The 230,686-nt window shown below is 36.6% G+C and carries 202 protein-coding genes, 1 tRNA gene and 5 pseudogenes (1 of these 208 cut by a window edge); 109 read left to right on the plus strand and 99 right to left on the minus strand.

Translation table 11 applies throughout. The annotated features are described in order from the left end of the window. Positions 1–858 precede the first annotated feature (858 nt). The 3 genes from MTQ00_RS00005 to MTQ00_RS00015 all read left to right on the plus strand — a co-directional run bounded on the left by MTQ00_RS00005 (position 859) and on the right by MTQ00_RS00015 (position 2,062). Positions 859–1,071, plus strand: a complete 213-nt coding sequence (locus MTQ00_RS00005; RefSeq protein WP_273647222.1) for an alpha/beta hydrolase fold domain-containing protein — start codon at positions 859–861, stop codon at positions 1,069–1,071. A gap of 98 nt (positions 1,072–1,169) precedes the next feature. Next, entirely contained in the window at positions 1,170–1,400 is a 231-nt protein-coding gene (locus MTQ00_RS00010; RefSeq protein WP_273647223.1) for an alpha/beta hydrolase fold domain-containing protein, read from the plus strand. Positions 1,401–1,495: 95 nt separating this feature from the next. Continuing rightward, on the plus strand, positions 1,496–2,062 hold the full coding sequence (locus tag MTQ00_RS00015; RefSeq protein ID WP_273647224.1) for an NADPH-dependent FMN reductase: 567 nt from the start codon (positions 1,496–1,498) through the stop codon (positions 2,060–2,062). A 212-nt stretch (positions 2,063–2,274) separates the two neighbouring features. Here the strand turns inward: MTQ00_RS00015 and MTQ00_RS00020 are convergent, their stop codons facing one another. Then, on the minus strand, positions 2,275–2,880 hold the full coding sequence (locus MTQ00_RS00020) for a Crp/Fnr family transcriptional regulator (protein WP_273647225.1): 606 nt from the start codon (positions 2,878–2,880) through the stop codon (positions 2,275–2,277). A gap of 1,862 nt (positions 2,881–4,742) precedes the next feature. Here MTQ00_RS00020 and MTQ00_RS00025 point away from each other — a divergent pair. From MTQ00_RS00025 to MTQ00_RS00070, 10 genes and pseudogenes are all read left to right on the plus strand, one after another. Continuing rightward, positions 4,743–5,075, plus strand: a complete 333-nt coding sequence (locus tag MTQ00_RS00025) for a hypothetical protein (RefSeq protein ID WP_273647226.1) — start codon at positions 4,743–4,745, stop codon at positions 5,073–5,075. Positions 5,076–5,264: 189 nt separating this feature from the next. Beyond that, entirely contained in the window at positions 5,265–5,510 is a 246-nt protein-coding gene (locus MTQ00_RS00030; RefSeq protein WP_273647227.1) for a hypothetical protein, read from the plus strand. Between the two features lie 1,046 nt (positions 5,511–6,556). After that, a complete protein-coding gene (locus tag MTQ00_RS00035) occupies positions 6,557–6,775 on the plus strand; it encodes a hypothetical protein (protein ID WP_273647228.1) in 219 nt (72 codons plus the stop codon). A 168-nt stretch (positions 6,776–6,943) separates the two neighbouring features. Beyond that, positions 6,944–7,219 carry a hypothetical protein gene (locus MTQ00_RS00040; protein WP_273647229.1) on the plus strand — a complete coding sequence of 92 codons (276 nt, stop codon included), beginning with the start codon at positions 6,944–6,946 and terminating at the stop codon, positions 7,217–7,219. A gap of 69 nt (positions 7,220–7,288) precedes the next feature. Continuing rightward, a pseudogene (locus MTQ00_RS00045) lies at positions 7,289–7,456 on the plus strand (peroxiredoxin family protein); the annotation flags it as partial. A gap of 199 nt (positions 7,457–7,655) precedes the next feature. Next, the gene (locus MTQ00_RS00050; RefSeq protein ID WP_273647230.1) at positions 7,656–7,886 is read left to right on the plus strand and encodes a hypothetical protein; all 231 of its coding nucleotides are present in this window, start codon (positions 7,656–7,658) and stop codon (positions 7,884–7,886) included. Positions 7,887–8,030: 144 nt separating this feature from the next. After that, positions 8,031–8,495, plus strand: coding sequence for a hypothetical protein (locus MTQ00_RS00055; RefSeq protein ID WP_273647232.1), 465 nt, complete (start codon positions 8,031–8,033; stop codon positions 8,493–8,495). Positions 8,496–9,038: 543 nt separating this feature from the next. Next, positions 9,039–10,118, plus strand: a complete 1,080-nt coding sequence (locus MTQ00_RS00060; RefSeq protein ID WP_273647234.1) for a GMC family oxidoreductase — start codon at positions 9,039–9,041, stop codon at positions 10,116–10,118. Continuing rightward, entirely contained in the window at positions 10,102–10,593 is a 492-nt protein-coding gene (locus MTQ00_RS00065) for a GMC oxidoreductase (protein WP_273647235.1), read from the plus strand. The genes MTQ00_RS00060 and MTQ00_RS00065 overlap by 17 nt, the downstream gene beginning before the upstream one ends. Positions 10,594–11,070: 477 nt before the next feature. Further along, positions 11,071–12,294 carry a hypothetical protein gene (locus tag MTQ00_RS00070; protein WP_273647236.1) on the plus strand — a complete coding sequence of 408 codons (1,224 nt, stop codon included), beginning with the start codon at positions 11,071–11,073 and terminating at the stop codon, positions 12,292–12,294. A gap of 503 nt (positions 12,295–12,797) precedes the next feature. Here the strand turns inward: MTQ00_RS00070 and MTQ00_RS00075 are convergent. From MTQ00_RS00075 to MTQ00_RS00085, 3 genes are all read right to left on the minus strand, one after another. Beyond that, entirely contained in the window at positions 12,798–13,127 is a 330-nt protein-coding gene (locus tag MTQ00_RS00075) for a helix-turn-helix domain-containing protein (RefSeq protein ID WP_273647237.1), read from the minus strand. 10 nt (positions 13,128–13,137) lie between these two features. After that, a complete protein-coding gene (locus MTQ00_RS00080) occupies positions 13,138–13,587 on the minus strand; it encodes a helix-turn-helix domain-containing protein (protein WP_273647238.1) in 450 nt (149 codons plus the stop codon). A 136-nt stretch (positions 13,588–13,723) separates the two neighbouring features. Next, on the minus strand, positions 13,724–15,232 hold the full coding sequence (locus MTQ00_RS00085; RefSeq protein WP_273647239.1) for a helix-turn-helix transcriptional regulator: 1,509 nt from the start codon (positions 15,230–15,232) through the stop codon (positions 13,724–13,726). 347 nt (positions 15,233–15,579) lie between these two features. Here MTQ00_RS00085 and MTQ00_RS00090 point away from each other — a divergent pair, with 347 nt between their 5' ends. Together MTQ00_RS00090 and MTQ00_RS00095 are read left to right on the plus strand one after the other, a co-directional pair. Then, positions 15,580–16,425: an SMP-30/gluconolactonase/LRE family protein gene (locus MTQ00_RS00090; RefSeq protein ID WP_273647240.1), complete on the plus strand. Its 846-nt coding sequence runs from the start codon at positions 15,580–15,582 to the stop codon at positions 16,423–16,425. Between the two features lie 421 nt (positions 16,426–16,846). Then, positions 16,847–17,932, plus strand: coding sequence for a hypothetical protein (locus MTQ00_RS00095; protein ID WP_273647242.1), 1,086 nt, complete (start codon positions 16,847–16,849; stop codon positions 17,930–17,932). 1,481 nt (positions 17,933–19,413) lie between these two features. Here MTQ00_RS00095 and MTQ00_RS00100 read toward each other — a convergent pair. Next, complete coding sequence (locus MTQ00_RS00100) at positions 19,414–19,563, minus strand: hypothetical protein (RefSeq protein WP_273647244.1); 150 nt, start codon at positions 19,561–19,563, stop codon at positions 19,414–19,416. Between the two features lie 564 nt (positions 19,564–20,127). Here MTQ00_RS00100 and MTQ00_RS22305 point away from each other — a divergent pair. Then, positions 20,128–20,256, plus strand: a pseudogene (locus MTQ00_RS22305) (helix-turn-helix domain-containing protein); the annotation flags it as partial. On the opposite strand, the pseudogene MTQ00_RS00105 reads toward MTQ00_RS22305, so the two are convergent. The 3 genes and pseudogenes from MTQ00_RS00105 to mobA form a co-directional block, all read right to left on the minus strand. After that, positions 20,242–21,111: pseudogene (locus MTQ00_RS00105) on the minus strand (YWFCY domain-containing protein); the annotation flags it as partial. The pseudogenes MTQ00_RS22305 and MTQ00_RS00105 overlap by 15 nt on opposite strands. Positions 21,112–21,202: 91 nt before the next feature. Then, positions 21,203–22,474: a conjugal transfer protein MobB gene (mobB, locus tag MTQ00_RS00110; RefSeq protein WP_273647245.1), complete on the minus strand. Its 1,272-nt coding sequence runs from the start codon at positions 22,472–22,474 to the stop codon at positions 21,203–21,205. A gap of 1 nt (position 22,475) precedes the next feature. Beyond that, entirely contained in the window at positions 22,476–22,910 is a 435-nt protein-coding gene (gene mobA / locus MTQ00_RS00115; RefSeq protein ID WP_273651036.1) for a conjugal transfer protein MobA, read from the minus strand. Between the two features lie 626 nt (positions 22,911–23,536). Here mobA and MTQ00_RS00120 point away from each other — a divergent pair. From MTQ00_RS00120 to MTQ00_RS00185, 14 genes are all read left to right on the plus strand, one after another. Continuing rightward, positions 23,537–24,304: a ParA family protein gene (locus MTQ00_RS00120; protein ID WP_273647246.1), complete on the plus strand. Its 768-nt coding sequence runs from the start codon at positions 23,537–23,539 to the stop codon at positions 24,302–24,304. Positions 24,305–24,308: 4 nt separating this feature from the next. Then, positions 24,309–24,704, plus strand: a complete 396-nt coding sequence (locus MTQ00_RS00125; RefSeq protein ID WP_273647247.1) for a DUF3408 domain-containing protein — start codon at positions 24,309–24,311, stop codon at positions 24,702–24,704. A 9-nt stretch (positions 24,705–24,713) separates the two neighbouring features. Continuing rightward, the gene (locus MTQ00_RS00130) at positions 24,714–25,337 is read left to right on the plus strand and encodes a hypothetical protein (protein ID WP_273647248.1); all 624 of its coding nucleotides are present in this window, start codon (positions 24,714–24,716) and stop codon (positions 25,335–25,337) included. A gap of 190 nt (positions 25,338–25,527) precedes the next feature. Continuing rightward, entirely contained in the window at positions 25,528–25,833 is a 306-nt protein-coding gene (locus MTQ00_RS00135; protein WP_273647249.1) for a DUF4134 domain-containing protein, read from the plus strand. Between the two features lie 9 nt (positions 25,834–25,842). Beyond that, positions 25,843–26,175, plus strand: a complete 333-nt coding sequence (locus MTQ00_RS00140; protein ID WP_273647250.1) for a DUF4133 domain-containing protein — start codon at positions 25,843–25,845, stop codon at positions 26,173–26,175. Next, entirely contained in the window at positions 26,172–28,682 is a 2,511-nt protein-coding gene (locus MTQ00_RS00145) for a TraG family conjugative transposon ATPase (RefSeq protein ID WP_273647251.1), read from the plus strand. The genes MTQ00_RS00140 and MTQ00_RS00145 overlap by 4 nt, the downstream gene beginning before the upstream one ends. Before the next feature lie 47 nt (positions 28,683–28,729). Next, positions 28,730–29,335 (plus strand): DUF4141 domain-containing protein, encoded by a 606-nt coding sequence (locus MTQ00_RS00150; protein ID WP_442868068.1) that lies wholly within the window; start codon positions 28,730–28,732, stop codon positions 29,333–29,335. Position 29,336: 1 nt separating this feature from the next. After that, entirely contained in the window at positions 29,337–30,329 is a 993-nt protein-coding gene (gene traJ, locus MTQ00_RS00155) for a conjugative transposon protein TraJ (protein ID WP_273647253.1), read from the plus strand. A gap of 12 nt (positions 30,330–30,341) precedes the next feature. Then, the gene (gene traK, locus MTQ00_RS00160; protein ID WP_273647254.1) at positions 30,342–30,965 is read left to right on the plus strand and encodes a conjugative transposon protein TraK; all 624 of its coding nucleotides are present in this window, start codon (positions 30,342–30,344) and stop codon (positions 30,963–30,965) included. A gap of 1 nt (position 30,966) precedes the next feature. Further along, on the plus strand, positions 30,967–31,245 hold the full coding sequence (locus MTQ00_RS00165) for a hypothetical protein (RefSeq protein ID WP_273647255.1): 279 nt from the start codon (positions 30,967–30,969) through the stop codon (positions 31,243–31,245). A gap of 3 nt (positions 31,246–31,248) precedes the next feature. Further along, a complete protein-coding gene (gene traM, locus MTQ00_RS00170) occupies positions 31,249–32,547 on the plus strand; it encodes a conjugative transposon protein TraM (protein ID WP_273647256.1) in 1,299 nt (432 codons plus the stop codon). Between the two features lie 15 nt (positions 32,548–32,562). Next, positions 32,563–33,465, plus strand: coding sequence for a conjugative transposon protein TraN (gene traN / locus MTQ00_RS00175; protein ID WP_273647257.1), 903 nt, complete (start codon positions 32,563–32,565; stop codon positions 33,463–33,465). A 1-nt stretch (position 33,466) separates the two neighbouring features. After that, the gene (locus MTQ00_RS00180; RefSeq protein WP_273647258.1) at positions 33,467–34,027 is read left to right on the plus strand and encodes a conjugal transfer protein TraO; all 561 of its coding nucleotides are present in this window, start codon (positions 33,467–33,469) and stop codon (positions 34,025–34,027) included. A 12-nt stretch (positions 34,028–34,039) separates the two neighbouring features. Further along, on the plus strand, positions 34,040–34,492 hold the full coding sequence (locus MTQ00_RS00185) for a DUF3872 domain-containing protein (RefSeq protein ID WP_273647259.1): 453 nt from the start codon (positions 34,040–34,042) through the stop codon (positions 34,490–34,492). A 252-nt stretch (positions 34,493–34,744) separates the two neighbouring features. On the opposite strand, the gene MTQ00_RS00190 is transcribed toward MTQ00_RS00185, so the two are convergent. After that, positions 34,745–35,191 carry a JAB domain-containing protein gene (locus tag MTQ00_RS00190; protein WP_273647260.1) on the minus strand — a complete coding sequence of 149 codons (447 nt, stop codon included), beginning with the start codon at positions 35,189–35,191 and terminating at the stop codon, positions 34,745–34,747. 616 nt (positions 35,192–35,807) lie between these two features. Here MTQ00_RS00190 and MTQ00_RS22310 point away from each other — a divergent pair. The 4 genes and pseudogenes from MTQ00_RS22310 to MTQ00_RS00210 all read left to right on the plus strand — a co-directional run. Continuing rightward, a pseudogene (locus MTQ00_RS22310) lies at positions 35,808–36,157 on the plus strand (DUF1016 N-terminal domain-containing protein); the annotation flags it as partial. An 87-nt stretch (positions 36,158–36,244) separates the two neighbouring features. Beyond that, positions 36,245–36,760, plus strand: a complete 516-nt coding sequence (locus tag MTQ00_RS22315) for a PDDEXK nuclease domain-containing protein (RefSeq protein WP_442868069.1) — start codon at positions 36,245–36,247, stop codon at positions 36,758–36,760. A gap of 515 nt (positions 36,761–37,275) precedes the next feature. Continuing rightward, positions 37,276–37,437 (plus strand): hypothetical protein, encoded by a 162-nt coding sequence (locus MTQ00_RS00205; protein ID WP_273647264.1) that lies wholly within the window; start codon positions 37,276–37,278, stop codon positions 37,435–37,437. Between the two features lie 19 nt (positions 37,438–37,456). Next, complete coding sequence (locus tag MTQ00_RS00210; protein ID WP_273651037.1) at positions 37,457–39,031, plus strand: recombinase family protein; 1,575 nt, start codon at positions 37,457–37,459, stop codon at positions 39,029–39,031. On the opposite strand, the gene MTQ00_RS00215 is transcribed toward MTQ00_RS00210, so the two are convergent. Further along, positions 38,985–39,064, minus strand: a tRNA-Leu gene (locus MTQ00_RS00215). The genes MTQ00_RS00210 and MTQ00_RS00215 overlap by 47 nt on opposite strands. Positions 39,065–39,132: 68 nt before the next feature. Next, positions 39,133–39,900 carry an MBL fold metallo-hydrolase gene (locus MTQ00_RS00220; RefSeq protein WP_273647265.1) on the minus strand — a complete coding sequence of 256 codons (768 nt, stop codon included), beginning with the start codon at positions 39,898–39,900 and terminating at the stop codon, positions 39,133–39,135. Between the two features lie 55 nt (positions 39,901–39,955). Between MTQ00_RS00220 and MTQ00_RS00225 the strand changes: the two genes are divergently transcribed. Together MTQ00_RS00225 and MTQ00_RS00230 are read left to right on the plus strand one after the other, a co-directional pair. Further along, on the plus strand, positions 39,956–41,383 hold the full coding sequence (locus MTQ00_RS00225) for a TonB-dependent receptor (protein ID WP_172276883.1): 1,428 nt from the start codon (positions 39,956–39,958) through the stop codon (positions 41,381–41,383). A gap of 12 nt (positions 41,384–41,395) precedes the next feature. After that, positions 41,396–41,845, plus strand: a complete 450-nt coding sequence (locus MTQ00_RS00230) for a GAF domain-containing protein (protein WP_172276886.1) — start codon at positions 41,396–41,398, stop codon at positions 41,843–41,845. Between the two features lie 99 nt (positions 41,846–41,944). Here MTQ00_RS00230 and MTQ00_RS00235 read toward each other — a convergent pair whose 3' ends face one another. Beyond that, positions 41,945–42,673 carry an ABC transporter substrate-binding protein gene (locus MTQ00_RS00235; protein WP_273647268.1) on the minus strand — a complete coding sequence of 243 codons (729 nt, stop codon included), beginning with the start codon at positions 42,671–42,673 and terminating at the stop codon, positions 41,945–41,947. A 191-nt stretch (positions 42,674–42,864) separates the two neighbouring features. On the opposite strand from MTQ00_RS00235, the gene MTQ00_RS00240 reads away from it, so the two are divergent. Then, positions 42,865–43,422 (plus strand): hypothetical protein, encoded by a 558-nt coding sequence (locus MTQ00_RS00240; RefSeq protein WP_273647269.1) that lies wholly within the window; start codon positions 42,865–42,867, stop codon positions 43,420–43,422. A gap of 52 nt (positions 43,423–43,474) precedes the next feature. Here the strand turns inward: MTQ00_RS00240 and mgtE are convergent, their stop codons facing one another. The 5 genes from mgtE to MTQ00_RS00255 all read right to left on the minus strand — a co-directional run bounded on the left by mgtE (position 43,475) and on the right by MTQ00_RS00255 (position 46,478). Beyond that, the gene (gene mgtE / locus MTQ00_RS00245) at positions 43,475–44,797 is read right to left on the minus strand and encodes a magnesium transporter (protein ID WP_172276892.1); all 1,323 of its coding nucleotides are present in this window, start codon (positions 44,795–44,797) and stop codon (positions 43,475–43,477) included. Between the two features lie 181 nt (positions 44,798–44,978). Continuing rightward, on the minus strand, positions 44,979–45,140 hold the full coding sequence (locus MTQ00_RS22320; protein ID WP_407933709.1) for a bacteriocin-like protein: 162 nt from the start codon (positions 45,138–45,140) through the stop codon (positions 44,979–44,981). Positions 45,141–45,167: 27 nt separating this feature from the next. Further along, positions 45,168–45,311, minus strand: coding sequence for a bacteriocin-like protein (locus MTQ00_RS00250; protein WP_172276895.1), 144 nt, complete (start codon positions 45,309–45,311; stop codon positions 45,168–45,170). A 41-nt stretch (positions 45,312–45,352) separates the two neighbouring features. Then, positions 45,353–45,496 (minus strand): bacteriocin-like protein, encoded by a 144-nt coding sequence (locus MTQ00_RS22325; protein WP_407933710.1) that lies wholly within the window; start codon positions 45,494–45,496, stop codon positions 45,353–45,355. 424 nt (positions 45,497–45,920) lie between these two features. Further along, positions 45,921–46,478 carry a pyruvate decarboxylase gene (locus MTQ00_RS00255; protein ID WP_273647270.1) on the minus strand — a complete coding sequence of 186 codons (558 nt, stop codon included), beginning with the start codon at positions 46,476–46,478 and terminating at the stop codon, positions 45,921–45,923. 173 nt (positions 46,479–46,651) lie between these two features. Between MTQ00_RS00255 and rpsO the strand changes: the two genes are divergently transcribed. Then, entirely contained in the window at positions 46,652–46,921 is a 270-nt protein-coding gene (gene rpsO / locus MTQ00_RS00260; RefSeq protein WP_172276901.1) for a 30S ribosomal protein S15, read from the plus strand. A gap of 139 nt (positions 46,922–47,060) precedes the next feature. Further along, positions 47,061–48,233 (plus strand): acyloxyacyl hydrolase, encoded by a 1,173-nt coding sequence (locus MTQ00_RS00265; protein WP_273647271.1) that lies wholly within the window; start codon positions 47,061–47,063, stop codon positions 48,231–48,233. A gap of 103 nt (positions 48,234–48,336) precedes the next feature. Here the strand turns inward: MTQ00_RS00265 and MTQ00_RS00270 are convergent, their stop codons facing one another. Further along, complete coding sequence (locus MTQ00_RS00270) at positions 48,337–49,662, minus strand: sugar MFS transporter (protein ID WP_273647273.1); 1,326 nt, start codon at positions 49,660–49,662, stop codon at positions 48,337–48,339. 584 nt (positions 49,663–50,246) lie between these two features. On the opposite strand from MTQ00_RS00270, the gene MTQ00_RS00275 reads away from it, so the two are divergent. After that, the gene (locus MTQ00_RS00275) at positions 50,247–52,460 is read left to right on the plus strand and encodes a polyribonucleotide nucleotidyltransferase (RefSeq protein WP_273647275.1); all 2,214 of its coding nucleotides are present in this window, start codon (positions 50,247–50,249) and stop codon (positions 52,458–52,460) included. 70 nt (positions 52,461–52,530) lie between these two features. Here the strand turns inward: MTQ00_RS00275 and MTQ00_RS00280 are convergent, their stop codons facing one another. The 7 genes from MTQ00_RS00280 to MTQ00_RS00310 all read right to left on the minus strand — a co-directional run bounded on the left by MTQ00_RS00280 (position 52,531) and on the right by MTQ00_RS00310 (position 60,953). Next, positions 52,531–55,698, minus strand: coding sequence for an ABC transporter permease/M1 family aminopeptidase (locus MTQ00_RS00280; protein WP_273647276.1), 3,168 nt, complete (start codon positions 55,696–55,698; stop codon positions 52,531–52,533). 2 nt (positions 55,699–55,700) lie between these two features. Further along, on the minus strand, positions 55,701–56,573 hold the full coding sequence (locus MTQ00_RS00285; protein ID WP_273647277.1) for an ABC transporter ATP-binding protein: 873 nt from the start codon (positions 56,571–56,573) through the stop codon (positions 55,701–55,703). 205 nt (positions 56,574–56,778) lie between these two features. Continuing rightward, entirely contained in the window at positions 56,779–56,982 is a 204-nt protein-coding gene (locus tag MTQ00_RS00290; protein ID WP_040995723.1) for a helix-turn-helix domain-containing protein, read from the minus strand. A 1-nt stretch (position 56,983) separates the two neighbouring features. Beyond that, the gene (locus tag MTQ00_RS00295) at positions 56,984–57,499 is read right to left on the minus strand and encodes a DUF2975 domain-containing protein (protein WP_273647279.1); all 516 of its coding nucleotides are present in this window, start codon (positions 57,497–57,499) and stop codon (positions 56,984–56,986) included. Between the two features lie 192 nt (positions 57,500–57,691). After that, positions 57,692–58,891, minus strand: coding sequence for a hypothetical protein (locus MTQ00_RS00300; protein WP_273647280.1), 1,200 nt, complete (start codon positions 58,889–58,891; stop codon positions 57,692–57,694). Between the two features lie 158 nt (positions 58,892–59,049). Further along, positions 59,050–60,135: a nucleotidyltransferase domain-containing protein gene (locus tag MTQ00_RS00305; protein ID WP_273647282.1), complete on the minus strand. Its 1,086-nt coding sequence runs from the start codon at positions 60,133–60,135 to the stop codon at positions 59,050–59,052. Positions 60,136–60,206: 71 nt separating this feature from the next. Then, positions 60,207–60,953, minus strand: a complete 747-nt coding sequence (locus tag MTQ00_RS00310) for a nucleotidyltransferase domain-containing protein (RefSeq protein WP_273647283.1) — start codon at positions 60,951–60,953, stop codon at positions 60,207–60,209. Positions 60,954–61,149: 196 nt separating this feature from the next. Here MTQ00_RS00310 and MTQ00_RS00315 point away from each other — a divergent pair, with 196 nt between their 5' ends. The 3 genes from MTQ00_RS00315 (at position 61,150) to MTQ00_RS00325 (ending at position 66,422) form a co-directional block, all read left to right on the plus strand. Next, positions 61,150–62,187 (plus strand): helix-turn-helix domain-containing protein, encoded by a 1,038-nt coding sequence (locus MTQ00_RS00315; protein ID WP_273647285.1) that lies wholly within the window; start codon positions 61,150–61,152, stop codon positions 62,185–62,187. Positions 62,188–62,306: 119 nt separating this feature from the next. Continuing rightward, positions 62,307–63,956 (plus strand): serine hydrolase domain-containing protein, encoded by a 1,650-nt coding sequence (locus MTQ00_RS00320; RefSeq protein ID WP_273647286.1) that lies wholly within the window; start codon positions 62,307–62,309, stop codon positions 63,954–63,956. 51 nt (positions 63,957–64,007) lie between these two features. Continuing rightward, positions 64,008–66,422 (plus strand): TonB-dependent receptor, encoded by a 2,415-nt coding sequence (locus MTQ00_RS00325; RefSeq protein ID WP_273647287.1) that lies wholly within the window; start codon positions 64,008–64,010, stop codon positions 66,420–66,422. A gap of 111 nt (positions 66,423–66,533) precedes the next feature. Here the strand turns inward: MTQ00_RS00325 and MTQ00_RS00330 are convergent, their stop codons facing one another. Next, positions 66,534–67,925: an RtcB family protein gene (locus tag MTQ00_RS00330; protein ID WP_273647288.1), complete on the minus strand. Its 1,392-nt coding sequence runs from the start codon at positions 67,923–67,925 to the stop codon at positions 66,534–66,536. A gap of 197 nt (positions 67,926–68,122) precedes the next feature. On the opposite strand from MTQ00_RS00330, the gene MTQ00_RS00335 reads away from it, so the two are divergent. The 10 genes and pseudogenes from MTQ00_RS00335 (at position 68,123) to MTQ00_RS00380 (ending at position 77,003) form a co-directional block, all read left to right on the plus strand. Continuing rightward, complete coding sequence (locus MTQ00_RS00335) at positions 68,123–68,455, plus strand: HopJ type III effector protein (protein ID WP_273647289.1); 333 nt, start codon at positions 68,123–68,125, stop codon at positions 68,453–68,455. 213 nt (positions 68,456–68,668) lie between these two features. Next, positions 68,669–69,682, plus strand: a complete 1,014-nt coding sequence (locus MTQ00_RS00340) for a helix-turn-helix transcriptional regulator (RefSeq protein ID WP_172276952.1) — start codon at positions 68,669–68,671, stop codon at positions 69,680–69,682. A 53-nt stretch (positions 69,683–69,735) separates the two neighbouring features. Then, complete coding sequence (locus MTQ00_RS00345; protein ID WP_262888793.1) at positions 69,736–69,861, plus strand: hypothetical protein; 126 nt, start codon at positions 69,736–69,738, stop codon at positions 69,859–69,861. Positions 69,862–70,171: 310 nt separating this feature from the next. Further along, entirely contained in the window at positions 70,172–70,735 is a 564-nt protein-coding gene (locus MTQ00_RS00350) for a hypothetical protein (protein ID WP_273647291.1), read from the plus strand. A 115-nt stretch (positions 70,736–70,850) separates the two neighbouring features. Further along, complete coding sequence (locus tag MTQ00_RS00355) at positions 70,851–71,897, plus strand: glucokinase (protein ID WP_172276958.1); 1,047 nt, start codon at positions 70,851–70,853, stop codon at positions 71,895–71,897. Positions 71,898–72,051: 154 nt separating this feature from the next. Next, positions 72,052–72,618, plus strand: a complete 567-nt coding sequence (locus MTQ00_RS00360) for a YceI family protein (protein ID WP_172276961.1) — start codon at positions 72,052–72,054, stop codon at positions 72,616–72,618. A gap of 78 nt (positions 72,619–72,696) precedes the next feature. Next, the gene (locus MTQ00_RS00365) at positions 72,697–73,323 is read left to right on the plus strand and encodes a YceI family protein (RefSeq protein ID WP_172276964.1); all 627 of its coding nucleotides are present in this window, start codon (positions 72,697–72,699) and stop codon (positions 73,321–73,323) included. Between the two features lie 72 nt (positions 73,324–73,395). Continuing rightward, positions 73,396–74,043: an alpha/beta hydrolase gene (locus MTQ00_RS00370; RefSeq protein WP_273647295.1), complete on the plus strand. Its 648-nt coding sequence runs from the start codon at positions 73,396–73,398 to the stop codon at positions 74,041–74,043. 100 nt (positions 74,044–74,143) lie between these two features. Next, complete coding sequence (locus MTQ00_RS00375; RefSeq protein WP_273647296.1) at positions 74,144–75,490, plus strand: ammonium transporter; 1,347 nt, start codon at positions 74,144–74,146, stop codon at positions 75,488–75,490. A 95-nt stretch (positions 75,491–75,585) separates the two neighbouring features. After that, positions 75,586–77,003: pseudogene (locus MTQ00_RS00380) on the plus strand (L-serine ammonia-lyase). A 360-nt stretch (positions 77,004–77,363) separates the two neighbouring features. Here the strand turns inward: MTQ00_RS00380 and MTQ00_RS00385 are convergent. Further along, positions 77,364–78,209 (minus strand): prephenate dehydrogenase, encoded by an 846-nt coding sequence (locus MTQ00_RS00385; RefSeq protein WP_172276976.1) that lies wholly within the window; start codon positions 78,207–78,209, stop codon positions 77,364–77,366. A gap of 359 nt (positions 78,210–78,568) precedes the next feature. On the opposite strand from MTQ00_RS00385, the gene MTQ00_RS00390 reads away from it, so the two are divergent. Genes MTQ00_RS00390 through MTQ00_RS00405 form a run of 4 tightly spaced genes read left to right on the plus strand, consistent with a single transcriptional unit; the run spans position 78,569 to position 87,189 of the window. Beyond that, complete coding sequence (locus tag MTQ00_RS00390) at positions 78,569–80,194, plus strand: T9SS type A sorting domain-containing protein (RefSeq protein WP_273647298.1); 1,626 nt, start codon at positions 78,569–78,571, stop codon at positions 80,192–80,194. Positions 80,195–80,199: 5 nt separating this feature from the next. After that, positions 80,200–83,049, plus strand: coding sequence for an RHS repeat domain-containing protein (locus MTQ00_RS00395; RefSeq protein WP_273647299.1), 2,850 nt, complete (start codon positions 80,200–80,202; stop codon positions 83,047–83,049). 38 nt (positions 83,050–83,087) lie between these two features. Beyond that, positions 83,088–86,735 carry a DUF6443 domain-containing protein gene (locus MTQ00_RS00400; protein WP_273647300.1) on the plus strand — a complete coding sequence of 1,216 codons (3,648 nt, stop codon included), beginning with the start codon at positions 83,088–83,090 and terminating at the stop codon, positions 86,733–86,735. 4 nt (positions 86,736–86,739) lie between these two features. Further along, positions 86,740–87,189 carry a hypothetical protein gene (locus MTQ00_RS00405; protein WP_273647301.1) on the plus strand — a complete coding sequence of 150 codons (450 nt, stop codon included), beginning with the start codon at positions 86,740–86,742 and terminating at the stop codon, positions 87,187–87,189. A 113-nt stretch (positions 87,190–87,302) separates the two neighbouring features. Here the strand turns inward: MTQ00_RS00405 and MTQ00_RS00410 are convergent, their stop codons facing one another. Continuing rightward, positions 87,303–87,767: a hypothetical protein gene (locus tag MTQ00_RS00410; RefSeq protein ID WP_273647302.1), complete on the minus strand. Its 465-nt coding sequence runs from the start codon at positions 87,765–87,767 to the stop codon at positions 87,303–87,305. A 513-nt stretch (positions 87,768–88,280) separates the two neighbouring features. Here MTQ00_RS00410 and MTQ00_RS00420 point away from each other — a divergent pair. The 5 genes from MTQ00_RS00420 to MTQ00_RS00445 all read left to right on the plus strand — a co-directional run bounded on the left by MTQ00_RS00420 (position 88,281) and on the right by MTQ00_RS00445 (position 91,293). Then, entirely contained in the window at positions 88,281–88,913 is a 633-nt protein-coding gene (locus MTQ00_RS00420; protein WP_273647303.1) for a hypothetical protein, read from the plus strand. Positions 88,914–89,362: 449 nt separating this feature from the next. Then, a complete protein-coding gene (locus MTQ00_RS00430; protein ID WP_273647304.1) occupies positions 89,363–89,800 on the plus strand; it encodes a hypothetical protein in 438 nt (145 codons plus the stop codon). Positions 89,801–89,816: 16 nt separating this feature from the next. Next, positions 89,817–90,455: a hypothetical protein gene (locus tag MTQ00_RS00435; RefSeq protein ID WP_273647305.1), complete on the plus strand. Its 639-nt coding sequence runs from the start codon at positions 89,817–89,819 to the stop codon at positions 90,453–90,455. Between the two features lie 78 nt (positions 90,456–90,533). Continuing rightward, positions 90,534–90,884 carry an enoyl-CoA hydratase gene (locus MTQ00_RS00440; RefSeq protein ID WP_273647306.1) on the plus strand — a complete coding sequence of 117 codons (351 nt, stop codon included), beginning with the start codon at positions 90,534–90,536 and terminating at the stop codon, positions 90,882–90,884. A gap of 76 nt (positions 90,885–90,960) precedes the next feature. Then, positions 90,961–91,293 (plus strand): hypothetical protein, encoded by a 333-nt coding sequence (locus MTQ00_RS00445; RefSeq protein ID WP_273647307.1) that lies wholly within the window; start codon positions 90,961–90,963, stop codon positions 91,291–91,293. A gap of 87 nt (positions 91,294–91,380) precedes the next feature. Here MTQ00_RS00445 and MTQ00_RS00450 read toward each other — a convergent pair whose 3' ends face one another. From MTQ00_RS00450 to MTQ00_RS00485, 8 genes are all read right to left on the minus strand, one after another. Then, positions 91,381–93,654, minus strand: coding sequence for a cation:proton antiporter (locus MTQ00_RS00450; RefSeq protein ID WP_172278308.1), 2,274 nt, complete (start codon positions 93,652–93,654; stop codon positions 91,381–91,383). A gap of 104 nt (positions 93,655–93,758) precedes the next feature. Continuing rightward, positions 93,759–94,148, minus strand: a complete 390-nt coding sequence (locus MTQ00_RS00455) for a hypothetical protein (protein WP_273647308.1) — start codon at positions 94,146–94,148, stop codon at positions 93,759–93,761. A gap of 107 nt (positions 94,149–94,255) precedes the next feature. Further along, positions 94,256–94,966, minus strand: a complete 711-nt coding sequence (locus tag MTQ00_RS00460) for a LytR/AlgR family response regulator transcription factor (RefSeq protein ID WP_273647309.1) — start codon at positions 94,964–94,966, stop codon at positions 94,256–94,258. Further along, positions 94,944–95,714, minus strand: coding sequence for a histidine kinase (locus MTQ00_RS00465; protein ID WP_273647310.1), 771 nt, complete (start codon positions 95,712–95,714; stop codon positions 94,944–94,946). The genes MTQ00_RS00460 and MTQ00_RS00465 overlap by 23 nt, the downstream gene beginning before the upstream one ends. A gap of 26 nt (positions 95,715–95,740) precedes the next feature. Beyond that, the gene (locus tag MTQ00_RS00470) at positions 95,741–96,112 is read right to left on the minus strand and encodes a hypothetical protein (protein ID WP_172277025.1); all 372 of its coding nucleotides are present in this window, start codon (positions 96,110–96,112) and stop codon (positions 95,741–95,743) included. After that, positions 96,112–97,305: an alanine dehydrogenase gene (locus tag MTQ00_RS00475; RefSeq protein ID WP_273647311.1), complete on the minus strand. Its 1,194-nt coding sequence runs from the start codon at positions 97,303–97,305 to the stop codon at positions 96,112–96,114. Before MTQ00_RS00475 ends, MTQ00_RS00470 begins: the two co-directional genes overlap by 1 nt. A 71-nt stretch (positions 97,306–97,376) precedes the next feature. Then, positions 97,377–97,784 (minus strand): tRNA (adenosine(37)-N6)-threonylcarbamoyltransferase complex ATPase subunit type 1 TsaE, encoded by a 408-nt coding sequence (tsaE, locus tag MTQ00_RS00480; protein ID WP_172277031.1) that lies wholly within the window; start codon positions 97,782–97,784, stop codon positions 97,377–97,379. Then, positions 97,785–98,354, minus strand: a complete 570-nt coding sequence (locus MTQ00_RS00485) for a hypothetical protein (RefSeq protein ID WP_273647312.1) — start codon at positions 98,352–98,354, stop codon at positions 97,785–97,787. 183 nt (positions 98,355–98,537) lie between these two features. Between MTQ00_RS00485 and dnaG the strand changes: the two genes are divergently transcribed. From dnaG to MTQ00_RS00500, 3 genes are all read left to right on the plus strand, one after another. Next, positions 98,538–100,520, plus strand: a complete 1,983-nt coding sequence (dnaG, locus tag MTQ00_RS00490; protein ID WP_273647313.1) for a DNA primase — start codon at positions 98,538–98,540, stop codon at positions 100,518–100,520. 118 nt (positions 100,521–100,638) lie between these two features. Then, on the plus strand, positions 100,639–101,325 hold the full coding sequence (clpP, locus tag MTQ00_RS00495) for an ATP-dependent Clp endopeptidase proteolytic subunit ClpP (protein WP_007842699.1): 687 nt from the start codon (positions 100,639–100,641) through the stop codon (positions 101,323–101,325). Positions 101,326–101,778: 453 nt separating this feature from the next. Beyond that, on the plus strand, positions 101,779–103,041 hold the full coding sequence (locus tag MTQ00_RS00500) for an esterase-like activity of phytase family protein (protein WP_273647314.1): 1,263 nt from the start codon (positions 101,779–101,781) through the stop codon (positions 103,039–103,041). A 108-nt stretch (positions 103,042–103,149) separates the two neighbouring features. On the opposite strand, the gene tpiA is transcribed toward MTQ00_RS00500, so the two are convergent. The 6 genes from tpiA to MTQ00_RS00530 are packed head-to-tail and all read right to left on the minus strand — an operon-like array spanning position 103,150 to position 108,574. Beyond that, positions 103,150–103,908, minus strand: coding sequence for a triose-phosphate isomerase (gene tpiA, locus MTQ00_RS00505; protein WP_172277043.1), 759 nt, complete (start codon positions 103,906–103,908; stop codon positions 103,150–103,152). A gap of 14 nt (positions 103,909–103,922) precedes the next feature. Beyond that, entirely contained in the window at positions 103,923–104,327 is a 405-nt protein-coding gene (locus MTQ00_RS00510) for a hypothetical protein (RefSeq protein WP_172277046.1), read from the minus strand. 4 nt (positions 104,328–104,331) lie between these two features. Then, positions 104,332–106,458 (minus strand): S9 family peptidase, encoded by a 2,127-nt coding sequence (locus MTQ00_RS00515; protein WP_273647315.1) that lies wholly within the window; start codon positions 106,456–106,458, stop codon positions 104,332–104,334. A gap of 27 nt (positions 106,459–106,485) precedes the next feature. Continuing rightward, entirely contained in the window at positions 106,486–106,836 is a 351-nt protein-coding gene (locus MTQ00_RS00520) for a TerB family tellurite resistance protein (RefSeq protein WP_273647316.1), read from the minus strand. A gap of 60 nt (positions 106,837–106,896) precedes the next feature. Then, a complete protein-coding gene (locus MTQ00_RS00525) occupies positions 106,897–108,006 on the minus strand; it encodes a BT_3928 family protein (RefSeq protein WP_273647317.1) in 1,110 nt (369 codons plus the stop codon). A gap of 1 nt (position 108,007) precedes the next feature. After that, entirely contained in the window at positions 108,008–108,574 is a 567-nt protein-coding gene (locus MTQ00_RS00530; protein ID WP_172277058.1) for a DUF1599 domain-containing protein, read from the minus strand. A 483-nt stretch (positions 108,575–109,057) separates the two neighbouring features. On the opposite strand from MTQ00_RS00530, the gene folP reads away from it, so the two are divergent. After that, complete coding sequence (gene folP / locus MTQ00_RS00535; protein ID WP_273647318.1) at positions 109,058–109,828, plus strand: dihydropteroate synthase; 771 nt, start codon at positions 109,058–109,060, stop codon at positions 109,826–109,828. A 71-nt stretch (positions 109,829–109,899) separates the two neighbouring features. On the opposite strand, the gene MTQ00_RS00540 is transcribed toward folP, so the two are convergent. From MTQ00_RS00540 to alaS, 4 genes are all read right to left on the minus strand, one after another. Further along, positions 109,900–111,369, minus strand: a complete 1,470-nt coding sequence (locus tag MTQ00_RS00540; protein WP_273647319.1) for a M20/M25/M40 family metallo-hydrolase — start codon at positions 111,367–111,369, stop codon at positions 109,900–109,902. A 12-nt stretch (positions 111,370–111,381) separates the two neighbouring features. Further along, positions 111,382–111,618, minus strand: coding sequence for a hypothetical protein (locus tag MTQ00_RS00545; RefSeq protein WP_172277064.1), 237 nt, complete (start codon positions 111,616–111,618; stop codon positions 111,382–111,384). Positions 111,619–111,628: 10 nt separating this feature from the next. Then, the gene (locus MTQ00_RS00550; protein WP_273647320.1) at positions 111,629–114,043 is read right to left on the minus strand and encodes a hypothetical protein; all 2,415 of its coding nucleotides are present in this window, start codon (positions 114,041–114,043) and stop codon (positions 111,629–111,631) included. Between the two features lie 197 nt (positions 114,044–114,240). Next, positions 114,241–116,844, minus strand: coding sequence for an alanine--tRNA ligase (gene alaS / locus MTQ00_RS00555; protein ID WP_273647321.1), 2,604 nt, complete (start codon positions 116,842–116,844; stop codon positions 114,241–114,243). Between the two features lie 344 nt (positions 116,845–117,188). Here alaS and MTQ00_RS00560 point away from each other — a divergent pair, with 344 nt between their 5' ends. From MTQ00_RS00560 to msrB, 4 genes are all read left to right on the plus strand, one after another. Continuing rightward, positions 117,189–117,743 carry a sigma-70 family RNA polymerase sigma factor gene (locus MTQ00_RS00560; RefSeq protein WP_273647322.1) on the plus strand — a complete coding sequence of 185 codons (555 nt, stop codon included), beginning with the start codon at positions 117,189–117,191 and terminating at the stop codon, positions 117,741–117,743. Between the two features lie 9 nt (positions 117,744–117,752). Beyond that, positions 117,753–118,025, plus strand: coding sequence for a hypothetical protein (locus MTQ00_RS00565; RefSeq protein WP_172277076.1), 273 nt, complete (start codon positions 117,753–117,755; stop codon positions 118,023–118,025). 81 nt (positions 118,026–118,106) lie between these two features. Then, a complete protein-coding gene (locus MTQ00_RS00570) occupies positions 118,107–118,550 on the plus strand; it encodes a DUF417 family protein (RefSeq protein WP_172277079.1) in 444 nt (147 codons plus the stop codon). A 20-nt stretch (positions 118,551–118,570) separates the two neighbouring features. Next, positions 118,571–119,656, plus strand: a complete 1,086-nt coding sequence (gene msrB, locus MTQ00_RS00575) for a peptide-methionine (R)-S-oxide reductase MsrB (protein ID WP_273647323.1) — start codon at positions 118,571–118,573, stop codon at positions 119,654–119,656. A gap of 191 nt (positions 119,657–119,847) precedes the next feature. Here the strand turns inward: msrB and MTQ00_RS00580 are convergent, their stop codons facing one another. The 3 genes from MTQ00_RS00580 to MTQ00_RS00590 are packed head-to-tail and all read right to left on the minus strand — an operon-like array spanning position 119,848 to position 122,370. Continuing rightward, entirely contained in the window at positions 119,848–120,594 is a 747-nt protein-coding gene (locus MTQ00_RS00580) for a hypothetical protein (RefSeq protein ID WP_273647324.1), read from the minus strand. Between the two features lie 26 nt (positions 120,595–120,620). After that, complete coding sequence (locus tag MTQ00_RS00585; RefSeq protein WP_273647325.1) at positions 120,621–121,466, minus strand: ABC transporter permease; 846 nt, start codon at positions 121,464–121,466, stop codon at positions 120,621–120,623. After that, positions 121,459–122,370, minus strand: a complete 912-nt coding sequence (locus MTQ00_RS00590) for an ABC transporter ATP-binding protein (RefSeq protein ID WP_273647326.1) — start codon at positions 122,368–122,370, stop codon at positions 121,459–121,461. Before MTQ00_RS00590 ends, MTQ00_RS00585 begins: the two co-directional genes overlap by 8 nt. Before the next feature lie 117 nt (positions 122,371–122,487). Between MTQ00_RS00590 and MTQ00_RS00595 the strand changes: the two genes are divergently transcribed. From MTQ00_RS00595 to MTQ00_RS00615, 5 genes are all read left to right on the plus strand, one after another. Continuing rightward, on the plus strand, positions 122,488–123,852 hold the full coding sequence (locus MTQ00_RS00595) for an AAA family ATPase (RefSeq protein WP_273647327.1): 1,365 nt from the start codon (positions 122,488–122,490) through the stop codon (positions 123,850–123,852). Next, positions 123,818–125,032: an NAD(P)/FAD-dependent oxidoreductase gene (locus MTQ00_RS00600; protein ID WP_273647328.1), complete on the plus strand. Its 1,215-nt coding sequence runs from the start codon at positions 123,818–123,820 to the stop codon at positions 125,030–125,032. The genes MTQ00_RS00595 and MTQ00_RS00600 overlap by 35 nt, the downstream gene beginning before the upstream one ends. A gap of 7 nt (positions 125,033–125,039) precedes the next feature. Next, the gene (locus tag MTQ00_RS00605; protein WP_273647329.1) at positions 125,040–125,348 is read left to right on the plus strand and encodes a hypothetical protein; all 309 of its coding nucleotides are present in this window, start codon (positions 125,040–125,042) and stop codon (positions 125,346–125,348) included. 133 nt (positions 125,349–125,481) lie between these two features. Continuing rightward, complete coding sequence (gene prfB, locus MTQ00_RS00610) at positions 125,482–126,594, plus strand: peptide chain release factor 2 (RefSeq protein ID WP_172277100.1); 1,113 nt, start codon at positions 125,482–125,484, stop codon at positions 126,592–126,594. Positions 126,595–126,680: 86 nt separating this feature from the next. Next, positions 126,681–127,376 carry a DedA family protein gene (locus MTQ00_RS00615; protein WP_273647330.1) on the plus strand — a complete coding sequence of 232 codons (696 nt, stop codon included), beginning with the start codon at positions 126,681–126,683 and terminating at the stop codon, positions 127,374–127,376. Here MTQ00_RS00615 and MTQ00_RS00620 read toward each other — a convergent pair. Both MTQ00_RS00620 and MTQ00_RS00625 read right to left on the minus strand, forming a co-directional pair. Next, positions 127,343–128,287 carry an alpha/beta hydrolase gene (locus MTQ00_RS00620; protein WP_273647331.1) on the minus strand — a complete coding sequence of 315 codons (945 nt, stop codon included), beginning with the start codon at positions 128,285–128,287 and terminating at the stop codon, positions 127,343–127,345. The two genes, MTQ00_RS00615 and MTQ00_RS00620, sit on opposite strands and share 34 nt — an antisense overlap. A 51-nt stretch (positions 128,288–128,338) precedes the next feature. Next, complete coding sequence (locus MTQ00_RS00625; RefSeq protein WP_273647332.1) at positions 128,339–128,854, minus strand: tetratricopeptide repeat protein; 516 nt, start codon at positions 128,852–128,854, stop codon at positions 128,339–128,341. 194 nt (positions 128,855–129,048) lie between these two features. On the opposite strand from MTQ00_RS00625, the gene MTQ00_RS00630 reads away from it, so the two are divergent. Continuing rightward, positions 129,049–129,930, plus strand: a complete 882-nt coding sequence (locus MTQ00_RS00630; RefSeq protein WP_172277112.1) for a DUF808 domain-containing protein — start codon at positions 129,049–129,051, stop codon at positions 129,928–129,930. Positions 129,931–130,013: 83 nt separating this feature from the next. Further along, complete coding sequence (locus tag MTQ00_RS00635) at positions 130,014–130,922, plus strand: acyltransferase family protein (RefSeq protein ID WP_273647333.1); 909 nt, start codon at positions 130,014–130,016, stop codon at positions 130,920–130,922. Between the two features lie 109 nt (positions 130,923–131,031). Here MTQ00_RS00635 and dnaJ read toward each other — a convergent pair whose 3' ends face one another. The 5 genes from dnaJ to proS form a co-directional block, all read right to left on the minus strand. Next, positions 131,032–132,147, minus strand: coding sequence for a molecular chaperone DnaJ (dnaJ, locus tag MTQ00_RS00640; protein WP_172277118.1), 1,116 nt, complete (start codon positions 132,145–132,147; stop codon positions 131,032–131,034). A 100-nt stretch (positions 132,148–132,247) separates the two neighbouring features. Beyond that, on the minus strand, positions 132,248–132,784 hold the full coding sequence (locus MTQ00_RS00645; RefSeq protein ID WP_172277121.1) for a nucleotide exchange factor GrpE: 537 nt from the start codon (positions 132,782–132,784) through the stop codon (positions 132,248–132,250). A gap of 75 nt (positions 132,785–132,859) precedes the next feature. Next, entirely contained in the window at positions 132,860–134,191 is a 1,332-nt protein-coding gene (locus MTQ00_RS00650) for an Nramp family divalent metal transporter (protein WP_172277124.1), read from the minus strand. Positions 134,192–134,304: 113 nt separating this feature from the next. Next, complete coding sequence (locus tag MTQ00_RS00655; protein WP_273647334.1) at positions 134,305–135,606, minus strand: OmpA family protein; 1,302 nt, start codon at positions 135,604–135,606, stop codon at positions 134,305–134,307. A 116-nt stretch (positions 135,607–135,722) separates the two neighbouring features. Next, complete coding sequence (gene proS / locus MTQ00_RS00660) at positions 135,723–137,198, minus strand: proline--tRNA ligase (protein WP_273647335.1); 1,476 nt, start codon at positions 137,196–137,198, stop codon at positions 135,723–135,725. A gap of 177 nt (positions 137,199–137,375) precedes the next feature. On the opposite strand from proS, the gene MTQ00_RS00665 reads away from it, so the two are divergent. After that, positions 137,376–138,449 (plus strand): prolyl-tRNA synthetase, encoded by a 1,074-nt coding sequence (locus tag MTQ00_RS00665; RefSeq protein ID WP_273647336.1) that lies wholly within the window; start codon positions 137,376–137,378, stop codon positions 138,447–138,449. 34 nt (positions 138,450–138,483) lie between these two features. Further along, positions 138,484–139,908 carry an OmpP1/FadL family transporter gene (locus MTQ00_RS00670; RefSeq protein WP_273647337.1) on the plus strand — a complete coding sequence of 475 codons (1,425 nt, stop codon included), beginning with the start codon at positions 138,484–138,486 and terminating at the stop codon, positions 139,906–139,908. Positions 139,909–139,996: 88 nt separating this feature from the next. On the opposite strand, the gene MTQ00_RS00675 is transcribed toward MTQ00_RS00670, so the two are convergent. From MTQ00_RS00675 to MTQ00_RS00690, 4 genes are all read right to left on the minus strand, one after another. After that, complete coding sequence (locus tag MTQ00_RS00675; RefSeq protein WP_273647338.1) at positions 139,997–141,649, minus strand: RagB/SusD family nutrient uptake outer membrane protein; 1,653 nt, start codon at positions 141,647–141,649, stop codon at positions 139,997–139,999. Positions 141,650–141,661: 12 nt separating this feature from the next. After that, positions 141,662–144,310 carry a SusC/RagA family TonB-linked outer membrane protein gene (locus tag MTQ00_RS00680; RefSeq protein WP_337249979.1) on the minus strand — a complete coding sequence of 883 codons (2,649 nt, stop codon included), beginning with the start codon at positions 144,308–144,310 and terminating at the stop codon, positions 141,662–141,664. Positions 144,311–144,663: 353 nt separating this feature from the next. Then, positions 144,664–145,389, minus strand: coding sequence for a ZIP family metal transporter (locus tag MTQ00_RS00685; protein WP_407933711.1), 726 nt, complete (start codon positions 145,387–145,389; stop codon positions 144,664–144,666). Beyond that, on the minus strand, positions 145,386–146,114 hold the full coding sequence (locus tag MTQ00_RS00690) for a class I SAM-dependent methyltransferase (RefSeq protein WP_172277145.1): 729 nt from the start codon (positions 146,112–146,114) through the stop codon (positions 145,386–145,388). The genes MTQ00_RS00685 and MTQ00_RS00690 overlap by 4 nt, the downstream gene beginning before the upstream one ends. 135 nt (positions 146,115–146,249) lie before the next feature. Here MTQ00_RS00690 and MTQ00_RS00695 point away from each other — a divergent pair, with 135 nt between their 5' ends. After that, positions 146,250–147,413: a THUMP domain-containing class I SAM-dependent RNA methyltransferase gene (locus MTQ00_RS00695; protein ID WP_273647339.1), complete on the plus strand. Its 1,164-nt coding sequence runs from the start codon at positions 146,250–146,252 to the stop codon at positions 147,411–147,413. A 37-nt stretch (positions 147,414–147,450) separates the two neighbouring features. On the opposite strand, the gene MTQ00_RS00700 is transcribed toward MTQ00_RS00695, so the two are convergent. Beyond that, positions 147,451–148,146, minus strand: coding sequence for a nuclear transport factor 2 family protein (locus MTQ00_RS00700; protein WP_172277151.1), 696 nt, complete (start codon positions 148,144–148,146; stop codon positions 147,451–147,453). 284 nt (positions 148,147–148,430) lie between these two features. On the opposite strand from MTQ00_RS00700, the gene MTQ00_RS00705 reads away from it, so the two are divergent. Further along, on the plus strand, positions 148,431–149,861 hold the full coding sequence (locus MTQ00_RS00705; protein WP_273647340.1) for an endo-beta-N-acetylglucosaminidase H: 1,431 nt from the start codon (positions 148,431–148,433) through the stop codon (positions 149,859–149,861). 57 nt (positions 149,862–149,918) lie between these two features. Here the strand turns inward: MTQ00_RS00705 and MTQ00_RS00710 are convergent, their stop codons facing one another. Both MTQ00_RS00710 and MTQ00_RS00715 read right to left on the minus strand, forming a co-directional pair. Beyond that, positions 149,919–150,725 (minus strand): helix-turn-helix domain-containing protein, encoded by an 807-nt coding sequence (locus tag MTQ00_RS00710; protein ID WP_172277157.1) that lies wholly within the window; start codon positions 150,723–150,725, stop codon positions 149,919–149,921. Positions 150,726–150,770: 45 nt separating this feature from the next. Continuing rightward, positions 150,771–151,781, minus strand: coding sequence for an SDR family NAD(P)-dependent oxidoreductase (locus tag MTQ00_RS00715; protein ID WP_273647341.1), 1,011 nt, complete (start codon positions 151,779–151,781; stop codon positions 150,771–150,773). Between the two features lie 233 nt (positions 151,782–152,014). Between MTQ00_RS00715 and MTQ00_RS00720 the strand changes: the two genes are divergently transcribed. Next, positions 152,015–153,019, plus strand: a complete 1,005-nt coding sequence (locus MTQ00_RS00720) for a glycosyltransferase (RefSeq protein ID WP_172277163.1) — start codon at positions 152,015–152,017, stop codon at positions 153,017–153,019. Positions 153,020–153,058: 39 nt separating this feature from the next. On the opposite strand, the gene MTQ00_RS00725 is transcribed toward MTQ00_RS00720, so the two are convergent. Next, positions 153,059–154,285 carry an aminotransferase class I/II-fold pyridoxal phosphate-dependent enzyme gene (locus tag MTQ00_RS00725; RefSeq protein ID WP_273647342.1) on the minus strand — a complete coding sequence of 409 codons (1,227 nt, stop codon included), beginning with the start codon at positions 154,283–154,285 and terminating at the stop codon, positions 153,059–153,061. A 145-nt stretch (positions 154,286–154,430) separates the two neighbouring features. Here MTQ00_RS00725 and MTQ00_RS00730 point away from each other — a divergent pair, with 145 nt between their 5' ends. After that, positions 154,431–154,889: an Lrp/AsnC family transcriptional regulator gene (locus tag MTQ00_RS00730; protein WP_273647343.1), complete on the plus strand. Its 459-nt coding sequence runs from the start codon at positions 154,431–154,433 to the stop codon at positions 154,887–154,889. Positions 154,890–154,898: 9 nt separating this feature from the next. On the opposite strand, the gene MTQ00_RS00735 is transcribed toward MTQ00_RS00730, so the two are convergent. Then, positions 154,899–155,921, minus strand: a complete 1,023-nt coding sequence (locus MTQ00_RS00735; RefSeq protein ID WP_172277172.1) for a bestrophin family protein — start codon at positions 155,919–155,921, stop codon at positions 154,899–154,901. A 223-nt stretch (positions 155,922–156,144) separates the two neighbouring features. Continuing rightward, complete coding sequence (locus tag MTQ00_RS00740; protein ID WP_273647344.1) at positions 156,145–158,217, minus strand: alpha-ketoacid dehydrogenase subunit alpha/beta; 2,073 nt, start codon at positions 158,215–158,217, stop codon at positions 156,145–156,147. A gap of 236 nt (positions 158,218–158,453) precedes the next feature. On the opposite strand from MTQ00_RS00740, the gene dnaE reads away from it, so the two are divergent. From dnaE to MTQ00_RS00760, 4 genes are all read left to right on the plus strand, one after another. Next, positions 158,454–163,118 carry a DNA polymerase III subunit alpha gene (gene dnaE, locus MTQ00_RS00745; protein ID WP_273647345.1) on the plus strand — a complete coding sequence of 1,555 codons (4,665 nt, stop codon included), beginning with the start codon at positions 158,454–158,456 and terminating at the stop codon, positions 163,116–163,118. A 341-nt stretch (positions 163,119–163,459) separates the two neighbouring features. Beyond that, on the plus strand, positions 163,460–166,129 hold the full coding sequence (locus MTQ00_RS00750) for a T9SS type A sorting domain-containing protein (protein ID WP_273647346.1): 2,670 nt from the start codon (positions 163,460–163,462) through the stop codon (positions 166,127–166,129). A 114-nt stretch (positions 166,130–166,243) separates the two neighbouring features. Then, on the plus strand, positions 166,244–168,202 hold the full coding sequence (locus MTQ00_RS00755) for a T9SS type A sorting domain-containing protein (RefSeq protein WP_273647347.1): 1,959 nt from the start codon (positions 166,244–166,246) through the stop codon (positions 168,200–168,202). A gap of 111 nt (positions 168,203–168,313) precedes the next feature. After that, positions 168,314–170,290 carry a T9SS type A sorting domain-containing protein gene (locus tag MTQ00_RS00760; RefSeq protein WP_273647348.1) on the plus strand — a complete coding sequence of 659 codons (1,977 nt, stop codon included), beginning with the start codon at positions 168,314–168,316 and terminating at the stop codon, positions 170,288–170,290. Positions 170,291–170,331: 41 nt separating this feature from the next. On the opposite strand, the gene MTQ00_RS00765 is transcribed toward MTQ00_RS00760, so the two are convergent. Both MTQ00_RS00765 and MTQ00_RS00770 read right to left on the minus strand, forming a co-directional pair. Continuing rightward, entirely contained in the window at positions 170,332–170,490 is a 159-nt protein-coding gene (locus MTQ00_RS00765; protein WP_172277190.1) for a hypothetical protein, read from the minus strand. A gap of 43 nt (positions 170,491–170,533) precedes the next feature. Beyond that, the gene (locus tag MTQ00_RS00770) at positions 170,534–171,361 is read right to left on the minus strand and encodes an ion transporter (RefSeq protein ID WP_172277193.1); all 828 of its coding nucleotides are present in this window, start codon (positions 171,359–171,361) and stop codon (positions 170,534–170,536) included. A gap of 61 nt (positions 171,362–171,422) precedes the next feature. On the opposite strand from MTQ00_RS00770, the gene MTQ00_RS00775 reads away from it, so the two are divergent. Further along, positions 171,423–172,520 (plus strand): Nif3-like dinuclear metal center hexameric protein, encoded by a 1,098-nt coding sequence (locus tag MTQ00_RS00775; RefSeq protein WP_273647349.1) that lies wholly within the window; start codon positions 171,423–171,425, stop codon positions 172,518–172,520. Positions 172,521–172,522: 2 nt separating this feature from the next. Further along, a complete protein-coding gene (locus MTQ00_RS00780; RefSeq protein ID WP_172277199.1) occupies positions 172,523–173,299 on the plus strand; it encodes a zinc ribbon domain-containing protein in 777 nt (258 codons plus the stop codon). Positions 173,300–173,393: 94 nt separating this feature from the next. Here MTQ00_RS00780 and MTQ00_RS00785 read toward each other — a convergent pair whose 3' ends face one another. Continuing rightward, positions 173,394–174,521, minus strand: a complete 1,128-nt coding sequence (locus MTQ00_RS00785) for an endonuclease/exonuclease/phosphatase family protein (protein WP_273647350.1) — start codon at positions 174,519–174,521, stop codon at positions 173,394–173,396. Positions 174,522–174,607: 86 nt separating this feature from the next. Here MTQ00_RS00785 and MTQ00_RS00790 point away from each other — a divergent pair, with 86 nt between their 5' ends. Both MTQ00_RS00790 and gloA2 read left to right on the plus strand, forming a co-directional pair. Beyond that, positions 174,608–175,054: a nuclear transport factor 2 family protein gene (locus tag MTQ00_RS00790; protein ID WP_273647351.1), complete on the plus strand. Its 447-nt coding sequence runs from the start codon at positions 174,608–174,610 to the stop codon at positions 175,052–175,054. Between the two features lie 6 nt (positions 175,055–175,060). Beyond that, entirely contained in the window at positions 175,061–175,438 is a 378-nt protein-coding gene (gene gloA2 / locus MTQ00_RS00795; protein ID WP_273647352.1) for an SMU1112c/YaeR family gloxylase I-like metalloprotein, read from the plus strand. A gap of 6 nt (positions 175,439–175,444) precedes the next feature. On the opposite strand, the gene MTQ00_RS00800 is transcribed toward gloA2, so the two are convergent. Both MTQ00_RS00800 and MTQ00_RS00805 read right to left on the minus strand, forming a co-directional pair. Beyond that, positions 175,445–175,828, minus strand: a complete 384-nt coding sequence (locus MTQ00_RS00800; protein WP_172277211.1) for a DUF1634 domain-containing protein — start codon at positions 175,826–175,828, stop codon at positions 175,445–175,447. After that, positions 175,825–176,655: a sulfite exporter TauE/SafE family protein gene (locus tag MTQ00_RS00805; RefSeq protein ID WP_172277214.1), complete on the minus strand. Its 831-nt coding sequence runs from the start codon at positions 176,653–176,655 to the stop codon at positions 175,825–175,827. Before MTQ00_RS00805 ends, MTQ00_RS00800 begins: the two co-directional genes overlap by 4 nt. An 87-nt stretch (positions 176,656–176,742) precedes the next feature. Between MTQ00_RS00805 and MTQ00_RS00810 the strand changes: the two genes are divergently transcribed. Next, entirely contained in the window at positions 176,743–177,291 is a 549-nt protein-coding gene (locus tag MTQ00_RS00810; protein WP_172277217.1) for a DUF1543 domain-containing protein, read from the plus strand. Positions 177,292–177,510: 219 nt separating this feature from the next. Then, the gene (locus MTQ00_RS00815) at positions 177,511–178,620 is read left to right on the plus strand and encodes a 5-(carboxyamino)imidazole ribonucleotide synthase (protein WP_273647353.1); all 1,110 of its coding nucleotides are present in this window, start codon (positions 177,511–177,513) and stop codon (positions 178,618–178,620) included. A 44-nt stretch (positions 178,621–178,664) separates the two neighbouring features. Here MTQ00_RS00815 and MTQ00_RS00820 read toward each other — a convergent pair whose 3' ends face one another. From MTQ00_RS00820 to MTQ00_RS00835, 4 genes are all read right to left on the minus strand, one after another. Beyond that, complete coding sequence (locus MTQ00_RS00820; RefSeq protein WP_273647354.1) at positions 178,665–179,297, minus strand: HdeD family acid-resistance protein; 633 nt, start codon at positions 179,295–179,297, stop codon at positions 178,665–178,667. Between the two features lie 163 nt (positions 179,298–179,460). Continuing rightward, positions 179,461–181,584: a cation:proton antiporter gene (locus MTQ00_RS00825; protein ID WP_172277226.1), complete on the minus strand. Its 2,124-nt coding sequence runs from the start codon at positions 181,582–181,584 to the stop codon at positions 179,461–179,463. A 9-nt stretch (positions 181,585–181,593) separates the two neighbouring features. Further along, the gene (locus tag MTQ00_RS00830) at positions 181,594–182,160 is read right to left on the minus strand and encodes a hypothetical protein (protein WP_273647355.1); all 567 of its coding nucleotides are present in this window, start codon (positions 182,158–182,160) and stop codon (positions 181,594–181,596) included. 169 nt (positions 182,161–182,329) lie between these two features. Then, positions 182,330–183,235, minus strand: a complete 906-nt coding sequence (locus tag MTQ00_RS00835) for a DMT family transporter (RefSeq protein WP_273647356.1) — start codon at positions 183,233–183,235, stop codon at positions 182,330–182,332. A 195-nt stretch (positions 183,236–183,430) separates the two neighbouring features. Between MTQ00_RS00835 and purE the strand changes: the two genes are divergently transcribed. After that, a complete protein-coding gene (purE, locus tag MTQ00_RS00840) occupies positions 183,431–183,934 on the plus strand; it encodes a 5-(carboxyamino)imidazole ribonucleotide mutase (RefSeq protein ID WP_273647357.1) in 504 nt (167 codons plus the stop codon). Between the two features lie 49 nt (positions 183,935–183,983). On the opposite strand, the gene MTQ00_RS00845 is transcribed toward purE, so the two are convergent. From MTQ00_RS00845 to ahcY, 6 genes are all read right to left on the minus strand, one after another. Beyond that, a complete protein-coding gene (locus tag MTQ00_RS00845) occupies positions 183,984–185,543 on the minus strand; it encodes a BspA family leucine-rich repeat surface protein (RefSeq protein WP_273647358.1) in 1,560 nt (519 codons plus the stop codon). Between the two features lie 17 nt (positions 185,544–185,560). Continuing rightward, complete coding sequence (locus MTQ00_RS00850; protein WP_273647359.1) at positions 185,561–187,312, minus strand: BspA family leucine-rich repeat surface protein; 1,752 nt, start codon at positions 187,310–187,312, stop codon at positions 185,561–185,563. Between the two features lie 5 nt (positions 187,313–187,317). Continuing rightward, positions 187,318–188,700: a BspA family leucine-rich repeat surface protein gene (locus MTQ00_RS00855; RefSeq protein ID WP_273647360.1), complete on the minus strand. Its 1,383-nt coding sequence runs from the start codon at positions 188,698–188,700 to the stop codon at positions 187,318–187,320. A gap of 8 nt (positions 188,701–188,708) precedes the next feature. Then, positions 188,709–190,346, minus strand: a complete 1,638-nt coding sequence (locus MTQ00_RS00860) for a BspA family leucine-rich repeat surface protein (protein WP_273647361.1) — start codon at positions 190,344–190,346, stop codon at positions 188,709–188,711. 330 nt (positions 190,347–190,676) lie between these two features. Continuing rightward, a complete protein-coding gene (gene sph / locus MTQ00_RS00865; protein WP_273647362.1) occupies positions 190,677–192,263 on the minus strand; it encodes a sphingomyelin phosphodiesterase in 1,587 nt (528 codons plus the stop codon). Positions 192,264–192,451: 188 nt separating this feature from the next. After that, positions 192,452–193,768 (minus strand): adenosylhomocysteinase, encoded by a 1,317-nt coding sequence (gene ahcY / locus MTQ00_RS00870; protein WP_273647363.1) that lies wholly within the window; start codon positions 193,766–193,768, stop codon positions 192,452–192,454. Between the two features lie 169 nt (positions 193,769–193,937). On the opposite strand from ahcY, the gene MTQ00_RS00875 reads away from it, so the two are divergent. Further along, positions 193,938–194,468, plus strand: a complete 531-nt coding sequence (locus MTQ00_RS00875; RefSeq protein ID WP_273647364.1) for a HugZ family pyridoxamine 5'-phosphate oxidase — start codon at positions 193,938–193,940, stop codon at positions 194,466–194,468. 108 nt (positions 194,469–194,576) lie between these two features. Next, positions 194,577–195,191, plus strand: coding sequence for a 4'-phosphopantetheinyl transferase family protein (locus MTQ00_RS00880; RefSeq protein WP_172277255.1), 615 nt, complete (start codon positions 194,577–194,579; stop codon positions 195,189–195,191). Here the strand turns inward: MTQ00_RS00880 and MTQ00_RS00885 are convergent. The 3 genes from MTQ00_RS00885 to porU all read right to left on the minus strand — a co-directional run bounded on the left by MTQ00_RS00885 (position 195,172) and on the right by porU (position 202,626). Next, on the minus strand, positions 195,172–197,439 hold the full coding sequence (locus MTQ00_RS00885) for an FUSC family protein (RefSeq protein ID WP_172277258.1): 2,268 nt from the start codon (positions 197,437–197,439) through the stop codon (positions 195,172–195,174). The genes MTQ00_RS00880 and MTQ00_RS00885 overlap by 20 nt on opposite strands. Before the next feature lie 76 nt (positions 197,440–197,515). Further along, on the minus strand, positions 197,516–198,679 hold the full coding sequence (porV, locus tag MTQ00_RS00890) for a type IX secretion system outer membrane channel protein PorV (protein WP_172277261.1): 1,164 nt from the start codon (positions 198,677–198,679) through the stop codon (positions 197,516–197,518). Positions 198,680–198,738: 59 nt separating this feature from the next. Further along, a complete protein-coding gene (gene porU, locus MTQ00_RS00895) occupies positions 198,739–202,626 on the minus strand; it encodes a type IX secretion system sortase PorU (RefSeq protein ID WP_172277264.1) in 3,888 nt (1,295 codons plus the stop codon). Positions 202,627–202,790: 164 nt separating this feature from the next. Here porU and gldJ point away from each other — a divergent pair, with 164 nt between their 5' ends. Both gldJ and MTQ00_RS00905 read left to right on the plus strand, forming a co-directional pair. After that, on the plus strand, positions 202,791–204,392 hold the full coding sequence (gene gldJ / locus MTQ00_RS00900; protein ID WP_172277267.1) for a gliding motility lipoprotein GldJ: 1,602 nt from the start codon (positions 202,791–202,793) through the stop codon (positions 204,390–204,392). A gap of 65 nt (positions 204,393–204,457) precedes the next feature. Continuing rightward, the gene (locus MTQ00_RS00905) at positions 204,458–205,729 is read left to right on the plus strand and encodes a UDP-N-acetylmuramoyl-tripeptide--D-alanyl-D-alanine ligase (protein ID WP_273647365.1); all 1,272 of its coding nucleotides are present in this window, start codon (positions 204,458–204,460) and stop codon (positions 205,727–205,729) included. On the opposite strand, the gene MTQ00_RS00910 is transcribed toward MTQ00_RS00905, so the two are convergent. The 4 genes from MTQ00_RS00910 to MTQ00_RS00925 form a co-directional block, all read right to left on the minus strand. Then, on the minus strand, positions 205,722–206,333 hold the full coding sequence (locus tag MTQ00_RS00910; protein WP_172277275.1) for an NUDIX hydrolase: 612 nt from the start codon (positions 206,331–206,333) through the stop codon (positions 205,722–205,724). The two genes, MTQ00_RS00905 and MTQ00_RS00910, sit on opposite strands and share 8 nt — an antisense overlap. Positions 206,334–206,636: 303 nt before the next feature. Beyond that, positions 206,637–207,224, minus strand: coding sequence for a DUF6705 family protein (locus tag MTQ00_RS00915; RefSeq protein ID WP_273647366.1), 588 nt, complete (start codon positions 207,222–207,224; stop codon positions 206,637–206,639). A gap of 151 nt (positions 207,225–207,375) precedes the next feature. Next, positions 207,376–207,957 carry a DUF6705 family protein gene (locus tag MTQ00_RS00920; protein ID WP_172277281.1) on the minus strand — a complete coding sequence of 194 codons (582 nt, stop codon included), beginning with the start codon at positions 207,955–207,957 and terminating at the stop codon, positions 207,376–207,378. A gap of 19 nt (positions 207,958–207,976) precedes the next feature. Further along, entirely contained in the window at positions 207,977–209,338 is a 1,362-nt protein-coding gene (locus MTQ00_RS00925) for a hypothetical protein (protein ID WP_172276481.1), read from the minus strand. Positions 209,339–209,907: 569 nt separating this feature from the next. On the opposite strand from MTQ00_RS00925, the gene MTQ00_RS00930 reads away from it, so the two are divergent. Continuing rightward, positions 209,908–210,297: an SRPBCC family protein gene (locus tag MTQ00_RS00930; RefSeq protein WP_172277284.1), complete on the plus strand. Its 390-nt coding sequence runs from the start codon at positions 209,908–209,910 to the stop codon at positions 210,295–210,297. A gap of 29 nt (positions 210,298–210,326) precedes the next feature. On the opposite strand, the gene MTQ00_RS00935 is transcribed toward MTQ00_RS00930, so the two are convergent. The 5 genes from MTQ00_RS00935 to MTQ00_RS00955 form a co-directional block, all read right to left on the minus strand. After that, entirely contained in the window at positions 210,327–211,370 is a 1,044-nt protein-coding gene (locus MTQ00_RS00935; RefSeq protein WP_273647367.1) for an anhydro-N-acetylmuramic acid kinase, read from the minus strand. Between the two features lie 5 nt (positions 211,371–211,375). Beyond that, positions 211,376–211,966, minus strand: a complete 591-nt coding sequence (lptC, locus tag MTQ00_RS00940; RefSeq protein WP_273647368.1) for an LPS export ABC transporter periplasmic protein LptC — start codon at positions 211,964–211,966, stop codon at positions 211,376–211,378. Between the two features lies 1 nt (position 211,967). Next, complete coding sequence (locus tag MTQ00_RS00945) at positions 211,968–213,242, minus strand: hypothetical protein (protein WP_172277293.1); 1,275 nt, start codon at positions 213,240–213,242, stop codon at positions 211,968–211,970. 340 nt (positions 213,243–213,582) lie between these two features. Next, complete coding sequence (mdlD, locus tag MTQ00_RS00950) at positions 213,583–214,902, minus strand: NAD(P)-dependent benzaldehyde dehydrogenase MdlD (protein WP_273647369.1); 1,320 nt, start codon at positions 214,900–214,902, stop codon at positions 213,583–213,585. Between the two features lie 92 nt (positions 214,903–214,994). Further along, the gene (locus MTQ00_RS00955) at positions 214,995–215,423 is read right to left on the minus strand and encodes an organic hydroperoxide resistance protein (RefSeq protein ID WP_273647370.1); all 429 of its coding nucleotides are present in this window, start codon (positions 215,421–215,423) and stop codon (positions 214,995–214,997) included. 213 nt (positions 215,424–215,636) lie between these two features. On the opposite strand from MTQ00_RS00955, the gene MTQ00_RS00960 reads away from it, so the two are divergent. The 5 genes from MTQ00_RS00960 (at position 215,637) to MTQ00_RS00980 (ending at position 221,969) form a co-directional block, all read left to right on the plus strand. Next, positions 215,637–216,755 carry a DNA polymerase III subunit gene (locus MTQ00_RS00960; protein WP_172277302.1) on the plus strand — a complete coding sequence of 373 codons (1,119 nt, stop codon included), beginning with the start codon at positions 215,637–215,639 and terminating at the stop codon, positions 216,753–216,755. Between the two features lie 418 nt (positions 216,756–217,173). Beyond that, positions 217,174–217,800, plus strand: coding sequence for a TetR/AcrR family transcriptional regulator (locus MTQ00_RS00965; protein WP_273647371.1), 627 nt, complete (start codon positions 217,174–217,176; stop codon positions 217,798–217,800). Further along, a complete protein-coding gene (locus tag MTQ00_RS00970; protein WP_172277308.1) occupies positions 217,784–219,100 on the plus strand; it encodes a TolC family protein in 1,317 nt (438 codons plus the stop codon). Before MTQ00_RS00965 ends, MTQ00_RS00970 begins: the two co-directional genes overlap by 17 nt. Before the next feature lie 15 nt (positions 219,101–219,115). Then, on the plus strand, positions 219,116–220,228 hold the full coding sequence (locus MTQ00_RS00975) for an HlyD family secretion protein (protein WP_273647372.1): 1,113 nt from the start codon (positions 219,116–219,118) through the stop codon (positions 220,226–220,228). 163 nt (positions 220,229–220,391) lie between these two features. Beyond that, complete coding sequence (locus MTQ00_RS00980; RefSeq protein WP_172277314.1) at positions 220,392–221,969, plus strand: DHA2 family efflux MFS transporter permease subunit; 1,578 nt, start codon at positions 220,392–220,394, stop codon at positions 221,967–221,969. A 54-nt stretch (positions 221,970–222,023) separates the two neighbouring features. On the opposite strand, the gene MTQ00_RS00985 is transcribed toward MTQ00_RS00980, so the two are convergent. The 3 genes from MTQ00_RS00985 to MTQ00_RS00995 are packed head-to-tail and all read right to left on the minus strand — an operon-like array spanning position 222,024 to position 224,425. Further along, positions 222,024–223,037, minus strand: coding sequence for a TQO small subunit DoxD (locus tag MTQ00_RS00985; protein ID WP_273647373.1), 1,014 nt, complete (start codon positions 223,035–223,037; stop codon positions 222,024–222,026). Positions 223,038–223,066: 29 nt separating this feature from the next. Then, entirely contained in the window at positions 223,067–223,471 is a 405-nt protein-coding gene (locus MTQ00_RS00990) for a hypothetical protein (protein WP_273647374.1), read from the minus strand. Positions 223,472–223,510: 39 nt separating this feature from the next. Further along, positions 223,511–224,425 carry an alpha/beta fold hydrolase gene (locus MTQ00_RS00995; protein ID WP_273647375.1) on the minus strand — a complete coding sequence of 305 codons (915 nt, stop codon included), beginning with the start codon at positions 224,423–224,425 and terminating at the stop codon, positions 223,511–223,513. 187 nt (positions 224,426–224,612) lie between these two features. On the opposite strand from MTQ00_RS00995, the gene MTQ00_RS01000 reads away from it, so the two are divergent. The 4 genes from MTQ00_RS01000 to MTQ00_RS01015 all read left to right on the plus strand — a co-directional run bounded on the left by MTQ00_RS01000 (position 224,613) and on the right by MTQ00_RS01015 (position 227,493). Next, positions 224,613–225,449: an SDR family oxidoreductase gene (locus MTQ00_RS01000; protein ID WP_273647376.1), complete on the plus strand. Its 837-nt coding sequence runs from the start codon at positions 224,613–224,615 to the stop codon at positions 225,447–225,449. Positions 225,450–225,704: 255 nt separating this feature from the next. Next, positions 225,705–226,625, plus strand: a complete 921-nt coding sequence (locus tag MTQ00_RS01005) for a helix-turn-helix domain-containing protein (RefSeq protein ID WP_273647377.1) — start codon at positions 225,705–225,707, stop codon at positions 226,623–226,625. Further along, entirely contained in the window at positions 226,625–226,942 is a 318-nt protein-coding gene (locus MTQ00_RS01010) for a MazG-like protein (protein ID WP_273647378.1), read from the plus strand. Before MTQ00_RS01005 ends, MTQ00_RS01010 begins: the two co-directional genes overlap by 1 nt. Beyond that, a complete protein-coding gene (locus MTQ00_RS01015; RefSeq protein WP_172277335.1) occupies positions 226,942–227,493 on the plus strand; it encodes a DNA-3-methyladenine glycosylase I in 552 nt (183 codons plus the stop codon). The genes MTQ00_RS01010 and MTQ00_RS01015 overlap by 1 nt, the downstream gene beginning before the upstream one ends. A gap of 91 nt (positions 227,494–227,584) precedes the next feature. Here the strand turns inward: MTQ00_RS01015 and MTQ00_RS01020 are convergent, their stop codons facing one another. Further along, entirely contained in the window at positions 227,585–227,959 is a 375-nt protein-coding gene (locus MTQ00_RS01020) for a winged helix-turn-helix transcriptional regulator (RefSeq protein WP_273647379.1), read from the minus strand. Positions 227,960–228,051: 92 nt separating this feature from the next. On the opposite strand from MTQ00_RS01020, the gene MTQ00_RS01025 reads away from it, so the two are divergent. After that, positions 228,052–228,582 carry an NAD(P)H-dependent oxidoreductase gene (locus tag MTQ00_RS01025; protein ID WP_273647380.1) on the plus strand — a complete coding sequence of 177 codons (531 nt, stop codon included), beginning with the start codon at positions 228,052–228,054 and terminating at the stop codon, positions 228,580–228,582. Between the two features lie 157 nt (positions 228,583–228,739). Here the strand turns inward: MTQ00_RS01025 and MTQ00_RS01030 are convergent, their stop codons facing one another. Both MTQ00_RS01030 and MTQ00_RS01035 read right to left on the minus strand, forming a co-directional pair. Then, positions 228,740–230,326 (minus strand): patatin-like phospholipase family protein, encoded by a 1,587-nt coding sequence (locus MTQ00_RS01030; protein WP_273647381.1) that lies wholly within the window; start codon positions 230,324–230,326, stop codon positions 228,740–228,742. Between the two features lie 277 nt (positions 230,327–230,603). After that, positions 230,604–230,686, minus strand: partial view of a magnesium transporter CorA family protein gene (locus tag MTQ00_RS01035; protein ID WP_172277350.1) — the 3' end only. 817 nt of this gene lie beyond the right edge of the window; only the last 83 of its 900 coding nucleotides appear in the window; the start codon falls outside the window, past its right edge; its stop codon occupies positions 230,604–230,606.

The raw sequence follows: 230,686 nt of genomic DNA on the forward strand, positions 1-230,686 counted from the left end.
CATCCTTGTTCAACAGTGCCAATCGGTAAAGAAGGAGGGGGAAGAATGTCAGTAGTAGATGCTGCAGGATCGTTATATATAGGTATAAAAATCTAAGAGTGTTGATGCTTCCTATATCTTCTGAAATTCCTCTTATCAACTAAATCCTCCACGTTATAACGGTAGCAGAAAAGATACGCGGATAAAATTAAAGGTAAAATTTAAGTTAAAACAAAGTTACAATGATCCAAGATTAGAGGTTACGATAATAAGGTGGCGCTTTTATGTAACTCCTATAAATGAATTTTCTTGACACTAATTTTATCACACTCTCGAAACCAGAACTTTCAGGGAGGGTTGGAAAGAAATAAGTTAATGGAACTTTTTATAGGATTATGTGAAGTAAAATTACATTAATAAATTCAAGTATAGCGAACCTATGGATAAAAATAAACGGCCTATTGAAAATGATTCAAATATTTTGAAGGATATTCGGTCTTTTCTTATAAAGATGAATAGTGAAAATCCCAAAACAAATGATGAAATGAGTTAGAAAAGATACTAGAGATATGCTTATTAAAAGTAGTACATCTATGAACTTTGATTACTCAGATATTGATGTTTTCAATATGGATATTCAGCAAGACGGGATATCTATAAATATTAATATTGTAAAGCCAAAAAGGCAGAAGGGCAAACTTTCCGTATTTATGTTTTTTCATGGTGGCGGTTGGACTTTTGAGGATTTTTTAACTCATAAAAAATTGGTAAGGGATCTGGGTTGTTGAAAGTGGAGCTTAGCAGTATTTCCAAATTATACCTTGTGCTCCATGAAGTAACATATCCTATTGCTCTTAATCAAGTATATGCTGCTACAAAGTGGATTTCTTTTCATGGAGACAAAATTGGGGTGATGGGAAGAAATTGGCTGTCGTTGGAAATAGTGCAGGAGGAAATTTAGCAGCAGCAGTAGCTTTAATGGCGAAAGATAAAAAAGGGCCTATATTCTGTATCAGATTTTATTATGGCCTGTCACCGATTCTGATTTTTCTCGAGAGTCATATAAAAAATACGGACAAGATAGGTTTTTAACGACTGAAAACAATGAAGTGGATGTGGGATAATTATGTTCCTGACCTGATTAAAAGAAAGGAAAAGTATGCTTCTCCAAATCAAGCGTCTATGAGGAGTTGCAAGGACTGCCTCCAGCGCTTATTCAGATTGCTGAGAATGATATACTTTATGACGAAGGAATAGAATATGGTCGAAAGCTTGACGAGGCAGGAGTTGCAACTACAATTGCTGTTTATAAGGGATTAATCCACGATTATGGTAAGTTAGAACATCTTTCACATATTCAGTCTGTTAGGGATTCTGTTACACAGGTAGCAATAGCTCTTAAAAATATACTTTTTAAGTGAAAAAAATGAGTTGGGCTATTTGTATTTATTCCTATCTGGTAGATTTTATTAAAATATGAGTACAATTAATATTAAGGAAAACAGCAATAAAAATTATGGGAAAAGTTATAGGAATTCTTGCAGGAAGTTTGCATAGAGATTCATTTTCAAAAAAAATAGCCAAAACAATTAAATCCTTTGTCCCGCAGGAGGGATATGAATTTAAAATTATTGATTTGGAAGGATTACCCGTGTACAATCAAGATTTTGATACCGACAAAAATATTCCTTGGGCTATTGAAAGATTTAGGGCAGATATGCAAAGTGTAAATGGTGTTATATTTGTAACCCCGGAATACAATAGATCTGTTCCCAGTGTTTTAAAAAATGCAATTGATATAGGCTCAACACCATTCGGAAAGAGTATTTGGAACGGGAAACCGGCAGCAATTTTCAGTCATTCTCCTGGGAATATTTCGGGTTTTGGAGCTAATCATCATTTAAGACAAAGTCTTGTATTTCTTAATATGCCAACCATGCAACAGCCAGAGGTTTATATTACAAATAGTGATGCGCTGTTTTCTGTAAATGGAGTTATGATTGAAGGCAGCACAAAAGATTTTGTAAGGAGTGCAGTGAACTCTTACATTAAATGGTTTGAAAAAAGCTACAGTACTATTTAGATTACTATCGGAAGTGTCAAAAAGAAGAGATAGAGAGATGCTACTTTTCACAAAGTTATTTAAGCCCCCTGCTATTCTGGGAATTCTTGTTCTTAAATAACTTATCACTTTAAAATTGAAAATAACCAATAATACAAAAAACGGTTAATAGCCTTTTGTATTATTGGTTTATTTTTTCAATAATTATTATTAAAAAGTAATATTATATTAGATCAAGTGCTAGCAAAGCTGTTTTTTTCGTCGTTAAGCATCTTTTTACGTAGAAAACTTAAGTGCTCCGGTGTCATATTTAGGTATGAGGCAATATCTTTATACGAAACATGTTGAATAACTGAGGGGTATAATTTAAGAAAATTTTCATATCGTTCTTGGGATGTTAAAGAAAGGATGTTTACCAGTTTGGTCTGTTGCGTTGTGAGTGCTCCTTGCAATATATTTCTGAAGAAAGTTTCCATTATTATATGATTAGCCAATAGTTTCTCAAATGAGGGTCTTGATATTTGTAAGACTTCTGTTTTCATAATTGACATTATTGAGTAATCTGAATGTAATCCATTGATAAATGAATTCAGATCTGAGGCCCATAGTCCTGGGGATAAAAATGAGAGAATATGATCTTTCCCATTTTTATCCGTATAGTATGATTTAAGACATCCTGAAATAATAAAATATATAAAATTACAAGGTTCTCCAGCCAATTGTAAATGAGTTTTACTTTTTATTTTCCTATATTCAAAAAGCTTAGTAAGAGATACTTTTAATTCATCATCTACTTTGATATATTCTTCGACATGCTTTAAAAATAATTTGTATACCATTTGTTATTGTTTATTATATATACTGTACTTAGGTTATTATGACTAATAATTTATCATATCTCTTTTCAATGATTGATCAACAAGATTCTATTTAATAGAGTACTGTTATTTTAATTTCTAATATAATCCCTATATAGTCAGATAAGTTGTATAAGAAATAAATTATATCAGGCTTAAAGTATTTAATATGCTATATGATACATATTTGCCTATGATATTTAAATTTAGACAAAAAGATGATGTACTATCCTTAAGATATCTTAAGAAAATTTAAGCTCTATGGGTAAAACAATATAAAATTTTTGCGTAGCAATATCTATTCAGAATATTTGTTTCTAATTAGGGAAATTATAAATTGTTATTAATTAGCTTGTTAGTGCAAATGATCGGCAGCAGATGAATGCAAAATAGATAATCATTTAATATAATGAAAATTATATTTAAGGATGGAATTATTAATTATTCATTCTGAGACTGGGCTTATTTTTAAAATAATCTTATCTATCTAATGAGTTTGAGCAAATTCATAAGTATTAAGTTGTGGTTTCTTTGCATAGTATATTCTAACTAAAAGGATAATTTGAACAAAGTAAAAATCACTTGTATTATTTAAAAGCAAACTAGTATCACATTAATATCACTTATTGGATTTCATAAGATTTCTATGATGGGAATGATGTATAAATGACGACCTTTAGCTAGTTTACTTGTTCGTAGAACTTTGAAGCTTTTTATCATATATTTTCAGGGCATATTACCATTATCAAAGAACTTATTTTGGAATAATTGTAATAATGAATAAAATTTATTTCCTGAATTTGTGATTGATATGAATTTTATTTAACTTTACATTATTCGTTATGAAAAATAATGGGTTTTTAATTGTACTATAATTGTTAATGATTTCTGTTCTTAAGAAATCTTAAGAGTATTTGAGCTGTATCGTAGTAATTTTGCAAAAGATATTACATAGTAGTGACTAAGGATATTTTTTTTGATCAATATGGGAAGGGTAATTTTTTCAAGTTCATTTGATCTTAGATAGTTCTAATGCGATTATTCATAAAATAATAATAATCATAGTCACAAAAGCTTAAAATTACATCTATAGAAAATCTTAATTCTAAAAAGTTAGGTCTTTCTATACACTTATTATTATATAATAGCAACTTATAATTTAATAAATTATCACAGATGAGAAAAAACACTATTACTAATTTTCGGATGCTTTTGTTGTATTGCTTTGAGCGGTCAGGTAGGCATCAATAATACGAATCCCAAGGCTACATTAGATGTAATGGCCAAAAACAGTGATGGGAGTAGCGCGGAGGGTCTTCTTGCCCCTCGTTTAACAGGCGATCAGATTCAATCAGGCAATTCCCGTTATGGTTTGGATCAGGCGGGAACTCTATTTATGCCACTTCTGGAGTAAGTAGCCCAGATGCTGTAACTCAAAATATTACCACTGCTGGTTATTATTACTTGATGGTACTGCCTGGCAGGTTTTGGGAGGTAGTGCAGGAGTCTCTGATTATAATATTTATGATTCAGATGGATCTCTGTTCGGGTAATCGTCAGTTGATTTGTCAGGAAAGAACCTTGGTTTTACAGGCGGTAATGTTGGTGTTGGAATTGCAGTAGCGGATGCTTCAGCAATATTAGATGTAAGCAAGTACGACGCAGCGTTTTTGCTCCTCCTCGTGTTACCAAAGTACAAAGGGATAATATTGTATCCCAGTTTCCGCGTTTGATTGTTTATTGGACACGATTGTGGGAGTGGGTTCTACGGGTGTGTTATCCGAATTTGGGAACTCCTGGAGCACCTAACTGGAGCTGTGTAGGCTCTACAACATCTTCTACCGTTGGTAACTTCCGAATGTACCGGTTTTTCAGGTACCCTACACTTCGGGCTCAGCCTTATCAGCGAGGCCAGTTATAAAGTAACGGTAACGAATAATTCTTTTTCGTCTGCGACGATCAATTTTTCTTCGGGAGATTTGGTTTTAAGTGGTATTACAGGTCTAACGGTTGGTACTCCCACTTTTTCAGGAGGATCAGTAAGTGGGAGTAATGTTACTTTGACCGTCTGGGCAGACAGTTGTTATAAGCTATCCTATTACGGGTACTCGGAGCCAATGGTACCCTTACGGGTGTCTGGACAAAGCTTTCCCTTTCTTGTACGAGTAGCCAAATAGTAGGTAAGGGTACTGCCCGTTTTACTCTTCCTCAAACCTGTATGTTGCTTCTGTGAATTTGGGAGGAACAGGAGATGTCCAGGGAGTTGTAGATAACGGATCTAATAAGCTTACGATTCAAGTCCCTTATACTGGAGGGAAAGGTGTTATGACGCTTATACGAGCGCATGGATTTCCAATAATTCAGAAGTGGACCAGGGAGGAGACACTAATAAGTTTAGGGTTTCTTATCCTGCGGGAACGTTTAGTAGTTCGGGAAGTATTGCGGTGAGTATTGAGGTAGATGGGGATGGTAGTTTTAATGCCTTAAAGCTTCTTCCTGGAAATACTATGGTTTTGGGAACGCTTCCTTTTGCTCACAATGGCATTTATGATGGCGATATCATCATCCATATTGTAACGTGTGGAGCATTTATAGCACCGGGGAGTCTTTAGGCGTTATGTGTCATAATTTAGGGGCTGATATGAATGCAGATCCCTTCCAACCTTCGGCCTCTATTCACGGAGCTAAATACCAATGGGGAGCTAAGACAGGCCAGGCAGGACGTTATATAAGCCAGGCGTGAGATAGGCTAATAGTGGTGCTATTGGAGGATGGATTAGTTCTCCGCCTTCCTAATTAACAGCTGGTCTGATACACGAAGACTGCGCAGGACCATGTCCTGTAGGATATAGGGTTCCTCACAATGACCAATGGCAGAAGGTGATTGCTAATAATAGCTTCACTACTACAGGGACCTGGACAAATAGCCCAACGAATTACAGCAGTGGAGGCAAGTTGGAAATAATATTTCTGCAGCCGCGGCAGCCGTAACAACGTGAATGGAGACCTGTTCAGCCGTCGGCAACAACGGGTACTATTGGAGCAGTACGCAGTACGCAAGTGCCTACGCCTACAACTTGAACTTTGGTAGCACCGGGGTGAATGTCATCACAAACCGTACAAACGGGTACAGTGTTCGTTGTATTCAGGAATAGGTTTCATTTTTCATATTAAGCAAACCCTTGGTGGCTTTTGCCACTAAGGGTTTTTTGTACTATTTATGTCCCGGTTTAGGGATAAACTGGATTTTCTTACCAGACTTAAACTTATAGTTGAGCTTTGTTTATCGTGTATTTTTAAGAATAGTCCGTGTTATAGATGTAGTTTATCAAAAATTTTACAGATCATAATTTTTATCTATGAAAAAAAAATAATAGTATTAATTTTAGGGTTTTTCTTTTGGTATCCAAAGGGCAGGATATGCAATGGATTTTCCTTATTTTAAAGGCAAGAGCTACGATTTTGTGCTCTTCAGGGGAGTGAGGCCAAAACAGTGTTCCAAGGGACAATTCCTGAAAACGGGAAGTTTATTTTACAATATTCCACAAGGAGTATGCTCCTCTATCGGGGTATGAGTCGTTGGCTTATCACCGGGAGTAAAGAAGGGGGCGGACTTGATCTGCTGATCCCCGGGGCACAAGCTTCTCGGTAAGCTGCAGTGAAGAAAAAGCCCACGGATAAGAACATTATCTACACCAATAATACGGAAATCCCTGAGCTTAATAGTCTTTATAAAAAAGAGCAGGCGATCTTCGCCAGATATGGAGCCATGCTCCAGGCCACGAAATCTTTTTCAAAGACGGATAAAAACTATTTGATTTTGAAAAAGAGGCTCAAACTCAAGTTCAGGCTTATGGGGATTATCAGGGAGAGCTAAAGAAAAACAAGAGTTATGCATCAGGCCTTATCAATATCATTAATATTACCCAGGGTATAGGAAACTGGTCTTTTTGAAGCGGAGGAAGAAAAGGCAAAAAACATCAGTGATTATATTACCAGGGATCTCGATTGGGACGCCCTGTATACTTCCGGGCACTGGACGGAGGTGATCGCTTCCTGGGCAGATATTCATGCCTTAGTATTGGAGGATCCTAAGTCCTTTGCCAAAGATGTAGAAACCGTAAGCTCCCGAATCAAAAATCCTGCGGAGTATAGGGATTTTGCAGAAAGACTGGCCGTGGCGTTCACCCGTAACGGGAGAGATGATTTTATCAGTGCTATTACGCCCATCATCAGGGCTTGCGGCAAGATAAGTTCTTTCGAAGGGCCCCTTATCTGTTTTTGTATCTGCAGCAGTAGGAATGCAGGCTCCAGATCTTGATCTTCGTGCTTCGGGATATAAAGTTCTTAAAAGTAGTTCCTTTCAGGAAAGGGTTATGATAAAACACTATTACTTTTTTACCGATCAGATTGTGGTCCCTGTGAAGATCTTTTAAAAGATCTTAGTGGGAAATATGATATGCTAAAATCAAGAGGGGTTCATATAATCTCTGTCTCCGGTGATCAGGCAGAATCGTTATTTAAAGAAAAAGGGCAAGGAATTACCCTGGGAGGATAAATATTGTGATTATAAAGGTTTTGAAGGGGGTTAATTTTAGAAATTACGGTATATCGGGTACCCCTACTGTTTTCTAATTGATGGTGAGGGTAAAATAATAGAAAGAAGGGCTTCCCTAACGGATATTATGGGAAGGTTATGATAAGATCGTAAAATAGAAAGTTTTGCTTTCATAGGAAAAAATAAAAAAATAGAAGTATTGATAACAAAAGATAAAATATTTTCAATGAGTATTGATGAAGCTTTCATAGAAGAACATTTATTAGGAAAAAGCCCTAAAGAAATAGTTTGTTTTATGTCCAAAGTTCCAGATGCAGAAAAGGGTAATGAGTGGATGTATGTTACTAAAAAATACTTGTGGGGGATGTATAAAAGGAGGCTTTATTTGTATTTTCATAATGGAGTGGTGAGCGAATATTATTGTGAGTAACAAAAAGTGGAAGATCTGGATAATCCCCTTGGAATTATAATTAATAGAGCGGGATCGATGAACACAAGATAACCTATAATAAATAAAACTAAAATCCATAAAAATGAAAAGAGTACTATTAATCAGTATGTTGTTTATGGAAGTTTGTATAATGGACAAATAGCAATAGGAAAGTCTGAGCTTACTAATGAGTCTGTTTCTCTGGAGTTCTCTGGTGCAGAAAACCGGGGTCTTATCCTGCCTTATGTAGAAGATAAGACAGGTATCACCGAAAATGGGACTTTTATATTTGATACAACAGACAAAAAGGTAAAATTATTAAGTAGTGGTGTATGGCATGATTTGAGTGTTGATCCGGGAGGAGTTGTAGATTTAAGCGATCAAAAGGATAGGGAAGAAAATGCAGACGGTAAGGTGGGTATTGGTAAGCAAAGCGCTGTTATGGGTATTCTGGTCCTTGAGGACAGTGATAAGGCCATGATTCTCCCTAAGGTGGCTAGTCCCCATTTAAATATCATCAATCCTTCTGCCGGAATGATGGTGTATGATACAGTAGCTCGTCAGTTAGCCGTTTATAATGGGAGTGTATGGTCTTTTTGGAAGCCATAAAACCATAAAAAAACCATAAAAGATATGGCGTTATAGCTACAGTTATAGCTATTAATCATAGGAGGTAAGTTGTCATGATCATTCTTATTCTTTACCTATTCTTTCAAAAACAGAAGTCTATCTTTTTTAAAAAGATGGACTTCTTTATTTATTTAAGCTTATAAAGTTTTTAGATTTATCATTCTCTTAATATATCTTAAGTTAATTATTGATGCTATAAGCTAATTTTGTAATACAAGCTATTCTATTTCAGTGCTTTGGATAAATGAGTGATTGATTCCCGTAAGTATTTATTTTTAACCGTGTCATCTAATTTACAGCTTGATAATTCGGAGTGATAGAATTTGGATTTTTATGATAGAGAGCTGTTCTTGAATTTTTAAGAAAAAAAATATAGACTTATACCCAACAATTATCTCAACATTTTAAAGTGAGCAGAAATGCTATTATAGTTGGAAGACAAGATTTTTAGTTTAACTAAACCTTGGATGTTAAATTACTTAATAAGAGATACTAACATATTTATAAAATATAATTAATTATATGGGAAAACAAGAAAATACTATAGGTCAGAAATATGATCATATTGTAATAGGTGCAGGGTCAGCCGGATGTATTTTAACAAGGAGATTACTTGACGCGGGTAAAAAAGTTTTGCTTATTGAGGCTGGGCCTATTGATAATAAACCCGAAATACATGATCCAATGGGATCTATAGCATTATGGAATTCGGATGTTGATTGGGCCTTTGAGACAGAGCCTCAAAAATTTGCTAATAATCGTAGGTTACCCTTTCCCAGGGGAAAAACTTTGGGAGGGAGCAGTTCATTTAATGGAATGATCTATGTAAGAGGTGCAAAACAAGATTTTGATACCTGGGCCTATTTGGGAAACCATGGTTGGGATTATGAATCAGTAAAAAATAATTTTAAAAGATTCGAGCAATTTATTCCTGAAGAGGATGCTATTAATAAGGATGAATTGGGAACTAAGGGTGATTTGCCTATAACTTTAAATCCCCAACCGACCGATATTACAAAGGCGTTCATTGCCGATGCTGTTGATTTGGGAATTCCTTATAACCCAAATTATAATGATGGTAATGAGATGTTTGGGGCCTATCATACATGGTTAACCCTTAAAGATAACAAAAGGATGAGTAGTTGGGTTGCTTTCCTGGAGCCTTTAAAAAATCATCCTAATCTTACTGTTTTGGTTAATGCCAATGTTACTCGGGTAGTATTTTCTGGCGAAACAGCAGTTGGTGTAGCATATACCATTGATTCTTCCGAAGATGAAGAACAAGCTTATGCGAAAGATGATATTATATTAAGTGCAGGTTCAATTAATACTCCAAAGATATTAATGCTGTCAGGAATAGGAGATCAGGAGCATCTTAAAGAAGTAGGTATTAGTTCTAAAGTACATTTACCAGGTGTGGGACAGAATTTACAAGACCATATTAATGTTCCGCATGTATGGGAGACACATGAAAATATTCCTCTGTCTAAAGCCCAAGGTTTGGAAGGAACATTTTTTTGGAAAAACAAAACCAGATATGAAGGTACCGGACATGCAACCAATTCTTATAACATTTCCATATCCCATGGAAAAATCACCTGAAAATGGTTTTACAATTGTTTCAACATTATTACACCCACAAAGTAGAGGGATAATTAAACTAAAATCAAACAACCCCAATGATAAACCTATTATTGATCCGAGATTTTTAGAAGATCCGGATGATTTGAATGCACTTGTACTGCAAACGCTTTTTCTTCGTAAATTAGTTACTGGAAAGCAAATGGGGTCGCTTATTAAAAAGGAATTTTCTCCAGGAGCTGAAGTTGATAGTATTGAAGATCTTGAAAACTTTATTAAGGCCCATGCTGTCAGTGATCACCACCAAGTGGGTACAGCTAAAATGGGTGTAGACAAAATGGCAGTTGTCGACCCACGGTTAAAGGTATATGGTGTTAAGAATCTTAGAGTAGCTGATGGCTCTATCATGCCAATGATAAACACAGGTAATACAAACGCAGCTTGCATTATGATCGGAGACCGTGCTGCTGACTTTATACTAAATTCGGAAATATAGTGTTATTTTAATATTGAATATTTGATTAGTTTTTAAAGGCCTGGATTAAAATAATCCAGGCCTTTTATATAAGATATCATAAAAGTAAATAATTCACATATGATAAAATTCTTAAAATATAATATATATGATAAATACTTTCGTATATGTATAGATTTTATATTAGAAAGTATATAGAACAAAGATAAATGGTGAAAAATCTTCCTTTTACTTGGAGCTTTTTTATACAAAAAAACATTAAATTCAATAGAAAGTGAATAATATTTCTTAAGATTATTATCAGTTGGATGATTTACCTTTGTTTTACAAAAGAAGATTTATTAATATAAGTGTATTTACTTAAATCCGGAGTTACTCTTCACTAAGTATGATGTTGCTTTAATTTTTATTATTAGATGTACTTAAGTATGTAAGTGCATCAATAGCAATTAAGGGTAATATCTGTTTCTAATACATAAAATTTAAAGGAAATTAACAATGCGGAAAGATAGATTTCTAGGGCTCATTTTATTCATTTTTTTAGTGACCTTGAAGGGATTGCATGCACAAACGATTAATTGCCCGGGCCCGACTTTAAATATACCAGTAAACGGTGAAGTTATAGTTAATGAGATTAAGGTTACAACTGTTTCAACAGGAAATGTGGTCAGCTTTAACGACAGCTATCCAACATGTGGGGGGAGATTGAGTGAAAAATCTCTTTGGGTTGGTCGTACTGCTCCTTTGGGACCAAGTGAAGGAACTGAATGGGCGGTTACATTTTTGTTTGATGAACCCGTTAATAATTTGATTTTTATTTTGGGAGCTACGGGAGAAGTTAATAATCAAGATTTTGTTTTTAATTCTAATGGGGGGGCTGTATCAATTTTTTCTGATAACAGTTGTTATTCGACCATTATAGATAACGCGATATTTTCGGGGAGTGGGGCACAACATGGCGGAGGCGGAGGCCTATTCGAAATACATGCTCCTACAGCTTATACTCAATTAACAGTTAGCGGATTGGGAGGAGATGGAGGTTCGTTATTATCAATTTGTACTGCCAGTATTGTATCTGCTTTAAAAATTTCGTCTATTCATCCCAGTACTCAAACAGTATGTAAAAATACTGTTCCGACACCTATTACGGTTTCCGTATTATCTTCGGATTCTGAAGTTTTATCTTACCAGTGGTTTAAGAATTCTGTAGACAGTAATATGGGAGGGACTATTATTAATGGAGCGAATACAAATACTTTTATTCCTCCTGCTTCCTCTTCTTCTAAAACAGATTATTATTATGCAACTGTTACTAGCAGTGAGGGTAGCAAAAACTCTCCTACTGCTAAGGTGATAACAACAGACTGTCTTTGTTATAAACCTGGAATTACAGAAGTTTCTAAAAAATCTTTGGATAGTAAAATGGGGATATCCTCTCTGAATAAAGGAAAAGATGTTGTTGGTTCTGACCATTGGCCTTTGACAAGAAAAGGGGCTTGGCTGGTATTGGAATCTAAATTTAAAGGATTGGTAGTAAATAGGGTGCAATTTAATAGCTTGGGAAATCCGGTCGGAATTCCTCCTTCAGATTTTGTAGAGGGAATGATAGTATATGATATGACAGACAATTGTTTGAAAATTTATACTTCAATTGATGAAGGAGCAACATTCGCTTGGCGGTGTATAAATACACAAGCATGTCCAGATAGAATAGGGGGATAGATAGCCCTACGTTATAGGTTTTTTTTATTACTTGTGATCATTATTAAATGTTCTATGAGTTCTTTTTTTCATAGTTTTGTGTTTGATACTGGGAATCTATTTCCCAGTATTTTTATTTTCTATTAATGAATATGAATATTGGGAAAAGTAAAACCAGAAATGTAACATTTCTGGTTTTATATCATTTTAGATGTTTCCTATCCCAACTTGGCTAAATTATTCATTGGATAATAAGTAAAACTTTTAGTGATTATGATTAGCTTTAAGAATATTAGGAAAATTGAAAAATATAAGATTATCTCTGTATCTCGAAATTATTAAGTGCAGAAAATGAGTTTTGTATATTTTATTTATTATAAAATGAGAAAATTTTCCCTTGTTACTTTTTATTTTTATGGGTAGCCCAGAAGTTAAGAGAGGGGATATTATTTTCCATAAAGTGTTCAAAGCAGCTTATAGAAAAAATATTGCTTATAGGTCTTGGGAAATATACTAATTCAGTATTAATAATATTTTTTCTTCCATTTTGTAATAGTATTTCTACTGATACTGAAATGTTTAGCGGTTTGTGTATTATTCAAAAGGTTATTTTTTTGATAATCTAACATTTCTATTATTGAAGCACGATCATATGAACGAAATTTTTGACTTTGTGTATTCGATTCCTGATTAGTTAATCCGTATATTTTTTGATTTATTTTAATGATGTCTAATGCAGTAAGAGTTGTCTTTTGTAATGCCTCTTCAAATTCTGTAGCTTTTTCGGGAAATTTTTTAGAAATAATATCCAAATAAATTTTACCATAATTAATTGATGTTTTTTTATCTTCCATACTTTTAACTTTATTTTGAAAATTGTTCGTTGATTTTGGGACTGTATTTTACCAGCCACCTATATAGAGTTGTTTTTGGAATTCCATACTCTTGAACTACTTCTTTTCTGGACATCTCTCCTTTTATCACAATTTCGATAATGTAATCTATGAGTTCTTTGGTATAAATATTTTTTCTAAATTGAGGAACGGTAGATTTTTTTTTAACATTTTCTCGTTCTCTTTTCGACGGTGGGGAATATAAAATCAAATGTTGTGAGAAGATTCTGAAGAGATCATATTCCAAAAGCTTTGACCATCTTAATAATATTGTTGAATCAAGGCTTTCAGAGTTGTACATATCATTAATTTCCGCTTCCGTAGCATTTAAGAAAGTGCATATACGGGATATTTTAATTTTATCCTCCAATACTATTTGTTTAATGAGAGTTCCAATGTGGATATCTTTTACGTTATTCATAACAGTTTAGATATACGGTTATTTATACTAGCAAACATAGGGTAGGGAATCAAATTTTACAAATTAATAGATATCACATACCTTTCTCTGTTTTAAATTAATGATTTGTAAACCAATATATTATTTATAATGTTGTTTAATTATGATCCATTGCCTTGTTTTTCATCCATAAATAAATATCCTGATCAGAAGGAATATTAAGCTTCTTACGGAGTCTGTTTTTCCTAAGCTGAACAGCTCTAGGAGTGACAAAAGTGTACTGCGCAATTTCTTTAGTTGAAAAATTTAAGTATAGGTATCCACAAAATGTAAGCTCCCGGGTCTGAAGTTTGGGATCTATTTTTAGTAGAGTAGGAATAACTGTTGGGTATACTTCATCAAATCGTTTGATAAACTCCGTGCTATTTTCTTTGGCTAGCCTTATTACTTCATCAAATGCTTCATTTATTTTCTGCTCTAGTGATAAATTTTTTTCTTCTTTCTCTGCTATTATACTATTTTGAATGTTAATTTTGTTTTTTATTAAACGTTGTCGTCCTGTAAAATAATAAAAAATTAAGATCGAAATAATGAGAGTTAATAATACAAACCAGATGAGATATTGAGTTATATGGGTTTTTGATTTCGTTTTTTCATCGGTAATTAAATTTTCAACAGCCTCTTCCTGATTATTTGAAATCTGTTTTATAGATTTATCCTGAAAATCTATAATTTTAGCATTAAATTCATTGGATTTTTCCATATTTCCTTTTGATTGATAAACATCAGCAATGCGATGATAAATAAAGGGATATGCCTTTGTGAGCCGTAGCTCTTGAGTATTTTTTAATGCTGTTGTATAGTAGTATAACGCTGAATCAGGTTGATTCATTTCCTTTTTCATATCTCCCCAAATTAAATAAGTGAAGTTTGTACTTTTGAATTTTCTGGCTTTTGCAATTTTCAGAGACTTCTTTAAGCAGTATTCTACTGAGTCATAGTGTTTATTTGAAAGTTGGGATATTCCAATTAAATTATAATTTGTAGTAATTTCTTCTGTTGGCACCCTGGACTCACCTATGATATTAATATTATGTTTAGTTTTTGCTAAGTAAAACCGAATAGAATCCTGATTATTTTCAGCAAGATATAAATAAACCAAATTATTATATGCTTTAATTTCTTGTAGAACTATGCTTTTTTTATCTTTAATTTTGTTTATAAATTTAAAACCTTGTTTTTGTATCTCAACTGCCTTTCCAGGCATCATTAGAGAGCTATATATATTACTCCTTTTTATATAAATATCAGACATTAATATTGGGCTCTCCTGGGAATACTCTTCTTTTTCTGCCGCTAATAAATATTGTAGAGCAATATTTGGTTTCCCGATGTCAAAAAGGGATTGGGCAATATAAAAATTGCTGTATGCGATGCCATAAGAGTAATGGATTTTTTGGCTTTTTAGTAAGGCTTTATTGGCACTTTTTTGGCTGGCTTTAAAATCCATTTCCTCGTATTGCTTTTTAGATAGAGCTAAAAAACGCTTAATTTCTTTTGTTTCATTAGTAGAAGCTCGCTGAGTTACTAAATGGGGATCAATTTCTTGGCTATGAAGATTTACAAAAATGCATAATAGCAAAAAACAATATGGAATTTTTTTCATGTGTACAAATTATAGTGATAATTAGTTCTATATATCATACCTTCTAATAAGTTATACGAACAGTATGAATTTAGGCCAGCAAAAATAGAAATATCAAAAAATACTTTATGACGTTTGGTTAAAAGTGATATATATGTGATATCTCGTATTTACAAATAACAGTACAATGATGATAAAATTAATAATATTCTTGTTTATGTACAATAATAATTATGAGAGTAATAGGATATTTTAAAATGTTCTTGAAAACAGTTTGAGAAAGTTTAAAATACTTTAATGAAAAGAGATATTCATGTGATAATTTACATGTTTTTATAAATGTGGATTTTTGTAAAAAAAATTAAGATATGTGTTTTCGTTTAGCTGTTACATGGGTAACATTACATTTATTATTTCAATATTCTTATGGTCAAATTCTTAACAAACCGGAAAGTGTTGATTTTGATCCTAATACAGAAACTTATTATATATCCAATATTGGAGGAAGCTCTGGAGGTTTTATTGTTGTTGATTCTAAAAAGAAAACAACTGAGGTGAAAAAGGAAGGAAAAGGACAATATTTGGGAATTAAACGCTATGGAAAATATATTATATGTGCTATTGACCAAGATAATACAAAAGAAAATGGATTGTCTGATGAAGTAGCATTATATGATGCAAAAAGTTATAAACTGATTAAAACAATATCAATACCAGGTGCCATACAGTTGAATGATATTGAAGTTGATGAACGAGGGGTGGTTTATGTGACTGATAGAGGAGCTAATCAAGTATATGAAGTTAATATTGTTTCCGGTTCTTTTAATCCGTTATTAAAAGAAAATAATATTTTAACTCCTAATGGTCTTTTTTATGATTTGAAAACAAAACTTCTTTATATATGTACAACTAATGAAACTAATAATGCAATATATATTTTAGATCCCAAGAGTAGAAAAATAGAAGATAAGATAGCAATACCTTTCTCAAATTTAGATGGAATAATAATTGACAAGAATGATAATATCTATGTCTCTTCATGGTCGAATGATTGGAAATCTTCCCGGATATTGAAATTGGGCTCCGATAAAAAATCTATAAGCGTTTTGATGGAAAATGAAAATGGAATGGCTGATATTGCCTATGATAAAGTAAACAATCGTATTCTTATTGCTTGTATGTATAAAAATACTATACAAGTACTTCATTTATAGATACTTAAAATATTGGTATTGATTCATTAATGGATATCTGTAGTTCTAATGTATTGGTTAAATTCAGTTGTACTGCTACATGTAATAAGGTTTGATTATTATATGTATGATGAAAAATTTTAATAAAATTGTATTAGTGATATTAATGTGATACTTATATTTTTTAGATTTAAATTAATAGTTTTTACTTTTGGCAAGGATTATAAGCAGACATTGAATGTTGAGTTACAATATTCTAAATAATTATATTGATGAATGCTTAATTAGGGAACGGGCGAATCCAAGAAAATGATTCTAAAAACACAAAATTATACTCCTCCTTCGCCTGTTTTCCTAATAAAATATGCTTTTTAATATTACCTAGTAGCTTAACAAATCCAAATTACATTATTTGAGAAAATATTAACTTAAAACTATTCAAATGAAAAACAAGACCTTTTTATTTGGAATCCTTGGAGGGATTTCATTTTTAAATGCACAAGTTGGTGTTAATACAACATCACCAGGGGCTACCTTAGATGTCGTTGCTAAAAATACATCTACAACAAGTGTTGATGGAATTATTGCTCCTAGGGTTGACCGATTAAAAGCTTCGACTATGGTGGGAGTTCAAAATGGAACGTTTATTTATGTAAATGATGCTTCTACAGGAACGGCAACAGGGCAAGCGGTTAATATCAATACAACAGGTTATTATTATTTTGAAGGCAGTACATGGCAAAAGTTTGCCGGCGGTGGCGGATCATCGGGTGCTAATATTTATACAACCGACGGAAGCCTTACAGGTAATAGAAATGTAGATTTAGGAGGCAATACTTTAAGATTTAGTGGTCCCGGAAACGTGGGAATTGGAACCACAGCTCCCAACAATGATGCTATCCTTGACACATCTGCACCAAATAAAGGGTTTTTAATGCCTCGAATTGCTCTTACAGGTACGAATGCCAGTGCTCCTTTATCTTCACATACTGCAGGAATGTTAGTATACAATACAGCTTCTGCCGGAGTATCTCCTAATGATGTAACTCCTGGAATATACTATAACGATGGTACAAAATGGTATAAAACCAATCAAACAACTGGCACTCAAAGTGGATCAAGTGTAAATTATCAGGGCTTTATTAATGCAAGTACAGCTACAAATTCTGTTATACAATTAGGAAATCTTCAAGTTAGATATAATGGAACAAATACTGCTGGAACGATTTCCTTCAGGAATATAGGTAGCCATCCAATTTATGCTTATTATTTTGCCGTTTGGGGACATACTAGTAATTCTAGTACAACTTATGATGGTCCATATACATTACAACCCAATGTTTGGGTAGAAACCTATAGTTATGGATCTCAAAACTCTGAGGGAACAATCATGCAGTTAGACACCTATGATCCATCCCCTGCTGATGGTACAACGGTTAAATCCTATAATCTTTCTACCCGAATGTTTTATGCTTCTGAAGTAGGAGCAGTAGGAGACTACATGTTTATGAGGTTTTTTAGAAATTAGTTGTATGATAGTCAGAAGAATTTTAAATAGTTGAATCACTATTGATTATGTGTTTTAATATGCTTGTCTGACAAAGGATGGGCGGGTGTAGATATTACTAAATAGAGAAAAGGAAACTTTTATTATAACGAAGGATATAGTAAATGGTCATGTTTCTCAAAGCGAAAGATAGAAAATGCATCGTAAAAATTAATAGCGCGTTCAATGATAAAAGCTTGCTTGAAAGCTTACTAAAGTAAGGATAATTCTATTTATTTTTTACTACTATGGATTAAGCATGGTAAATTTAAAGTTTTAAATAGCATTCCAGATATTACAATCAATGTAATTGATTACATATAATGGTGTAACTTATCAAATGGTAATAAGGGACCATAACTATGCTCAACACCGTGGAACAATCACAAAAGTGTAACCGGTAAGTGGTATGTTGATAATACTTTCTCTGTTGTACCATATCTAAGCCAATAATCCTTAGTTAATAAGTTTTATGCATTATTTTGTACTGGCTATATTGATGACTTAATATTATCAAGGATCTAACTAATTTGCGTCAATATCTAAATAAATAAAAAGTGAAGATGGGTAGTATTAAGTTCAATTTGAGAATTATACAAAAGCGGAAAAAAATACTAAAAGCAATGTTCTTCTTTTCATTTTTATATTTTTTAAATTAAAGATGAAATATGCAAGGTATAATGTGCAATATTAATATTTTTGGTCACTCTTAACTGTATATATGATAATTAAGATTTGATGGCTATTAAACAAATTTAAATATTTTTATAATACAAAGATTCTTTTTAAAGATATATCTATATATCAGCTAAGGTTGATAATACTATTATTTACGGAGAAGAGAGGAATACAGGAAGCCTTTTTATCTACATGCCAAGAGTATATAAGTGTATTCATTATAAATACTACCTTAACTTTTTAATATCAAATGTCCACTTTTTGCTGACGATTTACAACTTCCTGCATTTGAAGGCTCGTGGAAAGGAACTTGGAAAAATAAAACCTTTCTAATTAATTTAAAAAAAAATAAAATATTATTTTACTCATCTACAAAACAATCCATATTATCAAGATATATTAATTGGAAAGTTTCAAGTTAAAGATTCTAATGGAAACATTTTATTTGATAATTTAAATGTTTCGGATACTCAATCTAAAATTAAGGGAGTTAAAATATCACCCAGTGGAAAGTATGTTTTATAGTATATTGATCCTGATTTATGCTTAAAGAGCGGAGGTTTAATTATTGAATTTACAAATACCACAAAAACGCAATTAAAATTAAAATTTGCAGAGACTAGTGATTTAATAGAGCCTGATTGCTTCTATTATGGTAAACCGGGAGATCAAAGGCCAGAACCAATACCAAAGGAAATTATTTTAACAAAACAATAGCATAATACCACCTTAAAGAGGTGGTGTTTTTATATTATTGGAACCCATAAAAAATGTATTTTTATGTATTATACCTTTACATAAGAATAATAACATAGACCGAAGCCAATGATGTATAAAAGGATAGGATCTGTTTTTATGGGAGCAAAGGAAAATCCTTTTGATACAGCATCTTCTAAATGGTTAATAACACCAATGTATGAAAAAGGTTTTGTCATTATTTTTGTTGTGCAGTCTTTTTAGTGTAAAGCTCACTCCGGGACAGTTACTTTGGATGAACAAATTAATACAATCTGTAATTAATAATTCTGCTCCATCTTTTGATTACTTGTATCAGTAAAACCTCTACGTCTATCCCATGCTCCTTGCACAAGTAAGTATAATATCCTGCTTGGTCTTGATGTTGAAATCGTCTCCACCGTGAAACATCATAACTAAAACATAGTCAAAATATGGTGAATTGAGTTCTTTATCCAGTTAGTAAATAGCCGTTCAAAACCTGGTCTATTAGCTAGAAGCCCAATTGCTCCTCGTCAAATCTTTAAGTTTCAATTAAGTTCTGCTATTTTAATTTCAACACAGTCTGAAATCTTTCAGCACCATTTCCAAAAAGCTGTTCGGCTATGTCCACAGTCTTTATTATTTTACTATAAATATCGATTTTTTTTATAAAAGATTTACTGCTAATAAAATAAATCTTTTCGTTACTACGAAAAAGTAGTGATTTTATATGATTTCTGTTGTCCAATTTTACATCACCAGCAATCATAAAAATCACAGTTATGAATATCGAAAAAACAGAATTTATAGCCTGGATGGAGAGAATCATGGAAAGATTTGACCTACTGAAAGAACAGATGCTCAAGAACCAGTCGAAATTTATTGAAATAGACGGCGAACAGCTTCTGGATATCGGTCATAAAATTGGGGTTTAACGGATTACATCTGTGGCTTTTCCCTGGATCATCAAAATTGATGATATAGAACTTCGGTTTTATTTGATAAGCGTCTGAATACAATAACAGATGATTATAAGCAATGGTAGAAAGATCATCGAACTTAAAGTCGTAAATGTACATGGCGAAGCCTTTTTCGATATGCTGCCTGATATAATTGTTGACAACGGCGAATGACTTTCCTGACCCTGGGGTACCTAATACAATCGTTGCACGGAACGGGTTAACAACATTGATCCAGCCACTGTTCCACTTACCTCTATAATAAAATCTGGTAGGCAGGTTGATTGAGTATTCATTTTGAAGAAGTTTTCTTTCCTGCCGGAAACTTTCATTTTCATTGTTGAACACATCATGCATCAAATTGTTTTTTAAAAGACGACTCATCCAGACACCGGCCATCATCAAAAGAATATATCCGCAGGCTGTCAGAAAAATATATAGAAATACAGCAATTGATAATGATAGCTTTAACAGCAATGCTGAAAAGAAATATAAAAGAATTCCAATGGTTAAGACTATAGATATTTTAGACCATGTTATTTTCTCATTTTTAACTCCTTTGGTCCCAAGACAGCTCAGAGCGAGCAGTACAAAAGAAAAGAGCTTTGAATTGATTGGATGTGAAAAAAGACCGGCTGTCCGATTGAAATTATACAGTATTTTATTAATAATCGCCAGTGTCCAGCCCCGTTCCTCAAAAAAGCTATAACAAAACCAGTACATATTCATCAACGTGATAATGATACTCGTTGCCCTCATAAATGCCATAATTTTGGCAAGACCTCTTACATCGTCTTCTCCCTGCATTTTTATATTTTTAGTGCAGAGGAAAAGTAGATGGGATTAGGTGTAGTGTAAAAAAATGGCTTTTAAAATAATGATATGGCCGTGTAAGTGCTTATTTGTTTCTTTTTTGTTTCCTCTTTTTTCTCATTCGGGATTCAAATTCGGTTTCATTGTATTCTACATTTTGTACCTCGGGCAAAAGTCCGCCAAATGCTTCTGTAATTTCAGAAGCATTCTTGTCTGAGAAATCAAATATCGGATGTACATCAAAAGTTTGATTGTGGTATTCTTTGACGGGACCATTAACCGGCATTTGTTTATTAGTAATAGCCGTTTCATGCTGCGGTCTGTTCCAGTATTCATTAAAGACGTTGGCGGAACATTCTTTTCCCAATTTTGAGCCGTTCCACACGGTTTTGGAACGGTGGTCGATAAAAGTCATACCATAAATTCTTCTTTGGTCATTTCTGCGAATCACTGTATCAATTCCTTTTTCCACCAGACTGTTTTTAAAACTTTCTATTTTTTTTGACGCTTTCAAAGCATCTATAATTTCAGATTTCAATGTACGTTTAATCGTGTCCTTCATTTCAGTTTTGCAGGTGTCAAATCGTCTTTCCAAAGCTGATATTCCTGTGTTTTTTCCAAATAAGGAAGATTTGAAGGGGTTTCCGGCTTTTTTCCCTTGACTGTCTAAGGGAAAATAGAGAAGCCCTTTGTAGGGATTACCATGTGATTCCCCTTCGACTTTTTCCACCGTAATATTAAATAACGAAAGGAGTGCATTGTATTCACCTAATGACTGAAACTGATAATGTTCCGGTAAATGTCGTATCACTGATGCGATCTGACTTTTTATATTTCCGGCCATATAATTGACAGGCATATACATTTTATCATTTTTTATACTTTCTTTTTTTGATGCATCTGCCAAGCCAAATTTTTTCTCTAGTTCCCTACAAACTTTCATAGATCGAATTTTCTCAAACTTGTCAGAAATCTTTTTCCCATTTTCATCTACACAAACTGAAACGATATGAATATGGGTACGCTCTATGTCCGTATGCTTAAAAGCTATGAAAGGCTGATTTCCATATCCCATGTCATCCATGTATTGCTGTGCGATCTGCCTAAACTGTTCATCTGAGACCTGATCTTTCGGATCAGGATTAAGAGAAATATGTAGCGTATGTTTTTCAGTTTTGTGATTGACTAATAAATTAGGTTCAAAAGACTTCACCAATTGACTAACTGAATATTTTCCGTTGGGTGTTTCTACCATATTACGGGTCAGCAGGATTTCTCCTTTTTCCTGTTCTATTTTTAAATTGTTATAGGATAATACGCCAAAAAGATTGCTGCTATGTCCAATTTTAGCGATCATATCAGTCTGTATTTTTTATATAATGCTGATTGAAGTCCTCAGTAATCTCTATCACTTTTTTGAATATGTCCACCATTTCAAGGGTATTTTTTTCAAGTTTATATAAAAGTCCGGCTGCTTTTTTTTCAGAAAAGGTACTGTACAACATCTTAACAATCTGATTATAATTGCCCCCTACAGCCCGAAACTGACTGTGAAAAGATGTTAGTCGCATATAAAAGTCTATGGTTCCTTTGTCAATTTTTATTGTTTTAATCTTATTTTCAAAAATGCATGAAGTGATAAAGTGGGCTTTAATTTTCATGCCCGATTGCTCAAAGAGACTTAAAAAGCGGACATGTTCTTCTTCATTAAAAGAGATTGAATACCGAATCTTTGCCGGATCAATCTTAGGACGTCGTCCTGTTTTTTTTTGTTTTTTGTTACTGTCTTCCATCATATTCCATTTTAATTTTAAAACACCGACTTCGGAGGATGATTCTGCCCCCTGCAAGGACAAGTTGTTTTAAGCAGCTGAATTTATTTCGAGATGCTTAAAACACAACTTGCCCCTTTCAGGTGAAAGGAAACCTCTTCAGTGAAATAGATTATTGCCATCTCTCAATTAAACGCTACAATTTCCTAAGACTCCTCAGTCTCTTGCAAACAAAGTAAGCCACTACAGCTCACATTTACTGTACAGATAATTTGGCCAAAGGCGGACAAGTAAAGACAAAAAATACCAATTGAAAAGCATTGAAATATAAACAGTATTTATTTGCACCAGATGGATGGCAGTAGCGCCTAATTGCAGATTTGACAGAAATCTTGAACTTTTGAAATCCAGCATTCTTGCATTCTTGCATTCCGGCCGTCTGGATATCATTGGTGAGAGATAGCAGCAAGATAGTCAATCTATCAGGATAGAAACACAGTATTCATTCAGTACTGATGTAAGCCAGTACATCGATCAGGAATCTCATACAGTATTAGCGATAGCCAAATAGCCTGCTTGAAGTCATTACTGCTCAGAAGACTGCATCCGTTCATCCCATCAAATATGTTTAACTAAAAATCAATAAAATGAAAACAAAAAAACAACCCACAGTTGTTGCATTTTCAACTCAAAAAGGAGGAGTAGGAAAAAGCACCTTTACAACACTCATTGCGAGTCTTCTTCATTATCAAAAGGGATATCAAGTTGCTGTTTTTGACTGCGATTTTCCGCAATACAGTTTACTACAAATGCGAGAACGGGACCTAAAAATGGTGATGCAGAATGAGACTTTAAAAAAGATGGCCCACAAACAGTTTACGAGTATCAATAAAAAAGCGTATCCCATTTTTCAGAGTAAAACCGGTAAGGTTTTAGAAGAAATGGAAGCTTATGTTAACGGCTTAGAGATAATACCCGATGTCATCTTTTTAGATTTACCAGGGACCGTTAATACGGCAGGTATTTTAAGGACCCTGGTGAATGTCAATTATATTTTTTCTCCTATTACTGCGGATCGTGTAGTATTGGAGAGTACGTTAAGTTTTACTGATGTTCTTACCAATGTTTTGATGAAAGAAAATCAAACAGGGATTAAGAGTATTCATTTGTTTTGGAACCAGGTAGATGGAAGAGAAAAATCGATTCTTTACAAAAATTACAGTAAGGTAATTACAGATTTAGGGTTACACCTTATGGAAACAACAATTGCAGACAGTAAAAGATTTCGGAAAGAAGGAGAAATGTTAGCAAAGACTGTTTTCCGTTCGACATTGCTGCCTGCAGATTCTAAGCTGCTAGCTCAATGCAGGGTGGACAAGTTTATAGAGGAATTTTTAAGAATTGTAAAATTATAAGCGTATGGAATATGAAAAAAATAATAAGGAAGATAATGATATTGATGAACAATATCTGATGTCCATTATGGCAGGAAGTCCAAACAAAAAAGTTCTTGCGCAAACTGATGATTCTTCAACGGAAAAAGGTACAACAAGAAATAGGCTGAAGAATAAGAAGCCCTCAGATGTTAGCTATGTCGAGCAGTTTCTAACCCATCATACGATGACTAAACGGGGTGATAAAAGTATTTATATCCGTCCTGAATATCACGAACGACTTTCCCGGATTATCCAGATTATCGCCGATGATCAGATTCCTTTGTATGCTTATCTGGATAATATCCTGGCGTATCATTTTGAAATGTTTGAAAAGGAAATCACTGACGATTTCAATAACAAATACCGACCAATTTTTTAATGATCAAGTATGGAACAGATTATCATAATAGGACTATTAATCGTGATCATTCTATTGCTGATTGAAAAAACGTCAAAGAAGCAAAATGACTTTGAGCAGATCATCAAAAAAAATAAGAGGTCTGAGATTTTAATAGGGGAAATAAAAGATGATCAAAGACTTTCATTGCCAATTGATAGCCTTAAAAGCCAGAATCAGCATCTTAATGAGAGCACTGGTATTTTTGATTCAGAAACCAAAGTTGATGAAGTAGCAATCTCTGCTGTAAGTAAAAACTTGGAGGAGCTTTTTGCAGGCAGTTTTGACTTGGTAGATGAAGAAGAAGAGTGGCGCTATGAGCGTGATTTAAAAATTGAGAGCGGTTTTGCTTCAGGGGTTACCTTTCAGGAATTAAGTACTGTGGGGCGGTTGCTTCAGGACGAAGTCCCAGAGCCCGCCTTGGATGAAGAAGCAGTCAACATTATTCGGAAAATAGAGGGAACGGAGCTTTTCAATCTTTTAGAGAACTCATTGGAAGGTGCTTCATTGAAGGTTGCCAGGCTCTTACAACGAAGTAATTCGGAAAATCAGAGCGTTGATACTTCCAGACATAATGATGATGTAAAAGGTTTCGATATTGGGGAATTTGTTTAGGCAGATTCCCTTTTTTTTGATGAATGGCAGAAATCAATCTGGTATTTTCTATCATTTATTACAAGAAGCGGTGTCTTCTGAAGCCAAATAGGTACGCTCAAAGACAAGAAAAAAATACCTCGTTTTTCCAGAACAAATTTGTTTCCGAGACCTGCAGAGCGCAGTGTTCCAACAAATTAAAATTCAAGAAATGGAAAAACAAAGAAGAAAATTGCTGTATGCAATTTTAACATTGGTAACATTTAATTCAATTTTTGCCCAAGGTAATGGTTCAGCGGGAATCAATGAGGCAACACAGATGGTTACCTCTTATTTTGAACCCGCTACCCAATTAATTTATGCCATTGGTGCGGTAGTAGGGTTAATCGGCGGTGTAAAGGTTTACAACAAGTTCAGCAGTGGTGATCCAGACACCAGTAAGACCGCTGCAAGCTGGTTTGGAGCATGTATCTTCTTAATTGTTGCAGCGACAATTCTTCGTTCATTCTTCCTTTAAATCATGATTATGGACACCTATCATATCAATAAAGGAATAGGGAGGACGGTAGAATTTAAAGGTCTTAAAGCACAGTACCTTTTTATTTTCGTCGGTGGTTTGCTGGGAGTATTGATCTCTGTCATGATTATGTATATGATTGGTGTCAATACTTATCTCTGTCTCATTCTGGGGGGATTCATTAGTGGACTTCTCATCTGGCAGACTTTTGCGCTGAACGGAAAATACGGAGAACATGGCTTAATGAAATTAGGTGCTCGCAGAAGGCATCCTAAGTACATCATTAGCCGTAAGAGTATTTACCGTTATCTGAAAGCTAACTCTAAAAAAGAATGTGTATGAGAAATTCTTCCAAGGCAGCAACTTTGGAAAGTAAATTTCCATTGCTTGCGATTGAAAATGGCTGTATCATATCAAAGGACGCTGATGTTACGGTTTGCTTTAAAGTAAAACTTTCGGAACTGTTTACCGTTGCTTCCGCTGAGTATGAAGCGATGCACTCCGCATGGTTCAAAGCTATTAAAACGCTTCCTGACTATACGGTAATACATAAACAGGATTGGTTTATCAAAGAGAACTACAATGCTGACTTAACGAAAGAAGACCAGAGTTTTCTGTCAAAGTCATTTGAAAGGCATTTCAATGAGAGACCGTTTTTAAATCATTATTGCTATCTGTTCATCACGAAAACCAGTAAGGAGAGAATGCGTATGCAGAGTAACTTTTCATCTCTGTGCAAAGGTAAGCTGATTCCAAAAGAGATTAAGGACAAAGAAGTCATCGATCGATTTCTAGAAGCTATTGACCAGCTGGAGCGGATAATGAATGACAGTGGCTACATACATCTCGAAAGGATGAGTGAAGATGAGATATCAGGAACTTCAGAAAGCTCAGGTTTACTGGAACAGTATCTCACATTATCCCGTGAAGCCAATCCGTCGTTGCAGGACATTAAGTTGGGATCTGAAGAAATGCGGATTGGTAACAACCGTATCAGTATGCATACGTTGTCTGACACCGAGGATTTGCCTGGAACCGTATCCTCGCACAGTCGTTATGAAAAGTTAAGCACAGACAGCAGTGATTGCCTGCTGTCGTTTGCTTCCCCCGTGGGACTTTTACTCAACTGCAATCACATGTATAACCAGTATTTGTTTATTGACAACAGTGATGAAAATCTCCGGCAGTTTGAAAAATCAGCGAGGAATATGCATTCACTCGCAAGATACAGCAGAGCTAATCAGATCAATAAAGAGTGGATTGAAAAGTATCTGAATGAAGCCCATTCTTATGGACTGCAGTCTGTCCGTGCCCACTTCAATGTGATGTCATGGTCTGATAGTCCTCACGAATTAAAGCAGTTAAAGAATGATACAGGAAGTGCATTAGCACTTATGGAATGCAAACCCCGCCACAACACAACGGATACAGCGACCTTATATTGGGCGGGAATTCCTGGCAATGCGGGGGACTTCCCAAGTGAAGAAAGCTTCTATACTTTCATAGAACCAGCATTATGTTTTTTCACCGCAGAAACAAACTATCAGGATTCTCCATCCCCTTTTGGGATCAAGATGGCTGACCGTTTGACAGGAAAGCCGATTCATTTGGATATTTCGGATCTACCAATGAAGCAGGGGATTATTACCAATAGAAACAAGTTCATCCTCGGACCTTCGGGAAGTGGTAAGTCTTTCTTCACCAATCACATGGTAAGGCAGTATTACGAGCAGGGCGCCCATGTCCTTCTAGTTGATACGGGAAATTCCTACCAGGGATTATGTGAATTGATTAAAGGAAAAACCAAAGGTGAGGATGGGGTTTATTTTACCTATACAGAGGATAATCCCATTGCTTTCAATCCATTCTATACCGATGACGGCGTCTTTGATATAGAAAAAAGAGAAAGTATCAAAACCTTGATTTTAACGCTTTGGAAAAGAGATGATGAACCACCGACCCGCTCAGAAGAAGTAGCATTGTCCAATGCAGTCAGCGGATATATTGAAAAGATAAAATCCAATGATCATCATCCGTCTTTCAATGGATTCTATGATTATGTCAAAGATGATTATCAGAAAATACTGGAACAGAAGAAAGTCAGGGAAAAAGACTTTGATATTGCCAACTTTCTCAATGTATTGGAGCCTTACTACAGAGGAGGGGAGTACGACTATTTGCTCAATTCGGAAAAGCAGCTGGACTTGTTATCCAAACGTTTCATCGTCTTTGAAATCGATGCCATTAAAGATCATAAAATTCTCTTTCCAATAGTTACGATTATCATTATGGAGGTCTTCATCAATAAGATGCGAAGACTTAAAGGGATCAGAAAACTAATACTCATTGAAGAAGCATGGAAAGCGATTGCTAAAGAAGGAATGGCGGAGTACATCAAGTATTTATTCAAGACGGTAAGAAAGTTTTTCGGAGAGGCTATCGTGGTTACTCAGGAAGTCGATGATATTATCCAGTCACCGATTGTGAAGGAAAGTATTATCAACAATTCGGACTGTAAGATTCTTCTCGACCAGCGAAAATATATGAACAAGTTTGATGATATTCAGGCCATGCTGGGATTGACTGATAAAGAAAAATCCCAGGTTCTTTCTATTAATATGAATAATGATCCACGAAGATTGTACAAGGAAGTTTGGATTGGACTCGGCGGAACGCACTCTGCAGTCTATGCCACCGAAGTGTCCACTGAGGAATACCTGGCTTATACCACTGAAGAAACAGAAAAGATGGAAGTGATGAATCTTGCATTGGAACTTGACGGTAATGTAGAACATGCCATCAAGCGGATTTCTCTTAAGAGAATCAAATCGAATACGAAAGACCATTAATCAATTAAAATTTTACAACAATGAAACATTTAATCATTAAAATAGTAATGGTGGTATTCTTCGCTACTATCACCTTTGCCAAAGCACAATTTGTAGTAACTGACCCTGCTAATCTGGCATCAGGTATTTTGAACTCTGCCAACGAAATTGTACAGACTTCATCGACGGTATCCAACGTTGTTAAAAACTTCAATGAGGTTAAAAAGGTGTACGAGCAGGGTAAAGAGTATTACGATAAGCTCAAAGCCGTCAACAATTTGGTAAAAGATGCCCGAAAGGTTCAGCAAACCGTTCTTTTAGTGGGTGACGTTTCAGAGATGTATGTCAATAATTTCGGTAAAATGCTAAATGATCCCAACTTTAATACGCAGGAATTAGCATCTATTGCCAATGGTTATTCTGCTCTTCTTACGGAAAGTACGGAGCTGCTGAAAGAACTCAAAGAGATTATTACTTCAAATGGCCTCTCGCTTAATGATAAGGAAAGAATGGATGTTATTGACCGGGTGTATAAAGAAGTTAAAGCTTATCATAATCTGGTACGGTACTACACCAATAAGAATATTTCGGTAAGTTATCTCAGAGCAAAAAAACAGAACAACACGCAAAGGGTGTTAGATCTTTACGGAACCTCCAATCAAAAATACTGGTAAAATGGAACCAAACAACTTACACGAAGTACTGCGTTCCGTTTACGAAGAAATGATGCCCATGTGTGCTGATATGGCTGCAGTGGCAAAAGGAGTTGCTGGTCTGGGCGCGTTGTTTTACGTGGCTTTAAAAGTGTGGCAGTCATTGAGTCGTGCAGAATCTATTGATTTATTTCCCATGTTGAGACCTTTTGCCATTGGCATCTGCATTATGTTTTTCTCAACATTGGTTCTAGGAGGATTAAATGGCATTATGAGCCCAATTGTTCAGGGAGGTCATTCAATGCTGGAAAATCAGGTATTGGATATGAATGACCTGCAGCAGAAAAAGGATCTTTTAGAGAGGGAAGCTATGCTCAGAAATCCAGAGATGGCTTATCTGATTTCCAACGAAGAGTTTGACAAAAAATTGGAGGAGCTGGGTTGGTCGCCTTCGGATCTGGTTACCATGTCGGGAATGTATATTGAAAGAGAGATGTTTGCCATTAAGAAAGATATCAGAGATGGTTTTCGTGAATTTTTAGAAATACTATTCCAGGCTGCTGCACTGGTTATTGATACCATCAGAACCTTTTTTCTGATTGTCCTTTCAATCTTGGGACCCATTGCCTTTGCCATTTCCGTCTGGGATGGATTTCAGACCACTTTAACTCAATGGTTGACAAGATACGTTAGTGTTTATTTATGGCTTCCGGTTGCTGATATATTCAGTGCTATACTTGCCAAGATACAGACTTTGATTTTAGAACGGGATATTGAGATGCTCGCAGACCCCACTTTTATTCCTGATACTTCCAATACCGTGTATATTATCTATATGGTAATCGGTATCATTGGCTACTTTACAGTGCCAACTGTTACAGGCTGGATAATTCAGGCAGGAGGTGCTGGCAATTTTATGCGCAATGTGAACCAAACTGCTGCGAAGTCGAGCAATGTTGCTGGAGCAGCAGTAGGTTCGGCAACAGGAAATATTTCGGGAAGATTATTAAAATAAAAATACAGTTCTATGGAATTTAAAACTTTAAGAAATATTGAGAGCAGTTTCAAGCAGATTCGATTGTTTACGTTCGTTTTTGTGGTGTTATGTTTTGGTGTTGTGGGCGTGGTGGTATTTAAATCCTACGAGTTTGCTGAAGAGCAGCGTCAGAAGATTTATGTGCTGGATAACGGCAAATCCCTGATGGTAGCACTATCACAGGATATGTCGATCAACAGACCGGTCGAGGCAAGAGAGCATGTGAGAAGATTTCACGAATTGTTCTTCACGATAGCACCTGATAAAAATGCCATCGAGAGTAATGTGAAAAGAGCCTTCAATTTGTCTGACCAATCCGCATTCAACTACTATAAGGACCTACAGGAGAAAGGATACTATAACAGGATCATTTCCGGTAATATCCAGCAGAGGATTGAAGTGGACAGTGTTGTTGCGAACTTCGACAGTTATCCTTATGATGTAAAAACTTATGCCAGACAGTTTATTATCAGATCCAGTACTCTTACCATCAGAAATTTGGTAACGAACTGCTCACTGGTGAACTCCGTACGGTCTGACAGCAATCCACAGGGATTTACGATAGAAAAATTCAACGTGATTGAAAACAAAGATGTAGAAACTGTTGAACGCTAACATGACCGCAATGAAAAAATTAAGAGATACAATCGAACAGTATGTTTTAAAGACGGAGAATCATTGGAAGGTTCTTCCTATAGCGAAGCAAAGATTGTTAACCAAAGTTTTCTTTGGTGGTTATGTTCTGCTAACCATCATTGTTATTGTCAACGTCTTTATTTCTACAGGTCAAAGAAGAAATACCATGTATATTAATCATATTGACGGAATTTCTAAGAAGACTATAGAAAGAAGTTCAGGACATAATGATACAGTAAACTCACCAGCAAAAGAATAGAGCATGAAAGATCCAGAGAAAATTAATATCACAGAAAATGATCTTCCTCAAAATTCCAATGACTTGGGTAATCATCCGAAAGCCCAATGGGAGAGAGTGAAGAAGCCGGTTATTTATTTCCTGATGGCTGCCGTTTGTGCAACTTGCTTTTACCTTATTTTTAAACCAAAATCCAATAATACTTTAGTAGAAGAAGCAGGTTTTAATGCTGCTATTCCACAGGCAAAGGATGGACAGTTGCAGTCGGATAAGCAAAAGGCTTATGAGCAACAGCTGTTGGAGCAAAAAAATGAAGAGAAAAGGAATACGATAACCACTTTAGCGGACTATTGGAATGACCAGGGTACTTTAAATTCGAATAGTAATACTTCTGCTTTAACATCTAATAAGAGTACTCTTCAGCAATCCGATCAGAATGCAGTGAACAGTTATCGTAATGCACAGCAGACTTTGAGTTCGTTCTATGGCCGGGATGATCAGGAAGTCAATAATCTGAGGAAAGAAATTTCAAGGTTAAAGAATGAAGCGATGCAGAACAATGCTGTTCCAGCAGGTCTTGGAATGAACGATCAGTTAGAACTGATGGAAAAATCGTACCAGATGGTAGCCAAATACCTTCCGACAACTCCAAGACAGGAAGAGTCTGCACCAAAAGAAGAGCCTAACAAATCTACTGAAAAGAAAGTTGAACTGACTTCAGTAAGACCTGCACATTCCAATATTGTTTCCTCATTATACAGAGAGACGTCAGACAGTGCTTTTGTCGCAGGTTTGAATCAAAATAGGTTTTATAATGTTCAAAATGAAAAGGTAATTTCAGGTCAGTCTAAAAATGCGATAAAAGGCATTATCTATGAGACTAAGACTATAGTCAATGAAAGTACTCTATCCATAAGACTGATCGAGGCATTGCAGCTAGGGCGTACAGAACTTCCTCCTGGAAGTTTGCTTATCGCTTCAGGTAAATTTCAGGGTGGGCGACTTCAGTTAACAATATCCTCCATTCAATATAAGGGCAGCGTCTATACTGTAGAAATCAATATCTATGATAATGATGGGCAATTGGGGTTATATGTTCCATATTCACCGGTGCAAAATGCGGTCAGTGATGTTGTTGCCAATATGAGCCAGACTTCCGGTACCAACATTATGATGACCCAATCAGCTGGCCAGCAGGTTGCTGCCGATTTAAGCAGGGGTGTTATACAAGGGTTGTCCGGCTATTTTCAAAAAAGGGTGCGGCAGCTAAAAGTAACTGTAAAAGCAGGCCATCAGGTCTTGTTGGTACCTAAAAATAATTAATCAAAAAATTTAAAAATGAATACACAAAAGAGCCATTATATTCTTATTATTCTGTTTCTGCTGTTTATAAGCAGAGCATTTGGTCAGGATTCCGTGATGACCCATGTTTCATTGGAAGGGGCAAAGCTGGAACCTTTCAGGATGCAGGTGACTTACAGTAAAACCACTCATGTTATTTTCCCTTCATCAATAAAATATGTCGATCTGGGAAGCGATCTTTTGGTTGCTAATAAAGCTGAACCCATCGGAAATGTTCTTCGGATTAAGTCGGCTGTCAGGGATTTTAAAGAGGAAACCAATTTTTCTGTCATTACAGAAGATGGAAAATTTTACAGTTTCGATGTCTTTTATAGCGCATTTCCTGATGTCCTCAGTTATGATCTTGTAAAAATGCAGAGAAGCATTGAGAGGGAATATTCAACCGATGTACTTTTTGAAGATCTCAAAGGAAGCTCTTCAGCACTTACAGAATTGATCATGGAAAACCTGTATCGAAAGAGCCGAAAGACCATTAAACATATTGCGTCAAAGAGCTTCGGTATTCAGTTTTCTGTCCGTGCATTACACGTGAATGACAATAAATTCTACTTTACCTTACAGGTTGATAACAGCAGCAACGTCGCTTACGAAATTGAAATCGTCAACTTTAAGATCGTTGATAAGAAGAACTTAAAGAGAACTGTTATTCAAGATAAGTTATTGGAACCAATCAGAGTTTACTCTCCCTCTTTGACTGCAACTCGCCATTCCAATGTTATAGGAGTTTATTTATTGGAGCAATTTACTTTGTTAGAGGATCAGGTTTCGGAGATTGAAGTTCTTGAAAGAAACGGAGGACGACATCAAAAAATTCAGCTTGAGAATAGGGAACTGATCAACGCGAAACTGATCAATAGTTTAAATTTTAAAACCAACTAAGATGAACAGGTTATTGATAGCAGTGGTTTTCATTTTAACAATGAGTTCAAGGTCATTTGCACAGCAGATGATTCCGAAGCAAAAAGGATTTGAAATATCCTATTCTGTATTTCCTAATTCTCCCGAAAAACAAAATTATGTTTTATCAGCAGGGCTTATCTCTTATGGAAAGAAAGGAAATTATCTGTTTGGGCTGGCAGAATATAGCAGAAAGTATTATGAGTATACCAACTACGATATCCCGATAGAAATGTTTCTGTTTAATGGAGGCTACAGTTTTTACGTATGGGGCGATTTCATGCGAAATGTTAATCTTAATATGGGAATTGGTGTTCTGGCAGGATATGAACAGGTTAATAAAGGCAATGAATTGCTATATGACGGTTCAATGCTTACCGGAACAGATCACTTTATTTATGGGGTAAATGGTAAGTTGTCCATCGAAAGCTATCTGACACCACATTTGGTTTTCCTGGTCAACGGGCAACTTCGATATTTGAAAAATAGTCAGACGGCGCAGTTACAAGCCCTATTTGGTGTTGGAATAAGATGTAATTTTTAAAAATAATATAAAATGCAAAATATACTTGATCATAAATTTAAATTATTGCTAGGGTGTTTCATCATTCCGGTGATAATCTTATTACTTATACAATCATGTGAGAAGGATACTTTGGAAATTCAGCAGAATTTTCCTTTTGAGGTAGAGGTGATGCCTGTTCAGAAATACATTTCTAAAGGTGAAACTGTAGAGATCAGATGTCGCATTATACCGAGTGGAAATTATGCGGGTACTACTTACTCGCTACGGTATTTTCAATCTGAAGGAGTCGGAAGTTTGCGGTTATTTGACAATCCATCCTTTGTTCCTAATGATTTCTATCCGCTAAGTAAAAAGGAATTCAGATTATACTATACTTCCGAATCTTCAGTCTCTCAAAGTTTTGATATTTGGATTTCGGATAATATGGGTAATAAGCAGGAAGTAAATTTCCAGTTTAATCCTCAAAGTGTAGGAACTTTATAAGAAATCATCATTTAAAATTTCAGGCTATTTCTGATGAAATAGCCTTTTGTTTTACATCTATGGTTATCTGATATAACCTTACTATGTCCGTGTAACCTTTTTGAGAAAATTGATGTAAGCTAATTTTTTCAATAGGGTTACTCCTTACAATATGCGAAAAGACTTTTCCGACCAAAGGAACGGATTGTCTTTTCGCCGAATTTTAAATAAGCGACAATGAAGGATTGTCGCTTACTCTAGTAATTGTAAAACTTATTCAAAGATGCATTCATCGGCAAACGACATATAATCTGTTGAAGTTAGAATACAATGATCTAATAATTTAATATTTAAAAATTCTGATGCACTTTTTATGCTCAGAGTAATTTTTAAGTCTTCCGCTGAGGGTTTTAAATTTCCTGATGGGTGATTATGTGCTACTATAATGGCAGTTGCATTGCACAATAGGGCTGCTTGCATAATAATTCTTACATCAACTATCGTTGAGGTAATTCCTGATTCGGATATTTTCTTTATCCCTAAAACTTTGTTTGCCTGATTTAGATATAATGCAAAGAACGATTCTCTATAATCTATTTCATCAGGGTCAAAGTAGTGACGAAATACATCAACGGCATCGCGTGAACAGCTTATTAATTTCTCAGAGTTTCCTTTTCGTGAGTAGATTAATTTTATTTCATTGACAATATTAAAATCCATGTGATTGCTCTTGTACGGCAGAGACTTGGGTTTCCCGTACCTATTATATTTTAGATTTGTTTCCCATCCCTTCTCCAGCTTATTCCTAAAGCCTTTCAGACGTCATAGAATATTTTTCAAAAGAAAAACTGGAAAAAAGAAAGCAGATATGAAATGTTGACAATGGATAATAACCAAAAGGAAACGGAATAATTGGAGGGTACCTTTAGGGAGGAAACCGTTTATGCCGTAGTCTTTTGGCTGGAAAAGCGTTGGCTGGCAACAATACCTTAGCTGCCTTTTTACCGGTTTATTATGGAAAATAGTTTACAGATTTAATAGATATAAATTTAGTTTCAGATAGTGAAAATCTTAATTATTAATGAAGTCGTACGTAGTTTTTTACTTTGTGTTTTTTATGTCACAAAGCCAAGTACTGCCACATACAGCCAGATGCAGCAAATTTTTTTTTAATATCCTTAAAATGGCATATTTACCACCATATAATAGCGATATTTAGTAAAGAAATAATTTTAAATTTGTAAGTATGAGTCAATTGTCATCACATCTTTTCATTTCAATAAAGCAGTTAATCGAAAATGCTAAAAGTAGTATTGTTCGAAATATCAATACAGCTATGTTATTGACTTATTTTGAAATAGGTAAGGTAATCATTGAGAATGAGCAGGACGGAAAGGACAGAGCAGGGTAGCAAAAGAAACCTTGAAAAATCTAAGTAAACAATTGACAAAAGAATTCGGCAGAGGCTATTCTGTGGATAATTTGCAGTGGATGAGAAAGTTTTATTTAATGTATCAAAATAGAATTTCTGAAAAATACGAAACAGCGTCTCGTAATTCTGCTGAGGCTGTAATTTATGAATCAGTGTCTCGTAATTCTTTTTTCTCATTATCGTGGTCTCACTACATTCAATTAATGAAGATCGAAAACTCAGATGAGAGAAATTTCTATGAAATAGAGGCGAGCCAGAATAACTGGAGTGTTAGAGAGCTTACAAGACAATTTAATTCAGCTATATATGAAAGGTTGGCATTAAGCAGGAGCGAGAAAGAAGTGAAGAAGTTAGCCCAGAAAGGACAGATCATAGAAAAACCGACCGATGTTTTAAAAAGTCACTATGTTTTGGAATTCTTAGATCTAAAAGAAGATAATCGCTATTCCGAAAGTGATTTGGAAACTGGGATCATCAATAAATTAGAGCATTTTATGCTGGAATTAGGAAAGGGCTTTCTCTTTGAAGGGCGACAACGCAGATTTACATTCGAAGGCGACAGTTTCTTTGTGGATTTAGTGTTTTACAATCGTTTATTGAGGTGCTTCGTACTTTTTGATCTAAAAATTGGAAAGCTAACCCATCAGGATATTGGGCAAATGCAGATGTATGTCAATTATTATGACAGAAAAGTGAAGTTGGAAGAAGAGAACCCTACCATTGGAATTATTCTTTGCAAAGAAGAGAACAAAACAGTGATCGAGTTTACACTTCCAGAAAACAACAATACTATTTTTGCAAAAGAGTATAAGGCTATCCTTCCAAGTAAGGAGGAGCTTAAAAAGCAAATTGGATAATTGAATTCATAGGCCCTTGGCTTCAAATTATGGCTAAAAATGTTTTATACACAGTACTGTTCTTTATAAGTCTTCTTATTACTAGGCAATCAAGGTGTCATTATTAGGAACTATGCATAATTGCTTCATATGATTTCAGAATCCGTCCCTACAAAATTTTACAAAGTATAATTAGATTTATACTGTACAATTTTAACATTCAACTGATTATTTGTATTTTAGTTGAATCTAAGAATGATGAATTTCTTCGCAACAAATCTTGCTGCCACTTTAAAATAATAACAAAATTATGAATTCTGTTGCTAATGCAAACTTACGGGTGGGAGTGAGCCTTTGCTAATGCGTTTGTGTGGAATACTGCTTTCGGCAGTATCTTTTGAGTAAACATAAAAGTGCGATAAACTATCGTTTTTATGTTAAGATTAATTTGCACTTCTCAGCCAAGTGTTGCAAGTAAGTGCCTCAATTAATTGTGATTAATTACGCCGGATATTTTTATTTAAAAGATATCGGTCATGGAAAGGAAACTTGAAATTAAAAATATTAGCATTGATGAGATTCTCAAAATTTTTAAAGAAGAGGAAAAAATTGAGCTGACTATAGCAGAAGCGGAACTGATTATAGAATTTTTAAAAATGCTATCAACAATTACTACAAAGCGTTTTTTAGAACAATAATATTTTCTAAGATTTATATATGAAAAAAGCCGATTTATATATCCGTGTGTCAACTGATGAGCAAGCAGATAAGGGATACTCACAAAGAGATCAGGAGGAGCGATTGAAACGGTACTGTGAAAACAATAGCATTCAGGTAGGCCAAATAATTTATGAAGATTACTCAGCAAAGACTTTTAACAGGCCAGAGTGGATTAAATTACTGGATACACTTAAGAAAAAAAGCTCGAAAACGAATCTACTGCTTTTTACAAAATGGGATCGCTTCAGCAGGAACGCTGGTGATGCCTATCAAATGATTAATATACTTAGGAAAATTAACGTAGAGCCGCAGGCCATTGAGCAACCTTTAGATCTTTCAATTCCAGAAAATAAAATGATGTTGGCTATATATCTTGCTGCGCCAGAAGTCGAAAACGACAGGCGCGCTTTGAATACTTATTATGGAATGCGCCGCGCTAAAAAAGAAGGCAGATTAATGGGAAGGGCGCCTTACGGCTATGCTAACAAAATAACGGAGAACGGAAAAAAGTATGTAACTCTGAAGGAACCAGAAGCTTCTAACATGAGATGGGCATTTAACGAAATGTCAAAAGGCGTATATTCAGCGAGCCAGATAATGGATATGATGAACAGAAAGGAAGGGAAATCAGTTAAGATAAGTGCCTTTCTTGCAAGTTTACGCAATACCGCATATTGTGGGAAGATTTACGTGGAGCAATTCAATGAAGAGGAGGCTCATTTTGTTAAAAGTATTCACGAACCTCTGATAAGTGAAGAACTATTCGAAAAAGTTCAATGTATAATGGATGGAAATGTGAATCCAGCCAGACCCAATGTAAAAGTATTGTCTGACGATAATTTACCATTAAGAGGTTTCCTAGTTTGTCCGGATTGTGGTCATCTGATCACCGGTAGTGCTTCTACGGGACGTTCTGGAAATAAATATTATTACTACCATTGCCAGTCTCCGTGTTCATACCGGTACAAATCTGAGATTATTAATTCAAAATTTTTAGAGCTATTGCAGTCATTGGAAATGCGCGCATCTATAAAAAACTACTTAAAAAAGGTATTGAAACAAAATTTTGAAAAATTAATTAATAATCCCCAAAAAGAAAGGAAAGTAATTCTATTAGAGATAGACCGTTTAAACAGCAGATTGAAACAGGCGAGAAATAAACTGATGGAAGGGGTAATTGATGATGAAGATTATTTTGAAATTAAAACCGAATGTAAAGGGCAAATTGAAAAGCTCGAAGCTAAATTAACTAAAGGAAAAGATAATAAAAAAATAGATTTTTTAAAACTACTAGACCAAGCATTATCGAACCTGGTAGATCTTGCGAAAATCTATACTGACGGGGATATTGACGTGAAACGCAAAATAATTGGTTCGATATTTCCCCAAAAATTGCAATTTTCAAAAAATCATTATCGAACCACCCGACCTAATGTTTTACTCTCTTATATATATCAGATAAACAATGAGTTAGGGGCTAAAAAAAACCGGAAAGAAAGTGAATTATCACCTCTTTCCGGTCTTGTACCCAGGACCGGGATCGAACCGGTACTCCTAAGAACTGGTGTTTGAGACCAGCGCGTCTACCAATTCCGCCACCTGGGCTTGCTTTAAATTGGTGTGCAAATATAGAAACTTTTCTTACAATCTGAAAACTTTTTATCAATTTTTCTTTAAAAATTTAATTCGAGGCCATCGTAAGCCAGGTGCATTCCGGGCGGAAGTAATTTATCTTCAACATCATGCAATCCTAAATGATGACTGATATGGGTAAGGAATAATTGTTTGGGTTGAAGCTCTTCAAACAGCTTTATCGTGTCCGGAACTATAAAATGGGCAGGATGGGGATCAAATTTTCTGATCGCATTTAAGATTAAAACATCAAGATCTTTCAGCTTTTCCTTTTCTACATCGGAAATAAAGCTTGCATCTGTGATATAGGCAAGCTTCTTGAATTTATATCCAAAAATAGCGATCTGATGATGCATGACTTCAATAGGAGTAATCAACGTATCAAGAATGGTAAAAGGCTGGTTTTTTATTTCGTGCAGATCAAAGGCCGGAGCTCCCGGATATCTTACATCCGCAAAGGCATAAGGAAAACGGTTTTTAATTTCGTTTCCTACTCTTTCATTGCAGTATATGGGCATATTCTGGCCGCTTTTGAAGATAAGGGGCCGCATATCATCAAGGCCGATGATGTGGTCATTATGTTCGTGCGTAATTAAAGCGATATCTACCGTCGTTTCGTGGTTCACCAACATCTGCTGCCTGAAATCCGGGCCGCAGTCGATGAGTATTTTTCGGTTTTCTTCTGTAGTGATCATTACGGAAGATCGTAAGCGGCTGTCTTTGGGATTATCCGAAGTGCAGACCTCACATGTGCAGCCAATAACGGGTACACCCTGGGAAGTACCTGTTCCTAAAAATTTCAACTTCATTTTGTTTTGAGGTTGGTATTAATTTTGGTAAATTTACAAAAAATTTAATGTCCTAATGTATCAGAAACTAACTCCTAAACAAAAAGCATTAACAATTAATCTAGATCCTACTATTTATGGTACTTTCGCGGAAATTGGAGCAGGGCAGGAGACTGTTCGGCATTTTTTTAGAGCAGGAGGCGCTTCGGGTACAATCGCTAAGGCGATGTCTGCTTATGACAAAGATTTTAGTGATGCGATCTATGGAAAAGAAGCTAAAAACAGGTATGTAACTCAGAACAGACTTCGTAAAATGCTTCGCTATGAAGTTGCCTTGATCGAAGAAAGGATTTCCAGGGAAAACAGCCCGAACAGAAAATTTTTTTCCTATGCCAATACGGTAACAACCATCAATTTTGATAAAACGCTTAAAGGTCACGGTTGGGTAGGAATCCGTTTTCAGGTAAAAGAAAACGAAGGTTATAACGAAATCGTTATCCACGTAAAGTTTAAAGAGAATGATGCTACATTACAGCAGGAGACTCTTGGAAATTTAGGAGTAAATCTGATCTTTGGAGCTTTTACATATTATGATAATCCACGAACCTTAATCGAGTCATTATATGATGACATAGCGACCGACAATCTGGAAATTGATATGATAGATTTCAGCGGGCCGGCGTTTGATTATGTGGATAACAGGCTGATGTCTTTACAGTTGGTGAAAAACAATATGACGGATGCCGTTATTTTTAATAGCCAGGGTAATAACATGCTTCCTGCAGATATTTTATACAAGAAGAATATCTTTGCGGTAAGAGGAAGTTTCAGGCCGGTGACCAAAGTGAATATTGATATGCTGCAAAACGGTATTGATCTATTTATGAAGGATGCTGCCTGTACGGAAGAACAAACGGAAATCCTGATTGAAATTACCATTTCCAACCTTCGTGCTGATGGTGATATCGATGAAAGAGACTTTATGGACAGGGTGGATATCCTCGGTAAATTAGGATATACCGTAATTGTATCGAACTTCTCCGAATATTACCGATTGATCGATTATTTTGCCTCATATACAAGCGGAAATATAGGAGTTGCGATGGGGGTAAATAACCTGTTGATGGTGTTTGACGAGAAATACTATAAGAATCTTTCAGGAGGAATCCTGGAAGCTTTTGGTAAATTTTTCCGTAACGGAATGAGGGTTTACTTATATCCGTATAAGGATCCTGAAACTCATGAGTTGTTAGATTCATCAACGCTAAAAGTAGAGGAAAACTTAAAAGAGCTCTATAAATATTTCAAACTCAATAACCGTATCGTAGATATTGAAAACTATAATCCGGAATTCCTGGAAATATACTCCAGAGAAATATTGAGAAAAATCGCCTGCAATATCAAAGGCTGGGAAACTCAGGTTCCGGAAGGAGTTGCAGAAATGATCAAAGAGCGTGGAATGTTCGGTTATAAAGAAGAGCTTTCCTTCAAACAATTTTCTTAAAACAATAATATAATGTCAGAATTAAAGAAAAGACTTTCTTCTATTCTTGAAAGTCCAAAACATAATACAGAAGAAAAACTCCAGAAAGTTTGCCATCTGTTGGATCAGGAGATCTCCTATTTCAACTGGACAGGTTTCTATTTTAAAAATGGAGACAAAGAAGAATTGATATTGGGTCCTTATGTAGGAGCAGAGACAGATCACACCATCATCCCTTATGGGAAAGGAATTTGCGGACAGGTTGCTGTTTCCAATGAAACGTTTGTGGTTCCTGACGTTCATCAGGAATCTAATTATTTAAGCTGTTCGATAGATACAAAGGCAGAAATTGTGGTTCCTATCTTTAAAAATGGTGAAAATGTAGGGCAGATAGATATCGATTCCCACACAATAGATCCGTTTACCAGTGAAGACCGCGAATTATTGGAATGGCTTTGTAATGAAGTTTCAAAGATCCTTTAATTGATCAACATCTATAAAAATATAACTCCGGAAGTCAAGCCGGAGTTTTTTATTTTATGTCTGAAATCATGGTTTAGGATAACTGTACTCTATGGCATTTTATAAATCAATTTCAGCCACCAGTTCCTTAAAGTAGTTTCCACATTTTGCAATATGGGTCCCATACCAGGAGAAAGCTTCTCCATCTACGATGATTATTTTTTTATCAGGGTAATATTCCTTTAATTCTGCAATATGTTTTTCTTTAAAAGGGAAAGGTTCTGAAGAAAGCATGATCAGGTCTGTATCTGCCAGGTCCTGAATGGTTACCTCCGGATAGCGGGTTTTATCTTTAAAGCTGTTTTCAAAACCTATTTCCGTCAAGATCCTGTGAATAAAAGTATCCGCACCTACTGTCATATAAGGGTTTTTCCAGATGAGATAGGCAGCCTTGATCTTAGAGCTGATTTTAGTCTGATTTAAAACCTCGTAGATCTTTAGATTATAGGCTTTAGCCCTTTCTTCTTTTTGAAAGATATTGCCCAGAGTTTTCAGTAGATAATAATTGTCTTCAATAGTTTCAACGTTGGTTACAACCACTTTGAAATCTTCCATCAAAGCTTCTACCTGTTCTTTGATGTTTTCTTCTTTATTGGCAAGGATAAGGTCTGGTTGCAGGCCTTTAATCTTTTCGATATTCAGATTTTTTGTTCCACCGATAACGGGAACGTTTTTGATTTTGTCTTTGGGATGAATACAGAATTTTGTTCTTCCGATAATCTCATCTTCAGTTAAACCCAAATCAAATAGAGCCTCCGTAATAGAGGGTACCAGAGAAATAACTTTCATTTTTAGACTTTGCCTAAAATTACAAAAGTTTTCCTGATGATAAAAATATTAATAATTCATTATTTATTGTTTTATTTTTAGATAAAATCTCTGTTTTATCTATTGATAAAGGATTTTTTACTATTTAATTCATTTTGTAGTGTAATATTTTTTATAAATCTCTATATTTGGTCTCTTAACTAATTTAATTTATGAGAAAAACATTAATTCTTTTGACTACTATGCTTCTAATTACTTCATGTTCCAGTGATGACGAAGTATTAGTAAATAATACAGACATTAAAAAAAATAGTAAAATTCAATCATCAAAGATAGAGTTAGAATCAAAGAGTGCTCCTCCCTCTCCATTTATTGCTTATAATGGTGATTTTGCAAGGGTAAACGATAATGGGCATACTTTGTATTACATTAAATTTATGGGAAAATGGAGACATATTGATAATCAAGCTACATGGGATGGGCTCTTTATTAATAAAAGTTTTAAATTTGATCTTCCATCTATCAGCAGTTTAATTTCTACTACTCAAACTGAAGTAAGAACTCCGATTTTTCTAGATAACGGGCTGATGCAAAATCCAAATAATGGAAAGATATATTTTAGGGAAGGAAGTACATTAAGATGGATACCAACAATGGATATTTTTAATCAATATCACTTTAATCCAGCTGTTGTCGTTCAGTCGACAGAGACTGAAAACCCTTCAAAGTACACACAGTTACCAGATTTTAAAGATGGTATTTATGACTAAAGATAAGAAAGCTTCATATTATGAAGCTTTTTTTATTTTAGGTACGTTTTCGCTATAAAAGTTTACCGGTTAAGAAAAGTCCGGCTACGGAAAAGTAAATTATTAATCCTGTAACATCCACTAGGGTAGCTACAAAAGGAGCAGATGACGTTGCAGGGTCGAGTTTTAATTTTTTTAGAATGAATGGAACCATCGAACCGGAAAGGGTTCCCCAAAGCACAATCAATACCAGGGAAACGGCTACGCTTAAACCTACATATACCCAATGGGCACCATAGCTGAAGAACCCGGCTTCATGCCAGATCATGATCCTTAAAAATCCGATAAGGCCAAGTATTCCTCCGAGGAACAACCCGGTAAAGATTTCTTTCCTCATTACATACCACCAGTCTTTTAATCCGATTTCCTGAAGTGCCATCGCCCGGATGATAAGCGTTGCAGCCTGTGAGCCGGAGTTTCCACCACTGGAGATAATTAATGGGACAAATAATGCCAGTACAACGGCTTTTTGAATTTCATCCTCGAAATATCCCATTGCCGAGGCAGTAAGCATTTCGGAAAAGAATAATATGATCAGCCACATTCCTCTTTTTTTGACCATTTCGATGAGGGAAGTCTGGGTGTATGGTAAATCAAGGGCTTCAAGACCCCCGAATTTCTGGATATCTTCGGTGTTCTGCTGTTCGATCTGGTCAAGGATGTCATCGATGGTTACAATCCCTACAAGGACTCCTGATTCCGTGATAATGGGAAGTGCGGTGCGGTCATATTTTTCGAAATAGGTAACTGCATCCTCTTTTGAGGTCATTGTGGTAATGGCAACAAAGTGGTTATCCGTTAATTCCGAAACAAGAGTATCTTCTTCTGCCAGTAATAGACTACCAAGCGCTAAATCGTCAATGAGGCGGTTTCTTTCATCTACTACATACAGATGGTTCATTGTTTCCACCCTTTTTCCTACTTTCTTGATCTGCTGTAAACATTTCTTCACAGTCCATTCCTTACGGATCTGGATGTAATACGGAGTCATCAGACGGGCAATGGAGTCGGAATGGTATCCTAAAAGCTTTAATGCAATCCTCCTTTCCTGTGGGTTAAGATGATTGATTGAATACTTAATAAGCTCATCAGGAAAATCTTCAAACAGGGCAGTCCTGTCATCCGGAGTCATCGCATTCAGGATCTCTGAAACTTCATCACTACCGATACTTCTGATCGTTTCCTCCTGGAAATCAGGATCAAGATGGGAGAAAACCTCTGCTTTGTATTCTTTAGGAACCTTTAAAAACGCCAGGAGCCTTTCATCAGCAGGAAGGTTGCTAAGAGTTTCGGCAATATCGGCAGGATTTAAGATAAGTTCGTCAGTATAATTCAAAGCGTGAGATTTTAGGATATGCAAAAATAATTCAATTTTTTAAAATTGACCAATGATGTGACAAAATTAAGGATTTATTAAAGTTTTACACCTGTATTGAATGGCTATGACATTTTATCAATAAAAAAACATCCGCTTATTGCGGATGTCCGGTGAAATTTTAAATTTCATACTCTGTATTTTATTCTATAGGTTCACAGTTCGGTATATCGGAAGCAATACACATTCCGCCGGAGCAGCACTCCCCGAAGCCACACTGTGACGAGTTCTTACATTTGGTTATCGGACCAGCACCTTTTATTTCCTTTTGTTGATTCCGGTTTAGTTTTTTAAGATTTTTCATAGCAGTTTTAATTTTAGTTTGTTTCAGTTAAGCCTCAATGCATGCAGTTGGTACGCATATGTTATTGCAGCACCATGCTCCAAAACATTGGGAATGGTCTGTACATCTTTTAAGAGCTCCTCCGTTAATTGCTTTTTGTTCCTGTCTGTTGAGTTTTTTAAGATTTTTCATAGTAAATAGTGTTTAAATTATACATTCGATGATTAATGATATTAAAATTCTAAGCATGCATCGATAACACATGTGCCATTGCAACACCATCCTCCAAAGCATTGCGAATGATCGTTGCATCTTATAAGGCCTCCACCTTTAATTGCCTTTTGTTCCTGTCGGTCTAATTTTTTTAAATTTTTCATAGTATGTAGGTTTTAATGAATGACTAATTTAATAAAAAATCATTTATTATTCACATTATTGTAGAGTTATTTGTCTGTTGAATATTTTTTTTATCTATTGAGGCAGAGTTTGTTAAGGATAAAAAAAACACCTGCGAATATCGCAGGTGTAATAATGAATTTAAAAAATGAAGAGATTTATTTTCTATAATTAAAATTTTATAAGATTAACAAGATGAAATGCTCGATAGATGAATAAGGCAATGTATTAAAACATATTTGCCCTCTTTATGTAGATTTATTGAAGTATTTCATGGTGTGTTAATTTTTAGTTTATGACTAAATTAACAAAAATATTTGAATTATTCACAAATAATTTTAAAAATTTTTATCAAAATTTATTAAAATTGTGATATGTAATGAATTATGAAAAAAAATAGAATTGTTAGAATCCTGCTTCTGAGGAAGGTTTTATTTTTCTTAGTTTCCTAAGAATCGCTTTTATAGCTCCGTTTGTTCCGATTTTTATAGAATTCTCTGCAGAACCCAGAAGACGCATATTTTTCCTATAGGTATCATAGTCGGATTCCGTAATAAGGTTGCCGGTTGCATCAAAAAGTTTCATACTCACAACAACCTGGTTGGAGAACACATACTTTCCAATTCCCACTTTAAAGTATTTAACTTTCGGAACAACGGCAAAATCAGCATCATTGTTGATGCAGTAATCAGCAATCGTCTGTGCATCCACGCTGTCAAAGGGAATCTGGATTTCGGTACGCAGCATTTTATTCTTTTTATAGCCGCTTAAATTATCTGAAACAGCACTGAAAAATGCATGATTGGTAGGTTCTTTTATTTCATCAATATCAGGCTCTACCTCGGGATTGAAGTATAAAACCTTTTTTATCCTGTCCTCAGAAGAAGCACCCTTTTGTGCTTTCACTGAAATACTGATCAATAAAAAAATGGAAACCGTAGTAAAAAGTAAAGTTTTTCTCATTTGTCTTCGTTTGCAAAATTACTCTCTTTTAATGGGATGGCATACATTTTATTAAGAAATTTTTAACATTTTTTTCTATCAATTTTGATATATGAAATCAATAATGTTTTGCCGGATTAAAAATTAGTCGTACTTTTGCACCCGTTACATAATAATCATTAAACAATATTGGAATGTACTTAACAACAGAAAAAAAGCAGGAAATTTTCTCAAAACACGGGAAATCTGCACAGGACACAGGAAGTGCTGAAGGGCAAGTAGCTCTTTTCACTTACAGAATCAATCACTTATCTCAACACTTAAAGGCGAACCGTCACGATTTTGCAACGGAAAGATCTTTGGTGAAATTAGTAGGTAAAAGAAAAAGTTTACTAGATTACCTTAAAAATAAAGATATCGAAAGATACAGAGCAATTATTGCTGAACTAGGTTTAAGAAAATAGTCTACAAGATTTTCAAAAAATAAAAAGCAACTTCTTACGAGGTTGCTTTTTTATTTTAACAATAAATTTAAATTTAGTTAATAATATTATTAATTTATACCAAATGAATACTTAGATTTGCCAATCTTAAAGTAAACTGATGTTTTTAAGGCATTTCTACCTGATTGTATCCGGCCTTATTTCTGCTTGCTGCTATTCGCAGGAAAATGAAATACCAAGACCATCTTCATTCGTTCTGTCTGGCGGATTCGAATATGGTAATATTCTACGGACTAACGAACCGTTAAAAGGATACAAGAATACTAATTATACCGGTTATTCTGTTCAGATTCTCAAACAAACCGCAGGTAATAAACATTGGGAAAAACAGTATAATTATCCCCAATATGGTATTGGATTCTTTGCTTTCGATTTTCTTGATAATAAAGAGATGGGATCACCATTTGGAATATATGGTGTCTACAACGCGAAACTCGGACAATGGGGAAAACTGAAGTGGTATCACCATGTAGATTTTGGAATTGCTTTTAATTCAAATCCATTCGATGAAGATCATGGATATTACAACACGTCTTTAGGATCCAGAACGAATATGTTCATCAGTTTGGGTACGGGAATTTATTATGAACTCGGTCGTCATTTTGACATCGGACTGAATCTGAAATTCAATCATCTTTCGAACGGGTCATTAAAGTTTCCGAACAAAGGATTGAATACTTTTGCTCCACAGATCAGCCTTGTCTATTATCCCGAAAGAGCAGTTCCACGAACCAATGATTCAATTTCATTTAACACAAAGAAATATAACACCCTTGAAGTTTCGGCTTTCGGAGGGAGGAAAAATATTTTTTACAGGGGCGGGCAACGTGAGGAATTGAAAAAACTTTATGAAGGTTTTAATTATTCCGTTTATGGGGTAGAAGCTTTTTATATGCATCAATATTCTTCTAAGTCGGCGTATGGACTTGGAGTGGGCATTACTCATGACGAACAGTACAACCACACCATGTATGTGGCTGATAGTACACTTTACCAGCAAAAACGTTTTTCACATGATCAGTTATTGTTTAGTGTAATTCCTTCTTACAGGTTGATCATCGGTAAATTGAATGTGAATGTAGGAGCGGGTTATTATCTGTTTAAGAAAGAACGTAAATACGACAGCCCTGCTTTTTTTCAAAAAATAGGATTACAGTACCAGATCACAGATCGCCTCTTTGCTTCTTTTGGGATCAATGCGTATGACCTGCACATTGCAGACTATCTTGAATGGAGGATCGGATATACTTTTTCCAGAAGGGAAAGAAGATAGGGATCTGTATATATGCTCACAAAAAAAGCTTCATTTAAAATATTCCTTTACTGTGAAATGGATCATTTTAAATGAAGCCGTATTATTTTATTCTGTATTTTAATTAATGCCCTGACTTTGCTTCCGTGCTTTTCACATGTCCCAGATACCGGGTGCAGTAAGCTCCGAAAATAAGGATAACCAGATAACAGAATACAGGAATAATAAAGGAATGTTGTACTCCGAACTGATCAGCAAGGTATCCCTGGAAAATAGGAACAATGGCACCTCCCAGAATTGCCATAACTACTAAAGATGATCCCTGGCTTGTGTATTTTCCCAGCCCGGAAATAGCAAGCGTGTAAATATTGGAGAACATGATTGAATTGAAAATTCCTATACCTAAAATACTGTACATCGCCAGTTCACCATGATTGACCATTGCTGAGATGAGCAATGCGACATTTACAGCGGCAAAAATAGATAGCGTCCTTGCAGGAGCAGCTTTACCTACAAAGAATGCAACGAAATTAAGTACGATAAATACAAGGAAAAAGCTGATCTGCGAAAATGTAAGATTAACGATACTGAAGATCACCAGGAAAACCAAGCTTGCGGCACCTGCCATATAAATGGCTTTTCTTCCCTGACTGATAGACTGGTTCAATGAAATAGCACCAAGAAAACGGCCAATCATAGCACCTCCCCAATACAGGGAAAGGTAATTCTTACTGATGATTTCATTAAAGCCCATTACCTGGGGCTGTTCCAGGAAACTGATGATAAAGCTGCCCACAGCAACTTCTCCTCCTACATAGCAGAACATTGCAAAAACGCCAAATTTAAGATGGCTGAATTCCAATGCTCCCCAACCTTTTACGATTTCTTCTTCTGCCGTCTGGAAAGAAGGTAGTTTTACTCTTGAAATCAGTAAGGCAACCAGTAACAGGATAGCTGCAAAAATAAGATAAGGAATCCTGGTGGCTACGGCACTGAATGATCCGTCCGGAGCCGAGAAGAATTCGAAAATAAGATGTCCGCCCAGCACCGGGGCTATGGTGGTTCCGAATGCGTTGAATGCCTGGGTCATGTTCAGACGGCTTGAGGCAGATTCTTCGCTTCCCAATAGAGAAACATATGCATTGGCTGTGATCTGTAATACGGTAAATCCTAATCCTAAAATAAACAAAGCTCCAAGAAATAAAGGATAATAAGAAAAAGTAGCCGCAGGATAAAATAAAATACATCCGAAAGCTGCCAGGAAAATACCGAAGATGATTCCTTTTTTATAGCCTACTTTATTAATGGGGTCTCCTTTGGAGATAGAAATAAAGAAATAGATTAATGAGCCGATGAAATAGGCGCCGAAGAAGCAAAACTGAACGAGCATAGACTCAAAGAAAGTGAGGCTGAAAAGCTGTTTCAGATAAGGAATCAGGATATCATTCATACAGGTAATAAACCCCCACATAAAAATAACAAGGTAATGGTGATCAAAGGAACCGTATAATTCCTGTTTTGCGACTTTACTTCTTTATTAATCATAAACATTTATTTAAAAGAAAGAGATGATAATACGCTCCTTCAATGGGTTATAAAAAGATGAATTTTTTAATGTGTTTTTCCCGGAAGAAAATAGATTTAAAAAACAGGGCAAATATAGGGGAACAACTTTTTTTTCTGCAACTTTTAAGAGGCTTTTTATGTTAATTTTATCTGTAAATACAATTATTATCTCTAATTGAGACAAAAACAAAGCTGAAATAAACTGATGTTGAAAAATAAAAGGCTGAAAAGTAGAGTTATAGGAGTAATAGATTCGTTGAGGAACATCCTTAAATTCTTTGTCGTTTTTTCTGATCAGGCAATTTTTTAGACGCTCAAATAAGTGATTGAAGGATAGTTGATTACTTCCCATGCCTCTTTTCTTTTTTATAGTGCCAGTTACCGGGAAAATAGTTTATCTTTGCAAACAAAATTTAGACGAATTTATATCAATCACACTCAATACGGAGTGTTTAAACAAAATTATTTATGAGTATACCTCAAGCGTTTACAGAAACGATTACTCTTGCAGACGGCAGAGAAATCACTATTGAAACAGGTAAATTAGCAAAACAGGCTGATGGTTCTGTAGTAGTAAAAATGGGTGGAACAATGCTTTTAGCAACTGTTGTAGCCAATAAAGAAGCTAATCCTGGTGTAGATTTCTTACCATTAACAGTAGATTACAGAGAAAAATTCTATGCAGGAGGAAAAATTCCTGGAAATTTTTTCCGTAGAGAAGCAAGACCTTCAGATCAGGAAATTTTAACCATGCGTTTGGTGGACAGAGTTCTTCGTCCGCTTTTCCCTGAAGATTTCCATGCGGAAGTTCAGGTAATGATTTCCCTGATTTCTTACGACGGACAATCTATTCCTGATGATTTGGCAGGTTTGGCGGCTTCTGCTGCAATTGCTATTACCGATATCCCTTTCAACGGACCGATGTCTGAAGTGAGAGTGGTAAGATTTGACGGAAAATTAGCGATTAATCCAAGATATGAAGATCTTAAAGATTCTGAGCTGGATATTATGGTTGGAGCTACCAAAGACTCGATCGTAATGGTAGAAGGAGAGATGAAAGAAATTTCTGAGCAGGAAATGCTGGAAGCGATCATCTTTGCACATGCTGAAATTAAAAAACAAATTGAAGCTCAGGAAAGACTTGCTGAAAAAGTAGGTAAAGCTTTCCCGAAAAGAGAATACAACCACGAAATTCATGACGAAGATATTCGTGAGAAAGTGTGGAAAGAAACATATGATAAAGTATACGAAGTTGCCAAGCAACCTTCAGGTAAAGAAGAGAGAGGAGAGAAATTCAAAGCTGTTCTTGAGGAGTTTTTAGCACAATATGTTGATAATCCTGAAGAACTGGAAAGAGTATCACCTTTCGCAAAAGTATATTATCATGATGTAGAAAAAGAGGCTATGCGTCAGATGATCCTTGAAGACAACATCCGTCTTGATGGTCGTGATCCTAAAACGATCCGTCCGATCTGGTCGGAAATTGATTATCTTCCTGGAGCGCACGGTTCTGCAATTTTCACAAGAGGAGAAACACAATCATTAACAGCTGTAACTTTAGGATCTGTAAAAGATGCGAATATGGTAGACAGCGTGATGGCGAATTATGACGAGAAATTCTTCCTTCATTATAACTTCCCTCCGTTCTCAACAGGTGAAGCCAGACCTTTAAGAGGAACTTCAAGAAGAGAAGTAGGACACGGAAATCTTGCTCAAAGAGCTTTACAGGCTGTAATTCCTGAAGAAAATCCATACACGATCAGAATTGTTTCCGATATCCTGGAATCTAACGGTTCTTCTTCTATGGCAACTGTTTGCGCAGGAACATTAGCATTAATGGATGCCGGAGTACAGATTACAAAACCGGTTTCCGGAATTGCGATGGGACTTATTACCGATACTAAATCCGGGAAATTCACGGTACTTTCCGATATCCTTGGGGATGAAGATCACCTGGGAGATATGGACTTTAAAGTAACGGGTACGGCAGAAGGAATCACGGCTTGTCAGATGGATATTAAAATCCAGGGGCTTTCTATGGATATCATGGAGCAGGCTTTAATGCAGGCTAAAGACGGAAGATTACATATCCTTAATAAAATTACGGAAACAATTGCTGAGCCTAGAGCTGATGTTAAGCCTCATGCACCGAAAATGGTGGTTATGGAGATTGCAAAAGACTTTATTGGTGCAGTGATCGGACCTGGTGGAAAAATCATTCAACAATTACAAAAAGATACGGATACTGTTATTGCTATTGAAGAAATAGGCGAGATCGGACGTATTGAAATTGCAGGAACAGACAGAGAGAAAATCAATGCAGCTGTTGCGAAGATCAATGAAATTACTTTCGTACCGGTAGTAGGGGAAGTATACAAAGGGAAAGTAGTGAAAGTAATGGATTTCGGAGCTTTTGTAGCGATTGCAAAAGGTACGGAAGGTCTTCTTCACATTTCTGAGATCGAATGGTCACGTCTTGATAAAGTTCCTTACGCTGAAGGAGATGAAGTAGAAGTGAAGTTTATGGGTTACGATGACCGTAAGAAAATGAAATTATCCCGTAAAGTTTTATTACCAAGACCACCAAAGCCGGAGCAAAAACCGAGACAGGAAAGACCTGAAGGTGGTAAACCCGCAGCGCAAACGCCAAAGGAAAATGAAAAGCCTTCAACTGAAGCATAAGATATAGCTTTTAGTAGCATAAAAAATCCCTCCACAAGAGGGATTTTTCTTTTGGGACAATCCTGATTCATTATATAGTTTTAAATAACCGGTCAACTTCTTTTTGAGAAGATGCATCGGGGCATACTTTGTAAAACTCTTTAAGAAGATCCGTACTTGCAGGCTTTTTAGGGTATTGATTATGTAAAAGAAAATTCTTGAGTGCCTGATTTACCCTTTCTTCACCAAGCAGCTCACTTAGTTTCACCATCGCTACTGCACCTTTGGAATAGGCGATATGAGGTTCCTCTCCGGTTGCTTTGTAAATGGGCTTGTTTTCTGATAATCCTTTTTCGTTATCATAGATCTGCTGATGCATTTCTATTCTGTCGAGCATTTTTTGTTTTCCATGCATCTTCTTATACAGCATCATTTCAGTATACATGGCTAAGGTTTCCGTAAGCATTACAGAACCTTCCCTGTCATCGGGATCAATCTGGCTGTTGCCCCACCATAAATGGGAAAGCTCATGTCCTGCGAGTTCATTAATCACATCCTGTTTTTTATCTGCATGAATATTCGCATGAAAGATCATGTCTTCAGGCATAAAGATCGCTGACGGATAGGCTGTGGCTGCAAAACCTTTTGTATAAGAAGAAATTTCAGCGAAGTTGACTGATTGGAACGGATATTTTCCAAAATTGCGCATACAATAATCTAAAGTCAGTTTCGCATTATTAATTAAATGAAAGACATTTTCACTATGATTTGCATGATAAAAGACATTGATCAAAATACCTCTATACCTGACACTTTTACGATTATAGTCAGCAGAGGAAACGGCAAAACGAAATGGAATACCTCTGGCTCCGTATTGAAAATATTTTCTTTTACCCTGTGTCCATTCTTTAATTAAATCTCCGGTTCCGACTGCTGTCTGATCCTTTTCAGTTGAGACGGTCATTGTAAGATTAATAAAATCATTCAGGAATATTTCTGGAGCTTCCGGTTTCTTAAGGCCAGATGTTTTGCCCAATTTATAATCCATTCTTTGTTTCTCATCCTGAAGTTCATAACTTTTTTGATAGCCAATACTTGGATAATATCTGCTTATCCGCATAAACGAACCGTTTTTAATAACAGCATTGAATGAATCGTGTCCGTTTACTGCATACCATTGATAGGAGAGTGTGAAATTTAAGGTTGCAGTCTCATTGGGCTGTAATGGCCGGTTTAAATATATTGCTGCAGTTTCTGTACGGATCTTTACAGACTCGGAAGAAGTAGTGAGAACAGCAGATTGGATTTTCAGACTCGGATGGAAGTTAAATAAAATTTTATCAATAGCTTTGGTTGTGATATTGGTAATAGTATATTTTCCTTCTATTATATAAGAAGATTTGGACGGGAAAAGCTTGATTTCTGTGCTGACATCTTTTATTACAGGCTGAGGGAGTTGTTCAAAGATCTTGAATTTTTTTTCGTACAGAACAGCCTTAGCAATTGATTCTTCTTTATTCTGAGGAATGTATCCTTTCATAAAATGATATCCGCTAAAAATACCGGCTGCTAAAAGAATAGCGATACCCAACCATTGATTTTTATTCCATTTTTTTGTAGCAACAGATCTGTTAAGGATCCATAGAAACGCAACCAAACCTATTCCAAAGAAGAGTCTTTCAGCAAATGCTGTTGTATAGATTCCATAACCGTTAAAGTCGCTGTAAACCCCTTTAAAATCTGAAAATATCCTCAGTAAAGGGTATGGAATAATCTTTTTCGAGGCGGGGCCTGCAAAAATAAAAACGGCAAGAACGGAAATTCCTAATGCTATAAACCTGTTTTTACTAAAGTCATTAATCAGCAGTATAAAACCGGAAAATAATAGCAATGGTAACGTATTGAAAAGGATTGTGCCTGAATAGGCACTCCAGTCAATATGGAAATAATGGTAGCCAAGCTGGAAGGTCAGGCCTTCTATGATAAGGATACCTGTAAAAAAGAAAATGAGAATACCAGCGGAGAGAAGATGTCCGGATAATTTATTTTTTGAAAAATGGGTGCTTTTTTCGATCAGGATAAATCCTGATGACTGACTTCTCCAATACAGGTCGTTAATGAAGTACGTCATGATCAACAATCCGAGTAGATGGAAATTTTCTGAAATGGTTGTTGCCATGAGACCTGAGCTTGCATACTTTTGTGGTAAACGGATTCCTTTTTCAATTTCAGCATACATTTCCATACCGACTGCAAACAATAGCAATATAGAAACCGCAATAATGCTAACACTTTTAAAAAGGTAAATCAGATCGATTTTGGCAAAGGAAATAACAGATCTGAAAGAGGCCCTGAATCCAAAATCTGATTCGGCAGTAATATAATCCGACAACACAATATGAGGAGCGGAAAAAAGATCATTTTTCTTTCCTGATCCTTTATCTGAAGAGGTCGTAAAAGAAAATAAACGATAAGATAAAAATAAGAACAGTCCTGAAAATACAATAAAAATCAGCCTGTTCGTCAATAGATATCCTGAAAGAGGAGTGATAGAATAGTTCTTTTGGGCCACCGAAAATACCTTTGCCTCCAGGAAATAGGCAGATAATCCAAAGGGATCAGATAGTGCAGAGAGCTGCTGAGTCTCTATTGATTGAGGTAAGCTTCCCGCCATGAAAGGTGAATTGGAAAATAATAATACAACCATATACAGAACGTATAACAGCAGGCCGCCGGTTACTACCAGGAGCTTTCTTTTGGTACTGTAGGCAATGAAAAATAAAAAACTACAGACTAAGAGACAGTTGATGAATCCTAAAATCACTACCGGATATAGATAATACCAGAGATTGAAATAGGGCTGCATCTCACTTCCTGTCCTTGTATTTTGCCCGAGAATAAAGCCAATAATCAAAAACAGGAAGCTCAGGAAGGTTTGCAGGAAATAGTTCAGAAACTTTCCTTGCAGATATGTTCTTTTTGAAAGAGGTAAAGAAAACAGGATCATATCAAATTTCGAATCCCAATCCTTAAATAGCTGCTGACTTGCGTAGATAATCGCAAAAAATATAATAGAAAGACTCAACATACCCACCATAAACCCGATGGAATAAGGTGAATTGAGATAAATACGTTCTCCGACAGTCAGGTTGAACTGGCTTCCGCAAAATATACCCAAAACGACTAAAGTGAAGGCAATAAGATAACTGAGCCAGTGCTTTATGTTGCGTCTGGCTTCAAATAAAAGTAATGAGTTCATGATTATGATTTTTGAGTGAGGCTATGAAAGTATACATGTTCCAAAAGAGGAGGAACAGCATTGAAATCTTTTGGTTGATGGGCTGCGAAAGTCGTGATATACAGTTCTCTTTCGATCAGCTGTTGGCTGATGATCTCATGAGTTGCCTGATAATCCTCCCATTCATTTCTGTTGATCCGTTTTGACCAGATTTTATGTTCTAATTCTGAAATCAGGTCACCGGGTTTCCCTTTTCGGATAAGCTTTCCTTTATTGATAATAGCCATCTCAGAACATAAATTCCGGACATCTTCTACAAGATGAGTAGAAAGGATCACAATAACATCCTTGCTGATATCATTGAGTAAAGAATTAAAACGGTTGCGTTCTTCGGGATCCAGTCCTGCCGTAGGTTCGTCCACAATAATGATTTTAGGGTTTCCTAATAAAGCCTGGGCAACTCCAAAACGCTGTTTCATTCCGCCTGAAAAAGTATGGACTTCTTTGTTTCGGAAATCTGACAGGTTTACTTTTTCCAACAATCCGGAAATCTGTCTTTTTCGAAAGGTATTGTCTTTTATTCCCTTTAAGATAGCAATGTGATGCAATAAGTCGTAAGCTGAAACTTTAGGATAAACTCCAAAATCCTGTGGTAAGAACCCGAGGTTTTGTCTTATAAAATCAGGCTCCCTGGAAATATCAATACCATTGAAAATAATATTTCCCGAACTCGGTTTCTGGAGGCCAACGATGGTTTTCATTAAAGAGGACTTTCCGGCTCCGTTCGGACCCAGTAAACCGAACATGCCATTTCCTATTTCCAATGAAATGTCTTTAATTGCCTGGAAGCCATTTTTATAGGTAAGGCTCAGGTGGTTAATGGATAATGTATTCATGATTTTAAATTTGGATAATACAATAGCTGGCAATGTTTCCGTTGCTTTTTTTATGATGTTGAAAAATAAGTTGTTGTATCTACTTGCTAATGAAAATGAGCTGACAGTTAAAGGGTATGAGTTGATAGATGAAAACTAAAGGCTAAGGTCATGGGCACTTTCGCTTTCTTACCGATATCATGCATCTTTTATCTCGTTTCCACCACTATTCTCTATACTCTAAAATATCTCCCGGCTGGCATTCCAGAATTTTGCAGATAGCTTCGAGGGTATCAAAACGAACCCCTTTTGCCTTTCCCGTTTTCAGAATGGATAAATTGACAGGCGTGATTCCTAATTTTTCTGCCAATTCCTTACTCTGCATTTTTCGCTTGGCAAGCATGACATCTAAGTTGACTATAATTGGCATTTTATATAAATAGATCTTGTTCGTTTTGCAAATGTAGCCCTTGCCTGAAGATATTAGCAAGAAACAGGCAGAAAATTCCTAGCATGAAATGGATAAAAACCAATCCCCATATAATACTTTCGACCTCTGTAAAGAAACTTGCGATGATCACAAGCGGTAGTGGAAGGAAAATATTGTATAAGTAAAATCTCTTCAATTGTAAAATGTTGACCTCGGTAAATAATTGAGGTTGAAAGAACACTTTAAAAACTTTTGCTGAAAACCAGAAAAAAATACCATATGTCACTAAAACGGCCATGAAAGAGAATATAATGTAAGGATAATTGTTTTCAATGTTGAGAAATGGCTGTTCAGTAAAAGGATAATTGATATGTAAATATTGATCCTCTTTATAAGGAGTTACCGCAAAACCTGTAGTCATACAGAAAAAGGAATAAAGTGCTGTAATAAGATATCCTCCTGATAATACCAGGCAGATATAGTATAAAATTTTTGCAATAGTTTTAGTTTGATTCATAGCATGATAATTAATTGATAATGCAAATGTATAATTAATTATCGTAAAACAATAATTAATTAAAAAAATATTTAAAAATAAAAAAGTCCTGATATATCAGGACTTGGAGTAATGTAATGTTAATGGGCCATTTTTACGAATGATCTCGATTAACATGTATTGAACCCAAAGTAAATAAAAACAGCATATGTGCTAAACAACTATTTTCTGAGCAGTTACTTTGGGTATAATAATTAAATAATCGTAACCCGCCAATAGTTTTTTTAGGGTGCCGGACTTTACGGAAGTCTTTTGTTTTTTTATTTCAGCATTGATCTTGGTAAGGTCAAAGAGGAGCCATTCATTTTCCTTATGAACCAGGCGATAGAAGGGTCTCAGAAAAAGAATGTATTCTGCATCATTATTTTCAGCAAAGAAAGATCCTGTTTTTCCATTTTTTTGAATAATGGCAATATGTAAGGACTTTTCGTGGTCTTTTTCGGCAAGATTAAATGCAACATTTCCTATATCAGGGCTATTTTGCAGTAGGCTCTGATCTTTACCGGCATGACTGGCTCCAAACTTGAAAAGATTTCTTTTTCCTTTTATTTTGTTCTGGTTTTCAAGAAGATTTTCCTTCATTGAAGCTATTTTCAGGAACTGAGATTCGTCTCCCTTTTGATTATTTTCCAGAGCATATATTGTATTGCTTTGTAGCAGCTTGTTTAAAGCTTTATGCTCATATTCAGACAAATCTAATTTTTGAATATCTGCAATACGGGTCCTGAAATCGTTGCAAAACAAATAGGGCTGGTTTTTGCTGTCATCAATAGTCCGATAGCCCAGTCCTGACCTGAACGTGTTCCATCTCTCATTCGATTCTTTCAGTAAAGATTGATATTTTGCTTTTGCTATTTTATTGGATGTCCTTGCAATAAGCTCTCTGAAGATCACTGCATCAGAATTGTAATAAATCTGATCAAGGCCTATGACGGTTTTTTTATTTTGGAAAAAATAATCCAGAAGGTCATGGTCTTTGTTAAATGAGAAAAACGAAAATCTACCGTTAGAGCTGGAAACAATTGATTGGTATTCTTTATTTTTCTCGAAGTCTTTTTTAAGAATATCAATGGTAAGCTGATCTGCTTCCGTAATATAGTTGTCGAAGTTGATATTGTGAGTAAGATAAGAAGTAAAATCCAGGACCTCATTATTAAGATGGTCTTCACCGATCAGAACATATTTGTGTTTAGCAATCGTTTCAGTCAGGTTACGAATTCCTTCACCGGAAAAATGATTATTCTCGAAATTTATGATTTGATAATGTTGTGAAGCAATTTTAGTAACTAATGAATCTTGAGCCTGAATGGTACAGCCTAACAAGAAAACCGTTAAAAAATAGATTACTTTCATTATTTTTTTTACAAATTTAAATTTCTGTTTTACTCAAAAATTGTAAAAATGTAAAGGACCCGAAATGAATAGATAATCTCTTTAAATAAAGTTGCCTTAGAAAAAGGCAACCTTATTTTCTTTTTGGTGGTTTATGAGTCTATACAACTCCCGGATCTTTATTTTGAATGATATAGCTTTTTCCTGATTTCGATGAGGTTCTGAGTTGTCCTTTCCAGATCCGGTGTGTCTGGTAGGTTAGAACTGGAATAATAATGCTCTATAGAAAGGACCAGGTTTTCAGCTTTTTCCATTACGTGATCATAAGATCTTTTTCCTGCTTTTATATCAAGTAACTCATCACGGTTCTCTACGCGGATCTGCATCGAACCTGTTTTTAGAATATGCTCGCAGGATTGCAGTAATCGGATGGTATGCATCATGTTTTTGCTGTCGTAGTTCTGCCCATGAATCTGGTTGACATTGTAACGGTCCTCATTGCGCTCAGCTACCCATTTCCAATATTCCCTATAGTCTTTACAGTAAACAGAGTAGGCATCCAGATTGCAGAACAGATAAGCAGTTGGTTTTTCATCCTTAAGAACAGATGATACAGAAACCTGATTTGCCTCTTCATTCTGAATAATCCCCTTATATCCCAATGTTCCCGATTCATCGTAAAATAAAGCAAACATACCCTTAGTATGATCAATGCTTACCAATCCGAATTGTTCCTGTGAGAGACTATTCTGTCCTTCCGATACAGAAAATTCATGCAACCATTTTTTCAATGCAACGGAACCCTGTCCTGCAAGGATAAAACAGAAATCCAGGATGGATTTTCTTTCTTTATCAATCGGGTTTACAATCTTTTTATTAAGACCTTTTGCCTTTTTAATCTGTGAAACCGCATAACCTGCAAAGGTATCTTTACTGAGTTTTGACAGGAAATCCTCCGTTTTCAGCAGATCCATCAACGGATGTTTGTACAGGATGCAGTCTTCCGGACTTGCCAGAATTTCCAGGATATTGGGATTGTTCTTTTGCAGCAATTCTACAAATCTCCCGATTTCATAATAGGTAATATCATTGGTCTCATTGGAAATCTGGGGGATGTAGTTCAATCCAAAGAAATCCTCCTTGGGAAGGTAATAAACTCCCTTTATATCCGTGTCGGAACTCTCCGTTGCCAGCCCGAAAGCCCGGCTTCCGGAAATAGCTTCAAAAAGAAGAAGGTTTTTATTTTTAAGATCCTGAATCGTCATGATGGTATATTATAATTGTCCGATTTTTTTAACATTGAAAAAATGGTGTAATATTAAGTGCTTTCGATCCGTTAAGCTAGTATTTTTCTAAACACCAATTCCATTTCTTTTTTATTTCCTTTTCCTCCTGCCAATGTTTTCGTTTTTTCTTCAGTCTCAGCAACTACACTTTCCAGAAATCCTAAAAGCTCCCAGTCATTGGAGTGATTATAGGATTCTCCTTTAGTAGCCTTTAAAGCAACCAGACTCTCTATTTTAGTTTTTGTAAAATCATCAACCAATACCAGAAGATCACTGAACAGAACAGGAGGAACGGTTCCTTTGTCTAATATCCACTTTCCTGTAAGTGCTGTTCTTAAACAGTAGAAATAACTTTTTAATTTCACTTCATCATGTCTGCAGGCTTCCAGGTACTTTTTACTCATACTTAAATAATGGTAAGACACCGCTATCGGAGAGAAGCAAGTATCAGCCAAAGGCTTGAACAAGTCTGCAAATTCTTCATTTTTCTTATAAACGACAGGAGAGTAGAACCAGCTTAGCAATGCAGCATTGGACTTTAGCAAAAGGTGAAAAGTCTTTTTAAGGTCCCAACCGCTACCATCCAGGTCATCCTCTGTCATGAATTCTATGGTTTCATCCTTGTCCCATGGAGAAAGATACCATTCCTTTTCATGACGGTATATAAACCGTATATCATAATCGCTGTCCGGCGATGCAAATCCCCAGGCTCTGCTGCCGGATTCAACTGCAAGAAGTATTTCTATGCTGTGTTTGTCTTCTACCTCTTTTAGTTTTTCTAATATCCTGTTTTTCATTTTTATTTCTTTTGATGGTACAAAATAATAAAGCGATTACGCAGTCTTTTTGCGTAATAATTTAGAATAACGAAATCATTATAAATGTAATGAAATACCTTATGGGAAAATGGAAAATAGTGAATGGTTAAATTTTTCAATATAAGTCTTCTGGGCTATTACATTTTTTGTAATATTGTAATTTAGACAAGAAAATATGGCATTAATAGGTGACCTAGGGAAAATTATTGTTTTTTTGTTTTTATTGTTAAGCATCTTTTTGATCACGGCAAAAAGCAAAAGAAGATTACCCAATTATCTGTTTGCTGCATTTCTTCTTACTTCTGTTATAGATTTATCCGGATTCTTTGTATATCCTTCCGGGAATTTTATGCAAAGTTTTAAGTCTTCCAGTATTCTTCTTCAGATGCCACTTTATTATCTGTATGTAAAGTCTGCATGCTACTATAACTTTAGCCTGTCCAAAAAGCATCTAGTACATGGCCTACCTTTTCTCTTCTTCCTTGTTCTGTTTCTTGTTACACAGATGTCTGCACAAGCTGACCAGGTTTTTGATATTTTTACCATTATCCAGTATTACTATTATATTATTGCTGTTTTTCTTGAGCTGAGGATTTTTAAAAAACTATACCGGGATAATTATTCTGGAAATCATAGTCATATTTATAGGTGGTTAATACAGATTACAGTTTTGTTTTTAATCGGAAATTTTTTTGTGCTACTCAGAGATTTTGTAAAGAACAACGGGAGCCTTTTTACCTATCTGTATACTTTTAGCTGCTTATTTGTATTATTTATGATCAGCTGGTTTGTGCTCAACTCCCTGTACAGACCCAATTTGTTTGCCGGAATTGATAAAGATTTGGTTCCTTTAAAAATTGAATCCGGGGATCATCATGAAAAACCACAGCAGCTAAAAGATCTTATGGAATTAATGGAAACTGAGAAACCTTATCTGGATGACAGCCTTACCCTGCAAAAGCTGGCTGAAAAATTTAATATGCCGGAGAAGCAGCTTTCTTTATTGATCAATCAGTCTGCGGGAAAGCATTTTTTTGATTTTATTAATGAATTCAGGATTAAGGATGCCCAATTACTTTTAAAAGATCAGCCTCAGCTTACTGTATTGGAAGTTCTGTATCAGGTAGGTTTCAATTCCAAATCCTCTTTTTATACCGCATTTAAAAAAGAAACGGGTATTACTCCTACAGATTACAGGAAATCAGTTATTTAAAAAGTGTTCGATTTAAAGTCGGACTGATTTTACGCCATAAAAATGGTTCGGTTTCCGGTATTCGGATCTTTATTTCCATGCAAAGTTTCAGATTTGTTTCATCATAAAATTTACATCAGATGAAGCAACAGATCAAAGTAGCATTATTTCTTTTTTTTATAATGAATTGTGGGAAATACTCCGGACAGTTCAATCAAAAAAACACAATCAGAAAAGCAGACTCATTGCTGAATAGTTATGTCAAGAAAAATGCTCCGGGGATGGCCGTAGGCATAATTAAAGAAGGAAAGGTAATTTATAAGAAGATTTATGGCCAGGCCAACCTGGAAAATCAGACACCCATTACAGATTCCACAGCTTTTAATATTGCATCGGTTTCCAAACAGTTTACGGCATTCATTGCTTTGCAGGCTGTGAAAGAAGGAAAGCTGTCATTAGATGATGATATCAGGATCTATCTTCCGGAGCTCAAACATTTATCTTATCCGGTAACAATCCGTCAGCTGGCAAATCATACGCATGGGCTGCCTGATTTTACCGGAATTAAAAGATTACAGGGATTCGGGGATGAATTCAGGGTAACCAATAGTCAGGCAGTACAAACAATTCTGGGTATTAAAAGCTTTAACTTTCGGCCGGGCGAGCAGTATCAGTATAATAATACCGGTTTTATGTTGTTAGCCGAAATCCTTCACAGGGTCTATAAAAAAGATTTTGGTGAACTTCTAAGGAAATATATCTTCACTCCGTTAGGAATGCACCATACTATGGCGATAGATGATCCGGAAAAGATCATCCCGAATAAGGCAGACTCTTACCTGCAGCAGGGGGATACTGTTTTAAAATATCCGATCGGGCAAATGGAGTACGGATCTTCCAATATTTATATGACACTTAATGATTTCTGTATATGGGCAGCTGATTTTCAGAAATCAGCTACGGATAATCATGACTTTTATACTGTGATGCAGGAAAATACGATCCTAAATAATGGTAGAAGCATTGAATATGGGTTGGGGCTGCAGACGGGTACTTATAAAGGTTTGCATCTTGTCTTTCACGGTGGAGGGACAGCGGGTTACGGTTCTTATATTTTACATATTCCCAATCAGCAGTTTTCCGTTGTCCTGCTGGCGAATAAGAGGGGAACTGAAGGTTATCAGATGGTCTATAAATTGGTGGATTTATTTCTTGGAGATAAAGAAACGGTTGTAAAACCTAAAAAAACTGCTTATACAGCATCCGAATTAAAAGGATTTGAAGGGATTTATGAGCGTATCCCAGGTAGCTACTTTGATGTTTCTGTAAAAGAAAACAACCTTTACCTAAAAACTTATAAACAGGAAGAAGGAGAACTTTTAGAACCAGTTGGAGATAACCGGTTCAGCATTCCTTCCGTTGCTACGGCAAGCCTTGTTTTTAATAAAGATTCAGCTTTTTTCAAAATTGCGGATTTTACATTTCCGATGAAAAAAATCAGAATGAATCCGCCTAAAGTGGATTTGAAAGATTTGAAAAAACTGGAAGGATTTTACCGAAATGAAGAATTCAATACGATGTACCAGCTGGTCACTGAAAATCATCACCTGGTAGCAAAACATTCGGTAAATCCAGATATTCTATTATTTCCACTCAGTTCAACAAGCTTTTATTCATCAAAATCCTACTTCGGACAGCTTGATTTCCAATGGACTTCATCAGGTACTGTAAGTGGATTTACCGTGTCCGGCTTTAATATGGCCAATATCGAGTTTAAAAAAATAAAATAACTCTGCATTATTTGACCATATGAAAATTACATCACTTTAAAAGATAAACTTATGATCAGGCTATTTTCTTGCATTTTTATCGGAATACTGATATTTTTCAGTACACTTTTACCAGCACAGGATATACAGCGTTTCTCGCTGTCGGGTACTATAAAATCGGATGGTACACAGTCTTTAGTCATCAGCCTTTTTGATGCTGAAAATACATTGATAAAAACCGAAACTGCTGACCGGCAAGGACAGTTCAGGTTTTCTGCCCTGAAAGTCGGTCGTTACCAACTGAAAGTTTACAGGAATGGTTTTGAGGTTTATCATTCAGAAAATATTCCTGTAACAGAAAATAAGATGCTTCCTGTTATTGATCTTACAGTAAAATCCATTGAAGAAGTTACCATTACCAAAACCCGTCCTTTTATAGAAAGACAGGAGGGGAAGATGATCCTTAATGTAGAAAACAGCATTTCCGCTACCGGAAGCTCGGCTTTTGAAATCCTGGAGAAAGCACCAGGAGTGAGCGTGGATAATAATGACAATTTAAGTCTTCACGGAAAAGGAAATCTGCTGGTTCAGATTGACGGTAAAAATACACCGATGACGGGAAGTGACCTTGCGGGTTATCTCAGGGGGATTCCCTCAGCCTCCATTGATAAAATAGAATTTGTTACCAATCCTTCTTCGAAATATGATGCAGAAGGATCTTCGATTATCAATATCAGATTAAAAAAAGAGCAAAAGAAGGGGACTAACGGGACTGTTTCTATCTCTGCGGGAGCCGGTAAATATATAAAAACTAACAATACGGTCAGCATCAATCACAGGAGCGGGAAGGTGAATGCTTTTGCAAACTATGGCTTTGTTGATAGAATTTTTTACAATCATCTGCTTTTAAACAGGAATTTTTATGAAAACAACCAATTTAAAAAAGCTTTTATTCAGGATAATTTCCTGAAGTTTGGAATAACGGGCCATATGACCAGGATGGGGATAGATTACGATCTGAATAACAAGAATATTCTTGGGCTTTCTGTGGGACTAGTAGCTAATAATGTTAAAATTGACGGAAATACCTCAAGCCTCACACTGGGAAGTAATCAGCTTCCGGAAAGTACCTTCGGAACCATAAGTAAAACCCGGAATCATTTCGCTAATCCTTCCCTTAATCTCAACCATAAATACAGCCTTGATTCTCTGGGATCAGAACTAACAACGGATTTTGACTATATCAACTATTCAAACGGTTCTCTACAGAATTTTGAAACCAGGAACTACAATTTATCGGGTAGTTTGGACAGGCTTGATATTCTGAAAGGGGATATGAAAGGAAAACTGAATATTTTTTCATTGAAAAGCGACCTTACTAAAAACTTTAAGTATGGATGGAAACTGGAAAGCGGGATTAAAACAAGCTTTGTAAAATCTGATAATGATTTGAAATTTTTTGACGGAAGTTCAGGGGTCTTTGTGTCTGATCCTACCAAAACCAATCATTTTATTTATGAGGAAAACATTAATGCTGTTTATGGGAATGCTTCCAAAAAATGGGAAAGGCTTAAAATGATAGCCGGACTGCGAATGGAAAATACAAATATAAAGGGCATGCAGCTTGCTAATAACCAGATTAATAAAAGAAACTATACGCAAGTATTCCCGAGTGCAGTACTGGCATATAATATAACGGATAAAAGTTCCATGGAGATCAGCTTAAGCAGAAGGATCACCCGCCCCAGTTATAATCAGCTCAATCCTTTCAGATTTTACTTTGACCCTACTACTTCAAAGGCCGGAAATCCAGATCTGATTCCCGAGACGATGATGAATTATGAGCTTACTTACAGCCTTAACAATAAATATTTTGCCACACTGAATTATAGCAGAACTTCTGATCACATAATTAATGTAGTAAAGCCTGTGGTGGAAAACGGACAGAATATTGCGATCCAAACATTTGAAAATATCAGTTCGGCTTCCCATTACGGGCTCAGTCTGATCGTTCCTGTAAAAGTGATGCGTTGGTGGGATATAAGCAATACTGCCAGTTTTTACTATGCTTCTTTCACAGGGAATGTTTCGGGAAGTCAGATTACCAACCAGGGAAATTTTACCTTCAGCATCAACAGCATCCATAACTTCAAATTAGGAAACGGCTTTACTGCTGAAGTTACGGGAAATTACCACGCCAGAGAAATACAGGCTTATGTATATGCACGGCCCTATGGCTTTCTGAGTATTGGTGCCCAGAAAAAATTTAACAATAAAAGTGTCCTTAAATTTTCTTTTGCTGATGTGTTTTTTACCAGTAATCCAAGGGGGCAGTTTGCTTATAATGATTACCTGGAGAATTTTACGGTAAAAAGAGATTCCAGGGTCGTGATGCTGTCCTATACTTATAACTTCGGATCCTCTAAAAACCTTCAATTGAGAAAGACCGGAGGTGCAGATGACCTGAAAGAGAGAATCGGAAGCTGATGATATAAATTAAATCTCTCGCCAACAATTACGATAAACAAATGACTAAAATCAAAATCTGTCTGTCATAATTATAGGCGAGAGTATATCAGGGAAAGTAATTTCTTACTATTATCCGTTCTGTGCTTTTCTAAATTTTCTTTTCTTTTTCCATGGTGCATTTTTCCCGACATCACCAGCCATGATACACCCGTAAGGCATCACTTCATCCAATACTTCACATAATCCGTATTCTTCAATCTGTGCTCTTACGTTTTTAGCACTTTTATATGCGGTCGGTAGTTCGGAAATATCAATTTCATTGGAAAAGAAACGGATATCCAATCCTTCGGTTTCTTCAGCAAAAACTTCTTCAATGGTTTTGTGGGCCAATGATCTCTTATGCTGACTTCTGCTGAAATTTCTTCCTGCTCCGTGAGGGGCAAAACCCAGGTTTCTTTCATTGGTGTTTCCCTGAACTATTAAAACCGGTTCTGCCATATTTAATGGAATCAGTCTTGGTCCTGTAATATCAGGCATGAATTTATCATCCAGTGGGGTTGCTCCTTTTGCATGGTAAAAAAGATCTCCGTCTTTGAAGACAAAGTTGTGCTCATTCCAGTACCTGTTCTCTTTTTCAATTTCCATTTTATATAAAACGGCATCATGGATGGAAGTATGGTTTTCTTTCGTCCATGTTCTGATCAGCTGCAGAGCTTCCCAGTAAGATTTTCCCTCTTCTGTATCATATGGGATCCAGGCATTCTCTTTCAGCGTTTCCGGTGAAATATCCTGTCTGAAACGATTGGCAACTTTCATCCCTTTATCGTAAAGAGCAGTTCCCGGAGCTCTTGAACCATGATGAGTAACCAACATGGTATTTCCTGTATTTTTAGAAATACCAACGAATAAGAAATGATTTCCATCGCCCTGTGTTCCCATATGAGAGCGGGCAATGCTGATCAGCTTTTCATCATTAAGGAAATAATTTTCCCTGAACGCATCCATCAGTTCCTGCGACATTGGCATTTGTTCTCCTCGTGCTCTTCCTCCATATCCGAAATGAGTTACCGAATGAGCAGTATCCAAAACGGCTTTAGGATCAGCTTTTCCAAAATCAGTCAACATCACGGAACAGCAGATATCTGCACTATGAAACCCGGGATGGATTGCATTTTTAGCAATAACCACACCACCCACCGGTATATGACCTTCTGGTCCTGTCGGACAGGCATCAGGCATTAAAGCTCCTCCAACCAATGTTGGGGTTTTCATTAAAACCTGCATGGTTTTGATTACCTTTTCCACGTTATCATTTTCACTTTCGTGCTCAGCTCTGATGTTGATGATGAAATCTTTTGGGGTTTCATGCAAAGGAATCTGGTCCGGTTGTTTATATTGCTCCAGATACGTTTTGATCTGAGTTTCATCCAGATTATTTTCGTTGATATATTCTATGGCTTCTTTAAACCATTTTGCGGGTCTGAACCCTAATTCAATTAGGTGATTTCCATTAAATTCCATGTGTTCTTTCAATTTGATGATGCAAAGTAAATATACAAGTATGCAATCTTTTTGCGTAGATGAATTTTTTTTGATTATTTTTACAAAAGCGAAAAGCTGAAAAGCAAAATAACGGAATTGCCACAAAGTCAATTGAAGTTATATTTTAATGATTTAACCATTTTGCCAATTCGCTCTTTCGCCTAAAAAAAATAAATATGCTATTAGAACAAGTAAAAAATTCTCCGGAAACCATTCAGTTTAAAGATGTCATTGCCTACATTGATGAAAATTATCATTTTACACCTACCAGATTCGCGAATGGGAATACAGTGAACGAAGCGGATCAGAATAACGGATCATGTAAGGTATTCAGTTTTGGAAAGCAGAATAATTTGTCAAAGGATGAGGTATTAAGTCTTTTCGGAGATTTTTACAGAGAAGATGTACTGAAAAATCCCGATGGAACAGATCATCAGAATATCAGGAATTTTATGGAGTTCGGATGGGATGGGGTTTCTTTTGATGGAGAGGCTTTGGCGAAGAAATGATTTTGATTATGATGTATTAATGTATTAATGTATTAATGTATTAATGTATTAATTTTTCAAATAAGTTATTAAGTCGTTGATTAGAGTTGAACGGAAAGACTATCTGTGGTTTTTGATTTATTTACATTCAATTAGAAAGGAAATAAGGAAAAGAAAAAATTCCGGCTGAAAAATCATGTTGCGGAATAAAAGACATTTCAATAAAATACAATTATGTCATCGAACAAAAATGCCCTGATCCGATATAAAACATTGGATAAATGCCTGAAAAACAAGTATAGAAAATATACGCTGGAGGATCTTATCGATGAATGTTCGGAAGCCCTGTTTGAGTTTGAAGGCAAAGAATCATTTGTCAGCAAACGTACGGTCCAGCTTGACCTGCAGAATATGCGGAGTGAAAAATTTGGCTATGAGGCACCTATTGAAGTCTACGACAGAAAATACTACCGATATAGTGATCCGGATTATAGTATTCATAATATATCAGTAAATGAAAGTGACCTGAAGGCAATGAATAATGCCGTTCAGATCCTGAAGCAGTTCAAGGACTTTTCCATGTTTAAGGATATGAACGGAGTGATCCAGAAGCTGGAAGACTCCATCCATTCTACAAACCAGAAGTCGATTATCCACCTCGATAAGAATGAACAGCTGAAAGGGCTCGAACACATCGATATACTATATGAAAGCATTTTAAACAGGAAAGTACTGAAGATCCTTTATAAAAGCTTTAAAGCAAGAGAATCGGATTATTACACCGTACATCCGCAGCTCCTGAAGGAATACAATAACCGTTGGTTCCTTATATGCTGGTTTAAGAATAAAATGTATAATCTGGCCTTGGACCGGATGGAGGAGATTTCTGTTGATGAAAAGGTAAGCTATATTGATAAAGAATTTGATTCGGACCGTTACTTCGGGGAAGTGATCGGGGTTACGGTTTCGGATGGGCAACGTCCGCAGAATGTTATCTTTAAAATTAACCCAAAACATGCCCCTTATGTCAGAACCAAACCTTTTCACCATTCCCAGGAGATTATAAAGGAAGATAAAACCGGAACCACATTTAAAATATGTGTTCAGCTGAACTTTGAATTGGAGAGAATGATATTGGGGCTCGGCGAATTTATAACGGTTTTAAGGCCTGAGAGGCTCAAAAAAAGAATTCAGGCCAGTTTGGAAGAAGCATGCCGGAATTACCAGCTTTTGAATACCAATGAATAAAGCGGATTAATAAATGGCTTAAAAATTGTAATGATAAACCAAAATTACTACATATGAAATCAAGAATTCTTAAGGCGGTTATTGCCATAGTTGCACCACTTGTTATAGAATATATCGTAAAAAAAGTGAGTGAAAAATTAGATAAAAAGGAAGAAGGAAAAAAGCAGATTCCAGCATAAGTACAACGTAATCTGGAATGATAAAAAAAGACTGCCCTGAAAAGGCAGTCTTTTTTTCAGGTAATAGCGGTTGGATAAAATCCATTGACAATCGCTCCTGAAAGCACTGAACTTAATATTTTAAACATTTTTCACTTTTTGGCTATTGCTTTTTCGAGACTTAATTAAACATTTATTTAAATTTTAACAAAAATTAACTGTTTAATTTTCAATGATTTGAGTCGTTTGCGGATGTTAAAGGAGTGAAAAACGACCTGCTTGGCATGATTTTTACAGCATTCTGAATAGTAAAATTTAAAGATCAGAAATTATGAAAATGTTTAAACAAGCAGTTTTACTAGCTGGAATTTTAACAGCAGGTGTAGCAAGTGCACAGAGCGTACAGATGAACAACATGCTTAAAGTAGGAGCGAATGTAGGATTAGCTGTTCCTTCTGATAATCTTTCTGCTGCTGTGGGTGTGGATGTGGCTTACCAGAATCTGATTACTCCGGGAGTTGGATTAGGTATCGCAACTGGTTATTCCCATTATTTCGGAAAAGAAAACAACGGATATAAAAATAATGATGTAGGGGTAATTCCTGTAGCAGCATTATTGAGAATTTATCCAAAGCAAACAGGTTTCTATTTTGGGACTGACTTGGGTTATGGATTCCTTGTAGGGGATGATAAAGTAGCTTCCAATACTTCGGTTGACAGACCAAGCGGAGGTTTTTATATCAAACCTGAAATCGGGTACCATAATCAGGACTGGAATTTCTTCGTACAATATCAGAAGGTATTTACAGGAAGTAAAGGTGATTTAGTAAATCAGGACTACAATGTGGGTAACATTGGTGTCGGATTTTCTTACAATATTCCATTAGGAAAGTAGTTAGATTTATATATAAACAATTATTAGCCAAAACCTTTTCATCTTTTTGAAAAGGTTTTTTATTACCGTACACGATTTCCGAAAACTATTATTATATTTGATAAAATTTGTGATTATGAACTTAAATCCAAAATTTCCCCTTTATTTACCGGGTGTAAAAGACAGCAATAATAATGATGTTTCCATCATTGGAGCCAACTTACGTGAGGATGTTACCACTTTAGGATACTATGTGTCTGGTAATGGAGGGCTTGATATAAAATTACAGACAAGCTACCCGACAAAAGAACATGCTTCTTTTTCGGAAATCCTGAAAAAATTTATTCAGGAAAATCAGCTGAGCAATGTGAAGCGTTTAGGAATAGCGGTTCCGGGACCGGTTCTTAATGGGAAGAGTAACCCTGCCAGATTAGGCTGGAGTTTCGACGTAGACGAATTTAAAAATGAATTCGGATTCGAAAAAGTGGATATGCTTAATGATCTTGAGGCATCTGCTTATGGAATGGGACTTCTTGAGGACAGCGACCTGGAAGCTATCTACACAAGCGGACACCTTGAAAAAGGAAATGTTGCGATCCTGGCACCTGGAAATGGTCTTGGGGAAGCGGGGTATTTCTTTGATGGAAAATACTTAAGACCTTTTGCTACAGAAGGCGGACATTCTGAGTTTTCACCAAGAACCAATGTTGAAGTGGAATTTTATCAGTTCCTGAACAACATCTATGGGATTGTTAGCTGGGAGAATGTTCTTTCCAAAACAGGGCTTTTTAATATCTACCGGTTTTTAAGAGACGTGAAAAGACATCCTGAGCCTGAATGGCTGGCGGATCGACTTGCCAACGGTAATTTTTCACAGGAGATATACAAGGCAGCCGTTGAAGATGATGTGTTGATCTGTAAAATTGCATTAGATACCTTCCTGGAATTTCTTGCGAGAGAGGCTAATAACCTTACCTTAAAGCTTAAGGCTACCGGAGGATTGCTGATTTCTGGCGATATTCCGCAGATGCTGAATGAGTATATGGATAAGGCAAAATTCTATGAGAAATTTAAAATAAGCGATAAAATGGAAGACATGTTGAGGAATATTCCTATCTATCTGATCAGGAATAATCTCACGGGTTTACATGGTGTCGCACTGTATACAGCGTATTACGAATAACAAATAAGAAAATAAGAACTCCGGAAACTCCGGAGTTTTTTATGCCTGATATTATTCATGAAAATAATTGGTTTTATTGATGTACATCAATAAAATCTATCAAATAAGATAGCTACATTTGTATCGTTAAATAACAATTAAATAAATTTATTCAATGAAAAAAATATTATTATTAGCGGTTTTAGCTAGTGGATTGGTTTTCGGGCAATCAAAAAAAGTGGTAGCATCTGATGTTCACTGGTGGGGTTATAAAGTAGCAAAATCTGAGGCAAGTTCTCATGACGGTACAGTAAAAGTGAAGTCAGGAAACCTTGTTATGAAAGGAAATGATGTTGTGGGTGGATCTTTCGTTTTAGATATGACTTCTATTACGTCTACAGACCTTTCCGGAGAATACCAGACTAAGCTGAACGGACATTTAAAGAACGGAGATTTCTTCGAAGTTGAGAAATATCCTACAGCTGCTTTTAAGATTACTTCCGTAAAGAAAAACAATGATAAAATATACAACTCTCTAGTAACAGGAGATCTTACAGTAAAAGGAAAAACAAACAGTATTTCTTTCCCTGCGAAGATTGCGTACAGCAAAGGAGTAGCAAGTCTTGTATCAGATAAATTTTCTTTCGACAGACAAAAATTCGACGTTGCGTACAAATCAACAATGCAGGATGTTTTTGTGAAAGATGATATCGATATGCTTGTAAAAGTAACTGCTAAATAATTTAATCAAAAAAAGATTGTTAAAAGTGTAGAAGTTCTACACTTTTTTTTATTTTTGTTGAATTGTAAATAAAAAAGAATGAAAAGACTACTATTGTTTGCTATGATGTGCGTAGGTATATCATTTGTTTCTGCTCAGAGAAAATTTGATAAGGTTTCGAAGGTGACCTCTTCTGAGATCAGATGGTGGGGATATAAGGTTGTAAAAACTGTACCTACATCACATTCCGGAACAGTAAAACTGAAAAGCGGAAAATTCAATTTTGATAAAACGGTTTTGGTAGACGGTGAATTTATAATTGATATGAGAAGTCTGATGGCGGGGGATGTTTCTGATGAAGATCAGATCAAGCTGACCAACGACCTTAAAAGTACCAATTTCTTTGAAGTTAAAAAGTTTCCGATTGCGAAATTCCACTTAACTAAAATTATTCCTCTGGCAAACAGTGAGTACAATTCAACGGTATATGGGGATGTTACGATAAAAGGAGTGAGAAAGACCATTACTTTCCCTGCTAACGTATATGTTACACAATTTACGGTAGTGATTGAGTCTGCTAAATTCTCATTGAACAGAAGGGATTTCAAAGTATTCTATCAGTCTTCTTTAAAAGATTATTTCATTAAAGATGAAATGGATATCCAATTCAAAGTTTCTACAGAAAAGCTGGATAATGATAACAGGGTTCCTGTAAAGAAAAAATAAAAGGTTTTACTTTAACAATAAATTAAATATGGGTAGCTTTCAATAGTTACCCATATTTTTTATTTTAGCAGTATGAAAATCTATGTAATAAGCGGACTTGGTGCAGATTTTAAAGTGCTGGAAAAATTGCAGTTTCCTGCACATCTGGAAGTGGTGTTTATAGACTGGCTCATTCCGGGGCTAAACGAAAGTTTTCCTCAATACGTTGAGAGAATGGCGTCAAAGATTGATGATTCGGAACCATTTTATCTGTTGGGGTATTCTTTTGGAGGAATTATGGTGCAGGAGATCAATAAAATAAAACCGGCTGAAAAAGTAGTGATTTTAGGAAGTATTAAATCTGATAAAGAAAAATCGAGGTTAATAAGAGCCGGACAGATTACCAGGATCCCTAAAATATTACCTACTCGTTTTTTTAATGAAAAAAATACAGCGGCATATTCTGTGCTCAGGAAGTTCTTTGATCCAAAAAATCCTAAGGTTTTACAGTATTTCAGGGTGAAAGATCCTTATTATCTGAAATGGTCCATAGAAAAGATTTCAGATTGGAGGTTTGATGAAAATCCTGAAGTGATCCAGATATTAGGTGACAGGGATATTGTATTTCCTGTGAAAAATTCAAAACCGAACTATATTATACGGGGTGGAACCCATCTGTTTCCCGCTACTAAATCAAAAGAAGTATCTAAAATTTTAAATGAAATATTTCCTGTGGAATAGATTTTAAATTATTATGCGTTAAAATTTAAGGGTTGTTTTGTTTTTAAATGTGTTTTTATGAAATTTATCCCTATTTTTGATAGGGTTAAAATAGATTTTTATGAAAATTGGTTTGAAATGGATCGTGTCCTTTGCGGTGATATCAATGGTTGCTATCGGTGGTTTGTTTTGGTCACCGGTAACGGACCTGCCGGATTCAGGTGAGTTTTTAAGCGAAGATAAGATCGTAGGGGCTGATGTGGCGTGGATTTTAGCAGCAGCAGGACTGGTATTGCTGATGACACCGGGGTTGTCCTTCTTTTATGGTGGAATGGTGGGTAAAAAGAATGTGATCTCCACCATGTTGCAAAGTTTTATTGCTTTAGGAGTCATTTCTATTCTGTGGGTTGTAGTTGGATTTTCTTTGTCATTCGGTGATTCTATAGGTTTTGAAATGAACGAAGAGCACTATGGACTGATCGGTAATCCCTTGAGTTACCCCTTTTTTAATCATGTAGGTGTCTTGCCGCACAAAGCGATGGCTTCTACCATTCCGTTTATTTTATTCGCTCTTTTTCAGATGAAATTTGCGGTGATAACTCCCGCACTGATCACCGGTTCTTTTGCCGAACGGGTGCGCTTTATTTCCTATCTGCTGTTCATGGTTCTTTTCAGTATATTCATTTATACGCCCCTTTGCCATATGGTATGGCATCCGGACGGTTTGTTGAATAAATATTTTGGTGTCAAAGATTTTGCAGGCGGAACCGTAGTGCATATGAGCGCAGGATTTGCTGCTTTGGCAGGAGCAATGGTTGTAGGAAACAGGAAAAACCCTCACCATGAACCTTCGAATATCCCTTTTGTACTTCTGGGAACAGGAATGCTTTGGTTCGGCTGGTTTGGTTTCAATGCCGGATCTGCACTGGGAGCCAATGCAACTGCTGCCACAGCTTTCGGAACCACAACTATAGCTTCGGCATCAGCGATGATGACATGGATCCTTTTTGACCGAATTAACGGAAGGAGTGTTTCTGCATTAGGAGCATGCATCGGTGCTGTAGTAGGTCTGGTTGCCATTACCCCGGGATGTGGCTTTGTATCTGTTCCGGAAAGCTTATTTATCGGATTTATTTCAGCTATTGTTTCCAATCTGATGATGAACTGGAAGAAACTCAAAAAAATAGACGATACCCTAGATGTTTTTGCATGCCATGGAGTAGGGGGAATCATGGGAATGATCCTGACCGCTATTTTTGCGCATGGTGAAAACGCAAGCCTTCTGCATGGAGGGATTGAAGTATTTGCCCACCATATGATGGCGTTGGTTCTGGTTTCTGTGTTTGCATTTTTTGGCTCTCTGGTTTTGTACCGGCTGACGAACAGAATGATTACCCTTCGGGTATCCGAAGAGTCGGAAAATATGGGACTGGACATGTCTCAGCATGAAGAAAGCCTAAAATGGTAGCGGGCACTTAAATAATTATTTTAATCCTTATGTGAAGGGAAGCATAATAACGATTTATCATGTATCTTTGTGATGAGGAAAATGATGAATCTTTTATGGAATCAATATCAGTATTTGAGATTATTAAAGTAGGTATAGGCCCGTCCAGTTCGCATACGATGGGACCATGGAATGCAGCTTCTGCATTTATCAGAATTATAAAGAGAGAAAGATCGATCACAGAGGTGAAAGAGGTCTTTCTTGAATTTTTCGGTTCTTTAGCAAAAACCGGGATAGGACATGGTACAGATATCGCGGGAATGCTGGGATTGAATGGTGAGGATTACAAGACGATCAATACTTCAAAAATTGATGAGAAAATTGAGAAAATAAAAAGAGATGAGATCATCAATCTGGGTGGAGAGAAAGAAATTCCTTTTATCTACGGCTATCATCTGGTTCTCAATATGCAAAAATCCCTCGATTTCCATCCGAACGGAATGATTTTCAGAGCCGTTTTCGAAGATGGAACCGAACTGGTCCAGGACTTCTATTCCGTAGGAGGAGGATTCATTGCAAGCCAGGAAAAAAATTCGATCCAAAAGCATTGTGTCCGCACATTATACCCTTGTCATCACGGTTCAGATGTTATAAAATATTGTGATAAGTTAGGGCTTGAGAAGTTTTCAGACCTGATCATGATCAATGAAGAAAGCTGGAGGACCCAGGAAGAAACCAGACAGGAAGCATTGAATATCTGGACACAGATCAAAGAATGCATCTACAAAGGAGTCAACAAAGAAGGAATTTTGCCTGGTGGTTTAAATGTAACCAGAAGGGCAGCCGGAATCAACAGAAAACTTTTAGGGGATAAAATATATAAGAATATTGACGAATGGTTTCAGCTGGTAGTAGATGCCGAAGAAAATTTCACCAATATCAATAAATGGATTGCCTGCTTCGCTTTGGCTGTCAATGAAGAGAATGCAAGCTTCGGAAGGATCATCACAGCACCTACAAACGGGGCGAGTGGTGTTATTCCTGCCGTTTTAATGTATGCTCAGGCTTTCACGCCATTTACGAGTGAAGATGATATTGTAAGATTCTTACTGGTTGCCGGAGAAATCGGAACCCTGTTTAAAAGAATGCCACGATCTCCGCGGCTATGGGAGGATGCCAGGCTGAGGTTGGAGTATCTTCTGCTATGGCGGCAGCGGGACTTACTGAAATTTTAGGCGGAAGTGTAGGACAGGTGCTGATGGCGGCTGAAATCGCTATGGAACATCATTTAGGTCTTACCTGTGATCCGATCAAAGGATTGGTGCAGATTCCGTGTATTGAAAGAAATACAATGGGAGCGATGAAAGCGATCACCGCAGCCAATATCGCTCTTGAAAGCGATCCTGCAAAAGCCAGGGTAACTTTGGATGAAGTTATTCAGACGATGTGGGAGACAGCTCAATCGATGAGTGATCGTTTTAAAGAAACTTCGGAAGGAGGGTTGGCTATTGCAGTCAATGTTCCGGAGTGCTAGAAATATTTGTCACAAAAGTAATTTTCTTTTAAACTGATAGTCCTAAAGCTTTATAAGTTTAGAAAAAATGTACCTTTTTATAGTGACCTAGGAAACGTAGGCGTTAAGAAAATGAATGCTGTGAACGTTAAAAAAATTCTACTGTCTGAGTGCGGAGAGAAAAGTTAATAATAAACATACTTCAAATCCGCACGAGTTATAGAATTTTTAGAGAATAGGATCATTTTTAGCCGCAGTTTCCAGTCTTGAATTTTTGTTTCTTTTGTTTCAAGACAAAAGAAAAGATACAGTCAATTACTAAAGTTACGATGGATGATTCTCCTTCATCGAAATAGCAAAGAAAAATATTCAATAAGAGGATTACTTATCCAGTATTCCTCTTATTTTATTAGCATTGGAAATCAGCTCCGTTAAATATTCGTAATTTTCTTTTTCCAGAGCTGCCTTAAACTTACGTAGCTGCGAAATATGTTCATTAAGGACATCCAGAACATTTTCTTTATTTTGTTTAAAGATCGGAACCCACATTTCCGGATGGGATTTGGCTAGCCTTACCGTACTTGAGAAACCCGAACTTGCCAGCTGAAAGATGGTGTCTTCCTCTTTTTCTTTTTCCAATACAGTATTGGCTAAGGCGTAGGATGTAATGTGAGAGATATGAGAGATGTACGCGGTATGGACATCGTGGTCTTCAGCATTCATATAAATGAGGTGCATATCCAGGCCTTCTACAATTTTCTGAACGAGGGCAAGAGCGTCTTCTGCGGATTCTTCTTTGTTGCATATCACCCCGGCTTTTCCTGAGAAGCTCTCTGCAACGGCTGATTTCGGTCCGCTGTTTTCCGTACCCCACATCGGGTGGAAAGCTACAAACCTAGACCTGTTCGGGTGATCTTTTACGCCGCTTACAATTCCTGCTTTGGTGGATCCTGCATCCATTACCGTTTGGGTGCCTGATACCAGATCTAAAACTGTAGGTAAAAGCTTTCTCGCGGAATCAACCGGAATAGCAATAATCACAAGATCGGAATTCCTGATTCCGTATTCCAGGTCTACCTTGGCATCAATGATATGTAAGCTTAATGCCTCATCAAGGTGCCTGCTGCTGTTGTCTATTCCGTAGATAAAATCGGCAATTCCTTTTTCTCTCAACTTTAAAGCGATAGAGCCTCCAATGAGACCTACACCGACAATACTTATTTTCATTTTCTTTTCATTTTAAAATAAAAAACCCCGTCCTAGGACGAGGTTGTATATCATATATAAGAATCTCTATCCCAGATCTGAGTTAAATATTCTATAGTAATATGTTCCGTTATTTGTAATCACGAAGCGAAGGTATAAAATATTTTTGAAATGATAAATATGATTTTGATAGAAAGTTTTGCTTGTGAGGAAAGACTTTTGGTTTTATAATGCGACGGGTTTTGTCGCAATTCAAAGCTAACTTTGTACAAATGAAAAAGATGAAGTCAAAAATTTTCGATAAGTCTTTTCGTTGTGAGATAAAAAAGATTACTTTTGCGGCAATTATAAAAAATGAATTTAACAATTAAACACAAGGCATGAAAAAACTCTACTTGAGTGTACTTTCTATGTGCATTATTTCCGGGTTATCAGCCCAGGAAGTGGTTTGGCAAAAAGATATCAAATCCTCAACCCAGGATTTCCTAAGCCAGGTAACCACAACAATCGATCAGCAGTATCTGATAACAGGAAGTGTCATACAAGCAGGAAACCAGAAGAAAGATGCAGGAAGCAATACCCAGCAAAACAATGGCTACGACTTTCATTTGGTGAAACTCAACCAACAGGGAGATCAGGTTTGGGAAAAGTATTTCTCAGGAAACAATCATGATTATTTGTCTTCTACCGTAGCAACCCAGGAAGGAGGCTTTCTAATTTCAGGAACCTCATATTCCGGAAAGGGAATAGATAAAAAAGATGACTCCAAAGGAGGATCAGATATATGGCTCATTAGAATTAATGAATTTGGAGATGAATTGTGGCAAAAGACTTTGGGAACAAGTGCTGATGAAGAAGCCAGATCAGTTATCCAAACCACAGATTTAGGACTTGTTGTAGCCGGAAATGTTCAGAATGCATCCAAAGGCTATGGTTCAAAAGATATCCTGGTGATCAGACTTGATAAAAACGGAAAAGAACTTTCACAACTTATTTTAGGGGGAAGAGGATTAGACGAAGTGGAAAAGATGATACCCACAAGAGACGGTGGAGCACTTCTGGGAATCTATTCAAGAAGCTCTGAGTTTCGTGTTTCCGATTCCGGGAATCAAAACTCAGCTACAGGAACCTCAGGTTCCGTATCCCGCTATGCAAAAACCACTGAAAACTTTGGTGAAGGAGATTACTGGATCGTAAAACTAAACAAAGAAGGAAAGGTAGAATGGGAAAAGAACCTGGGAGGAAAAGGAGATGATCATCTAAGAACACTGGCTTTAACGTCAAACGGGTATATCATCGGAGGAGAATCAAGAAGTGAGAGATCCGGAAACAAGACGGTAGGAATAGAAGAAGGAACAGATTTGTGGTTGGTTTCTTTAAATGAAAGAGGAGATGAACAGTGGCAAAAATCCTACAATTTCAAAAACAGGGATGTTTTGATGGGTATGACTGCCCTAAATCAGCTATCAACTGACAACTCTCAACCCTCAACTAAAGGAATATTGTTGGGTGGATATACTCAGGCAGAAGGAAGAATAGAAACAGATGATGAAACATTCTGGATGCTGTATTTGGATGCTAATGGAAATGAACAGTGGAGAAAGCATGTGAAGGGAGAATCCAGAAAGAGAGAGGAGAGATTATCAGATATTAAGCTGAACAGGGATGGCTCCATCATTTTAGCAGGAACCAGTGCAGAGGAACTAGGGAAGGAGAACTGGAAGATTGTGAAGCTGGGAGATAAACAACTGGATCAGTTAATTGAAAAACAGGATATCAAGATCTATCCGAATCCGGTATCAGATTATGCTTATGTAGAAATAGGCTTTGATTTCAGGGAAGCGGATATTACTATGTATGATATGGGAGGAAGACAGCTTCAGAATCTAAAAACCAAGAATAAGGTAACGAAGATTAATGCACAGCCGTTGATACAAGGTGCTTATCTGGTGGTCATCAAAACGGATACGAATAAAACGGCTAATGCTAAATTGATTAAAAAATAATACAGATGAGAAAAAATAACTTTATAAAAAACTTGTTTTTCTTTTGCTTTTTAGCTTATAGTACCATAAACTATGGTCAAAGTGGAAATACTTTTGAACTTCAAAAAAGTAATTATGAAAATATGGGTACAGTGGATATTGCCAGAGGTAATCCTAGTATAGGTATTCCTTTATTCAATATTCCCACTCAATCTTCCAAACTTAAAATCAATGTTGGATTAAATTATTCTGCTTCAGGTATTTCATCCAAGCAGATGATCACTGATATTGGCATGGGGTGGAACGTTACAGCGGGATCTTATGTATCAAGATCTTCTCATAATCATGTTAAGGAATATAGCGTAGGAAAGATAGGGAATAACAAGGTTTATGAATCCAATATGTTTCAGTATAGCTGTCCTGGAGGAAGTGGAAGATTTGCAATAGCCTATGATAAAGCTACTAATGGAGCGAAAATTATACAAACAGAAACTTCAAAAACAAGGATCATTTTCGAGAAAACTACTGATACCACAAAATACCTGATAAAATCGTTTACAGTAATTGATGAAAACGGGTTAAAATATCTTTTTGATAAAAACGATATTTCATTTTATGGAATAGGCAATAAGAAAGAATTGTTTCAGAGTGCTTATAACCTTACTCAAATAACAGATGAAGGAAATAATACGATTGTAACCTACGACTATGTTCCTTATACACAGAGTATTTCAGGTGTCGGCGGAACACAGTATATTGTAAAGAACAAGCTTTTGAAAATCAATATAACTAACATTGGATCAATTGATTTTCAATATTATCAAGGCACTGCACCTTTGCCCGTTACCAACTGGACACCAACCTCTGGGGATCGTGATGCTTATTTGCTACAAAAATTAATACTCAAAGATGCAGGGTCAAGAGTAATCCATCAATATCAGGTAAGCACCAATGGAAAAGAGCTACTCTCTTTATCTAAATTGGATAAGAATAATAACGTGATTGAGAAATACAGTTTTGATTATCTTTCTAATAATGGTGTAAGTGTAGATAAAAAAGATGAGTTCGGTTTTGGAACAGTTTCTTCCTATCAAATCTTTGAACAGGATAGATTATATAATACTGGGGAAGTTAACCCTCACTATGCCAATAATGGTGTTTTACAGGTAATACATTTGCCCTCAGGAGGAAAAATAGAATATGAATTCGAGTCAAATACACAACCTGTACCTAGTCGTCAGTATAGTGTATCTTATAGCGGTGGGAATATCTTAAATCATCCTTTTAAAGATTTTAAGCTGGTAAAAATAGCAGAGATCAACTTTGACATGGCTATTACCAAAGACTATCCATTTACTATTGATAGCTCTGTATATACTGATGTATGTTATATTATTGGTGGAGTGAATGATGTAACATTAAAAAATGCAGGACCTGTTCCTTTTTCTTATAAAATTTATAAGGCTAATGGTACAGAAGTCTCAAGGACAATATTTAAAAATGATACAGAGACCTCCAGCTATGAGTATTTTGTGACCAATGGTACGAACAAATTAAGGCTCACCGGGTCATCCCCTGATAAAGGAACATTTATTATATATGGAGTAAAAAAGCTTTCCGAACCTTTTAACTATACTAAAGGCCTGAGAGTGAAAAGTATTAAAAAATATGATGATCCCAATGCCGCACCTATAGAAGTATTGGATTATAATTACGATGATTTTTCAAAACCTGGGGTTCCGAATAGTATGCTTTATGGCTGGGATAATAGCAGTATCCTGCTAGATGGTGGATTTTATCAACCTTATGAAGAGATGCTTTACAAAAATGTAAAAGTCACCAATACAACTAAGAACTATTCTACTAAGTATTCTTTTATTATGCCTAATGATACTAGTGGACTATTAAACCTTCCAATTCAAAGTCCCTTTAATTATGCAGACCTCAATTATAATATTTTAAATATGTTGCTTCCTGAAAAAATTGAGCAATATAAAGGGAATGGACAACTGGCACAGAAAAATGAATATCAGTATACCATAAATTATACTCCGATTGATGCTAATATTCCTGTTCCTCCAAAAATCCCATGGATAGAAACCCAGACTGTCAATGGGTTTTCATATCCGGATGCCAATACTGTTTTAACCAATTCAAGTACAACAACAGCAGAAGGTAAATATGGAAATATTATTAAAGAAGCAGCCACTGACGAAACCGGAGATTATTCTGAAAAAAATTACAAATATGCTGATGATCTTAATAACCAGAAGCTGAAAAATGCCAATCTGATTGCAGTTCCGCTACAATCGGAAACTAAAGTAACCCAAGATGGAATCTCTAAAAATATTTCAAAATCCGAAGTGAAGTTTGATCGCACCACGGATGTCTATCCTTCTTCAACAATTTCCTATGACGTTGTAAACGGAACACCTTCTACAGAGGGAACTTTTGATAAATATGATGCATTTGGGAATGTATTGCAGCTTACCAGTAAAAGCGGAGTTCCTGTATCACTGGTATATGGTTATAACAATACGCTGTTGATTGCTAAAGTTGAAGGTATTACCTATGACCAGCTTACAGCTCTTAATATTATTCAGCCTATAGTCAACGCGTCGCTTAAGGATATTTCAGATCCTTCTACAGAGCCTGCTTTCATTACAGCTCTCGATACTTTCAGAAAAAATCAGAATCTGAAACAATACAATATAACGACCTACACTTATGATCCGCTCATTGGAGTAACCACTGAAACTTCTCCAGCAGGAGTCAGAAAGAACTACCAATACGATAATGCCAACAGGTTGATTAAGATCACAGACCGAACGGGCAATACGTTACAGGAGTTTAAAAACAACCTTAAAAACCAATGATCATGAAGCCAGGTATACAATATAAAACACAGATCAGGATGAAAAAAATTATTTTATGTTTGATGCTGTTAATCTCTGGGTGGGGCTTCTCCCAGTCAGGGCTTACTGACAACGAAAACTATTCTTATACGAAAAGCTGTCTTACCGAAGATTGCTCCAAAAAAGTAGAATCAGTTCAATATTTCGATGGGCTTGCTCGTCCTAAGCAGATCATCAGTATTAAAGGAACTCCATCAGGAAAAGACATAGTACAACATATAGTATATGATCCTACGGAAATAACGAATAAAACTTATCTGCCTGTCCCACAAAGTGTAACCCAGGATGGAGGTATTTATACAGATCCTCTTGCGGATGCTTCCCAGACCTATGGCTTAGAAAAGATATTTGGAGTAACGACAATGGATATTGCTCCTTATAACAGGGTAAAGCAGAGCGTAAAACCGGGAAATGCCTGGGCTAACAAGCCAGTGCTGTATAATTATGAGACAAATGCAGCTAATGAAGTATTGAAATTCACGGTCTCTACCACGTGGGAAAATAATGCTACCAAAACAGATATTGTGAAAGCTGGATATTATCCTTTAAAAAAGCTTTCTAAAAACACGATAACTGATGAAGACGGGAATAAAAGTATAGAGTTTAAAAGCGCAAGCGGAAAGACCTTGCTGGTGAAGAAAGTAATTAGTGCATCAGAGAGTGCAAACACTTACTATATTTATAACGAGTATAACAAGCTTGCTTTTGTACTTTCACCGGAAGCTTCAAAGACAGTTGAAAAGATGGCTAACGGGGCTACTGTTACCCAGAGTATACTTGACCCATTATGTTATCAGTATAAATATGACTCCAAAGGAAGACAGGTAGAGAAAAAAATACCAGGGAAAGGATGGGAATATTTTGTTTATGATAAAGCTGACAGGCTCATAATGAGTCAGGATGCAGAATTACGAAAAACAGGAAAATGGTTCTTTTCAAAATATGATAAGCTGAGCAGAGTAATATATACAGGAATAGCTGATATTGGGAGTCAATTTATCAGGGATCAGGTTCAATACAGCACCAATTATTATATTGACCAGGGAAAGCCATCAACGGAAGAAAAAAGTACTACGGGATTTACAAACAGTGGAATGCTTGTCTACTATGGCAATATGGTATACCCTACCACTATTGATAAGGTTTTGAGTATTAACTACTACGACACTTATCCAACTGGAACTCCCACAAGACCTTCGCAGATTCAGGGTGTTAATACCATCGGTGATAACACGGCTAATGCAGTCAATACAAGAAGCCTTGCAACAGCTTCGTATGTGAAAAATATTGAAGATGATAACTGGACGAAAAATTATATATGGTATGATGATAAGATCAGGGTTATAGGTACGCACTCTATTAATCACCTGGGAGGCTATACCAAAACAGAATCTTTGCTTGATTTTGCAGGCGCCGTAAAACAGTCTAAAATCTACCACAAAAGATTAGCTTCTGACGCAGAAAAAATTATAACCCAGACGTATGAATATGACAGCCAAAACAGATTAAAAAAACAATGGCATCAGGTAGGAACGGGCGCTCAGGAATTACTTGCGGAGAATACTTATAATGAACTTAACCAGCTTTCAGGTAAAAAGGTTGGAAACAGCCTTCAGGATATTGTTTACACCTACAATATCCATGGTGCTCTTACCAAAGTTAATGATCCTTCCAACCTTAACGGGAAATTATTTGCCTATGAGCTTAAATTCCAGAATCCCACTAATGCAACTGCAAAATATAACGGACTAATTTCAGAAATGGATTGGAGGACTTCTTCAGATAATGTACTAAGAAGATATGCCTATCAATATGATGCTTTAACCAGGCTGACCAAAGGAACTTATTATGAACCCGGGTCATCGGTTCCCCAAAATAATTTTTACAACGAAACCCTGGCTTACGATCTGAACGGAAACATCAGCTCCTTACAAAGGAACACAAAAGGTATTACAGGAGCAACCGAACTTATGGATAACCTTACTTATCAGTATACGGGAAATAAGCTTAACTCCGTTACTGATTCCTCAAATAACTATGGAGGGTATCCCGAAACTTCCGGAAATAGTATTGGCTATGATGATAACGGGAATATGACAGACCAGAAGGATAAAGGAATTTTACAGATCGACTATAATATGCTTAACCTCCCGAAGTATATTAAATTTAATGAACTTGTTGGGAACAGGGGATCTCAAACCTATGTTAATACATTGTATACCTATCGCGCAGACGGGACAAAGCTAAAAAAAGATTATAAATACAGGGATGATGCCCAGTTTAATTTTCTTGCCAATACGGTGACGGATTATCTGGACGGATTTCAATATGAAACGAGTACGACATCTTTTGGAGCGGGCTCACCAATCCTTAAGTTTGTACCTACTGCGGAGGGATACTACAGTTTTGAAAATAATAAGTATATTTACAACTATACCGATCATTTGGGGAATATAAGGCTAAGCTACTCCAAAAGCTCTACCGGTAGCGCAGAAGTTCTTACTGAAAACAATTACTATCCTTTTGGATTGAAACATAATGGCTATAATGGTATAAAAGGAAATCCTTCTTATAATTACCAGTACAATGGCAAGGAACTTCAAAGTGAAACCGGATGGAATGATTTCGGGGCCAGGATGTATATGTCCGACATTGCACGATGGGGCGTGATTGATCCTTTGGCGGAACAAATGAGAAGATTTTCTCCGTATAACTATGCATTTAATAATCCGGTAAGCTTTATTGATCCGGATGGAAGAAAATCCATCTACGCTCCTACGATAGATCCTGAAAGATCTGTAGGAATGGGTGAGAGGGGAAGTCTCCTGAGATATTTCGCCCAAGGAGGACATGGTGGAATAGCAAATTATTTAGATTATTTGGGACAGCAAAATGTAACTGCAATGTATTTTGAAGACTCAATGTCTAAGCTTAGTACGGCAGGTGGCAGAAGCACTGAAACTTTTGGAGAAACGCAGGCTTATAGTGATCTTATGAATACGTTGAAAATGGGCTACAGTGGAGGATTAACAAATAATAAAGGCATTTTAAGTTGGTGGACAGATGCAGATGAAGCGCAGTATGGACAATATAATATGTTGAAGTTAGGTACTGGTAGCATGTGGGGTAATGTTATTGATTATTTTATGAATAATTTCGTTTTAAAATTAGAAGGTTCTGCGACATTTGGTGCACAAGTTGGAGGTAAAACAAGCTTTGGTTCACTTGAGGCAGGTTTATTTACTACATCTCTTGGAAAGGTAGGATGGAGTTTGGGGGATGGTTTTTATGCAAAAGCTGGTGATAGAAAAGGACATAATTTTGTAGGTGGTGGTATAAAATTATTAAGTAAGAAATTATCAGTAGGTGGGAACTTAGATTATGTTTCAAATGACGTCATTCCCACAGCTGGTGATTTAATAGAATATTATAAGGATAATGGACATTTAGAGGGGCAAGGTAATATAGGTCCTGGAGAAAGCATACTTAAACCACCAGCTGGGAGCAGTGCTGAAGCTTTAGGAATATCTTTAAAATCTAAATTTAAAGGAGGTAATAAAGAAGGTTGTTCGTCTTGCTTTGAAATTGGAGGAGGATTGAAAGCTCTTTTGGGTATAGATGGTAAAATTGTAATAGGATTTAAATAATATTATGAATTACTATGTTAATATTCATTCTGATACTTCAGAATTTTTTGAAGGTAATAAGTTAATTTTAAAGGTGATCTTTGGACGCTTTTATTTAAATAAAAACAAAATTTTAGGAGTTGACAATAAAGAGTTGTTGGTTTTTAAAACGTTTAATTTTTTTTTTAAGAAAAATATTAAAATATTAGATCAAAATTTAGATAAGACTCTTTCAGTAAAAAGAAATAGCCTTGTTATAAATAATAATATACTTTCAATAAAAGAGAAATTTAATATATTAGGGAAATATGAAGCGATATGTTTGTTAAATAATAAAAAAATTGGATCAATAAAAGATGAATCAACTTTTTTTATGAACAAATACGTCCTAGTATTTGACAGAGAAGATGAATACAACTATTACTTTTTACTATTATTTGCTATGCTTTCAGTAGGATTTGCAGATCCGGCATAAAAATACAAATGCGTAAAAAGGTTATCTACAAAACGTAGATAACCTTTTTAAATTTTTATATACAGCGCTATTTAGAGTTTTTATTTCTACAAAAAGATCCCTATTATTTTCCTTTATTTTATTATCTTATTTTTGTCTACATCTAAATTTATTTCATAACCGATAATTTTTATACTATCAGTCTCTTTCTGTAAGGAGAAAATTTCAAAAGTATTGATTTTATCTCTTTTCACATAATATGACAATAGATATTCAGCTTTAGAGTTTGTTCCTTTTACAACACTTGTTTCCCATTCATATAATGAATAATTTGAACTACTTCCCGCTTCTTTATTAGTCCAATCAATCATTCCAATTAATTTATCTTTACTTGTTGCTTTAAAAAATTTTGCACTAAAAAGCTTCAAAATTTCTTCTTTTCTGTTTGCCTTAATTAAAGAATAAAACTTTTGTGTAATCTTTTCAGCCTCTTTTTTATCTTCTTCTCGGTTTTCATATATATGATTAAAGTTGCAACTAGTTATCAGTAAAAGTACTAAGATTAAAAGAGAGCTCTTTATATAGTTTTTCTTAAACATAAGCTATTTTATAATATTCAAAGTTATGAACAATAATTTAAAATGAATAATTATTTATTAAATATAGTTGTTATTATGAAGTAATGATTTTTCCAGCTTATACCTGTTTGTTGATACATTTATGGTCACCCTGCTGGCGCGAGCGTCACGCTGGTGTCTTAATAAATTAGATTAACAACTCATAATAAATCCGAGAAAATACCTATTTCTCGGATTTTTATTAAGGTTGTTTTTAGAATTACACTATTTATGGTCTTTAAAGGTTTTTGAGCAAAATTAAATTACATCCATCAGAATCCTATTGAAAGTGGTTTTGTAACAGAACCTTATGAATGAAAATATAGCAGTGCAAGAAATTACTATAATGATGATCATGAAATTTTGGAAATAGATTTAAATTTGTAATTAGTGAAGAGGCAACGAGCGTGACGCTCGCACCAGCGTGGGGTTTTTAGTTTATGGAACAGGAACAATGATTTATGATTTAACAAATGAACCTTAATTAATAAGAAAATGCAAGAATATAATATTACTATTTTTAAACAATCTAGAATTTTGTTAAGTCTTTTTTTAACGCCAATATTTTTTGTAATTGCAATCTTTATTGGAGCTGAAACCAGCTCTTTTATTATTCCAATTCTTTGTTTTACTTTAATCCTTATAACAATGTATTATTTTGCAAGTGGAAACCTCAAAATAATAATTAAAACTGATAACGAATTAGTTTTTGAATGGAAAAAGAAATTTATTTTTAATTTTAGATCTCCTATTTCTATTAAAATTAGTGATATCAAAACCGTTGTTTTAGATGACGATCAATTTTTAAGAAAAATTATAACAAATGTTGATACTATTTATATTAATAATTCCAAGATTAAATCTAAAGATGCGGACAAGTTTATTGACAAGTTAAAAAATGAAGTTAAAAAATACGATATTAGAATAATTGATAGTTGGGATGAACTTGTAGAAAAAGGATATATTAGGTTGGCTTATATAATTAATTCTTTTGTTTTATTGGTATCAATTATAGTAGTTATAATTTTTACAATATTAAAAGGATTTAATCCAATTTCATTTTCTATCTTACTATTGTTTATACCGCAAATGCTTTTATATAGTAAACAAATGAAGAGTAAAATATAATTCCCCTGTTGGCGCGAGCGTCATGCTCGTGTCTGAATAAATTAAATTAGATTAACAACTCATAATAAATCCGAGAAGGTACACTTTCTCGGATTTTTGTTTATAGTATTTAATATTAAATGAGTCTGAAAGTAGCCTTTAGCAGAAATTAAATTACATCCATCAGAATCCTGTTGAAAGTGGTTTTGTAACAGAACTTTATCAATGCAAATATAGCAGTGAAAGAAATTACTATAATGATGATCATGAAATTTTGGAAATAGATTTAAATTTGTAATTAGTGCATGGGGGTAGCGGGGATTGGAGCAGGAGCAAGAAAAATATCTATTTATGATTCATCAGTAATTAATCAAGGATTTTAAATCCAAATATAGCACAACGATTCGGTTATTCATTCGAGAAGGTTGGAAATGGAATTATTTTGCAAAAAACTTTAAAATAATATTTAAATGATAAAAGATAAATCATCAATATACCTTTCAATTTTCAAAAGAAAAGGTGGGGAAGGGATTAAAACTAAAATTATTAATAGAGATAATGAGAATCAATTCAAGACATTGTTTTCAAATTTATCTGATCAAGAAAAACCATTAATTACTTTTTTTGAAAATATTTCAAATTGGATTTTATTGACTAATAATAGAATTATTATCAATAAGCAAGATAGCTTTTCATTTGTAAAAATAGATGAAATTATAGAAGTTGTTCCAGCCTTAAAAGAAGAATTGAAAAATGACATTTATTTAAAAAATAATTTTACAAAATTAAAATTGGGATTAAAAAATAATGATAATGTTATACTTGATTTAGAGCAAGGATTGCCATACGAAGGTTTATATCAGGTTTTACATTTTATTAAAAGCGATAATATTAGTTCCCTCTTATAAACTGGCGTTAAAACTTATGGTTGGTAAAATAAAATATATTGGGATTTTTCTTGTCTTTTCCATATTTTTCAGTTGTAAAAAACAACAAGGGGAAAATATTTTAAAATTAGCTGAACTAAGTAATTACAAAATAATATCAAAAACAAGAATTAACGATTCTATTACGAAAATTAATGGAGAGAATAAAGAGTATACTCTGGAAGGTAATATAAATACTCATTACAACTCTAAGCAAGATTGGTGGAAATTTAGAAATAAAAGAACTGGAGAAAAGTATGAAATAGAATATATTTTTCTAAATAAACAGATTGAGAATCAAATTAAGATATATAGAGATGGAAAATTGTATGAAGATGCAAGTAAATTTTATACTAAATCATTTGATAAAGTTAGGTTCAATTTCAGTTTTTACTTTCCTGTTTCAAAATTTAAAACAAAATTAGTAGAGTTTAATTATACTATTTCTGATTCAGTCAGAAGAAAGATTATTAAAGAGGAAACATTAATATGTAAAGAAAATAATAGTTATTATTCTTGCTCTATTCCTATTAATGAGAATGAAAGTGTGATAGGTATAGTGACAAAATTTTCCGAGTTCAGTGATGACAAAAGTGATAGTATAATGCTTGCAGCAGATAAAATATTTGTGAAATAAATGGCAGCTGGCATTTTAAATGGATTCGTGCGGTAGCGGGGGGAATACGCTTTACCAAGATCAATATAAATTATTAATATGTTAGTATCTGAAAAAATATTTAGCTTAATAAAAAAAGAAAGGCAGATGTTGGGTGATTTTGAAAACTATAAAATTAAAATCAGCAATAGTGATAACTTTGATAGAGAAAATTTAATAGGAATATATAAGATTAGGCAATACACCGCTACAAGGAATGGTAATGTTAGGTTATCACAAGAATTAAGCAGTTTATTATTAAGCTTGGAAAATTATTCTGAAAGTAAATTAAGATTTGTAAGCATAACAGGTGAAAAATATTATGGTATGTTTTATCTGAGTGAAAATTGGCATGAAGTTATTGGATACTTTGAAAGTGAACTTGATGAGAATGGAAATATAATAAATTAATAAAATGGCCCCTGCTGGCGCGAGCGTCACGCTCGTGCCCGAATAAGATTAACAATCTATATATAAATCCGAGAAGATGGAATTTGATAAGATGAGGGATCAACTCAATGTTTTATTTGAAAGGTTAGACTTTAAAACAGTTTCAACTTTAGATAACAAAGATTTTAGAACATTAGCGCATAATTTCTTCATAGGGATAAACCAACTTAGAGATGAAGGCTTAACCTTAAATGATGATTTTATAAAATTTGTCAATAATAAACATATTGAATACGATCATGATGATTATGGAAGTGATTTAATATATAAGGAAAGGATGCAGGATATCCTTTCCGAATTAACAGAATTCTGCTCACCTCCATGGTTCTGGAATACCCCATTAGAAGAGTATCTGGCTCAAAAATGGTAAATTTTTAACTTCGAATAAACAAAAAAGACCGGCTCTACAGCCGGTCTTTTTTATAGGTACGAACCATACAGTTGCTAACCGAACCTGTTATGGATTGGATATAATAAGAGCAGAAGGTATATCGGATAGCCAGATACTTTTGGTATCGATTAATCCTTTCCAGCTTTTACTGCTGATGAGCATCAGATCCTGGGAATTTAAAAACTCCTTTTCGATCTTTTTCTCGTTATATAGGGTGATATGATTAGGGGCAACCTGTTCAATGCTTCTGATGAGTTCTTTCACCTCGATATTATTCCGGATCTGTCCTGCGACATCCAGAATGATGATCTGTGAATTATTATTGTTGATCAGTCTCTTGGCATATTCCAGCAGGTAAAAATCGCTGAGGTTGAAGATCGGAACAAATACTTTATCCGCACTTTTGAAATCTTTTTCTACCAGAACTCCTACCGGGATATTGGTTTTATCAAGGATTTGTAAAGTAAAATCGTCAAAAGGGGAGTTGTTGAAAATATATCCTTTTCCTTTTACGGTATTCAGGAGTTTTTCCGGGTTGATGATCTTCGTGGTGAAACCCAGCAGCCTGCCTAGTAGACTTCCTTCATACATCGATTTTCCAAGCATGATCAAAAGGAGGTCGTAGTTTCCTTTGTTTGAAATGCTGGTAAGATCGTTTTCAATATCCGTAGATGCTTTGAAAAGGGTAGTGACTTCAAGTTTCAGGTCGTGGGAGGTTTCGATTACATTTTTAAACTGCTCATTCTCGTATTCATTGATGTCATAGGCATGCATTTCCTCCACAGGAGCAATATTCATGGCAGTAATGCTCTTATTGCCATTCATTTTATTGGTAAAATCATGGGCGAGTTTTAATAAGGTACTTCCCGATTCAGGATTGTCAAAGGAAAGCAAAACACGATATTTCGAATCATGATGCCCATTTGGGATATTTTCATCCTTTTTAGATTTAAAAAGATAATTGAAAAAATCCAGTGCCGGTCCGGTCATAAAGGTAGTGAACAAAGCCATGATCACCAGCATGGCGAAAATTTCGGGACCCAGAACACCGAGGTCATATCCGATATTCAGAACGATAAGTTCCATTAATCCCCGGGTATTCATCAAAGCACCGATTGTTAAGCTGTCTTTCCAGTTGATCCCGAGGAATCGTGCAGCTAAAGCACTTCCTGCAAATTTTCCGGCTACAGCAATCAGAATTATAAATCCGGCTGTCATCCAAAGGTGTCCGTCATTGAGCAGTCCGATCTGTGTCCGAAGTCCTGTAAATACAAAGAATAAAGGAAGTAAAAGAACCAGGGCCACATCTTCGATCTTATCGATGAACATCGTACGGAATTTAGCGTTCTCAGGCATAATAGCTCCAGCCATAAAAGCTCCGAACAAGGCATGGATTCCGATCACTTCCGTTACATATGCAGAAAGAATAAGCGTTAAAAAAAAGATGGCGACCATCGGTTTGTTGATGGTGTTTTTACCTGCCTGCAGATCACCGATCCTTTTGAGGAACGGCCTTACGATCTTGATCATAAAAAAGACATAACCTATAGCCATTAAGATCACATAGATCGAACTGGCAAAAGATCCCGCTTTTACAATAGCGATCACGGCTGCAAGGATACACCATGCGGTAATATCATCTGCTGCGGCACAGGTGATAACGATGGTTCCCAGTTTGGTTTTCTGCAGATTTCTCTCCTGGACGATCCTTGCCAGTACCGGAAAGGCGGTAATGCTCATTGAAATAGCAATAAATAAGGCAAAAGAAGTAAACTGGATACCATCCGGTGCAAATTCCTGATAGATGAAATAGGAGAGTCCGATACCCAGTGCAAAAGGAATAATGATACTGGCGTGGCTGATCACTACGGCATCATGCGCCTTTTTTCTTAAGACGCTAAGATCAAGTTCCATACCAACGATATACATGAACAGGATCAGCCCGATCTGGCTTAAAAACTGTAAATTCCCAAGGGATTCTTTTGGAAAAAGAAAGGATGAAAACTCCGGAAAGTACATTCCCAGTAATGAAGGTCCCAGAACAATACCGGCAATCATTTCTCCGATCACCGTCGGCTGCTTTATTTTCATGCAAATCCATCCGAATAACCGGGCGACCAGGATGATGGTAACGATTTGTGCCAGCAGTAAAGCCAATGGATGATGAAGGTTGGCTTTAAACGATTCTATAAAGTTATCCCAGGTAGATCCTGAACTTGTTTTTACAACAAGATTTTCTTTTACCTCCAATGTTTGTCCTTCAATAATGAAGAAGTACATCAGGCAAGAGAAAACAGCGATCGTAACTGCATAAAAAATAATATTTCTGTATTTCCCCAAATTCATAATCCGTTATTTTAGTGTAAATTTCTAAAGAATATATGGATGACAGATATTATTTTTTGTAAAATGTAATAAATGCCATAAATAATGTAATGAAAAATCTATTTTAAAGAATATCCAAGCCCAATTCCTACTTTCCAGCTGCCATTTTGTGTCGAAGTCTTGGTATTATAGTACACCGGAACCTGAAGGGCTATCTTTTTGTAAACAAAAGTAAATCCTACACCCAGATTAGGAGTGATAGCGCTGTTTTTTGTCCCTTCTGAACTATCTTCTCTGATCCGTAGGGAAGGAAGCATTCCTACAATAAATCTTGTATGGCGCCAGGTCATGTTGATATTTGGTCCCGTAAAATTGATGAAAGCCCCATGATCCACATATCCGGCTGCTGCCACTCCGTCAAAAAATGCGGCTTTCACTTGAGAAGTAGATTCCTGGGAAAAACAACATCCGGATATGAGAATTCCACATGCATAAAAAAATCTTTTCATGATCAATCATTTAATCAGGGGCAAAAGTACACGGACTGATTATTGTAAAAAGGAGCCTGTAATGAAAGACCTGAATTCTGCAGCGAAAACCGGATCATTTGAAGGATCTATTTTCCGAACATTTCCATCAGAGCGCTTTTATAGGTATCTCCGATCTGAAGTTTCAGGAAATTGTCATCTTCCGCAGGAATTGTGGTAATGATCTCGTTGGTTGAAAATACTTTGATGGAAGACAACGCGATGATCTCTTTTTTATTGACCTGGGCGAAATCTTTAGCAGGAAGCATGTCAAGAAGATTTTTAAAATTGAGGTTTTTAAGGACGATATTGGTTCCGTCGTTGAGAATAATATCTTTATCGCGGCTGTCGATCTCCGAGGTTTTAATGTAAGCAATCTGCTCTGTGAAAATGATGGTTTTCCCGATATTCGTATTCCATTCGATAAAGTCTTTCTTCTGCGGGCTGTTGACCAGTTCCTTCGCCTTTTCAAAAGCCTGAATGAGTCTTTCTTTTTTAATAGGTTTACGCACATAATCCACCACATTAAGATCGAACGCTTCGGCGGCATATTCTTTATAGGCTGTCGTGAAAATGATCTTTTTAGAATCTGAAATCAATTCTGCTACCTGAAGTCCCGTCATTCCCGGCATTTCAATGTCCAGGATGCATACGTTGCAGTCGATGGAATGGATTTCGCTGAGGAAAATTTTAGGATCGTTAAAAGCCTTTACCACCTCTACATGATCAATCTGTTCACATAGAAGCTTTAAATAGCTTATCGCCAGCAATTCATCATCAAGAATAACGCACTTTATCATAGAACTCTCCTAAATTAATTTGTAATTCTGCTGTGAAGATCCCGTTTTTAGAACTTTTTTGAAGCTGATAATGCGTGTTATAGATCATCTTCAGCCTTTGATCCAGGGACTGGCTTCCGAATCCGCTTTTTTCTTTTTCCAGAACGTTTTTCAGCGAAGCCTTGTTGATCACCTTCATGGTGTAGATCCCGTTTTCCAGCTCCAGATATATGGATATAAAAGAATCCTGGGCTAAAAAATCCGTATGTTTAAAAGCGTTTTCTATCAGGTCCACAGAAATCAGCGGGGCAAATACTTTCTCTTCAAAGATACGGTCGGATTTATCGATTCTGGATTTGATCCTGAAATCAAAAAGGGGGTTGATCTTGATCTTATTGATTTCAATAAGGCTTAAGGCAAAAGTGAGCTCTTCCTTCGGGCTTACGAATTTATTATTGCTTTCGTATAAGATATAATCCAGCACGTTCGCCAGCTTATCAAGGGACATATAGGTCTGGTAAGCGTGAGACTGAACGGAATTGAGGATATTTTTAAACAGATGCGGATTCAGCTTGGTACCAATGTGTTCCAGCTGAACTTCATTCAGTCGCTGCTCAATCAGCTTATTCGTTTCCGACAGCTTGGTATTTCGTTGTTTGAATTTTTTATTCTGGCCAAACAGGTAGATGCTTACCGTAAGAAAAAAGAAAATAGCAAAGACTCCAATGAATATCAGATAATCATGAATCATGTAATAATTGCCATCCATGGTTGTTTTCTTTAAATAATACCTGCTTATTTCAGTTTTTTAAGGCTGTTCAGCGTTACCGTTTCTTCACATTTTTCATATCCGATCTCGTAGGTCGGATGGGTTTCCGGATAGATCAGTATATATTCCGGACATGGTTTTTTTTGAGCATGGCTGCGGTCGAAATCTACTTTTCCTTTGGTGATAATACTGTCTTTCAGAAATTTTTCATCAATCTTTAAGGTTTTCATTTCATTACTGAATGTCTCTGAATACTTAAAATCCTTGGAAAGCGTTTCAGCAATAACACGGCTGTTGGGCAAATATCCCGAGCAGCTTGCCCCTTTTTTGTTTAATATAAAAAATACAATAATAAGCCCCGGAATAAGGCCGATTAAATAAAACTTCAGTTTTTTCATTAGAAAATTAAAAGATTGATATCATGATAAGTAAGCCCGAAACGGTCGCAGATGATCTTTTTCGTATGTCTTCCTTTATACATATAAAGACTTTGCTTCATTTCATTTTTGCGGATCAGCATATTTTCAAAGCCACCTTCCTCATCGTAATTTAAAATGTAGGATAAAAAGAAATTAGAAATAGCCTTTGTTGTCGTTCTCGGCATTTTTGACGTAAGATTCGGAAGACCGCAATGGATCACTCCGTGTTTGATAATATAAGGCTCATCCATGGTGGTAAGTTCCGAAGTTTCGATCACTTTACCATTGTCGATGGTGATATCTATGATTACACTTCCTTTTTTCATTTTCATTACCATATCTTCCGTAACGATCGGCTGCATATTCAATCTCGGAAGGGCTCCGATCACAACATCTGCACGTCTTAAAGCTTTACCCAGCTCTTTAGGATCGATAATAGAAGTAGGAACACGGCTGTCTACAATGGTATGAAGTCGGCGTAGTTTCGATAGGGAATTATCAAAAACCCTTACGCTAGCTCCTAAACCGATAGCTGCTTTGGTGGCAAATTCGCCCACGATTCCTGCTCCAAGGATCAGGACTTCCGAAGGTCGCACACCTGTAATTCCACCCAGCATAAGGCCATTGGATAAAGCCAGCAATTCCGATGCATACAGGATGGAAACGGTTCCGGCAATTTCACCTACCAGTCTTACCAGGGCAAGCTGCTTGTATTCGTCGATAATAAATTCGAAAGCGATTGCATTGATTTTTTTCTCAGCAAGCTTCAGGAAATATTCTTTCTCTCTTAAATTGATCTGAAGGGCAGAAACCAGATACGTATTTGGCTTCATATAATCAATTTCTTCCTCAGTAGGAGGGTTGATCTTTAAAATCAAATCCTGTCCGAAAGCTTCTTTGGGATCTGTAGTGATCTTTGCTCCTGATTCGGAGTACTGTAAATCTGTAAAAAAAGATCCTACTCCGGCACCCGATTCGATAATGATTTCGTGGCCGTGATCTACCAATACCTGCACTGCATCAGGAGTGATACAGGTTCTTCTTTCGTGAAGACACGTTTCTTTGGGAACACCAATACTAAATTGTTTACCCTTCTTTATAACTTCCAGTTTTTCCTCTTTCGGCATCAATTCTTCTTCAGTAAAAGGAGTGAAAATATTTGTAGTACTCATTCTTTACATTAATTATGTCTTACAGATAAATGTTTTTATAATCAAATTTAGTAAGCAAAGATACATAATATTTACTCGAAAGTGATTTCTCTGCTTTCACCGGTATTTAAAATGCTCATTGAGTGATATTCCAGGCCGTACAGCTCTTCTTCATATACTTCCGGCCATTCGATAATGCATAGATAAGCATTGTCCAGATATTCCTCAATACCGATATCATACACCTCGTCAATATTTTTCAGACGGTAAAGATCAAAGTGAAAAATTTTTCCTTTCGGACTGCTGTACTCATTCACAATAGAATAGGTTGGAGAGCTTACCTCATCCTCACTTCCCAGGTTTTTAAGTAAAAACTGTGTAAATGTTGTTTTTCCTGCTCCCAGGTTTCCTTTTAGCAAAAGAATAGGGTGCTGCAATTGAGGAATAATTTTTTCCACTACAGCCTGCCAGTCTTCGATTTTATTGATTTTCAATTCCATTTATGATGTATAGTTTAATATATTGTTTCGGGCTTCCTTGGTCATTAAACCCTGTTCTATGTAAAAGTTAAGCTGATTGGATATTTGTAAAAGTTCTCCTGGTTGTTTTATCTGAAACAGAACTTTCCTTTCCTCATTATCCAAAAGTCTGATTTTTAAATAATTATTGCAGCCTTGGGAAAAAGCACCGTCAGCACCGTTCCTGATAATGAACCTTCCCTTATGATCATTTTGTACTATTTCCACATACTTTAGATTTTGCGTCAAAAAAACCTCATTGTCGACGGTAATTTTTTCTTTTTCAAAAATAAGTTTTCCTTCCATTCGACCTTTTAGCTGTTCCGGAAACCAGACATTAATAAAACCTCCGATGAAGGCAATAAACATAGGTATTCCTATGATCCATGCGAACCAGCCTGGAATTTCCTTTTCCGGAACTTTGAGTATATAAAGCACAAAAGCAACAGTCAGGAAAGGGATACCTATTAAAATATAAATTATTCTTTCCCTTGTCCATACAAAACCGTTGGCAGGTTTGTAGATATTAAAAGCTTTATAATCTTCAGCCATACATGAAACTTTTATTGAGAATGCGTTCAACCAGGCATTCTGTCATTCATCCGGGTGTCATTTTTCATTTGTCAAATTTAGCCTAATTATTTTATTTAGATCGAACACGAATTTTATCAATTTTAGGAATTTCACGAAGGGGGATTTTTTTGTTTTACAATAGAAATATTATACTTTTACACCATGATTTCCAAACAGACCATTGATAAGATATTCTCCACGATCCGGGTAGAAGAGATTGTGGGTGAATATGTGCAGCTGAAACGGGCAGGGTCTAATTATAAAGGACTCAGTCCCTTCCACGAAGAAAAATCTCCCAGTTTTGTCGTTTCTCCGAGTAAGCAGATCTGGAAGGATTTCTCTACAGGAAAAGGAGGAACTGCGATTTCCTTCCTCATGGAAATTGAAAACTTCACCTATCCCGAAGCGCTTCGCCATGCTGCCAAAAAATACGGAATTGAAATTGAAGAAGATCAGCGCGAGTTTTCTGAAGAAGCTAAAAATGCCCAGTCTGAAAGGGATTTATTATATAAAATTCATGAAGTGGCCAATGATTACTTTCAGAATTTCCTTTGGGAGGCTGAAGAAGGAAAATCCATTGGACTCGCTTATTTCAGGGAGCGTGAGCTGAAAGATGATATCATAAAAAAATTCCAGCTGGGATATTCTCCTGAAAAGAAAAATGCCTTTACGGCGTATGCTTTAGAGAAAGGATATTCTAAAGAAATTCTGGAGAAATCAGGACTCTCTATTTTTCCTGAAAATGCACCGAATGGAATTGACCGTTTTCGTGAAAGGGTCATCTTTCCGATCCATAGTTTCTCAGGAAGGGTATTGGGTTTTGGTGCCAGGATCCTTAAGAATAATGTAAAAACAGCAAAATACCTCAATTCCCCGGAAACGGAGATCTATCATAAATCGAATGTCCTTTATGGATTAAACCAAAGTAAGCAGGCTATTTCCAGGAAAAACGTCTGTCTCTTGGTGGAAGGATATATGGACGTGATTTCCCTTCATCTTTCCGGAATTGAAAATGTGGTGGCAAGCTCGGGAACTTCCCTGACGACAGAACAGATCAAACTGATCAAAAGACTAACGGAAAATGTAACCATTCTCTTTGATGGAGATAATGCCGGAATTAAAGCCAGTTTCCGGAGTATTGATATGTTGCTGACAGAAGGAATGAATATCCGAGTTCTTTTATTTCCTGAAGGAGATGACCCGGATTCCTTTGCCAGAAAACATCCGCAGGACTATGTGGAAAAATTCATCGAAAATGAGGCGATGGATTTTATTGATTTTAAAGCTGAAATTCTTTTAAAAGAAGCAGGAGGCGATCCTATTAAAAAGGCCGAAGCGATCAGGAACATCGTTAAATCCGTAGGGTTTGTTCAGAATGCCTTGAAAAGAGAGGTTTACTTAAAAGAAGTTTCCAATAAATTCGGACTTTCCGAACAGAGCTTGTTTAATGAACTGGATGTTCAGAGGCAGATTACCCAAAATCAGAACCAGCATGTTCAGCAGCAGAAAGAAAATGTTCCCGTTAAAATGGATATTGTCCCTCCGGATGAGAATAAAGGGGATCCTTTTCTGTATGATGTCTTGTTTATGGAGAGTAAGCTTGTAGATCATATGCTGATGTTTGGAGATGTTGTTTTAAAAAGAACGGACGCTAATAATGAGGAGTATCAGATCACGGTCATTGAAGAAATTCTGCACCATTTTGAGGAAGAGCAATATCAATTTTTGGTAAAAGGAAATGAGATCATCATTAATCAGGTAAAAGAAGGCATCCAGCAGGATGAACTGAGAAGCGGGAATTTTTTCGTATCTTTTATGGACGAGCAGATCACCTCGAAGGTAGTAGATGCGTTAATTCCATTGGATGAGCTTGAAAACTGGGCTTCCCGGAATATTTATCCTCCCAATTACGGGGATAAAGTGGCAGAGCAGATTAAAGGTGACGTCTTGCTGCATAAATACCGGTATATCGACTACCTGATCAAAGAAACGGCTAAAGAGCTGGATCAATACAGTGGAAAAGATGAAGGAAAATATTTTGAACTGATCAAAAAGATCACCTTATTGAAACAGGCGTCAATGAAACTCAATGATATTATCGAATACTCACCCATTAAAGGGATTTATAGAGACAGTAAAAGATAATTTTCAGACAAACTGTTGGCGGGGCACCAATCATTTCTGACAAAAAGTCCTATAAAATTTTAGGAATAAAAGTTGTAATTTAAACTTCAGAAAAATTTAAAATAATACCAATAGAAATATGGACATTAAAAAAGAATTCAGAGATTTCTCTGTAAAGCATTTAGGAAACAGCGGTTTGGTTACCGATCAGTATATGGGGATGTATGGTCCAACGAATCTTACGCCTTACATTATGGAGGAAAGAAGATTGAACGTTGCTCAGATGGACGTTTTCTCCCGTTTGATGATGGACAGGATTATTTTCCTTGGAACCGGAATCGATGACCAGGTAGCTAATATCGTAACAGCACAGCTTTTATTCCTTGAAAGTGCTGACCCTTCAAAGGATATTCAGATCTATATCAACTCTCCTGGTGGTAGTGTATATGCAGGTTTAGGTATCTATGATACGATGCAGATCATCAAACCGGATGTAGCGACAATCTGTACAGGTATTGCTGCTTCAATGGGAGCTGTATTGTTAGTTGCCGGAGAAAAAGGAAAACGCTCCGCACTTAAGCATTCAAGGGTAATGATCCACCAGCCTTCAGGAGGTGCACAAGGTGTTGCTTCTGATATGGAGATCAACCTGAGAGAGATGTTGAAATTAAAGCAGGAGCTTTACGATATCATTGCAGAGCATTCAGGACAAACTTATGAGTGGGTTGAAAAATCTTCTGACAGGGATTACTGGATGACTTCTGAAGAAGCTAAAAACTACGGAATGGTAGATGAGGTTTTACAGAGATCCAAAGAGAAAAAATAAGTTTCTTTAAATACTAATGAAAGCGCACCGATAGGTGCGCTTTTCTTTTTTTATAATAATCCTATGTCATTAACTACGTCTGATCTTCGACTTGAGAACGGAGCGCATATGAAGTGAAGGAATCTAACACTATATGTCTTTTTTTTAACCACAAAAGTCACAAAAGTTTTTAAACACGTTAGCTGTTTTTAAGGACCAGAATGCTGTATAGAAAATACACTTAAGTTTTAAAAAAATCTTTGATTTTTTGACAGCGACCTGGGAACCGGAAACGTTAAAAAAATGAATCCTATAAACGTTAAGAAAATTCTACTGTCTGAGGGAGAAGTAAATATTAAATCTTGAACCTTTGTTTCAAGATAAAGAAATTAAGTCATATTTAAAATACAATTATTATTCAATTCAACATTAGTTCACAATCGCTGTTTACATTCGCAACCATAAAAAGTAATCATGAAAAAACTTCTTCTTTCATCTCTTATCCTAGGAACTTTATGGTCATGCAACAATGATGATACGGTAAATAACCAGGACATCAATTATAATAAACTACCACAGGAATTTCCTTTTACAACGGTTGCTACGATCAATGGAGTCGCTGTAATTAATGGTGGTTTCGGTTCCGGAGCAACAGCCCATCCTACCCGTAAAGGAGAATTTTATGTGATCACGGACCGTGGTCCCAATACCGCTTATCAGAATGGAATTAAATTCCTCATTCCCAACTATACACCCACGATCATGCATTTTAAGATCAATTCTGATGGAAATATTGAAGTACTGAAGTATATCAAGCTTAAAAATCCTTCGGGACAACCTATTACAGGACTTCCAAACCCTCAGGGAATGGGAAGTACGGGTGAAATTGCTTATGGTGTCAATGGAAATGTATTGGGGACTGATAATTACGGATTGGACAGTGAGAGTATTGTAGCTGCTGCTGACGGCACGTTTTGGGTGTCTGATGAATATGGACCTCACATCGTTCATTATAATGCGGATGGGGTGGAGATGGAAAGGATCAGTCCTATTGGAGTGAATACAGGAAACAGGAAATTGCCTGCCGTTTTCGCAAAAAGAAGACCTAACCGGGGAATGGAAGGAATGTGTATGACTCCTGACGGAAAGATGCTGGTGGGAACGATGCAGTCGACCATGTATGTTCCTACCAAAGCTCTCGCTACCAATACTACTTTAACAAGGATTGTAACGTTTGACCTTGCAACCGGGCAGACAAAACAATATTTGTATAAGCAGGATGGGGGAGCATCCGATTCCGTTTGTGATATCACGGCGATCAGTAATACTGAGTTTTTAGTTATTGAAAGGGACGGAAAATTCGGTTCTCAGGGAGGACTGAAGAAAGTATACAGAATTAATCTTTCCGGCGCATCAGATGTTACCGGTCCCGATCTGGCGGCTGTTGATGGGCTAAAGATTAATGATAAAGCTTTGGAACAATCCACATGGGCTGAGATTGATGCTGCCGGGCTAAAGCCGGTTTCCAAGACTTTAGCTGTGGATCTGGTTGCTAAATTGGGATATGAACACGACAAATTCGAAGGAATTGTTTATCTGGGAGGAAATAAACTGGCTGTTTTCAATGACGATGATTTTGGCGTTACCGATGATGGAAACGGAAACCCGAAAGCGAAGATTCTTCCTAAGACAGGAAAAGTAGATAAAGGAACAATGTATGTAGTCGATATTCAGTAATCATATTTTTAAAAGAAAAGCGGCGGAATACAATTCCGCCGCTTTTTATTTTTATGATATTGATTCAGTAGAGCATCTAACCTCTAACCTCTAATATCTAAAATCTAACTAATTAAAGGCCTCAATAATTTTAGAGAAATCCTCCAGTTTTAAAGCAGCTCCGCCAATCAGTCCACCATCGATATCCGGTTGGGAAAAAATCTCTTTAGCATTATCCGGCTTCACTGAACCTCCGTAAAGGATCGAAACTTCATCTGCAACTTCTTGCCCATACTTTGCAGCAATGATACTTCTGATATGTGCATGGATTTCCTGAGCTTGCTCAGGTGTAGCCGTTTCACCGGTTCCGATTGCCCAAACGGGTTCGTAAGCAATTACTACTTTTTTGATTTCCTCTGCGGAAAGGGTAAATAAAGCCACTTCAGTCTGGTTTTTTACCACTTCAAAGTGCTGGCCTGCTTTTCTCTGTTCAAGTGTTTCCCCATTGCAGTATACAGGAATTAAACCTTTATCAAGTGCTAACTTAACCTTTCTGTTGCAATGTGAATCTGTTTCACCGTGGTATTGTCTTCTTTCAGAGTGTCCGATAAGTGATCCGGTCACATCAATGGATTCCAGCATATCTGCAGAAAGCTCTCCTGTATAGGCTCCGCTTTCATGCTCGCTCATATCCTGGGAAAAAACTCCGATCTCATCCTTTTCAAAGATGTCTTTTGCCATCATCAGATACAATGAAGGAGGAGCGATCCAAACCTCACAATTCGTCGGGTTATTGTTTTTATAACTAAGTAATTGAATCATTAATTGCTGAGCATCAATTACATTTTTGTTCATTTTCCAGTTTCCTGCAACGATCTTTCTTCTCATAATTATTTTACTATTTAATCTTCTTTTATTTTAGTGTCTATAAATGTGTAGGTGTTATCTTTTTTACCCATTAATTCAATTGATTGGAACTTTACATTACCGTTATCCAGTACTTCATAATTGTACACATCAATCACCTTATCATAGTTATGAAGTTCATAATATTTTCCGGATTCTGTCCACCAGCTGCCATTTTCAGTTTCCTGTTGTACGTTACCGTCCTGATCAATAGCAACAAATAAAAGCATGCTTTTTCCGTTTTCCATCCTGCATGAAACCCAGTACTTTGAGAAACCTTCGATCTGTTGGTTTTGTTCAGAACCCTTATAACATCCTACCATCTTTGGATCGTAGGTTTTTTGTTGTGCTGTTAATCCTATTCCAATACAAAATAAGGATATGGCAAATAGTTTTTTCATAAAATTATTGATTAATTCCTTCTAATTTAAACATAAAGGCGTACACCAAAGCAGTATCCTTCAGGTAGTCGAATCTTCCAGAAGCACCTCCGTGACCATAAGCCATATCAGTTTTTAAAAACAATACATTTTTATCTGTTTTCATATCCCGTAATTTTGCCACCCATTTTGCAGGCTCGAAATACTGTACCTGTGAGTCATGCAATCCTGTTGTTACCAGAAGATTGGGATAATTTTTCTTTTCTACATTTTCATAAGGCGAATAGGATTTCATATAGAAATATGCCTCTTTATTATTGGGATTTCCCCATTCATCATATTCATTGGTGGTTAATGGGATGCTTTCATCAAGCATGGTATTCACCACATCTACAAACGGAACGTGAGCAATAACTCCATTCCAAAGATTCGGGCTCATATTGGCAATCGCTCCCATTAATAAGCCTCCGGCGCTTCCGCCCTGAGCATACATATGCTTTGGAGAAGTGAATTTTTCCTTTACAAGATATTCTCCAGCATCGATGAAATCCGTAAATGTGTTCTTCTTTTTCATCATTTTACCATCTTCATACCACTGCCGTCCCATCTCCTGACCTCCACGGATGTGAGCCATCACAAAGACAAATCCTCTGTCTAAAAGGCTTAATCGGGTAATGCTGAAAGAGGCATTGGATGAATTTCCGTAAGAACCATAGGCATAGAGCAACAGCGGATTTTTTCCGTCCTTTTTTAACCCTTTTTTGTACACAACTGAAAGAGGTATTTTTGTGCCGTCTTTAGCGATAGCGAAAAGTCTTTCTGTTACATAATTATCCTTATTGTAGCCTCCTAAGATCTCCTGCTGCTTTAAAAGAGTTCTTTTCCCTGTTTTCAGATCTTGTTCAAACTGGGAAAGCGGCGTAATCATAGACGTGTATCCGAAACGGAAATTGTCCGTATTGTATTCCGGGTTTCCTGCCGGAGAAACGGTATAAGTAGGTTCATCGAATTTTACAAACTCTTTTTTCCCGGTTTTCCTGTCATAAATGACCAATTGGGAAAGCCCATTTTGCCTTTCGCTAAAAACCAGGTAATTTTTAAATTCCGTAATGCCCTGTATTAAAACATCTTTTCTGTGGGGAATAAAATCTTTCCAGTTTTCAACTCCTGTTTTGGTTAAGGGAGTTTCCACGACTTTAAAATTAAGGGCATCTTTGTTCGTGGTGATCAGGAATTTATTCTCTAATGGTGTTACATCGTATAAAACATCCTTCATCCGTGGCTGAAATACTTTAAATGTACCATTAGGATCATCTGCATTCAGGTATCTTGTCTCGGAAGATGTAGTGGCAGTAGAATAAATCATAATGAACTTCTCATTTTTAGATTTTCCTACCCCGATGTAATTGGATTTATCCTTTTCTTCATAAACCACCACATCTTTACCAGGATCTGTTCCGAGTTTATGCCTCTTGATTTTTTCAGACAAAAGTGTTACGGGATTATTCTCAGTATAATAAATGGTTTTATTATCATTAGCCCATATTGCCTCACCTTCGGTATTTTTGATGCCCAGATCGGTTGTTTTTCCTGTGGAAAGGTCCTTTAAAAACAATTTATACTGCCGTCTCGAAACATCATCCACACCATACACCAGTTTTGTATTATCCGGGCTTATGTTGAATCCTGCTGCTGAATAATAAGGGTGTCCCTCAGCAAGCTGGTCCACATCCAGGAGTATTTCTTCAGGTGCCTCAAGACTACCTTTCTTTCTGCAATATTTAAAATACTGTTTTCCCGTTTCAGTCCGTGTATAATAGTAATATCCGTTTTTGAACGAGGGAACCGATTCATCTTTTTCTTTGATCCTGGATTTCATTTCCTGGAAAAGTTTTTCCCTGAAAGGTTCCGTATCCTTCATCATTCCTTCCCAATAGGAATTTTCCGCCTTCAGGTAATCAACAACTTTTGTGGAGTCTTTTCCTTTTTTGAAGTAATCGATCATCCAGTAATACGGATCATTTACCTTATCACCGTGTATCGTTCTGATGTGTTCCTGTTTCTCTGCAACAGGAGCCTTAAGATCAGGGAATTTTTGAGATTGAAGGGTAGAAGCACTCATGATTAATAGTCCTAGATATAATTTTTTCATACTCATATTGGTTTTTTGGGCAGGTGTCTAGTTCAGATGCCACAAATTCTTTAAAAGCTTATAGAAGGTATGTTCTTCATCCGTTACTTTGTTATCAGCTTTTATAAGTGTTTTGGCAAATTCTGCAAATTTTACGCGCTCTTCTTCCGTAGAGTCATCATAAAAACAACGGGCATGAAATTCAAAATGATCTTTCCATTCTTCAGGCTGAAGCAGGGCGATGGTTTCCAGTTCATTATCCAAATTCATTTTGAACGGAAATTCATCAGCTAAATATTGCTGTACAAGCATTCCTTCTTCAGGGGCAAATTCTCCGTCTACGGAAGAAAGAATCATTAATAAATGGTAACCGGCGATTGGCTTATTTGACTTTTGCATGAGTTGATTAAAAGTTTAGTGTTTAAAGTGGGTCAATTGACTCCTATTATGTATACGTTATTATTTAATATAATCTTTTGCAGGCTGTTTGTCTACAATTTTTCCGTTCTGTAATATCAGGACAAACGGGTTGCTTCTGGCAATGGTTTTAATGGCAGTTCCATCCATCATTGCATTTTTAATGGTTTTAAATGTGTTCGGATCCGTAGAGACACCATAGATAACTGCACCTTTCTGGGCATTTACCTTAGCTTCAACCTTCTGGATCAATTCCTGAGAAAGCTCTTTAGGGTGATAAGAAAATACCAAAACAGCCTTTGGAGCTTTAATAATCTCATCAGTAACCTCAAGGCCGGTAGGATCTTCAATTTTAAATTTTACAATCTCAGACTTGTAGCCTTCTTTTACGATGACAGATTCGTTTTTTCCTTCTTCAATCTTCCATGGAGAACCGTCAGCCCAATATTTTGTTTCTTTGATGTAATCATCCTGATTTACCTTTAAAACCTCCCCGGTTTTTTGATTTTTAAGAGTGTAGAAGGTTTTATATTCCGACGGGTTTTTACTGATTTTATCTTTTTCTGCTTTAATATCCGTACCGATTTTATAATCGCGGAAATCGATGAGAGGCTCGTGCATAATTCCCTGTGCCATTATGTAGACCATTACAAGACCAAAAGCTCCCAAAAGGAAATATTTGTACTTGGCCGTAGGTGTTTTCGTTGTGCTGCTGTATTCGTCTTTCCGGGCGAATTCTTTTCTGTACAGAACAAATAAAATAATCAGTCCGATCAGCAGAACAACGTCTTTAAAGAAACTCTGCCATGGCGTAAATTTTATTGCATCTCCAAAGCATCCACAATCGGTTACAACATTGAAATAAGCTGAATAAAAAGTAAGGAACCCAAAGAAAACACAAAGGGCAATGAGCATGGATAAGGTGAATTTCAGTCTTAATTTTATTAAAAGCATAAATCCAAGGAAAAGCTCCAGTACCACCACAATAACTGAAAACAGCAAAGCAAATTTTTCGAAAAATGGCATGTTGAAAACTGCGGGGGAAAAGTATTCTTCCATTTTAAAGGAAAAACCTACCAGATCCACAGCTTTTACAAACCCGGACAGGATAAAAATAACTGCAATAATAAAACGAAGTACACCTTTGATCATTTTAAATAGTTTTAGGTTCGAAATTGTTTTCTTTTTCAGAGAATTTGATCAGACAGAAAACAGCATAATTCAGCATATCAAAATAGTTGGCATCCAGGCCTTCGGAAACGATCGTTTTTCCCTGGTTATCCTCGATCTGTTTTGTTCTCAGGACCTTCTGGTAAATAAGATCTGTTATGGAAGAAATTCTCATATCTCTCCATGCTTCGCCATAATCATGATTTTTTCTTTCCATCAGAGCCTGAGCTTCAGATGCATATTTGTCATAAAGGCTTAAAATCTCATCATTATTTTCATTGAAATCGTTGGAAAGACCTTTTTCAAGCTGAATAAGTCCGATAATCGAATAGTTGACGATCGCAATAAATTCGTCTTCTTCACTTTCCTCAACCATTTTTTTATCCGTCATCTGCAGGGTCCGGATTCTGTTCACTTTAATATAGATCTGATCTGTAATTGAACTTGGTCTTAGAACCCTCCATGCTGCGCCGTAATCCTGTAATTTTTTACTGAAAAGATCACGACATTGATTGATAACTTTCCCGAACTGTACTGAAGTTTTTAACATAAATTCTCTTAATAGCCCAAATATACAAAAATACGTATTAGGTTGTGGGAATTGGAGTGTGATTTTGAGCAGAAATGCTTTTAGGTTTGAGGGTTTGAGGGTTGGGGAGCTGGATGGTTGGAGGGTTTGAGCGTAAGAGGGTGGTGGGGTTGAAGAGTATGAGAGTTGGGGATGAAAAGATTGTAAATACTAAGTGGAGAATACATTGCCAAATTGCTTATGATCTGGTGCCCATTGCTTATCAAATAACCTTGCTCATATTACTTTTACTCCTTAGCTTTGCATTATTAAAATTCACCACTAGTACATCATAACCTTTATCACTCACAAACCCTCATACTCATACGCTCACACGCTCAAACACTCCAACTCCCCAACCTTAAAAACCCTCAAACTCTCATGCTCTCCAACTCCCCAACTCATAAACCTTTTCACTCTATCAACTGCAATGGAAGAATAGTAGATTTAACGATTCCAAAAATTATGGGAATTTTAAATCTTACACCGGATTCTTTCTCTGATGGAGGGAAGTTTAACGATGAAAAGACCGCACTGGAGCACACGGAGAAATTACTGAAAGAAGGAGCGGAAATCATTGATATCGGACCCCAGTCTACGCGTCCTCACGCTGAATTTCTTACGAGCAAAGAAGAGATCCGAAGGATCGGAAAGCTGATTTCTCAGATCAAAAAAGAATTTCCTGAAGCATTGATCTCATTGGATACCTTCTATTCGGAAACGGTGAAGTTTGGTTTTGATGAAGGAATTGACCTCATTAACGATATTTCAGGAGGACAATTTGATCATAATATGTTCGATATTGTTTCAGGAACAGGACTTCCTTATATTCTGATGCATATAAATCCTTCCTATGAGAGGATGCATGACAAAACAAAATTTGAGGATATTACATTAGAGGTGAACCGGTATTTTAGTGAAAAGACCCATGAGCTTTTACAGAAAGGAGTGAGGGATATTATTCTGGATCCCGGTTTTGGTTTTGGAAAAACGGTGGAAGATCAGATGAAATTAATAGGAGAAGTGGAGTATCTGGAATTTGGACGATTTCCTCTGTTGATTGGTATTTCCAGAAAATCTTTTATTTACAAACCTCTAGGTAAAACCCCATTGGATATTAATGAAGAAACCCAAAAACTTCACATGAAAGTTTTAAAACAAGGGGCAAAAATTCTCAGGGTGCACGATGTTGCCGAAGCTAAAAAAACAGTGGAGATCTTTTTGCAAGAAAAATGATAAATAGGCTAAAAAAAACTATGCGCTAAAAAGAATCAACGCATAGTTTTAAATGGTAAACCAATCATATTTTATCTCTCTAATGTAAAGTTCGGGATCACTTTCGGACGATCACTTTCATTAGCTACTTTCCATGAAGTTCTGTACATCCATTCCGTCATTTTGTATAACTTTTTGTAATTGATGTTCTCAGACTCATCCTGTGGAGTATGGTACTGCTCATGTAAAACACTGGTAAAAAATATAGCAGGGATTCCTAGTTTTGCGTACGGTAAATGATCACTTCTGAAGTAAAAATATTCAGCATGATTAGGAGAATCCCAGTCTTTAAGGTATCTGAATTTCGTACTTTCGTTATTGGCTTCTTCAGCCATTTTTACCAATTCTTCAGAATTTTTATGCGGAGCATTTCCTCCTAACAGAGCTGCTTCTTCATTGCTGTTTCTGCCGATCATATCGCCATTCAATACTGCAACGATCTGTTCTTTAGGAACTACAGGATGGGCTGCATGCCATCTTGACCCCAAAAGTCCTCTTTCTTCGGCACCATGAAAAACAAAAAGAATACTTCTTTTTCCGGGTTGTTTTTTGTAAGCTCTTGCCATAGCAAGCATAGCTACACAGGTACTCGCGTTATCATCTGCACCGTTGTAAATGGTATCATTTTTAACCGGATGTCTTATCCCGTCATGATCCTGATGTCCGCTGATCAGAACATATTCATTTTTTAACTTGGGATCTGTTCCTTCAATTTTTCCGATAACGTTTACAGATGGATATTTATAGGTTTCTGTGATCAGGTTGATAGACACTTTAGGGTTGTTTTTTAGCCAGCCGGCATTTTCTCTTTTGATCCACAAAACAGGGATATTGTTTGTAATGCTTTCTCTTAATCCCTCTACGCCATACGATCCTCTTGTCATTTGCGGAAGAACTTCTGCCCAACTTTTTTCAGAAGTATCATCTGTGATGAAAATAATGGCTTTAGCGCCAAGATTTAGTGCCGTATTATAGTATTTTGTTCTTACAAATCCGGGATATCTTCTTACAAAAAGGGTCATTTCCTTTTCAATATTTTTATCGGAAGCGTTTACGGCCAGTACTTTTCCTTTAAGATTCAATTTAGATAGATCCTCAGGTTCGGTATTTCCGGCGTACACAACATCAGTTTCCAGATGAGCATTTACAGGTTCTGCAACAAGAAAATCTTTCCATAATCTTAATGTATTTTCACCCAGTTTTACGCTGCTTTGCGGAATTACCTGATGCCTGTACATATCAAAATACTGAAAAAAAGTGCCATTTTCTCCTGCCGGAGACATCCCGGACTCTTTCGCCTTATCTGCCAGCCACATCGAGACTTTTAACTCATTTAACGTTCCTGCTTCACGCCCCCAGAACTGATCAGCAGCCATTTCATACATATCTTTTTTAAGATCTGATTCTTTGATTGCAGATACTAAAGGCTTTTTATAGCTTTGGGCATGGGCTAAAAAGATAGCAAATACGCCGATAATTGATAGAAAATAATTTTTATTCATAGGGTGAACAAATTAATTAAGATAGGACAGCTTTTCCGAGAACTGTTTGGAAAACTCTTTCCGGTCTTCTTCCAGTTTTTCTTTGTCAGCAGGTAAAATATAATTGAAGAGAATCTTTTCTTCGCGATCGATGAAAATAATTTCCTTCTCTTCACCATCAATCATCTGCAGGAATATTTCCCACATGGAAACGTCCTTTAACCGTAAAAGGTCAAAAAAATCGTCCGCTTTTATTTCTATTTTTTTCATGTTCTGATTGTTAAAATTCCAATAATTTTAATTTAAACTGTATGGCAAAATTTTGCTTAAAATTAGAGGTGGTATAATATCCTACTCTATAAAATACGCCAAGATTAAAATAACTTGAAAGGAAGTTATTCCATTCCACACCTACTTCCTGATACAGGTGATCCAGCTTTCTGAATTTGAAATCATGATATTCCGGATGTTTCATATCTCCAATGGTTCCTCTAAGAACAAAATCAAAACTTGATACATTTTGTCCGATACTCTTCAGGTATAGCGGAAGCTTATGGGTGAAATAATAGGCAATAAATTTATCATTATAATACTTTCCTCCCTCTAATGTTGCAAATCCAAGGTAGGAGGTAAGGTTAAAATTAATATCTCTTCCCGGAGAAGCCAGTCCGTTCATCGTGAAATTTTTCCAGATCGGAGCTTCACCCAGAACGATCCCTCCATAGAGCCTTACACCGGTAGTTCCTAAAACCGTTTTAAAATTATGAACAAAAAGTGCATCAAAACGGGTATAATTAAAATCACCACCCAATACTTTGTAGCTCTGTTCATAATTGAAATAAAGTTCAGGGTACTTCTGATCAATAAGAGACTTGCCCTGTGGGGTCATAATATTGGTGGAATTAGGTGAGAACTTCAAAGTAAATAGTGTATTGAAGTTTTCAAACGAAGGACCACTGTTTCGGAACTGGTAATCAAACATAGCCTGCTCAAAATTTCTCCTTGCCGCAAAAACCAGGGTAAGTCCGTTAGTGATATCATTAAGATAAGACAAAGAAGCCCCGCGGAAATGGTAATACCTGTCATTATTAAGGTTATTTCCATAGTTCATCATTCTCATCTTAAAGTTCCAGAGTCTTCTGTAAAATTCCCCAGATGCAGTTACATCATTATAATATTCTATTCTGAAAAACGAATTCTTTTCCAGGGTTGTTTTCATGTCCAGGCCGATTCCGTACTTCCATTTATCATCTTTGAACCCATAGGCGAAATAATAATCCGGAGAAAAATAAGGATTAAAAGTTTCATTCAGTTTAGCTTTTAAGCCAAGCCTGAATCCCTCATAGAGGTTGTAGTTCACAATTTCATCTACCGCAAAGTCAACGATACCAACCCTTATCTGCCCATTGATAAGCCCTGTCAGTATTTTAGCTTTATTATCGATATTGTAGATCTTTCCAAGGCTGTCTATAGTTGTATAGGTATTTCTTTCCCTTTCCGTTAGCGAATCCGTTCTGTACTGGTCAAGAGATGTTCCATCCGCATTTTTTACAGAAAAGGTATATCCCTTAAAATCTTTGGAGTTTTCTTCAATAGGGGACTTGAAATCAAAATACCTTGAGGTAAGGAAAGCGTAGGTGCCAAAACTGTTTCTCCCTTTTTTTTCAGCGGTATCTTCAGAATGGTCTTTACTGTCGTCCTTTACGGCCATTTTACTCATTCGTAGTTTTACCTTTTCATGAGCAAGGAACCATTTGTTATTATAAAACACCCAGGTGCTGGTAATAATTCCGTCGTTTTTATTTTTACTGATGTTTTCGATCTTTTTAATACCATAGGTCTCGGTATCTATATAGATCGTTCCGTTGAACTTTCTTTTTTTGTCGGACTTTTTATAATTCACTTCACGGAAACGGATCACAAAGTTTTTCCGTCCGTCCAGCTCTAGGGTATCGGTAAGAAAATAACGGTATAAACCTCTGTTTTCCTGTTTAACCTGATTCGGAATTCGGTCCCTGTTACTTTGCTGGAGAGCAATCATTTCATAGATAGGTTGCTTAAGACCCGAAATCCTGTTATCTAAAATATTGATCTTTTCTCCATATTTTTTTGAATACAAAAACTCCTGAGCTCTTTCCCAAAGAAAAAGTTTGCTTTTTGAAAAGATCTTTTTAGCGGAAATATTGTTTAAAGAATCCTTCTCCCTTTTCTTTTTGAAGAAATTAGTATCGTTAAAAAACTGATTAAACTGAGTTATACTATCTTCGTCAATATCTAAAGATACTTTTTCATACGATTTATACGTGTATGAGCTCAGACTTTTGGGAGAGTTTTCTTTAAAATATTTATTAACCTTATTCAGAATCTCCAGGGCTCTCGGATCACTTTTATCCTGCAGGATGACGGTCTCAATAGCAGTGGTTTTTGAGGAAGTTTTAAGGAGTGATACCTCCATATTTTCTTCTACCAACGCAATTTCATTCTGATAATAATCTGCCCGGATTTCTATGCTGTTGCATTTGGTTTTGAATTCAAAAATTCCCCGGGAGTCTGTTTGTCCAAGGAGTTTATCATTACAGAAGATTTTAGCATTGAGGACAGGGTTTTTGTCTATCTCATCGATGACTTTGATTTTTGATTGCGAATAACCAAAAATACAAGTCCAGAAAAATATAATAAATAAAACCCTTTTCATGAAATAAATGTGAATCAAAATTAGTGATATTTCTTATCATGAAAAACTTTTATAAGCGTTATTGATATAATTTTCAATCTGTTGTTGCTTGGTTGTTTTAATAGAAATGCAAGTAAATTTGCTTATATAGATCAAGGCAAAATAAAAACTCCCAAAATTTTTGGAAGTTTTTATTGTTATTGTTAAAATATTGTTATTTAAATATTTAAGGCTTTCTGATAAGCATTTTCTAAACCGGCGAGGTTTTTTCCACCCGCAGTAGCAAAGCCCGGGTTTCCACCACCGCCACCTTGGATCTCTTTTGCCAGTTCCTTTACAATAGCTCCAGCCTGATAGCTAGAAGCCAGATCGTCAGAAACTCCTACGGTGATCATCGGTTTGTCATCAGCATTGGAAAGTACAATGGTTATCGATGTTGGGATTTCTTTTTTTAGCTGGAAGACAATGTCTTTTACAGAGCCTGCATCCAATGAGGTCTTCTTAACCAATAGCTGCTTATCTCCTTTTTGCTCATAAGCATTCTTCCAGTCTCCGATTTCTCCTTTTGCTTTTTCCTTCTTCAATGCTTCAACCTCAGATTTCAATGAGGCATTTTCTTCAATCAGCTTTTCAATAGATCGTACCACATCTTTTGACTTCAGCAGCTGAGAAAGCTCGGTGATCTGCTGTTCTATATTTTTGAAGTATTCGGCAGATTTATCTCCTGAAATTGCTTCAATTCTTCTGATCCCTGCAGCAGCAGAGTTTTCCGAAGTGATTTTAAAATGACCGATTTCGCTGGTGTTCTTAACATGGGTTCCACCACATAATTCCTTTGAACTTCCAAACTGGATCATTCTTACATTATCTCCGTATTTTTCACCAAACAAAGCCATAGCTCCTTTGTCTATAGCCTCCTGGATCGGAATATTTCTGAATTCCTGCAGAGCAATGCTGTCTTTGATCTTTTGGTTTACCTTTTCTTCGATCAAAGCAAGTTCTTCTTCCGTCATCTTATTGAAATGAGAGAAGTCGAAACGCAAATAATCAGGTCCTACATAAGAACCTTTCTGCTCCACATGAGTTCCCAGAACTTCTCTTAGTGCTTCATGCAGAAGGTGGGTAACCGAGTGATTGGCCTGAGAATTCTTCCTTTCCGTAGCATTTACTTTAGCATAGAAAACAGCTCCTGCATCTTCTGGAAGACCATTGATCAATGAAATGATCAATCCGTTTTCCTTTTTCGTTTCCAATACTTCAAAGCTTTCCGCAGCATTTTCCAGGACTCCTTTATCACCAACCTGTCCACCTCCTTCAGGGTAGAAAGGAGAGTTGCTAAGAACTACCTGATAGAATTCCCCGTCTTTATTTTCTACCTTTCTGTATCGGGTAATATAGGTTTCAGCTTCAAGCTGGTCATATCCTACAAAAGTTTCCGGCTTTTCTTCCAGAACCACCCAGTCATATACTTTAGAAGCAGAGTCTTTCTTAGAACGCTGTTTTTGTTTCTCCATTTCTGCCTGGAAACCCACCTCATCGATGGTCAATCCCTTTTCTTCCGCAATAATTCTTGTCAGATCATCCGGGAAACCATAAGTATCATACAGTTCAAAAACTTCTACAGAAGGCAGCACCTTCGAACCATCCGAAATGGTTTGCTGAATCAGTCTTTCAACGCGTACAAGACCGCTTTCAATAGTTTTTAAAAATGATTCTTCTTCGCTTTTGATAACCTCTGTAACAAGATTCCCCTGCTTTTCAAGCTCGGGGAAGAATGGTCCCATCTGATCTTTAAGAACAGCAACCAATTCGAAAAGGAAAGGTTCTTTCATTCCTAAAAAACGGTAAGAGTAAGAAATTGCTCTTCTTAAAATTCTTCTGATCACATACCCGGCTCCTCCGTTAGAAGGAAGCTGTCCGTCTGCAATAGCAAAAGAAACTGCTCTGATATGGTCTACCACCACGCGGATGGCAATATCTTTTTCATCTTCTAAAATTCCTGTGTATTTCTTGCCTGAAAGTTCCTCAACTTTAGCAATAAGTGGCGTGAAAACATCGGTGTCGTAATTCGAAGATTTACCTTGTAACGCCATACAAAGACGCTCAAATCCCATTCCGGTGTCTACATGCTGCTGCGGAAGTTTTTCCAAGCTTTTATCAGCCTTTCTGTTGAATTCCATGAAAACCAGGTTCCAGACCTCAACAACCTGCGGGTGATCATTATTCACCAGTTCAAGTCCGGAAATTTTTGCTTTTTCTTCAGGAGTTCTAAGGTCGATATGAATTTCAGAACAAGGTCCGCAAGGTCCGCTTTCCCCCATTTCCCAGAAATTATCTTTTTTATTTCCGTTAATGATCCTGTCTTCAGAAATATGGGTCTTCCAGAAGTCGTACGCATCCTGGTCCCTTTCCAGATTTTCAGATGCATCTCCCTCAAAAATGGTTACGTATAAATTTTCTTTCGGAATTCCGTATACTCCGGTTAACAATTCCCAGGCAAAAGCAATAGCATCTTTTTTAAAATAATCACCAAAAGACCAGTTCCCCAACATCTCGAACATCGTATGGTGGTAAGTATCTCTACCTACATCATCCAGGTCATTATGTTTTCCGGAAACCCTTAAACACTTTTGTGTGTCGGCAATCCTTGGAGCAGTAGGTGTTTTATAACCTAAGAAAAAATCTTTAAACTGCGTCATTCCTGAGTTGGAAAACATCAGGGTAGGATCGTCTTTCAGCACAATCGGTGCAGAAGGAACGATAAGGTGGTCTTTACTTTTAAAATAATCTAAAAATTTTTGACGTATCTCTTGTGATGTCATAAGTAATGTATTGCTTTGCTTTTTATGATAAGATGCAAATTTAATGTTTTTAGGTGATTTAGTTTCAATTTATTGATACTTTTGGAAACATTTGTGTCGATAATCTGAAACAGTTTTTAGAAGCTGTTTCCCGCTTTCCGTACTCGCTATTTTTCTTTGATAAGAAAAATGAGCTCAGACAAATACTACAATCGGGGCTAGAAAAAAGTACCTTAAAATAATTATACCAAAAACTAAGGAATTGTATGCTCTCTGCGGAACGGGAATTTTAGGCAGTATATTTTTTTGTGCTTTTCCGCTTAACTTACTATCTTCGTTATGATCTGAAATGATAAAAGCGTAATATGACGAAAAATGAAGTGCTGAAAAGCTGGGTAGAAATGTATTCCGGAGCCCTTTTAAAGAGAGCAATGTATCTTCTTTCAGATAAGGATGATGCTAGAGATATCGTTCAGGAAGTTTTTCTTTCAGCATTGTCATCTTATGATTCTTTTGAGGGAAAAAGCCAGCCTCTTACCTGGCTGATGACGATTCTCAACCGGAAAGTTGCCGATTTCTACCGTGGAAAGTACAAGTCTGAACCTCAGATCAGGCTGGATCATTTTTTTGATGAAACAGGATCCTGGAAAAATAGCCAGGTTCTGAATGACTGGGATATTTCTAATAAAGAACCTGAGCTTCTGGATGACCAGCAATTCAATAAAACTTTAGAAGATTGTATTGAAGAATTGCCCGTCCGATGGAAGATTCCTGTGAAAATGTACTACCTCCAGGAAAAAAAAGCTCCGGATGTGAGTCAGGAATTGGATATTTCCACGACTAATCTATGGAAGATTTTACAAAGAAGCAGAATGCAGTTGCGGGAGTGCCTGGATTTTAATTGGTTTGCAAAATCATAAATGTTGAACATGTTGAAAAAATTGATTCATTTGATATTTCTTCCATGCAGTGTAGCCACACTCCTTATGGAAAAGAAAAATGCAGGGTCTATTTCTCCGGAAGAAGACCGTAAGCTTACTATGCATCTGAAAATTTGCAAATGGTGCAGGGCTTATCAGAAAAAGCTCGCTATCCTTGATGAAATCATGAAGAAAACTTTTATAAAAAAGGAAAGTGATGAAATAAATGATTCTGATATTCAAGGTTTTAAAGATGATATGATTAAAAAGATAGATTTTTGATAAAAATTCTGTCAGGATTTTGAAGCCGTTCCGACTATACTTCTGAAAATAATAAAAGTAGTCATTCAAAATCTTAAAAAAATGAACGGAACAGCACAACTTACTAAAGAATCTATAACGTATAAGCTGGGATATTACATCTCATTATACGGAGCGGCACTTATCTTACTCTGGATTGGAATTTTCAAATTTACTCCAACCGAAGCACAAGGAATAAAAAGCCTGGTTGAAAACCATTTTCTCACCTTTTTCGTATATAATATAGCAAGCGTCCAAACGGTGTCAAATGCTATCGGAACGATAGAAATTATCATTGCACTATTGCTGATATTTAGTCCGAAATTTGTAGCTCTGAAGAAGTATGCGGGAATCGGAATGACAGTGACTTTCCTTGTTACTTTAAGCTATTTATTTACAACTCCGGGAATCTGGAAAATAGTGGATGGAGTTCCGGTAACAGATTTCTTTATTCTTAAAGATCTCATGCTTTTAGGATTTGGATTGATGATATATCAAAAAAAATAATAATGAATAAAAAGATAAAAATGAAAAGTATATTAATATTACTGGCAGTTGTTTTAGGTATTGCCGTATTTGCAAGAAGCTGTGGCGATTCAAAGAAATCGTCAGAAATAAAAAAAGAAAATGAGACCATTATGGACAGTAAAAATGTAAAAGAAGTTTATTTTGCAGGCGGATGTTTTTGGGGAACAGAGCACTTTTTCCAACAGATTCGCGGGGTTGTGGGAACTGAAGTAGGATACGCTAACGGAAACAAGACAAATCCTACCTATGAAGAAGTTGTAAGCCATACAACCGGCTTTGCAGAAACCGTAAAAGTGAAATATGATCCTGATCAGGTTGATTTGAAATTATTGATCGATCTGTATTTCAAAACCATTGATCCTACAAGTCTGAATCAACAGGGAAATGATAGGGGAGACCAGTACAGAACCGGAATTTACTCTACAGATAAGGCTACAGAAGCCATTGTGAAAGAAGAAGTACAAAAGCTGGCTAAAAATTACAGTAAGCCTGTGGTGGTAGAAACTATTCCACTGAAAAATTTCTACAGGGCGGAAGATTATCATCAGGATTATCTGGATAAAAATCCTGGAGGATACTGCCACATCGAACCGGGACTTTTTGAAATGGCTAAAAATGCCAATCCGCTTCCAAAAGCTAAGTACCAGAAACAGGATAAAAAGGTTTTAAAAGAAAAACTTACGGCTGAACAATACCGTGTAACGCAGGAAAATGCTACAGAAATGCCTTACCAGAATGAGTATGATAAAGAGTTTCGTGAAGGAATCTATGTAGATATTACAACAGGGGAGCCATTATTTGTGTCAACAGATAAATTCGAATCCGGTTGTGGATGGCCAAGTTTTTCCAAACCGATTACTAAAAATGTTATCGATGAAAAATTAGACAGGTCTGCGGGAATGACCAGAGTGGAAGTTCGTAGTAAGACTGGTGACGCTCATTTGGGACACGTCTTTACAGATGGCCCTAAAGATAAAGGAGGTTTACGTTACTGTATCAATAGTGCCTCTCTAAAGTTTATACCGAAGGCTGAAATGGAGAAGAAAGGATATGCTGAGTATCTTCCATTACTCGAGAAAAAATAATGTGTAAAGGTTGCTGAAAAGCAACCTTTTTTTATGAATATTTACTTTTTCTCCAGGCTTGATCTTAGCAGGTAATCCAATATCAATAACATTGAGATTGATCTCCTCAAACTTCCGGCTCCCATAATACCAAAACAATAATGGAATAAGTACAGCATTAATAAGTCACGGAAAGTAGTATATCTTTTTCATTATTGTCTTTTATTAAATTGAACGGTATCTTTAATGCTAAACATGGAGATATTTAAAAATAGTAAAAATCCAAAAATGATGTAAAATGAAGGCTTGGGTAATTGTGAAATTGAAGTTTCAAATTCGGAAAATTGTTGTGACGGATTGTTCTTCAAAGCGCTTTGCATTATTAATCCCGTCCCACATCTAAAAATATGGTCATCATCAATTTTTGTTATATTATGATCAATGTATTGATGAGGAACAAAAAAATGTCCTGTTTTGTTAAGGTCTAAGCAGTATGATAATTGTCCGCTGGATTCTATATCATTTAATAAAGATATAATGTCATCATATGTATTTTCGTCATTTAAAATAAATTCTATTCCAGATTCCTTGCGGTTTTCTTTTTGAAGCTGTTTAATGTCAGATATATAACGTTTGGAATTATCTCTTGCTGAATTAGGTTCTACTATAATTTTTTTATAATTCCAGTTTCGTACGGATTCGAAAGTTGCAGATTCATTTACTTTTTCTCCAGGCCTGATCTTAGCAGGTAATCCAATATCAATAACATTGAGATTGATCTCCTCAAACTTCCGGCTCCCATAATACCAAAACAATAATGGAATAATAACAGCGCTTATAAGCCCAGGGAAATAATATATTTTTTTCAAGCCTCGCATTTTTATAAAATTAAAAAAATATTCTGTACAAATAAAAAAAGTGATCCTCAATGAATCACTTTTTAATATTTTAATTTTCAAATCTTTTAATCATTCCATTAAAGAGACTACCAATCCCTTTTTCTCAAGATCCAGTATGATCCGAAGATAAAAAGTCCACTCCAAACAATACATGCGATTAAACTTTCTGTAGGGTAGGTGAATTCATATTTCAATCCCATCATTTTAGCCATATTTAATCTCAGCATAGGATTGGGAATCAGGTTAGACATGCTTTCCAAAGGAAGAAGATGGGTGATGAAGAAATCTTCTTTCATAATCTTGATTCTCTCCAGTTCCTGTGTTCCACGGACTTTTTGGAATACTTCGATGGCGGTTAAGATTCCTTCACCGATCCAATACACAAAGAATCCTAGAAATACAAACATGGATTTTCTGAGGAGTACCGAAAGAAACATTAAAAAACAGAAGAAAGTAAAAAGTTTTACAAAATAATTTCCGATAAAGAACATTTCTTTGAAGACCGATGCGGAGTCTGTTACCTTGGAGTAATTATATCCTAAGAAAAGGGTAATGACAAATACAATAAGGGTAGATACAACAGAAAAAATAGTTATCGTCAGTAGCTTAGATCCGATGAATTCTTTTCTGCTCAACCCATCAATGGTATTCTGCTTAAACATTCTGTTGCTGAACTCCTGTGAGATCGAAAAAACAATAATCAATCCAAGAAATATCTTTAGCAAGGCTACAATCCAGGTAGTGAAGTTCCAGATTTCCGGAAAATTATAAATCCCCTGTTCCTTTAGATTAATTGTTGCACCAAAGACATCCAGATCGACCAATCCGATGAAAAGAAGCGCCACTAAAATAGCAAAATACAATATGGTGAAAATTCTGAATGGTCTGTAATTCAGATTTTTGTGGTATTCGAGTTTTAATAATTTAAGCATTGGTATTCGTGTTTTTTACAAGTTCAAGGAATTGAGTTTCAAGCGATAATTTTTTCTTAGACAAGTGGGATAAGAAAATACCTTTTTCTGCCAGCTTCTGATTGAGTGCCGAAGCAGAAATGGAAGCGTCTTCACGAATCTGAGCTTTAATGATATCATTTTCGGTGTTTATAGAGCTGAACCATTGCAGTTCTTCAAGCGCATTTAAAAGTGCAGTATTGTTATCTGCCTTTAATTCAAAAAAACCTTTGTTGCTTGTAATTTCATCAACCCGCCCGCTGTAAATGGAATTCCCCTCCTTTAAAACAATAACATGGCTGCATATTTTTTCAATTTCGTCCAGAAGATGGCTGGCAATAATGATCGTAATTCCTTGTTTGGCAATATTGGAAATGATTTCCCTGATCTGGATAATGCCTTCAGGATCCAGTCCGTTTGTAGGTTCGTCCAGTATCATGACCTCAGGATTGTTCAGCATAGCGGAGGCGATCGCCAGTCGCTGTTTCATTCCAAGTGAGAACGTTTTAAATGGGTCTTTCTTCCTGTCCAGAAGATTTACAGTCTTCAGAACTTCATCAATACGCTGGTAGGAAGCTCCTTTAATTTCGGCAACAATCTTTAAGTTGGTTTCGGCGCTCAGATATGGATAGAAGTTCGGTTGCTCAATAATAGCCCCGATTTTTTTTAAAGTATCGGAATCTGTGCCCTTTTTTCCGAACCAGTACCAGTCGCCACTGGTGGGATTTATGGTGGAAAGCAACATTCCGAATGTAGTGGATTTCCCACTTCCATTAGGGCCAAGAAGTCCGTAAACGTTCCCTTTTTCTACATCAAAAGAGATATTGTTTACAACGGTTCGTTTGAATTTTTTTGTTAAATTCTTTACTGACAAAACTTTTTCCATGTAATTTGTTTTACATAGTAGTAGTCTTTGTTTTTAACAGAATGTTACAATATTTACTTAAATTGTCTGATCTTGTATGAGATTAAAATATTAAATTTGGTAGTATAATTCGTGAATATGAAGTTAATTGAGCTTGCAAAAGAATTAAATATTTCCGTAGAGGCAATCAAGCAATTTATCCAGGATTTTGACCTGGAACTTGGAGTATGTATGAGTACCAATTTTGAGATCAAAGATGATTTTGAAAAGTTTGCCCGCGAGAATGTAGATTTTTTAAGGACCTACGAAAAAGATCTTGATCAGAATAAAACCCTTGAGCAAATTGCAGAGACGATCAATCAGCCTAAAGAAAAGATAGAAAAAGCAATTCAGGACAGCACTCCTAATATTTTTGATAACGGAATATTCCGTTCTTCAATTTCCAGTTACGGAATAGATAATAAGCTGGGTGGAAATTATCAGTTTGTTTATAACTATTTTGGACATAAGACCAGTCTTCAACACCGGGATTTCATAGGTTACCGGGATTTGTTCTTTTATATTTCCAGTGTCTTGGAGCCTTTTTTAAATAAGCAACAGATAAAAGACTGGGGGATCAATAAACCAGCGGGGATCATTCTTTACGGACCTCCGGGAAGTGGTAAGATTTTCTGGGCCAACAAAATTGCAGAGATCATCAATTATCAGTTTAAGGAAGTTAAAAAACATTATCTGGGAACATCATTAATCGATGGGAATAAAACAAATTTTAATGATTTTCTCATAAAGATGATGACGGAGGATAAGGTGCTTCTTTTTATGGATGATTTTGATGAAATCATGATGGAAAGAAGTGCAGAGAACAATGTGGCATCCTGCAATCTTGAAACGCAGGAGATCATTCTTCATTACATCGGAAAATTTGCAAAAGAAGACGTAGTGATGGTGGGATCTGCCAAGTCCGTATCGGAGATTGATGAGGAGATTCTGGCGCCGGGAAGATTCGATGTAATGATTCCTGTTTTTCCTCCTAATGTTGCAGAGCGTTCGGAAATTATCCTGTACGGAATGACGAAAGGGCTGGAAAGCGATTCTTTGCTCTATAAGATCCTTAAAAATAACAAAGCAGATAAAGTACCTTTCTGGAATGGAAGTGCATCCAAAATGAAGGCTTTCAGCAATACCATGCTCATGGATTTTACACAAAGTCTGAAGAAGAGGATAAAAAATCTTTACCAGCGAACAAAAAATGAAAAACTTGTAATTGACGATGTCCTTTTAAATGGAGCCCTGAGAGATGCAGCAGGCAAACTTACAGAAGAATACCTGCAACAGGTCGAACAATTTTTAAATGACGCAATTATCAATAATTTTGATGATTTTCAATACAGGATTAAATCCTTACGAACCGAACTCGAAACCTATAAAGTGGTAGAAGAACCTGCGCGGGCAATAGGTTTTCATCACAATGGTGAAGAGGAGGGAGGAAAAGACAAAGGCTAATTACTCATCACCGATGAACAGCATCTGGGAACTCGAAACCTTTTACCGGAGAAGGGATGTTATTATTATTATTATTATTATTATTATTATTATTATTATTATTATTATTATTATTATTATTATTATTGGAGCAGGGTTTACCGGGCTTTGGACAGCTATATCCATTAAAGAAAAATATCCTGACCTATCTGTTTTAATTATTGAAAGAAATCCGATTCCGCTGGGCGCTTCAACAAGAAATGCCGGCTTTGCCTGCTTTGGGAGCCTGACGGAAATTATTGCCGATCAGGGAAAAATGGGATGGGACAAGACCTTGGAATTGATTAAGATGAGGTTTGAAGGGCTTCTGAAAATTCAGAAGTATTTTAAGAATTCAGAAATTGATTTTGATTTGAGTAGGGGCTTTGAAATCCTGAATAATGAATCACCTTTAGAAAATATGGAAGAAGTGAATGAAAAAATGAAGCTCATAACAGGAATTTCAGCCACTTATTCTTTACAACAAGATAAAATCAAAGCATTTGGGTTGGGAAAATCGGACTTTCTGATTGAAAATCCATGTGAAGGGAGTCTCCATTCAGGAAAGCTCTTACAAAAGCTTCTTGAGAAATGTCAGGACCTGAAAGTTGAATTCCTTTTTGGAACACCGGTTACGGATGTAATTGAGGAAAACACCGGAATGGAAGTCAGGTTGTCTGAAGATTTGTCTGTTCATGCAGAGCAGGTTATTTACTGTACCAATGCTTTTAGCTCCCAATTTTTAGAAAATGAAGAAATCATTCCTGCCAGAGGTCAGATTTTAGTTACGGAACCCGTTCAAAATTTAAAATTAAAAGGAACTTTCCATTACGACGAGGGATTTTATTATTTCAGAAATGTAGGAAACAGGGTGCTGTTGGGAGGCGGGAGAAACCAGGATTTTAAGACTGAAGAAACCCGTGATTTTCAGACTACTGAATTTTTACAGAATCATCTGGAAAATTTTTTGAAAGAGGTAATTCTGCCTGATCATGATTTTAAAATTGACCTTCGATGGTCGGGGATCATGGCAATGGGTTCAGAAAAAACTCCCATTGTAAAACAGGTATCGGAAAGACAGTTTTGTGCTGTAAGACTCTCCGGGATGGGCGTTGCACTGGCCCCAAAAATTGGAGAGATCGTTGCGGATAAGATCAATTAAATGTGTTATGAAATATAGATATACGAATCTTTTTGCTGTATTAACGGTTCCTCTTATTTTTTTGTCAGTTTTCTTTGCAGGAGCGGGTCATGGAAATTATGCGCTGATCACAGTTATTTTTCCACTTTGCTTTTTAGGAATTATATTACCGGATAATATATCCATGTATTTTCTGGTATTTGGTATACTTCAATTTGCCATCTATGGAAATATTATTGATAGGTTTGGAGGTAAGAAGAGTTTGCCATTTATATTAGCAGCACATTTTTTATTTATAATTATTGGCTTTATGGCTACAAATAATAGCTTATTCTGATTAATATATATTTCCATTGAGTCAAAAAATATTATTGATCTTGTTCAACATTAACTCAGGAAAAAATGATTGCTGATCAGCTATCGCTCTTTGCTCAAAATTTTATCCTTATTTTTGCAAAAAATAAAATTTCGTGATTAACAACGACCATATAAAAGATGTTCAATCCAGAATTGAAGATCTCCATAAATATCTTCAGATTGAAAAGAAGAAAATAGAAATTTCTAATGACGACGAGAAAACGGCTGCTCCTGAATTTTGGGATCATCCGAAAGAGGCGGAGGCATTCTTAAAGCAGCTTCGTTCTAAAAAAAGATGGGTGGAAGATTACCAGGAAATTGCTACTCAGTTTGAGGATTTGCAGGTTTTAATGGAATTTGCCAAAGAAGATCCTGATTCTGAAAAAGAGCTGGATGAGACATTTCCAAAACTAGTAGAAAAAATAGAAGACCTTGAATTTAAAAATATGCTTTCCAACGAAGGAGATGAGCTTTCAGCCGTTATACAGATCACGGCAGGGGCTGGAGGTACGGAAAGTTGTGACTGGGCTGCAATGCTGATGAGAATGTACACAATGTGGGCAGAAAAGCAAGGATATAAAATTCGGGAGCTGAATTATCAGGAAGGAGACGTTGCCGGTGTAAAAACGGTGACCCTGGAAATGGATGGAGAATACGCTTTCGGGTACCTTAAAGGAGAGAATGGTGTTCACAGGCTCGTAAGAATTTCACCTTTTGACAGTAATGCCAAAAGACATACAAGCTTTGTTTCCGTGTATGTTTATCCATTGGTAGATGATACTATTGAAATTAATATAAACCCTGCGGACATTTCATTTGAAACCATGCGAAGTTCAGGAGCCGGAGGACAGAACGTTAACAAGGTGGAAACAGCGGTGCGTCTCCGTCACGCGCCTACCGGGATCATTATCGAAAACTCGGAATCAAGATCGCAGCTGCAGAATAAGGAAAAGGCAATGCAATTGCTTCGTTCCAGATTATATGAAATGGAGCTTGAAGAAAGAATGAAAGCCCGAAACGAGATTGAATCCAATAAGATGAAAATCGAGTGGGGAAGTCAGATAAGGAACTATGTGATGCATCCTTACAAACTGGTAAAAGATGTACGTTCTGGTTATGAGACTTCAGACGTAGATTCGGTAATGAACGGAAATCTTACGCCATTCCTGAAAGCTTTTCTCATGGCCGATGGAACCGCGGTTTCTGACGATGATTTAGACCTGTAAAAATTATTCTGGTTTTTTAGTTAAAATCTTATAATTAATTTCTTAATCAGACTTTTTAGACTTATTTTTGTTACTTATCAATATGTATGGAAGATTTCAATAGCTGGAAAGATTTATTAAACCCGGAGTTTTATATTAAAATGGGAGGGTTTTGGCTGATTCTGTTTATTATTTTTGCTGAAACTGGTCTTTTTGTAGGATTTTTTTTACCAGGAGACTCTTTATTGTTTGTTTCAGGAATTTATGCTGTTGAAATTATCAAAGAGACATTTGGCTCTACAGGGAGCGATCTTCTTGATACTACCATCCTTGCCACTGCTGTAGCATTTGCTGCTGTTGTAGGTAATGAAGTGGGATATTACTTTGGGGTGAAGGCAGGTCCTGCACTTTATAAAAAACAAGATACCTTTTTGTTTAAGAAAAAATACCTGTACCAGGCTCATGATTTTTTTGAAAAGCATGGAGCTTTAGCCGTTATCATGGCAAGATTTTTACCTGTAGTAAGAACGTTTACTCCTATCGTTGCGGGAATTGTGAAAATGGACAAAAAAGAGTTCCTCAGAGACAATATCATCGGAGCAGTGCTATGGTCGTTCATCCTGATCTTTGCGGGTCACTATCTGGATAAATTATTCCAGGAACAATTTGGTATCAATCTTAAAGAAAAGCTCGAACTGATCATTATTGTGATCGTTCTGATCACTACACTTCCGATCATTATTAAATTTCTTTTTGGTAAGAAAGTGGATCACAGTAAATACGAAGATAATTCACCTAAATAAAGAGATGTGAATTGTAAAATATAATAACCTGCTTTATGCAGGTTATTTTTTATCCATTCCAGGATATTAGGGTAGATGATACTGTCTCTTTTTCGTTTGCTGAAAAATCTTGGGGCATGTCCTGTATTTTTCATGAAAACCAGTTTACGGGTAATATTCCGGCTTGCTAAAGCCGAATCCAGCGCGAGCCCCTGGCTTTTATTAACCAGAAAATCCTGATTTCCCTGAAAGATCAGCGTAGGGACATTTGTAATATTGGCAATCGGGCTTGCTATTTTAAATTCCTCAGACAGGTTGTGACGGTTAAATCTGGTTCCTACCACCTTTTGTAAAGTAGGTGAGGTATATTTCGAGTAAAATGAGTGTAAAAATTCCGGAGAATAAAAATCAGTAGGACCGCTTAAAGAAATGATCTTTTTGATCTGATCCGGATGCTGGTAACCATAAAGTAAAGCCAAATGTCCACCCGCACTTTCTCCCAGGATAATATAGTTATCAGGTTGGAGTTCCGCTTTCCCCGCTAAAGAATTAAATTTTTCAATTACCGAGCTGATATCCTCCAACTGCTCCCTGTAAGTAATTTTTTTAGATTTTGAAACGAGCCTGTAATTGATATTGATGCTGGGAATATTATTTTTAAAAAGCATTTTTTGGATCTGGATCATATGTTCTTTTCTGCCATACTTCCAGGCCCCTCCATGTACAATAAGAACAACAGGGGATTCTTTAGCATATTCGGACGGAAGGAAAATATCCATCTTCTGTCTTTTATGCTCACCGTATTTTAAATTGTAAATTTTCTGCTGATTGTTATTCCCCACCCAAACTCTGAATCTTGAATTACATGAATTTAATAAAAAGCCGATACATCCTAAAATAAAAAAATGATATCTGAGTATGAGCTTTTTCATAAATCAAATGTAAGAAAAATATGATGATTCTGGGTTAAGGCAGGGCTGTTTTCAAGATCCGGTGCTATCATGTTTATTGGATGCTTCTAAATTTTCAGCGTACTTGTATAATGAATTGTTGTATCGGGGTAAATGCCGGGATAAAGCTTTTAACGCTAGGGACAATGCCTCTTTACTCTCTCCGGCTGAGTACAATGAAAGTGCAAGAAAAGAATCCACAGCATCATCAAGCTCATCAGACTCATTTATTTTTTCTTCTCTGAGGATCCGAATGCTCTCATCGATTTTTCCATTGTTTCTCAGTGTACTTGCAAGCTGAATTCTGGCCCTTCTTCTGCGCAAACCCGATAAGCCATGGTGTAAGGCTGAACGATACAATGGTTCAGCTTCTTTTTCATTTCCTGTTGAATCAAATGCACAAGCCATTTCAAAATCAGCAATTGCTTTTTTATCCGTTAGATGCTGAACATGATCTTTGATCCGCTGGATAAAATCTTCATTGCTTATTTTCCCTAATTGCTGCCAGATGGATTGCAGTTGTTTTTCCCAGATTTCAGTTTCGTCCATATTGTTAAGGATTTTATACCCTGGCAAATATGAGAAGAATTGTGAGGTTTATTATTAAGTTCAATAAAAAAAATAGATGATACGATCACAAGGCTTCTTATGATTTATGAATTTTTTCTTTGTTAAATTGATTTTAAAAGAAAATGAGATATAGAATTAAATAGTTATTTTTGTTGTTAAATAATAAATTACATATGGCTTCCGGTTTTTTTGCAATTTTAGATGATCTCGCTGCTCTTATGGATGATGTGGCTGTAACCAGTAAGATAGCAACTCAGAAAACTGCAGGGATTTTGGGAGATGACCTGGCGGTAAATGCCGAAAAGGCTACAGGTTTCATTTCATCACGGGAGATACCTGTGTTATGGGCAATTACCAAAGGTTCTTTTATTAATAAGCTAATTATTCTGCCGATCGCGTTTTTACTACACTGGCTGTATAAGCCTGCAATAGAAATCATTCTTATTTTAGGAGGTTTTTACCTTGCATTCGAGGGAGTTGAAAAAATCATTGAGTTTTTATTTCATCGGGATAAAAAAGGACATGAAGTCATAGAAGAAAGCACAAAAAATGAAGATGATGAAAATTCAGAAAAATCGAAAATTAAATCAGCAATTACCACAGATTTTATTCTTTCAATCGAAATTGTAATTATCGCTCTTGGAACTGTTCTTGAAGAACAACATCCTCTACTGACACAAATCATTACGGTAAGTTTGGTTTCTTTCCTGGCAACCATAGGAGTGTATGGTATTGTGGCTTTAATTGTAAGGATGGATGATGCCGGCTTTAAGCTGATCAGAAAGAGTAATGATAAAGGCTTTTTCTCCAAACTGGGGCATTTACTGGTGAAAGCATTACCTATTATTATTAAAATGCTGGCAATCGTGGGAACAATAGCCCTCATTTTGGTTTCCGGAGGAATTTTTGTTCATAATATAGCGTATCTTCATCATTTTCTCCCTGACTGGCCATCAGTACTTAAAGAGTTTACGTTTGGAATGATAGGGGGCTTACTTGCCGTGGCACTTTTTACATTAGGCAAAAAAATATATACTCTGGCAACCCGTAAATAGATGTATGCAGGTTCTCTTTTAAAAATAGACAGCAAGACGATTGACTTATCATTCTTGTTTACGCTGTATCATGTTTACGGCTCATGAGGAATCTGTCCATTGATATATTGAAAATTGTCCTTGCATTTTTTGTTGTCTTCCTGCACATGCATTTATTTCAGGATACCCGTCCTGTACTTGGTTTCGTACTTGTTAACGGGGTTTTCAGAATGGCGGTGCCCACATTTTTAATCATTACGGGATATTATTTTTATTACGTAGACAATACACAAAAGCTTAAAAAGTGGCTGGTAAGGACATTTTTGCTTTACCTGATCTGGTCGCTGGTTTATATTCCCTTCTGGAAAAAAGAAGATATATTCATAAACATTCTATTTGGATATCATCACTTATGGTATTTGATAGGAACTTTTTTTTCAGCGATTATTTTATTTTTAATCAGGAAGAAACCGGTAAGGTTTATGCTAGCGCTTATTGTTTTATTATTCAGTATAGGCTACGCGTTACAGACGATAGGAAATCTCCATTATTTTGGGGGGCAAAAAGATAAATTAATCAATCTTTATCCGTCTTACAGGAACTTTCTCCTGGTATGCTTTCCTTTTTTAACAATAGGATATCTGATCAATAAGCTTAACCTTGATATGAGATACAGGCCTTCACTGATCACAGTTATTGCTTTGACCGGGCTTGTGATTTCAGAGTCTTTTTACAATTTTATCATGATCAGTTCTACAGAAAATATTGACCTGTTGTTTTCTTTATTATTAGCCTGCCCGCTGGTATTTATCTACTGCAAAAATGTGTCTGTAATGATAGATACTAAAATTCTTGCCAGCTTATCCACTGCAATCTATGTGATACATCCTCTGATTATGAAATGGACACTTGGTTTATATTATCCGTTCGAAATGTTGATTTTCGTGATAACATTACTGACTGCCAGTTTTATTCTTGTATTGGCTAACCGCAAACTGAAATATCTTTTGTAATGGCTTAAAAAGTTTGATCATCTATGGTCTTAGGTGAGAAAATATAAATTCCGGAACATTAAAACAGAACGCCAATAAAAAAGAGACCTTGCAGGCCTCTTTTTATATTTTAGTTGAAAAGATCTTTTACTTTATCAAAGAATGTCTTCTCCTTTCCGGATGGTTCTGCAACCATTTCTCCGCTGGACATCTGTTTTTCAAAGAAATCTTTCTGATCTTTCGTTAATTTTTGTGGAGTCCATACATTAATGTGTATAAACATATCTCCTTTTCCATAACTGTCAATGCTAGGAAGGCCTTTTCCGGCCAGTCTCAGGATTTTTCCTGATTGCGTACCGGGATCTACAGTGATTTTTACCTTTCCACCTACCGTAGGAACTTCTTTTTTGGTTCCTAATGCAGCTTCTGCAAATGAAATATATAACTCCTGATGAAGATTGTCTCCTTCTCTTTTGATTGTTTTATCTACTTCTTCCTCTACGATAACAAGCAGATCTCCCGGAACTCCTCCGAAAGGAGCGTCGTTACCTTTTCCTCTTACATTAAGCTGGATTCCGTCTCTTGCTCCTGCAGGAATATTGATGGTAATTTCCTCCTCATCTTTTATAAGTCCCTGTGCATTTGCACCTGCCGGGATTTTATCGGCAACTTTTCCGATACCCTGACAAGTTCCGCATGTAGCCTGTGTCTGCATTTGTCCGAACATGGTGTTCATTACTTTCACCTGAACTCCGGAACCATTACAGGTAGGACACGTTTTAGAAGTGGCACCTTCTGCCATCTTCATTTTTTTTACTTTAAGAGTCTTTTGGGTACCGTTTACCATTTCCTCAAGATTCAGCTTGATGCGGATTCTTAAATTAGAACCTTTTACCTGCTGACGTCCGCCACCACCGAATCCGCCGCCGCCAAAATGACCACCGAAAATATCTCCAAACTGGCTGAAAATATCCTCCATATTCATTCCGCCGCCAAATCCACCGCCGAATCCGCCGTTTCCACCTACACCTGCATGACCGAACTGATCGTATCTTGCACGTTTCTGATCGTCGCTCAATACTTCATAAGCTTCGGCAGCTTCTTTAAATTTTTCTTCAGCCTCTTTATCTCCCGGATTTTTATCAGGGTGATATTTGATGGCCATTTTACGGTATGATTTTTTTATTTCTTCGGTTGAAGCAGATTTGCTTATCTCAAGAACCTCGTAATAATCTCTTTTTGACATGACAATTGTATAATTGATTTCAGATAAATGACAAAAGATGTGTAGAGCATATATGGGGTTTTATCACCTGATATTGCTCACCATTTATCACTTATTAATATTAGTTTCCTGTTACTACTTTAGCAAAACGGATTACCTTATCTCCTAAAGTATATCCTGTTTCGATTACATCTACGATTTTACCTTTTAAATCATCAGATGGAGCAGGAATCTGAGTAATTGCCTCGTGAAGGTCCACATTAAAAGAATCTCCGGCTTTTACTTCCATTGATTTCAACCCCTTCTCTGTAAGTTTATTTTTGAATTTCTGATAGATAAGTTCTACACCCTGCAGATCCGCCGGATTTCCGTTTTTAGCGATTTCTTTTAATGCTCTTTCAAAATCATCCAGTACTCCAAGCATAGAAACCATCATGTCCTGATTAGCATATTGGAAGAACTCCATCTTTTCTTTGGAAGTTCTCTTTTTATAATTTTCGAACTCAGCATAAAGACGAATATAACGGTCTTTCTCTTCTGCCAAAAGTTCTTCCGCAGTCGGAGTATTTGTCACATTTTGTTCAGAAGCATTTTCGTTCTGAATGTTGTCTTCTTGTTGCTTATTGATGTTTTCTTCGTTGATATCCTGATTTTCCATATTCAATAACTATTTTAAAGAGTTGTTTGTCAAAGATTCTGCCAAATAGCAAATATGGACATTAAGGCAGAAAAATTATTCTCCGGAAAATGTTTGATACAACAAATAAAGATTCAGGACAATGATAATGGCTGAGATAACCCAGACACAGATTTTCATGAAAGGCTTATTGACGAAATCGCCCATTTTGGCTTTGTCATTAGTAAACATTACGAGTGGAACTACAGCAAAGCTCAGCTGCATGGATAAGATAACCTGGCTTAAAACCAGAAGGTCTGTTGTCCCTTTTTCTCCGTACAGAATCGCAACAATTAAAGCAGGAATAACCGCGATAAGTCTGGTTATCAATCTTCTTAACCAGGGTTTTAATCTGATATTCAGAAAACCTTCCATTACAATTTGTCCGGCCAGTGTCCCTGTTAATGTAGAATTCTGACCTGAGGCGAGCAAAGCGATCGCAAATGCTATACTTGCCATAGAAGCACCCAGGATTGGGGTCAGCATTTTATAAGCATCATGGATATCTGCAACATGTTTATTTCCTGTGATATGGAAGGTAGCTGCTGCCAGTATTAAAATTGCTCCGTTGATGAAAAAAGCAAGCATTAAGGAGATCGTACTATCTAAAGTGGCAAATTTTATAGCTTCTTTTTTACCTGCGTTATCCCGTGTATAATCCCTCGTCTGTACAATACTGCTGTGTAAATAGAGATTGTGGGGCATTACCGTAGCTCCCAGGATTCCTATTGCAATATAGAGCATAGCAGGATTCTGAATAATTTCTTTTTGCGGAACAAGACCTCCCAATATTTCATTAACGGCCGGTTTTGAAATAACGATTTCATAAATGAAACATGCGAGAATAATAAAAATAAGTCCTCCTACAATACTTTCGATCCATCTGAATCCTTTAGCCTGGAGCAAAAGGATAAGTAAAACATCTATTGTGGTTATTACGATTCCCCAGGTAAGGGGAATATGAAAAAGCAGGTTGAGTGCGATCGCAGATCCTATAACTTCTGCGAGATCACAGGCGGCAATGGCAATCTCACACAGGATCCACAAGATAAAATTGGTAGTCGGGCTAAAGTGGTCCCTGCAGGCTTGTGCAAGGTCTCTCTCTGTAGCTACTCCCAGCTTTACTGATAAATGCTGTAAAACCATTGCGAAAATGTTGGAAATAAGTATAACGGAAAGCAGGGTGTAGCCAAATTGAGCTCCTCCCGCGATATCGGTAGCCCAATTTCCGGGGTCCATGTATCCCACTGCAATCATTAAACCGGGACCTGCAAACGCAAGGTATTTCCTCCAGAAAGAACCGTTTTTAGGTACTTTAATGGATGAGTATACTTCTGGTAATGAGTGGAGTGTTTTATCTTTTCGCCAAGCGCCTTTTGTAAAATTCATAAATGTTAGAAATGACTAACAAATTTAATTAAATAAATGTAAATAGAAAATATATAATAAAAAAATCCCGAAAAAACTTTCGGGATCTTATACGTAGTATTTATTTTAAAAGATTATTTCGCAAATCTTATTGCCATTTTTCTGTCTTTGGCTCTTTCAGCGTCAGAAGCTTTTGCGTCTACCGTTGCAAATTTACTTCCATAACCTTCTGCACCTAATACCTGACCACCTAGATTTTGTTTGCCTAACCATTCTTTGATAAAGTTAGCTCTTGCAGTAGAAAGTTTTACATTAGAAGCTTCATTACCTGTTTTGTCAGTATATCCTCCTATTTTAATTTTAGCATCAGGATAAGCTTTTAAAATAGCTGCAAGGTTTTCCAATTGTCCCTGAGAACCTGCTTCCAGTTCTGTAGCGCTTCCTAATTTAAAATTCACATGATCGAAATCGTACCAAGTGTCTTTTAATGCATTATCATCTGCTGCATTTTTGTAGCCGTCAGATTTTAAGAATGCAATCATTCTGTCTTCCATTCCGCCTTTGTACCCTTTAAGCGCTGTACCGTTCAAGTCGATATTTTCGTCAACTTTCGTGGTTGTAGCTGCAGGCGCTGCTGCTGTATCAGATGGAGATACTGCCGTAGCCGTATCAGAGTGTGCTCCTGTAGAATCTGCGCCCATTGTAGTGGTAGTCGTTTCTTTTTTCTCACACTGCTTCCATAAGAAGTATCCTGCAGCAATCAATAGCAGAAGAGGTAATAACCATTTCCAGATAGAACCACCTCCGTCATTTCTGTCCGGGTTGGTACCTGTTGGAGTTGTACTTCTTGTTACTTCAATTTTTGGTTCCTCCTGTACCGGCGTTTTTATGGCGTCGTTATCATTATCAAATTTATATCCTTTAGCCCAGTCACCAATATTTAATGATGCTAAAGAAAGTCCGGCAGGCAGTAAAGTAGAAACAATTCCTTTTTGATCATTCAGTAGCCCTGAAATTCCTGATGCATCCAGATTATTGTCTGCAGCATACTTTCCTATAGTACCTACTGTAGCTCCTGTTACCATATTCAGCAAAGAGCTGGAAGAATTATTACTAATTCCGGCAAAGCTGGCGATGGAATTTACCAAGCCACTCAGTTTATCTCCAAAAATGGACGTCAATAAACCTGAAATCATAGAATTATTAGAAGAGCCTCCTAATAAATTACTTAAAATTCCATTAGATGAAGCACTAGTGATTGCATCTAAAACTCCAGGATTATTAGCATTATTAGCTAATCCGCCAACAACGGCAGGCAATAAACCTCCAATTGCTTTTGAAATACCAGACTCACTTTCTCCAAGCTGTGAAGCCGCCTGAGAAACTAAAGCGGGACCCAATTGTCCTTTAATTAAATCAATAACGTTTAAAGACATAATAAATATTTTTTAGATTAATGTTGACATAAAATTAAACAAAAATCTGTCCAAATGTCATATTTTTTAAATATTTATTTGATTTTCAACGTTTTTTTTGCAAATGATTAAAATTATTAATATGCTTTAGCGAACAGTACGCGTCTCTTAGAAGGCTTTCCGGAGATTAATGAAACACCTTCTTCAATATCATCATCCAAAGGGATACATCTGATGGTCGCTTTCGTTTCTTCCTTGATTTGTTCTTCTTCTTCAGCGGTACCATCCCAATGTGCATAGATGAATCCTCCTTTTTCTTCCAGAACTTTTTTAAATTCTTCGTAAGAATCCACTTTAGTCATATTTTCTTCTCTGAAATTAAGAGCTTTGGTGTAAAGATCTTTCTGGATGGTTTTTAATAATTGATCGATATGGGAATCCAATCCTTCAATAGAAACCGTTTCTTTGGTCAGGTTATCCCTTCTTGCAATTTCAACCGATTTATTTTCCAGATCTTTTGGTCCGATTGCAATTCTCACAGGAACACCTTTTAATTCATATTCAGCAAATTTCCAGCCTGGCTTGTTTTGGGTGTCATTATCAAATTTCACCGAAATACCTTTAGCTCTAAGCTTTGTCTGAATGTCTAAAGCAACCTCACTGATTTGGCTCAGTTGTTCTTCTCCTTTGAAGATCGGAACAATAACCACTTGTATTGGAGCTAAAGTTGGAGGCAATACCAATCCGAAATCGTCAGAGTGTGTCATGATCAACGCTCCCATTAATCGGGTAGAAGTTCCCCATGATGTAGCCCATGCGTGTTCTATTTTTCCTTCTTTGTTGGTGAATTTCACATCAAAAGCTTTTGCGAAATTCTGGCCCAAAAAGTGAGAAGTACCAGCCTGAAGAGCTTTTCCATCCTGCATCAATGCCTCAATACAATAGGTTTCATCCGCTCCCGCAAACCTTTCGGAAGGGGTCTTTAATCCCTGGACTACAGGCATTGCCATAAAGTTCTCTGCAAAATCTGCATACACTTTATTCATCTTTTCTGCTTCTTCTATGGCCTCATCTTTGGTTGCATGAGCCGTGTGACCTTCCTGCCATAAGAATTCAGAGGTTCTCAGGAATAGACGGGTTCTCATTTCCCAACGAACAACATTCGCCCACTGATTGATCAATATCGGTAGATCTCTGTATGATTGGATCCAGCTTTTATAAGTATTCCAGATAATAGCTTCCGAGGTAGGACGAACGATAAGTTCCTCCTCCAGCTTGGCATCAGGGTCTACTATCAGCTTGTGAGGATTATCCGGATCGGTTTTTAATCTGTAATGGGTAACAACGGCGCATTCTTTTGCAAAACCTTCTGCATTTTTCTCCTCAGCTTCGAACAGACTTTTGGGTACAAAAAGCGGGAAATAAGCATTAACGTGACCTGTTTCTTTGAATTTTCTATCCATTTCATCACGCATTTTTTCCCAGATCGCATATCCGTATGGTTTTATAACCATACTTCCACGTACTCCGGAGTTTTCTGCCAGATCTGCTTTTACAACTAACTCGTTATACCACTTGCTGTAATCTTCGCTCCTTGAGGTTAATTTTGCCATTGTTTTTTTTAATTTTTTTTAACTTTTTAACATTATTGTTATCTAAAAATAAAAATCTATTTTTGATAGATTTTTTTACCGATGTTTGGTACATTTTTGGTACACATTGCAAATATAATTTAAATTAAAAATCTTTACGTTATCATGAAAAAAAATATACATAAAAATTTATTTGGTATGCTAAAATCCAAAGGTATTTTAGCCATATCAAGTGGATTGTTATTAATGTCTTGTGGTGCACAGATGGGAGGGTACAGCGAGACAGACGGGGTCTATTATGATCCCAATAAAGATACGTTGCCAGAAGGAGTGATCATTAATGGCGGAAACAGGGTTGGAGAATACTATGATTACTATCAGGATGCAAACAATACCAATCTTATTCAGAATGCGGAAACCAACTCCAAAGATCAGGATAACAAATACAGCACATGGGGAGGCGATTCATGGAATAATACCGCAACAGATTCTGATTGGGGCGCTTTTGCCGGATCTCAGACCAACTATTACGACAACTCATGGGGTTCACCATGGGGCTGGGGTGGATGGTATGGAGGCTATAGCCCATATTGGGGCTGGAACAGAGGCTGGGGCTTCGGAATGTCCTTCGGCTGGGGCTGGGGCGGCTCATGGGGCTGGGGTGGTTACCCTTACTGGGGCTGGAACTATGGAGGATTTTATGATCCTTTCTGGGGCTGGGGCGGCGGCTACTATGGAAACCCATATTGGGGCTGGGGTGGCGGTTACTGGGGTAATGGATATTACAACAGACCGGCTTACAGGAGAAGTGGTGCTGACGGAAGACTTGGATATGGTTTAAGCGGATATAACGGAAGTAACGGATCAGTATACAGAAACAACATTAATAACTCTGCATTCAGAAACAATTCTGCAGGTTCAGGATTCAGAAACAATACGAATGGTTCAGGGTTCAGAAATAACAATGGTGGTTTCAGAAACGGAACAATGACTAATGGTAACAATTCCGGATTCAGAGGCAACAATAACAGTGGTTTCAGAAATAATAATTCAGGATATCGTAATCCTAATATGAATACTCAGCCAAGACCTAATTACGACAGCCAGCCAAGATACAGAAATGATAGTGGTTTCAGATCAAATGACAACGGTGGCTTCAGATCCGGAGGATTCAACTCTGGTGGCGGAGGTGGTTTCCGTGGCGGTTCCGGTGGAGGCGGCGGTGGATTTAGATCCGGCGGCGGAGGCGGCTTCAGATCAGGAGGCAGATAATTTTTAAACATAATAACTAACTATTCAAATAATAATGTTAAAAAAATCTTTAGTAGTACTAGGTATTTCTGCTGCTTACTTTGTGCAGGCACAGGATATTTCTACAATCAGGAATTCGATTGATGTTTATTCTAACACTCCGATAATAGGTTCTTCAAAATTTAATGCGATGGCCGGCTCTAACGGGGCACTTGGAGGTGATGCTACTTCATTGATGACAAACCCTGCGGGATTAGGTGTTGCTATTGCGGGAGATGTATCGGCAACGTTGTTTTTAAGCAATACTAAAAATACCAGCTCTCTGGCTGGATCTTCAACAGATTATAAATTAAATAAATTTACGCTTGGAAATGTTGGTGGTGTTGCAACGATCCAGCTGATGACAGAATCACCATGGAAGTTCATTAATATCGGTGCCAATCTATCAACGCAGTCTCTTGAGAATTATGTTGAGAGCCCGGGGAATTCCAATGTAGTGATCTCCAAAAACCTGTTAGATTCTAATGGAAATCCTGTGGTAGGTAACCTGTCTTACCTTGGGCATGCTTATAACAGATATGGTAATCAGACCAAATTTAACCTGGGTGTAGGTGCGAACTATAACAATTCACTTTATCTGGGAGCAAGCATTAATATGCATTACGCTGAAATCGATCAGTATGACAGTGCTTTATTCGGGCTTAATCTGGATGGATCGGTGAATACTTTTGATAAGCAGTATACCCCGTTTTCGGAAAAATCAAATGGTTTTTCAGCAACAGTAGGGGTTATCGGAAAATTAAGCAATCAGTTCAGATTGGGAGCATCTATTGAAACACCGACCTGGTGGAATATCGACAGGGTCTTCCGCGAATATTATGACGGAAGTAACGGGATCAATTATGACAACTATGTGGAAGACAGAAATTTCAGGTCCCCAATGAAGGCTACTGTAAGTGGTGCGTTTGTTCCCAATAAGAATTTTGCCATTAACGTAGACTATACTTTAGGACTTACCAAACCTAAATATGAAGTACAAGGTGCTGCGGAAAGAGAATTGAATTCTTTCTTCAGTGACAATTATAAAAACCTATCGGAAGTAAGGGTAGGTGCGGAATACAGAATTAAGGCATTTAGAATAAGAGGTGGATATTCCTATACATCAAGTCCTTTTGATGCTTTTACGATCAGTTCTTATTCCAATGCAGGAGTTGCAGGGGATAACAGCTATAGTAATTTGATTTTGGGAGAAAGAAATACGATAGGAGCAGGTATCGGATATGATTTTGGAAACTTCTATGTGGATGCAGCGTATCAGAATGTCAGCTCAAAATATAATAACCCATTCCTGAGAGGGAGTGCTGACCTGGGAACAGGATATTATTCAGGTGATTTTGATGTAAATACACCAACATCCGTTGTTTCCAGTGTGAAAAGCAACAGAGATAACTTCTTTCTTACAGTCGGCTGGAAATTCTAATTTCCGGATTGTGTAGCAAGTGATTAAATTGAGGCTCCGAATTTTTAATTCGGAGCTTTTAATTTATATGCATTGAAGTAAGATCTGATTAATCAGGATTCTGGATCAGATTGGGCTGGATCTGAATCTGCTGTTCAGGAATATATTCAATAATTCTGTTGCTGGTATAAGGAACCGTATAAAAGGGATTATTTCCGTTTAAATGGGTTCCCGGATAATTACGGTCGAGACTTAATTTATTTCTGAAGACATCATATTTTCTATGTGCTTCAAAAGCCATTTCAAGTCTTCTCTCCTGAAGAACCAAGTCTAAAATAGTTTGTCCTGATGGAACTGAAGGATATGCTGGAATTCCCGCTCTTGTTCTGATCGTGTTTACGTCAGCCAGTGCTGAAGCTGAATTTCCCTTTTTAGCATAGCCTTCGGCCCGGTTCAGATACATTTCAGCCAATCTCAAAATAACAGGTGACCATAATTGAGGAACTCCTTCCTGTAATGAACATTTTAAAACATAGAATTTCGGATAACCGTTTCTTTTGTCCATATCATTGTCCAGATTTACATAAACTTTTACGTTATTAGAATTAATAAAGTAATAATTCGTTTTGGTAGGCAAAATTTCTGATTGCACCAGATAGTTAACATTATTCATCGTGAAATAGGTATTCCCGCCCTGCTGGAATGTTTTCTGAAAAGTGTAATTATAAGTTATTCCTCCGGAAGCATTTGTACCTTGTTGTACCCAATAAGCAACAGGAACAGATGGGGTTGCATATTTCGGAGAAATGAACTTCAATCGTGCATCCTGCGGATTTTGATTGATCAGATCCAGATAAGAAGAAGACGCGTACATCTCACCCCAGCCTACATTTTGAATATTGGCATACATGGATCCTATAGTGTACCAGCCATCACTGTAATCACCATCTTTATTATATTTGAATGCAAAAATGGTTTCTTTGTTGGTTTCAGGAGTTTTCGTGGCATAAGAAGGAAGTTCGGAATTAGACAATAGCATATACTTTCCGGAATTAATCACCTTATCAGCATATTCAATAGCTTTATCATTATTTTCCATATACAGATACACTCTGGATAGCAGTGCTTGAGCAGCTTCTTTAGATGCGTAGGTGTTGTTTTTATCGAGAGTCATCAATTGTTCCGCTTTTCTCAGATCATTGACTACCTGATCGTAAATTTGACCTACCGTGGCCCTGCCCGGTAATTCGTTTACATCATCCGATGTTTTTAATGGTACTCCCAGATTGCCGGTTCCCTGATTGTAAGGTTTTCCAAATACATTTACCAAAGAAAAATAAACGTAGGCCCTTAGAAAATAATTTTCCCCGATCAGCTGATCGGTATTGGTATCTTTTCCTTCGGCAAATTTGGAAATAACTTTATTGCATCCAATGATAGCCTTATATCCTGCATTCCATATCGTATTGGAGCGGCCATTATTTTTAATACTTCTGTAGTTATAATAATAAAAGAACTGGTCGGTGGTCGTACCGCTGATATCAATATTATCGCCGCCATATTCACCCACTCTGTAAAGATTGTTGAAAAATCCTCCTCCTGTTGCATCTCCTTTCAAAAGAGCATAGTTTCCGAGAGTAATGGTCTGCAGCCCTGTTGGATCTGTTAATATGGTATCAGACTCTTTTGAATCATATGGAGACCTGTCTATATTACAAGCTACCGATGTTAGTGCGATAAGTGCTAAAAATATCTTTTTCATGTTTTTTAAGTTTTAAAAGGTGAAGGTGAAACCAAGAGAAAATCTTCTTGGGATAGGATAAATTGCGCCTGCTGTTCCGGAATAGGTAGTTTGGTTATCTGCAGGTCCGGCTTCCGGATCTACTCCGGAAAATTTAGTAATGGTAAAGAGATTTTCCCCCATGATATAAATACTTGCCGAAGAGACTTTAAGTTTTTCCGCTAAAGAATCTGGAAAATTGTATCCTAACCTCAGGGATCTTAATTTCATATAGCTTGCATCTTCCAGGTACCTTGAAGAAGGCTTGTTGGTAAGTGTATTATTGTTGAAAATTGCTACAGGATGTGTGGCTATATCTCCAGGTTTTTCCCATCTGTTCCAGCTATCCTTCAGGACCATTTGGTTGTAGTAAGGATAAGCGCCATCAGAATCAAACAGTTCCCGGTAGGAGTTGTAAATCTGTCCTCCCTGCGAAAAATAAATATTGGCATTAAGGTAAAACCTTTTTACGGTAAGATTGGTACTGAAAGATCCATAATAATCGGGTGTAGCAGCGCCTACAATCTGCAGTGTGGCCTGATTGTAATTAGATGTAACACTTTTGGTTCCATCAGCGTTAATCACTTCCCATTGCCCTGCGCCATTATCAGGATTTACCCCCATCCATTTTCGCATATAGAATGAAGTAACATCGTTTCCGGCAATAGCGACCTGATTATTGGATAGAAGCTGGATGCTGTTGTTTCTTGTTGAAAGAACCCTGTTGTTGTAGGTACTGATATTGAAACCAATATCCCAGTTCACATTTTCAGATTTAATGACAGCATAATTAACATTGAATTCCCATCCTTTATTTCTTACGTCTCCTACATTCAGGTATTGTCTGTCGACTCCTGTTAATGACGGAAGGGTAACGAGCATCAGAAGATCTTTGGTTTTATTATTAAAATAATCCACGTTCAGGGTCAGGCGGTTATCGAATGCCCGGATATCCGTACCAATATTGTTCTGATAAATCGACTCCCAGGTTAGATTAGGATTGCCTAGCTGGTACCATGTCGCTCCTATCTGAGCATTGTACATCTGAGTAAGCGCATAGAGGTCCTGCCATCCGTAATTAGGACTTGGGGTATTTCCTACAAGTCCCCTGCTGGCTCTTAATTTCCATTCGTTGATTGGTTTTACTCCGAAAAATTTTTCTTTGTGAATATTCCATCCTAAACTGTATGAATAAAATAATCCATTTCTCTGGCTGGCACCAAATGCAGAAGAAGATTCGCTTCTTAAAGAACCCTGAATGAAATATTTTTTATCGTATACATATTCTGCGTTGAAAAGAAATGCATTGTATGCCCTGTCATATTTTGTGCCTGAGGGCTTTCTTCCTGTCGTTGCTCCGTTGTCGAAGACGTCTGTTCCCGGAACAATTCCGTATACACCGGCTCTGGAAACCTTATATATTCTGTCGTTATACTCATAGGCTGCTAAAGCATTTACGTTATGAACTCCAAAATCTTTGTCGAATCTCAACATCTGGTTAAAGAATTTGCTTACATCTTTGGAATAGGATTCTGTTAATTCACCTTTGTTACTATCCCCCGCAATGGATCTCGGATCGGTATAATACATATCGTCATAATTTCTGTAGGTGACATTATTGGTAGTAACAAACTTTAAATAATCTGTAAATTTAATTTCAGCATCAAAATTCCCGATCAGATCCAGCTGATTACTTTTACCATAGTTCCATTGCAAATCGTAAAGGTAATTGGAGTAATCTCTTCCATACCATGTTCCACTATATGAATTAGGGTTTATGAGACTTCCATCCGGGGCTTTTGGATTATCCCAAGGCATATTGAGGTACATCTGATACAGAGAACCCTGACGGTCTTTTCCGCTGGTATATGATAGACTCACTTTGGGTTTTAATATCAGCCAGGGCTTTACGGTATGTTCATGATTGATCCTGAATGACAATCTGTTATAGTCGTATCCTCTTACAGTTCCGGTTTCGTCATAATAGTTTCCGGAAATGTACGTCCTTGAATTTTGAGAGCCTCCTCTGAAATCAATGGTGTAGTTTTGAACTACTCCCGTCTGTGTGCCGTTTTTCAGCCAGTTATATCCAGGATTTCTGAGTTCGGAAGGGATTGAAGGGGCATTTTTTAATGAAGTGAAATAATCATATAATTGGGTACCATCCATCAGTTTGAAGCGCCCGTTATTGAATGTATTAAACGAATTGTTTACAGAAACATTCATCGTGCTTTTTCCTGCTGTTCCGGATTTTGTGAAGACCTGTACAATTCCGTTTGCTCCCCTGGAACCATACAAGGCTGTTGATGTCGCATCTTTCAAAATGTTGATGCTTTCGATTTGATTGGGATCCAGATTGGGAGTTCCGTTCATCATTACACCGTCTACGACCCATAATGCCTGGCTTGGACCGTTGATGGTAGCGGTACCCCTGATTTTTACGGTTGCTGAAGATCCCGGACCGCCTCCTCCCTGCATAATTTGTGCTCCTGCGGCTTTTCCTTGTAAGAGACTTGATACATCAGAGGTATTGGCATCTTTTAGTTTTTTGTCAGAAATAATTGAGACAGCTGCTGTAAGACTCGATCTTTTTTGAGTTTTGTATCCTACAATTACAACATCTTCAATGCTTTTTTCCCTCAGGGTGTCTTTTTTTTATTCGTTTGGGCGGATAAAATACCGCATAATAAAAAACAGGACACAGCTGTTGTCAAACGTTTAGTTCGTTTATTCATACGTAAGTGATTTAGTGGCGGGGCTAAAGTACAAAAAAAATTACATCAATATTAATTTGATGTAAAAATTATGAATAATTAAAAGAATTAACTAATTGTTTGATTGTGCGATGTATTATGCACTTTAATTGTTTGTTTTCCGTAATTTTCTCTATAAAAGGAATTATCTTGCTAATTATAAGTTTCCTCTAGTCAGGGTTTTATGAATAAATTGTAGTGATTTTTAAATACAACTAAGGCCGGATTTACATAGGGCTGTTCCTAATGGCCGGAAATCACCGAATGTGAATGAAACAGGTGCATGATCAAGGCAAGTGATATACCAAGGATTACTAAACCTATTTTCGTCCAGTCAATATTATGGTTTTTATTACTTTCAAAAATAATTACTGATGAGATATGCAGGAAAATTCCTCCGACAATTGCCAGAAAATAAGGCTGTAACTCCGGATTGAAATAATTTCCCAATAACATTCCCATAGGAGAGGCGAGCGCAAATAATGCAATGATCATATAGGTAGGATACGGTGATCTTTTCTCTCCCTCCTTTCTGTTGAATAAAAAGGCTCCCAAAATAAATGAAATAGGAATGTTATGAAAAACGATACCAAGTAGATAGGGTGATAATACTTCTTTTTCATTTCCTAAAGGAATACCTTCTATAAATGCATGGACAAACAATCCGGCCATTAAAGCAACGGGAAGTATATTATGATCATTATGATGATGAAAGTGACCATGCTCAAACCCTTTGGTTAAAGCTTCCAGAATCATTTGTAATAAGACACCCAGAATTACAAAAATACCTATAATATTACTTTTTTCTGAAGTGTAAACCTGTGGGAAAACCTCGTTCAAACAGATGGTAATAAGAAACCCTGCACTCAGAATCAAAAGATTTTTAGCCAGTTTTTCTTTTTTACCAAAATGCTTTCCAAGAAATACTCCTGCGATTACACTTAAAATCAGTAAAAGGACTATGATCATGATTTTTTCTTAAATAAATTGATACAGCGTGGTGACGTTTCTTTATTAAAGCTATTCAATTGATAATCACCCCAGATTTTCAATCGTTCAAAGCCACATTCTGAAGCGTAGGAATTGATTTCTTCCAGTGTATGTAGCTTTACCTTCTCAAAAAAATGATAAGGCTTTCCTTTAGATTCAAACCGGATGTCTTTGATAATATGTCTTCCTTCAATTTTTTTGCAGATTTTAAAATCGATATCACCGCGGTTGATGACTGATTCCGGAACAATTTTACTTCTTACGTACTCTTCGTTCAGATAATCAAGAACAAAATAGCCTCCAGGCTTTAAAACAGAGTAAACAGATTGGAAAACTTTTTTATCATCGCTTTCCTGGTCAAAATATCCGAAACTCGTAAAAAGATTAAAAACGGCATCCACAGGATCTGCATCGATAGGGTTTCGCATGTCATGGACATCGAAAATAAGGGTTTGGTTTTCAAACTGCTTATCAAACTCAATACTTTGTCTTGATAAATCAAGCCCCAAGACATCATATCCCAATTTATTAAGGAATACGGAATGTCTTCCTTTTCCGCAGGCAAGGTCAATAATTTTAGAAGAAGGCGGCAGCTGAAGACTTTGAGTAAGCTTTGTAATAAAGTTTTCAGCTTCCGTATAGTCCCTGTTGCTATAAAGTAAATGATAATAAGGGGTATCAAACCAAGATTCAAACCATTCCATAATGCAAAAATAACTAAATTTGTGCGGTAAAAGGAAAAGTATTTTAAGATTGAAAGATTGAAAAATTCAATTAATCAAAATATTGGAAGGCTAATCTTTTAATTTTTAAATTATTAAATCTTTTAATAACTATTTATGGACATAGAAAATATAAAAATTCAGATAAAAACTTTCTTCGGATTGGAGCAGATCTTAGCTGAAGAGATTAAAAAATTAGGAGGACGAAATGTTGAAGTTAAAAACCGCGCGGTAAACTGTGAAGGAGATTTAGGTTTTCTTTATAAAATCAATTACTCGGCAAGAACGGCATTGAAGATCCTGGTACCGGTTTTTGAATTCAAGGCTTTTAATCAGCATCAGTTTTATGACAAGCTTTTTAAGCTGGAATGGGAGCAGTTTATGGATGTGGATCAATCATTTGCAATTGACGCTACCGTAAATTCAGAGACCTTTAAGCATTCACAATTTGTTACATTAAAAATGAAGGATGCTATTGTGGATTACTTTCAGGAAAAATTCAAAAAGCGCCCTAATGTGGAGCCTAAAAGTCCTGATATCAAGTTTCATTTGCATATCGACAGGGAGTTAGTAACAATTTCTCTGGATTCTTCAGGTGATCCTTTATTCAAAAGAGGATACAGAAAAGAACAGGGTGAGGCACCTATTAATGAGGTATTGGCAAGTGGAATGCTTCAGCTTGCCGGATGGGACGGAAAAGGAAATTTTCTGGATCCGATGTGTGGCTCAGGAACTCTTCTGATCGAAGCAGCAATGATTGCTATGGATCTTCCTGCACAGATTTTCAGGAAAAGATTTGCGTTCCAAAACTGGAATAATTATGATAATGATCTTTTTACCAAGATCAAGAAATTCAGAATCAATAGAGTGAAAGAATTTCAGGGTAAAATTGTAGGGTACGATATAGACGGAAGAATGCTTAACGCTGCCCGTACCAATATCGAGTCGGCTGAAATGGAAGATGTAATTGAAGTTAAGAGGCAAAACTTTTTTGAGTCTAAAAAAGAACTTTTCCCTTTATTAATGGTTTTCAATCCACCATATGATGAAAGAATCTCTATTAATGATGATGAGTTTTACAAGAAAATCGGAGATACTTTTAAAACCCATTACCCGAATACTTTAGCCTGGCTGATTTCTTCAGACCTTGAAGCGGTAAAGAAAATAGGACTTCGTCCTTCGAGAAAGATTAAGCTCTTCAACGGAAAATTGGAGACAAGATTTTTACAATACGAAATGTACGAGGGAACTAAAAAGGTACATAAACTGGAAAATCAATAAAATGAGATAAAGCCTTCCTTATTGGAAGGCTTTTTATTTATTTCGTAAAATAATCTTCTTCGATAAGATTCCCGTTTTCATAAACATTCATTTTTATGATCTTATTTTTTTCTTTTACAAATTCAAACACAAGATCCTTTTCTTTTGTAAAGAATCTGTTTTCTGTTTCCGGATAAAGTAAAAGCGTTTTACCTCCAACGGTCAGATTCAGGATGGAATTTTTGGGTTCAACGCTAATAATTCCGTTTTTCCTGCTATTGTAATTACCTTGATAGGTTTTCAGAATTTGATCCTTTAAAGGTATTTCCTTTCTTTCATTTTGGTATGGTGCCGGGCCGTGGTCATAACTTAAAACCCTGGACATTTTCCATTTTCCGTTCTCTAAAATCCAAAGATCAGTGAACTTGGCCAAACCATCCCTAAATTCTTTTTTACCCGTTTCATTGATGTAGAAATAATGATCACCGGAAATAATTAAACCGTACAGCTTATCGTCTTTTTTCATTGGGAAAACCCTGACAGTCTTATCAATTGCTTCTCTCCTTAAATGAAAATCCTTATTTCCGCAAAGGTTTTTCTGGAATGTGATTTTTAATGCTTCGTCCCCTTTTGTTATTCCTCCCTTATCGTGATAGAATTCAACATCAGCAGGAATAAAACGCATCATTTCACTCACATTGCATTTGTTGTAGGCTACCCAGAACATGCTATCACTTTTTACTCCTTCCTTCATTAAAGTTTCAGTATTTTGACCGGGAATTGTCCTCAAGGTAAATATTAAAATAAATAATATTAGGATATATTTTCTCATTACAGTAGGCTTCTATGTTGTAAGACAAATATGATAAATTTTCCTCTTATATTATCAACTTTAAAACGTTTTAATGTAGTTTGATTTTATATTGATATCTGTTTTATATTTTCATTGATAAAATAATAGATGATTTTGATAATTTATTATTAATTAATTGTTAAGGTTTATTTTAGATTCGTAATAAACAGTTAAATACTTTTATTATGAAAAAAATTAGCTTACTATCCCTACTTATTCTGTTGATAGGTGTTTTCAGCGTTATATCATGTAATTCCGATCCTTTGGATGATTCAGTAACGCCACAGGAAAATTCCTTATCAGCAAAGAGTAGTTTAACCTCTAAAGTGGCTGCTTTTGGTAAGAATCCACTTTCCGTAATGTATGTTGAGGTCAACAACAATGATATCAGGGAAGTTGGTAAATATAAACTGGCAGACGGAAGACAACTTTTTGACGTGGCAATTATTTTTGCCGCCAACATCAATTATAATACGACAACCCAAAAGGCTTATTTGTATTTTAATCCTCAGGTAACCAACGTGCTCAGCAATAAAAATACCTATATAAAACCTTTGCAGGATAAGGGTATTAAAGTAATGTTATCCATTCTGGGAAATCATCAGGGAGCAGGATTTGCTAACTTTCCCAGCCAGGCTGCCGCACAGGCTTTTGCTCAGGAACTGGCTGATGCTGTAAATACGTACGGATTAGACGGAATTGATTTTGATGATGAATATGCAAATTATGGTGCCAATGGAACAGGGCAGGCTAATCAGTCTTCATTTGTATACCTTGTAACGGCGCTTAGAGACTTACTTCCTGATAAAATTATTTCTTTTTACAATATCGGACCTTCTGCAAGCAACCTTTCCTATAATGGGGTCACTGTTGGGTCAAAGGTAGATTATGCATGGAACCCTTATTACAGTACATACTCAGCACCTAATATCCCAGGCCTTGATAGCGCTCATAAAGGGGCTGCGGCTGTCAACGTAAACTCTTCAACTTCCAGCTATACAAGTACTTCTACGGTTTCAAATTTTGCACAGAGAACCAAAGATGACAGATATGGCGTATTTTTATATTATGACCTTGGAGCTACCAATATCGCTTCTTATTTTACCAATGCTACAAGTATATTGTATGGACAAAATACAGTGTATGGAGATGGGACAACAACACCTACGACAGGAATTACTTCGGGGGCCACTTATCAATTGGTTTCTGCGACCAATGGAACAAGCATGCTGGATGTTTTGAATGCAGGTACTACAGATGGAACAAAAGTTCAGCTATGGGCATCCAATGGCAATACGGCACAAAAATGGAAAATTACTGACGTGGGAGGAGGGTATTATAAGCTCCAACCTTTGAATGCACCCACAAAATCTTTAGATGTATCCAATTCCGGGACAACAAACGGAACCCAGGTGCAAATCTATACTGATAATGGAACCAACGCACAGAAATGGAAAATAACATCTGTAGGAAATGATTATTATACTTTGTCACCTGCTCACGCATCAGGCTTTAATCTGGATGTGAATAATGGTTCTTCAGCTAACGGAACAAAAATTCAGATCTGGACGGCAAATACAGGAAATGCACAAAAATGGAAGTTGGTAAAATTATAATCCGGTAATTTACATGTAAAAGGACAGATTTCAACATGGAGTCTGTCCTTTTTATTTTTATCTGATCATGGATGGAGCGTAGCCATATTGCTTTTTGAATGCATAGGAGAAGTGGGATAAATCCTCAAAGCCTACTTCCATAAATATATCTGATGGTTTCTTATGTTTTTCAGCAAGGTGGTAATGAGCTAATTCAAGTCTTTTACGGGTAAGCCACCGCTGAGGTGTGGTTTGAAATGTTTTTCGGAAATCCCGGTTGAAAGTGGACAAACTTCTTCCTGTAAGGTAACCAAATCGTTCCAAAGGCATATTGAACATATAATTTTTCTCCATAAAATCAACGAGATTGATTTTTCCTGGTTCCTCAAAATCAGCTAAAACAGTGTCAATTTCCGGATTAATTTCCCGTAGAATACTGATTGATTCCATGATTTTCAGTGATGCGATATGTTCCGGGAAAGTTTGGGTCATCTCAAAATAGGGTATTAATGAGGCAAGGCAACTTTGTAATAAAGGATGATTGCTGAAACTGAAGATTTCAGGTTCTTTCCGGATTACAGAATCCTGGATATCCATATTTGAATAAAACTGCTTTAAACGGTCTGTCGTCAGATGCATTACTACTGCTTTATGGGGGCGGCCGTCTTTAGGATAATTAATAATTGTTGCCAATTGGTTCCTCGGAATAAGAAAAATGTCTCCCGATGTAAAATGATAAGAGCGATCGGCCTGGATGATCTTCGTTTCCCCGGAAATAAACCACACCAGCATATGATATTCAAAAACAGTTTCAGTTTTAAATAATTTATCTTCATAGGAAGAAAGCTTAATATCCGGTGTGATGTATTTGATGTGAAAATCCATTGCTTCTAGTTTTCAATAACAAAATTATTCATTTTCAAGGTATATTTATCCTATATTGAATGGAATTCCAATCATTTCTTCGCTAAGTTTCCAGAGATGTTCAGCATTTTGTTTATCCAGAGAATAAGATTGTACTCCTCGTATAGTGGCAGGGTCATCAAACCGGTGCTCAATTTGTCCGTGATCTATCTCTGCAATATCGCAGTTTTCACAATACACTCCTCCGATGTCATGGAGAAGAGGGCTTGTGGCGCACCATACTGTTGTTGCTGCTCCCTGGGGAATGGTTTTTAATCTGGCTTCCACTTCAGGTTTTATGTTTCCATCCTCGTCATGGGTACCTATTTGCTTGAACAGGTCTATGGGTTCTTCTCTTCCTAAATCAGTTCCGTATACAGAACCCGGATGGACGGAATAAGCCCTTACATTAAATGCCTTTCCTCTTGCGTCAAGCTCTACAGCGAAAAGATTGCATGCTGTTTTTGACTGGCCATATCCGAGTAGGGTTTGATATTCCCGATGCTCAAAATTAGGATCTTCAAAATTAAATGGTGCCATCTGGTGTCCATAAGATGAAACACTGATTACTCTGGCTCCGTTAGCTTTTTTTAGGGCAGGCCATAATCTGGCGGTAAGGTGGAATTGTCCCAGGTAATTGGTGGCGAGCTGTGATTCGATTCCGCGGCTATCTCTACGGAGCGGAACCCACATAATTCCGGCATTATTGATCAGGAGATCCAATTTTTTTCCTGAAGCAATAAATTTTTCTGCAAAAGCATCAATGGATTGAGGATCCATAAGGTCCAGTAATTCAAATTCAATGTTTTGAACTCCTGACAAGTTTTTCCTTGCTTTTTCAATATCCCTGGCAGGAACGATGACTTGCGCACCTGCCGAAACCAGAGTTTTCGTAGTCTCAAGGCCGATTCCTGCATATCCACCGGTAATAATAACCGTTTTTCCAGTAAGATCAATTCCTTTAATAACATCCCAGCTTGTTGATTGTGCATTGAAACCGGAATGGATCGGACTTTGTACATTTTTGTCTTGTATCATGTTTTTATTTTTATTGATATGACAAAGGTATAGCGTACAGGAATCTGGTAATTTGTTTAAAATGTCAATTTACTTTGTTTAAAATTTCATGCACACTCATCGAAAAATTGCTGTAATGACCTCTTCTTTTGTAATAAAGATCTGTTCTACCATATTGGTGTTAATTTAGGTGAATACCTGTTAAACTGTTTGCTAATTCTTTTATGAATGGTTAATTTTGACAAATTTTCAATTTGAAACCTACTATTTCCATCGTTATCGCTATTTTCAACCGGAAAGATGAGCTTTTCGAGCTGCTGAACTCTCTGACTCAACAAACAGACAGGGAGTTTGAAATTATTATTGTGGATGATGGTTCTATGATTGATCTTAAACCCACGATTAAAAATTTTGATGACATCCTTTCGATCAGGTATTTCAGGAAAGATAATTCAGGACCTGGTTTGTCAAGAAATTACGGAGCTCAGCGAGCTGAAAATGATTGGCTTGTTTTTGTGGATAGTGATGTGATTGTGGAGAATGATTATATAGAAAATATTAAGAAAGATATTCTGGAAATTCCCTGTGATGCATTTGGAGGTGCAGATAAGGCTCATAAAGGATTTAATCTGATGCAAAAGGCGATTTCCTATTCTATGACTTCCGTGTTTACTACCGGAGGGATTCGTGGCAGTAAGAAATCCGTTTCTAAATTTCAGCCTCGTAGTTTTAATATGGGAGTGAAAAAAGAGGTTTTCGATAAAGTTGGAGGATTTTCTGAAATGAGAATCGGGGAGGATCCGGATCTGTCTATGACATTGTGGGAAAACGGCTTTACTACGGCTTTCTTCGATAATATTGCAGTGTATCATAAGCGCAGGGTAGATTTTGGGAAATTTTCCAAACAGGTATTTCAGTTTGGCTGTGCAAGGCCTATTCTGAATCAGCGGCATCCGAATTATGTGAAGATTTCCTTCGCTTTTCCCAGCCTTTTCTTATTAGGATATATTCTTGGTTTTATAGAGTACTTTGTAATGGGAAGAGGGATTATTCTTGCTTTTTATGGATTATATACTTTTCTGGTTTTCTTTCACGCTTTATGGGTTACCAAGAATATTAGCATTGCCGGTATGGCTGTGATTTCTACGTATGTTCAGATGTTTTCTTATGGATACGGATTTCTGAAATCATGGATTTTACTCAATGTGTTCAGGATGAAGCCCGAAGATGCGTTTCCAAAACATTATCATAAAAAATAAATGCTGTTGAAATTCAACAGCATCTATTACAATGATTGATTAGTATATGGATGTGTTTTCATGGTGGAGAACGCCTGTTTTTACCATGCATTCTTTCATTTTTTGATAGGTTCTTTCAATGTCGTGATCAAGACCTATTGAGAATCTGATCAATCCGTCAGATATTCCCATTGCAATTCTTTCCTCTTCAGGGATTTCAGATGATGTTGAGCTGCCTGAGCAAGAGAATAATGTTTTATAAAAGCCGAGACTTACAGCAAGATATCCTAAATTTTCCTGTTGCATCAGTTCCATCAGCTCATTGGCTTTTTCTGTTGTACCTGCATCTAAAGTCATCAAGCCTCCGAATCCGTACTCTTCATGCATCATACTTTTCATGAGTTCATAATTTTTATGAGAGGGCAATCCAGGATAGGAAACTTTTAATCCATCCTGTTCGAATTTTTCAGCAAGATATTGTGCGTTATAGCTATGCTGCTTCATCCGGATGTGAAGTGTTCTCAGATTTTTTAGGATACTGGCCGAACGGAAACTGTCCATTGTTGGTCCCAATAGCACACAAGCTCCGTTATTTACGTTTTTGGTATCGTTGATAAACTCCTGTGATCCGCAATAAACGCCTCCCACAGTATCACTGCTTCCGTTGATGAATTTTGTTAAACTATGAATTACAATATCAGCTCCCAATAAAGTCGGAGAAATTGAAAGAGGGGAGAATGTATTGTCAACGATCAGCTTAAGATTGTGTTTTTTACATATTTGAGAAAGTTTTCTAAGATCTGCAACTTCCAGGAGCGGGTTGCTTACACTTTCACAATAAATAACTTTGGTGTTGGGCTGTATCGACTTTTCGATCCATTCAATATTATTGATATCCAGAAAAGTGGTTTCGATATTAAAAGGAGGAAGGAAGTTTTTCAGAAATGCATAGGTTCCTCCATAAATTGTTCTGCTTGAAATAATATGGTCGCCACTTTTACAAACCTGTAAAAGTACAGATGTAATTGCTCCCATTCCTGATGCGGTAACATTGGCGGCTTCCGTGTTTTCCAATTTGGCTAAAGCCTGAGCCAGATAAAGGTTCATTGGAGATGAATGTCTGGAGTATAGATAGCAACCTTCTGCATTTCCTTCGAATGTATCGAACATTGTTTTAGCTGAAAGAAAAGTGTAGGTTGAACTGTCAGAAATTGAAGGATTTACTCCGCCAAATTCTCCAAAGTATTGTAAGTCCTGTATTTCGTTTGCTGCGTTGAAATCTTCCATTGTTTTTGTTTTTAAATTTGAGTTATTTTAAGTTTTATTACAATGGTTTTGATAAATATTAGAGGATAAATCTATAAAATTGGATTATTGTAGAAAATATGTTTATTATATTTGTGTGAAATAACTTTTTTCCAAAAAAAAATCTATGGTCTTTGATGAAACAGATAAGAAACTGCTGTTGTTTTTGCAGGAAGATTCGAAACAAACCACTAAAGAGCTGTCTTATAAGCTTGGTTTATCGGTTACAGCGATATATGAACGAGTACGCAAGCTTGAAAATACAGGGGTCATTTCAAAATATGTAGCGATATTGGATAAGCATAAGATCCAGAAGGATTTTATGGTTTTATGCCACGTTAAACTTACCCAGCATAAAAAGGAATATGTTCTCCAGTTTGAGAAGGAAGTGATGAATCTGCATGAGGTTACAGAATGTTTTCATGTAAGCGGCGATTATGACTATATTCTTAAAATCTGCGTACAGGACATAGCTGATTACAGAAATTTCATGTTAACAAAACTGACAACTTTACAACACATCGCAAGCACTCACAGTTCTTTTATGATCTCTGAGGTGAAGAATACTACGTCTATTATTCTTTAAAAAGATTTGCTAAACAAGTACACCGTTCTTTGATGCGATTGGTTCCGGAAGATCTTCTTCTCCCATGATCTGAAGGACATCAATTTCTATTGTTCTGCAGATGGATAACATAGGAATATCGAACATGAGTCCTCCAAAAGGGTTTTCGGAATAATCTCCTACAAGTTCCATTACGATGTAAATCCATCCCACTATTACGCAGAATGGGATGCTTGTCCATATTCCCCAGTCGCCCAACTTTGCGAACTCATTCACAAGGCCAAGAGGGAGCAGCATAATAAAGATAACATTGAAAACGAATGCTGTACTCGCAAATTGTCGGGGCGAAGGGAATTTTTTAATTCTTTCAGCCTGTCCCTGAAAATCATAAAACTGATTGAGACAGCTTTGTAACTGCATCTGATTGAAATCTGAAATGGTATGGTCGTTTTTCAGTTCGTTGATTTCTTTTGCCTGTTTTGAAATTAGAAAGGTTGCAAAGTTTTTGTAATCCGCTTGGAGGGCAAATTCCTCAGCAGAAAGATATTTATGTAAAAAAATAGGTGTTCTCCCATAATCAGGAAATCCTGCTTTCATCAATCTGTGACGTCTGATATTGATGGCGCCGAAATGTTTTTTAAGACTGATGTGTTCCCATTCGGTGGGAGCAAGAAGCTGTTCGCGGAAAGTATATAACCATGCTATGTGGCGGTAGGCAATTGTTTTTCTTCTTTCCTCTAGATTGGTATGATCAGCATCTTCGGTTTCAAAAGCATAAAGCATTGCCGCAAAAGAACGGCTTGAGTTGACAATAGCGCCCCAGATTTTTCTGGCTTCCCATAACCTGTCGTATGCCTGGTTATTCTTAAATCCTACGTAAAAAGCTTCTGCCGTACCGATTAATGCCAGCGGTACCCAAGGAATGATCATCCATTGCCAGTTGAAGAAATAATAAATTGCTGCTACAAGGGTACACCATGCGGTAAGCCATATTAAATGAGAACCTGCAAGATTAAATATTTGTTTATAGTTGAAATATTTTGTTGTGATCATAGAAGGAGATGTGTTTTTATAAAGATTTTGTTTAGCAAAATAAATACCATAAAAAAAGGTTATGGACTTTATTCTGCACCGATCATAAGCTTCTTTTGTAGTTTTTTAATTTTAATCATCTGTATTCAAGTATATAATGGAAACAAATACTTTTTTAAAATTAGTAAAAAAAGAGCATAAAAAAACCTCTAAATAATTAGAGGTTGTGTTTTATAGATAAAATTTAATATTGTAACATTTCTTCTATTTTCTTCGTGAGCTTTTCGGCATTAGGAAGCATTTCTTTTTCCAGGATCAGATTGATAGGCACTGCCGGGGTATTCAGAGAGCCCATTGTTTCTACCGGTGCATCAAGATATTTAAAACAATTTTTGGAAATTCTGTGCGCAAAAGCTTCAGCAAATGAATTATTAATTTGTTCTTCTGTAAGAACAATACATTTTCCATGGGCTTTTACCCTTTCGAAAACAAGTTCTTCATCAAGAGGGATTAATGTCCTCAGATCAATCACTTCAATTCTACCGTTGAAATTTTTCGCCGCTTCTTTCGCCCAGTAAACTCCCATACCATAGGTTACCACCAATAGCGTTCTTCCTTTGGATGTTTCATCCTTATCGGCTTCAATAATAACCTTTCCTTTACCAAACGGAAGTACATAATCTTCTGCTGGTTCAATTGTTTTAGCATCTTCGGTTCCCGGCACTTTACTCCAGTATAAACCTTTGTGCTCAAGCATGATTACCGGATTCGGATCATAATAAGCTGCTTTTAATAAACCTTTGAAATCCGCTGCATTACTCGGGTACGCAATTTTAATCCCTTTAATATTGGCTAAAATACTTTCAACACTACCGCTGTGGTAAGGTCCGCCACCGCCGTAAGCCCCAATCGGAACACGGATGATATTACTAACCGGAAATTTTCCGTTGCTTAAATAATTTGATTTTGAAATCTCAGTGATCAGCTGGTTGATACCCGGATAAATATAATCTGCAAACTGAACTTCTACAATCGGCTTAAGGCCTACAGCACTCATTCCTGCAGTAGATCCAATAATATAAGCTTCCTGGATTGCCGTATTGAATACTCTTTTGCTTCCGAACTTTTTACCTAATGTAACCGTCTCACGGAAAACACCACCGATTCTCTCTCCTACGTCCTGACCGTAAAGCAATGCTTCAGGGTGTTTCCACATCAGTTCCTGAATTGCATGAATGGCAGCGTCTACCATTACGATTTTTTCTCCACCTGCCGGTTCACGGGTTCCTACTTCTTCGGTAATTGGAGTAGGAGCAAAGATATGCTGCATTACGGTTTCCGGTTTCGGGTCTTCTGCTTTTTGAGCTCTGTCAAAAGCTTCTTCAACTTCAAGCCTTGCCTTCTTCGTGATCTGTTTCAGTAATTCTTCATCGACTCCTGTTTCCAGTAATTGTTTTCTCAGGATCTCTCCCGGATCTTTAGCTCTGTGCTTTTCAAGATCTTCATCATCCCTATAGAACTCTCTTCGCACACCTGATGTATGGTGTCCGATAAGTACCGTTTTTGCACAAACCACTAATGGTTTTCTTTCGGTCCTTACAAAGTCTACAGCTTTTTTCATCACTTCGAAACTTTCCGCAAAGTCAGTTCCGTCTACTCTCATTCTGCTGAGACCTGTAAATCCTGCAACGAAATCATAAGCATCGCAAGTCCGTGCTTCTTCCTTGGTTACAGAAATTCCCCATTCATTATCCTGAACAAGGAAGATGATCGGAAGCTGATGTAAGGCCGCAAACTGTAATGCTTCGCTTACTTCACCTTCAGTGACCGAATTATCACCCAGGCTGCACACAACAACCGGGTTGTTTTCAAAATTCTGTAAATTAAAATCCTGAATATATTTTATTCCCTGTGCTACACCTGTAGTCGGGATGGTTTGCATTCCTGTTGCTGAGCTCTGGTGAATGATCTTTGGCATTTTTTCATCCCTGCTGGACGGATGGGAGTAGTAAGATCTTCCTCCTGAAAAAGGGTCTTCTGCTTTTGCCAATAGCTGCAACATCAATTGATATGGCTCAAATCCTATCCCCAAAAGAATACTTTCATCTCTGTAATAGGGAGAAACCCAGTCTTCTTTTTTTAACTGATATGCGGTAGCCAGCTGGATTGCTTCATGACCTCTTGAAGTACTATGAACATATTTACAAACATTTCTGTTTTCTTCGTAGATGTCTGCCATGGCTTTGGCAAGCATCATATGGGTATAAGCTTTAAGTAAAATATCCTGAGAAACTTTCTCGTGAAGTGTATTTTCCATAGGAAGCAAATATACATAAAAAAACAAAATACGAACAACTGTTAGTATTTTGTGATCATCTATTTTTCTTTTTAATTTTTCTGCCCTGGGTATTACCTATATTAAGTAAGGCGCTATCTTATTTTATGGATTATTTATATCGGCAGAATTGACGTTTATGGATAAAAACTCATTCAGATCAAAAAAAATTGGAGTAACTTTACATTCTCTTTTTTAATTAAAAAGCTAGAAAATACATGTATTTAGTTTTTGACACAGAAACAACAGGGTTACCAAAGAATTTCAATGCTCCACTTTCAGATTCCGATAACTGGCCAAGAATGGTGCAGATTGCATGGCAGTTACATGATGATGACGGAACGCTGATTGAAAATCAGGATTATATTATAAAGCCTGAGGGATACGATATTCCCTTTAATGCAGCCCGTATTCACGGAATTACGACGAAGATTGCCAATGAAGAAGGTAGAGACCTTGAAGAGATTCTTAAAGAGTTTTCTACAGTCTTAGAAAAAGTAAGGGTTGTTTCCGGACACAATGTAGAGTTTGATTACAATATTGTAGGAGCTGAGCTTTTCAGAAAAAATATAAAGGACATTCTTCAGGAAAAACCTAAAGCAGACACGATGATTCTGGGAACGAATTTTTGTGAGCTTGGGGGTGGAAGAGGTGGTAGATTTAAGCCGCCGAAACTTGAAGAACTCTATGAAAAATTATACGGGAATAAGTTTGATGAAGCCCACAATGCAGCTGCCGACGTAAATGCTACTGCTCAGGTTTTCTTTGAAATGATGAGAATAGGAGTAATTCCTTCTGATGTGTTGAAGATTTCAGAAGATCAGCTTGCTTATTTTAAAACCTTACATCCGGATCCTATTAAGCCGTTTGATATCGTAATCAGAAGGCAGGTTGCGGATTTCCATAACAAGAAAAAACAATCTGATTTTGGAAGTATTGAAGAAATTGATCTTGGCAAGTATTTCCATTTTGATAATCACAGTGTATTTTCAACATTATCGGCTACATCAAGTATTTCTGACCTGATCAATAAGGCCACGGAGGATAATTTTCCTGCTGTAGGAATGGTCGACCTGGGAAATATGATGGGGGCATTTAAATTTGTTTCCGCCGTAGAAGCTACCAATTCAGACAGATCGAAAAAACATAAGGAATATCTTGCAAAGAAGCAGGAGGCTGAAGAGCAGGGATTGGATTTTAATGAAGAAGAGCCTGTCTCTAACCCGTTGATACCGGTTGTGGGATGTGAATTTTATATCTCCGATCGTTATGAACAGAAACAATTTACAAAAGATGATCCGGACAGACGGACACAGGTGGTTCTGCTGGCTAAGGATTTTAACGGATATAAGAACCTGGCAAAACTTTCAAGTATTGGTTTCCTTAAAGGATTTTACTTTGGGGTTCCAAGGATAAGCAGAGAATTGATTGCAGAGTATAAGGAAGGTCTGATTGCTCTGACTTCAGGGATTCTGGGAGACATTCCAAGCGCGATCCTGAACACGGGTGAGCAGAAAGGGGAAGAATTGTTTAAGTGGTGGAAAGATACCTTTGAAGATGATTTCTACGTTCAGCTTCAGAATCACAAGCTTCCAGAGGAAGAGCATTTGAATGAAGTATTGTTGTATCTGGCAGATAAATATAATGTTAAAATATTAGCTCAGAATGAAACTTTTTATACCAATAAAGATGATGCCAATATTCAGGATATCGTAAGCTGTATCAAAGATGGTGAAAAGCTTTCAACACCTGTAGGAAAAGGATTTGGTAAGAGAAGAGGTCTTGCGACGGGTGAATATTATATCAAAAATTCCGATGAGGTAAAAGAAGCGTTTTTGGCTTATCCTGATGCTTTTGAGGCTTATGAAGAATTTTTCGCCAAATTCAGTCCGTATACATTAAAGAGGGATGTATTGCTTCCTAAATTTGATATTCCGGAAGAATTTATCCATGCAGAAGATGAAGTAGATGGAGGAAAAAGAGGGGAGATGGCTTATCTTACCCACCTTACTTATGAAGGGGCAAAAAGAAGGTATGTGGATACAGGTATTACGGATGAAATTAAAGAACGTCTTGATTTCGAACTTGAAGTAATTGCCAATACCGGTTATCCGGGGTACTTCCTTATTGTACAGGATTTTTGTAATGAAGCCCGTAAAATGGGAGTTTGGGTAGGACCCGGAAGGGGTTCGGCTGCCGGATCGGCAGTTGCTTATTGTATTGGAATTACTAACGTAGACCCTATCAAATATGATCTCCTATTTGAGCGATTCCTGAATCCTGAAAGGGTATCCATGCCCGATATTGACATTGACTTTGATGATGAAGGAAGAGATAGGGTGATCAAATGGGTAATCGAAAAATACGGACAAAGCCAGGTGGCTCAGATTATCACCTATTCGGTGCTGGGTGGAAAATCTGCGATTAAGGATGCCGGAAGGGTATTGGATGTTCCGATCCCTGATACGAATAATATAGCCAAGCTTATTCCTTCCACACCAGGAATGAATATTGCCAAAGCTCTGGCGAAATATGATAAATTGAAACCGGAAGAGCAGATGCTTGTTGATGAAATGAGATATGTTCTTCAAAGTCCTGATGATGCCCGTCACAATGTACTTGCGAGTGCGAAAAAGATGGAGGGTTGTATCAGGAATACCGGTATTCACGCCTGCGGGGTGATTATCACTCCGGAAGATGTAAGTAACCTGGTTCCTATAACAATTGCGGCCAAAGATGCTGATATTTTGGTGTCTCAGTTCGATAACTCGGTAGCGGAAAGTGCAGGTCTTTTGAAGATGGACTTCCTTGGGCTGAGAACTCTAACCATTATTAAGGATGCATTGAAGCTTGTAAAGGCTCGTTATAATGTAGATATTGATCCGGATCTTATTCCGCTTGATGATGCTAAGACCTATCAATTATTTAAGGAAGGAAGAACGGTAGGGATTTTCCAATATGAAAGTCCCGGAATGCAAAAATATATGAGGGAGCTTAAGCCAACGGTTTTTGCCGACCTTATTGCCATGAATGCCTTATATCGTCCGGGACCAATCAAATACATTCCAAACTTCATTAACAGGAAGCACGGAATAGAAGAGATTGTGTATGACTTACCGGAAACAGAAGAATATTTAAAGGAAACATACGGGATCACCGTTTACCAGGAGCAGGTAATGCTTTTGTCCCAGAAGCTGGCTAATTTTACAAAAGGTGAAGCGGATACTTTGAGAAAAGCGATGGGTAAGAAACAGATCGACGTTCTTAATAAAATGTATCCTAAGTTCATTGAAGGGGGTAGAAAAAATAACCTGAACGAAGAAAGGCTGGAGAAAATCTGGAATGACTGGAAAGCCTTTGCGGAATATGCCTTCAACAAATCTCACTCAACATGCTATGCATTTATTGCTTATCAGACTGCTTATCTGAAAGCCAATTATCCGGCAGAGTATATGGCGAGTGTTATGAGTAATAACATTAACAATACAGACTCCATTACCATGTTCATGGAGGATTGTAAAAGTATGGGAGTTGATGTATTAGGTCCTGACGTTAATGAATCTCAATATAAATTCTCAGTAAACGAAAAAGGACAGATCCGCTTCGGGTTGGGAGCGATCAAAGGAATCGGGGAGGGCCCTAGTGAGGCCATAACGCGTGAAAGAGAAAACGGAAGATTCAAGAATATTTATGATTTCTTTGAAAGGATTTTACCTTCACAGATGAACAAGAGAGTGGCTGAAAGTTTGGTTTTGGCCGGTGCATTTGACGAATTGGACACGTTTCACAGGGGACAGTATTTTGACATTGATGCCGCGGGCAAAACAAACCTGGAGCGTTTGATAAGATATGGACAGAGCTTTCAGGAAGGAAAGAATGAAATGGAAAATTCCCTTTTCGCGGATTTTGCGGAAGAGGTTCAGATTGAACAGCCTAAATTAGCACCTTGTCCGGAATGGCCAAATATGCATAAGCTGAACAAAGAAAAAGAAATCATTGGCTTCTATCTTTCCGCGCATCCCTTGGATGAATTTAAATATCAGTTCCAGTTTATACAGGGAAGCCTTTCAAAGAAATCTGTTCTGGAAAAAGATGAACATAATAAAGCGGTTGTAGATGAAGCCCCTATTCTTGAAGCAGATTCTCAGGAAGAAACCGTTGATTTAACGGAGATTGTTTCTGATGAGATTTTGGGAGGAGAAGAAATTATTGAAGAGGTGGTTAAAAAGGCAGAACCAAAAGGTAACTTTTTATTCCTGAACCTTGATGAGGTGGATGCATACAAGGAACAAGCCTTCGCTAATAAGCAGGAAGAGCTATTTGAGGAAAAGAAAAAAGACTGGAAAACCTTACAGAAGGAAAGAGAAAATGGAGGTGGCGGAAAAGAATATACTGTGGCCGGTCTGATTACTGAATACAGGGTTCAGGATGGTTTCAGGAGTGGTGAAAAAGTAGCTTTCGTTACCCTTGAGGATTATTCAGGATCATATTCATTCAGATTAGGGGATAGAGATTATATGAAGCTAAAGGAAAAGCTGGAAGTCCAGCGTTTCGTTATTTTTAAAATAAAATTCGCCCAGGTGAAGGACGGACGTGTTTTTGTTAATGTAAATGACGTGATCGAACTTCAGGAAGCATTTGAAAGATTTGCGAAAAGCATCTCTCTGGTCATGGATGTTATGGATTTCAGACCTGAGGATCTGGAATTTTTCAGAAATGTGCTGGATAGGAACCGCGGAGATCAGAAGTTTAAATTTTATATTAAGGATATTGAAGATGATTCACAGATTGAAGTACAGTCCATGAAACATTCCGTTGATCTGAATGGGGACCTCATTAAAGAGATTCAGTTGCTCAATAAATATGAATTTTATTTAAATTAAAAGATAATTGGATTAAAAAAAAGCGGTTTTTGACCGCTTTTTTTGTGGTATTTAATTTAATATTTAAAAATAGTTTAAAAAAAGTTAATATTTTTTTCTGTGGTATCTCAAGTGGATTTTAATAATGAGTGGCTTCAAAATTAATTTTGTAATTGATTGATTATTAGAAATTTAATTTAATTCAATATTTGTTGAGTTTTTAAATAAAATTAAATGATTGTTTGGTTTTGTTTAATAAAATTGGTTAAAAGGTGTCTTATTTAATAACGATTTTAAGTTTTTATTGAATTTAATTGAAATATTATTTACATTTACCGTCCAATTTAAATTTTCTACCATATATGAAAAAACTTCTACTCACGTGTATGATGGCTCTTGGTATAGGGGCATCTGCACAGATTTTAGTTACTGAGGGGTTCGAAGGCTCAAGTTTGCCTTCAGGATGGGCCAGTACAACGACCGGATCAGGGACGAGTTCCACACCTGGAGGGTATGGGACAAGTGCGGGTACGGCCTGTGTCGGGAGCAAAGCGGTCTATAAGAATATTTATGGATCTACCTACACAGGTTGGAATTTGACCTATTCTTCCACAACTTCTAATGCAACTGCGCTTACGTATTCTTTCAAATACCTTGCGAAAGGGTATAGTACTTCAGGTGCCGTTAGCGGAAGTGTAGCTGCTGATTACTCTGTAGATGGAGGGACGACATGGGTTGATATCCTAGCGCCTGTGGTTCTTGATAGTCCTAACGGAACCCCGATTCCATGTACGACCGTTTCAGGAACAATTCCTGCGGGAACTATCCCAACAGGGGCAAGCTTTAAGTTCAGACTGAAAAGCACAAGTACATCTACCGGAGACTTCTATATGGGGTTTGATGATGTCCAGCTAGCTCAGACCTTAACGAATGCGCCTTCATGTACTCAGATTTCAGCTCCTGCCGATGCAGCAACAGGAATCTCGGTAACACCAACTATTACCTGGGCTTCTGCTGCCTTTGCAACAGGGTATACATTAAATATCGGAACAACAGCAGGGGGAACTGATGTTGTAAATGGTCTTGATGTAGGTGCAGTAACCAGCTATACCATTCCAAATACTTCAGCGCTGAATTATTCAACGTTGTATTATGTAACAGTAATTCCGAAGAATAATATTGGATCGGCATCCGGATGTACAAGTACTTCTTTCACAACACGCGCAGTAGTTTGCCCGACTGTATCTGCACCATCTGCAGGGGCTATTGGACAGCCATTAACTCCTACCATTACATGGGGTGCGGTAAATTCTGCTACAGGATATAAACTTACTGTAGGAACTACACCAGGTGGAACAGATATCCTGAATAATCTGGATTTAGGAAATGTGACTACATATACATTTACTACTCCATTAACATTAAGCAGTACTTATTATTACACTGTAAATTCCTACAGCCCAACCAGTACGTCGTCATCTTGTACAGAAAGAAGTTTCTCTACGATTTGTGGACCAACCAACATTCCTTACTCTCAGAATTTCGAAAGTGTATCGACTCCTGCATTGCCGGCTTGTACTTCTATTGAAAATGCAGGGAATGGTAATAACTGGACAACCTATTCTTCTGCGGGAGGAGGGTTCAATACTAAGGTTCTTAACTACACTTATAATAGTTCAAATGCTGCTAACGCATGGTTTTATACACAAGGTATTAACCTTACAGGGGGAGTATCTTACAGAATAAAATACATCTATGGAAATGCAAGTGGTACTACATATCCTGAAAAACTGAAAGTAGCTTATGGTACTGCTGAATCCAGTGCTTCAATGACCAACGTATTAGCAGATTACCCTAATGTAACCAATGGTACTACACCAATTTCTGCAACCGTAGATTTTGTTCCTGCAGCTTCCGGAGTGTATTATTTTGGATTTAATGCATACTCAGATGCTGATATGAACAGATTGTACGTAGATAATATCGTTATTGATGCTACACCGACTTGTGCTGAGCCTTCTGCATTAGTAGTATCGAATGTAGCGGCTACTACAGCAACGATTTCATGGACTGCTCCTGCTACTGTACCTGCCGGTGGTTATGAGTATTATTATTCTACTTCTAACACGGCTCCAACTGCTACTACTCAAGCATCGGGAACGAGTACTACGGTTACAGCTGATTTAAATAATCTTACTGCAGCTACCGTATATTATGTTTGGGTGCGTTCAGTATGTAGTTCTTCAGATAAAAGTGCATGGTCTCAATTGGCAACATTTACAACTGCTTGTATTACATCACAAACATTGACTGAAAACTTTGATTCAACAGCGGAAGGAAGTCTTCCTCCATGCTGGACAAGTATAGGTTCTACCGTTAGTTATGCGAAAGTAATGGCTTATACGAGTGCAAATACTGGTGCTATAATCAGTGGGGCTAATGCATTGTACCTTTATACAAGTGGCTCAAGTACAGGAATGTTAGCGACTCCTGAAATTGCGAATCTACAGTCTAATAACTACATCCTTAAATTTAAGGCAAGAGCAAATTATACTGCCGGAGGAGTTGTTCAGATCGGTTATTTAACAGATCCTGCTAATACTTCAACTTTTGTAGTATTGGGAACGTATACTTCTACAAGTGTAACGGTTGCTGATGATTACCAACTTAGTATTACGGGAGTGCCGGCTGGTGTTAACAAGCTTGTATTTAAACATACAGGAACTCCTGCCAATAGTGTTCTTATAGATGATATCAGCTATATGCTGGATCCGAGTCTGGGAACTTCAGAAGTAGCTAATGCTAAGAATACGATTAAAGTTTATCCTAATCCATTTGCAGATGTGCTGAACATTTCTGATGTTTCTAAAGTGAAATCTGTTTCTGTTTCTGATGTGGCAGGAAGATTAGTAAAAACAATTGCGAACCCTACTTCGGTTCTTCAGTTAGGAGAATTGAATTCAGGAATGTATCTGATTACACTTGAATTGAAAGATGGTTCTAAACAAACGATTAAAACGATCAAAAAATAGAATTCGATTTGATTTATAAATAATGATGGCAGCTAAGATATTAGCTGTCATTTTTTTATTTTATTCATTATATTATTAGTAAATTAGTATATTAAACACTAAAACTGTTATTTTATGGCAAAATTTTTACTCTCATGTTTCTTGATTGTAAGCATGGCACTAAACGCCCAGATTGATTTGGGCGCTGGAAGCACTGACGTTGGTACAGCTCCGATCAGTAGCTATTACGGATATTCCTATGTTCAGCAGATTTACCCTAAGCAGGAAATCAATGCAAATGCAGCAGGAAACATTACGGGACTTAAGTTCTACCTGGATCCTTCGATGTCTTTGGCAAATTCATCCGACTGGGTGGTATATCTCGGGCATACCTCAAAATCAGGATTTACTTCAGATACAGACTGGATACCGGTTTCTCAGCTGACTCAGGTATATGCAGGAACAATTACCAATGCTAACGGAGTGGTGGAAGTTACTTTTACAACACCATTTCCTTATAACAATACGGATAATCTAGTCGTAGCTGCAGAAGAAAATTCGCCGGGATATGATAATAATGATGAGGCAATGTATGTTTATTCCGGTGCCGCAAATTCTACTTTGTTTTATAAAAATGACAGCAACAATCCTGATCCGGCTTCACCTCCGGCAGGAGATTTGGCAGATTATAAATCGGTAATTACATTTCTGGGATTAACGGCAAATCCAATTGCTGCCTGTCCTGTCATAACATATCCTTCAAATAATTCAACCTTCATCCCATTATCACCTACCATCAACTGGAATAATACATCGGGAGCGACAAGTTATAAGGTTTCTATAGGAACAACTCCGGGAGGAACTGATGTGGTGAATCAACAATCTGTAGCGACCAATAGCTTTACTCCAGCTGCACCTTTAAGTGCTAATACCAATTATTATCTACGGGTAGTTTCAGTATCAGCGGCCGGTGAATCTTCAGGATGTACAGAAATTACATTTAAGACTTCTCCGCCAGCTCCATCGAATGACGATTGTGCGGGAGCGATTACTTTAACAGTAAATCCGGATCTTAATTGTGGTGCTGTAACCGCAGGATATACTTTGGGAGCAACAGATTCAGGCTTAATTCCTGATCCATGTTATGGCGATCCTGATGATGATGTATGGTTTAAATTTGTTGCTACTGCTACAACGCATAAAATATCACTCCTGAATGTGGTTTCTGTAGGAACTACCAATGATGATGATACCTATTTCCAGGTGTTTAGCGGTGCCTGTGGTACATTGTCGAGCATTCTATGTTCCGATGATACATCATCAGTTTTAACCGGACTTACTGTTGGAGATACCTATTATGTGAGGGTTTACAGTTATTTCGATACAGGATCCAATCAAAGTTTTGATATCTGCGTAGGTACAATGCCACCGCCACCAGCCAATGATGATTGTTCCGGAGCGTTGACGGCGTCAGCCTTCCCTTATACTTATGTACAATCTGACGGAGGTGGTGCAACAAATAATGGCGGATTTGTAACTGTATGTTCCGATAGTATGAATGATGGTACCTGGTTTACATTTACCGGTGATGGTGCAACATTTGATATTACTGTTACAATGCCTGCAGGTAGTGATTTTGATCCTCAGATCGGTGTTTACAGTGGAACATGTGGAAGCCTTGCATGTGTTGATACAGTAGATAATAATGGCTCCGGAGGAACAGAAACTCTATCAATACCTACTCAGCCTGGTACTACATATTATGTAAATGTGGGTAATTATAGTGGATTCACGGATAACATGGAAGGAACTTTCACGATTAATATAGCAAAAAATAATCTTGGAACCTCTGAAGTAGCAGGAAATAAGAAAGTAATCAGTGTTTATCCGAATCCTTTCTCAGATATTTTGAATATTTCTGACATTGCTAATGTAAAATCCGTTACGGTTACTGATATTTCCGGAAGATGGATAAAAACAATTGATAATCTTGGTCCGGTTATTCATCTGGCTGATATTCAATCAGGTCTATATCTGGTCACATTAACAATGAAAGACGGATCTAAACAAACGATCAAAGCAATTAAAAAATAGAATCCGATTTTATCCATAAATATTGATGACAGCTAAATTTTAGCTGTCATTTTTCTTCGATGCTTGCTGTATTATTGGTAAATTAGTGGTCTAATACCAAACATTATATTTATGAAAAAAATTTTACTTTCATGCTTATTGTTTTTAGGCATGGTGTTGAATGCTCAAATCAATTTGGGCTCAGGGAGTACTGATGTAGGACCAGCTCCGATCAGTACATACTATGGATATTCCTATGTGCAGCAGATTTTCTCAAAACAGGAAATTAATGCTGACGCGGCAGGGAATATAACAGGGCTTACATTTTATAGTAATCCGTCGATGTCAATGGTTAATTCTTCAGATTGGGTGGTCTATTTAGGGCTTACCACAAAATCCAGTTTCGACACCGAATCCGATTGGATCCCTGTTTCCGGACTGACTCAGGTGTATGCCGGAACAGTTACTAATGTAAATGGAGTTATCAACATCACTTTTGCGACACCTTTTCATTATAATAATACAGATAACCTTGTGGTTGCTGTTGATGAAAATTCAGCCGATTATGATGATAATGGGGACGAGATTATGCATGTGTATCCTTCAGCTCCTAATTCTACTCTTTATTTCAGAAATGATGGGACCGATCCGAATCCTGTTTATCCTCCTGTAGGGCATCAGGCTTCCTTTAAATCGGCCATTACAATCAACGGATTAACACCAAAACCTGTTCCCGTTTGTCCGTCAGTAACTTATCCGACAAATAACGCCGTGTTTATTCCATTGTTACCTACCATTCTCTGGAACCCGGTTGCAGGAGCTACAGGATATAAAGTTTCCATAGGTACAACTCCTGGTGGAACACAAATCATCAATCAACAATCTGTAAGTGCTGCTAGTTTTGCTGTTCCTACCTTATTAAGTGTAAATACTACTTATTATTTACGGGTGGTTTCTGTATCAGCGGCCGGTGAATCTTCAGGATGCGCTGAAGTGAAATTTAAAACAGCCCCTCCGGTTCCTCTGAATGATAACTGTATAGGAGCAGTAACCTTAACGGTGAATCCTGATCTCAATTGTGGAACAATAACATCAGGTTATACACTAGGAGCTACGGCTTCAGGAATTGCTGCTGCTCCTTGCTATGGTAATCCTGATGATGACGTGTGGTTTAAATTTGTAGCGACAGGAACAAGCCAGAAAATCTCTCTTCTGAATATAACTTCTATCGGTACAGAAGAAGATGATGATATTTACTTCCAGGTATTTAGCGGATCTTGTGGTACTTTATCCAGCATTCTTTGTTCGGATCCTACGTCAGCTGTTGTTTCCGGGCTAACTATAGGACAAACTTATTACATCAGAGTTTACAGCTACTATGGAACAGGAAGCAATCAAAGCTTTGACATCTGTGTCGGAAGTATTCCACCGGCACCGGCTAATGACGAATGTTCAGGAGCTCTGCTGGCATCTTCTTTCCCTTATACTTATGTGCAGACTGACGGAGGTGGTGCAACAAATAACGGAGGATTTATCACCGCTTGTGAAAGTGGAATGAATGATGGAACATGGTTCACATTTGTTGGTGACGGAGAAACAGTTAATATTACCGTGAGTATGCCTTCAGGAAGTGATTTCGATCCTCAGATTGGTGTTTTCAGTGGAACATGCGGCAGTTTAGTATGTGTGGATACTGTAGATAATATGGCAGATGGAGAGACTGAAACATTGTCTGTTCCAACTATATCCGGAACTGTTTATTATGTGAATGTAGGATATTATAGCGAGTATACAGATGAGCTCGAAGGAGCGTTTACGATCAATATCAATAAAGAGAGTTCAGATAGACATGCTTCAGGTATTTCAACTCCTGCTTTAATTAAAAAAGCCAGTGGAATTTATCCGAATCCGTTTACTGATGTTCTGAACATTGCAGATATTGATAACGTTAAATCTATTTCTGTATCAGATGTTTCAGGAAGATTGGTTAAAATGATCGTAAGCCCAGATACGGTAATTCATTTGGAGGATCTGAAATCAGGATTGTATCTGGTTACTCTTGAAATGAAGGACGGCTCTAAAAAGACGACCAAAGTAATTAAGAAATAAGAATTTATATTCAACAAAAAAGGTGGCATCAGCCACCTTTTTTATTTATTAGGAACAGGTTGTATATCACCTGTACTCATATGTTCAAAAACAGTAGGGAAGAACATAGCTAGTATAAAATAAATAATGATCATTAATGCAACTAAAGCAAAAAGAATAATAACTAAACTATTGGGCTTGTTTTTCTTTTTTGGTTCCATGATTTTGTGGTATTGGGTTAATAGATTAATTTGATAAATGATATCAAGCTAATTTCTTGCCACACTGTTTGCAATACCTCGCATCATCATCAATATCTTCATTTCCGCAACGTTCGCAGATCTTTTCCAGGTTTTGTCTTTTATTCCTCATCTCTGCCGTTACAATACCGGTGGGTACAGCAATAATAGAGTAGCCGGCAAGCATCAGTATAACTGCAAAAAATTTTCCCATAGGTGTAATGGGTGAAACATCTCCGTAACCTACTGTAGTTACTGTAACCACAGCCCAGTAAATAGATTGGGGAATGGTTTCAAAACCGGTTCTTCCTCCTTCCACCATAAACATCAAAGAACCTACAATCACCGAAAAAATGATAAGGAACAACAGGAAAATATAGATCTTTCTTGAACTGTTTTTCAATGCCCGTACAATGAGATATCCGTCATTCATAAAATCCAGTAAATTGAAAATTCTAAACACCCTTAACATTCTCAACATTCTGAATATCAGGAAATATTTGGTTACCGGAAAGAAAAAACTGAGGTAGAAAGGAACCAGGGCAAGAAAATCTATAATTCCAAAGAAGCTGAAGATATAATTTTTCTTATTTTTTACGACCATAATACGCAGCAGGTATTCTGCGGAAAAAAATAAAGAAATGATCCATTCAAAAACAATAAATGTAAGATGGAATCTTTGGTCCAGCTTCGGAACACTTTCCATCATAATGATAAGTGTGCTGACAAGGATTAATGCCAACAATATAATATCGAAAAGCTTTCCCAATCTGGTATCGGAACGGTAAATAACACGATAAAGAAATCTTTTCCATAATGTATCCTCCGGGACAAGATTGTGTTCTTTTTCCATACTTTGAGTTTTTTCTAATTTAAGAAATTATCCCTATTTTCGTAGCAAACATACATAATAAATGACAATAAGAGAAGTAATTTCGGAAATAGAAAAACGTATTCCCTTACAACAGGCAGAAGACTTTGATAATGTAGGGTTGTTGTGCGGGGTTCCGGAACGGGAGGTGAGTGGTATTTTAGTATGTCACGATGCTTTAGAGAATGTTGTAGAAGAAGCTATTCAAAAGAAATTAAATCTGATCGTATGTTTTCATCCGATTATTTTTTCAGGGTTAAAATCTCTTACCGGGAAAAACTATGTTGAAAGGGCTGTTTTAAAAGCCATCGAGAATAAGGTTGCGATCTATGCAATTCATACTGCGTTTGATAATGATTTTTTTGGGGTTAATGCAGGAATATGCAACCAGTTGGGATTAAAAGAAATGAAAATCCTTCAGCCGAAGAAAGATAATCTGAAACAACTTACCGTATTTGTTCCCAAAGACCATGCTGAAAAAGTAAAAGAATCTCTTTTCTCTGCCGGGGCAGGAAATATTGGTTTCTATGATGAGTGCAGTTTCAGTATTAATGGCAATGGAACTTTCAGACCAATTGAGGGCTCGAATCCATTTTCAGGAAAGCAGAATATCAGGGAAAATGCAGATGAAAATATGATTTCTGTAATTTTTGAAGGCTATAAACAAAATCAGATTATTTCTGCTATGAAATCTTCACATCCATATGAGGAAGTAGCCTACCAGATCTATAGTCTGGACAATGAAAACCAGTATTCAGGATTGGGAATGTATGGAGAGTTTGAAGAAGCAATGAATGAGGAGGACTTTTTACGTTTTGTTAAGGAGAAATTTAATCTTGAAATGATCAGACATTCAGGGCTTACTAATAAAAAGATTAAAAGAGTGGGTGTTTTAGGAGGCTCAGGAGCGAGTGGAATAAAATCCGCATTATCTAAAAAATGTGATGCCTACCTGACCGGAGACGTTAAATACCACGATTTTTTTTTAGCAGAATCTAAAATGCTGATTTGTGATATAGGACATTATGAATCAGAACAATGGGTTGTAAAACAATTATTTGAAATTTTGTCACAAAAATTTAGTACATTTGCAATCTCAAAATCCAACGAAAAAACAAACCCAGTAAATTATTTCCTTTAGATATGGCAAAAACCAACGATATTTCAGTTGAAGAGAAATTAAGAGCTTTATACGATTTACAAATCATAGATTCAAGATTGGATGAAATCCGAAATACAAGAGGAGAATTGCCAATTGAGGTTGAAGATCTTGAAATCGAGATAGAAGGGCTTGAAAAAAGAGCTGAAAAATTTCATGCAGAAATTAAGGATCAGGAAGATCAGATCAAAACAAAGCATGAAGTAATTAACCATGCGAAAACTCTAATTGAGAAATACAAATCTCAACAAGATAACGTAAGAAACAATAAAGAGTTTGAAGCTTTAGGTAAGGAGATTGAATTCCAAGATCTTGAAATCCAACTTGCGGAAAAAAGAATTAAAGAATTTGGGATCAAGATCACTCATAAAAATGAGACTCTGGAAGAACTGAATTCAAAAATTAACGATCTTAAAAACCACCTTAAATTCAAAAAAGAAGAATTGGAAGGTTTAGTTTCTGAAACTCAGAAAGAGGAAGATTATTTAATTGAGCAGTCTAAAGAATTTGCAGGTAAGATTGATGAAAGATTACTAGCTTCTTACAACAGAATCAGAACGAACTCTATCAACGGATTAGCTGTGGTAGGTTTAGAAAGAGGTGCTCCGAAAGGATCTTTCTTTACAATTCCTCCACAAAAACAGATGGAAATCGCTCAGAGAAAGAAAATCATTATCGATGAACATTCAGGAAAAATCCTTGTTGATGATGAATTGGTAATGGAAGAAAACGAAAAAATGAAATCTGTGATTAAATTTTAATCATCGTTTACTTTGATATAAAAGCTGTTTCAGAAATGAAACAGTTTTTTTTATTCTATTTAATCGAAGAATGCGCTTGCTATAGATAAACATATTATTCTGTAACAACAGCATCCCGGTCACCATCTTCTTTTTTCCCCTCGATGATCATTTCTTCAGCCTCAGCTTTTTCTTCGGCGTCAGCAACTTCTATTCTTTCTTCCTGACCCGTATTATGATGATCGATAAAGAATTCGCAATATACCGGTAGGTGGTCCGAGCCAAAATTGTCTAGGGTCTTAAGTTCTTTAATAAAGATGTCTTCACTATGAAACATTAAATCGATAGGGAATCTCAGTAATTGGTATCTGGCGTGGAAGGTTGGAACAAAGGCACGTCCGATTCTCGGATCAATAAGGTGGCTTGTTTTTCTGAACAGTATAGAAGACCTTGACCAGGCAACATTATTAAAATCACCAACGACAAGTACAGGTTCAGTGATATCTTTCACGCGTTTTGCAATGCTCAGGAGATCGCCGTCCCGCTCCTTTGATGTCGCTTCTTCCGTTGGGCTGGGAGGCGGTGGATGAACCCCGAAAAAAACAAAAGAGAAGCCGTCTTCTGTCTCTAAATGGATTTCAATGCTTGGAATATCTTCAGCTACAAAATAATGTGTAGTGGAATTTTTGATCTGAATTTTAGAATAAAAATGCATCCCATAAGTATTTTCCAAGGTTACCTTATGATGATAGGGGTAGTCTTTTTCTAAAGCTCTTAATGCATTTTCCCAAACTCCATTGCTTTCCATGGTAAGGAACATTTCCGGCTTGTTTCGGTTGATAAGACCGATAAACTTGTCATATTCCGTATTGAACTGATAGACATTGGCAGAAATGAAATGTAATTTTTGAGAGGACCGCTTGCCCCTCTGATGTTTCCTTACTCTGTAGAGAGGAGTATACTTTACAAGAATTACCCCATGATGTACAAATAAGATAAAAAGAGTGCCCTGGAAATACCAGAAATATTCGGCTGATCTAAAGAAAAATCCTAAGAGGAAGGTAAGCACAATAAAGTACGTGATTTGAATTTTTCCAAACTCAGGAACCCGAAATATCCAATGCTGGTTTTGAATTTTAGGTAATAATGTCAATAGAACCAGCAGGCCGGTTAAGATCAAATAAGCACTCCACATGTTATAAAAATAGATGGCTAAAAATAATCCTTTTTTACAAGAATTCAAATGAAATCATCTTTTTTAGTGTGAAATAAATGAAGTTTGAGTCAGATTTTTCTTACTTTTATTCTGTTATATTTTGAATCAATACTATGAATAAAATTTTCGCAGTTGTATGCTTTTTAAGTACATTCTGCTTTGGACAGCAACTCCAGAACCCGGACATTGAGAAACCTATCAGGGATTTGTTCGCAGGTATGAAGAATGCAGATTCGGAACTGGTAAAGTCGGCATTTACTGAAACGGCCATTCTACAGACTATTACAAAAGAAGGAGTAGTGAAAACAGATGATATACCTGGTTTTATATCTGCTGTTTCCAAAGCCGCTAAAGGCGATCTGGATGAAAGGATTACCATAGCATCTGTACTTGTAGACGGCAATATGGCGAGCGTTTTCACTCCCTATCAGTTTTATTACCAGGGAAAGTTTTCACATTGCGGAGCGAACAGCTTTCAGCTCGTTAAGCAGAATAACAGCTGGAAAATTCAGTACATCATTGATACAAGAAGAAAGGAAAATTGCGAGAATAAGAAATAATATACAATGAAAATTCACCATATCGCCATTATAGGCTCCAATTATCAAGTTTCTAAAAAGTTTTACACAGAGATTTTAGGTTTGAATGTGATCCGTGAAGTATACCGTGAAGAAAGGCAATCTTATAAGCTGGACCTTGCTATCGGAGATCATTATGTGATAGAACTTTTTTCATTCCCTGATCCTCCCGCAAGGCCTTCCCGTCCCGAAGCGTGCGGATTAAGGCATCTTGCATTTTCCGTTGAAAATGTTGGCGCAAAGCGGCAGGAACTTATGGAAAAGGGACTGGAATGTGAGGAGATAAGGATCGACGAATTTACCGGTAAAGAGTTTTTCTTTACACAAGATCCGGATAGGCTTCCTTTGGAGTTTTATGAAATGTAAATAGGCTTAATGTGCGTATCCCGTAAAAAAGCTGATTGCCATAATGGCTAAAACAATTGAGGATATGATCACATAGATGTAATCTTTTTCTTTCAGGTATCCTATTAATGCAAAAACAATTCGCATTAAAGGAGTGAAAATAAGAACCAAGATTCCCAGTTGAATGATGGCCATTCCTTCACCTTTGCAGAGAGATTCCCAAAACTGGCCCCATACTTTTTCCGACGAAGAACCGGTCTCCAGTAAGGAATAGTTTTTGGGCATTTTAAAACCTTCCAGAAACAGTTTTACAAAGCCAATAATGGATATAGCTACGGACAAAATCACTCCAAGTCTCAGGAGATTTCCTACGGAGCGGTTCAAATCAACGTCTGTGAAATTTTTTCTCATCGGAAACTTTGATTTATACCGTTATACATCATATAGATTGAAAGGATTGTAATTACAATAGCAAAAAATACCTTCAGTTTTTTAGTTTTTGAAACCATCAATGTTTTAGACCCAATGAAGCTTCCTACCACAACCCCTACCAAAACAGGAGCTACAATTACCGGGATAATTTCTCCTCTTTGAAAATAGATCAAGGAACTTGCGACAGCCGTAACACCGATCATAAAATTACTCGTGGTTGTAGAAACTTTAAAAGGCAACTTCATCATATTATCCATTGCCAATACTTTCAATGCACCTGAACCGATTCCTAAAAGACCAGACATTGCTCCGGCAAACATCATCATAAAGAATCCAGGAATGGTGTTTCGCGCAGAATATTTTTTAATGACTCCTTTATCCGGAAAGGTTCCGTACAATTTAAGTTTATCTTCTAAACTTCCCTTGATCAGGGGTTCCTGGTGGTCGGGTTTTCCTTTAAGATTTAAAATTACGGTAAGGAGAAGAATACTGGCAAAAATAATCCCGATGGTATTTGGGTTCAGAATTCCGGAAACAAGAGCTCCGGCAATAGCACCTGCTGTAGTTGCTATTTCCAGAAACATTCCGATTCTCATATTGGTAAATCCTTCTTTAACAAAAGCTACGGCGGCACCGGAAGATGTACCCACCACAGATATTAAGGAAGCTCCGATTGCGTAATGCATAGGGACGCCAAAACCAAGCGTCAATAAAGGGATAATGATAACTCCTCCTCCTAAACCTGTAAGTGAGCCCAATAGGCCTGCTGAGATTGCTCCAAGGAAGAGAATAATGATTTCTGACATGAATACAAATATAAAACTATTGCAGTTTTCTGCCAAACTTTCAAAAAGATAAATTTGACGTATTTTTGTATGACTAAAAAAATGAAAATGAAATTATTCTACGTGATCCTAGGTGCCACTCCTCCAGGCAGGAATATCGAACAGCACGATGTGTTTTTTGGAATTGCAGAAAGTTTAAAGGATCTGGTTCCGGATATGAAAGACTTCTGGAAAGAGGCTGATGGTAAAATCCACCTGGACTGCCATCAGGAGGTAAGATTTGCAGATGGATATGAAGTGAAAATTGTTGAGAAAACAGATCAGGTTTCTGAAAACCAACTATTCTTTATTAATTTAGGAGGCTATAAGAGGGGATATTTTGAAGAATTCCATGAGCAACATCTGATGGTTGGAACATCCATGGGCGAAATCATAAAGAGAGTGAAGGAAACGGAATTTTACAAAACAATGGGATTCGAAGGAGCTGTAAGCCATGTTGACGATAAGCACGGTGTGGATATCGATGATATTTTTAACGTTAATGATATCCTTCCTCAAAAAATGAAAGAGAAATACACCATTGTTTTAGAAAAATCTGATGCGGAAAATCAGGAAAACCCAATAGGTCTAGGATATCTTAAAATAGATAAAGTATAAACTTCCCATAATCACTTACGCCGGCTTTTAAGCCGGCGTAACACGTTAAGTACGGCAAGGATCGGAGATACGAAAATTTAGGTAATCGGCTATAAAATTTTTATCTTTGCAAAGTCTTGGATCAATGATCTGGTGTTGTATTGTAATGTTGAAAAACGTTTGATATTTGCCTATGATCCGGATGGTCTCAATTGAAAATATATCTAATAAAAATATAGAATGAAAATAGGAATTTTAGGAGGTGGTCAGCTGGGAAGAATGCTGATACAGAGCGCATTGAAATATGATGATGAATTTTATACGCTGGATCCTGCCTCTGATGCTCCCTGCAGTACTATTTCAAATTTTACACAGGGAAATTTCAATGACTATAAAACAGTCCTGAACTTTGGAAAAAATAAAGATGTTGTAACAATAGAGATCGAGCATGTAAATGCCGATGCCCTATCAGAACTTGAAAACCAGGGGATCAAAGTTGTTCCGAATTCTGCAATCATTAAAACCATTCAGCAGAAGATTCTTCAGAAGGAATTCTATAAGGCTCATGATATCCCGAGCCCTGAATTTCAGGCTGTCTGGAATAGTGATGAAAAAATTACAATGACACTTCCTTTTGTACAAAAGATGAATACAGGCGGATATGATGGAAAAGGTGTTCAGGTAATTAAAAATGAAGAAGATCTTCAAAATTTATGGAAGGAGCCTTCTGTGATCGAAAAGCTTGTTGATATCGATAAAGAATTGTCTGTGATTGTTGCAAGAAATGAAAAAGGGGAAACGAAGACTTTTCCGGTTACAGAAATGGTGGCTGATCCTAAGTTAAATTTATTAGATTTTAATATTTGTCCGGTTTTTTTACACGAAGACACCCAAAAGCAAATTGATGTAATTACGGAAAAGTTTCTGAACGCAATAAACTCTCCCGGGCTTTTTGCCATAGAACTGTTTTTGGATAAGGCTGGAAAAGTATGGGTAAATGAGACTGCGCCGAGACTTCATAACTCAGGGCACCAAAGCCAGGAAGGAAACGCGAATTCACAATTTGAGCAAATGTACCGTGTCGTTAAGAACCTTCCATTAGCGGATACGGAAAGTTTAGGTTATAGTGGAATGCTTAACCTTGTAGGAGCAGAAGGATATTCAGGAAAAGTAATTTATGAAGGAATGGAAGAAGTCCTGAAATTGCCTAAAACTTATGTTCACTTATATGGAAAAACCGAAACTAAACCGGGAAGGAAAATGGGGCACATTAATGTGCTGGCTGACTCCAAAGAAGAACTGATGGAAAAGCTCATCAAAGTAAAGGCTATGGTAAGAGTAATAGCTTAAAATATTGAGAGAAAGACTGCTGAAAAGCAGTCTTTCTTATTTTTTTATCTCATTTTATCATTGAGTTCATTATGAAGATTTTCTATTTTATCCTTGAGCTCATTACCCAGTTTTGAAGGATAGTCCTTTATTTTCTTCAGATCAAAGGCTAAGATGACAGAAGCTACTCCTACGAAAATAAATGATAAACCGGTAAGGACTACAAGGGACATTCCTGAAAATATAGGATTAGCCAAAAGCATAAACGACAGGATAATTCCGAGGATACTGAATATGGCAAGATTACCCCATCTTAGTACATGGGCGTCTTTCAAATCAAATGAGATACCCAGTAATTGGAAAGAACGGAACATCACTGTAAATCCTACAATAAAGGGTAGAATGGTCATTGAAATCTGAGGATAAGAAACCAGATAGACTCCCATAATAAAGGAAAGTAGTCCCGTTACCAGATATAAGCCCCATCCATTTAATACTTTCGCGTTATTGATCGAGAAAAAGATATCGAAGATCCCCGAGACGATAAAAGAGACACTAAAAAGAAGAGATAATGTCAGATAGGTTTCAAGGGGAGATGAAAATACATATACTCCACATCCAATAAAAAGGATTCCTAGTATAAGCGGGATATACCAGTGCTTTACAGAGTTTCTGAATGATTTTAATAGATTTGGCATAATTAAAAGTATTTTGTTGCCTACTTTGAAATACGGTGTTCGGCGAGTCCGTTTTTATATTTCCATTTTAAATAATTGAATTCTGTTTTAAGGTCTAATTTACTGAAAACAAACAACTAATAAATAGTTGAATTGATTGAATTTATTCTATTGATAGTGGTTGTTACTTGAAAATTTTCTGGATAACATTTCCGATTTCGATGAAATCCCTGTGATTTCCGAATGATCTTTTTTCAGGACTGTTTTTGTCATATTCTGAAAAAGGATAGATCAGAAGATAATTGTTTTCTTTTAGATTTTTGTTGAGAAGTTCCGGCATGAGCCTCATTTGAGGAATATAGGATACCATTCCTCTTTTAGCCATAAACACAATAAGGGCTTCATCCTCTTTTAGTCCCGCAGCTGTTTTTTCACCGTCATGCCAGGTATTCATAATGATAAATTCAGCTTCTATATTGGCTTTTTTGATGATCCTTTGTAAAAGATCAATAATACTTTCAGGAGCATAAAATATCATGGTTGCTCCTGAATTCCGGGCAATATTCCATACCCTTAAAAGAGCATGAAAAAAGCCGGCTTCTTTATCTGAATTTTCAGGAATCATCACTGCATATTTTTTTATTGTAGAAACAGGCTGGGCAGCATGGTATACCAGTACGTTCACGTGATCATTCTGAAGGTAGCCATTATAAAGATTGTAAACGAAGGAAGGAGAAAAACCTTTTTCATCTTCAAGGCCGATAATAAGATCCGTTATTTCCTGCTCTTTGATCACATTATTAACGCCGTTTACAACATCATTATCATATCTTTTCAGAGGTTGCAATTTGACATCGGCCGATGCTGCGGCATCTGTAGCCTGGTGGAGTAATTTTTCGGCATTTTTTACAGAAGACTCATTTTTATCTTCATTGATGACGTTCAATGCAAAAAAGTCTTCAGTATTGGAATGTGCCTTAATCAGAATACCCAGATTGACCATTCGCTCTACAGTTTCCTGATGATTGATGGCTAATAGCAGGCTTTCCTCCTCATGGCTGTTTCCGGATACCGTATCTTCATTATCCGTTTCTGCGATTTTCTGTGCACTGGCCATAGATACAAATGAAGAAATGGTACATGAAATAAGGATAAGTAATATACTTCCGTTCAATACATGTTCATTCAGTAATCTTACAGGTTCTCCTGTTTCCGTTTCGGAAACAATGATGTTGTATCCTACCATTACTGTAGCTAATGTAGCAGCTGCAGAAGCTGAACTTAAACCAAAGATCAGTTTACCTTCTTCTTTTGTAAACCTGAATGTCTTTTGGGTGATCACGGCTGAAATATATTTACCACCGATTGATGCGACCAACATGATCGCTGCAACTTTAAGGGTTTCAAAACTTTTGAAGAATACGGTAAAATCGATCAGCATTCCCACACTGATCAAGAAGAAAGGGATAAATATCGCATTCCCTACAAATTCCACCCTGTTCATGAGGGAAGATGTATGAGGAATCAGTCTGTTTAATGCAAGCCCGGCAAAGAATGCCCCGATGATGGCTTCAATGCCGGCTAATTCTGCCAATAGTGCCGCCAGATAAATCATCACCAATACAAAAATGTACTGGGATATTTTATCATTTACTTTTTTGAAAAACCATCGTCCAATAATAGGGAATAACAATAGAACGATCAGGCTAAAAAGTATAACAGATACGGATAACTTTACCCAGAAAGAAGTTCCCACGTCTCCCTGGACCATACCTACAACCACAGCAAGTACCAATAATGTGGCAATATCGGTGATCATTGTTCCGCCTACGGTAATATTTACAGCCCGGTTTTTTGCAATTCCAAGTTTACTGATTAAAGGATAAGTGATAAGGGTTTGAGACGAGAACAAACTGGCGAATAAGACGGAAGTCAGTACCGAAAATCCCAATAAATAATACGCTCCGACAAATCCGAGTATAAAAGGAAAAATAAATGCATAAGCTCCATATCCGAGGCTCTTCCATTTGTTTTTCTTAAAATCACCCATATCAATTTCCAGTCCTGCGAGAAACATAATATAAAGAAGTCCTGTAGTTCCCGTAACTACAATACTGCTATCTCTCGCCAACAGATTGAATCCATTGGGTCCGATTACTGCACCTGCGATAATAAGGCCTAACAGATGGGGAACTTTAATTTTATTCAGAAGTAATGGAGCTGCCAGAATAATGACCAGGACCAATAAAAATTTTAATACAGGATCTTCAATAGGGAAGCTCAGGTTGTGTATGCTCAGTAAAATCATAAATGTGTTTTATTTGGACGAACGCGTTAATTCTACAGAAAATTTTGCAGTACAATTATTATCTGTTATTACAGTTCTTGTTCCTCTTATCTTAGTGTCGGAAATATCATTGAGAAGAATATTCATTTCTACTTTCTTTTTGGCAGCAGAATCTGTTTTGAAATTCAGTTTGATCTCATTGTTTTCAAACTTTCCGGAATACAACCTGATAAGATTGTTATTGTTGATGATTTTAGCCACCAATTGAGTGGAATCACTGTCGAATTCCCAGGTATCTGTTCGCTGATCTCCAACAACATAATCATTACAATTGGATTCCGTGCAGATCACTTTGCCGTTCCAATCTCCGGAAATTTCTTCCGGCCATGTCATTACTTTGGCAGAGTCCTTTCGGGTAAAGATGCTGTCACGCATTTTAATTAAGGCTTGATATTCAGATTCTTTGTGGGCAAATAGCTTTTCTTTTTCCAAAAGCTGCTGCTCTCTTTCCAGCAGGTCTTTTTCCTTTTGGCGATTATCACAACTTAGAAGAAGCAATGGGACAATAAATAAAATCAGCAGAGTGTTTTTTAGCATATCATAGAAATTGATCTAAACAAGATAGGGAAAAAAAATAAAAAAAGAGATGTGAAAGTGGATAAATAGAGATATATTCTGTTGGATGAATAATGAAAATAGGAAGCAATCATAATATGAAAGTTCCTTAATGTACCGATAATCAGGGGTTGAGATAGGTGTCCCGTGTTTATTGAATTCTTTGTTTTTTAAACATGGCTGGGTTGTAGTTAATTATGAACACTCCCAGAATAATTAATATTGCTGCCACAATAAATTTAACAGAAATACTTTCATCAAGGATCAGCCAGCTTAAAAAGATAGAAATAATGGTATTGATATAGGCCAGAATAGAAACCTGAACCGGTGAAACCTTTGTCAAAGCATAATGATAGGCAAAGAAGGCTGCAACAGAGCCGAAGATGGAAAGGTAAAACATGGCTGAAATACTTTTGAAACTCCAGTTTTCGAAGTTATAATCGTCAGAAAATAAGAAGGCAAAAATAATCTGGATAATTCCTGCAAAGGCAAACTGATATAAGAGATTCAACGATATATTTCCACTTTGAATGTTTAGTTTTTTTGTGAAAATGGTACCTGATGCCCAGCCTGCAATCGCGATAAGAAGAAAAACAATTCCCATGGCATAATCCGGATTGGCCAGATCTTTTATACCGTCCCAAAAGATAAAAACAATACCACCGAAAGACATCAGAATTCCTACGACAGCCCTGAGGCTGAATTTTTGTATTCCCACAGCCACACTGCCCATAAAAACCAGAATAGGAGAGCAGGCGCTTATCAGAGAGGTCACACTGCTTGTTACCGTTTCTTCAGCAACAGTGGTCATTCCATTGGCAATGATCAGCATAAGTGACGAAAAAACAATCTGGTATTTCAGGTTTTTCCATCCGATCCATCGTAATTCTTTTCTGTATAAAAGGACAAGGAGCATAATTAATGCTGCAAGAGATTGTCTTATTCCCGCGACAAACCAGGCTGGAATCGTTTGTACTGCCACCCGAATCGATAAAAAAGTCGTTCCCCAGACAATAGCTACAGTAAGAACAGCAAGTGTAAGTTTATAATCTTTCAAAATATTAGTGAAATGGTATACAAATATATCTTATTTAAGTATAATTATAAAACGTGATTTTGCATGTTGTTTGTAATCAGTTGATATATTCAGGGTTAAAATTTTTTCAGATCAGATTATCCAGGGATTTATAGATAGTTCAATTTTAGAAAACAGATTTTAATTTTTATCTTTGAAAATCTAATAAAATTGAAGATGGTAGGAATTATCATGGGAAGTCAAAGTGACTTACCAATTATGGAACAAGCTGCAGGCTTTTTGAAAACTCTCGAAATCCCTTACGAGCTTACTGTGGTATCTGCTCACAGAACGCCCGAAAGAATGTTTGATTATGCCAAAACAGCAAAAGAAAGAGGTTTGAAAGTTATCATTGCAGGGGCCGGGGGAGCTGCCCATCTACCAGGAATGGTGGCTAGCTGTACTACTTTACCTGTAATCGGAGTTCCTATTTTATCCAGTAATTCTATTGACGGGTGGGATTCTGTACTATCCATCCTTCAGATGCCGGGCGGAATCCCTGTAGCAACTGTAGCATTGAACGGAGCTTTAAATGCGGGAATCCTTGCGGCTAAAATTTTAGGAAGCGGAAATGAGCAGGTGGCGGAAAAACTACAGAAATATCAGGATTCTTTAAAAGATAAAGTACTAGGAACTGTTGACGATATTAAAGCTCAGCACCCCAACCAGTACGATAAATAAAAATACGCGTTATAAAAAGCCTCACTTTATTACAAGTGAGGCTTTTATTTTACTTTTTGATCAGCTTAAACGATTCTGTTTTATTCTTCGTTGTAATCTGTAGTATATAATTTCCTTTTGTCAGTGAGCTTATATTAATCATATCAGTATTCAGAGCATCCTGTTGTACCAATCTTCCGCTGGCATCCAGAATTTTATAACTTTTGAGCTCGTGGGCATGCATTATATGCAGGTTATCTTCTGCGGGGTTAGGATATATAGATAAGCTTTGGCTGTTGGTGTGGATTTCTGAAGTTGACAACAAACAGTTTCCTACTGTATCTCCTGTTATATTCCAGCCCTTACCAATAAGAATGTTTCTTTTAGAAGCAGCATTGGAAGCATATTGTAAAGGCGTTACTGAAACAAGAGGAATATTATCAGGAGTAACAGGATTATCTGCCCATCCGGAAAGGGTTTTGCTGTAATTATCGCAATTTAATCCTGAACCTGTAAGCATATTGGTAGCATCGGTTAATGAGCTGAGGTTCCAGTTGCCTAAAGACCGGTTAAAGTTTGTGGCGCTTGTTAACATAAATCCCATATGAGTAACCTGGGAAGTTGCCCAGTTAAGAGGTTGATTGAAAACAGTACAGCCGTGAAACATATGAGCCATATTGGTTACGGAGGAAGTATTCCATCCACCAATGTCTTGATTGAAAACAGGAATAAAATGGAACATAAAAGACATATCTTTTACTTTAGAAGTATCCCAGCTGTCTAAACGCTGATTAAAATTCAGGCAAAGAGCAAACATCCAGCCCATATCTTCCACATTCGAAGTGTTCCAATTATTTAAGGGTTGATTAAATACCTTTCTTCCGGAAAACATATTATTCAGATTTTTAGCTGATGACATATTCCAGGTACTCAAATAAGGGGAATTAAACTGATCTATTGCCTGCACATAATCTCCCATCCTTGCAAACATAAATTTAAAATCCTTTATAGTTGAGGTATTCCAGTTTTGCATTGAACTTGCCCCTAAAAAATCATGGGCATTATAAAACATGAATGAAGCATCCGTTACATTAGTGAGGTTTGGACTGTCGGTAGCCGTGAGCTGAAGCAATCTGCAGTGCGCAAATGCAGTATTCATAGAGGTCCATTGAATATTTCCCCAATTTTCTATTTCAGTTATTTTATCAGAATTTCCGAATATATCCCACATGAGAATATATGAGTCTGCTACATAAATGATCTGGCATTCTCCAAATCGTATCTGTTTAAATATGCCATTTCCGTTGCTTACTTTTACACGATAAGAAGCACTTGCCGTATCAGGATTTAATGAAGTTCCAAAGTCAATCAATACCTGCTTCGTAGAGGTAACATTATTCATAACCCCGTTATGCTGAGGATAGTTTACTTCTTCCCAGCTTATTGTGTAATTCTCACCGATTCCCGGAAACCATATCTGATTAGTGGAGGCGGCATAAGGAGCATTTACATCAATAAGAGGCATTGTGTCGGGCCTGTTGGGTTGCCAGATCGTAATAAATTCATTTTGTGCTTTTATCATTTGCCCTAAGAATAAGAATAAACCCAGGAGGATAATTTTTTTATACATACGGATGGATTATGATATTATTTCTTAATAAATTTAAGTGATCGTGCCATGTCTTTCGAAATGATCTGAAGGATATAGTTTCCTTTGATTAAAGAGCTGACGTCTATTTTTTGATTATTTATCATGCCCTGAAGTATTATTCTTCCTGCCATATCCATTATTCTATAATTACCGGAATCTTTCATATTTCTGATGTAGATAAAGTCCGTTGCGGGATTAGGATAGATACTGATCTCGTTGAGAGGTAACGCATTTGATGTGGATAAAACAGACTGGCATTCTCCGTTGTAAGTATCTCCGCTGATCGTCCATCCTTTATTATTGATAAGATTATTTCTGGCATTGACAGCAAGCGGGTTGGAATAAACCAATGGTGAAGTATTTGCAAGGTTGATATTGTTAGGGGTTGTGGGCTTCAGGTTCCAGCCGTAAAGGGTATTATCATAGTTTTGACAATTCAGTCCTGAGTTTTGTAGCATGTTTATGGCTGAGGTAAGAGAGCTGATGTTCCATTGTCCAAGATTTTGATTGAAATGAGTTGCTCCATTGAACATATTGTTCATGTTGGTGACAAGTCCTACATTCCAGTTTCCGATATTCTGATTAAAATTCTTTGCATCTTTAAACATATTGTGCATCCAGACTGCTTTGCTTACATCCCAGTTCCCAATATCCTGATTGAAGCTGGTAGCCCCATTGAACATATCGTTGATATAGACTACATTGCTTATGTTCCAGTTTCCGATGTTTTGGTTAAAACTGGAAGCTCCAGCAAACATGCCCTCCATAATGGTGGCACTCGAAGTATCCCAATTGCTGATATCCTGATTGAAATCCTGTGCCTGGTTGAACATACGGTCCATTTCAATTACTTTGGAAGTATTCCAGTTACCAATAGGCTGGTTGAATTTTTTAGCACCGGAAAACATAAATTCGCAATCGATAGTATTGGAAAGGTCCCAGTTTCCGATCGGTTGATTGAACTCCTTGGCGCCACTGAACATGGCGGTCATATGGTCTACTTTAGATGTGTTCCAATTGGCCAGAGGTTGGTTGAATACCAGAGCTGCGTTGAATGTTACTCCCATCATGGTAACGTTTGAAGTGTCCCAGTTTCCAACAGGCTGATTGAAAAGAAAACAACCTGCAAATGTACTTAGCAAAGTGGTTACATGGGAGGTGTTCCAATTATTGAAAGAGGGATTTCCTATCAAACTATAATTACCTAAGAACATATTGGACATATCTGTAACGGCTGACAGATCTGGAGTGTCTGTGGCAGTTACATCGAAGTCTCTGCAACCCTGAAATGCCTGTCCCATAGAAGACCAGTGGATGTTTCCCCATTGTTCCAATCTTACTATTTTATGCACATCACCTATCAGGCCATCACCATTAAACATATCCCAGTTGGAAAACCGGATCCTATGAAAATTACCGATGCCATTAGTTATTTTTAAACGATAAGTTGCGTCTGAGGGATTAGGGTTTAAAGGGGTTCCAAAGTCGATCAATACCTGGTAAGTAGAGTTGATATTGGTTAATGTGGCATGGTGTGCAGGGAAACCTATTTCCTCCCAGTATACCTGAAAATCGGTTCCTACAGCAGGAAGCCAGATCTGTGTATCTGTAGAAGCAACAGCTATTCCGGAATACTGTGTTGTATAACGGGGAAGGCTTGGTTTCCAGACGGTGATAAATTCATTTTGAGCTTTTCCTGACTGAAAGAAAAGAATAAAGAGAAAGAACAGGATTGTTTTTTTTAGCATGAGAATTAGTTTTTGATGAATTTTAAAGATTGGACCTTATCTTTTGTAATGATTTGTAAAATGTAATTTCCTTTAATTAAAGAACTGATATTGATTTTTTCATTGTTTAAGAGGTCCTGAAGTATTATTCTTCCACTCATATCAAAAATTTTATAAGTATTAAAACCTTTTACATTCTTAATATAAATGTAATCCGCTGCCGGATTTGGATAAATACGGATTTCATTTTGAGAAAGAACTTCGGATGTTGATAAACTTATACATTCAGTATTGTAGTAATCACCAGTTATGGTCCATCCTTTTGTATTGATAAGATTATTTCTTGCATTGAGTGCGGGCTGAGATGAGTAAGCCATTGGAGAAACATCTCCGATTATCAGATTGTTGGGAGTTGCCGGATTATTTGCCCAACCCATGAGAGTGTTATTATATTTTTCACAGCTTAGTCCGGAACCGGTAAGCATCCCTGAAGCGAGCACTAAAGAATTCAGATTCCAGTTTCCAAGACTATGGTTAAAGTTCGTTGTTTTGCCAAGTATTGCCCTCATATCTGTTACTTTTGAGGTGTCCCAGGAAGAAAGATCCTGGTTAAAGGCATAGCATTCGTGTAGCATATGGATCATAGTAGTTACCTTTGAAGTATTCCAGTTTCCGATAGGCTGATTGAAAAAATCAAGATAATGAAACAGCCAGTTCATATTGGTTACGTTGGCCGTATTCCAGCTTCCGACAGGTTGGTTAAAATTTGTGGCTCCGGCAAACATGTGGCTCATATTGGTAATACCCGAGGTATTCCAGGTGTCAAATGCCGGTGTTCCTGTGAGTGAGGTACAATTGTAAAATAAGCCATAAGTACTTGTTATTTGAGACAGGTCAGGTGCATCTGTTGCAGTAACATTCATATGGATGCATTCGCTGAATGCCCATTCCATATTTTCCCAGATAATATTTCCCCATTGTGAAACTTCCAGAATTTTTTCTTTGTCACCATTATATTCTAAAAATACGGGCCATAGTGTGGTAGATACATAAACACCCTCAGGAAACCGGATTGCCTGAAAGGTACCATTACCATTACTAATTTTCACTTTATAGGTTGCGTTAGCAGGAGTGGGGTTTTGAGGATCGCCAAAGTCTATTAAAAATTGTTTTAAAGCCGTAACGTTTTGTAAAATTCCATTGTGCTGAGGATACCCTATTTCTTCCCAATAAACATTGAATTGGTTGCCTTTGCCGGGAAACCATATTTGATTGGACGTTGAAAGTGAAACTCCTGCTATATTGGTACTGGTATTACCAGGTTTCCATATGGTAATGAATTCATTTTGTGCCTTTCCGGATTGAAAGAAAAAGCTGAAGAGAAGGAATAGGATTAGTTTTTTTATCATATGGATCGTTATTTTTTGATGAATTTTAAAGATTGGACCTTATCCGCGGAAGTAATTTGTAATAGATAATTTCCCTTTATTAAAGAACTTACATCGATTTTTTCATTATTTAAAAGTCCCTGAAGGATCATTCTGCCTGCCATGTCAGTTATCCTGTAACTTCCGGAACCTTTTATATTTTTGATATAAATAAAGTCGCTGGCAGGATTGGGATAAATGGAAAGATTATTGAGAGGTATTTCAGAAATTCCTAATCTGCACTCTCCCTGAGTATCACCATTAAATACCCAACCTTTATTGATAAGTACATTTCTTTCTGGTACTACATCCGAAGAATACATTAATGGTGCAGTAGAAATCAGGTTGATGTTATTCGCCGTATTTGGGTTATTGGCCCATCCTGCGATGGTTCTGCTGTAATTTTCGCATTTTAATCCGGAATTCGTCAGCATCTGGTCTCCAATAGTCAGGGAAGCCAGGTTCCAGTTTTCTAAAGATTGGTCAAAGCTTGTTGCATCACGAAAAGTGAAAAGCATTGTTCCCACCAACCCTGTATTCCAGCTTCCTACAGGTTGATTGAAGGCAGAGGCACCTGTAAATAGCATCTCCATGGTAGTTCCTTTAGCCGTGTTCCAGTTGTCTAGTGGTTGATTAAAAGAAGTACAGTTGTGGAACATGTGGCTGAAATTAGTAACATTGGACGTGTCCCAATTACCGATAGGCTGGTTAAAATCGGGGATAAAATGAAATAAATACGCCATATTGGTGACCTTTGAAGTATTCCAGTTATTCAATGGCTGATTGAATGTGTAACAATTTTCAAATGTATGGGCCATTGTGGTTACGTTCGAAGTATCCCAGTTGTTTATATTTTGATTAAATGATCTTCTGTGGAAAAACATATAGCTGATGTCTTGTGCCGAAGACATATCCCATGAACCGATGTTGAGATTGAACAGATCAACTGCTGCGGTAGCCGGAGTAGGGGAAGTGTGGCCAAACATGTATGTAAATTTTTTTATTTGGGATGTATTCCATGCCGTCATAGACGGGTGTCCTGTAAAAGCTGAATTTCCATAAAACATGAATGAAGCATCTGTTACACCTGAAAGGTTAGGTGTGTCTGTAGCGGTAAGTTGAAGCGCCCTGCAATTACTAAAGGCATTCTCCATAGAAATCCAGTTGATATTTCCCCATTGGGAAACTTCGGTAATTTTATCAATGCTGCCTACGTTGTGCCAGAGAATAGCCATGTAAGCAGTAGGGACATTTAGGATTTCAGGATCACCAAACCGGATCTGCTTAAAAACTCCGTTTCCATTGCTTACTTTTATCCGATAAGCAGCATCAGTGGTATTAGGATTTAATGATGTTCCAAAATCGATAAAGACCTGTTGTGTAGAAGTCACATTGTTCATGACTCCATTGTGCTGGGGAAAACCTATCTCTTCCCAGGTTATCGTATAATTTTCTCCGATTCCCGGGAACCATATCTGGTTATTGCCTGCCGGATAAGGAACAATAACATCCATCTGTGGAATGATTGCTGGAGTATTAGGTTTCCAGATGGTGATAAATTCATTTTGGGCGTTCAGGATGTGAAAAAAATTAATAAATAAAATAAGGGGTAAAAATTTTTTATACATATCAAGATTTTGTGAAATAAAGATAATGAAAATAATAAAATCACAAAATTTTTGAATAGTTTATTGCAGTATTTGATTTATTTTAATTTTTTATTACCTATAAAAGCTAAAATAATAAATAATTTGAATTTTTGAAGATTAAAGGCTTTTATTCCGGAAGCCTGTTTTCCAGGTGTTTTTTGGACTGTTCCTAGCCCCGATAGAAGCGGTTACCCCGGAGCAGGGAAGGGGGTAAAGTTGGGGGCGAGGAGTATGAGCGGATAGCGGGAAATAGCTCTATAAAAAAACTCTCCTAATGTGGAGAGTTTTATATTTTTTAAGGGATGAAATTTAATACCAATTCTGTTGGGAAGTATTGTTCATTCGTACTTCAAATTGTTCGGCAGCACCGATTGTATTTCCATTTAAATAGATCCAATCGGTACCGTTCTTTTGATATACCTGAAGGAAATATGTTTTTCCTGCGGAGGTTTTATCCTTGAAGGCAACGGTATCTCCATTTTCTATGCTTGTGGAAGTGTTTCCGTTTTTCTTTTTCACAAGGACCAGTTCCAGGTTTTTAAGGGATTTGCCAAATTTCGGGAAATAGTAATAAGCTCCTCCGTTCAGATACTCCCAATACCAGAAATTATTAATACGCTCGCTGATCTCTACCCGTACCGGACCTTCTTTGAGATCGAAATAATTTTCACCAGCCCCAAGGTTAACAAGATTGAACCATGTATTCTGATCAGGAGCAGAAGCGGATACGGTAAGCCAATCATCTGGTTTTGAAAGGTTGCTGGTAATATATTTTCCGGTAGCTACGGATCTTAAAGATACCTTATCATATATTCTGAATTTCATACTCTTTTTGGGAGATGTTTCATCCGTACTGATGGCTCCTTCTACAGGATAATGATCCGAATAATCTGTCCAGTAATAAGTGTCCTGGGTGAGATTGGTATACGTCATAAGGGTATTGCTTACGGGATCAAAAGCGATATTATGCCAGGATAGAGGAGTAAGGTGTTCGTTGGAAACGAAGATATAATCAAGATATTCCGGCTGATTCTTAGGATAAGGATAATGGTAAGATGCCATGGTGTTCGTTTGGGTATCCCATGTCTGTGAAAGACCTTTGTAGAAAGGTGCAGATACATTTAACGTTTGCAGCATGACAGGGTATTCCTGGCTGTTCTTAATAATATTAAAATCTCCGCCATACACAAGCATTTCATCAGCAGGAATTTGAAGCGCGTCCACATAAGATTTGATCATTTCCAGCTGGCTTTTTCTGATGCTGACTTCATTTCCCTGGCAGCCGGGTTGTGTAGATTGAAGATGGGTAGAAATACAATGAATCCGTTTTCCGTTTTTAATAATACGTGCGTACACAAAGCCCTTTAAAGAAAGGGCATCGAAATCACATCCTTTGGGAAAGATATATTGATTCATTATTTCAATCGGGTACTTACTGGCAATCATCACTCCACCGTTTTCCAGTCCGCCCGAGACTACTTCTCTCCAGTCTCCGGAAGTGCTATTCCAGCCTTGTTTGGTTTGGCCAAGAATAGGTGTCTGGTAAGGGAATTTTGAAGAAAGTTTTTCTCGAAGTATTGTTGAAGCTGTATTGTCAAAGCATTCCTGCAGGAGTAATACATCATAATTTTTGATAAAGTCTGCCGTTCCGATTTTTTCTGCCCTTTGATTTTGCGACCATTGTGTGGTAGAGGCTACAGCGATATCCCGCAATAAGAATGTGTTGTAAGTGAGTACTTTGAGATCATTATCTCCTAAACGTGAAAATCTATCCTTCTTATTTGCCTGATCGGCAAGAGAACTATTTTCTTCAAAAGAGGTTTGTTCGCTGCATGAAATAAATGAAAGAAAACATAATAATGCAAGAAGATAGAATCTCCGGTCGAAATTTTTCATATGTATTTTTTATTTGATGGGCTAAAATACTCTATGAAGAAAAAGTAAATGTTATCTAAGTATTATATGTACATTAAGTTTGTCATGAAATAAAATTGTGAAAAGATATCTGGAATTACTTCACGAGATATAAAATAAAAAGTCCCATTATTCAAATAATGGGACCGTATATTGCGTATGATTATATCTTAATATCTGTAGTATTCCGGTTTGAACGGACCTTTTACATCTACACCGATATATTCAGCTTGTTCAGGAGAAAGAGTTTCCAGCTCAACACTTAATTTTTTAAGGTGAAGGGCAGCTACTTTTTCATCTAAGTGTTTTGGTAGTGTATACACCTCGTTTTTGTATGCTGCAGCATTATTCCATAATTCGATCTGAGCTAAAGTCTGATTAGAGAAAGAATTGGACATTACAAAACTAGGGTGTCCTGTAGCACATCCAAGGTTTACCAGTCTTCCTTCCGCAAGGATGATAATTTCTTTTCCTCCTTCTAAGGTATAAATATCTACTTGTGGCTTAACTTCTGATTTTGTATGACCATAGTTTTTGTTTAACCATGCCATATCAATTTCATTATCGAAGTGACCGATGTTACAAACGATCGCCTTATCTTTCATTTTAAGGAAGTGCTCTGCTCTCACGATATTGAAGTTACCGGTAGTCGTAATGATGATATCTGCATTATCTACAACTGTATCTAATCTTTTTACTTCATAACCATCCATTGCAGCCTGTAAAGCACAGATAGGATCAATTTCAGTAACCGTTACGATAGAACCTGCCCCTCTGAAAGAAGCTGCCGTACCTTTACCTACATCTCCGTAACCACAAACTACCACTCTTTTACCTGCCAACATTACGTCTGTAGCTCTTCTTACAGCATCTACTGCAGATTCTTTACAACCGTATTTATTGTCAAATTTAGACTTGGTAACAGAATCATTCACATTGATAGCCGGCATTACTAACGTACCGTTCTTCATTCTTTCGTATAATCTGTGTACTCCGGTAGTGGTTTCTTCAGAAAGTCCTTTGATATCTTTTGTTAATTCAGGGTATTTATCAAAAACCATGTTCGTTAAATCTCCACCGTCATCAAGGATCATGTTTAATGGCTTTCTTTCTTCACCGAAGAATAAAGTCTGCTCAATACACCAGTTGAATTCCTCTTCATTTAATCCTTTCCAAGCATAAACAGGAATTCCTGCAGCAGCAATAGCAGCAGCAGCGTGATCTTGTGTAGAGAAAATATTACAAGAAGACCATGTAACTTCAGCACCTAAAGCTACTAAGGTTTCGATAAGCACAGCAGTCTGGATCGTCATGTGTAGACATCCTGCAATTCTTGCTCCTTTTAGAGGTTGAGATGGTCCGTATTCTTCACGGATAGACATCAGGCCAGGCATTTCTGCCTCAGCAAGAGTAATTTCTTTTCTTCCCCATTCTGCAAGAGAAATGTCCTTAACTTTATAAGGAACGTATTGTGTTGTAGTACTCATATGTTAATGAATAAGTTTAAATTCAATTGATAATGAAATGCAAAATTACAATTAATAATTAAGATATAAAAACGATGGATCAAGTTCAATTGATGAGATTATACATGAATTAATATTATTTTTATTTACTCTAAATAAGCTATTTTTGCATCAATAAAATCGTTGTAAGATGAATGATAACCATGCTCAGGATAATGCTCAAAAAAAGACAAAGCCATTCACTCCCAAAGTAAAAGAGTTAATAAATAGATCTAAAAGTGTGATTTTAGCCACCGTAGATGCCGAAGGAAATTCCCATTCCAGCTATGCTCCTTTTGTACAGATAGAAAATACATTTTACATTTTGGTATCTTTTATGGCAAAACATACAAAAAATCTTGCAGAGGGAAGGAGTACTTCTGTAATGCTTATAGAAGATGAGATGGCTACCAAGCAGATGTATGCCCGTGAACGGTTAACCTTTGAAGCCAAAACATCACCGATAGAAAGAGATTCTGAAAGCTGGAATAATGCGGTAAGTCAATTAAAAGAATCTCATGGAAAAGTAGTCGATCTTATTTCCGAAATGAAAGATTTTATTCTTATTGCTTTACATCCGCTTAAAGGTTCCTATGTGAATGGTTTTGGAAGTGCTTACTTTGTTGATGAGAACCTGGAAATCCTTGAGCATAGAAATGATGTTAACCATCAATCAAAATAAATTAGAAGTTAGGAGAGGAAGAGTATTATTTTTAGCAAAACCCGACTTCATCTTTACAATTATATGATCATTACATTTCTTTTTATTACTTTTATCCAATAAAAAACAATGCCCCTTTACCGAGATTTTTCAGATGAAACCGCTACAATTCTTATTTGGAAATATGATGAGAGCGAAGAATTACATATTAATGATCTTTTAGAACCTGAAAATGCGGAAAAAGTAAAAGACTACCATCCCAAGAAATTACTGGAAGTCTTAATGGTTCGTAAACTTTTAAAAGGATTAAAGCCGGATTCTAAAATACTCTATAAAGAAAGAGAACCTTTTCTTTCCCCAAAAGATGCGGAAATTTCAATCACCCATTCATTTCCTTTTGCAGCTATTGCCATTTCAAAAAGAAAAATCGGAATTGATATTGAAAAATTCAATCCTAAAATCATGAGGGTTATTGATAAGTTTACCTATGAAAATGAAAGAGGATTTATTCCTGAAGATCTCGCCCATACTTATTATACCATTATCTGGAGCGTAAAAGAAAGCATGTATAAGATCCATCATTCCAAATACTGGTCCTTGAAGAAAAACTATGAAGTGAAGCCTTTTCAGCTAAAAAATCTTCATAAAATAAGCTGCCGGGTGTATGACGATCAGTTTTCAGATGAGTTCAAAGCAAGGGTAGAATTTTTTGATGACTACTGCTTTACGATTGTGGAGGAGTAGCCGCTTCGGATTCGTTCTTGTATTTCTCGATCACTTTTCTTTGCTCTTTAGCAACATCATAAATAAGCTCAAGCACATCATGGATGTTTTTCAGTTCTGTAAGATGAGATATCTTATTGGGATCGTTAACTTCTGAAGCTTCATTTTCTTCAAGCTCTGTTTTCCTTTTCAGCATGAGGTCGTCAATAGAAGAATCCTCCGGTTCCAGACGGCTTTCCATTTTAAGGGATTCATTGATTTTTTCACCATTAAGAAGGGCATAGGTCTGCTGTAACTCCGATTCTATTTTCCGGCTCCAGCTGTCAGCATCTATTTCAGGATATTTCTCGTCATTTTTAGCATATTGCGAAAGCGAAGCTGTATAAGCCGTAACAAGATGGGAAGTTGCTACAAACTGGTGAACAACTTCCAGCTTCTTCTGCTGATTTTTGGGTTCTGAGATCATCCTCTGGAAATTGTCGGAAAGATTGGCCAGGGAAATAATCGCATTTTTACGTTTTACCTTATAGTCCTCGAGGTCAAAATTATCTTCAAGGAATTTGGAAATAACACTCTGAAAATAGATGAGGTTACTTTCTGCAGATTTTTTCATCAGATCCAGATTCTGGGTATGCTCCCAGACAGGAAGGACAATATAGGAAACAAGGAACGCAATAATACCTGCAATCATGGTATCCACAATTCTGTCTTTGAAAATAACGTCAACCTTTCCGGGGCTTAAAAAATTAAAACTCATAAAGACATAGATCGTCATGAATAATACAGCCCAGAAATATTTACCTTTTAGTAAACTGAAGCAAAGGATCATGCTGATCAGAAGTGTGGCAAATAATATAGCATTGATGTGAACAAAGTGGAGTATGATATAGGCTATTGTAGCTCCTACAATAGTGCCGTACAAACGAAGTCCGTTTCTTTGTTTTGTTATGGAATAAGCCGGTTTTAATATAGCGGTAATCGTAATTAATATCCAGTAGGTATGGCCGATTCCTAAAAACTGAAAAAGAGAAAACAGATACCCGATCAGTAAAGCGGTCGTAATGCGAATGGCATGACGAAACTGAGAGGAAGATAGGGATATGTTGTTTCTAAGGACTTTGAAATTCAGCTTTTCTTCATTAGGCATAAACTTTCTTAGGTCTAATCCTGTTGAAAGACTTTTTGCAAGTTTTACATCTTGTGAAAAAACTTTATAGATTTCGTTGATTTCCTTTGTAATCTCGCTGATACGCATCAGAATCTGACGCAGGATCATAAAGTTTTCTAACGTTTCGGGTGTGATCTGCCTGTTCCTTAGTTCAAAATACAGGGTATTCAGTTTCTTAAGTTCCATTTCCAGATCAAAAATAGGTTTTGCACGGGTACCCAGCTGTAAAGAAATTCCAATGTTTGTTATTTCTTCGGAAAGCAGGTTGAGGTAATCATGGATATTAACCAATATCATACTGTCCTTGAAACTTTCTTGCAACTTCTGATAATCACTTTCAGAAGTCATCAGTTTCTCATGAAGGTCCATTGAGTTCAGGAACATCAGCATCAATAATCTGCTGGTCGTTGTAGATTCATTAACAATGGTTCTTGTCTTAAAAACGGTTTCCCGGGTTTCCTCCTGAAGGTTTTTGATTCCTATCTGCTTGGCAATAACCTGGGTGGTCAGTTTATCGAAATCGGGATTCTTTTGATAATAATTTGCTTTTATTTTTAAAAATTCTGCCAGCTGGAGATAATTTTCGCCGATCATCTGGCTTGCCAGCTTATAAGGCTGAATAGTCGTAACAATAAGGAAAATCAATAAAAACCATATACAGCCTGACGCAAAGATCAGCAGACTTTTAAAAATATTGTCTCCGGTCAGATGTCCGTCGATAAAGATCGCTAGTACCACCAGAGATAAAGAACCAACGGCAGCCAGCCTTTGCCCGTATACCCCGATAAGTGAAAAAAACATGGCAAATACGATGATCTCGAGGATAACCAGTACTTTGATATGCATCACCAGGCTGGCAATAAGTGCTACAAACACAAAACAGACAATGGCAAAAGTAAGGGCATTCCTTCTTCTGATAAACGGTCCCGGCTGATCAGTAAGGGCTACGAAGCTGGTTCCCAGAGGGAAAAGGAAATATTCTTTTAAAATTCCAAAGTGGGCGAGAACCAAACAAGGTAATACAGTGGCTAATGTAATCCTGATTGCAGAATATACATACTGACTGGTTACAAATTTTTTTAGTTCCGCCGAATAGTTCATATTACAAAAATAATTATTGACAAACAAAAAAGCCTCATAAATATGAGACTTTTCTAAACTTAAATGTTATATTTTTTTAATTATCAACATTAGAAGTTTCATCTCCGATATTCCAGGTCAAACCGAAACGAAGCGTGTTATCTAAAGCTGTATTAATTTTAGACATATTGATCAGATAAGAAATATCAAGTCCGAAAGAACGGTACTTCAAACCAATACCTGCTGTTGCGAACTCTCTGGCTCCCTGTTCAGGGCTTTCGCGGAAATAACCAGTTCTTACTGCAAAAGCATTATCGTATGAATATTCCAATGCACCACTATACATGATACTGTTCTTGTTTTTGAAAGACTTTCCGATTCCCGCAATAGGTCCCACATTTGGTACCGCATACATAGGCTGTCTGGTATTAGGATCCATTCCTACGAATTCTGATCCCGGAACTAAGATTTTAGAACCTTCTACGCTGATCCCGATTTTATTAAGGTCGTCCAGATACATATCATAACCAACCCCTAATCTTGCCATGGTAGGAAGATAAGATCTTGATTCTTCATTTCCTGTGTAATCCAGTTTCGGACCCAGGTTTTGAATAGCAAAACCGGCATTCACTTTACCATCATATCCTCCGATACTTGAAAATCTTGGAGAGGTATAGTATCCTGAAACGTCTACCGCAAATGAATTGGCAGGTTTTAATGTAGTATCTGTATTGAACCCTCCGGCTAAATCTGAACGGATGAATCTACCCGTTACAGCCATTGAGTATGAATCTGAAAGCTTTAATCCATAAGCAACATCAATAGAGAATTCATTTGGTTTTGATGTTCCCATTGAAGCTACTTCGCTACCTACTAACTGAGTCAAATCTACCTGTCCCATGTTGAAGTAATAAATACTTGCTGAGATCGTAGATCTTTCATCCTGACCTAAGAATTTATGGAATGCACCATACAATAGAAATACGTCATTGGTTAATTTTCCCATATAAGGGGTGTAGTTAAGGCCTACGGAAGAACTCGTTCTGCTAAAAGGATATTTCGCTGCATTCCAGAATTGTGAAAATGCATCTGGAGAGGTAACGACACCCTGATCACCCATACCTCCAGATCTTGCATCTGGTGCAATTCTTAGAAATGGAGCTCCGGTCAATACAGGTCTTACCTGCCCCAGATCTTGCGAATAGCCTAAAAAACCAGCACTTAAACCAATTCCTAAAAGCAGTTTAGTAGTTAAATTCATATGTTGTCTTTTATATATTATCAGTTTTTTATTAATATTATTATTATCCTTATTTTATTTTACTTCAAAAGTACCATTTTTTCTACAGCTGTGGCACTTCCTTTGCATTTTTCTTGGTTTTGACTTTTTGCAAATATCTTAAAAATATATGTTCCCTTCCCAACAGTTGCCCCAAAATCGTCTCTTCCATCCCATTCAATTGCCTGACGTGGCGTTCTAAAGCCCTGTAGGAACGGTTCTGCAACTACAGCCTGTGATAAAGTTCTTACCAATTTTCCTGTTATTGTATAGATTTGAACATTTACATTCAGAATATCATCACAATTATGCTCAAACTGAACATACGTTTTATTGGTAAACGGATTCGGCCAGTTAAGAGGTCTGTTGATTACCAGATGCTGATCCGCTTCATCCTTAACTTCAAAGTTTAACGTTGCAGATGTAGAATTATTGTTTATATCCCAAACTTTAAATGATAATTGATGCTGACCTACCGATAAATTCCTGAAAGGGTAGGTTACATTTCCTTTCTGATAATCTGCAAGACTCGGACTCAGACATCCATTTCCTTCTCCCGAAGAATAAAAATCGTTTAAAACAATAGTATTGATGATCTGGCCGTCCAAATATACAGTAATATCATGGCCAATACCGGATCCTGTTGAATTTATTCCCGTATCATCTGTGATACAGGCAAGCAACATCGGATTCTGGTCTGTAATACCTCCATCCGCAAAGTTTGTATTGTTCATGTACAGCTTTACCTTAGGGGGTTGGCTGTCATTAATTCCGTTCGGGTTAATATCTCCAACCTGTACCGCCTGATTATTGAATACGTCCGTAGCTTTATTGTCAGCATATCCGAGGATTCTTCCTTCACCTACGGCATAATTAATATCTTTCGGGACATAAAATTCTACAGTGAATACCCCATTAACAGCAGTACCTGACGCCTTCACAATAGCACTTCCTTCTTCAGTATATTCAAGGATAGGGGTGAGGTTTCCGTCGTTATTCAATGTTTTTTTATTAAGTCTCTTATCGAAGATATTGATAACCACTCTTCCGTTAAAAGACGTATTAATACTTCCGTTTGTATTGTTGATATGTCCTTTTACTTTTACAAAGTCCAGACCTCTGATCAGTCCCGGTACCGGAGTTTCTATAGCATCGATTACCAATAACCTTTTTGGTCTGCTTAATTTCATAGCAGGATCACCCAGAAGGTTTACCTTCAAGTGGTCTGCTTGCGGACCTTTTTGTCTTTTAGCATTTAAATGGGCAACCCCAAGGGTTTCAAAATCATCATTGACAAGTTTGAAAATATCTTTGGTATAAAGGTCTGTAAAATCACGACCATAATCCACACCAATAGCACGGCTTGAGGTGATCATTGTTGCCGGCCCTCCCTGTTTCATTTTTAGAAAACGTTCTCCGGCAGAAAAGGTTTCCGGTTCATCCCAGAGCGTAAATTCACAAGTAATCGTAGACACGAAGGGAAATCTGCTGTACACATTAGAAAAGTTATTGGCATTATTGATCTCATCAAGGGTAAGCACTCTTTCCTGAGCCCATCCGCTGATTCCTCCATGCCCGAAATAAAACAGGTACATACTGTTTCCGATATCATTGGAGATTGCCTGGTTTACCTGTGGGTATCTTTGTCCGCCTGCTGTACTCTGAGCCTGAAAAGCATCCAGATAGAGTTTTCTTACATTATATTCTTTAAGATTTGTAGATCCCGGCTGTTCGAAAACAGTTGCTAATGTAGTGTTCATTACATCATGGAAAGGACCTCCGCCATCATCATCATCATCTACCACGAAATCAAGTTTCATACGCCATTCCCCAAAAGGAGTTGACTGCCCCGGTAAAGAATTGTAATATGCAAGGGTTTTATCCATCATTACCGCTGCTTCAGTAGCATTTGCCGCAGGAAGTCTTCCTACCGGCACATCAGGTAAGTTATTCGGGATCGAAGCAGAAGTTTGTGGTTTTGTCATTACGATATAATCATCGGTAACAAACGAAGTAATGAAATCTGAAGACTGTTCACTTTCATAGCTGGATACCACATTGGAATTGTTAGGAACCCTATTTTTATAATCGTAAGAGGTATCACCCAGAATAAAGACATACTTTAAACTTCCCAGTGGTGTATTTAATTTGGTTATAAAATCACGGATAGCAGTAAGATCTTTACTTCCGCTTCCAAATTCATTATAGATCTTATTAACATCTACAATCTGTACATTATAATTATTTTTAGTCTGATGGTAGTTGGCAAGCCTTTGAGCCTGGGACATCATTTCAGGGACTGTAATAATCAGATAATCTACATTTTGTAATCCCGAGAGGTTCTGGTTGGCAATTCTCTCTACGAATTGAGGAGAATAAGCGGCATCAGCCTTAAATGCAACAAATTCGTTATTGAAATTTAAATCAGAAGTAATATACCCGAAATTAAAATTACCACTTCCCGTTGCTTTGTTGACTCTTCTGTTGGCATTGGTGATATCCGTGACATCCCAGATCTGTTCCAATCCCGCCGTATTGCTTACACTGAATCCATAACTGGTGTTGGATCCGCTTACAAGAGAAAAATCCCTGAAATTCATCTGTGACCCGTTATATCTAAGGTCTTCTTTATATTGAACTTCGGCATAATCAAAATAAAACAAACCATTAGGATTTGTTGCGATGTTCGGTTTGTAGTTGATCGTAAGCTGATTGCCACTTAAATTGGTAACATCTCCAAAATAAACATATGGAACATAATCAGGGTCCGTTGAACCGGACGAAAAAGGCTGAGCATTTTGATTATTAATATCAAAAGTTATACTGTTTCCCTGAGACTTATATCCAATTACCCGTGTTCTGTATTTTACGGGATCGCCGCCCAGGATTGGAGTGGTGAGGTTAAAAGTAACCGATTTGTCGGTGGTAAACGGAGCTTCTTCTGTCCAAACCCTTCCGACTTTCATGATGTTTTTCTGATCATTATTGATCACCTGGTAATTATCAAATCGTGTAATTAGTGGGGAAGCCGGCAGGTTGGCATCTATAGGCTGAACCCTTTTTCCCGCACCTTTATCAAAATTGATGTAGTAATAGGAAAAATCTTCATAAATATTCTTTACGTTTTCACTGCGGTCAATTCTTTCTTCCGCTCTTTTGAATCCTTTACCATTGGAACTATTATACAGATTGTATCCATTAGGTCCCTGAGCATAGAATAGGGCATAATCATTATCGTTCCATATTCCATCATCTTCACCCACTACCTGTATGGCGTTTTCCTGAAGAGCACTGTATTTTACATCCTGGTTATATTCCGGTAACATGATTCCTCCGTTCCCATATATCCTGAAATTTCTTGGATTTACAGATGAAGGATTGATCCCGTTATCCTTTAAAAACTGAGTGGTAATTTTAAAAATACCGGACTTGTCTACTTTAATTTTATAAAAAGCGCCGCTAGCCAAAGGGTTGTTGGTCGTTCCCACCTTAGCTGCATTCATCATCTGATTAGAGCCGTTTCCTTCTGAAATTTCAAATGATGAAAGTCTTTGTATTCTTCCTTTTACATTTTTAAACAGGCCAACATGTACGCTGGCGTATTGTTCCCCTTCTGAGTAATAATAAGAAACATTAGAAACATCATAATCAGGTAATGCGTTTTTGCTTAACTCAAATAGCTCCCGGTTTGAAACTGCTTCCCAAACTAAATTGGAAATTTTTAATTGCTTTTCACCTATTTTTTGTGTGGTTATTATAAAAATGTTATTTTGGCCATATGAAAATCCCTTATTTTTAAAATTGGGAAGATTGATTTTTGTGTCTCCAAAATCTTGAATTTTTGATCCATCCCACTCGATGGTGATTCTTTGAGCATAAATCGTTGATACAGAAGTTAATAGAAGTAAAAACGTAATTATTTGTTTCATGTTTGTTTTTGAAATTACTAAATTACAAAATAAATGAAAATTTTATAATTAAATTGCGATACAATAAAATTAATTTGTTAACGTTTTTCAAAAAAATCAAATGATTACTTGATTTATTGAATAATTTATTTTTTCTTTGTACTTTGAAAATATTTATATCGACTATGAAAAAACTAAAGTTGTTTTCATTAATAGCATTAAGTTCTACACTTGCATTAACCAGTTGTGGTGGATCGGGTACCAACAAAGGTGGAGGTACTAAAAAATTTATCAGTAAGACGGGTTGGAAACCAAACGAAAAACAAGGTTGGTTTTTTGCAGGAAAGCAACAAAAACAGAAAGGTTGGCCGGGGATGGTATATGTAGAAGGTGGAACTTTTACAATGGGATTAGTGAAAGATGATGTCATGCACGATTGGAATAATTCGCCTCGCAGAATGCAGGTAAGTTCTTTCTTTATCGGTGAAACAGAGATTACTAACTACGAATACCGCGAATACCTTACATGGTTGAAGTATGTGTTCCCACCTAGTGATCCAAGTTTTAAGGAAATCTATAATGGTGCCTTACCAGATACCTTATTATGGGATAACAAACTATCTAGAAATGATTACAACGAGACGTATTTCCGTTCTCCGGAGTTTGATTACTATCCGGTAGTAGGTGTTTCCTGGACTCAGGCAAACAGATATTGCGAATGGTTAACAGACAGAGCTAATGAAAAAGCTTTAATGTCTGCAGGGATCATCGCTAAAGATTTGTATATCAACGAATCCAATAATCAAGGAGGAACTGCATTTAACATGGATAAATTCAAAGCGAATGATCCTGAAATGCAAGGATATATTAACGAACAAAGAATGCAGCAAAAAACGGGTTTGAAAACAACCAACCAAAGATTGCTTGCTGCTAACAGAGCTCCAAACTCTGCAATGGTTCAGAAATTCAGACTTCCTACAGAAGTTGAATGGGAATATGCAGCGCTTGGTATGGCTAAAAACAGAGAATATAACCAATATCTTGGAAAGAAGCCGGAAATTGAAAGATTAAGAGGTACCAAAGGAAGAGACAGAGGAATGTTCCTTGAAAACTTCAAAATGGGTAGAGGAGATTACTCAGGTATCGCAGGTTGGAAGAATGACGGTTCTGCAAGAACTTCAGATGTTAGACAATATCCGTCTAACGATCTTGGAATCTATGGAATGTATGGAAACGTGTCTGAATGGACAGCGGATGTTTACAGACCTATTATTGATGAAGATTTCAGTGACTTTAATTACTATAGAGGAAATATGCCTCAGGCTGTTGTAAAGAACGGAGACGGAACTTACAAAATGGTAGATGAAGGAAGCATTAAATATGATACTTTAGCTGACGGAAGATTAGTTTACAGAAACTTACCTGGACAGTTTGAAAGACAAACAATCGCTGATTACAGAAATTACAGAGACGGTGACAGACAATCTTCTTTAGAGTACTATAAAGCCGGAGATTCTGCAACAGCATATGATATGTACAACTCTCCTAAACAAAGATTCATTGTAGATGGAAGCGGTAAAGTAATACTGCAAAAAGACACCAGAGACAGAACATCTGCTATGTCTAACGACATCAGAGTAGTAAAAGGTGGTTCTTGGCAGGATACGGCATACTGGCTGGATCCGGGACAAAGAAGATATAAAGATCAAAACAGAGCTTATGGCTGGATTGGATTCCGTGTCGCTCAAGATGCCAGAGTTGCTGACAAGAATAGAACTAGAAGATAATATTTATCAAAAAATAATTGAAAAAAACCTTCCTAAATACAGGAAGGTTTTTTTATTTTTGGACTATGAATATAGAACAGTTTTATCCTTTGTTTCTGCAAGCTAATAAAGTTACTATTGACAGCAGAAAAATAGAAAATAATGATATTTTCTTTGCCTTTTCAGGAGATAATTTTAACGCAGCTACTTTGGCAGAAAAGGCTGTTTCCGAAGGCGCTTTGGCAGTAATTGTGGAGGATAAAGAATATGAAAATACAAATGGAAATATCTTCTATGTTCCTTCTACACTGGATTTTTTACAGGCTCTTGCCATACATCACAGAAATAAGCTGAATATTCCATTCATAGGACTTACAGGGAGTAATGGAAAAACAACTACAAAAGAACTGATCCATGCTGTTCTTTCTGAAAAATATAACGTGCAGTATACCTACGGTAATCTGAATAACCACATTGGAGTTCCTCTTACCATTTTATCCATCAGACCTGAACATGAAATGGCGGTAATAGAAATGGGAGCAAATCATCAGAAAGAAATAGAGCTGTTATGTTCGCTATCGAAACCTGATTTCGGATACATTACCAACTTCGGGAAAGCACACCTGGAGGGATTTGGTGGATTTGAAGGGGTGATCAAAGGAAAATCCGAATTGTATGACTATCTGAAAACATTCTATAAGACTATTATTGTTAACGAGAATGATGAGATACAGCGCGATAAAACAGAAAATTATGATCCTAAAATCACATTCGGAAAACCAGATTCGGATTATTATTTTGAGGCCTTTTCAGAAAATCATTGTGTAGGTTTATCTTATCAGGGGACCAGAGCATTATCTAAGCTTACAGGGAATTATAATTTTACAAACCTTTGTGCAGCAGTTAGCCTGGGGCTTCATTTTGGAATAGAAATGAGCAAAATACAACATGCTATTGAAAGCTATACGCCGACCAATATGCGTTCCCAGATCGTAAAAAAAGAGGGGAGGACACTTGTTCTGGATACTTACAATGCTAATCCAAGCTCAATGACGGCCTCTTTAAATAACTTTGTAACTTTTGAAGGAACCAAGTCCATTATTATTGGTGATATGCTTGAGCTGGGAAATGAAAGTGAACTGGAGCATCAGATCATTTTAAAACAGGCATTGGACCTGGGTTTTGATCAAATCATCACTGTTGGCAGAAATTTTAAACAAATAAATCAAACAACACTATCTTTTGAAAATACCCAGGAATTAATAGAATACCTTAAACTGAATAAAATTCAATCAGAGAATATTCTATTAAAAGCTTCACGGGGTATTTCACTGGAAAAAGCGCTGGATTTTATTTAGGCTGGCCGTCCCTGAATTCAGTGACGATCAGGCGAATGTTTTTAAAAGTATTTGGAAAAACTTCATTTTCTATTTGAGTGTTGTTTTTCCATGCTACCTCCGTAATACCTTCTTCAATCTGAGGTTTAGAAGTGTCTTCACCATTAAAGTTCATTTCGAACCAATGGGTACATTTCAGAATTTTTTCACCATTTCTTTCTACGTAGATATGGTAAGTGGTGTTGATGAATTTTACTAATTCAACATCCTTAAGTCCTGTTTCTTCCTCGATTTCCCTAACAGCAGATTCCTCACGGGATTCTCCTTTTTCCATTTTTCCTTTGGGAAGATCCCATTTGCCCAGTCTTTTGATGAAGAGCATTTCACCTTTGCTGTTATTCACAAGCCCGCCTGCTGCCTCAATAATTCTGAAGAGACTCTGAAATTCTTTCCAAATAGTATCAATATCGTCTCCGAATACATTCAATTCTTTTACAGATGTATTTTCAAGAAGATCTAATGCGATTTCAAAAGTTGTGAAGTTCTCATACCTTACATTTTTTTCCAGGTTTTCAGACTGTTTAGACAGCAATAATTTTTTTTCGTTCACAAAAACTTTATACATTCCAATATATTTACTAGCGCATTAATAATCAATTATTTAATTTTTTACCATTTGTGCTTTTATGACTTTTTGAGGGTGTTTTTACTGCAAAATAAAATTGCTATTTTATTTGACTACAAATATAAAAAATATAGTTTAGATGAAATTTATAAAAATAAGGGCTGCGGTGTAACTGTTGTGTTGACCTATAAATTACGAGCAAAATTAGTGTCTTTAGATATGATTTATTCAATAAGCACTAATAATAAACCTTTACCAATTGATGTAAAGGCTTATTTAATGTTTAATTAAGATTAATTAAGTCTATAGCTTAGTAAATACCAAGTCCTTTATTTCAGGTAAGTATACTGTTTTATCTGTACTGGGAGGACAAGTGGCACTATCAATTAGAGAATCATTTGGTTTATATCTCCATGAAAGCTGTGTTGAATTTATTTTTTTTAGAAGTATCTTTCCCCAACCAATTCCACAATTAGTGCCTCCATAATATAGCAGTACTAAATTTTGACTTGGACTTGTTCCGAAGCTGTAGATTGTATGAGTATCTTGGTTTATAGGAATTGACATGTTTTTGGTATCCTGTAAAACTTGACCACTTGTTTTTTTTACTATAAATTTGATGCAAAGAACATCTTGATAGTAACTTTTAGTTTGTAGATCAATTTTTTTCTTTACTTCTTTTGTTATAAACAGATTAATTATTTTTCCATCAAAATTTGCAGAAAAATTTCCCACGTAACTATCCAATTCATTATTCAAATCCTTCAGATAAGAATTAGAAGTAATATCTTTCAAACTAGTATTTAAGGGCTGTATTTGTTGTGCTTTACAAGCAGTTATGTTTATAATTAATTCTAATACAATTATAACTCTCAAAAATATTGTTTTCATGATTTAAGAACACGGTGTATCTGTTGTATTGACCTTTAAATTACGGGTAAAATGAGTGTTTTCAGATATGATTTATTCAATGAGCATCAATAATAAACCTTTACCAATTTAGGTAAAGATCTATTTAATGTTTAATTAAGATTAATTAACTCTATTGTTTAGTAAATACTAAGCCCTTTGTTTCTGGTAAGTATACTGTTTTATCAGTGCTTGGAGGACAAGTTGCAGCATCAATTACTAAACTGTTTGGCTTATATTCCCAAGATATTTGATTCGAATTAATCTTTTTTAGTATTATTTTACCCCATCCAATACCACAATTTGTACCATCATAGATAAAGATTATATCTCCCAGTGTAGGTCTGGTTCCAATACTTACAATATTAAAATAAGAATCATTATTTAAAACCATGCTTTGCGTATCTTGAAGTATTGTTCCAGAAGAATTTTTTATTATATATTTTACTACTAATGCATCTGTAAAATAGCTTTTATGAGTACTTTTTTCTAATTTATTATCTACTTTTGTGATGAAAATTATTATTTCGTTTCCTTGATAATTAGCCTTGTATTTTCCTACGTATGGATCTAACTCATGATTTAGGTCTTTTAAATATGAATTGTTTGGGATGTCTTCATAATCTGTATTTAAGGGATATTGTTGTTGTGCTTTACAGGAAATAAAGTTTATAATTAATCCCGCAATTAGAAATATTTTAAAGTGAATTTTCATAATTTTATTTTTTAATGTTTTAAGAACACGGTGTAGCGGTTGTATTATTACCATCACTGTTTAGTGTTATATTTGTTACTGTGCCATTATCTTCTATCCTCTGTAAAGATACCTTGCCATCCATACCCATATTTTTTAAAGTGTCAAAAAACAATTTTTGAAGTCCAGCACTATTTAAATCACCTCCTAAAGTATCCACATACACTGAATTTCCAGCAAGTTTTGATTCTCTTTTCATATAGTCTTTCATTAAGGTTTTTATATCCCAACTATTATTGTACAAAAACTGTGATAACTCCTGTGCAGTACCACTAAAGTTAATCATATAGTTGTAATATCTAATCCCATTAGGACATGTGCTACAGGGCTCCGAGGCAATCATACCCATAAAACCATCTCCAATATTTCCGTTAGGTTGTGCGATTGAAAAATTTAGAAGTTTAATAATATCTGGAGGAGAAAGCATTTTAATGCCATTTGGGGTATGATTATGATAACCACCCTGGTATTCGGCTGTATCACCTAAATCCACTTCATGTGGGCCTCCAGGAATGGTAGCACTGGTTGTTCCATCTGATTTTATTTTTACTCCAATTTCGCCACCCTTAGAAGCTTGAACCTTTAGTTCTTTGATTTTTGCTTGTACATCGGGTTTGCTTAAAATATTTTTAGCTTTCTCACAAGGATTTGGAGGAGTTACAGGAGTTCCACCACCGCCTCCATGAATAGCCCCTCCGCCACTCATTCCTCCGCCAAGACCACCGCTCCCTCCATTACTTCCATAATCTAAAAATGGATAATAAAAAATGTAAGATGGACCAGGTATTGATTGATATACGGTAATAATAACCTCCTCGATTGCTTCTTCATGCATTTGTTCTCTCCCTTTTGAGAGTTGCATTGCATCATAAGCTTTCTGAAGTTTTGCAAGAATACTTTGTACCTCAGGAGAGTCATTTTTTAATACACTAAAGTTTACCCAATCTCTTTCAAGATTTATGATTCCAAATAATGCAGCATTTACCTTGCCGTCTTTCATAATGGGATAGACAATACCCTTGTTTGAATCTCCGTAAGTGAGACTTCTTAAATCAAAATATACATCTCCTACTTGTTCATTAAACTTTTTTGAATAATCCGGATTCTTATCCATAAAAGTTTTTATGATATTCATGAAAGGTTCATGGTAACTCACATATTCAGAACCGTCCTTTTGCAAGAGCTTTTTAGAGGCAAGGTTTTCTTCAAACCTCGCAAAAGCTCCAATTTTTTCTCTTTCCGTTCTTTTTTCTTCCTGCGCTGTTTCATCTGTTCTACAGGAATTGAAAAAGAACAGGCCCATTACCAATAAAAGTAATGATACAATGAGTTTTCTCTTCATAAACAGTTAATAATTTTAGTTGCTAATTTAAAATTTTTTTTAATTCACAATATGGGGTTTTCCGTATCGTTTTAAACTGCTTTTTACATATGTAAATCTATTAATTATACTTATTCTTTTATCAGGGCTTAAGTCTTAATATTTATTCTTAATAACTTGCTAATTCTTTTACCAATGTAATATATTATTGAACAAACAATGTAATAGGTTCAGAAAGAATATCATAGTGTATTAAAGTTTTACTATATTTTGCTAGGCTTCCAACCTTCCTATTTCTTTTTCTACAATGTTTTTGAAAGATTTATCTTTTAGAATTGTTTCATCAAAAGAACTCTCAGAATTGATGCCTTTAAAGTTTTTTTTTATACTTTTGTTGCAGTGGTAAATATAGATGTACGATTTTTCATTTAAATTTTAAGGTGAAAATATGCGAGCTTCAAAATTATCTATTTTGTTTGGATAATTTTTTACTGCACTGTTTTACTGAGTTGTGTAATATATTGATAAGTAGTCAATTATGAATATAATGTAAAACTTTATATCAAAGAATTTAAATACAAAAATAAAAAATGAATTTAGAAGGACGAAAAATTATTGTCAATAAATCATCTAAAGAGTTGGCGGAACTATTAAAAACACCAGACAACTATAAAGAATTTATGCCGGACGGACTTCAAAAGTTTGAAAGCAGAGAAGATGGATTTAAATTTGGACTGCAGGGGATGCCGGAAATTGCTTTAAAAATAGATGAAGTTACAGACCAAAAAGCTGTTTTGAAATCGGCAAGTTCAAGTCTGGATTTTTCATTAACAGCAACTTTAAATCCTGTCAATGACAGCCAAACGGAAGTACAAATGCTTTTTGAGGGTAAGTTTAATCCATTTATAAAAATGATGGTTGAGAAGCCTCTTCAGAATTTTATCAATACCTTAACGGATAAGATAGAAGCTTACAAGTAATATATAAACCTTCAGAAATGGAGGTTTTTTTATGCAATAATACCGGAACTGTGATCTTTAAAGCTACCCGTGGCTGAGGATAATACATTAATTTCATGGTTAAGTCTTAATACTCCCATAAACCCAAAGATCAATGCTTCTTTATAGTCTATAAGCTGTTTTTCAGGAATAACAATTTCTGCTTTTGTTTTTGCCTTTATCTTTTCGATCAGATAAGAATTATGGGTTCCGCCACCGGTAAAAAGAATGTTTTTCAAGGCATTCTCATTGATAACTTGAGAAATTTGTTCGGCAATATGCTCAGTGAAGGTTGCCAGCAGATCAAGGGTTTCAATATTTTTAAAACTGTTAAAGATATTTTCATTACACCATTCAATACCTAAGGACTTAGGGTAAGGCTGTCTATAGAAATGGATTGAGCTTAGCTTGTCCAGTAAAGCTTTGTTAACAGTTCCTTTTTGGGCAAGTTCACCATTTTCATCAAAACGTTTACCTGACTGTTCCGCTAATTTATTCAGAACAATATTTACCGGAACGATATCAAATGCTATTCTCCTTTGATGAGACTGAAATGAGATATTTGAAAATCCTCCCAGGTTAAGACATGCGTCGTATGTCGGGAACAATAGTTCGTCACCAATCGGGACCAGGGGAGCTCCATTTCCACCCATCAAAACGTCCTGTGTCCTGAAATCATAGATAACAGGTAATCCCGTTTCAAGCTTTATGGCTCTTCCATCTCCGATTTGTAGGGTGAACTTTTTTTGAGGCTGATGAAAAACGGTGTGCCCGTGAGAGGCGATAAGGTCAATGTTTTTTAATTGATGAGTTTCTATAAACTGATGAACCTGTTTTCCCAGATAGAAACCGTATTCAGCATTGAGCTCCAGGAGTTCTTCAGCGGATAAATGGATAGAATTCCTCAGTTGTTGTTCCCAGATCTCAGGGTAGGGAATGGTTTCGGCAATTACAATCTGAAAACTCCACTGCTCCTGCTTTTCAAACCGGACAAAGCAAATATCCAGTCCATCTAAACTGGTACCCGACATTAAACCTATCGCTCGGAAAATCATAGAAATTATTTTTTGGATTCGGACAGTTGTTTAGAGCTGAAATCTCCGGAACTGTTAAAGAAAGTATATTCAGAGAAGTCATCCTTGGCGGTCATTCCGTTGGCGCCTACAAGCGTAGAGCCATCTTCCATCGTTACATATACGGTATCTTTGGTGTAAATACGGTTTTTCCTCTGATCCCAGTAGATGCTCTGCATGGCAAATCTTTGTCCTTCGTTGGTGGTAATTCTCACATTACCTTTTGCCTCATAGAATTTTTTATATTCGAAGATCCGCGCGTATTTGGCAGTAATTTTTCCCGGTACCTTGGGCTTTTTCTTATCAAAAAATTCAATATTGATTCCTTTTCGGGCAACTACATACGGGCTATCTATGAGCTCGTACTTTTCAATAATAGGAGCTAACGCCTTTAGTGTGACGAATCCGGAATCTCTCTGGATGATACGGGCATTATTAATGATCTGTGAAGGGAAATTTTTGCTTTGATTGCCGTTTCGTTTGGTAAGATCCTCTTCACAGGATGTCAATATAAAAAATATAGCACAACTAAAAAGGCATGCTATATTTTTTTTATATGATAAGTTTTTAAACTTCATTTTAGTTGTATAAACTCTTTCTGAACCACTTGTCAGCAAAATTAAATCCTACCCTCAGGTTGATGAAATTCTGGTTGATCAGGTTGTCTTTTAAAGTTCCGCGCTTACCAAGCTCGATACCCAGTTCCAATCCACTCATTCTCGTTATACTACTGGTTTTGAACGGAAGCATTACCCCTGCTGAAATACCAAATTTGTTAATGCTGTTATTACCGATCTTCAAACCTCCTCTTTCATAGAATGCACCATAACGGTATACTACTCTTGAGAAATAGTTTCTGAAGTTATTGTAGTTAGGTAAATACCAACCACCGGCAGATATTCTGTAGGTATCCTGGAAATCAAATGTTTTTCCAAAATAAGAAATGGTTTCTCCTTTTTTATAATCAATCTGGCCCGAAACGAACCATTGGTTTTCACTTCCATATCCAACCCCTAAAGAGGCTTGTACGGGTAAAAGATTTTTGGAGCTTGTGCTTTTCTGTTCTATAATCTGCTCCTCTTTTTTCACGTCGGCAGCATAGAAATAAGTACTGTTTGTATAATCGGTAGTCATATTACTTGTGTTTCCAAAAGTAGTAGTGGCACCAATGGTTAGTTTTTTATCAGTACGGGTATTCAAATGCTGGTAGCTTGTCCCTAAAGTAAAATTAAAGTTTCGAACATTATTTTTGGTCTCGTATCCATTGATCAATTGGCTATCAGCAGTAGTGATCTCGTTAAGATCATACAGATTACCGAAATAGTAATTCGCTCTTAAACCCAAAGCAAATTCATTGCTTACTTTATAAGATGCAGCTATCTGTGCTGTATTTAATGTTCCTGTTCCTTTAAACCGGTTGGCAAAAACAGTTCCATCAGTGGTAGTGCTGGTATTAACAATATCATAGCTCTTTGAGCTGTAAGGTTGATAAGATAATCCCATTTTCACCTTTGAGGAGATAGGAAATGCTAATGAAATATTGGATAAATACGTAGAATGTTTGGTAGACTTCGTATTGTTATAATTCGTTTTGAAATAGTTGTTTTCGTTCGTCGCTTCAAGCTTAATACTGGTCAGTTCGAAATTCGTATTGTTTGCTGGATTGGCAAAATTGAAATTACTCGTGAAATCACTTATAAAAGCCGTTGAAATACCACCCATAGAAGCTGTTTCAATCGTATTATCATATTTTACATCCCCGATTCCGTAAGTTGCATATGGTGAATTACTTAAACTCTGCGCATTAAGGAAATAGCCAACAGAAATGAATGATAGTACAAAGATTTTTTTCATTCTTTATTTTTAAAATAATGCGCAAATATCTTAAATATTAATGAATTGTAAAAATTTCATGAGGTTAAAGTTTGTTAAGGGGAATTATCTTTAAATCAAAAGCTGATTTTTTGTTATAAAAATAAATTTAGCCGAAGTGAGCTTTTTTTTTCTTAGGATGGAATTGTCAGGATTCCTGCAACTATACATCTTTCACAATAATAGTTGATTACATTAATGAAAAGAAGAGCTTTGCTATAAATAGACGTTGCTTTATCTGATTTTTGTAATTGTAAAAGGCCGTTTTCCACAAAGAAAACTGCCTTTCAACTTTTTATGTATTGTCAATTAATAATTGAGCTTATAATACTTCCAGAACCGATCTGCTATGGCTGAATGCCTGGAAACTGAACTTTCCGTGATATTTTCCAATGCCGGAAGTTCCTACGCCTCCGAAAGGCAGAAAATGAGAGCCTACATGGATGATGGCGCTGTTGATTTCAGCATCACCACTTGTGGTACGGTTTAAAACATCATTGGCAAATTCTTCACTTTCAGAAAAAACATATAAAGCCAGAGGCTTGGGGCGATTGTTGATTTCTTCCAGAGCGACATCAATGTCAGTATAGGTCATGATGGGCAATATAGGACCGAAAATTTCCTGCTGCATCACCTGATCATCCCAGGTCACCTGATCCATTAAGGTTGCTTCGAAATGACGGGTTTCAGAATCATATGCTCCTCCGTAAATTACTTTTTCTGGTGCTGCGTCCAGATAACCTGCAAGATGTTTGATCTGATTGGTATTAACGATTTTTCCTATTTTTCCCAAAGATCCTTCAGGATAAGTCGTTTTAAGGTAAGCTATAAATTTATTTATAAAGCTGTCTTTTACAGATTCATGAATGTAAATATAATCAGGGGCGACACAGGTCTGCCCACAATTGATCCATTTTCCATAGGAAATTCTGGACACAGCTTTATCGAGGTCAGCATCTTTGTGTACTATTGTTGGTGATTTGCCTCCTAACTCCAGAGTAAGCGGAATCAGCTGTTCTGCGGCGGCTTTCATGACAATCTTACCTACATTGGGGCTTCCCGTAAAGAATATATAATCGAAAGGAAGACTTAATAGCAATGTATTTTCCTCTATGGCTCCCTGGAATACTTTAACATAGGACTCATCAAAAGATTCATCTATAATTTTCTCGATTACCTTTGCCACATGAGGAGTGTTTTCAGAAGGTTTGATAATTGCTGTATTTCCGGCAATCAATGCACCGATCAACGGGCTGAAAGTGAGCTGTACAGGATAATTGAAAGGCCCTATAATATAATTTACACCATAAGGCTGATATGTTATTTTGCTCACAATTTTTGCTCCTGAAGGATGAGGTCTGGATTCTACCGGAGTGGGTTTTGCCCATTCATCAATGTTTTCCAGTAAATAATCCAGTTCACTGGATACGATCTGAATTTCTACATATTCTGCCTCTTTTCTGCTTTTTCCCAGGTCAATGTCCAAAGCTTCACATAATGCATCCGTGTGGTTAAGAAATACTTCACGAAATTTTCTTAGCTGCTCCTTTCTGAATTCAATATTTTTAGTCTTATTGGTTTTAAAAAATGCCTTTTGCTTTTCAAAAACCTCCTTAATTTTTTGTTCTGATTCTGGTGTCATAGTACTATTTATAATGATCTATTAATCTTGGTGAAAGTTTTATCTAAATTATTCATTTTAAACTGATATCAGATAAAGGCTCCATGATTAATTTAAGATTCAGCCGTTGTTACACTTAAATTAACTTCAATATTTCCTCTGGTTGCATTAGAATAAGGACAAACCTGATGTGCTTTTTCAATTAAAGAGCGGGCCTCTTCCATAGATACTCCTGGAATATTAGCATGTAAATCAACTGCGAGACCAAAGCCTCCATTTTCAATCTGTCCAAGACTTACTTTTGCTGTAACGGTAGTTTCTCCTGTTTTTATCCTATTCTGTTTGATAACCAGGTTGAGGGCACTGTCAAAGCATGCCGAATATCCTGCAGCAAATAACATCTCCGGATTAGCGTAATCATCATTTGTACCACCAAGACCCTTTGGCATTCTTACTTCAAGATCCAATACTTCGTTTTCGCTTTTTACATGTCCGTTTCTTCCTCCTGTGGCTGTAGCGCCAATACTATACAATACTTTCATAATGTGAATTTATTTTTTGTTTTTTGATACAGCAAATTTATTGCTAAAAATTAAATTGTATACAATTTAATTACTGAATTACATAAATAAGATTATTGACAGAGACTATAATTACGAACTCTTAAGCGGATTGTTCTGTTTTTGAAAATTATTTTAATCAATAGATCATCTTAAATTTCCTTGAATTGAGAGAAGATTTTTTATCTTTGAGGCATGAATTGGGAGAACATTGCCGGACAAGACAATCTGAAAAAACTTCTTAAAGATAGCATTGCAGAAAACAGAGTAAGCCACGCCCAGCTTTTCATTGGAAAGGAAGGATATGGTACATTTCCTCTGGCTTTAGCTTATGCAAAAGAAATCCTGCAGGGCGAAAATGAGCACGCCGCTTCAAAAGTTGAACACCTAAATCATTTGGACCTGCACTTTAGTTTTCCGGTATATACGGATAACAAGAACTCTTTAAGCAAAAATAAGTTTGAGGATTTTCGCGAAATGATCTTGGCTTCTCCCTACGCAAGCTATGATGACTGGACTGCTTTTCTGGATTCTGAAAACAAACAGCTTTTTATTTCAGCTGATGAGATAGATGATCAGAACCAGAAATTTTCTCTTAAGAGCTTTGAAGGCGGAACAAAAATTCTCATTGTATGGAGAGCAGATAAAATGAATGTAGCGGCATCCAATAAATTTTTGAAATTCCTGGAAGAGCCACCTGCTAAAACCATTATCCTGCTTACCGCAGAAAATTCAAACGATATTTTACCCACCATACTTTCCAGAACACAGATTGTAGAAGTTCCCAGACTTAACGATACGGATATTGCAACCTATCTTCGGAACAACTTTTCAGTATCTGATGAGCAGTCCAGGGAAATTGTTCATGAAGCTCAGGGAAATCTGAATGACGCTGTAAAACTTTTAAAATCGGGGAATAAAAATGAAGAGTTCGAACGACTTTTCATCCAATGGGTTCGGGATGCATTCCAGGTGAAAAAGAGACCGGAATTTCTTAAAAATATCATCCTTTGGGCAAGAGAGATAGCCGGGTGGAATCGTGAGAAGCAGAAAAACTTTCTGAATTATTGTTCTGAAATATTCAGATTAGCTTTACTGCAAAACTATCAATCTGAGGATCTGGTGTATAAAAAGATCAATGCCAATGGTTTTAACTGGGCTGGATTTTCTAAATTTATCAGTGGTGCCAATATTGAAAATATTCTTGAAGAAGTAAGTACTGCCGATCTGCATTTAACAAGAAACGGGAATCCTAAAATCATATGGACAGACCTCGGAATAAAGCTATCCAGATATATTCATAAAACAACATAAAATTTTAAAATAAGATATGAGTCCGGTATAATCCGGACTTTTTTGTTATGAAAAAGGAATGGTAAAGTGTTTCTTAGATACTTTTATTAGAATAAAAGCAAACAAATAATTATGATAAAAGAAGGAAGGCAGATTTCAATTTTAAATAATTCCAATTATTTACATCATTTTTTGAAGATTCTTTCTTCGGCCAATGCTGTATTTTTGACAATTTTTACCTGAAAAAATTAAATCAAATATTTAAATAGTTAATTAATTATGAATTTATTTATAATAATTAGTATTTTTATTTAATCAAAATGTATTAGTTTACAGTAAGTTATATTAAGTAAAATTAAAAATACATTAAAAAATCAATCAATCGTTTGATTCTTTACAAAACTTGTGTAAATTTGCAGCCTGAAAAATTAGCAGTGACATGATTTCAAAAGAAGAAAATATATTATTTGCTGCAGAAAAGCTTTTTGCTGAAAAAGGTTTTGACGGGACTTCTACAAGGGAAATCTCAAAGGCAGCGAATGTAAATATTTCTATGATCTCTTATTATTTTGGCTCAAAAGAAAAACTTTACGAGAAATTGGTAGAATACAGAATGAATGAAAGCCAGTTTTTTTCAAAAGATATTCTAGAGAGAACAGATATTAATGAATGGGAGAAAATAGAAAAGATAGTGGACGTGTTTTCAGGAAAGGTAAGAAATAACAGATGCTTTTACCGGATTATGCAGCGTGAGCAGCTCCATGCGGAGAACCCACAAATTGTAGAATTCCTGAAGCAAACAAAAATGGGCTTTCTTTCCATGTACTCACAGATTTTAAAGAGTGGTTTGGAAAAAGGCATTTTTACCAAGAACCCCCTTATTTATTTGTTACATACTACAGTTAGCGGGACGTTATTTTACGCTTCCAATGCTAAAGAAATGTATAAAGAATTCCTGAATAATAAGGAGGACGAAGAAGCTTTCGATGAAAAATACTACACAGAACTTAATAAACATATAAAATATTTACTAAAAGACCTTTTGGGTTATGAAGAAAATAAATAATTCCGTTATTGCACTTTCACTATTTATAGGAATTGCTAACATAAATGCTCAGGAGAAAAAACAACTCAGCCTTGATGAAGCTGTGAGGTTAGGTATCCAAAACAGCAAGAATCTAAAGATCGATGCCGCTAAAATAGAAGAAGCGACAGCCGACCTTTTAGAAGCAAAAAATAAACAGCTGCCGGATTTTAAGCTTTCGGGGCAGTACATGCGTTTAACGAATGCTAAAGTAGATGTAAAATTTCTGAACGAATCCGGATCAGGTGGTGGAGTAGCCTCACCGAAGTCTGTATTTTTAGGTCAGGCTAATTTATCTATGCCTATTTATGCTGGAGGAAGAATAAAATATGGAATTGAGTCTGCAAAATATCTGGTGGAGGCATCCAAACTAAGCACGGAAAATGATAAAACTGCCATCGCTTACAATGTTGCCCAGGCTTACAATAATTTGTTTAAGGCCAACCAATCGATCAAGGTTTTAGAAGAAAACCTTACAGCTTCCAATCAAAGAGATGAGACTTTTCTTAAAATGGAAAATAACGGATTGATCGCAAGAAATGACCGTTTAAAAGCAAATCTTCAAACCTCAGATATTGAATTGCAGCTATTGGAAGCCAAAAATAACTACAATATTGCAAACATCAATATGGACCTGTTACTAGGAATTCCTGAAACAACAATTATTGAAGTGGATCCCAATTATATAGATGAAGCTGAGGATGCTAAGCCTGTGGATTACTATCTGAATGAGGCTCAGCAAAATCGTAAAGATCTACAAGCCTTAAGCCAGCAAAGAAGGGCTGCAGAGTTGGGAAGTAGAGCTGCAAAAGCTGAAAACTTACCTACCATTGCATTAACAGGAGGGTATATTGCAGCAGATGCACCCAACTTTTTAACGGTTTACAATGCAGTAAACGTAGGCATAGGGATACAGTATAATCTGGCTAATATCTGGAAGAAGAATTCATCTTTGAGACAATCCAAGGCGAGAGAAAAACAACTGGAAGCAAGCAATGAACTTTTAAATGACAATATAAAGCTTGATGTAAACAGAGAATATCAAAATACAAACTATTCTAAGCAAAGGATTGCTGTATTTGAAAAATCTGCTATTCAGGCTAATGAAAACTATAGAATTACTAAAAATAAGTTCGATAATGGTTTAGCCACCATGACCGAACTCCTGGATGCAGATGCTGCTCAGATCTCAGCCAATGTAGGAGTGATCAATGCAAAAGCAGATGCCGCATTAGCTTACAGAAAACTATTACAAACTACAGGAACTTTAACAATTAAATAAAAGAATAATACCACAATGGAAAATAATAAAACAGAACAAGCAGAGAACTTAGAACCAAAAAAGAAGAAAAGTTTAGTTTTCCCTATCATTTTAGCGGTTGTGTTAATCGGAGGTGGAATTTATGGATATAGAACTTATTCTTACGGACAGGTGCATGAAGAAACGGATGACGCCCAGATTGCATCCAATATGAGTCCTGTAATTTCTAAAGTATCAGGATATGTAAAAGAGATAAAAGTAAAAGATAATCAGTTTGTAAAAAAAGGAGATACTCTGGTTATTTTAGATAGCAGAGACCAGAAAATGGCATTAGAGCAAGCCGAAGCAGCATTGGCAACAGCAAAAAGTAATATTTCAACTGCTCAGGCTACTACAACAGCTACTTCTAAAAACATCGGAAGCTCTGAAGCTGCTGTAGCAACAGCAAATGCCCAGATCGAAGCTGCAAAAGTAAATGTCTGGAAAACTTCTTCTGACCTGAAAAGATATGCTAATCTTGTAAAGGATCATTCCATTACAGAACAACAATATGAGCAGGCGCTTGCTGCAAAACAATCCGCAGATAAGCAGTTGCAGGTTTTAGTGGAGCAGAGAAATCAGATCGCTCAGCAGACAGGTATTGCTTCTTCTCAGACTGCAGCTAGTTCTCAACAGATAAGTGTAGCCAATTCAGTGGCACAACAAAGACAGGTAGATGTGGAAAATGCAAGATTAAACTTGTCTTACACGATTATTTTGGCTTCTGAAGACGGATATGTAGGAAAAGTTCCGATTCAGGTTGGACAATATCTTCAAGCAGGTGCGCAGTTATTCAGTGTAGTGAAAAATGACCAGAAATGGGTGGTTGCGAACTTTAAAGAAACTCAGGTTGACAAAATGGTTGAGGGACAAAAAGTGAAAATAGAAATTGATGCTTTCCCTGATCAGGAATTTGAAGGGGTTGTAAGCTCTTTCTCACCTGCAACCGGTGCTACATTCTCTATCCTGCCTCCGGATAATGCAAGTGGTAACTTCGTAAAAGTGGTACAAAGACTTCCTGTAAAAATTGATTTTGTAAAACTGGATCCGAATATCGCTAAAAAACTGAGAACAGGAATGAATGTGAAAGCTGAAGTTTCGCTAAAATAAATATGTAAAATGTATTGATGTAGAATGTTTTTATGATTTAGATAGATTACGCAAACATAATAACGGGTTTGTTTTCAATTGAGAAATCTTTAATCTTTAAATTTCTCAATCCTTAAATCAATCATTTCACATTCATACAATTGTACATCACACAAAATTAACTATGCAAGATTCATTAGTAGAATATGGAGCCCGGAGAGTGATCATTACGATCACAGCTATTCTTTGTGCTCTGCTTGAAATTGTGGATTCCACGATTGTAAACGTTGCCCTCAATGAAATGAAAGGTAACCTGGGATCTACACTTTCTGAAGTGGGTTGGGTAATTACGGCTTATGCTATAGGTAACGTAATTATCGTACCAATGACGAGCTGGCTGTCACAGCAGTTCGGACGTCGGAATTATTTTGCAGCCTCTATTATCATCTTTACCATATTTTCATTTTTATGTGGAAATGCAACCAATATCTGGGAACTGGTATTCTTCAGATTATGCCAGGGTATTGGTGGAGGCGCATTATTGGTAACCTCACAGACCATTATCACGGAATCATATCCTGTTGAAAAAAGAAGTATGGCTCAGGCGATTTATGGTTTAGGGGTAATCATTGGTCCAACTTTGGGACCACCGTTAGGAGGATATATTGTAGATAACTTTAGCTGGCCTTATATTTTCTATATCAATATTCCAATTGGTATTGCAGCAACTCTGATGACTTTACAATTTGTAAAAAGTCCCAAATATGCCGAGAAGAGAAAAGCTTCTGATGTCGACTGGCTTGGAATTGCCCTGTTAGCCGTTACTGTGGGTTCTTTACAGTTTATCCTGGAAAGAGGTCATGAAGAAGACTGGTTTGCAAGCGGAATGATCGTTACCTTTACCGTAACCGCTGTATTAGGATTTATACTGTTTCTCTGGAGGGAGCTTACCTTTAAATTTCCTATTGTTGAATTAAGGGTTCTGAAGAACAGTAATTTAAGGATCGGAACGGCGATGTCTTTTGTATTAGGATTTGGGCTGTATGGGTCTACATTTATTGTCCCTTTATACACTCAAAGTATCTTAGGCTGGACTGCCCTGCAATCGGGTGCATTGATGATCCCTGCAGCATTAACTACTGCCTTCATGATGCCTATCATCGGGAGATTGCTTTCTAAAGGAGCTAAGCAGCAGATTCTGGTTTCCTTAGGATTGTTCATTTTCTTTGTTTATAGTTTCTGGGGATATAAGATCCTTACACCAGACACCAGTAAAGAAGCCTTTTTCTGGATGTTGATTGTAAGAGGAGCCGGATTAGGACTCTTGTTCATACCGATTACTTCCTTGTCGCTAAGTACATTGAAAGGTCAGGAAATTGGACAGGGTGCAGCTTTTACGGGGATGATGAGACAGTTGGGTGGTTCTTTTGGTATTGCTGCCATTACAACCTTTATTGCCAATGCAAGTCAGAAGTACAGGGTGAATCTTATTACCCATCTCGATAGTGATAGTTTTGAGGTTCAGCAGCGTTTAGCAACACTGAAAGCAAGTTTTATCTCCAAAGGGATGACTCCTGATGCTGCATTGAATGCGGCCTATAAAATGCTTGATCTTTCAGTAACAAAACAGGCAACGGTACTGTCTTATATGGATGTTTTCCTTTATTTAGGGGTAGCCTTCCTGATTTGTATACCATTTATCCTCTTCGTGAAAGAGCGAAAAAGTAAAGAAAAAATAGATTTGAGTGAAGCCATGCACTAAATTTAAATTAAAAATACCTCCGGAATCCGGAGGTATTTTTTTATGCTGAAAAGTTTAAAGATCAGCAAACCATTCAGCTCCGCTGATGTCAATCAGCTTTACGCGATGGATCATATTTCTTTTGTCTGAGATATCTTCAATATTGAATTTGAGATCTGCCTTGGCTCCAAGCGGAATGATCAGACTGTGTTTCCCTGGCTTTACCCTGGCTACATAATGATTCTGAATATTTTCCGATTGCAGTTCCGAAAGTTCTTTCTGGGTCAATGCTTTTAAAATTATCCCATCTTTATCTAAAATATGAATACCGATCAGAAACGAACCGTAGACGTCAGCACCCTCGGTTCTGTATACCTCAAAATGAATGGTATTACGGTTAAGGGAAAGATTTGAAATCTCAACTTTGGGTTGAACTGATTTATTGTGCAAAGTTCCCCAGACTCCTCCATGAAAATATTGATTGGTAAAGAGGGTAAGTCCCATAATAAAAACAGAACCTGTAAGCACAAAATATCTGGGATTCCGGATAGGGAGATGACCTGAGGCGAGCCATGGGAACCATTTTTTAGAAGTGAAACTGATCTTCTTCTTCTTTAAAAAGTAATCATCCAGAGAAAAAGGACCACTGCCTGTAAGAAATAATGTGAACCCACCCGCAATTCCCAGAACACCGATTTGCCATTCGTCCAGACATGTTGTTCCCAGCCAGCCTGATCCCAGAAGAATTCCTAAAGCCAGTCCAAAAATTCCAATGCTCATGAGACGGGTAAACAATCCAAAAATGACCGCTAGTCCTACAATCGCTTCTATGATGGTAAAAACTACCATAGAGGTGTGCAGTGCATCGGGATGAGTAACAAGGTATTCTATAGCTGGTTTGATCCCCAAAGCATTGGGCAGGAAATGATTGAATTTTTCGCCGATATATCCTTTTACTTCGGGATCCAGTTTATTTTCCAGGACCAGACGCCGCCAAAAAGCTGAAAAGTAAGTCCATCCGATGACCATACGGATAGATAATGTATATAAACCAGCATGATCTTTAAGCTGGCAAGTTGTATTTTTCATTGAATGTATATTTTACTGAATAATTAAAATTAAAAATGACCGGAGGTAATCTCCTGTGCTATATCCAATTTTAATTGTTGAAATAAAATATACCTTGGTGGGCTATTTCCTGAAGTTGTTCCGGAATAGGTATTGCAAATTTGTTTACCTTCTTTTAAAGGATGTAAGCAAGTATGCAAATAAAATAAAAAGCCTTTTACCGATTTGGATTGTATTGATGAAATAAGTGTTTTCTGTGATGAGTTCGTAATCAAACTATCACAGCTGAAAGCGGGATTGGAAGTAACTCTTACCTTATTTAAAGGGCTGATATATTGGATATCGAAAATACCTAACAGGTCCCTTTTTACAGAACAGGGAGATAATGAAAACATCAAAACAAGCATGATAATGATTGTTTTGTAGGTTCTCGTATGTATTTTGTAGTCCTGCATGATCTGCAAAACTAAGTTTTTATAATGGAATGAAAGAATTTAATGCAGATGCTCAACCATAAATTTTAAAAACTCATCCTGCTGGTCTACAAATAAATAGTGAGAGCAGTTGTCAATAAGATCGAAGTTCTCTTTTCCTACTATTGTTTGAAGATCATTGATCTGCTTTTCAGAAAATATAGCATCATTCTTTCCATAGACCGCAAAGATAGGGACATCCTTCTTTTTTATATTTTTTAAAACACTGATATTATTAAGATTATTCCGGCTTTCATTTTTATAGAATTTCAGAGGTGAATCAGGGTTTCTGTAATTCTTTTTATAAAAATCACCTGCTTCGTATTCATTTCTGAGCTGCCGGCTTTTGGGTGTTGGATTGGGCATGGAAAAGAAATTCATATCACCCGCAATATTATAGCAGCTTTTTCTGTATTCTGCGGAGTTTTTCGGTAAACCTTGAATGTCTGTAATCTGCTTTAATTTTGATGGATCATCCTTAAATTTTTCTCTAGCTTCTTTCAGGATATGATCATAAGTTTCCTGTTGCGAAAACAAAGCACCTGCAAGCGTTAATGAGCTTACTTTTTGAGGATATTGATTCGTAAATAAAGTCGCTATGATCCCCCCAAAACTATGTCCCAGAATATTTGCTTTATTCAGACCATACAGTTTGTAAATATTGAGCAAATCATCAAAACTTTCTTTAAAAGTCATTGTTGCCTGGTCATCTTTCGATCGTCCTTCACCACGTCTGTCATAAACAATTACATAAAACCCTTTATTAGCTAATGCCTCAGCTGTAGTTCCTTCAAATAATGTAGCATTTCCGCTGGGTCCGCCATGAATAAAAATAACAGGTGGATTTTCCTTGTTTCCGTAATCCCTGGAGTAAATTGCCTGTGCATTCAATGAGCATACAAATAAGAGGAAAAGAACTGAAATAACCTGTTTCATAATTCGGATATAAATATAAGAAGATGGGTAAAGATAAAATAATTAGTAATAAAGAAGTATTACATTTTCCTGTCATTTAATTTATGATAAAAAATTCTGTAATTCGTCAAAATAGCTACAACGATACTCAATATGGCTACTTTTAATTTTTAATTTCTAAAGACCTTTGTATCATAAAATCAGAACAATGCAAAAAACAATTTTTATCACAGGAGCTTCATCTGGATTAGGGAAAGCAACAGCTCAGCTATTTCAAAGCCAGGGATGGAATGTCATTGCGACCATGAGAAACCCCGAAAATGAAACTGAACTCACAGCATTAGAAAATGTTTCCGTTATCGGACTGGACGTTACCGATAAAGAACAGCTGGAATCAACGATTGCAAAGGTTCTTTCCGAAACGGAGATTCATGTGGTTGTGAATAATGCCGGATATGGTTTGGTAGGCCCTTTAGAAGCCTTTACAGATGAACAGATTAAAAAACAGATTGAAACCAATCTCATGGGAGTAATCCGGATTACAAAGACTTTTACTCCTTACTTCAGAGAAAGAAAAGAAGGGGTATTGATTAATATCACATCCAGTTTCGGTTTAATGGGTTTTCCTACATGCTCTATTTATAGTGCGACAAAATTTGCAGTAGACGGTTTCTCAGAAAGTATGGGTTACGAGCTGGCTCAATTCGGGGTTCAGGTTAAAGTAGTGGCTCCGGGAGGAATACAAACGGATTTTGCTGGCCGTTCATTAGATGGAGCCCAGCATAGCGCGTATCGCCAATTGACAGAAAAAGTACAGGAAGGCTATAGTCCGGATCAGGTATCCAATTACTCAAAACCGGAAGATATTGCCCACGTTATTTATGAAGCGGCAACTGATGGTAAAGATCAGCTGAGGTATGTTGCCGGCAAAGATGCTAATGCCCTTTACAATGACCGGAATTCCATCGGAGTGGAAAATCATGTTCAGAAAATAAAATCCGGCTTTTTGTTTGGGGAAGAGAAGAAATTAGAGGTTAGAACTTAGATGTTAGATATTAGATGTTAGATATTAGATGTTAGATGTTGCGGGCTTTACTAATGAATTGCAATTAAATAAGTTAGAGTAAATAGCTGTAATGTTAAATATGCAAAATCTTTATTTTCACAACCTATAATTTACTACCTTCAACTATCAACTATCAACTATCAACTATCAACTATCAATTATCAATTATCAATTCATCAAATTTCACATTCCTACTGACTAACAGTTGTCACAAACCCACCTTATCTTTGTACTATGAAAACGAATCAGTCACCCGTTCATTTCCGATCTCTGTCAGCTTTACATGAAGCGATGGGACTTTCTGCACCCAAACATCCTCTTATCACAATTATCAATTATGATGAAACGTGCTTCGATCCGAAAACCTTTGAACAGGGGACAAAATCGGATTTTTACAAAATCTCATTTAAAACCAATTTCAACGGTAAAATCCGTTATGGCCAGGGATATTATGACTTTGAGGAAGGAGGCCTTTCTTTTGTTTCTCCGGGGCAGGTTCTTATTATGGAACAGGAGGAAAGGAGTTATAGTGGCATGTCCCTGCATATTCATCCGGATTTTATAAGACCATATTCTTTAATGAAAAAAATTAAAAATTACGGTTTCTTTTCTTACGCAACTTCGGAAGCATTGTATCTTTCCGAAAATGAAAAGAAAGCAATTCTCGATGTTTTTGAAAGCATTAAGAATGAATTAAATGAAAGGATAGATCAGTTTAGCCAGGATGTTATTATTTCGCAGATTGAGTTGCTGCTTACCTACAGCAATCGCTTTTATAATCGCCAGTTCATTACACGAAAGGCGGTAAATAATGACCTTCTTTCAAGGATGGAGGCTTTACTTGATGATTATTTTGATCGGGAAAAAGGTATAAAAGGACTGCCAACAGTAGAATATATTGCATCACAGCTAAATCTTACACCAAGATACCTGAGTGATATGCTCAGACACCATACAGGGCAGAACGCACAGCAACATATTCACGAAAAGCTTATTGAAAAGGCTAAAGAATATTTGTCCGAAGCTCAATTGTCAGTTTCCGAAACAGCTTATCAATTGGGGTTCGAGCATCCGCAGTCATTCAGTAAACTGTTCAAAAATAAGACAAGACAGACACCTAATCAATACAGACAATCCCTTCAAAAATCAGAATAATGGATCAGAATAATTTAGATAAGATTATAGAAAGGGCTCTTGACATCAGAGAGAAATACCACCGTCTTGAAAAGCAGCAGAACGGTAGTGAATGGACCCTGGAACAGGATGCACTTGCCTACCTTACCGATGCCGGCATTGTCGGACGGGATATTATGTCACATGAGAAAACATGGATTAAAAAAGATGCCTCTGCAGAATTGGAACATAAACTAGCGGAAAATATCTGGTGGTTGATTATCTTAGCAGATCGGACAGGTATTGATATCAAAAATGCTTTAGAGAAATTTTTAACCAAAACAGAAAATATATTTTAATGAGTTATTGTTCAGCCATAGAAAAGATGCAGCCTGAAAGCAGAAAGGCATTACACCAAAAATATCATGACTATCATTATGGATTCCCTATTCATGATGATAATGAATTATTTGGGCGCTTGGTAATGGAAATTAATCAGGCAGGATTAAGCTGGGAAACCATTCTGAAAAAAGAAGAAAGCTTCAGAAATGCCTATGATCAGTTTAATATTCAGAAAGTAGCCGCATATAGTGAAAAAGATCGTGAAAGGTTATTAAATGATAGCGGCATCATTAGAAATAAACTTAAGGTGAACGCTGCCATTGAAAATGCCAAAACAATCATTGAGCTGCAAAAAGAATTCGGATCATTTGAAAAATGGCTGGAACATCATCATCCCAAAACTTTACAGGAATGGATGAAGCTTTTTAAAAAAACATTTAAATTCACAGGTGGAGAAATCGTCAATGAATTCCTGATGAGTATTGGTTATCTGGGTGGTGCCCATACAGAAAACTGCTCTGTATACAAAACCATTCTGAAACATAATCCCATGTGGCAAAAAGGTTAAATCAGGAAGCCTGTAAAATCAATATTTTATTTTCTGATAATAACAGAAAACTCTACGAATACCCGTCTTTAGTATAGGCAGAAACTTCGGATCAATTTAGTCTATCCGAACTTACAATTTCCTTATGCTCCGTTCCCCATTGCTCAAGTTCTTTAATGATAGGCTTTAGCTTATAACCTATTGCTGTAAGTTCATACTCAACACGAGGTGGGACTTCCGCAAAAACGGTTCTTGTAATGATCTTATTTTCTTCCAGCTTCCTGAGTTGTAAGGTAAGCATACGTTCTGTAATATTGGGTAAAAGTTTCCTTAATTCCCCAAATCTCAGTTTACCATTAATCAACCAGCTGCATATAGCCAGTGACCATTGTCCACCGATAATGTTGGAAGCATAAACCTCAGAACATTCATCGGATAAGAGTTTTTTATTCTCAAAATTTGTTGATGTTTCCTTTATTTTGCTCATTACTTACTTTTTTTATAGTACCATACATTAGGTTGCTAATGTACGAAATGTAAGTGGATAGGATTATTTTTGTAACTATAAATTGCATTAAAATGAAAACATTGGTAATTGTTACCCATCCTGTAATGAAAGATTCGCTGATCAATAAAAGATGGGTGGAAGAGCTCTCTCAGTATCCTGAAAAATATACCGTTCATGATCTGTATAAGGAATATCCTGATGGTATAATTGATGTTAAGAGAGAACAGGAATTGATTGAAAGTTATGATAAAATAGTTTTTCAGTTTCCCTTTTATTGGTTCAGCAGTCCGCCGCTTTTAAAAAAATGGTTTGATGAAGTTTTAACTTATGGATGGGCATACGGAAGCAAAAGCGGATTTAAAGTAGGAAGGAAGAAGATTGCTTTGGCTATTACAGCCGGCGTGGAAGAAGAAGATTATTCTGCTTCCGGTAAATATAAATATACAATGAAAGAATTGACCAGACCTTTTGAACTCACTTTTGAATATATAAAAGCAGATTATAAAGATCTTTTTACCTATTACAACTTGGAAATTAATACTTCACAGGAATGGATAGAGAAAAGTGTCCCGGAATATCTGAAGTTTATTGATAAATTATAATAAAAAAGCTGGATCATTTAAATGATTGATGATCCGGCTTTTTCCAACTAGGTTTAAATTTTATTATTTTTTAGAATTTCTTTTATCGTAATTCCATTGTAAAAATCATAGACAAACGGATTCATAAGTATTTTATTTTATAGATATTAGAAATTCTTTAACCCACCGTCTTCGTATCTTCTTCCTTCAGTATTTTTTTCTCCTTCATCGATATCATCATTCTTTCCTTTTTGTATTTTTTCCAGTCGAATCCATTGAGGAAATCCAGTGCGGCTGAAAAACCCGCATTGAAAAGTTGTTCCTTTTCTTCCCTTTTCATAAAGAAATTAAGCCAGCTGCTGGTTCCACAATCTACGGTTTGTATGCTATACAAACGATAAAAAGTATGTTTGGTGAGGAATGATTTATCATTAAAGCCTTTCAGGGTTTCAATGATATTTCCTGCATATGAAAAAGGGGTTTTTAAGATCTGCTCGCTGGTTTTCCCCTTATCGGCATCCCCTTCGGACTTACTCGTAAGCTGTACACCAAACAGAGGCATTCTCGGATAGAATACATCATTGGCATGAAAAAGATCAATAGGGAAATTGGAAATGCTTCCCCCATCTATGAAAACACCCACAGGATAAATATCTTGCGGTTTTGTATTCATCCAGAACCTCCATGCGTATTTTACAGAATCATCATCCTTATTAATCCTCTTTTGAAAAGGTTCAAAAAAGAAAGGAACAGACATGGAAGCACGCACAAATTCAGCCGGACTGCTGTGTTTGAGTTCTTCTTCTGACCAGTATAAATTGGCCATCGTAGGCAGTTCCACCTTTATTTTAGCGTTAATATCTGTTGTAACGACAACGTATTCTGATCTTAACTGATAGAAGGGGTTATTTTTATAATGATCATTGCTGACGGCACTGTCATAAAATATTTTATACTGCGTTTCGTCTATATGTTCCAGATTAGCATTTTTTATTTCTTCTATACTTCTTAGTGCTATGGTGTAGTATTCCTGATTATTGCCGTAACGGTAATTAAGATTGAGTGCACCCTCCCTGGCAGAAAATTTCTGATTAAGGTCAGCGACCGTTTTCACACCGAAACTATCCAGAGCATCTTTCATGGTATTTAAAAATGTGTTTCCGGGATTAAGACCGCTGTTTTGCTTACGGAAATCATTATAAAACTTTTTCAGGCAGAAAAATATCAGAATCAAAGGAATAATGGGAATAAGGAAAATAAGCTTAGCCCTCCATACCGTTTCAGAGGATACCGCAAATGGGGTAATCACAAGGATGAGTAAAATAATAATGGCAATAATCGTATTTATCTTCAGGAAGTTTTTGTTATTAAGCATTGCATGGATAGTAGTCCTTACATAAGGTTTACCATCCATAAAATCTGCAAAATTCCAGTTGAATAAAATTTCTTTGATTACTTCACTTTTAGCTTCTTCTTTTGTTTTATAAGCCGCAATTAACATTGTATTGATAGCCCCGGCACTTGTACCTGCCACTTTCAGAAAACGGACACCGAATATTTCAAGACCATAGAGATAACCTACCAGTGCACTTCCCCAAACACCACCGCCTTCCTGTACAAATTCGACATATTGATGGCCTTCAGCGTCCAGTAGATCCGAGAACTCTTTGGTGGAAATATTTTCATGCAGAGCCATAAGTTTGTCTTTAGACTCTTTTGAAAGAACATTATCACCGAGAATTTTATTAAGAAGATCCGGGTTCATGGTGGTTTGGTGTTTTTAGATTTAAAATAAAAAACTGCAGCTTTTGTATAGTCGCTTTAAAGCTCAGTGGTTTTATTGAAGATAAAAATACCAAAAGATATCCAAATTTCACCCCATTTTCAGAGTTAAATATTCAATAAGCATCGGTGCTAAACTGAGTGACCTGTGGGATTAAAAAAAACTTAGCTCTTAAGAAAAATTGCAAATTTTATAATTATGTTTGGTAAGCAAATCTAATCCTTCCCTTAAAAAACTCCATATCTTGAAGACCGATCCATCACCACTGTTTTCTCCTCGCATAAATAAAAGTAACAATGACAATTAAAGCCATTAATCCCAAAGTGAAATAATAACCATGCT

The sequence above is a fragment of the Chryseobacterium sp. B21-037 genome (assembly GCF_028570785.1).
GTDB lineage: Bacteria > Bacteroidota > Bacteroidia > Flavobacteriales > Weeksellaceae > Chryseobacterium > Chryseobacterium proteolyticum.

What these genes read in the sequence shown, in the direction of transcription:
- dnaE (WP_273647345.1), top strand. Translation starts at nt 158,454, where the DNA reads ATGTATTTAGTTTTTGACACAGAAACAACAGGGTTACCAAAGAATTTC.
- MTQ00_RS00235 (WP_273647268.1), bottom strand. Translation starts at nt 42,673, where the DNA reads ATGAAAGTTATTTCTCTGGTACCCTCTATTACGGAGGCTCTATTTGAT.
- MTQ00_RS00270 (WP_273647273.1), bottom strand. Translation starts at nt 49,662, where the DNA reads ATGAATGATATCCTGATTCCTTATCTGAAACAGCTTTTCAGCCTCACT.
- MTQ00_RS00355 (WP_172276958.1), top strand. Translation starts at nt 70,851, where the DNA reads ATGAACTTAAATCCAAAATTTCCCCTTTATTTACCGGGTGTAAAAGAC.
- MTQ00_RS00700 (WP_172277151.1), bottom strand. Translation starts at nt 148,146, where the DNA reads ATGAAGGAAGGAGTAAAAAGTGATAGCATGTTCTGGGTAGCCTACAAC.
- MTQ00_RS00365 (WP_172276964.1), top strand. Translation starts at nt 72,697, where the DNA reads ATGAAAAGACTACTATTGTTTGCTATGATGTGCGTAGGTATATCATTT.
- MTQ00_RS00850 (WP_273647359.1), bottom strand. Translation starts at nt 187,312, where the DNA reads ATGCTAAAAAAAACAATCCTGTTCTTTCTCTTTATTCTTTTCTTTCAG.
- MTQ00_RS00540 (WP_273647319.1), bottom strand. Translation starts at nt 111,369, where the DNA reads ATGAATAAAAATTATTTTCTATCAATTATCGGCGTATTTGCTATCTTT.
- MTQ00_RS00810 (WP_172277217.1), top strand. Translation starts at nt 176,743, where the DNA reads ATGAAATTATTCTACGTGATCCTAGGTGCCACTCCTCCAGGCAGGAAT.
- MTQ00_RS00935 (WP_273647367.1), bottom strand. Translation starts at nt 211,370, where the DNA reads ATGATTTTCCGAGCGATAGGTTTAATGTCGGGTACCAGTTTAGATGGA.
- MTQ00_RS00300 (WP_273647280.1), bottom strand. Translation starts at nt 58,891, where the DNA reads ATGAAAGTAATCTATTTTTTAACGGTTTTCTTGTTAGGCTGTACCATT.
- MTQ00_RS00420 (WP_273647303.1), top strand. Translation starts at nt 88,281, where the DNA reads ATGCAAGAATATAATATTACTATTTTTAAACAATCTAGAATTTTGTTA.
- MTQ00_RS00790 (WP_273647351.1), top strand. Translation starts at nt 174,608, where the DNA reads ATGAATAAAATTTTCGCAGTTGTATGCTTTTTAAGTACATTCTGCTTT.
- proS (WP_273647335.1), bottom strand. Translation starts at nt 137,198, where the DNA reads ATGGCAAAATTAACCTCAAGGAGCGAAGATTACAGCAAGTGGTATAAC.
- mobA (WP_273651036.1), bottom strand. Translation starts at nt 22,910, where the DNA reads ATGGAAGACAGTAACAAAAAACAAAAAAAAACAGGACGACGTCCTAAG.
- MTQ00_RS01005 (WP_273647377.1), top strand. Translation starts at nt 225,705, where the DNA reads ATGAAAACGAATCAGTCACCCGTTCATTTCCGATCTCTGTCAGCTTTA.
- MTQ00_RS00440 (WP_273647306.1), top strand. Translation starts at nt 90,534, where the DNA reads ATGTTAGTATCTGAAAAAATATTTAGCTTAATAAAAAAAGAAAGGCAG.
- MTQ00_RS00120 (WP_273647246.1), top strand. Translation starts at nt 23,537, where the DNA reads ATGAAAACAAAAAAACAACCCACAGTTGTTGCATTTTCAACTCAAAAA.
- tpiA (WP_172277043.1), bottom strand. Translation starts at nt 103,908, where the DNA reads ATGAGAAGAAAGATCGTTGCAGGAAACTGGAAAATGAACAAAAATGTA.
- MTQ00_RS00595 (WP_273647327.1), top strand. Translation starts at nt 122,488, where the DNA reads ATGAAGTTAATTGAGCTTGCAAAAGAATTAAATATTTCCGTAGAGGCA.
- porU (WP_172277264.1), bottom strand. Translation starts at nt 202,626, where the DNA reads ATGAAACAAATAATTACGTTTTTACTTCTATTAACTTCTGTATCAACG.
- purE (WP_273647357.1), top strand. Translation starts at nt 183,431, where the DNA reads ATGGTAGGAATTATCATGGGAAGTCAAAGTGACTTACCAATTATGGAA.
- MTQ00_RS00760 (WP_273647348.1), top strand. Translation starts at nt 168,314, where the DNA reads ATGAAAAAAATTTTACTTTCATGCTTATTGTTTTTAGGCATGGTGTTG.
- MTQ00_RS00225 (WP_172276883.1), top strand. Translation starts at nt 39,956, where the DNA reads ATGTATCAGAAACTAACTCCTAAACAAAAAGCATTAACAATTAATCTA.
- MTQ00_RS00390 (WP_273647298.1), top strand. Translation starts at nt 78,569, where the DNA reads ATGAAAAAACTCTACTTGAGTGTACTTTCTATGTGCATTATTTCCGGG.
- MTQ00_RS00075 (WP_273647237.1), bottom strand. Translation starts at nt 13,127, where the DNA reads ATGGAAGATAAAAAAACATCAATTAATTATGGTAAAATTTATTTGGAT.
- MTQ00_RS00755 (WP_273647347.1), top strand. Translation starts at nt 166,244, where the DNA reads ATGGCAAAATTTTTACTCTCATGTTTCTTGATTGTAAGCATGGCACTA.
- MTQ00_RS00855 (WP_273647360.1), bottom strand. Translation starts at nt 188,700, where the DNA reads ATGATAAAAAAACTAATCCTATTCCTTCTCTTCAGCTTTTTCTTTCAA.
- gldJ (WP_172277267.1), top strand. Translation starts at nt 202,791, where the DNA reads ATGAAAAAACTAAAGTTGTTTTCATTAATAGCATTAAGTTCTACACTT.
- gloA2 (WP_273647352.1), top strand. Translation starts at nt 175,061, where the DNA reads ATGAAAATTCACCATATCGCCATTATAGGCTCCAATTATCAAGTTTCT.
- MTQ00_RS00460 (WP_273647309.1), bottom strand. Translation starts at nt 94,966, where the DNA reads ATGATAAAGTGCGTTATTCTTGATGATGAATTGCTGGCGATAAGCTAT.
- MTQ00_RS00135 (WP_273647249.1), top strand. Translation starts at nt 25,528, where the DNA reads ATGGAAAAACAAAGAAGAAAATTGCTGTATGCAATTTTAACATTGGTA.
- MTQ00_RS00325 (WP_273647287.1), top strand. Translation starts at nt 64,008, where the DNA reads ATGATCAGGCTATTTTCTTGCATTTTTATCGGAATACTGATATTTTTC.
- MTQ00_RS00985 (WP_273647373.1), bottom strand. Translation starts at nt 223,037, where the DNA reads ATGAAAAATACAACTTGCCAGCTTAAAGATCATGCTGGTTTATATACA.
- MTQ00_RS00085 (WP_273647239.1), bottom strand. Translation starts at nt 15,232, where the DNA reads ATGAAAAAAATTCCATATTGTTTTTTGCTATTATGCATTTTTGTAAAT.
- MTQ00_RS00435 (WP_273647305.1), top strand. Translation starts at nt 89,817, where the DNA reads ATGGTTGGTAAAATAAAATATATTGGGATTTTTCTTGTCTTTTCCATA.
- MTQ00_RS00455 (WP_273647308.1), bottom strand. Translation starts at nt 94,148, where the DNA reads ATGAAAAGATTTTTTTATGCATGTGGAATTCTCATATCCGGATGTTGT.
- MTQ00_RS00830 (WP_273647355.1), bottom strand. Translation starts at nt 182,160, where the DNA reads ATGCTAAAAAACACTCTGCTGATTTTATTTATTGTCCCATTGCTTCTT.
- MTQ00_RS00150 (WP_442868068.1), top strand. Translation starts at nt 28,730, where the DNA reads ATGGTGGTATTCTTCGCTACTATCACCTTTGCCAAAGCACAATTTGTA.
- MTQ00_RS00980 (WP_172277314.1), top strand. Translation starts at nt 220,392, where the DNA reads ATGCAAGATTCATTAGTAGAATATGGAGCCCGGAGAGTGATCATTACG.
- MTQ00_RS00525 (WP_273647317.1), bottom strand. Translation starts at nt 108,006, where the DNA reads ATGATCAAAGGTGTACTTCGTTTTATTATTGCAGTTATTTTTATCCTG.
- MTQ00_RS00520 (WP_273647316.1), bottom strand. Translation starts at nt 106,836, where the DNA reads ATGCAAAAGTCAAATAAGCCAATCGCCGGTTACCATTTATTAATGATT.
- MTQ00_RS00730 (WP_273647343.1), top strand. Translation starts at nt 154,431, where the DNA reads ATGGTCTTTGATGAAACAGATAAGAAACTGCTGTTGTTTTTGCAGGAA.
- MTQ00_RS00915 (WP_273647366.1), bottom strand. Translation starts at nt 207,224, where the DNA reads ATGAAAACAATATTTTTGAGAGTTATAATTGTATTAGAATTAATTATA.
- MTQ00_RS00130 (WP_273647248.1), top strand. Translation starts at nt 24,714, where the DNA reads ATGGAACAGATTATCATAATAGGACTATTAATCGTGATCATTCTATTG.
- MTQ00_RS00465 (WP_273647310.1), bottom strand. Translation starts at nt 95,714, where the DNA reads ATGGATGGCAATTATTACATGATTCATGATTATCTGATATTCATTGGA.
- MTQ00_RS00125 (WP_273647247.1), top strand. Translation starts at nt 24,309, where the DNA reads ATGGAATATGAAAAAAATAATAAGGAAGATAATGATATTGATGAACAA.
- MTQ00_RS00740 (WP_273647344.1), bottom strand. Translation starts at nt 158,217, where the DNA reads ATGGAAAATACACTTCACGAGAAAGTTTCTCAGGATATTTTACTTAAA.
- MTQ00_RS01025 (WP_273647380.1), top strand. Translation starts at nt 228,052, where the DNA reads ATGAAAACATTGGTAATTGTTACCCATCCTGTAATGAAAGATTCGCTG.
- MTQ00_RS00910 (WP_172277275.1), bottom strand. Translation starts at nt 206,333, where the DNA reads ATGTATAAAGTTTTTGTGAACGAAAAAAAATTATTGCTGTCTAAACAG.
- traJ (WP_273647253.1), top strand. Translation starts at nt 29,337, where the DNA reads ATGGAACCAAACAACTTACACGAAGTACTGCGTTCCGTTTACGAAGAA.
- MTQ00_RS00655 (WP_273647334.1), bottom strand. Translation starts at nt 135,606, where the DNA reads ATGTCTTTAAACGTTATTGATTTAATTAAAGGACAATTGGGTCCCGCT.
- MTQ00_RS00140 (WP_273647250.1), top strand. Translation starts at nt 25,843, where the DNA reads ATGGACACCTATCATATCAATAAAGGAATAGGGAGGACGGTAGAATTT.
- MTQ00_RS00065 (WP_273647235.1), top strand. Translation starts at nt 10,102, where the DNA reads ATGGAAAAATCACCTGAAAATGGTTTTACAATTGTTTCAACATTATTA.
- MTQ00_RS00805 (WP_172277214.1), bottom strand. Translation starts at nt 176,655, where the DNA reads ATGTCAGAAATCATTATTCTCTTCCTTGGAGCAATCTCAGCAGGCCTA.
- MTQ00_RS00765 (WP_172277190.1), bottom strand. Translation starts at nt 170,490, where the DNA reads ATGGAACCAAAAAAGAAAAACAAGCCCAATAGTTTAGTTATTATTCTT.
- MTQ00_RS00290 (WP_040995723.1), bottom strand. Translation starts at nt 56,982, where the DNA reads ATGCCAATTATAGTCAACTTAGATGTCATGCTTGCCAAGCGAAAAATG.
- MTQ00_RS00345 (WP_262888793.1), top strand. Translation starts at nt 69,736, where the DNA reads ATGAAATCAAGAATTCTTAAGGCGGTTATTGCCATAGTTGCACCACTT.
- MTQ00_RS00960 (WP_172277302.1), top strand. Translation starts at nt 215,637, where the DNA reads ATGAATTGGGAGAACATTGCCGGACAAGACAATCTGAAAAAACTTCTT.
- MTQ00_RS00635 (WP_273647333.1), top strand. Translation starts at nt 130,014, where the DNA reads ATGAGGAATCTGTCCATTGATATATTGAAAATTGTCCTTGCATTTTTT.
- MTQ00_RS01000 (WP_273647376.1), top strand. Translation starts at nt 224,613, where the DNA reads ATGCAAAAAACAATTTTTATCACAGGAGCTTCATCTGGATTAGGGAAA.
- MTQ00_RS00775 (WP_273647349.1), top strand. Translation starts at nt 171,423, where the DNA reads ATGACAATAAGAGAAGTAATTTCGGAAATAGAAAAACGTATTCCCTTA.
- MTQ00_RS00630 (WP_172277112.1), top strand. Translation starts at nt 129,049, where the DNA reads ATGGCTTCCGGTTTTTTTGCAATTTTAGATGATCTCGCTGCTCTTATG.
- MTQ00_RS00620 (WP_273647331.1), bottom strand. Translation starts at nt 128,287, where the DNA reads ATGAAAAAGCTCATACTCAGATATCATTTTTTTATTTTAGGATGTATC.
- MTQ00_RS00090 (WP_273647240.1), top strand. Translation starts at nt 15,580, where the DNA reads ATGTGTTTTCGTTTAGCTGTTACATGGGTAACATTACATTTATTATTT.
- MTQ00_RS00600 (WP_273647328.1), top strand. Translation starts at nt 123,818, where the DNA reads ATGGTGAAGAGGAGGGAGGAAAAGACAAAGGCTAATTACTCATCACCG.
- MTQ00_RS01010 (WP_273647378.1), top strand. Translation starts at nt 226,625, where the DNA reads ATGGATCAGAATAATTTAGATAAGATTATAGAAAGGGCTCTTGACATC.
- sph (WP_273647362.1), bottom strand. Translation starts at nt 192,263, where the DNA reads ATGAAAAATTTCGACCGGAGATTCTATCTTCTTGCATTATTATGTTTT.
- MTQ00_RS00395 (WP_273647299.1), top strand. Translation starts at nt 80,200, where the DNA reads ATGAGAAAAAATAACTTTATAAAAAACTTGTTTTTCTTTTGCTTTTTA.
- MTQ00_RS00735 (WP_172277172.1), bottom strand. Translation starts at nt 155,921, where the DNA reads ATGATCACAACAAAATATTTCAACTATAAACAAATATTTAATCTTGCA.
- MTQ00_RS00750 (WP_273647346.1), top strand. Translation starts at nt 163,460, where the DNA reads ATGAAAAAACTTCTACTCACGTGTATGATGGCTCTTGGTATAGGGGCA.
- MTQ00_RS00645 (WP_172277121.1), bottom strand. Translation starts at nt 132,784, where the DNA reads ATGGAAAATCAGGATATCAACGAAGAAAACATCAATAAGCAACAAGAA.
- MTQ00_RS00165 (WP_273647255.1), top strand. Translation starts at nt 30,967, where the DNA reads ATGACCGCAATGAAAAAATTAAGAGATACAATCGAACAGTATGTTTTA.
- MTQ00_RS00845 (WP_273647358.1), bottom strand. Translation starts at nt 185,543, where the DNA reads ATGTATAAAAAAATTATCCTCCTGGGTTTATTCTTATTCTTAGGGCAA.
- MTQ00_RS00485 (WP_273647312.1), bottom strand. Translation starts at nt 98,354, where the DNA reads ATGGCTGAAGATTATAAAGCTTTTAATATCTACAAACCTGCCAACGGT.
- MTQ00_RS00625 (WP_273647332.1), bottom strand. Translation starts at nt 128,854, where the DNA reads ATGGACGAAACTGAAATCTGGGAAAAACAACTGCAATCCATCTGGCAG.
- MTQ00_RS00815 (WP_273647353.1), top strand. Translation starts at nt 177,511, where the DNA reads ATGAAAATAGGAATTTTAGGAGGTGGTCAGCTGGGAAGAATGCTGATA.
- MTQ00_RS00665 (WP_273647336.1), top strand. Translation starts at nt 137,376, where the DNA reads ATGCTAAAATCCAAAGGTATTTTAGCCATATCAAGTGGATTGTTATTA.
- MTQ00_RS00920 (WP_172277281.1), bottom strand. Translation starts at nt 207,957, where the DNA reads ATGAAAATTCACTTTAAAATATTTCTAATTGCGGGATTAATTATAAAC.
- MTQ00_RS00080 (WP_273647238.1), bottom strand. Translation starts at nt 13,587, where the DNA reads ATGAATAACGTAAAAGATATCCACATTGGAACTCTCATTAAACAAATA.
- MTQ00_RS00905 (WP_273647365.1), top strand. Translation starts at nt 204,458, where the DNA reads ATGAATATAGAACAGTTTTATCCTTTGTTTCTGCAAGCTAATAAAGTT.
- MTQ00_RS00070 (WP_273647236.1), top strand. Translation starts at nt 11,071, where the DNA reads ATGCGGAAAGATAGATTTCTAGGGCTCATTTTATTCATTTTTTTAGTG.
- lptC (WP_273647368.1), bottom strand. Translation starts at nt 211,966, where the DNA reads ATGAAGTTTAAAAACTTATCATATAAAAAAAATATAGCATGCCTTTTT.
- MTQ00_RS00880 (WP_172277255.1), top strand. Translation starts at nt 194,577, where the DNA reads ATGCCCCTTTACCGAGATTTTTCAGATGAAACCGCTACAATTCTTATT.
- MTQ00_RS00975 (WP_273647372.1), top strand. Translation starts at nt 219,116, where the DNA reads ATGGAAAATAATAAAACAGAACAAGCAGAGAACTTAGAACCAAAAAAG.
- MTQ00_RS00585 (WP_273647325.1), bottom strand. Translation starts at nt 121,466, where the DNA reads ATGCTTAAATTATTAAAACTCGAATACCACAAAAATCTGAATTACAGA.
- MTQ00_RS00285 (WP_273647277.1), bottom strand. Translation starts at nt 56,573, where the DNA reads ATGAATACATTATCCATTAACCACCTGAGCCTTACCTATAAAAATGGC.
- MTQ00_RS00560 (WP_273647322.1), top strand. Translation starts at nt 117,189, where the DNA reads ATGACGAAAAATGAAGTGCTGAAAAGCTGGGTAGAAATGTATTCCGGA.
- MTQ00_RS00305 (WP_273647282.1), bottom strand. Translation starts at nt 60,135, where the DNA reads ATGACGATTCAGGATCTTAAAAATAAAAACCTTCTTCTTTTTGAAGCT.
- MTQ00_RS00565 (WP_172277076.1), top strand. Translation starts at nt 117,753, where the DNA reads ATGTTGAAAAAATTGATTCATTTGATATTTCTTCCATGCAGTGTAGCC.
- traN (WP_273647257.1), top strand. Translation starts at nt 32,563, where the DNA reads ATGAATACACAAAAGAGCCATTATATTCTTATTATTCTGTTTCTGCTG.
- MTQ00_RS00970 (WP_172277308.1), top strand. Translation starts at nt 217,784, where the DNA reads ATGAAGAAAATAAATAATTCCGTTATTGCACTTTCACTATTTATAGGA.
- MTQ00_RS00230 (WP_172276886.1), top strand. Translation starts at nt 41,396, where the DNA reads ATGTCAGAATTAAAGAAAAGACTTTCTTCTATTCTTGAAAGTCCAAAA.
- MTQ00_RS00515 (WP_273647315.1), bottom strand. Translation starts at nt 106,458, where the DNA reads ATGAAAAAATTATATCTAGGACTATTAATCATGAGTGCTTCTACCCTT.
- MTQ00_RS00475 (WP_273647311.1), bottom strand. Translation starts at nt 97,305, where the DNA reads ATGAGTACTACAAATATTTTCACTCCTTTTACTGAAGAAGAATTGATG.
- alaS (WP_273647321.1), bottom strand. Translation starts at nt 116,844, where the DNA reads ATGACATCACAAGAGATACGTCAAAAATTTTTAGATTATTTTAAAAGT.
- MTQ00_RS00100 (WP_273647244.1), bottom strand. Translation starts at nt 19,563, where the DNA reads ATGACAAAACCTTTTTCATACATTGGTGTTATTAACCATTTAGAAGAT.
- MTQ00_RS00375 (WP_273647296.1), top strand. Translation starts at nt 74,144, where the DNA reads ATGAAAATTGGTTTGAAATGGATCGTGTCCTTTGCGGTGATATCAATG.
- MTQ00_RS00930 (WP_172277284.1), top strand. Translation starts at nt 209,908, where the DNA reads ATGAATTTAGAAGGACGAAAAATTATTGTCAATAAATCATCTAAAGAG.
- MTQ00_RS00780 (WP_172277199.1), top strand. Translation starts at nt 172,523, where the DNA reads ATGGCAAAAACCAACGATATTTCAGTTGAAGAGAAATTAAGAGCTTTA.
- MTQ00_RS00295 (WP_273647279.1), bottom strand. Translation starts at nt 57,499, where the DNA reads ATGAATCAAACTAAAACTATTGCAAAAATTTTATACTATATCTGCCTG.
- MTQ00_RS00360 (WP_172276961.1), top strand. Translation starts at nt 72,052, where the DNA reads ATGAAAAAAATATTATTATTAGCGGTTTTAGCTAGTGGATTGGTTTTC.
- traM (WP_273647256.1), top strand. Translation starts at nt 31,249, where the DNA reads ATGAAAGATCCAGAGAAAATTAATATCACAGAAAATGATCTTCCTCAA.
- MTQ00_RS00545 (WP_172277064.1), bottom strand. Translation starts at nt 111,618, where the DNA reads ATGAAAAAAATAGAAATAAAAGCGGACGATTTTTTTGACCTTTTACGG.
- msrB (WP_273647323.1), top strand. Translation starts at nt 118,571, where the DNA reads ATGAAAAGTATATTAATATTACTGGCAGTTGTTTTAGGTATTGCCGTA.
- MTQ00_RS00685 (WP_407933711.1), bottom strand. Translation starts at nt 145,389, where the DNA reads ATGATCATAGTCCTTTTACTGATTTTAAGTGTAATCGCAGGAGTATTT.
- MTQ00_RS00220 (WP_273647265.1), bottom strand. Translation starts at nt 39,900, where the DNA reads ATGAAGTTGAAATTTTTAGGAACAGGTACTTCCCAGGGTGTACCCGTT.
- MTQ00_RS00615 (WP_273647330.1), top strand. Translation starts at nt 126,681, where the DNA reads ATGGAAGATTTCAATAGCTGGAAAGATTTATTAAACCCGGAGTTTTAT.
- dnaG (WP_273647313.1), top strand. Translation starts at nt 98,538, where the DNA reads ATGATTTCCAAACAGACCATTGATAAGATATTCTCCACGATCCGGGTA.
- MTQ00_RS00590 (WP_273647326.1), bottom strand. Translation starts at nt 122,370, where the DNA reads ATGGAAAAAGTTTTGTCAGTAAAGAATTTAACAAAAAAATTCAAACGA.
- MTQ00_RS00405 (WP_273647301.1), top strand. Translation starts at nt 86,740, where the DNA reads ATGAATTACTATGTTAATATTCATTCTGATACTTCAGAATTTTTTGAA.
- MTQ00_RS00400 (WP_273647300.1), top strand. Translation starts at nt 83,088, where the DNA reads ATGAAAAAAATTATTTTATGTTTGATGCTGTTAATCTCTGGGTGGGGC.
- MTQ00_RS00180 (WP_273647258.1), top strand. Translation starts at nt 33,467, where the DNA reads ATGAACAGGTTATTGATAGCAGTGGTTTTCATTTTAACAATGAGTTCA.
- MTQ00_RS00510 (WP_172277046.1), bottom strand. Translation starts at nt 104,327, where the DNA reads ATGAAAAAACTATTTGCCATATCCTTATTTTGTATTGGAATAGGATTA.
- mdlD (WP_273647369.1), bottom strand. Translation starts at nt 214,902, where the DNA reads ATGACACCAGAATCAGAACAAAAAATTAAGGAGGTTTTTGAAAAGCAA.
- MTQ00_RS00820 (WP_273647354.1), bottom strand. Translation starts at nt 179,297, where the DNA reads ATGCCAAATCTATTAAAATCATTCAGAAACTCTGTAAAGCACTGGTAT.
- MTQ00_RS00385 (WP_172276976.1), bottom strand. Translation starts at nt 78,209, where the DNA reads ATGAAAATAAGTATTGTCGGTGTAGGTCTCATTGGAGGCTCTATCGCT.
- MTQ00_RS00060 (WP_273647234.1), top strand. Translation starts at nt 9,039, where the DNA reads ATGGGAAAACAAGAAAATACTATAGGTCAGAAATATGATCATATTGTA.
- MTQ00_RS00430 (WP_273647304.1), top strand. Translation starts at nt 89,363, where the DNA reads ATGATAAAAGATAAATCATCAATATACCTTTCAATTTTCAAAAGAAAA.
- MTQ00_RS00705 (WP_273647340.1), top strand. Translation starts at nt 148,431, where the DNA reads ATGAAAAAAATTAGCTTACTATCCCTACTTATTCTGTTGATAGGTGTT.
- MTQ00_RS00725 (WP_273647342.1), bottom strand. Translation starts at nt 154,285, where the DNA reads ATGGAAGATTTCAACGCAGCAAACGAAATACAGGACTTACAATACTTT.
- porV (WP_172277261.1), bottom strand. Translation starts at nt 198,679, where the DNA reads ATGAATTTAACTACTAAACTGCTTTTAGGAATTGGTTTAAGTGCTGGT.
- MTQ00_RS00145 (WP_273647251.1), top strand. Translation starts at nt 26,172, where the DNA reads ATGAGAAATTCTTCCAAGGCAGCAACTTTGGAAAGTAAATTTCCATTG.
- MTQ00_RS00710 (WP_172277157.1), bottom strand. Translation starts at nt 150,725, where the DNA reads ATGGATTTTCACATCAAATACATCACACCGGATATTAAGCTTTCTTCC.
- MTQ00_RS00250 (WP_172276895.1), bottom strand. Translation starts at nt 45,311, where the DNA reads ATGAAAAATCTTAAAAAACTCAACAGACAGGAACAAAAAGCAATTAAC.
- MTQ00_RS00955 (WP_273647370.1), bottom strand. Translation starts at nt 215,423, where the DNA reads ATGAAAGTATTGTATAGTATTGGCGCTACAGCCACAGGAGGAAGAAAC.
- MTQ00_RS00020 (WP_273647225.1), bottom strand. Translation starts at nt 2,880, where the DNA reads ATGGTATACAAATTATTTTTAAAGCATGTCGAAGAATATATCAAAGTA.
- MTQ00_RS00650 (WP_172277124.1), bottom strand. Translation starts at nt 134,191, where the DNA reads ATGAATTTTACAAAAGGCGCTTGGCGAAAAGATAAAACACTCCACTCA.
- MTQ00_RS00330 (WP_273647288.1), bottom strand. Translation starts at nt 67,925, where the DNA reads ATGGAATTTAATGGAAATCACCTAATTGAATTAGGGTTCAGACCCGCA.
- clpP (WP_007842699.1), top strand. Translation starts at nt 100,639, where the DNA reads ATGGACATTAAAAAAGAATTCAGAGATTTCTCTGTAAAGCATTTAGGA.
- MTQ00_RS00205 (WP_273647264.1), top strand. Translation starts at nt 37,276, where the DNA reads ATGGAAAGGAAACTTGAAATTAAAAATATTAGCATTGATGAGATTCTC.
- MTQ00_RS00310 (WP_273647283.1), bottom strand. Translation starts at nt 60,953, where the DNA reads ATGAAAAACAGGATATTAGAAAAACTAAAAGAGGTAGAAGACAAACAC.
- MTQ00_RS00335 (WP_273647289.1), top strand. Translation starts at nt 68,123, where the DNA reads ATGCTATTAGAACAAGTAAAAAATTCTCCGGAAACCATTCAGTTTAAA.
- folP (WP_273647318.1), top strand. Translation starts at nt 109,058, where the DNA reads ATGGGAATTTTAAATCTTACACCGGATTCTTTCTCTGATGGAGGGAAG.
- MTQ00_RS00370 (WP_273647295.1), top strand. Translation starts at nt 73,396, where the DNA reads ATGAAAATCTATGTAATAAGCGGACTTGGTGCAGATTTTAAAGTGCTG.
- MTQ00_RS00095 (WP_273647242.1), top strand. Translation starts at nt 16,847, where the DNA reads ATGAAAAACAAGACCTTTTTATTTGGAATCCTTGGAGGGATTTCATTT.
- rpsO (WP_172276901.1), top strand. Translation starts at nt 46,652, where the DNA reads ATGTACTTAACAACAGAAAAAAAGCAGGAAATTTTCTCAAAACACGGG.
- MTQ00_RS00315 (WP_273647285.1), top strand. Translation starts at nt 61,150, where the DNA reads ATGGCATTAATAGGTGACCTAGGGAAAATTATTGTTTTTTTGTTTTTA.
- MTQ00_RS00410 (WP_273647302.1), bottom strand. Translation starts at nt 87,767, where the DNA reads ATGTTTAAGAAAAACTATATAAAGAGCTCTCTTTTAATCTTAGTACTT.
- MTQ00_RS00570 (WP_172277079.1), top strand. Translation starts at nt 118,107, where the DNA reads ATGAACGGAACAGCACAACTTACTAAAGAATCTATAACGTATAAGCTG.
- MTQ00_RS01030 (WP_273647381.1), bottom strand. Translation starts at nt 230,326, where the DNA reads ATGAACCCGGATCTTCTTAATAAAATTCTCGGTGATAATGTTCTTTCA.
- MTQ00_RS00670 (WP_273647337.1), top strand. Translation starts at nt 138,484, where the DNA reads ATGTTAAAAAAATCTTTAGTAGTACTAGGTATTTCTGCTGCTTACTTT.
- MTQ00_RS01020 (WP_273647379.1), bottom strand. Translation starts at nt 227,959, where the DNA reads ATGAGCAAAATAAAGGAAACATCAACAAATTTTGAGAATAAAAAACTC.
- MTQ00_RS00470 (WP_172277025.1), bottom strand. Translation starts at nt 96,112, where the DNA reads ATGAAAAAACTGAAGTTTTATTTAATCGGCCTTATTCCGGGGCTTATT.
- MTQ00_RS01015 (WP_172277335.1), top strand. Translation starts at nt 226,942, where the DNA reads ATGAGTTATTGTTCAGCCATAGAAAAGATGCAGCCTGAAAGCAGAAAG.
- MTQ00_RS00190 (WP_273647260.1), bottom strand. Translation starts at nt 35,191, where the DNA reads ATGGATTTTAATATTGTCAATGAAATAAAATTAATCTACTCACGAAAA.
- MTQ00_RS00185 (WP_273647259.1), top strand. Translation starts at nt 34,040, where the DNA reads ATGCAAAATATACTTGATCATAAATTTAAATTATTGCTAGGGTGTTTC.
- MTQ00_RS00885 (WP_172277258.1), bottom strand. Translation starts at nt 197,439, where the DNA reads ATGAACTATTCGGCGGAACTAAAAAAATTTGTAACCAGTCAGTATGTA.
- tsaE (WP_172277031.1), bottom strand. Translation starts at nt 97,784, where the DNA reads ATGGAATTGAAAATCAATAAAATCGAAGACTGGCAGGCTGTAGTGGAA.
- MTQ00_RS00500 (WP_273647314.1), top strand. Translation starts at nt 101,779, where the DNA reads ATGAAAAAACTTCTTCTTTCATCTCTTATCCTAGGAACTTTATGGTCA.
- MTQ00_RS00265 (WP_273647271.1), top strand. Translation starts at nt 47,061, where the DNA reads ATGTTTTTAAGGCATTTCTACCTGATTGTATCCGGCCTTATTTCTGCT.
- MTQ00_RS00605 (WP_273647329.1), top strand. Translation starts at nt 125,040, where the DNA reads ATGAAATATAGATATACGAATCTTTTTGCTGTATTAACGGTTCCTCTT.
- MTQ00_RS22325 (WP_407933710.1), bottom strand. Translation starts at nt 45,496, where the DNA reads ATGAAAAATTTAAAAAAATTAGACCGACAGGAACAAAAGGCAATTAAA.
- MTQ00_RS00965 (WP_273647371.1), top strand. Translation starts at nt 217,174, where the DNA reads ATGATTTCAAAAGAAGAAAATATATTATTTGCTGCAGAAAAGCTTTTT.
- MTQ00_RS00675 (WP_273647338.1), bottom strand. Translation starts at nt 141,649, where the DNA reads ATGAAAAAGATATTTTTAGCACTTATCGCACTAACATCGGTAGCTTGT.
- MTQ00_RS00990 (WP_273647374.1), bottom strand. Translation starts at nt 223,471, where the DNA reads ATGCAGGACTACAAAATACATACGAGAACCTACAAAACAATCATTATC.
- MTQ00_RS00240 (WP_273647269.1), top strand. Translation starts at nt 42,865, where the DNA reads ATGAGAAAAACATTAATTCTTTTGACTACTATGCTTCTAATTACTTCA.
- MTQ00_RS00945 (WP_172277293.1), bottom strand. Translation starts at nt 213,242, where the DNA reads ATGAAAAAAATCTTTGTACTATCATTCATTTCTGTTGGCTATTTCCTT.
- MTQ00_RS00715 (WP_273647341.1), bottom strand. Translation starts at nt 151,781, where the DNA reads ATGATACAAGACAAAAATGTACAAAGTCCGATCCATTCCGGTTTCAAT.
- MTQ00_RS00275 (WP_273647275.1), top strand. Translation starts at nt 50,247, where the DNA reads ATGAGTATACCTCAAGCGTTTACAGAAACGATTACTCTTGCAGACGGC.
- MTQ00_RS00340 (WP_172276952.1), top strand. Translation starts at nt 68,669, where the DNA reads ATGTCATCGAACAAAAATGCCCTGATCCGATATAAAACATTGGATAAA.
- MTQ00_RS00995 (WP_273647375.1), bottom strand. Translation starts at nt 224,425, where the DNA reads ATGAAACAGGTTATTTCAGTTCTTTTCCTCTTATTTGTATGCTCATTG.
- mobB (WP_273647245.1), bottom strand. Translation starts at nt 22,474, where the DNA reads ATGATCGCTAAAATTGGACATAGCAGCAATCTTTTTGGCGTATTATCC.
- MTQ00_RS00530 (WP_172277058.1), bottom strand. Translation starts at nt 108,574, where the DNA reads ATGTTAAAAACTTCAGTACAGTTCGGGAAAGTTATCAATCAATGTCGT.
- MTQ00_RS00255 (WP_273647270.1), bottom strand. Translation starts at nt 46,478, where the DNA reads ATGAGAAAAACTTTACTTTTTACTACGGTTTCCATTTTTTTATTGATC.
- traK (WP_273647254.1), top strand. Translation starts at nt 30,342, where the DNA reads ATGGAATTTAAAACTTTAAGAAATATTGAGAGCAGTTTCAAGCAGATT.
- MTQ00_RS00800 (WP_172277211.1), bottom strand. Translation starts at nt 175,828, where the DNA reads ATGAGAAAAAATTTCACAGACGTTGATTTGAACCGCTCCGTAGGAAAT.
- MTQ00_RS00695 (WP_273647339.1), top strand. Translation starts at nt 146,250, where the DNA reads ATGGACATAGAAAATATAAAAATTCAGATAAAAACTTTCTTCGGATTG.
- MTQ00_RS00445 (WP_273647307.1), top strand. Translation starts at nt 90,961, where the DNA reads ATGGAATTTGATAAGATGAGGGATCAACTCAATGTTTTATTTGAAAGG.
- MTQ00_RS00770 (WP_172277193.1), bottom strand. Translation starts at nt 171,361, where the DNA reads ATGGAAAAAGAACACAATCTTGTCCCGGAGGATACATTATGGAAAAGA.
- MTQ00_RS00825 (WP_172277226.1), bottom strand. Translation starts at nt 181,584, where the DNA reads ATGATTTTACTGAGCATACACAACCTGAGCTTCCCTATTGAAGATCCT.
- MTQ00_RS22320 (WP_407933709.1), bottom strand. Translation starts at nt 45,140, where the DNA reads ATGAAAAATCTTAAAAAACTAAACCGGAATCAACAAAAGGAAATAAAA.
- MTQ00_RS00925 (WP_172276481.1), bottom strand. Translation starts at nt 209,338, where the DNA reads ATGAAGAGAAAACTCATTGTATCATTACTTTTATTGGTAATGGGCCTG.
- MTQ00_RS00210 (WP_273651037.1), top strand. Translation starts at nt 37,457, where the DNA reads ATGAAAAAAGCCGATTTATATATCCGTGTGTCAACTGATGAGCAAGCA.
- MTQ00_RS00690 (WP_172277145.1), bottom strand. Translation starts at nt 146,114, where the DNA reads ATGGAATGGTTTGAATCTTGGTTTGATACCCCTTATTATCATTTACTT.
- MTQ00_RS00350 (WP_273647291.1), top strand. Translation starts at nt 70,172, where the DNA reads ATGAAAATGTTTAAACAAGCAGTTTTACTAGCTGGAATTTTAACAGCA.
- MTQ00_RS00280 (WP_273647276.1), bottom strand. Translation starts at nt 55,698, where the DNA reads ATGAACTCATTACTTTTATTTGAAGCCAGACGCAACATAAAGCACTGG.
- MTQ00_RS00860 (WP_273647361.1), bottom strand. Translation starts at nt 190,346, where the DNA reads ATGTATAAAAAATTTTTACCCCTTATTTTATTTATTAATTTTTTTCAC.
- MTQ00_RS00320 (WP_273647286.1), top strand. Translation starts at nt 62,307, where the DNA reads ATGAAGCAACAGATCAAAGTAGCATTATTTCTTTTTTTTATAATGAAT.
- ahcY (WP_273647363.1), bottom strand. Translation starts at nt 193,768, where the DNA reads ATGAGTACTACAACACAATACGTTCCTTATAAAGTTAAGGACATTTCT.
- MTQ00_RS00550 (WP_273647320.1), bottom strand. Translation starts at nt 114,043, where the DNA reads ATGAAAAGGGTTTTATTTATTATATTTTTCTGGACTTGTATTTTTGGT.
- MTQ00_RS00875 (WP_273647364.1), top strand. Translation starts at nt 193,938, where the DNA reads ATGAATGATAACCATGCTCAGGATAATGCTCAAAAAAAGACAAAGCCA.
- dnaJ (WP_172277118.1), bottom strand. Translation starts at nt 132,147, where the DNA reads ATGTCAAAAAGAGATTATTACGAGGTTCTTGAGATAAGCAAATCTGCT.
- MTQ00_RS00015 (WP_273647224.1), top strand. Translation starts at nt 1,496, where the DNA reads ATGGGAAAAGTTATAGGAATTCTTGCAGGAAGTTTGCATAGAGATTCA.